General features: G+C 64.6%; 195 protein-coding genes, 5 pseudogenes and 1 riboswitch (2 of these 201 cut by a window edge). Of the genes and pseudogenes, 99 read left to right on the top strand and 101 right to left on the bottom strand.

The features are described from left to right. The 3 genes in view from cobN to P6U24_RS15120 are tightly spaced (at most 2 nt apart) and all read right to left on the bottom strand, a layout consistent with a single transcriptional unit that may run on beyond the window. Window positions 1–2,304, bottom strand: the 5' portion of a protein-coding gene (gene cobN / locus P6U24_RS15130; protein WP_407159880.1) for a cobaltochelatase subunit CobN. Its footprint begins 1,107 nt before the window's first position; only the first 2,304 of its 3,411 coding nucleotides appear in the window; the start codon lies at window positions 2,302–2,304; its stop codon lies off the left edge, out of view. A 2-nt stretch (window positions 2,305–2,306) separates the two neighbouring features. Further along, window positions 2,307–3,344, bottom strand: coding sequence for a cobalamin biosynthesis protein CobW (cobW, locus tag P6U24_RS15125; RefSeq protein ID WP_407159879.1), 1,038 nt, complete (start codon window positions 3,342–3,344; stop codon window positions 2,307–2,309). Then, entirely contained in the window at window positions 3,341–3,757 is a 417-nt protein-coding gene (locus tag P6U24_RS15120; RefSeq protein WP_407159878.1) for a DUF1636 family protein, read from the bottom strand. The genes cobW and P6U24_RS15120 overlap by 4 nt, the downstream gene beginning before the upstream one ends. Before the next feature lie 161 nt (window positions 3,758–3,918). Next, window positions 3,919–4,112: riboswitch (cobalamin riboswitch) on the bottom strand. A 36-nt stretch (window positions 4,113–4,148) separates the two neighbouring features. Between P6U24_RS15120 and cobU the strand changes: the two genes are divergently transcribed. Genes cobU through P6U24_RS15105 form a run of 3 tightly spaced genes read left to right on the top strand, consistent with a single transcriptional unit; the run spans window position 4,149 to window position 6,803 of the window. Then, the gene (gene cobU, locus P6U24_RS15115) at window positions 4,149–4,685 is read left to right on the top strand and encodes a bifunctional adenosylcobinamide kinase/adenosylcobinamide-phosphate guanylyltransferase (protein ID WP_407159877.1); all 537 of its coding nucleotides are present in this window, start codon (window positions 4,149–4,151) and stop codon (window positions 4,683–4,685) included. A gap of 23 nt (window positions 4,686–4,708) precedes the next feature. Next, a complete protein-coding gene (gene cobO / locus P6U24_RS15110; protein ID WP_407159876.1) occupies window positions 4,709–5,317 on the top strand; it encodes a cob(I)yrinic acid a,c-diamide adenosyltransferase in 609 nt (202 codons plus the stop codon). A 4-nt stretch (window positions 5,318–5,321) separates the two neighbouring features. Continuing rightward, window positions 5,322–6,803: a cobyric acid synthase gene (locus P6U24_RS15105; RefSeq protein ID WP_407159875.1), complete on the top strand. Its 1,482-nt coding sequence runs from the start codon at window positions 5,322–5,324 to the stop codon at window positions 6,801–6,803. On the opposite strand, the gene cbiB is transcribed toward P6U24_RS15105, so the two are convergent. Then, a complete protein-coding gene (cbiB, locus tag P6U24_RS15100) occupies window positions 6,796–7,764 on the bottom strand; it encodes an adenosylcobinamide-phosphate synthase CbiB (RefSeq protein ID WP_407159874.1) in 969 nt (322 codons plus the stop codon). The genes P6U24_RS15105 and cbiB overlap by 8 nt on opposite strands. 19 nt (window positions 7,765–7,783) lie before the next feature. Here cbiB and cobD point away from each other — a divergent pair, with 19 nt between their 5' ends. Then, window positions 7,784–8,812, top strand: coding sequence for a threonine-phosphate decarboxylase CobD (gene cobD, locus P6U24_RS15095; protein WP_407159873.1), 1,029 nt, complete (start codon window positions 7,784–7,786; stop codon window positions 8,810–8,812). A gap of 5 nt (window positions 8,813–8,817) precedes the next feature. Here the strand turns inward: cobD and cobS are convergent, their stop codons facing one another. The 6 genes from cobS to P6U24_RS15065 form a co-directional block, all read right to left on the bottom strand. Continuing rightward, window positions 8,818–9,546, bottom strand: a complete 729-nt coding sequence (cobS, locus tag P6U24_RS15090; RefSeq protein ID WP_407159872.1) for an adenosylcobinamide-GDP ribazoletransferase — start codon at window positions 9,544–9,546, stop codon at window positions 8,818–8,820. Then, a complete protein-coding gene (locus P6U24_RS15085; RefSeq protein ID WP_407159871.1) occupies window positions 9,543–10,136 on the bottom strand; it encodes a histidine phosphatase family protein in 594 nt (197 codons plus the stop codon). Before P6U24_RS15085 ends, cobS begins: the two co-directional genes overlap by 4 nt. Next, window positions 10,136–11,191, bottom strand: coding sequence for a nicotinate-nucleotide--dimethylbenzimidazole phosphoribosyltransferase (cobT, locus tag P6U24_RS15080; RefSeq protein ID WP_407160472.1), 1,056 nt, complete (start codon window positions 11,189–11,191; stop codon window positions 10,136–10,138). Before cobT ends, P6U24_RS15085 begins: the two co-directional genes overlap by 1 nt. A 126-nt stretch (window positions 11,192–11,317) precedes the next feature. Further along, window positions 11,318–11,530 carry a hypothetical protein gene (locus tag P6U24_RS15075; RefSeq protein WP_407160471.1) on the bottom strand — a complete coding sequence of 71 codons (213 nt, stop codon included), beginning with the start codon at window positions 11,528–11,530 and terminating at the stop codon, window positions 11,318–11,320. A 406-nt stretch (window positions 11,531–11,936) separates the two neighbouring features. Then, the gene (locus P6U24_RS15070) at window positions 11,937–12,989 is read right to left on the bottom strand and encodes a hydroxyacid dehydrogenase (RefSeq protein WP_407159870.1); all 1,053 of its coding nucleotides are present in this window, start codon (window positions 12,987–12,989) and stop codon (window positions 11,937–11,939) included. Between the two features lie 34 nt (window positions 12,990–13,023). Further along, complete coding sequence (locus tag P6U24_RS15065; protein WP_407159869.1) at window positions 13,024–13,986, bottom strand: Bug family tripartite tricarboxylate transporter substrate binding protein; 963 nt, start codon at window positions 13,984–13,986, stop codon at window positions 13,024–13,026. A gap of 197 nt (window positions 13,987–14,183) precedes the next feature. Here P6U24_RS15065 and P6U24_RS15060 point away from each other — a divergent pair, with 197 nt between their 5' ends. The 3 genes from P6U24_RS15060 to P6U24_RS15050 all read left to right on the top strand — a co-directional run bounded on the left by P6U24_RS15060 (window position 14,184) and on the right by P6U24_RS15050 (window position 15,810). Continuing rightward, window positions 14,184–14,753 carry a decarboxylase gene (locus P6U24_RS15060; RefSeq protein ID WP_407159868.1) on the top strand — a complete coding sequence of 190 codons (570 nt, stop codon included), beginning with the start codon at window positions 14,184–14,186 and terminating at the stop codon, window positions 14,751–14,753. Window positions 14,754–14,767: 14 nt separating this feature from the next. After that, window positions 14,768–15,367 (top strand): thiamine pyrophosphate-dependent enzyme, encoded by a 600-nt coding sequence (locus P6U24_RS15055; protein ID WP_407160470.1) that lies wholly within the window; start codon window positions 14,768–14,770, stop codon window positions 15,365–15,367. Window positions 15,368–15,456: 89 nt separating this feature from the next. Beyond that, entirely contained in the window at window positions 15,457–15,810 is a 354-nt protein-coding gene (locus tag P6U24_RS15050; protein ID WP_407159867.1) for a VanZ family protein, read from the top strand. A 78-nt stretch (window positions 15,811–15,888) separates the two neighbouring features. Here the strand turns inward: P6U24_RS15050 and P6U24_RS15045 are convergent, their stop codons facing one another. Next, complete coding sequence (locus P6U24_RS15045) at window positions 15,889–16,278, bottom strand: DUF1236 domain-containing protein (RefSeq protein ID WP_407159866.1); 390 nt, start codon at window positions 16,276–16,278, stop codon at window positions 15,889–15,891. 963 nt (window positions 16,279–17,241) lie between these two features. Between P6U24_RS15045 and P6U24_RS15040 the strand changes: the two genes are divergently transcribed. Next, a complete protein-coding gene (locus tag P6U24_RS15040) occupies window positions 17,242–17,682 on the top strand; it encodes an ASCH domain-containing protein (RefSeq protein ID WP_407159865.1) in 441 nt (146 codons plus the stop codon). A gap of 405 nt (window positions 17,683–18,087) precedes the next feature. Continuing rightward, window positions 18,088–18,582 carry an RlpA-like double-psi beta-barrel domain-containing protein gene (locus P6U24_RS15035; protein ID WP_407159864.1) on the top strand — a complete coding sequence of 165 codons (495 nt, stop codon included), beginning with the start codon at window positions 18,088–18,090 and terminating at the stop codon, window positions 18,580–18,582. Window positions 18,583–18,718: 136 nt separating this feature from the next. Here the strand turns inward: P6U24_RS15035 and hyi are convergent, their stop codons facing one another. The 4 genes from hyi to P6U24_RS15015 all read right to left on the bottom strand — a co-directional run bounded on the left by hyi (window position 18,719) and on the right by P6U24_RS15015 (window position 24,833). Beyond that, on the bottom strand, window positions 18,719–19,504 hold the full coding sequence (hyi, locus tag P6U24_RS15030; RefSeq protein WP_407159863.1) for a hydroxypyruvate isomerase: 786 nt from the start codon (window positions 19,502–19,504) through the stop codon (window positions 18,719–18,721). 26 nt (window positions 19,505–19,530) lie between these two features. Next, window positions 19,531–21,321 carry a glyoxylate carboligase gene (gene gcl / locus P6U24_RS15025; protein ID WP_407159862.1) on the bottom strand — a complete coding sequence of 597 codons (1,791 nt, stop codon included), beginning with the start codon at window positions 21,319–21,321 and terminating at the stop codon, window positions 19,531–19,533. Between the two features lie 305 nt (window positions 21,322–21,626). Then, window positions 21,627–22,463: an IclR family transcriptional regulator gene (locus tag P6U24_RS15020; protein WP_407160469.1), complete on the bottom strand. Its 837-nt coding sequence runs from the start codon at window positions 22,461–22,463 to the stop codon at window positions 21,627–21,629. 225 nt (window positions 22,464–22,688) lie between these two features. Next, window positions 22,689–24,833: an acetate--CoA ligase family protein gene (locus P6U24_RS15015; RefSeq protein ID WP_407159861.1), complete on the bottom strand. Its 2,145-nt coding sequence runs from the start codon at window positions 24,831–24,833 to the stop codon at window positions 22,689–22,691. Between the two features lie 188 nt (window positions 24,834–25,021). Between P6U24_RS15015 and P6U24_RS15010 the strand changes: the two genes are divergently transcribed. The 3 genes from P6U24_RS15010 (at window position 25,022) to frc (ending at window position 28,914) form a co-directional block, all read left to right on the top strand. After that, complete coding sequence (locus P6U24_RS15010; protein ID WP_407159860.1) at window positions 25,022–25,753, top strand: GntR family transcriptional regulator; 732 nt, start codon at window positions 25,022–25,024, stop codon at window positions 25,751–25,753. 85 nt (window positions 25,754–25,838) lie between these two features. Next, the gene (gene oxc / locus P6U24_RS15005; protein WP_407159859.1) at window positions 25,839–27,569 is read left to right on the top strand and encodes an oxalyl-CoA decarboxylase; all 1,731 of its coding nucleotides are present in this window, start codon (window positions 25,839–25,841) and stop codon (window positions 27,567–27,569) included. 67 nt (window positions 27,570–27,636) lie between these two features. After that, window positions 27,637–28,914 carry a formyl-CoA transferase gene (frc, locus tag P6U24_RS15000; protein ID WP_407159858.1) on the top strand — a complete coding sequence of 426 codons (1,278 nt, stop codon included), beginning with the start codon at window positions 27,637–27,639 and terminating at the stop codon, window positions 28,912–28,914. Between the two features lie 314 nt (window positions 28,915–29,228). On the opposite strand, the gene P6U24_RS14995 is transcribed toward frc, so the two are convergent. Together P6U24_RS14995 and P6U24_RS14990 are read right to left on the bottom strand one after the other, a co-directional pair. Then, window positions 29,229–31,019, bottom strand: coding sequence for an adenylate/guanylate cyclase domain-containing protein (locus P6U24_RS14995; RefSeq protein ID WP_407159857.1), 1,791 nt, complete (start codon window positions 31,017–31,019; stop codon window positions 29,229–29,231). A 266-nt stretch (window positions 31,020–31,285) separates the two neighbouring features. Continuing rightward, window positions 31,286–31,873: a hypothetical protein gene (locus P6U24_RS14990; RefSeq protein ID WP_407159856.1), complete on the bottom strand. Its 588-nt coding sequence runs from the start codon at window positions 31,871–31,873 to the stop codon at window positions 31,286–31,288. Window positions 31,874–32,279: 406 nt separating this feature from the next. On the opposite strand from P6U24_RS14990, the pseudogene P6U24_RS14985 reads away from it, so the two are divergent. Both P6U24_RS14985 and P6U24_RS14980 read left to right on the top strand, forming a co-directional pair. Continuing rightward, a pseudogene (locus P6U24_RS14985) lies at window positions 32,280–32,438 on the top strand (CoA transferase); the annotation flags it as partial. Window positions 32,439–32,700: 262 nt separating this feature from the next. Further along, a pseudogene (locus P6U24_RS14980) lies at window positions 32,701–33,620 on the top strand (NADP-dependent oxidoreductase). Window positions 33,621–33,910: 290 nt separating this feature from the next. On the opposite strand, the gene P6U24_RS14975 reads toward P6U24_RS14980, so the two are convergent. Continuing rightward, window positions 33,911–34,312, bottom strand: a complete 402-nt coding sequence (locus P6U24_RS14975; protein ID WP_407159855.1) for a RidA family protein — start codon at window positions 34,310–34,312, stop codon at window positions 33,911–33,913. A 391-nt stretch (window positions 34,313–34,703) separates the two neighbouring features. Here P6U24_RS14975 and P6U24_RS14970 point away from each other — a divergent pair, with 391 nt between their 5' ends. The 4 genes from P6U24_RS14970 (at window position 34,704) to oxlT (P6U24_RS14955) (ending at window position 41,118) form a co-directional block, all read left to right on the top strand. After that, window positions 34,704–37,496 (top strand): ATP-binding protein, encoded by a 2,793-nt coding sequence (locus P6U24_RS14970; RefSeq protein ID WP_407159854.1) that lies wholly within the window; start codon window positions 34,704–34,706, stop codon window positions 37,494–37,496. A gap of 328 nt (window positions 37,497–37,824) precedes the next feature. Next, window positions 37,825–37,962 (top strand): hypothetical protein, encoded by a 138-nt coding sequence (locus tag P6U24_RS14965; RefSeq protein WP_407159853.1) that lies wholly within the window; start codon window positions 37,825–37,827, stop codon window positions 37,960–37,962. Window positions 37,963–38,239: 277 nt separating this feature from the next. After that, window positions 38,240–39,541, top strand: coding sequence for an oxalate/formate MFS antiporter (oxlT, locus tag P6U24_RS14960; protein ID WP_407159852.1), 1,302 nt, complete (start codon window positions 38,240–38,242; stop codon window positions 39,539–39,541). Between the two features lie 269 nt (window positions 39,542–39,810). Next, window positions 39,811–41,118 carry an oxalate/formate MFS antiporter gene (gene oxlT / locus P6U24_RS14955; RefSeq protein ID WP_407159851.1) on the top strand — a complete coding sequence of 436 codons (1,308 nt, stop codon included), beginning with the start codon at window positions 39,811–39,813 and terminating at the stop codon, window positions 41,116–41,118. 156 nt (window positions 41,119–41,274) lie between these two features. Here the strand turns inward: oxlT (P6U24_RS14955) and P6U24_RS14950 are convergent, their stop codons facing one another. Then, window positions 41,275–41,625 (bottom strand): MerR family transcriptional regulator, encoded by a 351-nt coding sequence (locus P6U24_RS14950; protein WP_407159850.1) that lies wholly within the window; start codon window positions 41,623–41,625, stop codon window positions 41,275–41,277. A gap of 81 nt (window positions 41,626–41,706) precedes the next feature. Here P6U24_RS14950 and P6U24_RS14945 point away from each other — a divergent pair, with 81 nt between their 5' ends. From P6U24_RS14945 to P6U24_RS14900, 10 genes are all read left to right on the top strand, one after another. Next, window positions 41,707–42,717, top strand: coding sequence for an NAD(P)-dependent alcohol dehydrogenase (locus P6U24_RS14945; protein ID WP_407159849.1), 1,011 nt, complete (start codon window positions 41,707–41,709; stop codon window positions 42,715–42,717). A gap of 250 nt (window positions 42,718–42,967) precedes the next feature. After that, a complete protein-coding gene (locus tag P6U24_RS14940) occupies window positions 42,968–43,384 on the top strand; it encodes a CBS domain-containing protein (RefSeq protein ID WP_407159848.1) in 417 nt (138 codons plus the stop codon). Window positions 43,385–43,486: 102 nt separating this feature from the next. Beyond that, a complete protein-coding gene (locus tag P6U24_RS14935) occupies window positions 43,487–44,500 on the top strand; it encodes a 2-dehydropantoate 2-reductase (protein ID WP_407160468.1) in 1,014 nt (337 codons plus the stop codon). A gap of 5 nt (window positions 44,501–44,505) precedes the next feature. After that, window positions 44,506–45,288 (top strand): fumarylacetoacetate hydrolase family protein, encoded by a 783-nt coding sequence (locus P6U24_RS14930; RefSeq protein WP_407160467.1) that lies wholly within the window; start codon window positions 44,506–44,508, stop codon window positions 45,286–45,288. 157 nt (window positions 45,289–45,445) lie between these two features. Then, a complete protein-coding gene (locus P6U24_RS14925; protein ID WP_407159847.1) occupies window positions 45,446–46,414 on the top strand; it encodes a zinc-binding dehydrogenase in 969 nt (322 codons plus the stop codon). A 113-nt stretch (window positions 46,415–46,527) separates the two neighbouring features. Then, on the top strand, window positions 46,528–47,916 hold the full coding sequence (locus P6U24_RS14920; protein WP_407159846.1) for a cation diffusion facilitator family transporter: 1,389 nt from the start codon (window positions 46,528–46,530) through the stop codon (window positions 47,914–47,916). Window positions 47,917–48,128: 212 nt separating this feature from the next. Further along, the gene (locus tag P6U24_RS14915) at window positions 48,129–50,453 is read left to right on the top strand and encodes a PAS domain-containing sensor histidine kinase (RefSeq protein ID WP_407159845.1); all 2,325 of its coding nucleotides are present in this window, start codon (window positions 48,129–48,131) and stop codon (window positions 50,451–50,453) included. Window positions 50,454–50,646: 193 nt separating this feature from the next. Continuing rightward, window positions 50,647–50,943 carry a hypothetical protein gene (locus P6U24_RS14910; RefSeq protein WP_407159844.1) on the top strand — a complete coding sequence of 99 codons (297 nt, stop codon included), beginning with the start codon at window positions 50,647–50,649 and terminating at the stop codon, window positions 50,941–50,943. 288 nt (window positions 50,944–51,231) lie between these two features. After that, window positions 51,232–52,530: a PQQ-dependent sugar dehydrogenase gene (locus P6U24_RS14905; protein ID WP_407159843.1), complete on the top strand. Its 1,299-nt coding sequence runs from the start codon at window positions 51,232–51,234 to the stop codon at window positions 52,528–52,530. Window positions 52,531–52,825: 295 nt separating this feature from the next. Continuing rightward, window positions 52,826–53,536 (top strand): SDR family NAD(P)-dependent oxidoreductase, encoded by a 711-nt coding sequence (locus P6U24_RS14900; protein ID WP_407159842.1) that lies wholly within the window; start codon window positions 52,826–52,828, stop codon window positions 53,534–53,536. A gap of 216 nt (window positions 53,537–53,752) precedes the next feature. Here P6U24_RS14900 and P6U24_RS14895 read toward each other — a convergent pair whose 3' ends face one another. Continuing rightward, entirely contained in the window at window positions 53,753–54,646 is an 894-nt protein-coding gene (locus P6U24_RS14895) for a LysR family transcriptional regulator (RefSeq protein ID WP_407159841.1), read from the bottom strand. A gap of 239 nt (window positions 54,647–54,885) precedes the next feature. On the opposite strand from P6U24_RS14895, the gene P6U24_RS14890 reads away from it, so the two are divergent. From P6U24_RS14890 to P6U24_RS14870, 5 genes are read left to right on the top strand one after another with little or no spacing between them, the layout of a single operon-like run. Continuing rightward, the gene (locus tag P6U24_RS14890) at window positions 54,886–55,362 is read left to right on the top strand and encodes a formate dehydrogenase subunit gamma (RefSeq protein ID WP_407159840.1); all 477 of its coding nucleotides are present in this window, start codon (window positions 54,886–54,888) and stop codon (window positions 55,360–55,362) included. Next, a complete protein-coding gene (locus P6U24_RS14885) occupies window positions 55,359–56,915 on the top strand; it encodes a formate dehydrogenase beta subunit (protein ID WP_407159839.1) in 1,557 nt (518 codons plus the stop codon). The genes P6U24_RS14890 and P6U24_RS14885 overlap by 4 nt, the downstream gene beginning before the upstream one ends. Before the next feature lie 10 nt (window positions 56,916–56,925). Next, complete coding sequence (gene fdhF, locus P6U24_RS14880; protein ID WP_407159838.1) at window positions 56,926–59,805, top strand: formate dehydrogenase subunit alpha; 2,880 nt, start codon at window positions 56,926–56,928, stop codon at window positions 59,803–59,805. An 8-nt stretch (window positions 59,806–59,813) separates the two neighbouring features. Next, entirely contained in the window at window positions 59,814–60,662 is an 849-nt protein-coding gene (fdhD, locus tag P6U24_RS14875; protein WP_407159837.1) for a formate dehydrogenase accessory sulfurtransferase FdhD, read from the top strand. Further along, the gene (locus P6U24_RS14870) at window positions 60,652–60,888 is read left to right on the top strand and encodes a formate dehydrogenase subunit delta (protein WP_407159836.1); all 237 of its coding nucleotides are present in this window, start codon (window positions 60,652–60,654) and stop codon (window positions 60,886–60,888) included. Before fdhD ends, P6U24_RS14870 begins: the two co-directional genes overlap by 11 nt. Before the next feature lie 63 nt (window positions 60,889–60,951). On the opposite strand, the gene P6U24_RS14865 is transcribed toward P6U24_RS14870, so the two are convergent. From P6U24_RS14865 to P6U24_RS14840, 6 genes are all read right to left on the bottom strand, one after another. Next, window positions 60,952–61,143, bottom strand: coding sequence for a hypothetical protein (locus tag P6U24_RS14865; RefSeq protein ID WP_407159835.1), 192 nt, complete (start codon window positions 61,141–61,143; stop codon window positions 60,952–60,954). 231 nt (window positions 61,144–61,374) lie between these two features. Beyond that, window positions 61,375–64,332, bottom strand: a complete 2,958-nt coding sequence (locus tag P6U24_RS14860; RefSeq protein WP_407159834.1) for a bifunctional [glutamine synthetase] adenylyltransferase/[glutamine synthetase]-adenylyl-L-tyrosine phosphorylase — start codon at window positions 64,330–64,332, stop codon at window positions 61,375–61,377. Continuing rightward, window positions 64,329–65,789: an ATP-binding protein gene (locus P6U24_RS14855; RefSeq protein WP_407159833.1), complete on the bottom strand. Its 1,461-nt coding sequence runs from the start codon at window positions 65,787–65,789 to the stop codon at window positions 64,329–64,331. Before P6U24_RS14855 ends, P6U24_RS14860 begins: the two co-directional genes overlap by 4 nt. Beyond that, complete coding sequence (locus P6U24_RS14850; protein ID WP_407160466.1) at window positions 65,786–66,466, bottom strand: winged helix-turn-helix domain-containing protein; 681 nt, start codon at window positions 66,464–66,466, stop codon at window positions 65,786–65,788. The genes P6U24_RS14855 and P6U24_RS14850 overlap by 4 nt, the downstream gene beginning before the upstream one ends. A gap of 328 nt (window positions 66,467–66,794) precedes the next feature. Continuing rightward, window positions 66,795–68,366, bottom strand: coding sequence for a Do family serine endopeptidase (locus tag P6U24_RS14845; RefSeq protein ID WP_407159832.1), 1,572 nt, complete (start codon window positions 68,364–68,366; stop codon window positions 66,795–66,797). A gap of 1,059 nt (window positions 68,367–69,425) precedes the next feature. Next, the gene (locus P6U24_RS14840) at window positions 69,426–69,992 is read right to left on the bottom strand and encodes a hypothetical protein (protein ID WP_407159831.1); all 567 of its coding nucleotides are present in this window, start codon (window positions 69,990–69,992) and stop codon (window positions 69,426–69,428) included. Window positions 69,993–70,456: 464 nt separating this feature from the next. On the opposite strand from P6U24_RS14840, the gene P6U24_RS14835 reads away from it, so the two are divergent. Beyond that, window positions 70,457–70,708, top strand: a complete 252-nt coding sequence (locus P6U24_RS14835) for a type II toxin-antitoxin system ParD family antitoxin (RefSeq protein ID WP_407159830.1) — start codon at window positions 70,457–70,459, stop codon at window positions 70,706–70,708. Beyond that, complete coding sequence (locus P6U24_RS14830; RefSeq protein ID WP_407159829.1) at window positions 70,709–71,011, top strand: type II toxin-antitoxin system RelE/ParE family toxin; 303 nt, start codon at window positions 70,709–70,711, stop codon at window positions 71,009–71,011. It begins immediately after the preceding gene. 101 nt (window positions 71,012–71,112) lie between these two features. Here P6U24_RS14830 and P6U24_RS14825 read toward each other — a convergent pair whose 3' ends face one another. The 11 genes from P6U24_RS14825 to P6U24_RS14775 all read right to left on the bottom strand — a co-directional run bounded on the left by P6U24_RS14825 (window position 71,113) and on the right by P6U24_RS14775 (window position 82,577). Further along, a complete protein-coding gene (locus tag P6U24_RS14825; protein WP_407159828.1) occupies window positions 71,113–71,691 on the bottom strand; it encodes a helix-turn-helix domain-containing protein in 579 nt (192 codons plus the stop codon). A gap of 496 nt (window positions 71,692–72,187) precedes the next feature. Further along, window positions 72,188–73,531: a methyl-accepting chemotaxis protein gene (locus tag P6U24_RS14820; RefSeq protein WP_407159827.1), complete on the bottom strand. Its 1,344-nt coding sequence runs from the start codon at window positions 73,529–73,531 to the stop codon at window positions 72,188–72,190. Window positions 73,532–73,648: 117 nt separating this feature from the next. Continuing rightward, on the bottom strand, window positions 73,649–74,137 hold the full coding sequence (locus P6U24_RS14815; protein WP_407159826.1) for a cytochrome c-type biogenesis protein: 489 nt from the start codon (window positions 74,135–74,137) through the stop codon (window positions 73,649–73,651). A gap of 5 nt (window positions 74,138–74,142) precedes the next feature. Continuing rightward, on the bottom strand, window positions 74,143–76,122 hold the full coding sequence (locus P6U24_RS14810) for a heme lyase CcmF/NrfE family subunit (protein WP_407159825.1): 1,980 nt from the start codon (window positions 76,120–76,122) through the stop codon (window positions 74,143–74,145). Continuing rightward, window positions 76,119–76,652 (bottom strand): cytochrome c maturation protein CcmE, encoded by a 534-nt coding sequence (ccmE, locus tag P6U24_RS14805; RefSeq protein WP_407159824.1) that lies wholly within the window; start codon window positions 76,650–76,652, stop codon window positions 76,119–76,121. Before ccmE ends, P6U24_RS14810 begins: the two co-directional genes overlap by 4 nt. A 31-nt stretch (window positions 76,653–76,683) precedes the next feature. Beyond that, on the bottom strand, window positions 76,684–77,805 hold the full coding sequence (ccmI, locus tag P6U24_RS14800) for a c-type cytochrome biogenesis protein CcmI (RefSeq protein WP_407159823.1): 1,122 nt from the start codon (window positions 77,803–77,805) through the stop codon (window positions 76,684–76,686). A gap of 152 nt (window positions 77,806–77,957) precedes the next feature. Then, window positions 77,958–78,227, bottom strand: coding sequence for a hypothetical protein (locus P6U24_RS14795; RefSeq protein WP_407160465.1), 270 nt, complete (start codon window positions 78,225–78,227; stop codon window positions 77,958–77,960). A 113-nt stretch (window positions 78,228–78,340) separates the two neighbouring features. Beyond that, window positions 78,341–79,774 carry a hypothetical protein gene (locus P6U24_RS14790; RefSeq protein WP_407159822.1) on the bottom strand — a complete coding sequence of 478 codons (1,434 nt, stop codon included), beginning with the start codon at window positions 79,772–79,774 and terminating at the stop codon, window positions 78,341–78,343. A gap of 159 nt (window positions 79,775–79,933) precedes the next feature. After that, window positions 79,934–81,310, bottom strand: a complete 1,377-nt coding sequence (locus tag P6U24_RS14785) for an ATP-binding protein (protein ID WP_407159821.1) — start codon at window positions 81,308–81,310, stop codon at window positions 79,934–79,936. Between the two features lie 67 nt (window positions 81,311–81,377). Beyond that, a complete protein-coding gene (locus P6U24_RS14780) occupies window positions 81,378–82,049 on the bottom strand; it encodes a response regulator transcription factor (protein WP_407159820.1) in 672 nt (223 codons plus the stop codon). 375 nt (window positions 82,050–82,424) lie between these two features. Continuing rightward, complete coding sequence (locus tag P6U24_RS14775) at window positions 82,425–82,577, bottom strand: hypothetical protein (protein ID WP_407159819.1); 153 nt, start codon at window positions 82,575–82,577, stop codon at window positions 82,425–82,427. A gap of 221 nt (window positions 82,578–82,798) precedes the next feature. On the opposite strand from P6U24_RS14775, the gene P6U24_RS14770 reads away from it, so the two are divergent. From P6U24_RS14770 to P6U24_RS14760, 3 genes are all read left to right on the top strand, one after another. After that, window positions 82,799–83,773 (top strand): Ku protein, encoded by a 975-nt coding sequence (locus P6U24_RS14770; RefSeq protein ID WP_407159818.1) that lies wholly within the window; start codon window positions 82,799–82,801, stop codon window positions 83,771–83,773. A gap of 123 nt (window positions 83,774–83,896) precedes the next feature. Continuing rightward, window positions 83,897–84,652: a ThuA domain-containing protein gene (locus P6U24_RS14765; protein WP_407159817.1), complete on the top strand. Its 756-nt coding sequence runs from the start codon at window positions 83,897–83,899 to the stop codon at window positions 84,650–84,652. Between the two features lie 187 nt (window positions 84,653–84,839). Next, a complete protein-coding gene (locus P6U24_RS14760) occupies window positions 84,840–85,679 on the top strand; it encodes a universal stress protein (protein WP_407159816.1) in 840 nt (279 codons plus the stop codon). 200 nt (window positions 85,680–85,879) lie between these two features. On the opposite strand, the gene P6U24_RS14755 is transcribed toward P6U24_RS14760, so the two are convergent. Continuing rightward, window positions 85,880–86,044, bottom strand: coding sequence for a Flp family type IVb pilin (locus tag P6U24_RS14755; RefSeq protein WP_407159815.1), 165 nt, complete (start codon window positions 86,042–86,044; stop codon window positions 85,880–85,882). Between the two features lie 411 nt (window positions 86,045–86,455). Between P6U24_RS14755 and P6U24_RS14750 the strand changes: the two genes are divergently transcribed. Continuing rightward, the gene (locus P6U24_RS14750; RefSeq protein WP_407159814.1) at window positions 86,456–88,090 is read left to right on the top strand and encodes a thiamine pyrophosphate-requiring protein; all 1,635 of its coding nucleotides are present in this window, start codon (window positions 86,456–86,458) and stop codon (window positions 88,088–88,090) included. A gap of 16 nt (window positions 88,091–88,106) precedes the next feature. Here P6U24_RS14750 and P6U24_RS14745 read toward each other — a convergent pair whose 3' ends face one another. The 3 genes from P6U24_RS14745 to P6U24_RS14735 all read right to left on the bottom strand — a co-directional run bounded on the left by P6U24_RS14745 (window position 88,107) and on the right by P6U24_RS14735 (window position 91,197). After that, window positions 88,107–88,694 carry a hypothetical protein gene (locus P6U24_RS14745; protein WP_407159813.1) on the bottom strand — a complete coding sequence of 196 codons (588 nt, stop codon included), beginning with the start codon at window positions 88,692–88,694 and terminating at the stop codon, window positions 88,107–88,109. Between the two features lie 203 nt (window positions 88,695–88,897). Beyond that, window positions 88,898–90,484, bottom strand: coding sequence for an MDR family MFS transporter (locus tag P6U24_RS14740; protein WP_407159812.1), 1,587 nt, complete (start codon window positions 90,482–90,484; stop codon window positions 88,898–88,900). A gap of 200 nt (window positions 90,485–90,684) precedes the next feature. Continuing rightward, window positions 90,685–91,197: a YcgN family cysteine cluster protein gene (locus tag P6U24_RS14735; protein ID WP_407159811.1), complete on the bottom strand. Its 513-nt coding sequence runs from the start codon at window positions 91,195–91,197 to the stop codon at window positions 90,685–90,687. A gap of 289 nt (window positions 91,198–91,486) precedes the next feature. Between P6U24_RS14735 and P6U24_RS14730 the strand changes: the two genes are divergently transcribed. The 4 genes from P6U24_RS14730 (at window position 91,487) to P6U24_RS14715 (ending at window position 95,603) form a co-directional block, all read left to right on the top strand. Continuing rightward, window positions 91,487–93,766: a transglycosylase domain-containing protein gene (locus P6U24_RS14730; protein ID WP_407159810.1), complete on the top strand. Its 2,280-nt coding sequence runs from the start codon at window positions 91,487–91,489 to the stop codon at window positions 93,764–93,766. A gap of 12 nt (window positions 93,767–93,778) precedes the next feature. Then, window positions 93,779–94,357, top strand: a complete 579-nt coding sequence (locus tag P6U24_RS14725; RefSeq protein WP_407159809.1) for a DUF1214 domain-containing protein — start codon at window positions 93,779–93,781, stop codon at window positions 94,355–94,357. After that, window positions 94,354–94,938: a DUF1254 domain-containing protein gene (locus tag P6U24_RS14720; RefSeq protein WP_407159808.1), complete on the top strand. Its 585-nt coding sequence runs from the start codon at window positions 94,354–94,356 to the stop codon at window positions 94,936–94,938. The genes P6U24_RS14725 and P6U24_RS14720 overlap by 4 nt, the downstream gene beginning before the upstream one ends. A gap of 155 nt (window positions 94,939–95,093) precedes the next feature. Then, window positions 95,094–95,603 carry a CYTH domain-containing protein gene (locus P6U24_RS14715; RefSeq protein WP_407159807.1) on the top strand — a complete coding sequence of 170 codons (510 nt, stop codon included), beginning with the start codon at window positions 95,094–95,096 and terminating at the stop codon, window positions 95,601–95,603. A gap of 78 nt (window positions 95,604–95,681) precedes the next feature. Here the strand turns inward: P6U24_RS14715 and P6U24_RS14710 are convergent, their stop codons facing one another. After that, window positions 95,682–96,431, bottom strand: coding sequence for a hypothetical protein (locus tag P6U24_RS14710; protein ID WP_407160464.1), 750 nt, complete (start codon window positions 96,429–96,431; stop codon window positions 95,682–95,684). A gap of 29 nt (window positions 96,432–96,460) precedes the next feature. Further along, window positions 96,461–96,649: a hypothetical protein gene (locus P6U24_RS14705; RefSeq protein ID WP_407159806.1), complete on the bottom strand. Its 189-nt coding sequence runs from the start codon at window positions 96,647–96,649 to the stop codon at window positions 96,461–96,463. A 409-nt stretch (window positions 96,650–97,058) separates the two neighbouring features. On the opposite strand from P6U24_RS14705, the gene P6U24_RS14700 reads away from it, so the two are divergent. Continuing rightward, window positions 97,059–98,015 carry a DUF2336 domain-containing protein gene (locus P6U24_RS14700; RefSeq protein WP_407159805.1) on the top strand — a complete coding sequence of 319 codons (957 nt, stop codon included), beginning with the start codon at window positions 97,059–97,061 and terminating at the stop codon, window positions 98,013–98,015. A gap of 18 nt (window positions 98,016–98,033) precedes the next feature. On the opposite strand, the gene P6U24_RS14695 is transcribed toward P6U24_RS14700, so the two are convergent. Genes P6U24_RS14695 through P6U24_RS14685 form a run of 3 tightly spaced genes read right to left on the bottom strand, consistent with a single transcriptional unit; the run spans window position 98,034 to window position 100,944 of the window. Beyond that, window positions 98,034–98,384, bottom strand: a complete 351-nt coding sequence (locus tag P6U24_RS14695) for a DUF1491 family protein (protein WP_407159804.1) — start codon at window positions 98,382–98,384, stop codon at window positions 98,034–98,036. A 54-nt stretch (window positions 98,385–98,438) separates the two neighbouring features. Beyond that, window positions 98,439–99,122 carry a peptidoglycan-binding domain-containing protein gene (locus P6U24_RS14690; RefSeq protein WP_407159803.1) on the bottom strand — a complete coding sequence of 228 codons (684 nt, stop codon included), beginning with the start codon at window positions 99,120–99,122 and terminating at the stop codon, window positions 98,439–98,441. Next, window positions 99,115–100,944, bottom strand: coding sequence for a PAS domain-containing sensor histidine kinase (locus tag P6U24_RS14685; RefSeq protein WP_407160463.1), 1,830 nt, complete (start codon window positions 100,942–100,944; stop codon window positions 99,115–99,117). The genes P6U24_RS14690 and P6U24_RS14685 overlap by 8 nt, the downstream gene beginning before the upstream one ends. A 390-nt stretch (window positions 100,945–101,334) precedes the next feature. Between P6U24_RS14685 and P6U24_RS14680 the strand changes: the two genes are divergently transcribed. Both P6U24_RS14680 and P6U24_RS14675 read left to right on the top strand, forming a co-directional pair. Further along, window positions 101,335–101,811, top strand: a complete 477-nt coding sequence (locus P6U24_RS14680) for a DUF5330 domain-containing protein (RefSeq protein WP_407159802.1) — start codon at window positions 101,335–101,337, stop codon at window positions 101,809–101,811. An 84-nt stretch (window positions 101,812–101,895) separates the two neighbouring features. Beyond that, window positions 101,896–102,321, top strand: a complete 426-nt coding sequence (locus tag P6U24_RS14675) for a SufE family protein (protein WP_407160462.1) — start codon at window positions 101,896–101,898, stop codon at window positions 102,319–102,321. Window positions 102,322–102,334: 13 nt separating this feature from the next. On the opposite strand, the gene P6U24_RS14670 is transcribed toward P6U24_RS14675, so the two are convergent. Both P6U24_RS14670 and P6U24_RS14665 read right to left on the bottom strand, forming a co-directional pair. Further along, window positions 102,335–102,751, bottom strand: a complete 417-nt coding sequence (locus P6U24_RS14670; RefSeq protein WP_407159801.1) for a MucR family transcriptional regulator — start codon at window positions 102,749–102,751, stop codon at window positions 102,335–102,337. Window positions 102,752–102,961: 210 nt separating this feature from the next. After that, entirely contained in the window at window positions 102,962–103,798 is an 837-nt protein-coding gene (locus P6U24_RS14665; protein ID WP_407159800.1) for a hypothetical protein, read from the bottom strand. A 462-nt stretch (window positions 103,799–104,260) separates the two neighbouring features. Between P6U24_RS14665 and P6U24_RS14660 the strand changes: the two genes are divergently transcribed. From P6U24_RS14660 to P6U24_RS14650, 3 genes are all read left to right on the top strand, one after another. Further along, window positions 104,261–105,913 (top strand): glycosyltransferase family 39 protein, encoded by a 1,653-nt coding sequence (locus P6U24_RS14660; RefSeq protein ID WP_407159799.1) that lies wholly within the window; start codon window positions 104,261–104,263, stop codon window positions 105,911–105,913. A 168-nt stretch (window positions 105,914–106,081) separates the two neighbouring features. Beyond that, window positions 106,082–106,861, top strand: coding sequence for a class II aldolase/adducin family protein (locus P6U24_RS14655; protein ID WP_407159798.1), 780 nt, complete (start codon window positions 106,082–106,084; stop codon window positions 106,859–106,861). A 31-nt stretch (window positions 106,862–106,892) separates the two neighbouring features. Next, entirely contained in the window at window positions 106,893–107,891 is a 999-nt protein-coding gene (locus P6U24_RS14650; protein ID WP_407159797.1) for an NAD-dependent epimerase/dehydratase family protein, read from the top strand. Window positions 107,892–108,026: 135 nt separating this feature from the next. Here the strand turns inward: P6U24_RS14650 and P6U24_RS14645 are convergent, their stop codons facing one another. From P6U24_RS14645 to groES, 3 genes are read right to left on the bottom strand one after another with little or no spacing between them, the layout of a single operon-like run. Then, complete coding sequence (locus P6U24_RS14645; protein ID WP_407159796.1) at window positions 108,027–108,254, bottom strand: hypothetical protein; 228 nt, start codon at window positions 108,252–108,254, stop codon at window positions 108,027–108,029. Between the two features lie 57 nt (window positions 108,255–108,311). Next, window positions 108,312–109,934 (bottom strand): chaperonin GroEL, encoded by a 1,623-nt coding sequence (gene groL, locus P6U24_RS14640; protein ID WP_407159795.1) that lies wholly within the window; start codon window positions 109,932–109,934, stop codon window positions 108,312–108,314. Between the two features lie 41 nt (window positions 109,935–109,975). Then, window positions 109,976–110,290, bottom strand: coding sequence for a co-chaperone GroES (gene groES, locus P6U24_RS14635; RefSeq protein WP_407159794.1), 315 nt, complete (start codon window positions 110,288–110,290; stop codon window positions 109,976–109,978). A 219-nt stretch (window positions 110,291–110,509) separates the two neighbouring features. Between groES and P6U24_RS14630 the strand changes: the two genes are divergently transcribed. Both P6U24_RS14630 and P6U24_RS14625 read left to right on the top strand, forming a co-directional pair. Beyond that, complete coding sequence (locus tag P6U24_RS14630) at window positions 110,510–111,604, top strand: trypsin-like peptidase domain-containing protein (protein ID WP_407159793.1); 1,095 nt, start codon at window positions 110,510–110,512, stop codon at window positions 111,602–111,604. 215 nt (window positions 111,605–111,819) lie between these two features. Beyond that, complete coding sequence (locus P6U24_RS14625) at window positions 111,820–113,037, top strand: GGDEF domain-containing protein (protein ID WP_407159792.1); 1,218 nt, start codon at window positions 111,820–111,822, stop codon at window positions 113,035–113,037. Here the strand turns inward: P6U24_RS14625 and P6U24_RS14620 are convergent. Genes P6U24_RS14620 through P6U24_RS14610 form a run of 3 tightly spaced genes read right to left on the bottom strand, consistent with a single transcriptional unit; the run spans window position 113,034 to window position 117,434 of the window. Then, a complete protein-coding gene (locus tag P6U24_RS14620) occupies window positions 113,034–114,437 on the bottom strand; it encodes a M20/M25/M40 family metallo-hydrolase (RefSeq protein WP_407159791.1) in 1,404 nt (467 codons plus the stop codon). The two genes, P6U24_RS14625 and P6U24_RS14620, sit on opposite strands and share 4 nt — an antisense overlap. A 17-nt stretch (window positions 114,438–114,454) precedes the next feature. Then, complete coding sequence (locus P6U24_RS14615) at window positions 114,455–115,783, bottom strand: glycosyltransferase family 87 protein (RefSeq protein WP_407159790.1); 1,329 nt, start codon at window positions 115,781–115,783, stop codon at window positions 114,455–114,457. 37 nt (window positions 115,784–115,820) lie between these two features. Continuing rightward, window positions 115,821–117,434, bottom strand: a complete 1,614-nt coding sequence (locus P6U24_RS14610) for a helicase HerA-like domain-containing protein (protein WP_407159789.1) — start codon at window positions 117,432–117,434, stop codon at window positions 115,821–115,823. Between P6U24_RS14610 and P6U24_RS14605 the strand changes: the two genes are divergently transcribed. The 10 genes from P6U24_RS14605 (at window position 117,433) to scpA (ending at window position 125,285) form a co-directional block, all read left to right on the top strand. Further along, window positions 117,433–117,693 (top strand): hypothetical protein, encoded by a 261-nt coding sequence (locus tag P6U24_RS14605; RefSeq protein WP_407159788.1) that lies wholly within the window; start codon window positions 117,433–117,435, stop codon window positions 117,691–117,693. The genes P6U24_RS14610 and P6U24_RS14605 overlap by 2 nt on opposite strands. Window positions 117,694–117,757: 64 nt before the next feature. Continuing rightward, complete coding sequence (locus tag P6U24_RS14600; RefSeq protein ID WP_407159787.1) at window positions 117,758–118,123, top strand: DUF2267 domain-containing protein; 366 nt, start codon at window positions 117,758–117,760, stop codon at window positions 118,121–118,123. 24 nt (window positions 118,124–118,147) lie between these two features. Further along, window positions 118,148–118,555, top strand: a complete 408-nt coding sequence (locus P6U24_RS14595) for a DUF4332 domain-containing protein (RefSeq protein WP_407159786.1) — start codon at window positions 118,148–118,150, stop codon at window positions 118,553–118,555. 123 nt (window positions 118,556–118,678) lie between these two features. Continuing rightward, window positions 118,679–119,542: a dihydropteroate synthase gene (gene folP, locus P6U24_RS14590; protein WP_407159785.1), complete on the top strand. Its 864-nt coding sequence runs from the start codon at window positions 118,679–118,681 to the stop codon at window positions 119,540–119,542. Continuing rightward, on the top strand, window positions 119,539–119,907 hold the full coding sequence (folB, locus tag P6U24_RS14585; protein WP_407159784.1) for a dihydroneopterin aldolase: 369 nt from the start codon (window positions 119,539–119,541) through the stop codon (window positions 119,905–119,907). Before folP ends, folB begins: the two co-directional genes overlap by 4 nt. An 8-nt stretch (window positions 119,908–119,915) precedes the next feature. After that, complete coding sequence (gene folK / locus P6U24_RS14580; protein ID WP_407159783.1) at window positions 119,916–120,407, top strand: 2-amino-4-hydroxy-6-hydroxymethyldihydropteridine diphosphokinase; 492 nt, start codon at window positions 119,916–119,918, stop codon at window positions 120,405–120,407. A gap of 99 nt (window positions 120,408–120,506) precedes the next feature. After that, window positions 120,507–122,414, top strand: coding sequence for a methylmalonyl-CoA mutase family protein (locus P6U24_RS14575; RefSeq protein ID WP_407159782.1), 1,908 nt, complete (start codon window positions 120,507–120,509; stop codon window positions 122,412–122,414). Continuing rightward, window positions 122,411–122,875 (top strand): GFA family protein, encoded by a 465-nt coding sequence (locus tag P6U24_RS14570; protein WP_407159781.1) that lies wholly within the window; start codon window positions 122,411–122,413, stop codon window positions 122,873–122,875. Before P6U24_RS14575 ends, P6U24_RS14570 begins: the two co-directional genes overlap by 4 nt. 53 nt (window positions 122,876–122,928) lie before the next feature. Beyond that, window positions 122,929–123,132, top strand: coding sequence for a hypothetical protein (locus P6U24_RS14565; protein WP_407159780.1), 204 nt, complete (start codon window positions 122,929–122,931; stop codon window positions 123,130–123,132). Further along, window positions 123,129–125,285, top strand: coding sequence for a methylmalonyl-CoA mutase (gene scpA, locus P6U24_RS14560; protein ID WP_407159779.1), 2,157 nt, complete (start codon window positions 123,129–123,131; stop codon window positions 125,283–125,285). Before P6U24_RS14565 ends, scpA begins: the two co-directional genes overlap by 4 nt. 82 nt (window positions 125,286–125,367) lie before the next feature. Here the strand turns inward: scpA and P6U24_RS14555 are convergent, their stop codons facing one another. Next, window positions 125,368–126,114 (bottom strand): hypothetical protein, encoded by a 747-nt coding sequence (locus P6U24_RS14555; RefSeq protein WP_407159778.1) that lies wholly within the window; start codon window positions 126,112–126,114, stop codon window positions 125,368–125,370. A gap of 214 nt (window positions 126,115–126,328) precedes the next feature. Here P6U24_RS14555 and P6U24_RS14550 point away from each other — a divergent pair, with 214 nt between their 5' ends. The 5 genes from P6U24_RS14550 (at window position 126,329) to P6U24_RS14530 (ending at window position 130,818) form a co-directional block, all read left to right on the top strand. Further along, window positions 126,329–127,111, top strand: coding sequence for a DUF3298 domain-containing protein (locus P6U24_RS14550; RefSeq protein WP_407159777.1), 783 nt, complete (start codon window positions 126,329–126,331; stop codon window positions 127,109–127,111). Between the two features lie 33 nt (window positions 127,112–127,144). Next, window positions 127,145–128,140, top strand: coding sequence for a methylmalonyl Co-A mutase-associated GTPase MeaB (gene meaB, locus P6U24_RS14545; RefSeq protein ID WP_407159776.1), 996 nt, complete (start codon window positions 127,145–127,147; stop codon window positions 128,138–128,140). Then, window positions 128,137–128,799 (top strand): pyroglutamyl-peptidase I, encoded by a 663-nt coding sequence (locus P6U24_RS14540; protein ID WP_407159775.1) that lies wholly within the window; start codon window positions 128,137–128,139, stop codon window positions 128,797–128,799. Before meaB ends, P6U24_RS14540 begins: the two co-directional genes overlap by 4 nt. Window positions 128,800–128,866: 67 nt before the next feature. After that, the gene (locus tag P6U24_RS14535) at window positions 128,867–129,316 is read left to right on the top strand and encodes a cupin domain-containing protein (protein ID WP_407159774.1); all 450 of its coding nucleotides are present in this window, start codon (window positions 128,867–128,869) and stop codon (window positions 129,314–129,316) included. Window positions 129,317–129,447: 131 nt separating this feature from the next. Then, window positions 129,448–130,818, top strand: coding sequence for a TIGR03808 family TAT-translocated repetitive protein (locus tag P6U24_RS14530; protein ID WP_407159773.1), 1,371 nt, complete (start codon window positions 129,448–129,450; stop codon window positions 130,816–130,818). A gap of 3 nt (window positions 130,819–130,821) precedes the next feature. Here the strand turns inward: P6U24_RS14530 and P6U24_RS14525 are convergent, their stop codons facing one another. The 3 genes from P6U24_RS14525 to P6U24_RS14515 all read right to left on the bottom strand — a co-directional run bounded on the left by P6U24_RS14525 (window position 130,822) and on the right by P6U24_RS14515 (window position 133,350). Then, window positions 130,822–131,367 (bottom strand): TIGR03809 family protein, encoded by a 546-nt coding sequence (locus tag P6U24_RS14525; RefSeq protein WP_407159772.1) that lies wholly within the window; start codon window positions 131,365–131,367, stop codon window positions 130,822–130,824. 691 nt (window positions 131,368–132,058) lie between these two features. Next, window positions 132,059–132,784: a hypothetical protein gene (locus P6U24_RS14520; RefSeq protein WP_407159771.1), complete on the bottom strand. Its 726-nt coding sequence runs from the start codon at window positions 132,782–132,784 to the stop codon at window positions 132,059–132,061. Next, window positions 132,781–133,350 carry a sigma-70 family RNA polymerase sigma factor gene (locus P6U24_RS14515; RefSeq protein ID WP_407159770.1) on the bottom strand — a complete coding sequence of 190 codons (570 nt, stop codon included), beginning with the start codon at window positions 133,348–133,350 and terminating at the stop codon, window positions 132,781–132,783. The genes P6U24_RS14520 and P6U24_RS14515 overlap by 4 nt, the downstream gene beginning before the upstream one ends. Before the next feature lie 644 nt (window positions 133,351–133,994). Here P6U24_RS14515 and P6U24_RS14510 point away from each other — a divergent pair. Next, a complete protein-coding gene (locus tag P6U24_RS14510) occupies window positions 133,995–135,116 on the top strand; it encodes a DUF2336 domain-containing protein (protein ID WP_407159769.1) in 1,122 nt (373 codons plus the stop codon). 135 nt (window positions 135,117–135,251) lie between these two features. Here the strand turns inward: P6U24_RS14510 and P6U24_RS14505 are convergent, their stop codons facing one another. Further along, window positions 135,252–135,890, bottom strand: coding sequence for an NrsF family protein (locus P6U24_RS14505; protein ID WP_407159768.1), 639 nt, complete (start codon window positions 135,888–135,890; stop codon window positions 135,252–135,254). A gap of 2 nt (window positions 135,891–135,892) precedes the next feature. Then, entirely contained in the window at window positions 135,893–136,405 is a 513-nt protein-coding gene (locus tag P6U24_RS14500; protein ID WP_407160461.1) for a sigma-70 family RNA polymerase sigma factor, read from the bottom strand. A 306-nt stretch (window positions 136,406–136,711) separates the two neighbouring features. Here P6U24_RS14500 and P6U24_RS14495 point away from each other — a divergent pair, with 306 nt between their 5' ends. From P6U24_RS14495 to P6U24_RS14480, 4 genes and pseudogenes are all read left to right on the top strand, one after another. After that, the gene (locus P6U24_RS14495) at window positions 136,712–137,131 is read left to right on the top strand and encodes a hypothetical protein (protein ID WP_407159767.1); all 420 of its coding nucleotides are present in this window, start codon (window positions 136,712–136,714) and stop codon (window positions 137,129–137,131) included. A gap of 104 nt (window positions 137,132–137,235) precedes the next feature. Then, entirely contained in the window at window positions 137,236–138,015 is a 780-nt protein-coding gene (locus P6U24_RS14490; RefSeq protein ID WP_407159766.1) for an enoyl-CoA hydratase, read from the top strand. A gap of 210 nt (window positions 138,016–138,225) precedes the next feature. After that, window positions 138,226–139,638: a TolC family outer membrane protein gene (locus P6U24_RS14485; protein ID WP_407159765.1), complete on the top strand. Its 1,413-nt coding sequence runs from the start codon at window positions 138,226–138,228 to the stop codon at window positions 139,636–139,638. Window positions 139,639–139,649: 11 nt separating this feature from the next. Beyond that, a pseudogene (locus P6U24_RS14480) lies at window positions 139,650–140,185 on the top strand (hypothetical protein). Between the two features lie 83 nt (window positions 140,186–140,268). Here the strand turns inward: P6U24_RS14480 and P6U24_RS14475 are convergent. From P6U24_RS14475 to P6U24_RS14465, 3 genes are all read right to left on the bottom strand, one after another. Continuing rightward, a complete protein-coding gene (locus P6U24_RS14475; protein WP_407159764.1) occupies window positions 140,269–140,535 on the bottom strand; it encodes a hypothetical protein in 267 nt (88 codons plus the stop codon). A 62-nt stretch (window positions 140,536–140,597) separates the two neighbouring features. Next, window positions 140,598–142,910 carry a molybdopterin cofactor-binding domain-containing protein gene (locus P6U24_RS14470; protein ID WP_407159763.1) on the bottom strand — a complete coding sequence of 771 codons (2,313 nt, stop codon included), beginning with the start codon at window positions 142,908–142,910 and terminating at the stop codon, window positions 140,598–140,600. A 1-nt stretch (window position 142,911) separates the two neighbouring features. Then, a complete protein-coding gene (locus tag P6U24_RS14465; protein WP_407160460.1) occupies window positions 142,912–143,364 on the bottom strand; it encodes a (2Fe-2S)-binding protein in 453 nt (150 codons plus the stop codon). 393 nt (window positions 143,365–143,757) lie between these two features. Here P6U24_RS14465 and P6U24_RS14460 point away from each other — a divergent pair, with 393 nt between their 5' ends. The 3 genes from P6U24_RS14460 to P6U24_RS14450 all read left to right on the top strand — a co-directional run bounded on the left by P6U24_RS14460 (window position 143,758) and on the right by P6U24_RS14450 (window position 148,705). Continuing rightward, window positions 143,758–144,723 (top strand): amidohydrolase family protein, encoded by a 966-nt coding sequence (locus tag P6U24_RS14460; RefSeq protein WP_407159762.1) that lies wholly within the window; start codon window positions 143,758–143,760, stop codon window positions 144,721–144,723. A gap of 1,184 nt (window positions 144,724–145,907) precedes the next feature. Then, window positions 145,908–146,366, top strand: a complete 459-nt coding sequence (locus tag P6U24_RS14455) for a hypothetical protein (RefSeq protein ID WP_407159761.1) — start codon at window positions 145,908–145,910, stop codon at window positions 146,364–146,366. A gap of 668 nt (window positions 146,367–147,034) precedes the next feature. Next, window positions 147,035–148,705, top strand: a complete 1,671-nt coding sequence (locus P6U24_RS14450) for a Na/Pi cotransporter family protein (RefSeq protein WP_407159760.1) — start codon at window positions 147,035–147,037, stop codon at window positions 148,703–148,705. Window positions 148,706–148,752: 47 nt separating this feature from the next. Here P6U24_RS14450 and P6U24_RS14445 read toward each other — a convergent pair whose 3' ends face one another. The 7 genes and pseudogenes from P6U24_RS14445 to P6U24_RS14415 form a co-directional block, all read right to left on the bottom strand. Continuing rightward, the gene (locus P6U24_RS14445; protein WP_407159759.1) at window positions 148,753–151,872 is read right to left on the bottom strand and encodes an efflux RND transporter permease subunit; all 3,120 of its coding nucleotides are present in this window, start codon (window positions 151,870–151,872) and stop codon (window positions 148,753–148,755) included. 39 nt (window positions 151,873–151,911) lie between these two features. After that, on the bottom strand, window positions 151,912–153,138 hold the full coding sequence (locus P6U24_RS14440) for an efflux RND transporter periplasmic adaptor subunit (protein ID WP_407160459.1): 1,227 nt from the start codon (window positions 153,136–153,138) through the stop codon (window positions 151,912–151,914). A 199-nt stretch (window positions 153,139–153,337) separates the two neighbouring features. After that, window positions 153,338–154,733 (bottom strand): annotated as a pseudogene (locus P6U24_RS14435) (CoA transferase). Window positions 154,734–154,890: 157 nt separating this feature from the next. After that, a complete protein-coding gene (gene cobF / locus P6U24_RS14430) occupies window positions 154,891–155,649 on the bottom strand; it encodes a precorrin-6A synthase (deacetylating) (RefSeq protein ID WP_407159758.1) in 759 nt (252 codons plus the stop codon). Window positions 155,650–155,882: 233 nt separating this feature from the next. Continuing rightward, window positions 155,883–159,389: an error-prone DNA polymerase gene (locus tag P6U24_RS14425; RefSeq protein ID WP_407159757.1), complete on the bottom strand. Its 3,507-nt coding sequence runs from the start codon at window positions 159,387–159,389 to the stop codon at window positions 155,883–155,885. Further along, entirely contained in the window at window positions 159,386–160,978 is a 1,593-nt protein-coding gene (locus tag P6U24_RS14420; RefSeq protein ID WP_407159756.1) for a Y-family DNA polymerase, read from the bottom strand. Before P6U24_RS14420 ends, P6U24_RS14425 begins: the two co-directional genes overlap by 4 nt. Further along, window positions 160,869–161,666 carry an ImuA family protein gene (locus P6U24_RS14415; protein ID WP_407159755.1) on the bottom strand — a complete coding sequence of 266 codons (798 nt, stop codon included), beginning with the start codon at window positions 161,664–161,666 and terminating at the stop codon, window positions 160,869–160,871. Before P6U24_RS14415 ends, P6U24_RS14420 begins: the two co-directional genes overlap by 110 nt. Window positions 161,667–161,832: 166 nt before the next feature. On the opposite strand from P6U24_RS14415, the gene P6U24_RS14410 reads away from it, so the two are divergent. The 3 genes from P6U24_RS14410 to P6U24_RS14400 all read left to right on the top strand — a co-directional run bounded on the left by P6U24_RS14410 (window position 161,833) and on the right by P6U24_RS14400 (window position 166,577). Further along, window positions 161,833–163,071 (top strand): putative DNA modification/repair radical SAM protein, encoded by a 1,239-nt coding sequence (locus tag P6U24_RS14410; protein WP_407159754.1) that lies wholly within the window; start codon window positions 161,833–161,835, stop codon window positions 163,069–163,071. 101 nt (window positions 163,072–163,172) lie between these two features. After that, a complete protein-coding gene (locus P6U24_RS14405; RefSeq protein ID WP_407159753.1) occupies window positions 163,173–164,633 on the top strand; it encodes a UdgX family uracil-DNA binding protein in 1,461 nt (486 codons plus the stop codon). Window positions 164,634–164,954: 321 nt separating this feature from the next. After that, entirely contained in the window at window positions 164,955–166,577 is a 1,623-nt protein-coding gene (locus tag P6U24_RS14400; RefSeq protein WP_407159752.1) for an inorganic phosphate transporter, read from the top strand. A gap of 546 nt (window positions 166,578–167,123) precedes the next feature. Here the strand turns inward: P6U24_RS14400 and P6U24_RS14395 are convergent. After that, window positions 167,124–168,293, bottom strand: coding sequence for a M20 aminoacylase family protein (locus P6U24_RS14395; protein ID WP_407159751.1), 1,170 nt, complete (start codon window positions 168,291–168,293; stop codon window positions 167,124–167,126). A gap of 166 nt (window positions 168,294–168,459) precedes the next feature. Between P6U24_RS14395 and P6U24_RS14390 the strand changes: the two genes are divergently transcribed. Continuing rightward, the gene (locus tag P6U24_RS14390; RefSeq protein WP_407159750.1) at window positions 168,460–170,079 is read left to right on the top strand and encodes a GMC family oxidoreductase; all 1,620 of its coding nucleotides are present in this window, start codon (window positions 168,460–168,462) and stop codon (window positions 170,077–170,079) included. A 204-nt stretch (window positions 170,080–170,283) separates the two neighbouring features. Here the strand turns inward: P6U24_RS14390 and P6U24_RS14385 are convergent, their stop codons facing one another. Then, window positions 170,284–172,020, bottom strand: coding sequence for an adenylate/guanylate cyclase domain-containing protein (locus tag P6U24_RS14385; protein WP_407159749.1), 1,737 nt, complete (start codon window positions 172,018–172,020; stop codon window positions 170,284–170,286). A gap of 142 nt (window positions 172,021–172,162) precedes the next feature. On the opposite strand from P6U24_RS14385, the gene P6U24_RS14380 reads away from it, so the two are divergent. The 7 genes from P6U24_RS14380 to P6U24_RS14350 all read left to right on the top strand — a co-directional run bounded on the left by P6U24_RS14380 (window position 172,163) and on the right by P6U24_RS14350 (window position 177,438). Then, window positions 172,163–173,107 carry a metallophosphoesterase family protein gene (locus tag P6U24_RS14380; protein WP_407159748.1) on the top strand — a complete coding sequence of 315 codons (945 nt, stop codon included), beginning with the start codon at window positions 172,163–172,165 and terminating at the stop codon, window positions 173,105–173,107. Between the two features lie 18 nt (window positions 173,108–173,125). Continuing rightward, window positions 173,126–173,461, top strand: a complete 336-nt coding sequence (locus tag P6U24_RS14375; protein WP_407159747.1) for a cupredoxin family copper-binding protein — start codon at window positions 173,126–173,128, stop codon at window positions 173,459–173,461. Between the two features lie 85 nt (window positions 173,462–173,546). Further along, on the top strand, window positions 173,547–174,107 hold the full coding sequence (locus tag P6U24_RS14370; RefSeq protein WP_407159746.1) for a sigma-70 family RNA polymerase sigma factor: 561 nt from the start codon (window positions 173,547–173,549) through the stop codon (window positions 174,105–174,107). After that, window positions 174,104–174,874 carry an anti-sigma factor family protein gene (locus P6U24_RS14365; protein ID WP_407159745.1) on the top strand — a complete coding sequence of 257 codons (771 nt, stop codon included), beginning with the start codon at window positions 174,104–174,106 and terminating at the stop codon, window positions 174,872–174,874. The genes P6U24_RS14370 and P6U24_RS14365 overlap by 4 nt, the downstream gene beginning before the upstream one ends. Window positions 174,875–175,046: 172 nt before the next feature. Continuing rightward, window positions 175,047–175,493 carry a hypothetical protein gene (locus tag P6U24_RS14360; RefSeq protein WP_407159744.1) on the top strand — a complete coding sequence of 149 codons (447 nt, stop codon included), beginning with the start codon at window positions 175,047–175,049 and terminating at the stop codon, window positions 175,491–175,493. Window positions 175,494–175,675: 182 nt separating this feature from the next. After that, window positions 175,676–176,329 (top strand): DUF1007 family protein, encoded by a 654-nt coding sequence (locus P6U24_RS14355; RefSeq protein ID WP_407159743.1) that lies wholly within the window; start codon window positions 175,676–175,678, stop codon window positions 176,327–176,329. Beyond that, on the top strand, window positions 176,326–177,438 hold the full coding sequence (locus P6U24_RS14350; RefSeq protein ID WP_407159742.1) for a nickel/cobalt transporter: 1,113 nt from the start codon (window positions 176,326–176,328) through the stop codon (window positions 177,436–177,438). Before P6U24_RS14355 ends, P6U24_RS14350 begins: the two co-directional genes overlap by 4 nt. 6 nt (window positions 177,439–177,444) lie before the next feature. On the opposite strand, the gene P6U24_RS14345 is transcribed toward P6U24_RS14350, so the two are convergent. Then, window positions 177,445–177,732, bottom strand: coding sequence for a hypothetical protein (locus tag P6U24_RS14345; protein WP_407159741.1), 288 nt, complete (start codon window positions 177,730–177,732; stop codon window positions 177,445–177,447). Between the two features lie 84 nt (window positions 177,733–177,816). Beyond that, window positions 177,817–179,208 carry an aminobacteriohopanetriol synthase HpnO gene (gene hpnO, locus P6U24_RS14340; protein ID WP_407159740.1) on the bottom strand — a complete coding sequence of 464 codons (1,392 nt, stop codon included), beginning with the start codon at window positions 179,206–179,208 and terminating at the stop codon, window positions 177,817–177,819. 101 nt (window positions 179,209–179,309) lie between these two features. Here hpnO and P6U24_RS14335 point away from each other — a divergent pair, with 101 nt between their 5' ends. Then, window positions 179,310–179,954, top strand: a complete 645-nt coding sequence (locus tag P6U24_RS14335) for a DUF2147 domain-containing protein (protein WP_407159739.1) — start codon at window positions 179,310–179,312, stop codon at window positions 179,952–179,954. 191 nt (window positions 179,955–180,145) lie between these two features. Here P6U24_RS14335 and P6U24_RS14330 read toward each other — a convergent pair whose 3' ends face one another. Beyond that, window positions 180,146–182,734, bottom strand: a complete 2,589-nt coding sequence (locus P6U24_RS14330; protein WP_407159738.1) for an MMPL family transporter — start codon at window positions 182,732–182,734, stop codon at window positions 180,146–180,148. A 443-nt stretch (window positions 182,735–183,177) separates the two neighbouring features. On the opposite strand from P6U24_RS14330, the gene ispH reads away from it, so the two are divergent. Further along, window positions 183,178–184,104 carry a 4-hydroxy-3-methylbut-2-enyl diphosphate reductase gene (gene ispH, locus P6U24_RS14325; protein ID WP_407159737.1) on the top strand — a complete coding sequence of 309 codons (927 nt, stop codon included), beginning with the start codon at window positions 183,178–183,180 and terminating at the stop codon, window positions 184,102–184,104. A gap of 31 nt (window positions 184,105–184,135) precedes the next feature. Beyond that, window positions 184,136–185,290, top strand: a complete 1,155-nt coding sequence (hpnH, locus tag P6U24_RS14320) for an adenosyl-hopene transferase HpnH (RefSeq protein WP_407159736.1) — start codon at window positions 184,136–184,138, stop codon at window positions 185,288–185,290. Between the two features lie 112 nt (window positions 185,291–185,402). On the opposite strand, the gene P6U24_RS14315 is transcribed toward hpnH, so the two are convergent. From P6U24_RS14315 to P6U24_RS14295, 5 genes are all read right to left on the bottom strand, one after another. Continuing rightward, on the bottom strand, window positions 185,403–186,155 hold the full coding sequence (locus P6U24_RS14315) for a phosphorylase (RefSeq protein WP_407159735.1): 753 nt from the start codon (window positions 186,153–186,155) through the stop codon (window positions 185,403–185,405). Window positions 186,156–186,521: 366 nt separating this feature from the next. Continuing rightward, a complete protein-coding gene (gene hpnE / locus P6U24_RS14310) occupies window positions 186,522–187,784 on the bottom strand; it encodes a hydroxysqualene dehydroxylase HpnE (RefSeq protein WP_407159734.1) in 1,263 nt (420 codons plus the stop codon). Beyond that, window positions 187,784–188,623: a presqualene diphosphate synthase HpnD gene (hpnD, locus tag P6U24_RS14305; RefSeq protein WP_407159733.1), complete on the bottom strand. Its 840-nt coding sequence runs from the start codon at window positions 188,621–188,623 to the stop codon at window positions 187,784–187,786. Before hpnD ends, hpnE begins: the two co-directional genes overlap by 1 nt. Continuing rightward, window positions 188,620–189,498, bottom strand: coding sequence for a squalene synthase HpnC (gene hpnC, locus P6U24_RS14300; RefSeq protein WP_407159732.1), 879 nt, complete (start codon window positions 189,496–189,498; stop codon window positions 188,620–188,622). The genes hpnD and hpnC overlap by 4 nt, the downstream gene beginning before the upstream one ends. Window positions 189,499–189,690: 192 nt before the next feature. Beyond that, window positions 189,691–189,933: a hypothetical protein gene (locus P6U24_RS14295; protein ID WP_407159731.1), complete on the bottom strand. Its 243-nt coding sequence runs from the start codon at window positions 189,931–189,933 to the stop codon at window positions 189,691–189,693. A gap of 487 nt (window positions 189,934–190,420) precedes the next feature. Between P6U24_RS14295 and P6U24_RS14290 the strand changes: the two genes are divergently transcribed. After that, window positions 190,421–190,918 (top strand): hypothetical protein, encoded by a 498-nt coding sequence (locus P6U24_RS14290; RefSeq protein ID WP_407159730.1) that lies wholly within the window; start codon window positions 190,421–190,423, stop codon window positions 190,916–190,918. Between the two features lie 271 nt (window positions 190,919–191,189). Here P6U24_RS14290 and P6U24_RS14285 read toward each other — a convergent pair whose 3' ends face one another. The 4 genes and pseudogenes from P6U24_RS14285 to P6U24_RS14270 form a co-directional block, all read right to left on the bottom strand. Beyond that, complete coding sequence (locus tag P6U24_RS14285; protein ID WP_407159729.1) at window positions 191,190–193,547, bottom strand: efflux RND transporter permease subunit; 2,358 nt, start codon at window positions 193,545–193,547, stop codon at window positions 191,190–191,192. Window positions 193,548–193,807: 260 nt separating this feature from the next. After that, window positions 193,808–194,554: pseudogene (gene eutC / locus P6U24_RS14280) on the bottom strand (ethanolamine ammonia-lyase subunit EutC); the annotation flags it as partial. A 58-nt stretch (window positions 194,555–194,612) separates the two neighbouring features. Then, window positions 194,613–196,199, bottom strand: coding sequence for a B12-binding domain-containing radical SAM protein (locus P6U24_RS14275; RefSeq protein WP_407159728.1), 1,587 nt, complete (start codon window positions 196,197–196,199; stop codon window positions 194,613–194,615). A gap of 166 nt (window positions 196,200–196,365) precedes the next feature. Then, on the bottom strand, window positions 196,366–197,748 hold the full coding sequence (locus P6U24_RS14270; protein ID WP_407159727.1) for an ethanolamine ammonia-lyase subunit EutB: 1,383 nt from the start codon (window positions 197,746–197,748) through the stop codon (window positions 196,366–196,368). Between the two features lie 298 nt (window positions 197,749–198,046). Here P6U24_RS14270 and P6U24_RS14265 point away from each other — a divergent pair, with 298 nt between their 5' ends. Then, entirely contained in the window at window positions 198,047–199,792 is a 1,746-nt protein-coding gene (locus P6U24_RS14265; RefSeq protein ID WP_407159726.1) for a methyl-accepting chemotaxis protein, read from the top strand. 167 nt (window positions 199,793–199,959) lie between these two features. On the opposite strand, the gene P6U24_RS14260 is transcribed toward P6U24_RS14265, so the two are convergent. Genes P6U24_RS14260 through P6U24_RS14240 form a run of 5 tightly spaced genes read right to left on the bottom strand, consistent with a single transcriptional unit; the run spans window position 199,960 to window position 206,041 of the window. Next, window positions 199,960–201,552: a dipeptide ABC transporter ATP-binding protein gene (locus tag P6U24_RS14260; protein WP_407159725.1), complete on the bottom strand. Its 1,593-nt coding sequence runs from the start codon at window positions 201,550–201,552 to the stop codon at window positions 199,960–199,962. Beyond that, window positions 201,549–202,361, bottom strand: coding sequence for an ABC transporter permease (locus P6U24_RS14255; RefSeq protein WP_407159724.1), 813 nt, complete (start codon window positions 202,359–202,361; stop codon window positions 201,549–201,551). Before P6U24_RS14255 ends, P6U24_RS14260 begins: the two co-directional genes overlap by 4 nt. After that, entirely contained in the window at window positions 202,358–203,302 is a 945-nt protein-coding gene (locus P6U24_RS14250) for an ABC transporter permease (protein WP_407159723.1), read from the bottom strand. Before P6U24_RS14250 ends, P6U24_RS14255 begins: the two co-directional genes overlap by 4 nt. 16 nt (window positions 203,303–203,318) lie before the next feature. Next, complete coding sequence (locus P6U24_RS14245) at window positions 203,319–204,884, bottom strand: ABC transporter substrate-binding protein (RefSeq protein ID WP_407159722.1); 1,566 nt, start codon at window positions 204,882–204,884, stop codon at window positions 203,319–203,321. Next, complete coding sequence (locus P6U24_RS14240; RefSeq protein ID WP_407159721.1) at window positions 204,884–206,041, bottom strand: C45 family autoproteolytic acyltransferase/hydolase; 1,158 nt, start codon at window positions 206,039–206,041, stop codon at window positions 204,884–204,886. The genes P6U24_RS14245 and P6U24_RS14240 overlap by 1 nt, the downstream gene beginning before the upstream one ends. 70 nt (window positions 206,042–206,111) lie before the next feature. Between P6U24_RS14240 and P6U24_RS14235 the strand changes: the two genes are divergently transcribed. From P6U24_RS14235 to P6U24_RS14215, 5 genes are all read left to right on the top strand, one after another. Further along, window positions 206,112–207,014, top strand: a complete 903-nt coding sequence (locus tag P6U24_RS14235) for a GntR family transcriptional regulator (protein ID WP_407159720.1) — start codon at window positions 206,112–206,114, stop codon at window positions 207,012–207,014. Between the two features lie 142 nt (window positions 207,015–207,156). Beyond that, on the top strand, window positions 207,157–208,503 hold the full coding sequence (locus tag P6U24_RS14230) for an aminotransferase class III-fold pyridoxal phosphate-dependent enzyme (RefSeq protein ID WP_407159719.1): 1,347 nt from the start codon (window positions 207,157–207,159) through the stop codon (window positions 208,501–208,503). A gap of 107 nt (window positions 208,504–208,610) precedes the next feature. Continuing rightward, entirely contained in the window at window positions 208,611–209,258 is a 648-nt protein-coding gene (locus tag P6U24_RS14225; RefSeq protein WP_407159718.1) for a ChrR family anti-sigma-E factor, read from the top strand. 124 nt (window positions 209,259–209,382) lie between these two features. Beyond that, a complete protein-coding gene (locus tag P6U24_RS14220) occupies window positions 209,383–209,955 on the top strand; it encodes a methyltransferase family protein (RefSeq protein ID WP_407159717.1) in 573 nt (190 codons plus the stop codon). Window positions 209,956–210,307: 352 nt separating this feature from the next. Then, entirely contained in the window at window positions 210,308–210,586 is a 279-nt protein-coding gene (locus tag P6U24_RS14215; protein ID WP_407159716.1) for a hypothetical protein, read from the top strand. A 491-nt stretch (window positions 210,587–211,077) separates the two neighbouring features. Here the strand turns inward: P6U24_RS14215 and P6U24_RS14210 are convergent, their stop codons facing one another. From P6U24_RS14210 to P6U24_RS14195, 4 genes are all read right to left on the bottom strand, one after another. Continuing rightward, entirely contained in the window at window positions 211,078–211,461 is a 384-nt protein-coding gene (locus tag P6U24_RS14210; RefSeq protein ID WP_407159715.1) for a hypothetical protein, read from the bottom strand. 225 nt (window positions 211,462–211,686) lie between these two features. Then, window positions 211,687–212,565 carry a transglutaminase N-terminal domain-containing protein gene (locus tag P6U24_RS14205; protein ID WP_407159714.1) on the bottom strand — a complete coding sequence of 293 codons (879 nt, stop codon included), beginning with the start codon at window positions 212,563–212,565 and terminating at the stop codon, window positions 211,687–211,689. After that, the gene (locus P6U24_RS14200) at window positions 212,562–215,099 is read right to left on the bottom strand and encodes a circularly permuted type 2 ATP-grasp protein (protein WP_407159713.1); all 2,538 of its coding nucleotides are present in this window, start codon (window positions 215,097–215,099) and stop codon (window positions 212,562–212,564) included. The genes P6U24_RS14205 and P6U24_RS14200 overlap by 4 nt, the downstream gene beginning before the upstream one ends. A gap of 30 nt (window positions 215,100–215,129) precedes the next feature. Further along, window positions 215,130–218,462, bottom strand: a complete 3,333-nt coding sequence (locus tag P6U24_RS14195) for a DUF2126 domain-containing protein (RefSeq protein ID WP_407159712.1) — start codon at window positions 218,460–218,462, stop codon at window positions 215,130–215,132. A gap of 701 nt (window positions 218,463–219,163) precedes the next feature. Here P6U24_RS14195 and P6U24_RS14190 point away from each other — a divergent pair. Next, window positions 219,164–219,358, top strand: a complete 195-nt coding sequence (locus P6U24_RS14190) for a hypothetical protein (protein ID WP_407159711.1) — start codon at window positions 219,164–219,166, stop codon at window positions 219,356–219,358. A gap of 216 nt (window positions 219,359–219,574) precedes the next feature. Here P6U24_RS14190 and P6U24_RS14185 read toward each other — a convergent pair whose 3' ends face one another. From P6U24_RS14185 to hpaR, 8 genes are all read right to left on the bottom strand, one after another. After that, window positions 219,575–221,098 carry a UxaA family hydrolase gene (locus tag P6U24_RS14185; protein WP_407159710.1) on the bottom strand — a complete coding sequence of 508 codons (1,524 nt, stop codon included), beginning with the start codon at window positions 221,096–221,098 and terminating at the stop codon, window positions 219,575–219,577. 113 nt (window positions 221,099–221,211) lie between these two features. After that, window positions 221,212–221,991 carry an HpcH/HpaI aldolase family protein gene (locus P6U24_RS14180; RefSeq protein WP_407159709.1) on the bottom strand — a complete coding sequence of 260 codons (780 nt, stop codon included), beginning with the start codon at window positions 221,989–221,991 and terminating at the stop codon, window positions 221,212–221,214. A gap of 159 nt (window positions 221,992–222,150) precedes the next feature. Continuing rightward, entirely contained in the window at window positions 222,151–223,239 is a 1,089-nt protein-coding gene (locus tag P6U24_RS14175) for a malate/lactate/ureidoglycolate dehydrogenase (RefSeq protein ID WP_407159708.1), read from the bottom strand. Between the two features lie 19 nt (window positions 223,240–223,258). Then, window positions 223,259–223,987 carry an ABC transporter ATP-binding protein gene (locus P6U24_RS14170; protein ID WP_407159707.1) on the bottom strand — a complete coding sequence of 243 codons (729 nt, stop codon included), beginning with the start codon at window positions 223,985–223,987 and terminating at the stop codon, window positions 223,259–223,261. Then, complete coding sequence (locus P6U24_RS14165; protein ID WP_407159706.1) at window positions 223,987–225,768, bottom strand: ABC transporter permease subunit; 1,782 nt, start codon at window positions 225,766–225,768, stop codon at window positions 223,987–223,989. Before P6U24_RS14165 ends, P6U24_RS14170 begins: the two co-directional genes overlap by 1 nt. Continuing rightward, window positions 225,765–226,637, bottom strand: a complete 873-nt coding sequence (locus P6U24_RS14160) for a branched-chain amino acid ABC transporter permease (protein WP_407159705.1) — start codon at window positions 226,635–226,637, stop codon at window positions 225,765–225,767. The genes P6U24_RS14165 and P6U24_RS14160 overlap by 4 nt, the downstream gene beginning before the upstream one ends. Window positions 226,638–226,719: 82 nt before the next feature. Further along, window positions 226,720–227,865, bottom strand: coding sequence for an ABC transporter substrate-binding protein (locus tag P6U24_RS14155; RefSeq protein ID WP_407159704.1), 1,146 nt, complete (start codon window positions 227,863–227,865; stop codon window positions 226,720–226,722). Between the two features lie 248 nt (window positions 227,866–228,113). Continuing rightward, window positions 228,114–228,617, bottom strand: a complete 504-nt coding sequence (gene hpaR, locus P6U24_RS14150; protein WP_407159703.1) for a homoprotocatechuate degradation operon regulator HpaR — start codon at window positions 228,615–228,617, stop codon at window positions 228,114–228,116. A 115-nt stretch (window positions 228,618–228,732) separates the two neighbouring features. Between hpaR and hpaH the strand changes: the two genes are divergently transcribed. The 3 genes in view from hpaH to hpaE are tightly spaced (at most 31 nt apart) and all read left to right on the top strand, a layout consistent with a single transcriptional unit that may run on beyond the window. Beyond that, complete coding sequence (hpaH, locus tag P6U24_RS14145) at window positions 228,733–229,539, top strand: 2-oxo-hept-4-ene-1,7-dioate hydratase (protein ID WP_407159702.1); 807 nt, start codon at window positions 228,733–228,735, stop codon at window positions 229,537–229,539. A gap of 31 nt (window positions 229,540–229,570) precedes the next feature. Next, window positions 229,571–229,969 (top strand): 5-carboxymethyl-2-hydroxymuconate Delta-isomerase, encoded by a 399-nt coding sequence (locus P6U24_RS14140; RefSeq protein ID WP_407159701.1) that lies wholly within the window; start codon window positions 229,571–229,573, stop codon window positions 229,967–229,969. After that, window positions 229,962–230,686, top strand: the beginning of a protein-coding gene (gene hpaE / locus P6U24_RS14135; RefSeq protein WP_407159700.1) for a 5-carboxymethyl-2-hydroxymuconate semialdehyde dehydrogenase. The gene runs 814 nt beyond the window's last position; only the first 725 of its 1,539 coding nucleotides appear in the window; the start codon lies at window positions 229,962–229,964; the stop codon falls past the right edge of the window. The genes P6U24_RS14140 and hpaE overlap by 8 nt, the downstream gene beginning before the upstream one ends.

Genomic DNA, 230,686 nt, shown 5'->3' with positions numbered 1-230,686 from the left:
AGTCCGCGTCGGGATCGCACGCGGATCGATGGCGGTGAGATTGCGCCCGGTGGGCAGCACGTCGAGCCGGCCGCGGCTCGGCGCGCCCGCAGGTCCCGCGGCAACACGACGGCCATCGAGTGCGGCAGTCAATGCGTCGCGCTCGGCGCGCGCGCAATCCCGGATCGCGGATTCAACGCGAGGCTTGTTGTTCGTCTCGCCCGACGCGGCGACGATCGCATCGCCGAGCAGCACGACCGCGGCATCGTCAGGCGTGCGGCCGAACACATGCAGACGATCGCGCACGGCAAGCTCCTTGATGTCGCAGAGCTGCGCATCCAGTTTCGCGATCGCCTCGCGCCCGGTCGTCTCGCGCGCTAGCCCGCATTCCACGGCGAGGCCGCTGACCCAGGCGCGCTCGACGATCTCGTCCTCGAGCAACCTCAAGCGGCGTTTGTCGAGGCCGTCAGCTTCGGCATATTCCTCGACCAGGCCTTCCAATTCGAGCAGCGGCCCATGTAGTCCGGCTTGCGACAATGGCGGCGTCAGATGGCCGAGCGTCACCGCGGCCAGGCGGCGCTTGGCCTGAACAGCCTCGCCGGGATTGTTGACGATGAAGGGATAGATCACCGGCACGGGGCCGAGCACTGCCTCCGGCCAGCAGGCTCGCGACAGCGCCAGCGCCTTGCCGGGCAGCCATTCCAAGGTGCCATGCGCGCCGAGATGCACCAGCGCGTCGATCTGCTCCGTCTCGCGCAGATGCGCATAGAGCGCGACATAAGCATGGCCGGGCGGCACCATGGTGTCGTGATAAACGGCCTTGCGATCGCTGCGTGCGCCGCGATTCGGCTGCAGCAGGATCAACAGTTTGCCGGCACGCAGCACCGGGAAACGAAACGCGCCATTCGCAAAGGCGGCATCAGCTTCGGGCGTGCCCCAGCTGTCCTGCAGCTCACGCTGCAGCTCTTCCGGCAACGCCGCGAGATAGCGCTGATAGTCCGCTAGCGGAATCACTAGCTCGCCGGCCTCGCCTTTGAGCAGCGCCTCGACATCTTCCGATCGGACTGAGGTTCCGATATCGTAGCCCTGATCTGTCAGCAGCAGTGCTATCTCGGCCGCGCTCTGCGCCGTGTCGAGTCCGACCGCGTAACCGCGCCGGCCGGCGCGGGCCGGATAGTCCGACAGCATCAGCGCGAGACGGCGCTTCGCGTGCGGCATCGCGCGGAGACGAACCCAGCGCGCTGCCAACTGTGCAACAAAGGCGATGCGGTCCGGCTGCGGCACCTGGCGCACCGCGCCGAATTGCAACCGTTCATCGGCCGGTGCTTCGTCCTTGAATGCGATCGTCCGCGCCAGCAACCGTCCATCGAGCTCTGGCAGCACAACGTTCATGGCGAGATCGGTCGGCGACAGGCCGCGCGACGATGACGCCCACGCCTGCTCACTGCTCTGGGCCTGCACGATCTGCAGCACCGGAACGTCGGCCTGATCGAGCACGGTCGAGCCATCCTCGCGCAGTGCCGAGAAGGCCGTGGCGTTCAGAATGACTGACGGCCGTCGCGCTGCGATCAGACGCGTCAGCGCCTCAGCTACGTCAGGATTCTTCAGGCTGGTCACTGCCACCGCGACAGGCGCAAGCCCCTTCGTGTCGAGCGCCCTCTGGAGCGCGGCGACGGCCGCCGTATCCGCCGCCAGCAGGCTGGCGCGATAGAATGTGATCAACGCGCAGGGCCGCGGGTCATCCGCTGCACAGAGTTCTTCGATCGGCACTGCACCGCGCTCGGCAATGAAGCCGACCGCCGGCCCGATCGTGAACGGCTCGGCAAAAGACAGATGCCGTCCCAAAAGTGTGCCGACATAGCGCAGCGCCTCCCGCGCATTGCCGACGCCGCCTTCATGCAGATAACCATAGAGCCGTGCGGTTGCCTCGACCGGCAATGTCGAGAGCGCATCCAGACGCTCGTCGGCACGATCATCGCCCGGCAGCACGGCAAGCAGAATGCCGCGGCTACGGCACATCGCGGCGAGATGTTCGAGCCCATAGCGCCAATAATCGAGCCCGCCAAGACAGCGCACCACGACAGCGCGCGACCCCGCCACGACGCGATCGAGATAAAGATCGACCGACATCGGATGCTTGAGACGCTTCAGGCTGGCGAGCCGCAGGCCCGGCAGTTCGTCCGAAGCGCCAGTCCAGGCTTCCGCGAGCGCGGAGAGATCGCTGTCGGAGAACGACAGCACGACCACCTCCGCCGGCGACTGCGCGAGGTCGACGGCCTGCTCGAGGTCGTCGATATCAGCGCCGGATGTCGCCAGCAGATGCATGTTCAGCCTGCGATCAGGCTGGTGATGGCGGCGGCATCGAGACCACGCTCGCCGATCACCACCAAGCGTCCCTGCCGCGCTTCGCCCGACCGCCACGGCCGCTCGAATTGGTGCTGGATTCGATTGCCGACGGCCTGGATCAACAGGCGCAGCGGCTTGCCCGCGATCTCGACAAAGCCCTTCACCCGCAGCACGTCATGTGCCGCAACCGCCGCGCCGATCCGCGCCGCCAAGGCCTCGGGCGAGGTCTGCGCAGGCACGTCGAGCACAAAGCTCTCGAAATCGTCGTGATCGTGCTCGGCCTCGTTGTCGTGATGCGAGGGCCGAGCGGCAAGGTCCGCCTCGGCTGCGGCGCCAAGGCCGAGCAGCACGGACGCGGAGAGCTTGCCATGTTCGGCCGCGACCACCTTGACCGCGCGCTGCACTTTGCCCGCAATCTCCGCTGTGACGGTTTTGCGCTCGCCTTCAGTCATCAGGTCGCTCTTGCTCAGCACGATCAGGTCGGCACAGAGCAACTGATCCTCGAACACCTCCTCAAGCGGATTGTCGTGATCGACCGAGCTGTCGCCCGCGCGCTGCGCAGCGAGCGCCTGCGGATCATCGGCAAAGCGTCCGGCGACGACGGCAGGTCCGTCGACCACCGCGACCACGCCGTCCACCGTGACGCGCGTCTTGATCTCCGGCCAGTTGAAGGCCTGCACCAAGGGCTTCGGCAGCGCCAGTCCCGACGTCTCGATGACGATATGCTCGGGCGGCTCGTTCTGGTCGAGCAGGCTTTTCAGCGCCGGCACGAAGTCATCGGCCACCGTGCAGCACAGGCAGCCATTGGACAGTTCGACGATCCGATCCTCCGGACAATCCGGGACCCCGCAGCCCTTCAGGATATCTCCGTCGATGCCGACATCACCGAACTCATTGACGATGATCGCGAGACGCCGGCCATTCGCGGTCTCGATCAGATTGCGCACCAGCGTCGTCTTGCCGGCGCCGAGGAAACCGGTGACGATGGTACATGGCGTCTTGGCGATCGCATTGCTCATTGCTGTGATACCTCTTCGGGCGTGCGCGAGGGCAATGGCGGCACGCGGGAGATCGTATTCTTCCTGATATGTTCGGGCCGCTCGCGCCATGCCGGCAGACCAGCTTCATGAGCGCGATGCAGCCGCGCGAAAGTGAGCACGTCCTCGACATGCAGATCGGGATCGAGCGCACCGAGCACGTAAGTCCATTTGCCCGGCGCAGTGACCGCGACGGTGCAGGAGCGATTGCAATTCGACAGGCATTCCACCGGCTCGATTGCAAGCCCCTCGCGGAGTGCGTCCAGTGTCGAGTTGATCGCCGCAAGCAGGCGCGTGCCGGGGCGCGGCTGTTCGTCGTGCCCTGCGTCTGTTGTCTGTCCACGGCAGGTAACACAGACAAAGAGCGTGGTCTCACCAGAAGTCGTGACAGCCATGCTAGCGGATCACGCCATCTGCGAGGTCATTCGGGAATCTCATAGCCGTCTCCGTCAATGCCGGAACCGTGGCGGTTCCTGCAATGCGCTGCGCCCGACGGCATCCCGATTCTAGGTCCGGGATCAGAACCCTGCATCGCGACTCCCCGCGCGACGGGTCGGCCAACAGCAATGTCGACGGCAGGTCTCCTGGCTCTCGGGTCGCTGCGCGCGGCCACCTTCCCGGTTTCCCAGTGGTATCAAGGCCTCGCACTCGCCGATTACAGTTGCGGGGGCAGCCGCGGCCTGAGGCGGCATGCCCGCACCGCGTTCCCTAAATCTCTCCTTTCGGAGAACCGTCATTTGCTAGATACGGGTCAGGCCCAAGCCCGTCAATTGGAATCCTGCCCACATGGACCAGCCCTCCCCCTGTTCGCGACTGCCGCGCCTCACGCTGGTGCTCGGCGGGGCGCGCTCGGGGAAAAGTCGCTATGCCGAGGGGCTGGTGACCGCAGCCCCGGCACCCTGGATCTATGTCGCGACCGCGCAGGCCTTCGACGAGGAAATGACGGCGCGGATCGCACAGCACAGGAGCCGCCGCGCGGAGGGATGGCGCACCGTCGAGGCTCCGCTCGATCTCGCCGGCACGATGGCCGCACACACCAGCTCCGACCAGATAATGCTGATCGATTGCCTGACGCTGTGGCTTAGCAATGTCATGCTCGCGGGTCATAACGTCGAGGCCGCCTGTGATACGTTGGTTGAGGCGCTGGCGCACGCCAACGGTCCGCTCGTCGTCGTCTCCAACGAGGTCGGGCTCGGCATCGTGCCGGACAATGCGCTGGCGCGCCGCTTTCGCGACGCGCAGGGGCGCCTCAACCAGGAGATCGCGGCGCGCGCCGATCGCGTGATCTTGATGGCCGCCGGCCTGCCGCTGACATTGAAGTAGCAATGCGCAAGGAAACGAAAGACATGCCCGACAGCAATGACGATGCGCGCCACAAGGCGAAGATGGAAAACCGCAAGGCAGCGCAGGATGCCGAGGTCGCCGGCAAGACCATCGAAAAAGGCCTCTTGATCGTCCACACCGGCAAGGGCAAAGGCAAATCGACTGCGGCGTGGGGCCTGATGCTGCGCGCGCTCGGCCGCGGCTTCCGCATCGGCGTCGTGCAATTCGGCAAAGGTGCGTGGGAGACGGGCGAGCGCAAGGCGATCGAAAAGTTTGGTGACCAGGTGTCGTGGCACACACTCGGCGAAGGCTTCACCTGGGAGACGCAGGATCGCGCCCGCGACGTTGCCGCGGCCGAACGCGCCTGGGCCAAGGCGAAGGAATTGATGGCCGATCCGTCGATCTGCCTGGTGATCCTCGACGAGCTCAACATCGCGCTGCGCTATGATCATCTGCCGATCGCAGACATCGTCGCAACCTTGCAGGCGCGAAGGCCAGATCTGCATGTCGTCGTCACCGGCCGCAATGCCAAGAGCGAATTGATCGAGGCTGCCGACCTCGTCACCGAGATGACCCTCGTCAAGCATCACTTCTCGGCTGGGGTGAAGGCGCAGGAAGGCATCGAGTTCTAAGGCTATGGTCGCGCGCGCCATCATGTTCCAGGGCACTGGCTCGGACGTCGGCAAGTCGCTGATCGTCGCGGGGCTGGCGCGCGCGCTCACCTTGCGCGGGCTGAAGGTCGCACCTTTCAAGCCGCAGAACATGTCGAACAATGCTGCGGTCACTGCTGATGGCGGCGAGATCGGCCGCGCGCAGGCGCTGCAGGCCCGCGCGGCGCGGCTTGCGCCTTCGGTGCATATGAACCCGGTGCTGCTCAAGCCACAGAGCGAGGTGGGCTCGCAGGTCGTGGTCCAGGGCCGCGTGATCGGCAACGCCAAGGCCGGCGCCTATCAGGCGATGAAGCCGCAATTGATGGGCGCGGTGCTCGACAGTTTCGCCCGCCTTGCGGCGGAAGCCGACATCGTGCTGGTCGAAGGTGCAGGCTCGGCATCGGAGATCAATCTGCGCGTCGGCGACATCGCCAATATGGGCTTTGCCCGCGCCACCAATGTGCCGGTGGTGCTGATCGGCGACATCGATCGTGGCGGCGTGATCGCCAGCCTGGCCGGCACCAAAGCGGTGCTGGCATCAGACGATGCGGCCATGATCGTGGGCTTTCTCGTCAACAAGTTTCGCGGCGATCCCGCGCTGTTCGCAAGCGGCATGAGCGACATCGCCGCGCGCACGGGATGGGCCCCGCTCGGCCTAGTGCCGCATTTCAGGGACGCGGAGCGGCTGCCGGCAGAGGACGCGCTCGGGCTTCCGGCCGCGCGCGCTGGCAACGGCGATCGGCCGAAGGTCCTCGTGCTCGCCTACCCCCGCATCTCCAATTTCGACGAGTTCGATCCGCTGCGGCTCGAAGATGGCATCGACCTGCGCTTCCTGCGTCCGGGCGAGCCGATTCCGGGCGATGCCGCGATTGTAATCCTTCCGGGCTCGAAGGCCACCATCGCCGATCTCACCGCCTTGCGGGAGACAGGCTGGGATATCGATCTCGCCGCGCATGTCCGGCGCGGTGGTCGCGTGCTCGGCATCTGCGGCGGCTATCAGATGCTTGGCCAGACCATCAGCGATCCCGATGGTCGCGAGGGACCTGCCGGCACGTTCCCGGGTCTCGGTCTGCTCGATGTCGCAACCACATTGACGTCGGACAAGGCCCTGCGCGAGGTCAAGGGTGTGCTGGCCGACGGAGCCACAAAGTTCCGCGGCTATGAGATGCATATCGGCGAAACCACCGGCACAGATGCCAAGCGGCCATTCCTGCGCTTCGAGGATGGTCGGAACGATGGCGCGATCGATGCCAGCGGCCGTGTCGCAGGCTGCTATGTCCACGGGCTGTTTGCCGATGATCATCTGCGTGCGCAATGGCTGGCGTCGCTCGGCGCAGACTCTGCAGTGCCCGATTACGACGCGGACGTGGAGACGACGCTCGACAAGCTCGCCGCACATCTCGAACGTCACGTGGCGGTCGACCGCATCCTCCAGTTCGCACGCGAGCCGGCCGGAGACATCACCTGATCGCGAAGGCGAGCACAGCGACCATCAGCACCTGGATCACGCAGGCCGTGCGATAGAGCCGCAGAGCGCGCTTGATATCGCTGGCATCGGCTTCCGCCCGCCCGTCACCCATCCAGGCATCGGCAACGACCTCGCTGTGATAGACGCGCGGGCCGGCGAGCCGCAGGCCGAGGCCCCCTGCCATGGCAGCCTCGGGCCAGCCGGCATTAGGCGACCGATGCTTGTGCGCGTCGCGCCAGACGGCGTGCCAGGCGCCACGCGGTGAAGCAACGGACACGGTGCAAGCCGCGAGCATGAGCCACAATGCCGACAGCCGCGACGCAGGCAGGTTGATGAGATCATCGAGCCGCGCCGCCGCCCAGCCGAAAGCCCGATGCCGCTCGGAGAGATGCCCGATCATGCTGTCGGCGGTGTTGATCGCCTTGTAGATCAGGATGCCCGGCAGGCCAGCGACCACGAGCCAGACCAAAGGCGCCACGACGCCGTCGGAGAAATTCTCAGCCAGACTCTCGATCGCGGCGCGCGCGACGCCGGCTTCGTCGAGCCTGTCGGGATCGCGGCCGACAATCATCGCCACTGCGTGACGTCCGCCCTCGAGACCGCCCTGCTCCAGCCCGGTTGCGACCGCGGCCACGTGCTGATCGAGGCTGCGCTGCGCCAGCAGGCTGCTTGCGAGGAGGCCCAGGGCGATGGTCGCCATCGGCTCAGGCAACAGATGCCGCACGAGCCACGTCAACAGCAGGCCGATCGCGGCCATCGTACCGACCAGCCCAATCAGGAGCGCGACGCCCCAGAACCGGCGCGTCGCGAACGCATCTGCCGCCCTGTTCCAGCGGCGGTCGGCCCATGCTATCAGCGCCCCGATCCACATCACGGGATGGCCGATGCGACGGACCAGCGCCTGCGGATAGCCGAGAGTGGCCTCGATCACGAGGGCTACAAGCGCTGGAAATACGAACATCGACCGCCGAAGGACAGGAATGGACCTCAGAGCGAGTAGCACGCACGGCTCGGAGCCGGAAGCGATCGTTCACGGCGGCAATCTCGATGAGATCAGCCGGCTCTATCCTGATGCGCCGAGGCCGTGGATCGATCTGTCGACCGGCATCAATCCGATCGCTTATCCGATCCCGTCCCTTCCGACGGAGGCATGGTCGCGGCTGCCGACCAAGGCGGACGAACGAGCCTTGCTTGTCGCCGCGACCCGGCGCTATGGCGTGCGCGCCCCCGCCTCCATCGTCGCCGCGCCCGGCACGCAGGCGCTGCTGCAGATCCTCCCACGGCTGCGTCCATCCGGCTCGGTTGCTGTGCTCGCACCGACTTATGAAGAGCACGCCTTGTGCTGGCGCAGATGCGAACACGAGGTTCGCCTGATCGACAAAATCGATGCGCTCGCAGGCGTCGATGTCGCGGTCGTGGTCAATCCCAACAATCCCACAGGTCGCGTTCTTTCGCGCGAGAGACTCACCGCGCTTGCAACGAAACTTGCAAAACACGGCGGGTTGCTGATCCTCGACGAGGCCTTTGCCGACGTGCTGCCCGCCGATGTAAGCCTCCTGCCGGAGCTGCCGCCATCGACTCTGGTGCTGCGCTCCTTCGGCAAGACCTACGGCCTCGCCGGTCTCCGGCTCGGCTTCGCTATTGCCGACGACGAACTCGCAAGGAAGCTTCGCGACGAACTCGGTCCGTGGGCGGTATCCGGTCCGGCGCTCGCGATCGGTACGGCGGCGCTGGCGGATGATGTGTGGCTGAGTCACACACGGGAACGGCTCATTGCTGACAGCCGGCGCCTCGACCAGTTGCTGATCGCGGCCGGTTGCGGGATCATCGGCGGCACGCCGCTGTTCCGGCTCGCCGAGCACGCCGATGCGGAGGCCCTTGCCGACAGGCTCGCGCGCCACGGCATTCATGTCAGACGGTTTCCATGCAATACGGCGTGGCTGCGCTTCGGCCTGCCCGGTGACAAAGAGAGCTGGCAACGGCTTGAAGCGGCGCTGATGACGATCTGAAAGTACTACAGCGCGCAGGCGAACAGCAGCAGCGTCTCCGTCACCTCGATGCTGGCGCCGAGACAATCGCCGGTGATGCCGCCGAGCCGCCATTGCCAATAGAAGGCGATGACCGGCACGACGATCAATGCCAGCAGTGTCGGTCGCACACCAAGCAGAGCAGCAATCGCGAGCAGCGCGCCCCAGCCTGCGATCATCGGCCAGCTCACGCTGTTGGCGACGCTGGCGCCCAGGCCTGGCTTCAGCGGCAGCAGGGTCTTGCTGCAAACAAGCGTGCCCCAGCGCGCCCAGGCCGGAATCAGGATCAGCGCCCAAGACGAGGTCCATGGCGCCATCGCAAGCGGCAGCTGCGCGATCAGCACCAGCTTGGCCAGGATTTGCAGGCCGATCGCGACCACCGCAAAGCTGCCGGCGTGGGGATCGCCAAGCACCTGCACAAACCGATCCGGCTTGCCATGGAACGCGCCAAGCGCATCGGCGACGTCGCCGAGCCCATCGAGGTGCAGAGCCCCGGTGATAATTACCCAGCCCACGAGCACCGCAAGCGCAGCCACCCAGGACCCGCTGCCCTGGAAGATGCGCATGATTACCGCAAGCAGGACGCCGATCGCGAGGCCGACAGCGGGAAACCAGATCGCCGAACGCGCGAGATCGTCGGCCTGCATATCGGTCACGCGCGGCGTCGGCAGCCGGGTCAGGAATTGCAGCGCGATCCAGAACGCGCGGGCGCTCATGGCTGGATGATCTCGACGATTTCGCCCCAGCGCGTGCCATCCGCGCTGCGTCCCGCCTCCAGGCGGATACGCGTGGCAGGATCGATGCGCAAGCTCCACAGCGACTGCAGCGGCCAGCCGAGCAGGTCCGCCAGCGCGGCACGCATCGCGCCGCCATGCGTCACCACTAATGCCGACGCAAGCCCGGTGGCCAGCAGGAGGTCGAGGGCGCGAGCGACGCGCTGTTGCAGAGCGATCCATCGCTCGCCGCCCGGCGCGCTGAATGCAGCCGGATCAGCATAGAAGGCGTTGAGCAGATCGGCATGTTCGGGCTCGGCCGCGATCTCGCTGCGCCTGCGCCCATCCCATTCTCCGAAATCGAGCTCGGACCAATCGGTCTCGATGCGCAGCGCAGAACCGGAGCGACGCGCATAATCCTCGGCCGCGAGCCGCGCCCGGGCGAGCGGCGAGGTCACGACCAGCGGCCAGTCGCCGTCCTTCGTCTGCCTGGCGAATTGCGCCCAGCCAGTATCGCTCAGCGGCGGATCGGTGCGGCCGTCGAGATGGCCGTCGCGGCCGGTCGTGCCATGGCGCAGGAGATCGATCCGCATCAGCCGTCGCGGTTCGAGACCGCGGCCTCGGCGAAGGTCGCCATGCCGTTGTGAAGCGCGCAGGCCAGCCGCAGGATCGGCAGCGCGGTCGCCGCGCCCGAGGCTTCACCGAGACGCAAATCGAGATCGATCAGCGGCCGCGCGCCGAGCGCATCGAGCAGCAGGCCATGGCCGCGTTCGGCGGAGCGGTGCGAAAAGATCAGCCATGGGCGGCAGGACGGATTGAGCTTGGTCGCAGCCAGCGCCGCGACCGAGACGATGAAGCCGTCGATCAGGACCGGCAGCCGCGCCTGTGCGGCCGCGATGATCGCGCCAGTCATGGCAATGATCTCAAGGCCACCAACCGCCGAGAGCACGGTTTCGGCTGAAGCGCCGCTGGCGATCCCGTGCAGGGTCAGCGCATCTGCAATCACGCGGGCCTTGCGCGCCCGCCCCTCGCTATCCAGCCCCGTGCCACTCCCTACGATCTCTGAAGGCGCGCAGGGCAGCAGCGCCGCGGCGATCGCCGCAGCAGAGGTGGTGTTGCCGATCCCCATCTCGCCGAAAATGACGAGCTGCGGCGATTGCTCCATCTGGCGCGCGACGGCGCGGCGGCCGGCGTCGAGCGCGAAGACCACCTCCGCCACAGTGAGTGCCGGTTCGCGGCTGAAATCGCGGGTGCCGTTGCGTGGCTTGTCGACGATCACGCCAGCAATGGCCTCGGTCGCCAATGTTCCGGCATCGACGACTTCGAGTGGCAGGCCGAGCGTGCGCGCCAGTACCGAGATCGCCGCGCCGCCCGAGGCGAAGTTGCGCAGCATCTGCACCGTGACCTCGGCCGGATAGGCCGAGACGCCTTGGGTCGCGATGCCATGATCGCCAGCGAACAGCACGACCGGCACGCGATCGGCGCCGGGCGCATCCGTCGCCTGCAGGGCCGCCAACTCGACGGCCACCGCCTCGAGCCGGCCAAGCGCGCCGACCGGCTTCGTGAGCTGCTCCTGGCGGGCGAGCGCCGCCTCCCGATGCGTCTGCGAGAGCGCGGCACAATGCAGGCTGATCCAGTCGGGAAACACGCTGATATCCGGAGCTCGGAAGAAACGATCGGTTCCCGATTGCCACTTGGACAGGGCACTGGCAAGCCCCGTCACGCCAGATCCGCAAGCAGAAGTCGCGTTGCGCCGCGAATCGCTCTCGCAGCGTCAGGACGGAAAATCGGCTGACTGAACCTGGATCCGGTCGGCGTGCAGCGACCAATCGCAAAGCGATTGCTTTTCGCAGAACTTCTTTTTGGCAAGCTCGACGGCGCGATCCTCACTCGGAGCGTCGATCTCGAGCGTGCTCTGACAGATCTCGCGCTGCCGGCCGTATTCGCCGAGCACGTCCTTCATGAAATGAACGACATAGCGTGACATGAGACCTCCCCTGCAGAACGAAGCGCCGTGGGTGATGTTACCCCGCTCTGCAGCAGAGTGGTTGATGAATCTCAAGCCCGCCGCGCAAATATCTGAGATATCGAGGGAACTTTGCGGTATCAGGCACCCGCGCTGGGCAAGCTCGCCGCCGCGATCGCCACGAATTGCGAGAACGCGCGGCCGACGCGGATACGCGTCACATGCAGCATTGAATTGATCCGACGCATCGAAGCACCCTTTCGCGCCGGCCGAGCGATGGCCCGCAAGCCCATGGCGCGAAAGGAAAAATGGCTCTGCCTCCGGGGGCTGTCGAGGCATCTAGGAAAATAGCAATGACCGCTTCGCCGCCCACGGGCCGGACAGCAAATTTATTGCCGCACAGCGGTCAAGCACGAATGAGTTTTTCTCACCCCACAGGTGCTGTTCCGAAAGCCCGGCGGTAGCGCTCGCTGTAATGCGGCCAGGCTTCCGGGTTGATCAGCCGCGGCGGCCGCCCGCCATCGAGCGCGCGAAGAAGCTGCTCCGCCGCGATCCGGCCCATGTTCTGGCGCGCTTCGCGGGTGACACCGGCGGTGTGCGGGCTCGCCAGCACGTTGTCGAACTGCAACAGCGGATGCTCGGGCGGCGGCGGCTCCTTGGACCAGACGTCAAGTCCGGCGCCGGCGATCCGCTTCTCGCGCAGCGCCTGTAGCAGCGCCTCCTCGTCATGAATGAAGCCGCGCGCGGTGGTGATGAAGAAGGCGTGCGGCTGCATCAGGGCGAACTCGTGCGCACCGATCATGCCCCGACTCTCCTTGGTCAGGGGGCAGTTGATCGAGACGAAATCGGAGCGACGGAGCAGTTCGTCCAGCGCAACCTTCTCGCCGCCGCGTGCCGCCATCTCCTCGGCCGACAAATAGGGATCGTAGGCCAGCACGGTCATGCCGAGCAGACCCTTGTAGAGCTCGGCGATGCGCCGGCCGACATTGCCGAGCCCGACGATGCCGATGGTTCGGCCCTGCACCTCGTTGCCGATCAGGTCGTTGCGGTTGACGCCGCGCTCGCGGCGCAGCCGGCGATCGGATTCGATGATGCGCTTCGAGAGGGTCAGCATCATGCCGAGCGCATGCTCGGCAACCGAATGCGCATTGCCGCCGGTCTGGTTGACCACCAGCACGCCGGCCTTGGTGCAGGCCTCGACATCGACCGGATCGTAGCCGGCGCCGTTGCTGGAGACGATCAGCAGGTTGGGCGCGCGCCGCAGCAGGTCGGCACCGACATGGAAGTGCGGTGCGAGTTCGTCGCGCGCCGCGCCCACCTGATAGGCATGCGCAGCGGCCAGAATCGGCGCCGCCACTTCATCGGGGCTGTCGTTCTCGAGCCGGTCGAGCCGCACATCCGGCCGCCCGTTGAGGGTATCGCTGAAGATCGGATGGGCGAGATATTTGACGTAGAAGACACGCTTGGTGTTGACAGTCATTGAGGGTCTTTCAGTTCAGACCGCGCGTGTCGCCTCATTCGGCCTTCATGCCGGCGGCCTCGATGATCGGTCCCCATTTGTCGTAATCGGCATGGATCTTGGCGTCGAAGACTTGTGGCGTGGAGCCGATCGGTGCGGCGCCGAGCTTGGCGAGGCGCTGCTTGACCTCATCGGCGTTCAGCGCAGCGACGAAATCATGTGAGAGCTTCTCCACCAGCTCGGGCGCCATGCCACGCGGCCCGAGCAGGCCCCACCACACTTCGGTGTCGTAGCCGGGCACGGTCTCGGCAATGCTGGGTACATCAGGCAGGAACGCTGCACGCTTGGCCGTGGTGACGGCCAGCGCCCGCACCGTGCCGGCCTGGAGCTGGCCGACGGCCTCGGGTCCGTTGTTGAACGAGAGCGGGATCTGCCCGCCCAGGAGATCGTTGATCGCCGGCGCGCCGCCTTTATAGGGGATCGGCTCGATGTCGATCTTGGCCATGCTCTTGAACAGCGTGCCCGCCAGATGCTGCGATGTGCCGGTGCCGGCATGGCCGAACGACAGGCTGCCCGGCTTGGCCTTGGCTGCGGCGATCACGTCCGCCAGCGTCTTGTAGGGCGAGTCCGCGCGTACCAGCAGGATGTTCGGCGACGACGCCAGCAGCGAGATCGGCGTGAAATCCTTGAAGGTGTCGTAGGGCAGCTTGGGATACAAAAACGGGTTGGTCGGGTGGCCGCTCGCGACCACCATCACCGTATATCCATCCGCCGGCGATGCGACCAGCGCTTGCGAGGCGATCACCCCGCCCGCGCCGGGACGGTTTTCCACGACAACGGACTGGCCCCATTGCTTCGAGACGGCATCGCCGAGCGTGCGTGCGAGGATATCGACCGCGCCGCCCGCGGCATAGGGTACGAGCACATGCACCGGCTTGGTCGGGAAGCTTGGCTGCGACGATGCGCTTGATGTCATCAACAACGTGGCCGCAACGGCGGCGGGAAACCACCTGCTCAAAACGATCCTCCCGACATCTGTCTTTTCGTCTCATGCGCAACTTATGCACGATGAAGCCACCTACTGCAGCATTGACCCTGCGCAGGGCACATCGTCACCCTGGACATGTTGACAATCCGCTCTGCCGCGTCAAGTTCGGTGCCAACCAATCGCCGCCGGTTGCGTCAGCGGCGTCCGACAAGACGGGAGAAACCGGGATGGCCGCAGCCGACGGGGAGACGTCCGCCAAGCCTGAGCAAGCCAGGCCTCGAGAAGAAGCCTGGCACGAGATCGTGCTGCGCACGCTCAAGCGCAACGAGGTCGACCTCGTGCCCTACGTTCCCGATCGCGTGCTGACGCCGCTGATCAAGCGCCTGCATGCCGATGCCTTCTTCACCACCTTTGCCACCGCGCGCGAGGAGGAAGCGGTCGGCATCCTCTCCGGTGCCTGGATGGGCGGCCGGCGCGGCGCAATGCTGATGCAGACCTCGGGCTTTGCGACGCTCGCCAATGTGCTGGCCTCGCTGGTGGTGCCCTGCCAGATCCCGCTGATCATGTTCGTCTCCGAGCGCGGCACGCTCGGCGAGTTCAATTATGGCCAGTCGCTGGTGTGCCGGACAATGCGCCCCGTGCTGGATTCGCTGGCGATGGAGCATCACACCATGACACGGCTCGACGAATTGGAATTCACCGTCGACCGTTCGATCAAGCAGGCGGTCGCCACGCAGGCACCGGTGGCGCTGATCCTCTCGCCGCTGCTCACCGGCGGCAAGGTCTTCGACAAGTGAGCGCGCCGATGAACATGCAACCTGCTGCCCGCAACACGAAGGTGATGAATCGCTTCGATCTCACGTCGCGCCTGGTCGCGAAGTTGAAAAACGAAGAGGCCGTGATCGGCGGCATCGGCAACACCAATTTCGATCTCTGGGCTGCCGGTCACCGGCCGCAGAATTTCTACATGCTGGGCAGCATGGGCCTTGCCTTTCCGATCGCGCTCGGGGTGGCACTGGCGCAGCCGAACCGACGCGTCATCGCGCTCGAAGGCGACGGCTCGCTGTTGATGCAGCTCGGCTGTCTGACGACCATCGCGACGCTGGCGCCGAAGAATCTCACCCTGGTGGTGATGGACAACGGCATCTACCAGATCACCGGCAGCCAGCCGACGCCGGCCCAGCACGCCGATCTCGTCGCTATTGCCGCCGGCTGTGGTCTTTCGAACAGCAACTGGGCCGCCGACGAGGAGGATTTCGAGCGGCTGATCGATCAGGCGCTGGCTGCGGACGGCCCTGCCCTGCTCGCGGCGCGCATCGACGACAAGCCCGGCACCGGAACCACCAAGCGCGATCCGGTGCAGATCCGGGAACGCTTCATGCTCGGCCTGGGCGTGCGGCAGCCCTTGTAAAGGCTTGGCCATTCAAGGTATTAACTACACGGCGAGCTCAGGCAGGCGTGAGCCGCGTCCACTGGCGCAATTCATGCTATCCGGAGCTCATGACGATCATGGTCCGCTTTTCCGCCTGGCTGCTCGCCGCCGCTGTGACCTTTGCGACGCTCGGCCCACCCAGCTACCGGCCGCACGCCCATCTTGGGCAGGACGGCGAGCATGCGCTGGCGTTCATCCTGGTCGGCCTGGCTTTCGGCCTTGCCTACCGTCAGCAGCGGCTGCTCGCCGCGGCGATCGCGGTCGTGCTCACCGGCGCATTGGAGCTCGCGCAACTCTGGGTCCCCGGGAGGCATGCACGGCTGGAAGACTTCATCGTCGATGCGCTCACGGCCTGTGTCGGCTTCGCTGCCGCCGCCCTGCTCGACCGGTTCGCCAGGCGCGTCCGGCCCGAAGCGGCCTGACAACGAAGATCTGGCGCGAAAAAACCACGCCGCGGATAACGGCGTGGTTCTTCATTCGACTCATCCGGTGGCGCAAGATCAATCGATGATCTTGATCACACGACGGGTGTGCGGATCGACGATCACGCGACGATCATTGACCACCGCATAGCGATACTCGCTATAACGCGGCACCGGGCGCAACACGACCGTCTCGGGCAGCGGCTCGCCGACCACGACGCGCTCGCGCACAACAACGGATGGCGCGCGCTCTTCATCGATCGAGTTGATCACGGCGTTCGGGATTTCGAGCCCGGCTCCGACGGCCGCACCGACCGTGCCGCCGACCATCGCACCAAGCGGCCCTGCCACCGCGCCACCGGCAGCTGCGCCATTGTGGGCGCCCTCGACAGTGGTGGACTGCGCAAAAGCCGCGCCAGACGCCAACAGCGAGGCGGCAATCAACGAAACAGCAAGACGGTTCTTCATCTTCTCCTCCAGAGTTTGAAGATGACGTTCAACCCCAGGGGGAGCATCCAGGTTCCGGCTCGATCTGACGTAAAAATCATCAGACGGAGGGAACTAATCAGCATCGAAGCAGCGCAAGGCGATCCTGCCAACTCGCGTCATCGCGAGGAGCGGCAGCGACGAAGCGATCCAGAGGCCGCAGGATGAAAGTCTGGATTGCTTCGCTTCGCTCGCAATGACGGAACTCCGAATCCGCGCAAACGGTTGCTACACGTCGCGTGCGCTGTGGCCCTGCTCGAGATTCACGTTTTTCAAACAGCAGATGCACGTCGGCATTCCCGCGGCGAGGTGCGCCCGAGCTATGCGAAACGACATGCCCTTCGATGCAATCGAGAGGGCACAGGGAATGCCGGGTGAAGGCCTCACCCATGGCCCGCCTGCAGAAAAAAAGCAGGCGGCAGTTACCACAGGTTCAGCCAACATCCCGCATTCCCTGTGCGATGGTGCTAACGCTTATACGTGATCTCCTCGGGGACCGGCTGTCTTGCCCCCGTCGCCTGCGCACAACGCTGCTGCAGACTTGACCTCAGCACCGGGAGGCCAGGACCACACGACTTCACGTCCGTATCGATGTCGTTCGTCGGCGCGATGAGATCACGCTGCGACCCGACACGGCCATCGCATCCCCGCCTCGCATATCGTGACGACCGCGCGTACGCCCCTCCCGTCGAGGCGGGATCTGCGCATCATCCACGATTTCTGTAAAAACGAAAGAGAAATTTTTCGCGCAGCACGCCATGCATGCGGCTTCGCCTTGAATCAATTGGCGAAATGAGTTTTTCCAAGCAGGGGCTTTTTCGGCTCGCGCGGTCGCATCGCGCGGCGAGATGGCGCGAAGCTGCACGGTGATTCGCCCGACAGGCAGTGAAAGGCAGACCCTTTCGTCTTACAGACCGACGAGCTGCCACTCACAGGGCCCTCTCGGTGCGCATTGACAACACCAAAAGCGAGCATCAGCTTTCGCTCATGGATTGGAGAGAATTAGAGACCTTTTCCTTTGGTGATAGTCCCGACTTGGCCAACAGCCTTCTGGAGCTGGTCTTGTCGGGAAGGAAGCGCGCGACCTGCTGGGCCGAAAGTCAGGGCCTACTTTCGGCAGAGCTCGGAAAAATGATGGTCGTTCTCGACGGGCAAGGCGTCCCGAAAGCCGTCCTCAAAACGATCGAGTTGACCAAGCGACGTTTCGATGAAGTGGATGAAGCATTTGCTTACGATGAGGGTGAAGGTGACCGCTCTCTTCAATACTGGCGTGAGGCGCATCGGCGATACTTCACCCGACTCGGACAGTACGCGCCGGACATGATGCTCTGGTGTGAGCGCTTCGAACTTGTCGAGCGAATTCGCGCAACTGACGTCGTCGAATAGGAAACCATTCACGCCTGCTCCTCCTCTCAGACGTTGCGGTGATCTCTTATTCCGCGTGTACTGTCACCTAACCGGAACTCATTAGTTTCTTCGTCGATACGAACTCTTCGATGTTCGAGATCTTCTTACGCATCTCGCAGCTTGGCTTGCGGCGATTTCCGCAGACGTCGCCAGACGTTTTTCTCATAAGGTGGCTGAGAGTTCCATTCAGTCATGCTGCTGACGCAATCTCTGTCTTAGTCGGCGAAAACCAAAGTGAGAGAACTACTTAGGTTCCCACAACGGTTCCGCCGCCAGTTGGCGAGTCCGCAAATTTACGTGAGTCCCTCGACGCTTTCCGCGTTTGCTCGACGTCGTTTGCGGCATCGGAACCGAACGACGAAGAAGAAAATCAACTGAGGAGTTATGATGGTGTTCCGCTCGAGCGCCGCAATCTGCGGCGCCCTAGTTGCGCTTTCCATGTCCGTTACCACTGCTCGAAGTGAAGCTGGTGCCATTCATTCAAACGAGAGCGTCAGTGCCGCATCCGGTGATGCGATCGTTGGCGCAGCATCCATGTACAATCCGTTCCGGCCCGGATGGAGGGAGGGCAGCCGGAAAACAGCTTCAGGCGAGCGCTACGATCCGTCGGTCTGGGCGGCTGCCATCAAGACGAGTCTGCGTCAGAAATTCGGTGGGGTCCAATATGGCGCGAGGCCGAAATATGCGCTCGTCGAGGCCGTGGGGAAAAAGGTCATCGTCAAGATCAACGACGTGGGACCGTTGACGCCCGGTCGCATCATCGATCTCAACGAGCGGACGATGCGCCATTTCGATCCGAGCCTGAAGCTCGGTGTGCTTCACGGCGTCTCGGTCAGGCCGCTCTCTGGTGACGGCTGGGTTCCCGGGCCGGTGGGCTGAACAGCACACGGGAAAGAGGTCCAGCAGTCCGTGACGTTCAGCGGAATGCCAAACGCCTCGTGACTGCGGACCTCCTTGAATTTGAGATCGCAATGAAGACCGTGCGGACGAGCTGATCGGATCTCAGTTCGCCGCACTAGGTCTCGAACTCATGGATCGCGTGCCAGGACAGCCCCTCCAGGGTCGTGGTGCGCGGCTTGTATTCACAGCCGATCCAGCCGGCATAGCCGATCGCGTCGAGATGCCGGAACAGGAAGGAATAATTGATCTCGCCGGTGCCGGGCTCGTGGCGGCCGGGATTGTCGGCGAGCTGGATATGGGCGATGCGCGCAAGATGCTTCTCCATGGTGCGCGCGAGATCACCCTCCATGATCTGCATGTGGTAGATGTCGTATTGCACGAAGACATTCTCGGAGCGCACCTCAGAGATCAGCCGCAGTGCCTGGTCCGTCCGGTGGAGGAAGAAGCCGGGGATGTCGATCGTGTTGATCGGCTCGATCAAGAGCTTGATGTTCTCCGCTGCGAGTGCCGCGGCAGCAAAACGCAAATTGCCTATCAGCACCTCCTCGAGATCGCGGGGGTCGCTATGCCCAGGCGCGATGCCGACCAGGCAATTGAGTTGCTTGCAGTCGAGCGCCTTGGCGTAGTCGATGGCACGAAACACCCCGTCGCGAAATTCGCTGACGCGGTCCCGCAGGATGGCGATGCCGCGCTCGCCAGCCGCCCAGTTGCCGGCCGGCAGATTGTGCAGCACCTGCGTGAGGCCATGGCGCACGAGCTGCTCGCGCAGCATCGCCTTGTCGAAGTCGTAAGGGAAGAGATATTCGACGGCGCTGAAGCCGGCGGCCTTGGCAGCGGCAAAGCGCTCGGCGAAGGGCAGCTCGGTGAACAGCATGGTCAGGTTGGCGGCAAATCGCGGCATCATCGTCCCCTTAAGCCTTGTCGTGATCATTCAGCCGGCTGCAGTGCGCCGGAGCGCTGAGCCGGCGTCTCGTCGAGCGGAAGATCCAACACCTCCTCGAACTCGGTGATGTTGTCGATCTCGGTCCCCATCGCGATGTTGGTGACGCACTCCAGGATGAATTCGACCACCACCGGCACACGGTAACGCGCCATCCATTCCCGCGCGGTGGCGAAGGCCGCCTGCGCTTTGTTCGGATCGGTGACGCGGATCGCCTTGCAGCCAAGGCCTTCGGCGACAGCGACGTGATCGACGCCGTAAGCGCCGATCTCGGGCGCATTGATGTTCTCGAAGGAGAGCTGCACCTGGTAGTCCATCGCAAAGCCGCGCTGCGCCTGGCGGATCAGCCCGAGATAGGCGTTGTTCACGACGACATGGATGTAGGGCAGCTTGAACTGGGCGCCGACCGCGAGCTCCTCGATCAGGAACTGGAAGTCGTAATCGCCCGACAACGCCACGATCTCGCGATCCGGATCGGCAGCGCGGACGCCCAGCGCGGCCGGCAAGGTCCAGCCCAAGGGTCCCGCCTGCCCGGCATTGATCCAATGGCGCGGATGATTCACGCTGAGGAATTGCCCGCCGGCAATCTGCGACAGACCGATCACGCTGACATAGCAGGTATCGCGGCCGAAGGCGCGGTTCATCTCGTGATAGACGCGCTGCGGCTTGATCGGCACCTGATCGAAATCGCTTTTCCGCAGCATGGTGCGCTTGCGGTCCTGGCAGGCCGCGGGCCAGGCCTGCCGCTCACGCAGGCGCCGCGCCTTGCGCCACTCGCGCGCGACCTCGAGAAACAGCGCGAGCGCAGCCTTGGCATCGGAGACGATGCCGAGATCGGGATTGAAGACGCGGCCGATCTGGGTCGGCTCGATGTCGACATGCACGAAGGTGCGGCCCCTGGTGTAGGTCTCGATCGAGCCGGTGTGGCGGTTGGCCCAGCGGTTGCCGATGCCGAGCACGAAATCGGACTCGAGGAAGTTGGCGTTGCCGTAGCGATGGCTGGTCTGCAGGCCGACCATGCCGGCCATCAGCACGTGATCGTCAGGGATAGCGCCCCACCCCATCAAGGTCGGCACGACAGGCACGTTGACGGTCTCGGCAAAGGCGACCAAAAGCTCGCTGGCATCGGCGTTGATGATACCGCCGCCGGCGACGATCAGCGGGCGCTCCGCGGCATTGAGCATCGAAAGTGCCTTCTCGATCTGCGCCCGGGTCGCAGTGGGCTTATAGACCGGTAGCGGCGCATAGGTCTCATCGTCGAACTCGATCTCGGCAAGCTGCACGTCGAGCGGCAGGTCGATCAGCACCGGACCGGGCCTCCCTGAGCGCATCACGTGGAAGGCCTGGCTGAACACGCGGGGGACCTGCCCGGGCTCGCGGACCGTGACCGCCCATTTGGTGACGGGCTTGGCGATCTGCTCGATGTCGACGGCCTGGAAATCCTCCTTGTGGAGCCGCGCCCGCGGCGCCTGTCCGGTGATGCAGAGGATCGGAATCGAATCGGCGATGGCCGAATAGAGCCCGGTGATCATGTCCGTGCCGGCCGGCCCCGAGGTGCCGATACAGACGCCGATATTGCCGGCCTTGGCGCGGGTATAGCCCTCCGCCATGTGCGAGGCGCCCTCGACGTGGCGCGCCAGGATGTGACGGATGGAATCGCGCGCCTTCATCGCCGAATAGAGCGGATTGATCGCCGCACCCGGCACGCCGAAGGCGCACGTGACGCCTTCACTCTCCAGAATACGGACCGCGGCATCGACTGCGCGCATCTTCGGCATGGGACGCTCCTCGTGTTGATGGTTCGAGTTGCGTCATTGTCGTAGGATGTGCAGAGCGATCTCAACGCAGCAGAATTTTTTTCCCGCGTGTCGGCATGCGCGATGATTTTGCACGCCTTTTCAGCGGAGTAATCGAGCGGCGGAATGGAAAGTCTCAGCGTCCCGTCATTGCGAGCCAACGGGTCCGCGCGGCCCGATGACAGGCTCCGCGAAGCAATCCAGGGCGACGCAAGGATTCTGGATTGCTTCGTCGCCTTCGGCTCCTCGCAATGACGGCGTCGATGGAAGAAGCGGAGTGACCTCGTCTATTCCCGGGACGGCATCACGCCGCCGAGCGCGAGCGTCAGCTCGGCCGCGATGTCGCGCACGGCCTTGCCGAACTCCGGCAACCTCGCGTCGGTGATGCGGCTGGTCAGGCCCGAAATCGAAACAGCAGCCAGCGGCTCGGCGCAGTTGTTGAAAACCACCGCCGCCACGCAACGGAGGCCGATGCGGGCTTCCTCATCGTCGACGGCGTAGCCCTGGCGCCGGATCGCCTGCAATTCCCTAAACAACTCTCCGGCGCGCACGATCGACTTCTCCGTCAGATGCGGCATGCCGTGACGGTGGATGATCGCGGCCACGTCCGCATCCGAATAGGTCGCGAGCACGGCCTTGCCGATGCCGGAGGCCACCATTGCAACCCGGCCGCCGACCTTGGTCAGCGAGCGCGTGATCTCGCGGCTTTCCAGCCGCACCAGCAGCATCAAGGTCTCGTCGTCGACCACGGCGAGATTGGCGGTCTCACGGGTCTGGTCGCGCAGCTTGCGCAGGTAAGGAATCGCCTGCGCCACCACGTTGCGATGGCGCGTGAAGGTGGCGCCGACGGCAAAACTCTGCGCGCCGACATGCCATTTCGACGAGGTCGGATCGAACTGCACGAAACGGCGCTTCTCCAGCGTGGTCAGCAGCCGATGCGCGGTGGAGGTCGAGAGGCCCGTGCGCACCGCGAGATCGCTGAGGCGATAGCCGTCGTCGTCTTCCGCGAGCGTCTCCAGGATCAGAAGCGCGCGGTCGACCGACTGCACGCCGCCGTCGCGTGGCTCGGCTGCAGTGCCGGATTTCGGCTCTGCGTCCTTGCGCCGGATCACATTTCGCTCCATCGCGACCTGCACTCCGTTGCTGCCGGCCATCTCTTCGTGGCCATCCGTCGGGACGGCCGCCGCTGGCGGCCTCCTCAGGATGAGGTGAGAGAAGCGTAGCCCGGGTGAGCGCAGCGATACCCGGGCTACCGGTCCCGCATGGCGCTGCGCTTATGCGGGCTACGATAGTTCTCGCGGCGTTACGGCCGCCGCGATGGTCACCGCGGCGGCCGCTTTGCTGGCGGCTTACAGCAGGCCCGCGCCGCGCGCCCACTTGTACTTGGCGCCGAGCACCTCGACCGGCAGCTCGGTCGAATAGGCGTAGGCCGGGATGCCGTTCTGGTAGAGATATTCGGCGGCTTCCTCGACCTCGATGTCGCCGGCGAGCGAGGCCACCATCGGCTTGACGAAGCCTTTGGCCTCCATCTGCTTCTTCACCTCGACCATGTTGCGCGCGAACACCATCGGCGGGGTCACGATCGTGTGCCAGTAGCCCAGGATCAGCGCGTGGATGCGCTCATCCGACAGGCCGAGCTTGACCGTGTTGACATAGGTGATCGGCGGCTCGCCGCCGGTGATGTCGACCGGGTTGCCGGCCGCGCCGAACGGCGGGATGAACTTGCGGAAGGCAGCATCCAGATCCGGCGGCATCGTCATCAGCGACAGGCCGTTGTCGACCACCGCATCCGACAGCAGCACGCCCGAGCCACCGGCACCGGTGATGATCAGCACGTTCTCGCCCTTCGGGGTCGGCAGCACCGGCACGCCGCGGGCGAACTCCAGGAGTTGCCTCAAGCTGCGGGCGCGGATCACGCCGGACTGCTTGAGCACGTCCTCGTAGATCTTGTCGTTGCCGGCGAGCGCACCGGTATGCGACGAAGCGGCCCGAGCGCCGGCCGAGGTGCGGCCGGCCTTGAGCACGACGACCGGCTTCTTCTTCGAGACGCGCTTGGCGGCCTCCGCAAAGGCGCGGCCGTCCTTCAGATCCTCGCAGTGCTGCGCAATCAGGTTGGTGTTCGGGTCCTGCTCGAAGAAGGCGAGCAGATCGTCCTCGTCGATATCGGACTTGTTGCCGAGGCCGACGATCGCCGAGACGCCCATCTTCGCCGAGCGCGAAAAACCGATGATCGCCATGCCGATGCCGCCCGACTGCGACGACAGCGCAGCGTGGCCCTTGACGTCATAGGCCGTGCAGAAGGTCGCGCAGAGATTGGCCGGCGTATAGTAGAAGCCGTAGATGTTCGGCCCCATCAGGCGGATGTTGTACTTCTTGCCGACCTCGACGATTTCGGCCTGCAGCTCGGGCTCGCCGGCTTCGGCAAAGCCTGAGGGAATCAGCACCGCGCCCGGAATCTGCTTCTCGCCGCATTCGGTCAAAGCGCCCGCAACGAATTTCGCGGGAATCGCGAACACCGCGGTGTCGATGACGCCGGGCACATCCTTGACGCTCTTATAGGCCTTGTAGCCAAGGATCTCGGAGGCCTTCGGATGGATCGGGTAGATCTCGCCCTTGTAGCCGCCGTTGATCAGGTTCTTCATCACGGAGTTGCCGATCTTGCCGTCCTCGGCGGAGGCGCCGATCACGGCGACCGCCTTCGGCATCATGATCCGGTTCATCGCGGTGACGATTTCTTCGTTCGAGCGCGGCGCCGGGCGCGGCTTGTAGTCGAAATCGACTACGATGCGGACGTCGGCAGCGATGGCACCGTTCTTGGTGGCGAACACCGGGTTGAGATCGAGCTCGATAATCTCAGGGAAATCGCTGACCAGCCTGGAGACCTTGACGATGACGTCGGCGAGCGCCTCGCGGCTCACCGGATCGCCGCCGCGCACGCCCTTCAGCATCTCATGGGCCTGGATGCCGTCCAGCATCGACAGCGCGTCATCCTTGGTGGCCGGCGCCAGCCGGAAGGTGACGTCCTTCAGCACCTCGACCAGCACGCCGCCGAGGCCGAACGCCACCAGCTTGCCGAACGAGCCGTCGGTGATCGAGCCGACGATCACCTCAAGGCCGCCGGTGAGCATCTGCTGCACCTGGATGCCTTCGATCTTGGCATCGGCCTTGTACTTCTTGGCGTTGCCGAGAATCGTCTCGTACGCTGTCTTCGCGTCTTCGGCGGTCTTGACGCCGACGATGACGCCGCCCGCCTCGGTCTTGTGGAGAATGTCCGGCGAGACGATCTTCATCACGACCGGGAAGCCCATGTCGGTCGCGATCTTCGCGGCTTCAGTGGCCGACTTCGCCACGCCCTCCTTCGGCACCGGAATGCCATAGGCATCGCAGACCAGCTTGCCCTCGGGGGCGGTCAGGCTGGTGCGCTTGTCCGACCTGACCTGGTCGAGAACTCTGCGGATCGTAGCCTTGGCGTCGGGCATGGCGGCATCAGACATGTGGTTTCCTCCTTGGGGGTAGACGCATTTTATGGCATTTGGTATGCCACAACCAAACTTTGTCAAGCGAGTCGAAGGTGTGGAAACGCTGAAAAATCACGCAGCTTGACAGTCTGGCATCTGGCATGCCAAAAATCTCTGGACTAAATATGCTGTAAAAGGACCTCTCCCAATACAGGAGACTGGTCTTGTCCACGCAGAAACCAACCAAGGCGTTGCCCCCCATGGCCGAGGCAGACATCGCGATCGCTCGCATCGCCCCGGAAACGAGCTTCAAGAACAAGGCCTACGGGGCCTTGCGCGAAGCCATCCTGAAGATGGACATCTACGCGACGCCGGACCCGGTGATGCTCGACGAGCGCGCGTTGTCCGAGCGATTGGGCGTGAGCCGCACGCCGATCCGCGAAGCGATCGCGATGCTGGAGCAGGACGGCTTCGTGAAGACCGTGCCGCGCCGCGGCATCGTCGTGGTGAAGCGGACCAAGAGCGAAATCGTCGACATGATCCGCGCCTGGGCTGCGCTGGAAAGCATGGCGGCGCGCCTGATCACGACCACCGCGCGCAAGAAGGACATCACGAACCTGCGCGACTTCTTCAAGGATTTCGGCCCTGACCGCCTGCCGCAGGATCACATCGAGGAATATTCGAAGGCCAACATTGCGTTTCACCAGGCGCTGATCTCGCTGTCGGAATCGCCTGTGCTGGTCGACATGACCAACGACATCCTGTTGCACGTGCGCGGCTATCGCCAGCTCACGATCGGCCGCACCGAGCGCATCGCGGCCTCCCTGCCCGAGCACATGGCGATCATCGAGGCATTGGAAGAGCGCAACACCGAGCTCGCCGAGAAGCGCGCGCGCGATCACACCCTTGCCCTCGCCAACTACGTCGAGACGCACGGCAAGGAATTGTTCAGTTAGTCGTTCGGCCGACCGTTCGGTCGAAAGGGTTCACAACGGAAGACGCTGTCGGCGCCTTCAAAAGACGACCAGGGAGATGAGGCGCATGGCGCAGACTGCGATCAAGACCGAGGCACCGGACACCCACGAGGAGCTGACCGACGGCTTTCATCTCGTCATCGACGCGCTCAAGCTGAACGGCATCGAGACCATCTACAACGTCCCGGGCATTCCGATCACCGATCTCGGCCGCATGATGCAGGCCGAGGGCCTGCGCGTACTGTCCTTCCGTCACGAGCAGAATGCAGGCTATGCCGCCGCGATCGCCGGCTTCCTGACCAAGAAGCCCGGCATCTGTCTCACCGTCTCGGCGCCTGGCTTCCTCAACGGCCTCACCGCGCTCGCGCACGCCACCACCAACTGCTTCCCGATGATCCTGATCTCCGGCTCCTCCGAGCGCGAGATCGTCGACCTGCAGCAGGGCGACTATGAGGAGATGGATCAGCTCGCGATCGCCAAGCCGCTCTGCAAGGCCGCCTTCCGCGTGCTGCACGCCCAGGACATCGGCATCGGCCTTGCCCGCGCCATCCGCGCCGCCGTCTCGGGCCGTCCGGGCGGCGTCTATCTCGATTTCCCCGCAAAACTGTTCGGCCAGGTGATGAACGCCCAGGCGGGCGCGGCCTCGCTGGTCAAGGTGATCGATCCGGCGCCCGCGCAGATCCCTGCCCCGTCGGCAGTCAAGCGCGCGCTCGATGTCCTGAAGGGCGCAAAACGCCCGCTGATCATTCTCGGCAAGGGCGCGGCATACGCGCAGGCCGATGAAGCGATCAAGACCTTCGTCGAGAAGAGCGGCGTGCCGTTCCTGCCGATGAGCATGGCCAAAGGTCTGTTGCCCGACCTGCATCCGCAATGTGCGGGCGCTGCGCGCTCGACCGTGCTGAAGGAATCCGACGTCGTCCTCCTGATCGGCGCGCGGCTGAACTGGCTGCTCTCGCATGGCAAGGGCAAGACCTGGGGCGATGCGCCTAAGAAGTTCATCCAGGTCGATATCGAGCCGAAGGAGATGGATTCGAATGTCGAGATCGCGGCCCCCGTCGTCGGCGACATCGGCTCGGTCGTGACTGCGTTCACTGAGGCCATGGGTGCCGATTGGCCGAAACCTCCGGCCGAGTGGACCGCTTCGGTGCAGAAGAAGCGCGAGGACAACGTCGCCAAGATGGCGCCGCGGCTGATGAACAACAACTCGCCGATGGACTATCACGGCGCGCTCGGCGTGCTGCGCACCATCATCAAGGAGCGGCCCGACGCCATCCTGGTGAACGAAGGCGCCAACACGCTCGACCTCGCCCGCGGCGTGATCGACATGTACAAGCCGCGCAAGCGCCTCGACGTCGGCACCTGGGGCGTGATGGGCATCGGCATGGGCACGGCGATTGCCGCGGCGATCGAGACCGGCAAGCCGGTGCTTGCGGTCGAGGGCGACAGCGCGTTTGGCTTTAGCGGCATGGAGGTCGAGACCATCTGCCGCTACAACCTGCCGGTCTGCATCGTCATCTTCAACAATGACGGCATCTATCGCGGCACCGACGTCAATGCGGGCGGCAACGATCCGGCGACCACCGTGTTCGTCAAGGGCGCGCGCTACGACAAGATGATGGAAGCCTTCGGCGGCGTCGGCGTCAACGCGACCTCGCCGGATGAATTGAAGCGCGCGGTCAACGCCGCGATGGATTCGGGCAAGCCCACCCTGATCAACGCGGTAATCGATCCGGCCGCAGGCTCCGAGAGCGGCCGCATCGGCAACCTCAATCCGCAGAGCGTGCTGAAGAAGAAGTAAGGCCACCCCGCCGACCATTTAACGCCCGCTAGTCGCGGGATGACCATTCAGTGACGGAGAGAAACATATGACCAAGGCGCTCGAGGGCGTTCGCATTCTCGATTTCACCCACGTCCAATCCGGCCCGACCTGCACGCAGTTGCTGGCCTGGTTCGGCGCCGACGTGATCAAGGTTGAGCGTCCCGGCGTGGGCGACATTACCCGCGGTCAGTTGCAGGACATCCCGAACGTGGACAGCCTGTATTTCACCATGCTGAACCACAACAAGCGCTCGATCACGCTCGACACCAAGAACCCGAAGGGCAAGGAAGTTCTGACCGAGCTGATCAAGAAGTGCGACGTGCTGGTCGAGAATTTCGGCCCCGGCGTGCTCGATCGCATGGGCTTCCCCTGGGAGAAGATCCAGGCCATCAACCCCAAGATGATCGTCGCCTCGATCAAGGGTTTTGGCCCTGGCCCGTACGAGGACTGCAAGGTCTATGAGAACGTCGCCCAGTGCACCGGCGGCGCTGCCTCCACCACCGGCTTCCGCGACGGCCTGCCACTGGTGACCGGCGCCCAGATCGGCGATAGCGGCACCGGCCTGCATCTCGCGCTCGGCATCGTCACCGCGCTCTATCACCGCACCCATAGCGGCAAGGGTCAGCGTGTCACCGCCGCGATGCAGGACGGGGTCCTGAACCTCTGCCGCGTGAAACTGCGCGACCAGCAGCGCCTCGCCCATGGCCCGCTGAAAGAGTACAGCCAGTTCGGTGAAGGCATCCCGTTCGGTGACAGCGTGCCGCGCGCTGGCAACGATTCCGGCGGTGGCCAGCCGGGCCGCATCCTCAAGTGCAAGGGCTGGGAGACCGATCCCAACGCCTACATCTACTTCATCACCCAGGCCCCGGTCTGGGAGAAGATCTGCGACGTGATCGGCGAGCCCACCTGGAAGACCGATCCGAACTACGCCAAGCCCCCGGCCCGGCTGCCGCGCCTCAACGAGATCTTCGCGCGCATCGAGCAGTGGACCATGAGCAAGACCAAGTTCGAAGCGATGGAGATCCTCAACGAGTTCGACATCCCCTGCGGCCCGATCCTGTCGATGAAGGAGCTCGCCGAGGACCAGTCCCTGCGCAAGACCGGCACCGTGGTCGAGGTCGACCATCCGACCCGCGGCAAGTACCTCTCGGTCGGCAACCCGATCAAGCTCTCGGACAGCCCTGCCGATGTGAAGCGCTCGCCGCTCTTGGGCGAGCACACCGACGAGATCCTACGCGAGGTGCTCGGCTTCAGCGACCATCAGGTCGCCGAGATCCACGATTCCGGCGCCCTCGATCCGCCGCGCAAGGAGGCCGCGGAGTAAGACCTCCGGCTCCAGGTGCGGTCGCCCGGCCACCGCTTCCGCTCGAGACCACGACGACCAAGCCGCCGGAGCTTCCGGCGGCCTTTTAGTGATACGGAGCTTCGGTCCCGCCGATCGCAGAGCAGGAGATTGATTGAACCCCTGTCGCAAACGGAGGTTCGCCGGCCGGGGCTGAACGCCATTTCTCGCGCCGTTTTCGATTAGCATCGGAGACACCGACGAACTCCGGCGATCATCCGAATGTCCGCTTTGTGGGGGCAGAGCGGAAATTGGGTGTAAGACGGCGCAACCAACTCATGACCCGAAGGGCGACGTCACTGCTCCGGCACCCCAGCCAAGCTCAGCCCCTCATAGAGGTGCGCGCGTCCGGCGAGATACACCGGGTTGTCGCTTGGCAGATGGGAGCGCACGCGGCGTATGGAGAAACTTGGATTGAGGGCAAGTGCTGCCCCCGCCGCGCGCTTAGCTCCCTCGATCGCACCCATCTTCGCCAACGCAGCGGCCAGCCAAAAGTGCGCGAGCGGATGATTTCGATTGGCCTCAATGCTCCGGCGTAAGCAAACGACCGCCTCTCCGTATGCGCCGAGGTGAAACTTGGCCATTCCGACGATCATCAGCCAAATATAAGAGCGGGTATCGCGAGGAGACAAACGAAGAGCCTCCTGCACATCGGCTTCGGTCTCCCCCGCCCGGCCAATGTACACCTTGGCGAGACCGATCCAAGCGTGAGCATGGGCCAAATTGCGATCCAATGCCAGGGCCCGTTCGCATTCAGCAATACCCTCAGGCACGCGGTTTGTAAGAACTTGGACGACGCCCAATCGCAAGTGCGCCAACGCATGCTGAGGAGCCAGCGACAGCACCTCATTTATGGTCGCCTCAGCCATCGCGAGGAGAGGAGCTGGCTCATCCGTTAACAATGCGGCGACCGCTGCCTCATCCAGACCTGCACGGCCGACCAGCGCGTCGATGCAGCCCGGGTCTAACACCAAGGCGCCTTCGAAAAAGCTGCGCGCCTGCGTCAGGTGCTCCGGGGTAGTCCCTCTGTTCGCGACAGCGACGCCCTGAAAATAAAGATCCATCGCGTCTGGATCTACGGAGCGTCGGGCTCGTCGCGCCTCTGCCGCAATCAGCTCAGCATCTAGGGCACCAGCCAGCCGAGCGACGATCTCGTCCTGCATATCGAACAGATCAGCAAGAGGTTTATCGAACCGTTCGGCCCAAATGTGACTGCCACTTTCACTATCGACAAGCTGAGCGTTCACACGGAGCCGATTGCCACTTCGCTGGACAGATCCTTCAAGCACGTAGCGCACGTTCAATTCGCGGCCAATTCTCGTTAAGTCGATCGTTACACCCTTGTACGTGAATGCGGTGTGCCGGCCGATTACAAATGCACCAGATATGCGCGACAGATCGGTGGTCAGCGCCTCTGTGACGCCGTCCACGAAATACTCTTGCTCCGGACCGCCACCGAGATTGGCAAAGGGCAACACAACAATGGAGAGACGAGGCGGAGAGGACGACGGCGGAGGTGGCCGCCGTGTCCGCGACGACGTGCTCTGATCGCCCCAGATTAAAGCATAGGCCCGCACGGCGCGATCAATGTTCTTGAGAGTTCGCTCGCCCAGATCAATGAACTCGACCGCGGCCTTGCCGCAGACATAGTCATACGCAGAAGAGGAAATGCAAATGCCGCCGGGTTGCGCCAAACTCTCAAGCCGCGCTGCGATGTTGACGCCATCTCCAAAGATATCGTGGGGCTCAACAATGACGTCACTAATGTTGATACCAACCCGGAAAGCAATGCGCAGTTCTTCAACTTCATTGGCGGTCAGCTCCTCGACGCGGCTCTGGAACTGCACCGCAGCTCGAACCGCTTCGACGGCGCTCGGAAATTCCGCTAGGAACCCGTCGCCAGTATTCTTGACGATTCGGCCGCTGTGTTCTGTGATCGCTGGATCAACAGCCTCCGCTAAAAGAGCTGTCAGTTTGGTGTGTGTCGCTTCTTCGTCACGATGCATGAGCCTCGAATAGCCAGCCACATCGGCGGCCAATATCGCCGACAACCTGCGCTCGACCCGTCCTAGCCGCTCCTGCGCCATGGCTCGCGATCCACTTTGGATCCCATTGTACGACGGATTAGACGAGATGCCCACACAGACCGATGTCTGCTGGTCACCCTAAAGGCAGTATTTGCCGATCGCCCGTTCATGTCCGCTCTCAAGGGCAACCCGGACCCGCATGCCGGAAGTGCTAAACCGCCGCTTGGACCAGAGCAGACCGGAGGGCCGCATTCACCTGTTTCGGCCTTCAACGTTGCGCAGTCAGCCGCCGTGCCGCCGGTCTCTGGCACGGCGGAGCTCACGCGTTACCGCGCGCTGCCCGTAGTGAGTTCCTGCGAGTGCACAGGGATCATAAGGTGCTCGTTGGGCTTCCCAGGGAACATGACGAAGGGCTGCGTCGGATCTTTGACATCCACATCGCGGGGATATGGACTGAGCATGTCGTGTGCAGCGCCGCCGACGATCATCACGTGCGGCCCTGTCTGGACCCAATGCTGGTGCGTGTGCCTTTCCGCAGAATCATGATTGCTCGTGCCGGTGTCACCGGCCAGCATGAAAATGAAGCCAATCTTGTTCGGCGGGGTTTGATTGGCCTGCAGAGCTTTGCGCCATTCCATGGCGTTCTGGTCATCGCATTCGGGCGTTCCGTCCTTGCCGATAAAGCAGGTGAAACCGTTCGATCCGGTTTGGACGGCCTTGGAAGAGCCATCCGGCTGCGGCATGGTGATGGTCGCGTTGTTCACGACCGACGCAGGGGCGGCAGTCTTCACCTTGGCGATGTACTCCGGTTCGGCCTTCGGGATTTCCTCGTTTGGAAGAGCTGATGCCGACGTGATGAGTGCTGCCGAAGCTATGCAGTACCCAACCGACGCGAGAGCGTAGAGCCTGTTCATGGCTTACCTCCTTTAGTGGGCGACCGGCATCCAATGCTACCCCAAAACCGAGTGGGTACATCCTCCAAGGACATCTCATGCGGCCATCTGCGGCAAGGTGTCGCGACGCCAAACGGAAGAACGAACTACCACTGAGCTACCGCGCCGGTCCGATCACTATGAATACCTTCCTGTGCGTGACCAAGGAGCGACATGCCGATCGGCAGAGCCGCAGATCCTAGCATGGCTGCTTCAAACGCGAAGCCGGACAAGCCCGCCAGTAGAATAATCAGCGAGGTTCGCACTTCTCTCATCCGAAAGACCCGCGGGCAGTTGGAGTGCGCCGATGACGACGGCAGAACGCAACTCTGCCAGAACCAACTAACGGCCGCTATTGGCCCCGAAGCGGACATCCTGCAACGCGACGAAGCTCGCCGAGGACCAGTCGCTGCGCAAGATCGGCACCGTGGTCGAGGTCGACCATCCGACCCGCGGCAAGTATCTCTCGGTCGGCAACCCGATCAAGCTGTCGGACAGCCCCGCCGACGTGAAGCGCTCGCCGCTCTTGGGCGAGCACACCGACGAGCGTAATCCCGAGCGAGCCGGCCGTTCTCGATGCCCCTCTCGGATCGACGAATAAATCTGGGCAGCCAGCGGAGTCCTTCTGGCCCGATCGAGTTGGACGGGAAGGATAGCCATCGCGCGATGGTACAGCCCAAATCGGCAATCTTGGTACTGTTTTATGACCAGGCGCAACGCATCTGTTCGCTAACACCAGCGACCGGAGCGAGCCCTATCTATCAGGCTTAGTAGGAGTCCCGGTCAGAATGACCGAGGAGAAAATTATCATGAAGGCAATCGTTGTGACGGACCGGGCGGCGGGAATGGCCGGGATGAAGCTGGCGGAGCGGCCCGAGCCGCAGGCAGCGATCAACGACGTCGTCGTTCAGGTTCATGCGTCGGGATTTGTCCCAACTGAGCTGGAATGGCCCTCGACCTGGACCGATCGCCTGGACCGTGACCGAACACCGTCGATCCTCGGCCACGAGCTGGCCGGAGTGGTCACTGCTCTCGGCTACGGCACCACGGGGTTGTCAGTGGGACAGCGAGTGTTCGGCCTCGCCGACTGGTATCGCGACGGCACCCTGGCGGAACATGTAGCCATGGAAGCACGCAATCTCGCGCCGCTGCCGGGCGACGTCGACTTCACGGTGGGCGCGAGTCTGCCGATCTCGGGTCTCACCGCGTGGCAAGGACTGTTCCAGCACGGCCGCCTTCAGGCGCGGGGCAGAGCGTACTCGTGCATGGCGCGGCCGGCGCCGTCGGTTCGATGGTGACGCAGCTCGCACGAGAGTTCGGCGCCCACGTCATCGGCACCGGACGCGCCGCCGACCGTCAGACGGTTCTCGACTTCGGCGCGAAGGAGTTCGTCGACCTCGACAACGACCCCCTGGAAGACATCGGCGGAGTCGATCTGGTCCTCGATGGCATCGGCGGCGACATCGGGAAGCGGTCCGCAGGCCTGATTCGAGCGGGAGGAACGCTGGTGTCCATCGTCGGACCGGCCGAGGCACGGCCTGCCGATGGCCTCGCGGTCGACTTCGTCGTCGAGGCCGATCGTGCCCAACTGAGCGAGATCGTCCAACGGGTGCGGGACGGACGACTGCGGACGAACATCGGCAACGTCTCGACCCTCGACGATGCTGTCGCCGCCTTAAACCCGACCGAGCGACGCAAGGGGAAGACGATCATCCGCATTCGTCACTGAGCGACGAGTTCGAGGCGATGGAGATCCTCAACGAGTTCGACATCCCCTGCGGCCCAATTCAGCGACCATCAGGTCGCCGAGATCCACCATTGCGGTACCCTCGCTCCGCCGCGCAAGGAGGCGGCGGAGTAAGCGACGGCGTTCGTCATTCCGGGACAGCTTCGTAGCCCGGGTGAGCGCAGCGATACCCGGGACACCGCGAGCACTTGTCCCGGATCTCGCTACGCTCATCCGGGCTACATGGAACTGGAAAGCGCAGCCTGACACACTGGCGGCATGAGCGCTGCGTCTCAGTCGACGACAGCAACGGCCTCGATCTCGACGAGCCACCCCGGCAGTGCGAGTGCGGAGACGCCGACAAGGGTGCTCGCTGGCGGCGTCCTGTTCGCGAAGAAGGGTGCCCGTGCTTTGCCGATGACGGCTCGGTGTTCCGGTTTGTAATTCACGACGTATGTCGTGATTTTTGCGATGTCGTCGTAGCTCGCACCGGCGGCGGCGAGGGCCAGACCGACATTACGCATCGCCTGTGTTGCCTGCGCAGCGAGATCATCGGCACCGACGATCGCGCCGCGCTCATCGATCGAGACCTGCCCCGCCGTGTAGACTGTGCGCGTTCCTGAGGCAACGACCACCTGCGAGAATCCTGAGTTGTACAGAAGCCCTTCTGGGCGGGGATGTTCGAGTGTGCTCATGTCTTGGGCTCCTCAGGCGTGGTCATGGCGTTGAGCGTACAGCGCGAGGGTCTCTCGGGTGGGGCGGCGGGGTGCATCATGGCGTTCACAAATGTCAATACGTGGCCTTGACGCTCACGGAAGAGGCAAGCACGCCTGTAATCGTCGTTAGTTCTCGTTCCCATTTTTCATCGAGAGTATCCGCTTGATGGACGCAGCGGACTAGCTTGTATGTTGGGTACTTCATTTTTGCGCGAAGGCCGATTCAACATCGGCGTGGCATCGCATTTCGGAAACGAGCTCCGGCGGATCGCCCGTCGGCCTTCTATCCTTATAGCGCCGAATGTGAAAGCGTTGCACGACACCGATCCGCCAACTAGAACTGAAGGAACTCCTGAAACAGGACGTTGATTTGGTCCCCTGCGAACAAGACATTTTTGAGTCCGGCGAGTGGGAGCTCGATCTGTCGGCGCGTGAGCTGCGCGCCAATGGTGTCACCGTTCCGATCGGAAGCCGCGCGTTCGAGATCATCGAGACGCTGGTGCGGTCAGCCGGCCAGCTCGTGACCAAGGACGAGCTCGTAAGGCGCACGTGGCCTGGCGCCGCGATCGTTGAGGACGCCACGCTCCGGGTTCATATCTCGGCCATCCGCAAAGCGCTTGGCGCAGATCGGAGGATGCTGCAAACAGTATCGGGTCGCGGCTATCGCCTGCTCGGCAACTGGACAATCCGGCAGGACCGCGCGCCCGCGAAGCCTCAGCACGCGACAGCGGCACCAACTTCGTTTCGGACCAATGTGACGGTTGCGGCAAGCGCGCTCGTCGGTCGAGAACCGGCGGTGAAACATCTGTGCAATCTCGTGTCCGCCTACCGCGCGGTGACGCTGACGGGCCCCGGCGGGATCGGGAAGACCGTCTTGGCATCCGAGGTGGCGCGAAGGCTCTTTCCGACGATCGCCGGCGATGTCTTTTTCGTCGAACTGGTCTCACTGTCAGATCCCGCCCTGGTGGCGTCCACGGCGGCGAGCGTGCTCGGGCTGCGACTGGGCAGTGACGAGATCTCGCCGGCTTCGGTCGCCCGGGCCATCGGCAAGAGGAAAGTGCTGCTGGTTCTCGATAATTGCGAGCACGTCGTCGATGCTGCGGCGGAGTTGGCCGAGACTCTCGTTCAGCTGTGTCCACATACGACGGTACTGGCGACCAGCCGCGAGGTGCTCCGGATCGAGGGCGAGTTCGTCTACCGCGTCGCCCCGCTGGACGTGCCATCGCAGCATCAGGAGGCATCGAACGATGTTCTCGCATGCAGCGCCGTGCAACTGTTCATCGCAAGAATGCGTCTGGTGCGGGACAATTTCCTGGCTCAGGGCGAAAACCTTCCAGCGATCGGATCGATCGCTCGACGACTGGACGGCATTCCACTCGCGATCGAGTTGGCCGCCGCGCGCGCTGCCACGTTTGGTCTCCCGGAGGTCGCCGCACGTCTTGACGATCGCTTCGCGTTGCTCACAGGCGGTCGGCGTACGGCGTTGCCACGGCATCAGACGCTCCGCGCGACGCTCGATTGGAGCTACAAGCTCCTTCCCGAGACAGAGCGGGTGGTGCTTCATTGCCTCGCCATCTTCGCCGGCCCGTTTTCGTTGCACGCGGCGTGCGCGGTGTCCAGCATGACCGAAGCGGATGTTGTCGACAGCATCGGCAGTCTTGTCGGCAAATCATTGGTTCTGAAAGCCGAGAACTCCGCCGGCACGCAGTTTCGTCTGCTGGAAACAACGCGCGCCTATGCTTTCGACCGGCTCTCCGAGAGCGGCGCCCTCACTGACGTTGCCAGCCGTCACGCCGCGTATTTTCTGAAGCTGCTGGGCCAGGAAGACGCACATTCGATACCGTCCGAGCAACGTCCTGCCGCGCTCCGCCGCCGTGCCGATGAGATTCACGCAGCCCTGGAGTGGGCATTCTCCAGCTCGGGGGACCCGTCGACCGGCGTAGCGCTGACGATCGCGGCTGTTCCCTTGTGGTTCGACCTGTCTCAACAGACGGTCGCTCGCGGTCGCATTGAACAGGCTCTCCGGCATGCAGAGACGGGCGGAGAGCAGGAAATGCGGTTGCGCATCGCTTTGGGTTATTCGCTTTGGTACCTTGGCCCAGGTGCAAACGCGATCGAGCCGAACTTTGCCCGCGCGCTGGAAATCGCCGAACGGATCGGCGCCGCCGCAGTGCAGACCCGTGCATTATGGGGATTATGGGCTGCACGTCGAGGCAGGGAGGATCACCATGCCGCGCTCGACGTCGCGCTGCGCTTCGCGGATGCTGCCCGCAAAGCGGGCGATCTCGGCGCCACCCATCTCGCCGACCGCATCATCGCTCTGACTCATCATCTGCTCGGTCATCAACGGCTCGCGCAGGAATGGACCGAACGCACGCTCCGCCAGCCGCACCGCCTCGACCCGTCAATGGGCATGGGTTATCAGGTCGAAACACCAGTCGCGATGCCGGCTTTGCTGGCCCGCATCCTATGGATTAGGGGATTCCCGGATCAGGCGACGGCGGCAGCGGCGGCGGCGATAACGGCCGCAGACAAGACTGGACACTCGTTCGCCCTCGCCTATGCCCTGGCTTTTGCGGGATTGCCGGTGGCGCTGTGGACCGGCGCGCCCGACGCCAAGCGGCTGCTTGATATGTTCGCCGCTCACGCCACGGGAAATCGAAACCTGGAAGATTGGCGCCTATGCTACGCACGAGCGCTTGAGTTACGGCAGGGCAGCGAGGCTGAGGCGTTGATCGCCTCGTTCATCGAACCACGTGCGGACCCGTCACGGATCGCGCCGTTCGCTCATCTGCCGATCGGGACGAATATCCCTGTGCCCCTGCCAGGCGAGCCGCCGGCCGACTTGCCCTGGAGTGCGCCGGAGCTGCTGCGGGTCGATGCCATGTTGCTGCTTTGGCATCGCGCGCCAGGGGCCGACGTGGCCGCGGAAGCGAAGTTGCTCCGCGCCCTGGAGATCGCCGGCGAGCAATCGGCGCTGTCGTGGGAGCTGCGTGCTGCGATGAGCCTGGCACGATTGTGGCGACGTCAGGGTCGAGCCGTCGAGGCGCGCGATCGGCTGATGGCGACATACGAAAAGTTCACCGAAGGCTTCGGCACCAGCGACCTGATCCAAGCGAGAAGCCTGATCGCGGACTTGGAATCGGACGGGACATCAGCATGACGCAGAAGCCGACCGAGGACGTCGCTCTCCGGCTGCGGCCTGCGATCGGACGTTCACCTGCCGGAACGAGCTTGGGATACGAGCCGATATGGGTTCCGCAACTCTGGCTGATGGAGCGGGGCCTTCGGATCAGGAATGTCGCGCCGCCGGATCATTCGGCAGCTTTTCTTGATTAACAATCAGTTCTCGATTGGAAATTCCAATCGTTGCATTTCTGCTGCATCGCAAAAATTCAATTGCTGCTATGCACTGAAATGGGTTGTGCCTGGTATCTGGTATACGTAAATTGGCCTCAGTCAGCGTCACAGCGCAGAGATTGAGAGAACCGATGTCCAAGACCGCCGCCCTTCCGCTCGTCCCCTCCGCCAGCCTGTTTGCCCGTTTCGTCACGGCCCTCGACCGTGTGCTGATGGCCAGCGCCCGCGCCGCCGTCCGCAATGGCGACCTCCCCTATTTCGGCCTCTAAATACCGCAGCAGCGCCGGAACCTTTGCAACAGCTTCCGGTTTAGCGCCCAGGCTACCTCCCGACTGATGGCTCCGGATCCGTCCGGAGCCATTTTTTTATTTTGCGGTCGCGCTTTTTGCTTTGCGTCACACCCTGCTGCTCTGCACAACCAGAGGAAGCATCACCGCCGGTCTGCGACAAATCAGCACTGCGGCGGGGTGACGCTTGGAGCCTTGGCATAAGGCATACAACAATGTCCCTCACACGCGCCAATCGAGAAGCGCACATGGAGGGACAATGACGGACGTAACACACGCGGGGGCCCCCGCATCAGCGCGCGTCAGCGATGCCTATCGCTGGACACAGCTCGCGATCGGCGTGGCCGCCATGGTGATGATCGCGAATTACCAGTACGGCTGGACATTCTTCGTTCCCGACATCGCCAAGACCTTCGGCTGGGACCGCGCCTCGATCCAGTGGGCCTTCACTCTGTTCGTGCTGTTCGAGACCTGGCTGGTTCCGGTCGAAGGGTGGTTTGTCGACAAGTACGGTCCGCGGATCGTGGTCTTTGTCGGCGGCGTTCTCTGCGCCATCGGATGGATGATCAACGCCGGGGCCACGACACTCAACGGCTACTATCTCGGCATGATCATCGCGGGCCTCGGTGCCGGCGCCGTCTACGGGACCTGCGTCGGCAACGCACTGAAATGGTTTCCCGACAAGCGCGGCTTGGCGGCAGGCATCACCGCGGCCGGCTTCGGAGCCGGGTCGGCTCTGACGGTCGCGCCGATCCAGGCCATGATCCGCGATTCCGGTTTTCAGACGACCTTCCTCTACTTCGGTCTCGGGCAAGGCCTTGTCATCGTGCTGCTCGCCTTCTTCCTGTTTGCACCAAAGCAAGGCCAGGTCCCTGCTGTGGCGCAGAACGCGAACCTCGTGCAGAGCCGCCGCAACTACAATCCGACCGAGGTCATCCGGCAGCCGATCTTCTGGCTGATGTATTTCATGTTCGTGATCGTCGGTGCCGGCGGCCTGATGGTGACGGCGAATCTGAAGCCGATTGCCGGCGACTGGAAGGTCGACAACATCCCGGTGACGCTGATGGGCATGACCATGACCGCCGTGACATTTGCGGCCACCATCGACCGTGTGCTCAACGGCCTCACGCGGCCGTTCTTCGGTTGGATCTCCGACATGATCGGGCGTGAGAATACCATGTTCATCGCGTTCGGCATGGAGGGCATCGGCATCTGGGCGCTCTACATGCTCGGCCACGATCCCGTTTGGTTCGTCATCCTCTCAGGCTTCGTGTTCTTCGCCTGGGGCGAGATCTACTCGCTGTTTCCTTCGACCTGTACTGATACGTTCGGCGCCAAGTTCGCGACCACCAATGCCGGCCTGCTGTACACCGCCAAGGGCACTGCCGCCCTTCTCGTCCCGATCGCCAATTATGTGCAGCAGTCGGCAGGCAATTGGGACAAGGTTTTCTTGATTGCCGCCGGCGCGAACATACTGGCCTCGCTTCTTGCGATTCTCGTTCTGAAGCCTTGGCGAAAAACGGTGGTCGAGAAAGCCGCCGCGCAGGGCGCAACGGGCTGAGGATTCCGCAAAACCACTGATGCAGCTTGGAACGCTCGGCAATTTGCCGAGCGTTTTCTTTCAATTGTGCCGCATGCCGTTGCACGCATAGCGCCGCTTTGTGCTGCGCTGCAAAGCAAGTCATCTCAGCAAAGAAGCAAGTCATCCTTGCGCGCTGGAATATATTATACCAGAATGGTCCGACGCGCGTGATATCCACCGGTCAGTCGATATCCGCCAAGCACCGGAATACCGTAAGAGAACACAAATAGCGCGGTTTGGGAGGATCCATGGTTTCCACTGAAGCGGCCACTCCAGTCCAAGCCAGCGGCTTCCGCTGGCTTCAGCTTGCGATGGGCATCGTCTGCATGGCGATGATCGCGAACCTGCAATACGGCTGGACCCTGTTCGTCGATCCGATCGACGCCAAGTATCACTGGGGCCGCGCGGCCATCCAGCTCGCCTTCTCGATCTTCGTTTTCACCGAGACCTGGCTGGTTCCGGTCGAAGCCTGGTTCGTCGACAAATACGGTCCGCGCCTCGTCATCATGTTCGGCGGCGTCATGATCGCGCTGGCCTGGATCATCAACTCCTATGCCGACTCCCTCACCCTGCTCTACGCCGGCGCTGTCGTCGGCGGCATCGGGGCCGGCTCCGTCTACGGCACCTGCGTCGGTAACGCGCTGAAATGGTTTCCCGACCGGCGCGGCCTTGCTGCGGGCGCGACCGCAGCCGGCTTCGGCGCCGGCGCGGCGATCACCGTGGTGCCGATCGCGAGCATGATCGCGACCAGCGGCTACCAGAACGCGTTCCTGTTCTTCGGTATCGGACAAGGCGTCATCGTGTTCATCCTGGCCCTCTTCCTGCGCCCGCCAACGGCCGCGACGCCGGTGAAAAAGAAGAAGCTGAACCTGCCGCAAACCAAGATCGACTACACCCCGCCGCAGGTGCTGCGCACGCCGATCTTCTGGATCATGTATCTGGTGTTCGTGATGGTCGCTTCCGGCGGCCTGATGACCGCGGCGCAGATCGCCCCGATCGCCCACGACTTCAAGATCGCGAATGAGCCGGTCAGCATCGCCGGTTTCCAGATGGCCGCGCTGATCTTCGCGATCTCGCTCGACCGCATCTTTGACGGTTTCGGCCGGCCGTTCTTCGGCTGGGTCTCCGACACGATCGGCCGCGAATACACGATGTTCATCGCGTTCGGCACCGCCGCTTTGATGCTGCTGACGCTGTCGACCTACGGTCACATCCCGATCGTCTTCGTGCTGTCGACCGCAGTCTATTTCGGCGTGTTCGGCGAGATCTACAGCCTGTTCCCGGCGACCTCGGGCGATACGTTCGGCGTGAAGTATGCCACCACCAACAACGGCATGCTCTACACCGCCAAGGGCACCGCCTCGCTGCTGGTGCCGCTCGCCAGCCTGGTGTCGGCGAAATATGGCTGGCAGGCCGTGTTCGTGATCGGCGTCGCCCTCAATGCAACGGCGGCACTGATGGCGCTGTTCGTGATCAAGCCGCTGCGCCGCGCATTCATTCTCGGCAACGAGGCGACTGCGACTGAAGCTGCGGCACGCGACGCACGCATCGCCTGAACTGCACGCAACAACCGATCTGACAAGGGGCGCACCATGGTGCGCCCCTTTTTGCTATGCGCCGCTGCCTTCTTGGATCTCGCAAGCCTGGAGCAGCCCAATCCGCTGCGCTTCCGGCGGCGTCACCGCGAGTCCCGGCGTGGATGCCAGGCCGGGCTATCGGTTCACGCTCGACAGGAAGCGGGCCAGAATGGTCCGGCTCTGGGTGAGCATCTCGATGCGGTCATCGATCAGACCGACCTGCTGGGCGAGTATTCTTCGCAGGTCGTTGCAGGGCGTAAAATCCGGCCGGGTGTTTCGCACGCATGGCAGCAACTGCCGGATCGTTTCAAGCGTCATCCCGGCCGCGCCGAGCACTTTGATCCTGCGTACGACCTCCTCTTCCGCCGGACCATAGTCGCGATAGCCCGCATCGGTTCGCTGCGGAGAAAGTAATCCCTCCTCTTCGTAGTAACGCAGCATTCGAACGCTGATTCCCGTCCTCCGGGAGAGTTCACCGATTTTCACTGACACCTCTTGACCCTGACAGCGCTGTCAGACCTTACAGACTGTGCTCGTGCAAGTGAACAGCCTTGCAAAGGAGCAACAATGAAAGCCTATCATCTTCATGACGATGCTGGCGTCGGCCGCCTCGTGCGTGCCGATGTCGCCAAGCCCGAACCCGGCAAGAGCGAGGTTCGCATCCGCCTCGAGGCGGCAAGTCTCAACTACCGTGACCTCCTGATCCTCGATGCAGCCGGCCAAGGCGGCCTCAACGGCCGCGTGCCGCTCTGCGACGGCGCAGGGGTCGTCGATGCCGTCGGCTCCGACGTCATGCAATGGCGTGTCGGCGATCGCGTTGCAGCCGCCTACTTCCGCGACTGGGTCTCGGGGCCATTCAAGCGCGGCTATATTCCATCAGCCCTCGGCAGCCGCACGCTGGACGGAGTCCTGACAGAGTACATCGTGCTGCCGGCGACCGCGCTTGTCGCAGTGCCGAAGCATCTCACCTCGGTGGAAGCGGCGACCCTGCCCTGTGCGGCCGTGACGGCCTGGCACGGTCTCGTCACGCGCGGCGGCTTGAGCAAGGGCGACACGCTGCTTGTTCAGGGGACCGGCGGAGTCGCGCTGTTCGGCCTTCAGTTCGCCGCGGCGCTTGGCGCACGCGCGATTGTCATCTCATCCTCGAACGCGAAGCTCGACCGCGCCAAGGCGCTGGGAGCCTCGATCCTCATCAACTACCGCGACACGCCTGACTGGGATGTCGCCATCATGAAAGCCACGGATGGCCAAGGTGCCAGCCATATCCTCGAACTCGGCGGTCCCGGGACCTATGACCGATCGATCCGATCAGTCGCTTCGGGTGGCAAGATCGTTCAGATCGGCGTTTTGACCGGGTTCGGCCCGAAGCCTGATCTGGCGCGCCTTCAATGGGAGAATGCCAACATCATCGGTGTCACAGTCGGATCTGTCGAGCATTTCGCCGCAATGAATCGCTTCCTCGCCGAACACGCGATCCACCCGATCATCGATAGGATCTATGGCTTCGACGAAGTCCCCGAAGCGTATGCCCATCTCCAGTCCGGATCGCATTTTGGCAAGGTCGTCGTGGAGCTGTGAACGTCAAGGCTGGTTTGAAGCTCCATGGCCAATGCGGCGGCAGTTCATGCCGCCGCAGGGAGCGCACCGTCTGTCCTGGCATACCAGGAGACTCAATTCCATTGGACGCCCCGAATGTATCAGACGGTCCGTCAACATTACTGACGTTTTTTCAATAGCTTGTTTTGAAGAAAACATCTCCATCGTCGATTGACAACTGGCATTATGTATACCAAACTTTCATCGTTCCACTCACACAAGGGAGGGTGCAATGAAGGTCGGTGACATCCTGCGCAACAAAACGGCGCGCGTGGTGACGGTGCGGATGAACGAAACCGTCGGCGTGGCCGCGCAATTGATGCGCGCCAGCAATATCAGCGCGCTGGTCGTCAAGGACGTGGTCCGCACAGAAGGCAACACCGCCGTCGGCATGTTCACCGAGCGCGATGTCGTGCGCGCGATCGCCGAGCACGGCGCGGCCGGCGTCACCATGAAGGTCTCGCAGCTGGTCTCGGTGCAGCGCCTCGTCTCCTGCAGCACCTCCGACAGTCTCGAGCACGTCCGCCATCTCATGAACGTGCATCACATCCGCCACCTGCCCGTGATCGACGATTTCGCGCTGATCGGCGTGATCAGCATGCGCGATGTCTCCGCGGCGTTCGACCACGCGACCGCCGCCGCCGCCTGATCTGATTTTCTGAAGAGAACGCGCCTGAGACCGCATCGGCATCAGCCGGTGAGGACGAGCCTTGTCGTGCCCGAATCCCTGTTGAGAGAGCGAGAGACCACGATGAAGATCTGCATCTATGGCGCCGGCGCGATCGGCGGCTATCTCGGCGTCGAGCTTGCGCGTGCTGGCGCCGACGTCAGCCTCGTCGCGCGCGGCGCGCATCTGGCCGCAATGCGCAGCGCCGGATTGAAGCTTCTGATCAATGACGAAGAGCGCGTGGTCACACCGCGCAGCACCGACACCCCGTCCGAGCTTGGCGTGCAGGACGTCGTCATCATCTGCCTGAAGGCGCATTCGGTCACCGGCGTGATCGAGCAGATGCAGCCGCTGCTCGGGCCGCGCACCCGCATCGTCACCGCGGTGAACGGCATCCCCTACTGGTATTTCTACAAGCACGGCGGTGTTCATGAGAACTCGGTGCTGGAGAGCATCGATCCCGGTGGGCGGCAATGGCGCGAGCTTGGCCCCGAGCGCGCGATCGGCTGCATCGTCTACCCGGCCACAGAGATCGTTGCTCCCGGCGTGGTCAAGCACGTCTATGGCAACCAGTTTCCGCTCGGCGAGCCCTCGGGCGAGACGACCTCCGACGTCAAGGCGCTCGCTGCGCTGTTCACCGCGGCCGGCATGAAGGCGCCCGTGCTGGATCGCATCCGCGACGAGATCTGGCTGAAGCTGTGGGGCAATGTCTGCTTCAACCCGATCAGCGCGCTGACCCATGCGACGCTCGACACGATCTGCACCGATCCCGCCACGCGTGCGCTGTCGCGCGCGATCATGCAGGAGGCGAAGACCATCGCGGAGACCTTCGGCGTCAATTTCCGAGTCGACATCGATCGTCGCATCGAGGGTGCACGCAAGGTCGGCGCCCACAAGACCTCGATGCTGCAGGACCTCGAGCGCGGCCGGCCGATGGAGATCGATCCGCTGGTCACCGTGGTCCAGGAGATGGGCCGCATGACCGGCATTCCCACCCCCGCCCTCGATTCGGTGCTGGCCCTGGTCGCGCAGCGCGCCAAGATCGCCGGCCTCTACGAAGACAGCGCGCTGGCGATGTCGGCCAAGGCGGTCGCGTGATGACGATGTCAGAGGTTACGCGCTGGGTTCGCTTCACACGTCGCGGCGAGACCGGTTTCGGCGTGCTCACGCCGGCCGGAATTGCCGTCCACCGCGGCGACATGTTCGGCGCCAATGGGCCGACCGGGCAGATCCTGGCGCGCGCGGATGTCGAGCTGCTGGCGCCGTCGACGCCGAGCAAGATCATCGCGCTGTGGAACAACTTCCATGCGCTCGCCGCCAAGCTCAACGTGCCGGAGCCACCCGAGCCGCTGTATCTCCTGAAGGCGCCGACCAGCGTCGCGGCGCCGGGCGCCTTGATTCGCCGTCCGCCGGCCTATAGCGGCAAGACGGCCTATGAGGGCGAGCTGGGCATTGTCATCGGCAAGACCTGCAGCGCCGTCTCGCCCGCGCAGGCCGATGGCGTGATCTTCGGCTACACCTGCGTCAACGACATCACCGCGAGCGACATCCTCAACCGCGACCCGACCTTCCCGCAATGGGCGCGCTCCAAGGGCATCGACCGCTACGGTCCGTTCGGCCCTGTCATCGCCACCGGCCTCGATCCCAGCCGGCTCGTGGTCCGTACCATCCTGAATGGCGCCGAACGGCAGAATTATCCGATCTCGGACATGATCTTCAGCGCGCAGGAGCTCGTGGCGCACATCTCGCGCGACATGACCCTGCTGCCCGGCGACCTGATCTGCTGCGGCACATCCGTCGGCGTCGGCACCATGAAGGAGCCGGTCAACACTATCACGGTGGCGATCGACGGCATCGGCGAGCTCACCAACGAGTTCCGCCAGTAGGCTGCACGCTCATGGACGCCAGGCGGCCTGGTCCCAGCGCATCGTGCGCGAGGCCTGGACGCTTAGTCGTGACCGGCTTTCCGGCAGGATTGGCGGTGCGAAGCGCGAGGCCGCGGAGTAAGATCCCCTCCTCGCTTCCACCGACAGGACAGTTGCAATGAAGGCCTATGTCTACGGCGCCAATGGCGCTGAGATCGCCGATGTTCCAAAGCCCGCGCCGAAGGGCACCCAGGTGCTGGTGCGCGTCCACGCTTGCGGCCTCAATCGCGCCGATCTCGGCATGACCAAGGGCCATATCCACGGCTCGGCCGGCGGCGTCGGCACCGTGCTCGGCATGGAATGGGCCGGTGAGGTCGCCGAGCTCGGCCCCGACGCCAAGGGCGTCAAGGTCGGCGACAAGGTGATGGGCTCCGGCGCTGCGGCCTTCGCCGAATATACGCTGGCCGATCACGGCCGCCTGTTCCGCAGCCCGTCGAACATGAATTTCGACGAGGCGGCGACGCTGCCGATCGCGCTGACCACGATGCACAATGCTGTCGTCACCAACGGCGCCTTGCAGCCCGGCCAGACCGTGCTGATCCAGGGCGCGAGCTCCGGCGTCGGTCTGATGGCGATGCAGATCGCCAAGCTGAAAGGCGCCTCGCTCGTGGTGGGCTCCTCGACCGACGCAGGCCGGCGTGCGCGATTGAAGGACTACGGCGCCGATCTCGCGATCGATTCCTCCGATCCCAATTGGGTCGATCAGGTGCTGAAAGCGACCGATGGTCAGGGCGTCGACCTCATCGTCGATCAGGTATCGGGCCCGGTCGCGAATCAGAATCTGAAAGCGACCAAGGTCAAGGGCTGCATCGTCAATGTCGGCCGGCTCGGCGGCACCCACGCCGATTTCAATTTCGACCTGCATGCGGCCCGCCGCATCACCTACATCGGCGTCACCTTCCGCACCCGCAGCATCGAAGAGATCCGCGATATCTTCGCGGAGGTCCGCAACGACATCTGGAGCGCCGTCGAGGCGCGCAAGCTGCAATTGCCAATCGATCGCGTCTACTCCTTCGACGAGATCGGACAAGCCTTCGCGCACATGGAAGCCAACAAACATCTCGGCAAGATCGTCGTCACGCTCTGACACCCGCACTTAAGACTTAGTCGCAATCCAATCACGTCGCGCGGCGAGCCGACACTTCGGTTCCGGTCGTCGCGCGCTTTCATGTCGGGGACGACGCTGCTAAATCCCCCGCCATGACCCAGAGCATCACCCATTCCGATCACAGCAAGACGCGCGTCGCGGCGATCTCGATTCTGGCCAGCGCCGCCATGGCGACTGCCAAGCTCGTGGTCGGCGTCGCGATCGGCAGCCTCGCGCTGATCTCCGAGGCGCTGCATAGCGCGGTCGACGTGGTTGCCACCGTGATCACCTGGATGGTGGTGCGCGTCTCCGACAAGCCAGCCGACAACGAGCACCATTACGGCCATGGCAAGCTGGAGAGCCTGTCGGCGCTCGGCGTCATCGCCCTGCTCTACGTGCTGGCTGGCGGCGTGCTGGTCGAATCCTACAGTCGCTTGCGCGATGCAGCTCCCGCGCCGACCCTTTCGGTGATTCCTTTCCTGGTGCTGCTGCTCGACATCGCCGTCAATTTCTGGCGCGCCCGCGCCCTGCACCGCGCCGCGCACGCGACTCACAGCCAGGCTCTGGAGGCCGATGCGCTGCATTTCGCTTCCGACGTGCTCGGCTCGATCGCCGTCATCGTCGGCCTCGGCCTCTCCGCGCTCGGCTTCTGGTGGGGCGACTCGGCCGCGGCGATCGCGGTCGCCATCATGATCGCGGCGCTGGGCCTGCGCCTCGCGCGCTCCACCGTCGAGACACTGCTCGACCGCGCGCCGGAAGGCGCCGCGGAGAAGGCCAGGAGTGCGATCAGGTCGGTGCCCGGCGTCGTCGACATCGAGCGCCTGCGCGTGCGCCTGGTCGGCGCAACGCATTTCGTCGACGCTACCGTGCAGGTGCCGCGCACGTTTCCGATCGACCGTGTCGACGAGATCAAGCGCAAGGCGCAGGCCGCGGTCGGCTCCCGCCTCTCCGGCGCCGATCTCACCTTCACCGCGGTCCCGGTCGCGCTCAACAATGAGAGCGTGCGCGAGCGCATCATGGTGATCGCGCGCAACTCCGGCCTCGCCATCCATCATGTCACTGTGCACGATCTCGGCAGCAAGTTGATCGTCAGCATCGATCTCGAGGTCGCCGGCGACATGAGCCTGGTGGCGGCGCATGAGATCGCGCAGGGCCTGGAGAACAGCATCGCCGACGAATTCGGCGCCGACGTCGAGGTCGACACCCATATCGAGCCGCTGGAGCCGGAGCTGCCGTTCGGCACCGACGCCGCGCCGGACCGCGTCAAGGAGATCACGGCAGAGCTGATGCGCCTGGCTGGCGAGACCGAGGTCCATGACATCCATAATGTGCGGGTGCGCGACACCGAGGCCGGCGAAATCGTTAACTTCCATTGCCGCGCCGCGTCATCGATGAGCGTGCTCAAGGTGCACGACAATGTCGATCACATCGAGCGCGGCCTTCGCCGCGCCTTCCCGGGCGTGAAGCGCGTCATCTCGCACGCAGAACCGCCGCACGCATGAACCTTTAAAGTCACCGTGCGTTCTCGCTTCGGACTCTGTTTGCCCGCTTTTCGCCACCGCAAATCCGCATTGGATAAGATTTCTTTGCATCCCAGGACTCGTTGACTCTCGACAGTGCGACGAAACTGGATTCAAATCACTCTATGATTCGAAAGGGGCTGGGGCTCTTTCGAAACGTAGGTGTTCACTGAAGTTTTGCGGGGGTCTAAAGCATGGCGCGTGCGCATGCCGCGAACGCGTGCGTCCAATCTTCTGATTCGATTAAGGGGTTGGCGCAATCGATCGCGAAACCGGCCTATCAGAGGCTGTTGACCGCTGAACCGGTATTGCGTCGTGCTGTCCCTACTTTGATCATCGCCTTCCTGGTCACCATCTGCCTTGGCGCTTTCGTCCAGGTGCTCGATCAAAGCCGGCAGAAGCGCGCAGCCAACAAGCGCGACCTCGCCGCGATCGCCGATCTGCTGTCCGACCGGATCGGCTATCTCGCCATGCGGCCCGATCGCGTCACCAATATCGAGCGCCTGCAGAGCCTGCTGCCGGATCTGATTCCGACCTGGGGCGCAGCCGCCGGGCGCCACGTCATCATCACCGGCGCCGATCACCGCATCCTTGCGCGGGCGCCGATCGACGCCAGCCTTGGCGAGAACGATCGCATCCTCGATCTGATCTCGACGGCGCAACTGCTGGCCACGCCCGGCCTGCAGGGAACCGTCACCGAGATCCTGCTGCCGAATGGCCGCGGCGCACTCGCGATCTCGCAACTCGTCAAGGCCCTGCCCGGCCGCGTCGTCGTGATCCAGGAGAAGGTCGAGCCGATCTGGGGCTCGGATGCCGCGCTCTCCGTGACGCTGTCGGCCACTACCGGCTTCGTCGTCCTGATCCTTGGCTTCGCCTTCCACTGGCAATCGACCCGCGCCCGCGAGGGTGACCTGATCAACGACGCCGTACGCGGCCGTATCGACACCGCACTCAATCGGGGCCGCTGCGGCCTCTGGGATTGGGACCTGTCGCGCGGCCGAATCTTTTGGTCGAACTCGATGTTCGCGATGCTCGGCCTCAACAACCGCAGCGACCTCTTGACCTTCGGCGAGGTCAACGCGCTGGTGAAGTCCGACGACATCGACCTGTTCGCGATCGCCGACCGTCTCGTCGCCGGCGAGATCGATCATATCGACCAGAGCTTCCGCATGCAGCACACCGACGGCCACTGGATCTGGCTGCGGGTGCGCTGTGAGCTCAGCCAGGGCGCCAGCGATGCCGGCCTGCATCTGATCGGGATCGCCGTCGACATCACCGAGCAGAAGAGCCTCGCCGAACGCAGCGTCGAGGCGGACCTGCGGCTGCGCGATGCGATCGAGACCATCCCGGAAGCCTTCGTGCTGTGGGACGCGGGCAATCGCCTCGTGCTCTGCAATTCGCATTTCCAGAAGCTGCACAAGCTGCCGGACTCGGCCGTCATCCCCGGCACCTCCTATGAGACGGTGATCGAGGTCGGCAAGATGCCTGAGGTGCGCTCGCGGCAGCACGACAACGTCCACCAGATCCCCGGTGCGCGCACCTTCGAGGCGCAGCTCGACGATGGCAGCTGGCTGCACATCAGCGAGCGCCGCACCAAGGATGGCGGGTACGTCTCGGTCGGCACCGACATCACCCGGATCAAGGAGCACGAGCAGAAGCTCGTCGACAACGATCTGCGGCTTCGCGCCACCGTGATCGACCTGCAGCGCTCGCAGGCTGCGCTGGAGCGCCAGGCGATCGAGCTTGCCGATCTCGCCGAGAAGTACTCGCAGGAAAAGAACCGGGCCGAGGAAGCCAACCAGACCAAGTCGAAATTCCTCGCCAATATGAGCCACGAGCTGCGCACGCCGCTCAACGCCATCATCGGCTTCTCCGAGATCATGGGCAGCGGCATGTTCGGCTCGCTCGGCTCGGAGCGCTACCAGGAATACTGCCACGACATCCTCACGTCCGGCCAGTATCTGCTCGACGTCATCAACGACATCCTCGACATGTCGAAGATCGAGGCCGGCCGGATGAAGCTCGACATGGAGCCGCTCGACCTCTCCAAGACGCTCGCGGAATCGCTGCGCGTGGTCTCCGGCCGCGCCCAGGACAAGAGCCTGGTGCTCGACGCCGACATCGCCGGCAACATCCCCGTCGTCGCCGACCGCCGCGCCACCAAGCAGATCCTGGTCAACCTGCTGTCGAACGCGGTGAAGTTCACGCCGGAAGGCGGCCGCGTCACGGTGCGCAGCCGCGCCTTCGAGGACAAGATCGTGCTTGTCATCGCCGACACCGGCATCGGCATTCCCTCGCAATCGCTGGCGCGGCTGGGGCGTCCGTTCGAGCAGGTCGAGAGCCAGATGACCAAGACCTATCACGGCTCTGGCCTTGGCCTTGCCATCGCCCGCTCGCTGGCTCAGCTCCATGGCGGCTCGATGCGGCTGCGCTCCAAGCTCGACGCCGGCACCGTGGTCCGCGTCGTGCTGCCCCGCGACGCCTATAAGGCTACCGCGACGCTGTCGGCGGCGGCGTAGCGCGGCGCATGCCGACGCAGCGGGTTTTGGAGCGGCACGTTTCGCCGCGAATGACCTCTTTGCCGCGGCGCGTGCGCCTTCGGGTCCCGCACTGCAGAACGCTGCTCTGCACGGCCTCGACGCTCGCACTGGTCGGGAAAACACGCTAGTATCGAGCAGGGACGTTGATGTGGGCCTACTGAGGAGGCTCGCCATGAAATCACATGCGCTCCCCTTCGAAAATCGCTGGACCAACGGCGAGCATGCCTGGCAATGGCATTGCGAGCTCGAGCGGCTGGGCGTGCCAAATGTGAGGACGATGTACTGCGAGCACGAGACGCATCACAGCGACGAGCGTGCCGTTGTCTTCGATATTCCTTCAGGATTTGTTCGCGACTGGCTCGCTTTCCACGACCGGCGGACTGCACGTCAGCAGTTCATCTGGCGAGGCAGCGTCATTGCGTTGGGTATGCTCGCCGTGTCGGGAGCGGTGCTGAGCGTCTTGAAATAGAACGCCCCTGATTGGCAGCGAGCGGAGTGGCCGCGTTCCCAGGCGCGAGAGTCGCAAATCCAGGACGCACCTGTCGCAGCGCCCGGCATGATCGCGTCGCGAACAAATATCGGTTCTCCACGCCCTCCTCGCGCGCGCCGGATCGTGTCATGAGCGATGCATGCGCGTGAGCTATGCGAGAGCGAGAACCTGCGGGCTGTAGACTCGCAGGCCGACAATACGGTCTAATCCGAGTCCGTCTCCCGCCTCGCGCGCTTCGCTCGCGCACCTGTTCGACAGAGGACCTCCATGAGCTTTTCCAGCATCTTTGCGCGCGGTGTCGCGCTGGTCGGCGGCGCTGCGCTCCAATGGCGCCGGCTGCAGGGCGACGCGCCGCAGCCGGCCTGGGGCCATCAACCGGTGATTCCAACTGCCAAGCCGCAAGGCGCGCTCCCGACCCTGAAGATGCCGACCGCCAAAGGCTGGAGTCCGGGCCACGTCCCGACGGTTGCGCCGGGGCTCAAGGTCAACGCATTCGCGACCGGGCTGGATCATCCGCGCTGGATCGACGTGCTGCCGAATGGCGATGTGCTGATCGCCGAGGCGACGGAGGTCGCGGGCCCGCCGAGGAGCGTATTCCATTATGCGATGCAGGCGACGATGCGGCGCGCCGCAGCCCTTGGCGTCAGCGCCAATCGCATCACGCGGCTGCGCGACGACAATGGCGATGGCGTCGCGGAGATCCAGACGACCTTCATGGAAGGGCTGAACCAGCCATTCGGCATGGCGCTGGTCGGCGACACCTTCTATGTCGGCAACACCGACGGCATCTTCGCGTTTCCCTACACCGGTGGCGACAAGATCACCGCCGAGGGACGCCGCCTCACCACCTTCAAGCCTGCCGGGCACTGGACGCGGAGCCTGCTGCCGAGCCCCGACGGCAGCAAGATCTATTGCGGCGTCGGCTCGCTCACCAACATCGCCGATGACGGGTTCGAGGTCGAGGACGGCCGGGCCTGCATCTACGAGCTCGACGTCGCGACCGGGCAGAGCCGCATCTTCGCGAGCGGCCTGCGCAACGCCGTCGGGCTTGCGTGGGAGCCGACCACGAAGGTGCTGTGGACCGTGGTCAACGAGCGCGACGGGCTCGGCGACGAGACGCCGCCGGACTACCTGACATCGGTGCAGGAAGGCGGCTTCTACGGCTGGCCCTATTGCTACTGGGGCAAGACGGTCGACGATCGCGTGCCACAGGATCCGGCGATGGTGGCGAAGGCGATCCAGCCGGACTACGCGCTCGGCGGCCACACCGCCTCGCTCGGCCTGTGCTGGCTGCCGGCGGGCACCCTGCCCGGCTTCCCAGACGGCATGGTGATCGGCCAGCACGGCTCCTGGAATCGCAGCACGCTCAGTGGTTACAAGGTCGTGTTCGTTCCGTTCGAGAACGGCAAGCCGGCAGGCCCGGCGCGCGACATCCTCTCGGGCTTCCTCGCGCCCGACGAGAGCGTCTCCTACGGCCGTCCCGTTGGCGTCACGCTCGGCCCCGACGGCTCGCTGCTGGTCGCCGATGACGTCGGCAATTGCATCTGGCGGGTGAGCGCCGCGTAAAAGGCCGCGGTCTGCCGTGGCCCGCGTGAGCGCAAGCGACACGCGGGGCCGGCGTGCGGCGAACCCGGATGTCGCTTCCGCCGTCGCCCTCCGGGCTATGGCGGACAAGTCGCTCATCTTGGCTACGCAAAACCAAGCTGTCGGCTGAGGCCAAAGCCGGGGGTAAGCCCATCCCTCGGCTCGCGCAAGAGTGTCCGCCGCGTGATGTGTCCCGTCCGACCGCACGCTTATCTAGCTTCCTTGCATCGCATGACGCCGACCGCGTTACGACTGCAACATGGCTTGGAGGCTCAACATGGGTTCGGAACAGAAGGTTGCCATCGTCACTGGCGCATCGCAGGGCATCGGCGAGGCGCTCGTCCGCGGCTTTCGCGACGTCGACTATCACGTTGTGGCAAACTCCCGCGCAATTTCGCCGTCCTCAGATCCCGATGTGCTCGCCGTCGCCGGGGATATCGCCGATCCCACCACGGCCGAACGAATCGTCGGCGAAGCGCTCGCGCGGTTCGGCCGCATCGACACGCTGATCAACAATGCCGGCATGTTCATCGCCAAGCCTTTCACCGACTACACGGACGAGGACTATGCGGGGATCGTCGGCATCAATCTCACCGGCTTCTTTCACCTCACGCGGCGCGTCGCGCGGGAGATGCTGAAGCAGGGATCCGGACACATCGTGCAGATCACGACCACCCTCGTCGATCATGCCAACAGCAAAATACCCTCGGCGCTCGCCTCGCTCACCAAAGGTGGACTGAACGCCGCGACCAGATCACTGGCGATCGAATTTGCGGGCCGCGGTGTGCGCGTCAACGCGGTGTCGCCAGGCATCATCAAGACGCCGATGCACAGTCCGGAGATGCACGAATTCTTTGCCAAGCAGCATCCGGTGGGTCGCATGGGCGAAACCAGCGACATCGTCGACGCCGTGCTGTATCTGGAGCGTGCGCCATTCGTGACCGGCGAGATCCTGCACGTCGATGGCGGCCAGAGTGCCGGTCATTGATCTCCTGTGATCCCTTGGGACACGACGCCTCGGCGGCCACGACGAAATGATGTTCGTGATCGGTGCGGCGCCGCCGGCGCGCTCGCGATCGATCTGATGGCGGGCCTGCGCGAGCGGCGTGCGTGACAGGTCGGCGAAGTAGCCCGCATGAGCGTCAGCGATATGCGGGGGTGCTGGTCCCGGATGTCGCTGCGCTCATCCGGGCTACGAAAAGCATCACACCTGCAAGCTCGGCGCGACCTCGCGCGCGACCTGCACCAGGGCGGCGATCAATGGCGTCATCGGGTCGCGCTGCGGGATCACGATGCCGACGCTGTAATTGACCACGGGATCGACGATCGGGATCGAGCGCACCTTGTCGGCAAGCCCGAGCGTCTCGGCGAGCTTGGCCGGCATCACGCTGGCCCAGCGGCCGGTCTTCACATGGGTGTAGAGCACGAGCAGCGAATTCGACGTGAGTGTCGGCGTCGCCTCCGCGCCGACCGAGCGCAGCGCGCGATCGATGATGCGGCGGTTCTGCATGTCCGACGTCAGGAGGCAGAGCGGCACCTGCCCGACCTCCTGCCACGTCACCTGATCGCGATCACCGAACATCGCATCCGGCGCGGTCAACAGGCGGTAGCTTTCGTTGTACAGCGGAATGGTGCGGACCTTGCCGAGCGGCTCGTTCTCCAGATAGGTCAGCCCGGCATCGACCTCGAGATTTTCCAAGAGGCCGAGCACATCGGCCGAGGTGCAGGAGACAATTCGGAAAGAGACGTCCGGATGCCGCGCCCGGAACGGCGTCGTCAGCGAGGCCACCATGCCGAGCACGGTCGGAATCGCCGCGATTCGCAGTTCGCCCGAGAGCTTGTCCTTGAGACTGTTGATCTCTTGCCGCATCGCGCGGAAGTCACCGACGATGCGCCGCGCCCAGTCCAGCGTGCGCTCGCCTTCCGGAGTGAAGCCCTGGAATCGCGAGCCGCGCTGCACCAGCACGACGCCAAGAATTTCCTCGAGCTGCTTGATGCTGGTCGACATCGTCGGCTGGGTCACGCCGCAGGTCTCCGCGGCGCGGCCAAAATGTCGCTCCTTGGCGAGTGCGAGCAAAAGTTCAAGCTTGTCGATCACGACAAAGGCCTTCCGGACACGAGCGAGTGAGCCCCGTCATTATCACGGCAAGTGCGAAAGAGGCACGGGTAAAAGACGCAGGCGCGTGCAGGCCAAAGCGGAAAAACATCGATTCTGCCTAATTTTAGTCGCGTTACGATCGCGTTTCGCTATCGCAGCATGGAACAGCTTTATTGATGTTTAGGGCAATTCCAATTCAGTTGCGCACAACCTCACAACGCACCTGATTGGAAACGCGGATGACGTCGGTCTACGAACCCTGGGAGGCGGCGCGCGGCGCCGAGATCATCTCCGAACATTGCAAGGTCGAAGGCGCGACCCTGGTGATCCTGCACGCCCTGCAGGAGGCATTCGGCTACGTCCCAGAGGAGGCGCTGCCGATGATCGCCGCGGAGCTCAATCTATCGCGCGCTGAGGTTTACGGCGTCTTCACCTTCTACCACGATTTCCGGTCCAAGCCCGCTGGGCGCCATGTGCTCAAGTTGTGCCGTGCCGAGGCCTGCCAGGCCGCCGGCGGCGACGCGCTGGCCGCACGCGCAGAAGCGAAGCTCGGCGTCAGTCTCGGCAGCACCACGCCGGACGAGCGCGTCACCTTGGAGCCGATCTACTGCCTCGGCCTTTGTGCCACTGCGCCGTCTGCGATGCTCGATGGACGCCTGATCGGCCGGCTAAATGAAGCCCGTATCGATGCCCTGATCTCGGAGGCCCAGCGATGAGCCTGCGTCTTTTTGTCCCCCGCGATGCCGCGGCGCTGTCGGTCGGCGCCGACGAGGTCGCGAAGGCGCTGCAGGCGGCAGCGGCCAAGCGCAATCTCCCCATCGAGATGGTGCGCACCGGCTCGCGCGGCCTGTATTGGCTGGAGCCGATGATCGAGGTTGCGACATCGAAGGGCCGTGTCGCGTTCGGCCCGGTCACCGTGGCTGATGTGCCCTCGCTGCTCGATGCCATCGCCGCCGACAGGCCGCACAAGCTCGGGCTCGGACGGACAGAGCAGATCCCGTGGTTGAAGCGGCAGACCCGGCTGACCTTCGCCCGTTGCGGCGTGGTCGATCCGCTGTCGCTCGAGGACTACCGCGCCCACGGCGGCTATAAGGGCCTGGAGCGCGCGCTGACTCTGACACCGGACGCCATCATCGCCGAGGTCACCACCTCGGGCCTGCGCGGCCGCGGCGGCGCCGGCTTCCCGACCGGCATCAAGTGGAAGACTGTGGCGCAGACCAGCGCCGACCGCAAATTCGTGATCTGCAACGCCGACGAGGGCGACAGCGGCACCTTCGCCGACCGCATGCTGATGGAAGGCGATCCCTTCGTCCTGATCGAGGGCATGACGATCGCAGGCATCGCCGTGGGCGCGACCAAGGGCTACATCTACACCCGCTCCGAATATCCGCATGCGATCGCGGCGACCACCAAGGCGATCGAGGTCGCCCGTCGCGCCGGCCTGCTCGGCGCCAAGATTGCGGGCTCGAACTACAGCTTCGATCTGGAGATGCGCACCGGCGCCGGCGCCTATGTCTGCGGCGAAGAGACCGCACTGATGGAGAGCATCGAAGGCAAGCGCGGCCTGGTCCGCGCCAAGCCGCCGCTGCCCGCCCATCATGGCCTGTTCGGCAAGCCGACCGTCATCAACAACCTGCTGTCGTTCTCGGCCATCCCCTTCATCCTCGACAATGGCGCCAAGGCCTATGCCGATTTCGGCATGGGGCGCTCGCGCGGCACCATGCCGATCCAGCTCGCCGGCAACATCAAATATGGCGGCCTGTTCGAGACCGCGTTCGGCATCACGCTCGGCGAGCTGGTCGATAATGTCGGCGGCGGCACCTTCACCGGACGTCCCGTGCGCGCGGTGCAGGTCGGCGGTCCGTTGGGGGCCTACTTCCCGCGCGCGCTGTTCGACACGCCGTTCGACTATGAAGCATTCGTGGCGCGTGACGGCCTGATCGGCCATGGCGGCATCGTGGTGTTCGACGACACCGTCGACATGGCCAAGCAGGCGCGCTTCGCGATGGAGTTCTGCGCCATCGAATCCTGCGGCAAGTGCACGCCCTGCCGCATCGGCTCGACCCGCGGCGTGGAGACCATCGACAAGATCCGCCGCGGCGAGCACGTCGCCGCCAACATCTCGCTGGTCGAAGATCTCTGCGGCACCATGAAACTCGGCTCGCTGTGCGCGCTCGGCGGCTTCACGCCCTATCCCGTGCTGTCAGCGCTCAAGCATTTCCGCGAAGATTTCGGACCTCAACAGCCGCGCCTGCAGGCGGCGGAGTAAGGACATCGCCATGTCGCTCATCCAGGAAACCGATTACGGCACCCCCCGCTCCAAATCCGAGGCCATGGTGACGCTGACCATCGATGGCCAGAGCGTCACGGTGCCCGAGGGCACCTCGATCATGCGCGCGGCCATGGAGGCCGGCACGCAGATCCCGAAGCTGTGCGCCACCGACATGGTCGACGCGTTCGGCTCCTGCCGGCTCTGCCTGGTCGAGATCGAGGGCCGCGCCGGCACGCCGGCCTCCTGCACCACCCCGGCCATGAACGGCCTCGTGGTCCACACGCAGACGGAGCGGCTGAAGCAGCTGCGCAAGGGCGTGATGGAGCTGTACATTTCCGACCATCCGCTCGACTGTCTCACCTGCGCCGCCAATGGCGATTGCGAGCTGCAGGACATGGCCGGCGCGGTCGGCCTGCGCGAGGTGCGCTACGGTTATCAGGGCGAGAACCACGTGTTCGCAGAGGCCAAGGGCGACGTCAATCCGGCCTGGCTGCCGAAGGACGAATCGAATCCGTATTTCACCTACGATCCCTCCAAGTGCATCGTCTGCTCGCGCTGCGTTCGCGCCTGCGAGGAGGTCCAGGGTACGTTCGCGCTGACCATCTCCGGCCGCGGCTTCGACAGCCGCGTCTCGCCCGGCATGAGCGAGAGCTTCCTCGGCTCCGAATGCGTCTCCTGCGGCGCCTGCGTGCAGGCCTGCCCGACCGCGACGCTGACCGAGAAGTCCGTCATCGAGATCGGCCAGCCCGAGCATTCGGTGGTGACCACCTGCGCCTATTGCGGCGTCGGCTGCGCCTTCAAGGCGGAGATGCGCGGCGAGGAAGTCGTGCGCATGGTGCCTTACAAGGACGGCAAGGCAAATCGCGGCCATTCATGCGTCAAGGGCCGCTTCGCCTGGGGCTATGCGACCCACAAGGAACGCATCCTGAAACCGATGATCCGCGAGACCATCGACCAGCCTTGGCGCGAGGTGTCGTGGGACGAAGCATTAGGCTTCGCCGCCACAAAGTTGCGCGGCATCCAGGCGAAATATGGCCGTGACGCGATCGGCGGCATCACATCGTCCCGCTGCACCAATGAGGAAACCTATCTGGTGCAGAAGCTGATCCGCGCCGGCTTCGGCAACAACAATGTCGACACCTGCGCCCGCGTCTGCCACTCGCCGACCGGCTATGGCCTCGCCACCACCTTCGGCACCTCGGCGGGCACGCAGGACTTCGACTCGGTCGAGGACACCGAGGTCGTGATGGTGATCGGCGCCAATCCGTCGGATGCGCACCCGGTATTCGCCTCGCGCATGAAAAAGCGGCTGCGCCGGGGCGCGCGGCTGATCGTGGTCGATCCGCGCCGGACCGATCTCGTCAAGTCGGCGCATATCAAGGCGGACTATCATCTGCCGCTGCTGCCCGGCACCAATGTCGCGATCGTGACGGCGATGGCGCATGTCATCGTGACCGAGGGTCTCGTCAACGAAGCCTTCGTGCGCGAGCGCTGCGACTGGAGCGAGTTCCAGGATTGGGCCGCCTTCGTCGCCGACGAGCGGCACAGCCCCGAAGCCGTTGCCGCGATCACCGGTGTCGATCCGCAAACCCTGCGCGGGGCCGCCCGGCTCTACGCCACCGGCGGCAATGCCGCGATCTATTACGGCCTCGGCGTCACCGAGCACAGCCAGGGCTCGACCACGGTGATCGCGATCGCCAATCTCGCGATGGCGACCGGCAATATCGGCCGCGCCGGCGTCGGCGTGAATCCGCTGCGCGGCCAGAACAACGTGCAGGGCTCCTGCGACATGGGCTCGTTCCCGCACGAGTTGCCCGGCTACCGGCATATCGCGATCGACGCCGTGCGCGAACAGTTCGAGGCGATGTGGGAGGTCAAGCTCAATCCGGAGCCGGGCTTGCGCATCCCGAACATGTTTGACTCCGCGGTCGACGGCACCTTCAAGGGCCTCTACGTGCAGGGCGAAGACATCCTGCAGTCCGATCCGAACACCAGCCATGTCGTCCAGGCACTTTCGTCCATGGAGTGCGTTATCGTCCAGGATCTGTTCCTGAACGAGACCGCGAACTATGCCCATGTGTTCCTGCCCGGCTCGACCTTCCTGGAGAAGGACGGCACCTTCACCAATGCCGAACGGCGCATCCAGCGCGTGCGCAAGGTGATGACGCCGCGCAACGGGCTCGCCGACTGGGAGGTCACCATCGGTCTCGCCAAGGCGATGGGCTTCGAGATGAAGTACAGCCATCCTTCGGAGATCATGGACGAGATCGCGGCGCTCACGCCGACCTTCGCCGGCGTCTCCTTTGCCAAGCTGGATGAGCTTGGCTCGGTGCAGTGGCCCTGCAACGCGAAGGCGCCGGAAGGCACGCCGATCATGCATATTGACGGCTTCGTTCGCGGCAAGGGCAAGTTTGTGGTGACTGAATATGTCGCGACCGACGAGCGCACCGGACCGAGATTTCCGCTGCTGCTCACCACCGGGCGCATCCTGTCGCAATACAATGTCGGCGCGCAGACGCGGCGCACCGAGAACGTGGCTTGGCATCCGGAGGATCGGCTGGAGATCCATCCGCACGATGCCGAGGTGCGCGGCATCCGCGATGGCGATTGGGTGCGGCTGGCGAGCCGTGCCGGCGAGACCACGCTGCGAGCGCTCATCACCGAGCGCGTTGCGCCCGGCGTCGTCTACACCACGTTCCATCATCCCGATACGCAAGCGAACGTGATCACGACCGACTATTCTGATTGGGCGACCAACTGCCCAGAATATAAGGTGACGGCGGTGCAGATCTCGCCGTCCAACGGTCCGTCGGATTGGCAGAAGGCCTATGGCGAGCAGGCGCGGCATTCGCGCCGGATCGCGCCGGTGGTGGAAGCGGCAGAGTAGAACGTTCGATGAAAGATGCGGTGCGCATCGCTGGTCGCCGGGTCTGGCGCGACGGGGCCTTCACCAAAGGTCCCCGCCGCGTGCCGGAGGAGACGGCGCTTGCGCTAACCTATAATGGCGGCACCTACGCCGTCATGATGGGCACGCCGCAGGACTTGGCCGACTTCGCCTTGGGCTTCAGCCTCAACGAGGGCGTTATCACATCGGTCGACGAGATCGTCTCGCTCGACATCGTCGAGCACGAGGACGGCATCGAGCTGCGGATGTGGCTCGCGCCTGAAATCGCCGAACGCATCAGCGCGCGCCGCCGCCAGATAGCCGGTCCCACCGGCTGCGGCCTGTGCGGCATCGACTCCATCGCGGAAGCCGTGCGTCCGAGCGCGATCGTGCCGGAGGGCCGCAGCTTTACGGCACGCGAGATCATGACCGCGCTCGCCAGCATCGAGCCGCTTCAGACCATCAACCACGAGACCCGCGCGGTTCATGCCGCGGCGTTCTGGACCCCTGCCCGCGGCATCGTGGCCTTGCGCGAGGATGTCGGCCGGCACAATGCGCTCGACAAGCTCGCCGGCCATCTCGCGCAGTCGCGCACTGACGCCAGCGAGGGGCTGGTCGTGCTGACCAGCCGCGTCTCGGTCGAGATGGTGCAGAAGGCCGCCTCCATTGGTGCGCCCGTCATCGTTGCCGTCTCTGCGCCGACGGCCCTCGCTATCCGCACCGCGGAGAGCGCCGGCATCACGCTGGTCGCGATTGCCCGCGGCGATGGCTTCGAAGTCTTCACCCATCCCGACCGTATTGCCGCGAGCGCTGAACACCGCACGCGCACCACCTCAACGGACAAAGCGCATGTCGCATAACAACGCTGATCGCCTGGTCTATATGGCCAACCAGATCGGAAAATTCTTCGAGAGCCAGGGCCACGACAGGGCGGTGCCGGGCATCGCCGAGCACATCCGGAAGTTCTGGGATCCGCGCATGCGCAAGATGATCTTCGCGCATGTCGATGCCGGCGGCGCCGGCCTCATGCCCAACGCGCTGGAAGCACTCGCCACGCTGAAGCAGTCGGAGCAGGCCAAGGCCTGATCTGTGAAGGCCTGATCCGCGCCTGACCTTTGGACAATGAGACGAGCCGCGCTCCTGCCTGAGCTAGTGCTGGATCGCGGTCATGATCCGATCGCTGATCTGATTGGGAGTCTCTTCGACAGTCAGCGTGAGGCGCCCGTCAAGCTCGACAACAGAGTGGTCGCCTTGCTTCGACCGCCGATACAGGATGATCCTGTCGACATTGATAGCGACCTCTCCCCAGTCCCTGTCAGTCAGTCTCATAAATCTTGGCACGATGGTCTCCCGTGGCCGCCAGACTGGATCAGCCCCAAGCTGTATTGTTCAGCCATTCCCGTCAGAGGTCTAGCATAGAAGCTGACGCTGTTCGATCAGAAGGCCGCCGAGAGACTTCGCCTGAGTGCGTGCAAGTGCCGGCGGCATAGCCGCCCTACGTTTCTCATCGCCGCTCCCGCTGTCCGCCGCGCCGACCATGATTGTTCGCGGCAGGGCTGTTCGTGCGGCCTGCTAGCCTTCGACCACCGACGTAAACACCCGCCGCACCTCTCCTTGCGTCTCGCGCACCCGCGCCTCCAGCGCCGAGAAATGCGGCGCGTCGCCGGCGCGCGCCAGCACGCGCAAGAGATCATCGCCTGCGCTGTCCGGCTTGAACTTCTCGCTGACGCACAGCCGCAGGATCTGAGTCAGGTCGTGATAGAGCCGCGCGGCCTGGCAGAGAATGTCGGCATCGGAGCGCGGCAGCACCTCGAGCTGCTCGGCCTTGCACAGCACCTGCAGCGTGGAGACGTCGAGGATGTCCGGCTTGGTGGCGGCGTGCACGAGCTGCAGATATTGCGCGATGAAGTCGATATCGACCATGCCGCCAGCGGTGTATTTCAGGTTCCAGGGATCGCTCTCGCCCTTCTCCTGCGCGATCGCGCGCCGCATCTCGGCAACGTCGCGCGCGATCAGCGATGCGTCGCGCGGCCGCGTCAGCGCATCGCGGATGATCGCCTCGATCCGGGCGCGAAACGCAGGTGAGGCCGAGATGACCCGCGCCCGGGTCAGCGCCATGTGCTCCCAGGTCCAGGCCTCGCGCTCCTGGTATTGCGCGAAGGACTCGATGTGCGAGGCCAACGGACCGGCGCGGCCCGAGGGCCGCAGCCGCATGTCGATATCGTAGAGCACGCCGTAATTGGTACGCGAGGTGAAGGCGGAGATCAGGCGCTGGGTGAAGCGGGCAAAATAATGCGCGCCCTGCAGCGAGCGCTCGCCATCGGAATCCGGCGCCTCGGCATCGAAGTCATAGAGCAGGATCAGGTCGAGATCGGAGGATGCCGTCATCTCGCGCGCCCCGAGCCGCCCCATCGCAATGATCGCGGTCTCCTGGTCCTTAATGCGTCCATGCTGCGCGGCAAAGCGCTCGGTGACGAGACCATGCACGGTGTGGACGATGCCCTCGGCGACATCGGCGAATGCGGTGCCGGCCTGCTGCGCGGACACCGTGCCGGAGAGGATGCGGGTGCCGATCAGGAACAGGCTCTCTTGGCCGAACAGACGCAGGCGATCGAGGAAGTCCTCGTAAGCGCCGGCCTCCTTGAGCGTCTCCGCCAGTCGCGCCGACAGCTCGCGCCGGTCCGGCATCGCGCCGAAAAAGCGCGGATCGATCAGCCCGTCCATCAGCTGCGGCTGCCGCGCCAGCATGTCGCCGAGCCTTGGCGCTGCGCCCAGCACCAGCGCGACCAGCGCCACGAGATCACGGTTCTGGCCGAGCAGCGTGATCAGCCGGCCGCCGCGCTGCAGCGCCTGCAGAAAGCGGTCGAACGCGGCGACCGCGCGATCCGGCTCGTCGGCATGGGCGAGGCCGTCGATCAACGCCGGCACGAATTCGGCGAAGGCGGTCCGCGTGGTCTCGGTGCGGAACACGCGATACTCGCCGGCCATCCATTGCTGCAGCGTTCTCGCCACCGCCAGTGGATCCTTGAAGCCGAGCGCGGCGAGGTGCTGAACCAGGTGCGCGTCCCCTGCCCCGGCCGCATAGTTCACCGGCGGCAGGCTCGCCGTTTCCGCCGGATCGCCCTCGAACAGCTTGGCGTAGTGGCCCTGCACGATATTGAGCTGAGACAACAGGTCCAGCGCGAATGCCGCGCGATCCTGATAGCCGAAGAACTGCGCGAAGCGATCGACGGCCTCGGGCTCCTGCGGCAGGCTATGCGTCTGCTCGTCTGCGATCATCTGCAGTCGGTGCTCGACCCGGCGGAGGAACTCGTAGGCCTTGCCGAGCTCGTCGCGCGCCTCGTGGGTGATCCAGTTGCTCGCCGCGAGCGCCTCGAGCGCGACCAGCGTCGGCCGTACCCGCAAGTCGGCATGGCGGCCGCCGGCGATCAATTGCTGGGTCTGGGCGAAGAACTCGATCTCGCGGATGCCCCCGCGCCCGACCTTGACGTTGTGGCCCTCGACCGAGATCTCGCTCTGAGCGCGATAGACCTGCATCTGCCGCTTCATGTCGTGCACGTCGGCCAGCGCCTGGAAGTCGAGATGCTTGCGCCAGACGAAGGGCGAGAGCTCGGCGAGCAGCGCCTCGCCGACCTTGGTGTCGCCGGCGCAGACCCGCGCCTTGATCATCGCGGCGCGCTCCCAGGTGCGGCCCTCCCGCTCGTAGTAATGCAGCGCCGCATCGGTCGACATCGCGACCTGCGTCGAGGCCGGGTCGGGCCGCAGCCGCAGATCGACGCGGAACACATAGCCGTCGGCGGTGCGCTGCTGTAAGAGCCGCGCCATGGCTTGCGTGACGCGCACGAAGAAGGGCTGCGGCTCGATGTCGGGGGAAAGGTTGGTGGCCTCGGGATCGAAGAAGACGATGAGGTCGATGTCGCTGGAATAGTTCAGCTCGCCCGCGCCCATCTTGCCCATCGCGAGCACGAACAGGCCGCAGTCCTGCTCGGGGTGCTCGGCATCCGCGGGCGCAAGGCGGCCACGCATCGCCTCCTGGCGGAGCAGATAGCGCAGCGCTGTTTGCACCGAGGCGACCGCGATGTCGGTCAGCGCCGCCGTGACTTGCATCACCGGCCAGACGCCGCCGATATCGCAGAGCGCCGTCAACAGCGCGGCTTCCGACTTCATCCGGCGCAGCAGCCGCATGACGTCGGCCTCGCTGCTCGCGGCGAAGACCTCGCGCGATGTCGTCTCGATCAGGGCGGCGAGGTGCGACTGCGGGTCGCAGCGCAGAAGGCGGATGAAGCGGGCTGCGTCGGCGCGGATCAGGTCGAACAGATAGGGCGAGAATTCGGCGATGCCGAGCAGGATGGCCCGGCTCGTGCCCTGCGCGAGCAGGTTCCCGATTGCCGCAGCCTGCGCCGGCGCGAGCTCCGCCAGCCAGTCCTGCACGCGATGTTCGGCTTTCTCTGACGCGCGGACGCACGGGCCGGTCGTCAAACGCGCGGCCAAGCATGGTGCGTCCGCGTGTCCCGGCGCGGATGAGATCATGCCGCCTTCTGTGGCACATCCTGCGTTTGAGCCGCAAGCCTCGCGCCGGCATCGGCGCTGGCAGGCAGCACCAGCGTCGCCGTAAGCCCCGGATGCGCATCACCCAGCCTGAGCTCGCCGCCATGCAGGGTGGCCACTGCGGAAGCGAGGCTGAGGCCGAGGCCCGAGCCCGGCAGGGTGCGGCTCGCCTCCAGTCGCACGAAACGCTCGATGGCGTGCTTACGATCGGCTTCGGGAATCCCCGGCCCATGATCGGTGACGCTCAGCAGCACATGCTCGCCGTCCTGCCGCGCCTCGATCAGAATTTCCCGCGCGATGGACGAAGCATCAGTGTCGAGCGGGACCGCAGCCGGCTTGCCGTATTTGATCGCGTTCTCGACCAGGTTGGCGAGCGCCTGGCTGATCAGCTCGCGATTGCCATGCAGCGGTGCCGACACGGTCTTGACCTGCAAGGTCATGCCGTCCTCTTCGGCGAGCGGCTCGTACAGTTCGTGAATGCCGGCTGCGACATCGGCCGCGTCGAAATCGACCATGTCACCGCGGGCCTGGCCGGATTCGGCGCGGGCGATCATCAAGAGCGCATTGAAGGTGCGGATCAGGCCATCGGATTCCTCGATGGTGCGCTCCAGCGCCGACCTGTACTCGGCCTCGGAGCGCGACTTGGCGAGCGCCTCCTCGGCGCGGTTGCGCAGGCGCGTCAGCGGCGTCTTGAGGTCATGGGCGATGTTGTCGGAGACCTCCTTCAGGCCGGTCATCAGCGCCTCGATGCGCTCGAGCATGGCATTGAGGTTTTCCGCCAGGCGGTCGAGCTCGTCGCCGCTGCGCCCGACGGGCAGCCGGCCCGAGAGATCGCCGGCCATGATGCGCTGCGTGGTGCCGGTCATGGCGTCGATCCGGTGCAGCACCCGACGCGCAACGAAGATGCCGCCGCCGATGCCGAGCACGATCACCACCAGCATCGACCATTGCGCGGCTTCCGCGATGACGCGGAACATGCGTCGCCGCTCCTCGAGGTCACGGCCGATCAGCAGCCGAAAGCCGCTCTCGAGCTGCGTGACATAGACCAGCGCGCGATGGTTCTCGTCGCGGGAATCGTCAAACCGGCGGTAGAACGTCTCCGACCAGCCGGAGCTGCCCATCACGCCCGGCGCCAGCGAGCCGACATTGCCCGCGACCGCCTGGCCCGTCGGCGTCGTGACGAGATAGAGATTGGCGCCCGGACGCAGCGCCCGGTTCTCGATGGTGAAGACAAGGCCGCGCAGGCCGCGGCGGTCGTAGATGTCGGTGATCTCGCTGACCTCGGCCGACACCGTGGTCGAAATCTGCTCGGTGATAAGACGCCGGGTGTTCCAGGCGAAATAGGCGAGCAACGAGGCGGCGAACAGCGCGAACAGGAACAGATAGACCAGCGTCAGCCGAAACGCCGTGGTGCGGATGAGCTTGGCGAAGGCCGTCAACGCAATCCATCCCGGATCATGTATCCCGCGCCGCGGATGGTGTGGAGCAGCGGCCGCTCGAACCCCTTGTCGATCTTGGAGCGCAGCCGCGAGATGTGCACGTCGATGACGTTGGTCTGCGGATCGAAATGATAGTCCCAGACGTTCTCGAGCAGCATGGTGCGCGTCACCACCTGCCCGGCGTGCTTCATCAGGTATTCGAGGAGGCGGAATTCGCGCGGCTGCAGGGTCAGCTCGTCCTTGCCGCGCGCCACCCGGTGCGACAGCCGGTCGAGCTCGAGATCGCCGACCCTGTAGGTGGTCTCCTCGGCGGGTCCGCCATGGCGCCGCGACAGCACCTCGACCCGGGCCAGCAGTTCGGCAAACGAATAGGGTTTCGGCAGATAGTCGTCGCCGCCGGCGCGCAGGCCCTTGATGCGGTCGTCGACCTGGCCAAGCGCCGAGAGGATAAGCACCGGCGTCCGGTTGCCCTTATCGCGCAGCGCGCCGATCAGCGACAGCCCGTCCCGCTTCGGCAGCATCCGATCGACCACCAGCACGTCGTAATCGCCGCTTTCGGCCATCGCCAGCCCCTCCTCGCCGTCACTGGCGAGCTCGGCGACATGTCCGACTTCGCGGAACGCCTTGACGAGATAGTCGGCGGACTCGCGGTCGTCTTCGATGATCAAAAGGCGCATCTCGGAAACTGGGACGCTCACGTTTCGATGTCCATCCTACATGGCGCGATCGCCGTTTCCGTGCAAGGCGACCCGCGCCAACAGGTTAATCGGCACGAAGGGCGGGCGGTGAAGCTGGGGGACTTCACCGCCCTAGTGCCTTCCGACGGAGGGGGGCATATTCCAACGGAAGGATCATGGGGTGCGGGCAAAAAACCCGCCCCTGGAGGAAGAGACCGCCGGCGCGGGGGGCGATTGAGGCCGGCGACCCCCTCCATCTCGAAAGATCCGTGCACGATGGACGCGCACGAGTCTCAACCCTTGTCTCAGCGCCTGCTGAGCGCGCGCTTTAGCCCTTGGCGAGCGGCACCGCGACGAAGCGCGACTGGCCGCCGCTCTTCACACGCATCAGGACGCTGTTCTTGTTGTCGTTGTGGGCGGCGGCGATGGCCTCGCGGACATCGCCCGCGGAGTTCACGCCCTTGCCGGCCACTTCGAGGATGACATCGCCTTCCTTGAAGCCCCGCTCGGCGGCGGCGCTCTTGGGGTCGACCTCGGTCACCACCACGCCTTCCTTGCCGGCACCGGCGACACTGTTGGCCGGCGCCACGGTGAGGCCGAGCTTCGGCACGTCGGTACCGCGGCTGAGCTTGCCGCTGTCGCCATTGTCGTTATCGGCCTTGGCCTCGACCGTGTTCGGCAGCTTGCCGAGCGTCAGCTCGATGGTCTTCTCCTGGCCCTTGTGCAGCACGTTGAGCTTGACCGCGGTGCCCGGCGCAATGCCGCCGATGGTGCGGGCGAGCTCGCGCGCATCCTTCACCGGCTCGCCGTTGACCTGGGTGATGACATCGCCCGACTCGATGCCGGCCTTCGCCGCCGGGCCGTTCGCCTGCGGCTCCGCTACCAGCGCGCCCTCGGCCTTCTTCATGCCAAGGCTGTCGGCGATGTCCTGTGTGACGGGCTGAATCTGTACGCCGATCCAGCCGCGGCTGACCGAGCCGGTATCCTTGAGCTGCGCAACGACGCTCTTCACGGTGGCGGCGGGAATCGAGAACGCGATGCCGACGCTGCCGCCGGAGGGCGAGTAGATCGCGGTGTTGACGCCGACCACGTCGCCGGCGACGTTGAAGGCCGGACCACCCGAGTTGCCCTTGTTCACGGGCGCGTCGATCTGGATGAAATCGTCATACGGACCGTTGCCGATGTCGCGGCCCATCGCCGAGACGATGCCGGCCGTCACGGTGCCGCCGAGGCCGAAGGGGTTGCCGACCGCGAGCACCCAATCGCCGATCCGCGGCTTGCCTTCGGCAAGCTTGGCGAACGGGAAGTTCGAGCCGCCCTCGACCTTGATCAGCGCCAAATCAGTCCGCTGGTCGGTGCCGATCACCTTGGCCGTGTAGGTCTTGCCGTCATCGGTCGTGACCTCGACCTTGCTCGCGCCGTCGACCACATGGTTGTTGGTCACGGCATAGCCGTCAGCCGAGATGAAGAAGCCGGAGCCCTGCCCCGTGATCATGCGGCGGCCATTGCCGCGCAGGCCCGGGAAACCATCCTGGCCGCCGAAGCGGCGGAAGAAGCGCTCCATCGGCGAGCCCGGCTGGAACGGCGAGTCCTCGTCATTGCTGTCGTCCTTGGCGAGCTTCTCGTTGATGTTGACCTTCACCGAGATCACCGACGGCTTCACCCGCTCGACGATGTCGGCAAAGCCGATCGGCTGCGCGACCTTGCTGACCTCGTTGTTCACCTGCGCATGCGCAGGGGTCGAGAACAGGGCCGGCGCATTCGACGCGCCGAGCCCGTAGCCGGCAACGCCAAGCCCCGCGACCACCGAGGCCATCAGGGCGAACTTGCGCGCGGCAAGCAGCGAGCGGCGCGGCTGACGGGACGGGATGGACGAGAGATCGGTAGGACGTTCGGTCATTCGGCTTTCTCCAAGGAAGTCTGCAAGATACCTGGTCGTTGGGTGGCTGCTGCCAGCACCTCTATTTCAATGCTGAAGATGGTGTCGCGCGCCTTACGGCGTGCTGGCGAACGCGTTAAACTTCTGTAATGGTTGGACATGAAACCGCGGCAGAATGGCGCAGTCGGGGCGAGTTCCCCACCGGCAGGCGGCGTGGTGGCCAAGTGTGCCGGTTGTGAGGCCCGTAGGGCCCACTTCAAGCCCATTCCAGCCACTTCAGGACAGGCGCCGCGTTGCCGTGGCAGAGATCGCGCCTCGCCCGCCCGTCGTTCCCCGCGAAGGCGGGGAACCCACTACGCCGCAGCTTCTCCATTCAATCACCGCTGTCTCGGAATAGTGGATGCTCCGCCGGAGCCTGTCATCCGGCCGGCCGGAGGCCGGACCGGGTGGCGGAGCATGACGATTGAATATGCCGCCGCGTTCTCGCGACACGACATGCCCGAGTGATGCTCAATAGCTCCACCCTCCTCAACATAGAGGGCACAGGGAAGGCCGGGCGCTAGCCGCGCCCGTGGCCCGCCTGCAGAAAAGAAAGCAGGCGGCAGTCACCACAGGTCTGGCCGAACACGCCCGGCCTTCCCTGCGCGATGGTGTTAACGCTTATACGTGCTCTCCTCGGGGACCGGCTCTCTTGCCCCCGTCGCCCGCGCGCTCGTCGCTGCGCCGACTTGACCTCAGCACCGGGAGGCCAGGACCACACGATTTCACGTCCGCGTCATGCCGTTCGTCCGCGCGTAACACACGCTGCGACACGCCCGCGTCCACCGCATTCCGTTGCCAACGTCCGTGACGATCGCGATACGTCCCCTCAGCGGAACGGAACGGCCGGAGGATACGGCTGATTTGGGCGAAGCGACAAGCGATTTATGTTTTTCCGAAGAGCTTGATTTTCGCAAACAGGGGCGATTTGCCCGACGGCTTGGAGCTTGGCTCTCCAAGCAGGAGCGTCGTCGCTATCCGTCCGAAAGCACGCGCATTACGCTCGCTTGGAGTTTTGACGTTCGTGACCCATAGCGGAGTTCAACCTGCATAGGCGAAGATTACTCGTTTGGCCTTCGGTATGACGATAACCAGCCCAGTCCTGCCGTGCGAGTAGAAGCTTCCAGGTTTCGAGACTGCATCGTTCACCAGCGACTCCACGGAGGGATCAACGACAATTCCGAAGCCGTATTTGTCGAGGTAACTTGATATCTTTCTTCCAAACTTGGCGTCAGGCCATTCGTCATCCCCTTCAGCTATCGGCGTCTCATGCCACTCTGAGTGTGTTCGCTGAAAGCCAATTCGTCGCGCAACATTTTCAGGGCGATTGAAGAAGCTCATGCCTTCTGTGGTGATCTTGTTGGCTACCGCGGCAGATAGGCCGTACATTAAAATGCCAGTCTCGTTGTCTCCCGCTAACGGCAGGAGAATCGATCCCCAATTCTCCTCGTTTGAATACAGGATGCCCGTTACTTCGAGGTCTGCAGGCACAAGGTTTATGTGATGTTGATATTCTATCAGCTTGAAAAATCCATACGAAGCAGCAACGAGTACGATCACGGGCGTAAGGCAACCCGAAGCAAGACGCTGCATACGTTGTTTGGCCAAGGGGAATTTCCTATCGAACTTTGTCCAGGCTAGGCCAAGCATTCGATGTTGCTCTCCCTACGGTGACAAGCGTCTTTCCTGCCAAGATTCGGCAAAAGGGTCAGCGGTAGGTGCGGGCTCGTCCGGTTCTGTGAGCATTTGTCCGGGTGCCTGCCCACTCAACTTTGCTGTCCGAAGCGACGTCGGCGTTGGCCCTTCTGTAACCTAGTACGTAGGGCGGGTCAGTTAGCCGAAGGCGTACCCCGCTGCGCCGCCTTCTTGGGCCGACCATGGCTCGATGGCGCTGGGGCCTGCTCGTGATCGGCTTGATCTGCAATCTCCTGGTCCTGCCGGTTGCCAATCCGCCCTGCGGCAACTGGCCAGCCCCAGATCGCAGATTCCTGACGGTTTGGATGTGTCGCAGGCTTACGGGGGTTGCCAAGGCAGGCAGAGCTTCCCATAGTTGACACTTGGAGCAGACAAAGATGAATGTGAACGTCTCATTGACCGACGAGCTCAACGATTTCGTCCAGGCGCAAGTCTCGAGCGGACGCTATGGCTCCGCAGACGAAGTCGTGCGCGAGGCGCTTCGGTTGCTGGAAGAAGCAGAAGCATCCCGTCTTGCATTCCTCCGAGCGGCTTGGGCCGAAGGGCAAGCCAGCGAGGATGCCGGCCCGCTCGACGGCTCGTCCATCAAGGAGCAGGCCCGCCGCGGCCCGAGAAGCTCGGGCCGGTAAGTGGGCGAGGTACGCCTTTCCAAGCTTGCGCAGGACGATTTGGTCGAGATTTGGCGTCGGATCGCCGCGGATAACGGGCCAGCAAACGCGGATCGCTGGATCGATCGTATCGAAGCCAGATTGCGTCAGCTCGCTGTCTTCCCGGAATCTGGACCAGCCCGGTCCGATATCGCGCCCGCGGCGAGAATACTGGTCATCGCGCGATGGCTTGTTCTCTATCAGACGGAAACGGCAGGGGTGCGCATCATACGGATCGTGGATGCTTCCCGGAACTTGGGCGAAATCGACATCTCGGATGAATAACTGACGCGGCGCGGGAGTTAGTCGAATTCCCCGAGCGTAGCCCGCATGAGCGACAGCGACATGAGGGACCGAGCACCCGCATATCGCTTCGCTCATGCGGGCTACGGCCACCGCGAGCGCTCACTCACCTTCTGCCGCCGCCACTCGCCGGGGCTGGTGCCGACCAGGCGGGTGAAGGTCCGGGTGAAGTGGCTCTGCTCGGAGAAGCCGCACTCCAGCGCGATTTGCGCCAAAGACAGCGTCGACCACAGCAAGAGGTCCTTCGCGCGTTCGAGCCGGCGCTGCACCAGCCAGCGATGGGGCGTCAGGCCGGTGGTCTTCTTGAAGGTGCGACCGAACTGGCTGAGCGACAGATTGCAGCGGCGCGCCACCTCATCTAACCGCACGCCGGTGGCGAGCCCTGCCCGCAGCATGGCTTCCGCGCGGCGTTGCTGCCATGGAGCCAGGCCGCCGACGAGCGGAGCAGCGGACGGCACGCTGCCATAGGCCGCGGCGAAATGGGCGCGAAGCGCGACCGCGCTGTGCGGCACGGCTGGCGAATTGGGCTCGCGGACATCGCCGATCACGGACGCCACATCATCGCGCTGCTCGGCCGCGGGAGGCCTGGTGCGGCTGCAGGGCGGCGGCTCGCCGATGCCGGGCCGGCCGGCGGCCTCAGTCGCGTTGCGCCGGGCAGCCATGCAGGCGAACTCCTCTCATGTGCGGACCGTCGTCAGGACAGCCAGGGGTCGCAGATGAGCTCGCGCATCGGTTCGAGGATCATGTGATAGCCGCGCCCGCGGTCCGTCCGCACGCGGAACAATTCGCGGTGCGTGTTACGCGAACATTTCAAGCGGCCGGAGACGCGTTGCGGCGGCAATGTCGGACAGCCGTGAGCATCTGCTCTACCTGAGCTGCTACGGCCGCAGACACGGCAACGGTGCAAGCTCGTGCCACTCTCTGGCGTCATTCCCCGCGAAAGCCAGGAATCTATTACGCCGCGGCTTCTCGGGCACGAGAGCCTTTTCCGTTTCCGATTGAATCGGAACGGAGGCTCTAGCCTCTTGTTTTGACGCGTTTTCTTAACGCGAACCGGTATCCACTTCGCTTGAAAACGCTCTAACGACCGCCTCCGTGTACTGGATCCCCGCCTACCCGGGATGACCTGAGGATGTCGCTGCTCCGCGAGTCCGCCCGTCAGCTCGCCTTGACGCTGATGATGAAGGCGTCGACCTCGCGCTTCAGCGTCTCGGCCTGCTGGGACAGCTCGACAGCGGCGTCGCGGGCGTCGGTGGCCATGCGGCCGGTGTCGGCCGAGGTCGAGGTGATCTGCGCGATGTGCTTGGAGACATCGAGCGTGCCGCGCGCGGCCTCCTGGACGCTCTTGGAGATGTCCTGGGTGGCGTTGCGCTGCTGAGCGGTGTCGACCTCGATGCCCGACATGATGGCGCTGATCTCGGACAGCGTGGCCGAGATGCCCTCCATCGCGCCGCGGGTCTCGGCGGTGATGCCCTGGATGCTGGCGACATGCGCCGAGATTTCGTCGGTCGCCTTGCTGGTCTGATGGGCGAGGTTCTTCACTTCCGATGCGACCACCGAAAATCCCTTGCCGGCCTCCCCTGCCCGCGCCGCCTCGATGGTGGCGTTGAGCGCAAGCAGATTGGTCTGCGAGGCGATCGCCTGCACCAGCTGCACCACGGCGCCGATCTTCTCCGCCGCCTCCGACAGCGCGTGGATGGTGTCGCGGCTCTTTGCGGCTTGCGCGGCGGCACCCTCGGCGCGCTGGGTCGCATCGGTGACGCGGCGGCTGATGGTGCCGATCGACTGCGTCATCTCCTCCGCGGAGCCCGCCACGGTCTCGACGCTGCGATTGGCGTGGCCCGCCGCGCTTTCGACCGCACCAGCCTTGCTGGAGGTGTCGTTCGCGGCCCTGGACAGCGTCTCGGCGTTGCTCTTCAGCCGGACCGCCGATGAGGCGAGGCTGCCGACCACGCTGGCGACGAGGCCATTGAAGCCCTGGATGCGCTCGTCGAGATAGCGCGAGCGCTCGGCCTGGCGTTGCGCCTCCTGCAACTCGCGCTCCGTCAGGCGCTGCCGCTCGATGCCGTTGGTCTTGAACACTTCGAGCGCGCCGGCCAGGAGGCCGATCTCGTTGGCGCGGCCGAGGCCTGGAATCTTGGTCTCGTATTTCTGGTCGGCGACGTCGCGCATCGCGCGCACCATTGCCGCCAAGGGGCGCAGGATGCCGTTCTGGACCGCGCCATAGGCGGCGGCGCAGACGGCGATCGCGAACAGCGCGATCAAAACGCAGGCGGTGAGAAAATAGGAGAACGCCGACTGAGCCTGCTGATAGATCTGCATGGCGTGATCGCGGGACGGCCCGCTCAGCGCGGCGAAATCCGACGACAGGCTGGTGATCTGGTTGTTCAGATAGAGCACGGCAATGAAGCCGGTGCCGCCGCCGATCGCGAGCAACAGCAGCAGCGAAGCGACGACGGCTCCAACGAGGAATCGGATGGTCAAATTGCTGTTGGAAAACATCGGCCTCTACCTGACGCAAGTCGCGAATTGGAGCGACAACGTTTCAGGCAAAGGTAAAGATCGATGTAAGCCCCGCGCCCGTTGGCGCGTGACAGCGCCTACGTATGATCCCGGAGGTCAGGTCTGTCGCTGCGGCGGATCGGTCGACATCAGCGCGGCGATGCGGGCCTCCTCGTCCGCCGTGAGGCCCGCAGGAGCGTGCGCATTGCGCCTGGCGCGCCGGCGCGCCTGCAGCCACAGTGCAAGCCCGCCGCCGATCAGAAGCAGCGGCGTTAAGAGCCACAGCAGCAGGGTCTCCCGCTCGAAGCGGGGCCTCAGCAGCACGAACTGGCCATAACGCGCGACCAGGAAATCGATCACCTGATGATCGCTGTCGCCGGCGGCGATGCGCTCGCGCACCAGAAGGCGCAGGTCGCGCGCCAAGGGCGCCTCGGAATCGTCGATCGACTGGTTCTGGCAGACCATGCAGCGCAATTCACGCGACAGATCGCGCGCGCGCGCCTCCTTCGCCGGATCGGACATGATCTCGTCGGGCTGCACCGCATGAGCAAGTGGCGCCGCGATCAGCGCGACGGCGAACGAGAGCGAGATGAGAATGCGTCGCATCCGGCCTACTCCGCCGGCTGCAGCGCGCGGGCACGCGCCGGCTGCGGCGCGCCGACACGCAATCTGCGATCCGACAGCGACAGCAGCCCACCGAACGCCATCAGCACCGGTCCGAACCAGATCAGCAGCACCAACGGCTTGTGATAGACGCGCACGGCCATGCCGCCGTCGGCGGTCGCGTCACCGAGAGAAATGTAGAGCTGGCTGACGCCGCGCGTCATCAGCGCCGCCTCGGTGGTCGACATGCCGCGCGTGGTGAAGGTGCGCTTCGACGGCGTCATCACCGCGAGCGGCTTGCCGGCCGCGCTGACCTTGAAGGTGCCGACGACCTCGTTGAAATTCGGGCCCTGCCGCTGCTGCATGCCCTCGAAGGTCAGCTCGTAGCCGGCGATCGGCCTGGCGTCGCCCGGATGCATGGTGCCGATATATTCGCTGTTCCAGGTGGTCTCGCAGACGATGCCGATCAGCGCGACGCCGAGCCCGGCATGGGCGAACGCCGTGCCCCACACCGAGCGCGGCAGTCCGCGGGCCCGGTGCAGCGATATCACAAACGGAACACGCGCGAGCCCAACGCGCTCGACCAGATCGACCACGGCGCCGGCGATGACGAAGACAGCAAGGGCGATCGCCAGCGGCGCCAGCGCGCTGCCGCCGCGCGCCCAGGCCCACGCAATCGCAAGACCCACCAGCGCCGCAATGCCGGCGGCCAGCAGCCGCTGCGCGGCCCCGAGCAGATCGCCACGCTTCCAGGCCAGCATCGGCCCGAACGGCACCGCGATCAGGAGCGGCAGGAATAGCGGCCCGAAAGTCAGGTTGAAGAACGGCGCGCCGACCGAGATCTTCTCGCCCGTCAGCACCTCCAGCGCCAGCGGATAGAGCGTGCCGACGAACACAGTGGCGCAGGCCGTCGTCAGCAGCAGATTGTTGAGCACCAGCGCGCCCTCGCGCGAGATGGGCGCGAATAGCCCGCCCTGCTTGAGCGCGGTGGCGCGTCCTGCGAACAGCGTCAGGCTGCCGCCGATGAAGGCGCAGAGGATGACCAGGATGAAAATGCCGCGGCTTGGGTCGGTGGCGAAGGCGTGCACGGAGGTGAGCACGCCGGAGCGGACCAGGAAGGTGCCGAGCAGCGACAGCGAGAAGGTCAGGATCGACAAGAGAATGGTCCAGACCTTGAGCGCGTTGCGCTTCTCCATCACTAAGGCCGAATGCAACAGCGCAGTGCCGGCGAGCCAGGGCATCAGCGAGGCGTTCTCGACCGGGTCCCAGAACCACCAGCCGCCCCAGCCCAGCTCGTAATAGGCCCAGTAGGAGCCCATCGCGATGCCAAGGGTCAGGAAGATCCAGGCCATCAAGGTCCACGGTCGCACCCAGCGCGCCCAGGCCGCATCGATGCGGCCCTCGAGCAGCGCCGCGACGGCAAAGGAGAACGAGATCGAGAAGCCGACATAGCCGAGATAGAGCATCGGCGGATGCACTGCGAGGCCGATGTCCTGCAGCACCGGGTTGAGATCGCGCCCCTCGAGCGGCGGATTGGCGAGCCGCGCAAACGGATTCGAGGTGACCAGGATGAACAAATAGAAGGCGCTGGCGATCCAGGCCTGCACGGCGAGCACGCGCGCCCGCAAGGGCAGCGGCAGGTTGTTGCCGAAGGCTGCGACGAGGCCGCCGAACAGCGCCAGGATCGACACCCAGAGCAGCATCGAGCCCTCGTGATTGCCCCAGACGCCGGTGATCTTGTAGATCAGCGGCTTCATCGAGTGCGAGTTCTCGAACACGTTGGCGACGGAGAAGTCCGAGGTGACGTGCAGCGTCACCAAGAGCGCAAACGAGGTCAGCGCGAACACGAGCTGCGCCAGCGCCGCCGAGCGCGCCACGTTCATCAGCGCCGGATCGCGCAGGCGCGCCCCGACCATCGGGATGACGGATTGGATCAGGGCAAGGCCGAGCGCCAGCACCAGCGCGTAATGTCCGGTCTCGGCGATCACTGCACAGCTCCGTCGGCGGTCTTCTCCGCGGTAGTTTTCTCGTCATTTGCACGCATCGAGACCGGCCCCGGCTTATTCGGCGCAGCCTGCTTGCCGTAATCGTCCTTCCAATGGCCCTGCTTCTTCAGGGCATCGGCGACGTCCTTCGGCATGTAAGTTTCATCGTGCTTGGCGAGCACGGTGTCGGCGCGGAAGGTGCCGCCAGCGTCGAGCGAGCCTTCGGCGACGACGCCCTGCCCTTCGCGGAATAAGTCCGGCAGCAGGCCCTTGTAGGCAACAGGCAGCTTGGCGCCGCCGTCGGCGATCTCGAATGTCACGGCAAGATTCTCGCCGCGCACCAGCGAGCCCGGCTGCACCAGGCCGCCAAGGCGGAAGCGCCTGCCCGGGCCGATATGCTTTTCCGCGACCATGGTCGGGGTGGAGAAGAACACGATGGAGTCGCGCAGCGCATTGAGCACCAGCGCGGCCGCCACCGCGAGCACGGCGAGCGCGCCGCCGATGATGGTCAATCGCCTTTGCTTGCGTGTCATGCCAAAATCCCGATCGCAGGCGCCATCCTGCTCATCCATCCAGCCCGAACGTCTTGGCGCCCTCGTTGAGCTGCCGCAAACGCTCGGCATCATTGGCCATTGCGGCCCGCGCATCCGACAACGCCGCTTTGGCCTTTTCGGGATCGCCCATCACCATATAGGCGCGCATCAGCCGCAACCATCCTTCGACGTCATCGCCGTTCTGCTTCAGCCGCGCGGCGAGCCGCTCCACCATGCCGCGGATCATCGCCTCGCGGTCCGGCTCGGCCATGTCCTTGGCGGCCGCCATGGTCTCGGCCGGCAGCGCCGGAACCTCAGCGCCTGCCGGGGGCTGGCCGCCGCCGACCCGGCCGAGCGAGGCTGCGACCAGCGGCCGCCAGGGCGCATCCGCCGGCGCCTTCTCCAGCATCGCGCGCCAGATCGCGGCGGCGTCAGTCTTGCGGCCATCCTGCTCGGCGGCAAGGCCAAGGAAGTAGTTCGCCTTCGGCTCGTCGGCATCGGCCGCATGGGCGCGCTCGAACTCGGCCTTGGCCTCGGCGGTGACGACGCCGCCTGCGCTCGCGGCCAGAACCTCGCCGAGATCGGCCCGCAATCCAGGCTTGTCGCCGCCATATTTCAGCGCATTCCGATAGGCCTGGATCGCATCATCGGCGCGACCGAGCCGGGCCAGCACCGGCGCCAGCACGGTCCAGCCGCGCGCATCCTGCGGGTTCTTCGCAAGATGCTGCTCGACCTGGTTGACCAGGGCTTCCATCGGCTGCGCGCCGCCAGGCGCGCTCTTGCGCGCGAGCAGCGGAAAATCCGGCAGTTGCGGCGAGCCGAGCGGCAAATAGATCGCCAGCGCCACCAGCGGCAGCCCCACCAGCGCCAGCACGGCCACCGCCCGGCGCATGCCGATCGCGCTGCGCACCGGCAGATCGCTCTCCTGGTCGGCGGCCGCGAGCAGCCGGCGGCCGATTTCGACGCGGGCGGCCTCGGCCTCGGCCCTGCCGATCAGGCCGGTGGCGACGTCGCGCTCGATCTCCGCCAGCTGGTCCTTGTAGACCGACACCTCGCGGCCGTCCGCGGGCACACGCGCGCCAAGCCCCAGCGGCAGCAGGATGGCGAAGATCGCCGCGGCCGTCATCAGCGCGAACACGAACCAGAGGGTCATCAGGCGGGGTTCCAGGGAGCGCTCAAGGGGCAAGCGCCGTGCGCCGCTTTTAACCAGCACGGCTCCCACCGGCAATTCACAATCGACCGCTTGCTACCCTACCTTCAGAAGCCGAAAAACCCTGGGGATATTACGTAGTTAGCCGACATGCGTTAGGCGATGGCGAAATCGGCGCTCCTGGCCAGATCTTCGCCATGCGCATTGAGCGCCTTCAGGAAATAGGTTCCGGGCCTGACCTGTTCCGGCAAACGGATGCGCAACGATCCGACCGGCATCGGCGATGTGATGGTGATGACCGGTTCCGGCAGCGGCTCGCCGCTGGCCTTCTCGACCAGGACCACCTTGGCCCGAACCATCAGATTTCGGTAGGTCGCACGGATGATGCGGTTGTCGAATTCGACAAAATTGATAACAGAATTCATGATCGCAATGAAAAGAGGATTCGCGCATCGACGGTATGCTGTAGCCGCCGGCGCGGTCAACTATAAATTGTAGAAATCAGATCAGGGTGAATGAATTGCTAACGCGCGAGGGCTTAGCTCGCACGCGATGATTTGCGCTCGCCGCTTGTCGCATTCTCCGCTGCCCTGCTCATCAGGGCCGCGTAGTCATGACCAAACAGCACGCCGCAGAAGCGGATGGCGGCAGCGACCTGGGACTGCCGATAGGCACGCGCGCGCGCATCGCCGCTGCGCAGCGACTGCACCAGCGCCTCGGTGGCCTTCTCCACATATTGCTGCAGGTCGGTATAGGTGCGCAGCGTCACCTCGTTGATGGCGAGCTCGCTGGCATAGGTGCGGCAGACCGCGACGAATTCGATCAGCGCCGCGACCTCCTCGACCTCGCTCGTGTCGACGCCGGCGCCCGGCGGAATGTCCTTGTCGGCGCGCTGGCGCAGGATGCGCCTGACGCGCCCCGGGACGCTATCGATCTCCGACTGCAACGCGTTGGAAATGTCGGCCCTGAGCGCGGTGAGCTGCTTGCCCCAGGTCGATTCGCTGCGCAGGTCGAGCTCGGTGCGCAGGCCGCGGACGCCGTCATGCAGCGTCTTCAACGTGTCGCCGATATGGGCGAAGTGGCCGCGCCTGATGTCGGCGCGCAAGCTGGCCGCGAGCGTTGCCAGATCGTGCAGCGCGATGGTGACGGCGACGCCATAGGCCGTCGCGGCCACCCTGATCTCGTCGTCGGAGGCTGCGATCTTGGTCGCCAGGCGGATGATCTGCCAGGGCGCGGCGAGCCGCTGCGTGACCGTGGACAGCGCGAAGGGCAGCATCTGCGGCGTCTGCAGCGACGGCACGTTGATCGCCTCGGTCACCGAGGCGATCTGGGAATCGCCGAGCGCCCTGATAATGCTGGGCAGGCGGCCATTGAGGCCGTCCAGCGCCTCGCGATTCTGCAGCACCAGCGCGATCGGCAAGAGGTCGTCGATCACGCTCTGGGTGCCGATCCGGCTGAGCGCGCGCTGCCGGTCGCCGGTCGCCTGCGGGCCGACCAGCTTGAGCAGCGCCTCGGCGGTGGCGAGCTGCAGTTTCCGCGCCGCCACCTCGACCTCGCGCGAGCTCTCGCCTGACGTCGCGATGGCGTCCTCGTAGTCGCGGGTCTTTTCCGGGGCGCCTTCGCGGCCAAGCCACATCCAGACCGGCAGCAACGAGGCGCGGCGAATCTGGCCCGGCCGAACTGCGCCGGTGCTGTCGGTGAGAAACGGCTCGAGCGGCCGGAACAGCCGGCGCGGCGCATCGCCGCTGTGTCGCCTGTCCTCAGGAGTTTTCGGGCGCGACGCCTCCTCGACGCGCGGACGCGCCTCGGGCGCGGGACGTGCCACCTTGCGGAGCTGATCGAGCACCAGCGTCGCGACAGCCACATCCTGGCCGCGCTCGATCGCACGCTCGAACTCCCGCATCAGGAGCGCCTGCGCGGCTGGCGGCAGTTGCCCCAGATATTCCCTTAACCGCTCTTGTGTCTGACCCATGGGCCGGCGTGCAGATGTCGAAGCTTAAAGACGGCAAGACGCGCGTCACCGAAACCCACCTTAGAGGTCGCGGTATTAAGAACACGTTGAGGACGGCGGATTTCCCGCCCCACTCTGGTACGGCCACCTCTCATGCGAGACGGCGTCACCTGCGCCGCATCAGATGCATGGCAGCTTCAGCTCGGCCCTGAGGCCGCCGATTGGCGCGTCGCTGAGCGTCAGATGGCCGCCATAGAGCGCCGCAAGATCGCTGACGATCGACAGCCCGAGCCCCGATCCCGGCTTCGATTCGTCCAGGCGCTGGCCGCGGCGGGAGACCTGGGCGCGCTCGGTCGCCGACAATCCGCGCCCGTCATCGTCGACAATGATCCGCAAGGTCGGCGGCGCGCCGGCCTGCGCCGGCGGCTCGACGCTGGCCTCGATCGAGACCCGCGAGGACGCCCATTTGCAGGCGTTGTCGACGAGGTTGCCGGTCATCTCGTCAAGATCCTGACGCTCGCCGCGAAACCTCGCGGCGGGATCGGCCTTGGCCTCGATCAGGATGCCGCGGTCACGATGGATCTTCTCCATCGTCCGGCGGAGCGCCTCGATGGCGGGCGCCACCTCGGTGATGGTGCTGACGATGGTGACGCGGGCGGCGATGCGGGCCCGTTCGAGGTGATGGGCGACCTGGTCCCGCATCACGTCGGCCTGCTCCAGCACCTTGGCGGCGATCGGATCGGCGCGATGCGCGGTCGCCTCGTTGACGATCACCGACAGCGGCGTCTTGATCGCATGCGCGAGGTTGCCGACGTGGGTTCTGGCCCGCTCCACGATCTCCCGGTTGGCATCGATCAGCGCATTGGTCTCGCGCGCCAGTGGCGCGATCTCGACCGGAAACGCGCCCTCCAACCGCTCGGCGCGGCCGGAGCGGATGTCCGCAATCGCCTCCGAGATGCGCTTCAATGGCGCAAGGCCATAGCGCACCTGGAATAGCGTGGTCAGCAGCAGCACGATGCCGAGCGCGGTGAAGGTGCCACCGAGATAGTAGTCGAAGCTGCGGGTCTCGTCGAAGATCTCGGATGCGTCACCGGCGACGCTGACCAGGAATTTGCCGTCCGAGCCGAGATCGACCGGACGCTCCACCACACGCAGGTCCTGGTTCTCCGGTCCCTCGACATAGCCGATACGGATGCCGGCCGGCGACAGCTCGATCCCCTCGTCCTCCAGCTTGGGCAGCTTCTTGTCCCACAGCGAGCGCGAGGCCCGTACATCGGGCTTATCGGTGTCGGTGCGGGTGATCTGCCAGTACCAGCCCGAGAGCGGCAGCTCGAACAGAGGCTCGCCCAGCGACTGGAATTGGCGGTCGGGCGGATCGTCGGGGGTCGCGACCTCCGCGATCAGTGTCCTGAGATAGAGATTGAGCCTGCGGTCGAAGGCCCGCTCGGTCGCATTGCGATAGACCGAGGACAGCACGAAGCCGGTGATCGCGAGGATGACCACGAGCCACGCGGTCGCGGACAGGAACAACCGGGTGGCGAGCGAACTCTGGCGCATGGCGGCAAATTAGCGGAAGGAAGCGTGCGCGGCCACCTCGCAGTGCGAGGCGCCTGCCCTTCCGCGTTCAGGCGCCGGTCGGCGGCGGCGTCAAGAGATAGCCGAGCCCGCGCACGGTCTGGATGACGTCGCAGTCGAGCTTCTTCCTGATCCGGCCGACGAACACCTCGATGGTGTTGGAGTCGCGGTCGAAGTCCTGGTCGTAGAGATGCTCGACCAGCTCGCTGCGCGACACCACCCGTCCCGAATGGTGCATCAGATAAGAGAGCAGCCGATACTCATGCGAGGTCATCTTTACAGGGTTGCCGGAGACGCTGACCTTGCCGGTGCGGGTGTCGAGCGACACCGGCCCGCAGGTCAGTTCGCTCTGGGCATGACCGGCAGAGCGGCGCAGCAAAGCGCGGATGCGCGCCAGCACCTCCTCGAGGTGAAAGGGCTTGGCGACGTAGTCGTCGGCGCCCGCGTCGAAGCCCTGCACCTTATCGCTCCAGCGGTCGCGCGCGGTCAGGATCAGCACCGGCATGGCCCTGCCATTGCGGCGCCACGCCTCCAGCACCGAGATGCCGTCCATCTTGGGCAGGCCGATGTCGAGCACGACGGCGTCGTAGGGTTCGCTGTCGCCGAGATAGTGCCCCTCCTCGCCGTCAAAGGCGCGATCGACGACATAGCCGGCATCGCTGAGCGCAGTGGTGAGTTGACGATTGAGGTCGGGATCGTCCTCGACAACGAGCAGGCGCACGCTTGCCTCCAAAGCTGAAAACGCACGATTTCACTGCTCTAAGATGACCCGGACGGCCGTGAACCGTTCATGAACGGAACCCGCCGCTAAACGTTACTTTTTTGTCATCCGGCTTGGTTCGCCCCGGGGCAGACCCAGCCGTCTGCCGAGCAAGAAATCGCGCGCGATATAAGCGCCTGCGCTTCGATGTGGGAAGTCCTATCCACCGACGGCCAACGGAGAGTGCCGATCTCTCCCCTGGTCTCGGCCCTATGCCTGGAGCGTTCGAACCGTACTTAGGTAGGGACCGGGCTGCTCAGTAGGTCATGCATGATCTTGGGCAGTGCATAGGACGGCTCAAAGTGCGTTCGCTCCCCTCGCACCGCCAACCAACCTTCAGGTGTGGAAGAATGCGAACCAGACCAGGCCAAGGATCAGGAGCGCCAGCCCGGTCGAGATGGCCAACATCGCAAGCACGGACGGTCCTGGTTCTCCCTGACGGGCTTCGGTCGGGGTTTCGATGATCTGCTGATGTCGTCTGGTTGCCATGGCGCCTCAGCTCCCTGGAATCTGCAAAATGCGGCCTTCCGCCCTCTTCGTTGCAACGCCCGATCCAGACTGATGTTCCGGCCCGCGGCCCTGCGACCAGTTAACGCCAATGCGAGATTCCGCAGCCGCCATTGCTATGATTCGGTCGAGGCGAATGTTATCGTCATGCGTTGTCCCTCGCGTCGTTTTGCGTCCCGGTACGGTCCAGTTCGGAGTAGCTCATGGCCCCGCGCGCCAATTGGAAGGGTTTTTTACGGCTGTCGCTCGTGACCTGTCCGGTCGCGCTCTATCCGGCGACCTCTGAATCCGAGAAGGTCTCGTTCAACCAGATCAACCGCAAGACCGGGCACCGCATCAAGTACAGCAAGGTCGACGCAGAGACCGGCGAAGAGGTCGCCAACGACGACATCGTCAAGGGCTACAAGGTCGACACCGATACCTACATCGAGGTGACGAAGGAGGAGCTCGACGAGATCGCGCTCGAGTCCACCCACACGATCGAGATCGATGAGTTCGTGCCGCGCAGCGACATCGACAACCGCTATCTGATCCGCCCCTATTATCTCGTCCCTGACGGCAAGGTCGGCCACGACGCCTTCGCGGTGATCCGCGAGACGATCCGCAGCCTGAACAAGGTCGCCATCGGCCGCATCGTGCTGACCAACCGCGAGCACATCATCGCGCTGGAGCCGCTCGACAAGGGCCTGATGGGGACGCTGCTGCGCTACCCCTATGAGGTCCGCAACGAGCAGGAATATTTCGACGACATCCAGGACGTGAAGATCACGAAGGACATGCTGGATCTCGCCAAGCACATCGTCGAGAAGAAATCTGCCGACTTCGAGCCGGAGAATTTCGAGGACCATTACGAGGCCGCGCTGGTCGAGCTGATCAACAAGAAGCGGGCCGGCGTGCAGATCACGCCCAAGGCCGCACCGAAGGCGACCGGCAATGTGATCAGCCTGATGGATGCGCTCAAGCGCAGCCTGTCCAACGAGGCGGCGGCGCCCGGTGCTGCCGAGCCAAAGGCCAAAGCCAAGAAGCCGAAGAAGCGGATCGAGGGCCAGCGCGAGATGCTGCTGCCGATCAGCGGCAAGAAGGCCAAGGAAGCCGGCAAGGAGACGCAGAAGGCGGAGGAGCCGAAGAAGGCCGAGAAGCCGGTGCGCGCCCCTGCCCGCTCCAGGAAGGCCGGCTAGGCCGTGTACCTATGGCCAAGCCGAGGCCATCACTTGAACGGTGGGCGTTAAACGCGGCGCCGCACGGCGTGCCGGGCTGATATGTGCTAAGCTCTCCTGGCCGGCTGGCAGCGGGAGAGAATTGTGAGGCGACGCGAGTTCATCGCACTCGTCAGCAGCGCGGCGGCAATCCGACCGCTCGGCGCGCGTGCAGAGCGTCCGCCAGAACGTGTCCTCTATTTCACATACTCGGCCGGCTATCGGCACGATGTCATACCGCTTTCTGAGGCAATCCTGACACAGCTTGGAAGGGATTCGGGTGCCTTTGAGGTGATCGCAACGGAAGACTTGTCTGACTTTTCGACCGGAAAGCTCGATCGGTGCAGCGCCGTGATGTTCTACACATCAGGTGAAATTCCGATGAGCGCCGTCCAAAAGACAGCACTTCTCAACTTCGTGCGCTCGGGCGGTGGCTTCCTCGGCGTTCATTCGGCCACGGACACATTCTACACCTGGCCAGATTATCTCGATTTGATCGGAGGCTACTTCAATGGTCATCCCTGGCACCAGGGTGTGACGATCGACGTGGCTGATGCTGCAGATCCGCTGGTGGCGTTTCTCGGGAACTCGTTGCAGGTGAACGATGAAATCTACCAGATCAGCGACTTCGACTATCGTGGGTCACGCGTGCTCCTGCGGCTTGACCCAAGCTCGGTGGACCTCCGCAAGGCCGGTGTGCATCAACGCTTCTATGGCTGGCCGCTCGCCTGGAAACGATTTTTCGGCGAAGGGCGAGTATTCTATTCGGCGCTCGGCCATGAGGCGTCAGTCTGGCAGGACCCGCGCTACCAGAGAATCCTCACAAGCGCTATCCTCTGGTCTACGAGAAGGTCGGCCTAGTGTTAAGTGATTGCTATAACGGGCCAGAAGGCGACATTGCTGGCGCTTATTCGATCCAGGTAGGGCAGTCGGTCGAACTCTCGGGATCAATATCTTGGCGGTCTTGCCTCGAAGGTTTAGCATGTCGAAAGTTAGCGCCAATTGACGCGCTTTGGACTATCTTCATTCGCTGGGCGGGGAGGCGTCGATGAAGACGATCTTGGTGCCAACCCAAAACGTTCCGGGCATGAAATCCACCCTCGAGACTGCGGTGCTGCTCGCGCAGCGCACGGGCGCTTATATCGAGGGTGTTCCACTCTGGTTGGGCGCCCCTGAGTTTGTCCCGACAGAGTTTGCCAGCAGCTTTTCCATGGACGCCTATCGAGCGCGGCGCGAAGAAGCAACAGCGGAGGCGCGCAAGCTGTTCGAGACCGTCATGCAGGAGCATGGTCTTGCCGCCACCAGAAAGATCGCGGACCAGCCTTGGTTTGGCTGGTTCGCCGCGGCGCCGCCGGGTGAAGATCTCGTCGGAAACCATGGCCGCACGTTCGATGTCATCGTCATGAGCAGGCCGGACACCGATACGGGCGCTCCCTATCAACGCGCGATCGAGTCGGGACTCTTCGAAAGCGGCAGACCTGTTCTGCTGTCGCCACCAATCGCTCCGAAGCAGATCGCGACCAACATCATGATTCACTGGAATGGCAGTACCGAGCAGGCCCGCGCCAACGCTCTGGCCTTGCCATTGCTACGTTTGGCCGAACGCGTGACCGTATTGACCGTTATCGGAGGGCAAGGAGTGCCAGGTCCGTCCGCCGATCAGGTGCGCAAGCAATTGCGATATAACGGGATCGCCGCCGAGCCCATGAACATTGAACTGGAAGGCCGCAGCACCGGTGAAGCGGTCCTCGCCGCCGCCAAGGCGCAAGGGTGCGATCTGTTGGTCAAGGGAGCCTTCACAAGGCACAGGCTGCGGCAGATGATTTTCGGCGGCACTACGAGCCACATCATGCATCACGCGGACTTGCCATTGCTGATGGCGCATTGAACCAGCATTCCGGCGTTGCCCTCACAGGTCATGCTGCGGATTTCGACCGTCGTCGGCTCCGGGTCCAAAAGCGCAAATTCGGCCTCGACATGATGATTTCCGGTTTGGCCCGATGATCGGACGTCTTCGGCGCCAAGAGCACTGCGGCCGCGCCTCATGAAATATGCTGCTGAAGCACCGCTTCTATTACTGGAGTTCTATTACTGGAGCGAGTTGTTCACCGAATTGAACTTGCCGCTCAGCGTGGTGCCCATGCCGTTGACGGCGGTCACGATCAGAATGCTGATGCCGCCGGCAATGATTGCATATTCGATCGCGGTGGCGCCGGACTGGTCCTTCAGGAATCTCGAGATCAACTTGCGCATTCCAAACTCCCGCTGACCGTTGAAGGTCGACCCTCGCGCAGCGTGATCGCGCGCAATACCAGCTCCTCGCGGAACCCTCGGCGATCGGCTTGAACAATCCGTTAACTGAATCAGAGACACTCGGCCCCATCTCGCAAAAACCGCTCGCCGGAGCGAGTTCTTACCGTCAGGCTTCCGCCAAGTCTTTACCGCCAAGTCGGCATCGAGCCCGTCCTTCACCCGCCGCATTTGCGACCCACCGCACCGCCCCGCACAGCCCCTTGTGATGCAGGCCAAGACAGGCCCCAGCGGCGCTGCCCACGCATGGGCTGATGCGGCGGCAAGACTGTACCGACGCCCGCTTTCCTGATCCAATCGCCGCTCAGGCCGGGCACGACATCGGCCGCGACAGAGGATCGGGAGGATATCGCCATGAAGCTGGGCGCTGCGATCGCGGAGATCATGAAGCGGGAGGGCATCGAGATCCTCACCGGCTATCCCGTCAACCATCTCATCGAGTTTGCCGCGACAGCCGACATCCGTCCGGTGATGGTGCGGCAGGAGCGCATCGGCCTGCACATGGCGGATGCGATCTCGCGCGTCACGTCGGGGCGCAAGATCGGCGCGTTCTGCATGCAGCACGGCCCTGGCGCCGAGAATGCGATGGGCGGCGTCGCGCAGTGCTTCGGCGAGTCCGTCCCGGTGCTGGTGCTGCCGATGGGCTACGCGCGGCGGCTGTCGCATGTCGAGCCGAACTTCAACTCATCGCAGGCGATGCGGCCATTCGCCAAATCGGCAGAGCCGATCATCCTGGCCAGCGAGGTCTGCAACATCTTCCGCCGCGCCTTCACGAAGCTCAAGAACGGTCGCGGCGGTCCCGTGATCGTCGAGATCCCCTCCGACATGTGGAATGAGGAGGTACCGGAGCCGCTGAACTACACGCCCGTGCTGCGCACGCGCTCTGGCGCCGATCCGGTCCATGTCAAGGAGGCGGCCACGCTGCTGGTCGAGGCCAAGCGGCCGGTGATCTATGCCGGCCAAGGCGTGCACTATGCGCGCGCCTGGCCGCAACTGAAACGGCTCGCCGAGCGGCTGGCGATTCCCGTCACGACCAGCCTTGGCGGCAAGTCGTCGTTTCCGGAGACCCATCCGTTGTCGCTCGGCTCGGGCGGCCTCGCGGTGCCACGCGCCGTGCCGACGTTCCTCAAGGAGGCCGATGTCATCTTCGGCATCGGCTGCTCCTTCACCGAGACCAATTTCGGCATCGCGATGCCGAAGGGCAAAACCGTCATCCATGCCACGCTCGATCCCAACCATCTCAACAAGGATGTCGAAGCGGCGATCGGCCTCGTCGGCGATGCCGGGCTCGTGCTCGATGCGCTGCTCGCGGAGATCGAGACACGCGTGACCGCTGATCGCGATGTGTCCTCTGTCGCTGCCGAGATCGCCGCCGTCAACAAGCCATGGCTCGAGAAGTGGCTGCCGAAGCTGACCTCGAACGACGCTCCGCTCAGCCCCTATCGCGTGCTCTGGGACCTGCAGCACACCGTCGACATCGAGAACACTATCATCACCCATGATGCCGGCAGCCCGCGCGACCAGCTCTCGCCGTTCTGGAAGGCGGTCACGCCGCTGTCCTATCTCGGCTGGGGCAAGACCACGCAGCTCGGCTATGGGCTCGGACTTGCGATGGGCGCCAAGCTCGCCTGCCCGGACAAGCTCTGCATCAATGTCTGGGGCGATGCTGCGATCGGCTTCACAGGAATGGACTTCGAGACCGCCGTGCGCGAGCGCATCCCGATCCTGTCGATCCTGCTCAACAATTTCTCGATGGCGATCGAGCTGAAGGTGATGCCGGTCTCGACCGAGAAGTACCGCTCGACCGACATCTCCGGCGACTATGCCGCGATGGCCCGCGCCTTCGGCGGCTACGGCGAACGCATCACCAGGCCGGACGACATCGTGCCGGCGATCCGGCGCGGCATCGAAAAGACCAGGGAAGGCATTCCCGTGCTGCTCGAGTTCATCACCAGCAAGGAGACCGAGGTGTCGCGGCCTGGGACGTGAGGTCTCCCGAACGTCTCTACCAGCTACGCGGCTCCAGCCGGTATCGCAACGCCTCGTAGCGACCAGCGCGGCGCCGGCTCGGGGTGAGGCGCCGGAGCGTCAGGGCCATCTCGCGCAGCGCCGCCGCGGCGAAGATCGGCTTGGATGGCAGCGGCGCCAGCCGGGCGAGCAGCACGAATTTGGCGATCCCAGCGAGCAGATTGCCGTTGCCTGACGAGCGATCGTACCAGATCACGGCCTTCAGCCGGCTGATGCGATGTCGCCGCGCCTCGTAATGCTGGGCGAGCCAGAACTGCGCCTTCCAATTGCCCCGCGCCGCGAAGCTGCGCAGCTCCCGGTTGCCTCGGGGGACGTTACGAAGCTGCAGGAAGCGTGCCCGCTGAACCCCGGCCTCTTCCTCGCCGGACGCTGCGGCCCGCTCCAACCAGGTGCCGGCCGCCCCCAGGTTACGCGGCAGGAACTCGCCATGGACGTATTGCCAAGCGAGCGCAACCTGGGCCTCGACGTCGCCGCCGTCCGCCGCCACCATCAGATCCTGAACCCTGGACCGGCGCGTGGCGCGATCCTCGGCGTATTTCGCAAGTCCTATTCGCATCGACCGCATGGCCCCGGATTCCGTTCGGCCGATGCAATTATCCGGTCCGCGCTAAGCTGCCGTGAACCGAGGACCCCGATTTTCTACGGACGCGGTAAGCTTCCGTCGACGACGGCTCAGATGGGCGACGCGAGTAGATCTTCGAACACACGTCTTGATGGCACTACAGGACGAACGTCTTTTGCCCGGACAGCCCGAGAGGCGTGGGTCGCCTACTCCGCCATCTCCACCGCGGCCGGCCGCGCCGCAGGGCCGGCGAGCGGACGCTCCTCCATCAGGATCATGCAGACCGCCGCGCAGGCGAGCATCGCGGTAGCGGCGCCGAAGACATAGCGGAAGGCGTGGATCATCTCGGCGGATGCGATGCCGCTGACGGTGCCGCTCGCACCTTCGGCCAGCGAGATGTCGGCCCCGAGCACCATCAAGAGGATGGCGCCGAACGCCGCGACCGTGAAGGAGGACATCATGGCGCGGAAGAAGTTCATCGCACCGGTGATGGTGCCGATCTGCGAACGCGCGACCGCGTTCTGCAGCGACACCACCGAGATCGGAAATGCGGTGCCGAGCCCGATGCCGAACACCGAGAGCAGCAGCAAGAGCGTCCACAGCGACGGCGTGGTCACAGTCATCACCGCCGCGGCGATGGTGGCGATGACGGTGCCGATGATGGCGACGCGCTTGTAATGCTTGACGCGCGCCATGGTGCGGCCGGCCACGGCAGCGCCGAAGGTCGAGATCGCGGCCAGCGGAATGAGCCCGAGCCCGGCCTCGCTGGCTGAGAGGTGATGGACCACCTCATAATAAAGCGGCAGATAGACGGTGAGCCCGATCATGGCGCCGAGCGCGCAGCCGCTCGCCAGCAGGCCATAAGGCACCACGCTGCCGCCGATCAGCGACAGTGGCAGGAACGGCTCGTTGGCGCTCTTGGCGTGCCAGACAAAAGCGAGGCACAGCGCCACGCCGCTGCCGATCATCGCGAGCAGTGCGGGCGACAGCCACGGCAGGCGGTGACCGCCCCAGGTCAGCACCAGCATGAACACCACGGCCGATGCCATCAGCAGCACGCCGCCGAGCCAGTCGACCTTGCGCAGCCGGTGATAGACCGGAAGCCGCCCCATCTTCGGCAGCAGCAGCGCCAGCGCGGCGATCGCGAGCGGCAGGTTGATCCAGAAGATCATCGACCAGTGCAGATGGTCGGCGAAGAAGCCGCCGACCACCGGACCGAGCAGGCCCGCCACCAGCCAGACGGCGCTGAAATAGGCCTGGTACTGGCCCCGCTCGCGCGGGCTGACGACGTCCGAGATCACGGTCTGCACGACAGGCATGATGCCGCCGCCGCCCAGCCCCTGCAGGCCGCGCGCCAGGATCAGCACCGGCATGTTCGGCGCCAGCGCGCAGAGCACCGAGCCAGCGATGAACAGGCTGAGCGCGGTGATGATCATGGAGCGGCGGCCATAGATGTCGCAGAGCGTGCCGAACACCGGCGCCACCGCGGTGGAGGCCAAGAGATAAGCGGTGATGACCCAGGAGAGATTGGCAACATCCTGGAACTGGCGGCCGATGGTCGGCAGCGCGGTCGCCACGATGGTCTGGTCCAGCGCGGCCAGGAACATCGTCAGCAACAGGCTCATCAGGATGGTGCGGACCTCGGCAGGAGTCAGGGGCGACGGTCCCGCCAGCGGCGGGGCATCGCTGACGGCCTTCACCCGCGCTGGCAGGTGCGGCAGTTCCGAAGCGATCTCATCGGGCAGAGTTTCACTGGCGACAGCTCGGGCACGCTGCCGGTCGAATTTGTTCATGAGGAATGGCGTCGTTGAAAGCGCGTGGAAATAGCGTGGATTCGCTAATCTGACGTCAATCTAGGGAAGAAATGCCCTGTGCGGCAGCGGGTCCGGCGCATGGGTGCATCCCGCGATGCGTCCAACCGTCGCGGGGATGTGAGGGGATGTGAATTCTCGCTCGCCTGCTCGACACGCGCCTGCCGCGATGCGAACGGACCCTAGCGCGGCCGGCGCTTCAACCGGGCCCGCTTCGGCAGCAGCTGCGGCCACTGCACGATATGGTCCTCCAGCTCGTCATCTGGAACATTGTCCTCAGTGCCCTCGACCCGGCCGCGCACCGACACGCCGGCCTCATGCACCGTCTGGGGATCGCCCGAGATCAGCGGATGCCACCAATAGAGATCGCGCCCCTCGGCAACCAGCCGATAGCCGCAGCTCGGCGGCAGCCAGGTAATGGTGCGGACATTCTCAGGCGTCAGGCGAACGCAATCCGGCACCTGTTCGGACCGATTTGGGTAATCCTTGCAGGCGCATAGGCCGGCATCCAGAAGCCTGCAGGAGATGTGGGTGAAATAGATGTCGCCGGTGTCCTCGTCTTCCAGCTTTTCCAGGCAGCAGCGCCCGCAGCCGTCGCACAGGCTTTCCCATTCGGCGGTGGACATCTCCTCCAACGCCTTGGTTTTCCAGAAGGATCCCTCCTGTCCGGAGGGCCGTTTGAGCGGCGCGGTCATCAACGAGTCCTTAAGGAAGCGACGTGGCCGCCATCTAGTGTCCCGGCCCGCCCCGGCGCAAGCCCGAACGCGAGTTCCAGCATGCCGCAGCGCGTCAGCCGTGTGCATTAAATTGTGAGCAGCGCCATTGGTTTATGCCCCCTGCTCGGGTAGATAGGTTGAATCGTTCTCACGCCCGCGCCTTGGGTTTGCCGCAACATTCCATCAAGACGTTCGGCGCCACTTCGGGCCGGGCCGTTGAGCGCCTTTGACAGAGAGCTGACGGCTTTCGAAAACCACCAGGGTCTCCGTGCGCCAGATCATTCCAGACGATTGGAAACAGCGGCTCAATCATCTCCGCCTTGATCTCGATGCGCGGTTCGATTCGGCGCTGTTCTCCTCACTGCGCGGCAGCCGCGAGCTCTTTGAGCGCTACTCGGCGTTCATGGACCGCTTCTATGTCGGCGGCTGGAAGCGCTGGGTGTTCGTCGAGCCGTTCTCCGAAGCCGCCACCCTTGGACTCGGCGGGCTTGTCCTGCTGCTGGCGCTCGCGGTTCCGGCGTTCCGTGAAACCGCTGACGAGGACTGGCTGAAGAAGTCAGATCTCGCCGTGACCTTTCTCGACCGCTACGGCAATCCGATCGGCAGCCGCGGCATCAAGCATAACGACTCGATCCCGCTGGAAGACTTTCCGGACAATCTGATCAAGGCGACGCTGGCGACCGAAGATCGCCGCTTCTACGACCATTTCGGCATCGACTTTCCCGGCCTTGCGCGCGCGCTCGTCACCAACGCCCAGGCCGGCGGCGTGCGCCAGGGGGGCTCCTCGATCACCCAGCAGCTCGCCAAGAACCTGTTCCTGTCCAACGAGCGCACCATCGAGCGCAAGGTCAACGAGGCGTTCCTGGCGATCTGGCTGGAGACCCGGCTGACCAAGAACGAGATCCTCAAGCTCTATCTCGACCGCGCCTATATGGGCGGCGGCACTTTCGGCGTCGACGGCGCCGCGCATTTCTACTTCAACAAGTCGGTGCGCGACATCAATCTCGCGGAAGCCGCCATGCTGGCCGGCCTATTCAAGGCGCCGACCAAGTTCGCGCCCCACATCAACCTGCCGGCGGCGCGCGCCCGCGCCAACGTCGTGCTCGACAACCTGGTCGATGCCGGCTTCATGACCGAGGGCCAGGTGTTCGGCGCCCGCCGCAACCCGGCCTTCGCGGTCGACCGCCGCGACGAAAGCTCGCCGAATTATTTCCTCGACTATGCCTTCGACGAGATGCGCAAGCTCGTCGATACGTTCCCGAAGTCGTACACCGAGCGCGTGTTCGTGGTGCGGACCTCGATCGACATGAACGTGCAGCATGCGGCCGACGAGGCGATCGAGAGCGAGCTGCGGCAGTTCGGCCGCGACTATCACGCCACGCAGGCCGCGACCGTGGTTTCCGATCTCGACGGCGGCATCCGCGCCATGGTCGGCGGCCGCGATTACGGCGCCAGCCAGTTCAACCGCGCAGTCGATGCCTACCGGCAGCCGGGCTCGTCATTCAAGCCTTACGTCTACACGACAGCGCTACTGAACGGCTTCAAGCCGACCTCGACCATCGTCGACGGACCGGTCTGCATCGGCAATTGGTGCCCGCAGAACTATGGCCACTCCTATTCGGGCAAGGTGACGCTGACCGAGGCGATCACGCACTCGATCAACGTGGTGCCGGTCAAGCTGTCGATCGAGCTTGGCAAGCCGAACGGCCCCAAGGCCGGCCGCGCCAAGATCGTCGAGGTGGCGCGCCGGTTCGGCATCAAGGCGCCGCTGCCGGACACGCCCTCGCTGCCCATCGGCTCGGACGAGGTCACGGTGCTCGAACATGCGGTCGCCTACGCGACCTTCCCGAACCGGGGCAAGGCGGTGACGCCTCATGCTGTGCTGGAGGTGCGCACCGGCGCCGGCGACCTAGTCTGGCGCTGGGACCGCGACGGGCCGAAGCCGCGCCAGGCGATCCCCGCCTCGGTCGCCGCCGACATGGCGGGCATGATGAGCCATGTGGTCAGCGAGGGCACCGCACGGCGCGCCGCGCTCGACGGCATCCCGACCGCCGGCAAGACCGGCACCACCAATGCCTATCGCGACGCCTGGTTCGTCGGCTACACCGGCAACTTCACGTGCGCGGTGTGGTTCGGCAATGACGATTATTCGCCGACCAACCGCATGACCGGCGGCTCGCTGCCGGCGCAGACTTGGCACGACATCATGGTCGCCGCGCATCAAGGCGTGGAGGTCAAGGAATTGCCGGGCGTCGGCATGGGCGAGAAGCTGCCGAAGCCGAGTTCCTCCGAGGCGATGGCCCAGGCCGGCCAGCCGAAGACGCTGGAGATCAAGCCGGGACCGCCACCCGTGCTGACCCGGCGCGGCGCCGAGATCCTGGTGCAGGTCGAGAAGATGCTTGATGATGTGGCCCGCACCGCCAACAAGAGTGCGTCAGGCGATCAGCCGGCGCCGGCCAAGCCGGCCTCGTCGAGCGCGCTGGCATTCCCTGAGAATTATGCCGCGGCGACGGATGGCACTGCTAATCCAGCGTTACGCAAAAACTGATATCGGCGACCCGTGCGGCTGCTCTTCATCACCTTGATGACACTCCTGATCGCAACCGGCGTCGGCGTCGGAGCGACCTGGATCACGACCACCCGCGGCACCGAGTTCGGCACGCTGACGATCGGCGCCTGGACGGCGCGGCCGAAGACGGGCACCTCCGACGTCGATCCCTACGCGCGCGCCACCATCACCCGCAACGGCGAGCTGCCGATCGGCACCGGCGACGGCGTCGCCTTCACCGCCACCGCTGACGACAAGAAGAAGCCGCTCGACGGCCGCTGCGATGTCGTGGTCTCCGGCGTCACGCCGCCGGCGAGGTTCTGGACGCTGACCTTGTACGACAACAAGGGGCACCTGGTCGCCAACACGCTGCAGCGCTACGGCTTCACCAGTCAGGAGATCGTGCGCGGCGCCGACGGCACCTTCGAGATCCACATCGCCTCGCGCTCGCGCTCCGGCAACTGGCTGCCGACCGGCGGCATCGAACGTTATGCGTTGATGCTTCGCCTCTATGACACGCCGGTCGGGGTGGCGACGCGTACCCAGCGCGACGCGCCGATGCCCGCCATTGCGACGGTGGGCTGCCCATGATCCGGCTCGCCTTCACCATCATCGTTGGCGTGCTGCTCGGCGGCGTGGTCCATCTCGTCAGCGTGCTGGCGCTGCCGCGCATCGCAACGCAAGACGCCTATTCGCGCCTGACCCCGATGACCACGCTCAACACGGTGATACAGCTTCCGCTCGCCGAACCGGGCACCTCGCCGATGCCGTTCATGGACCCGGCCTTCGCGACCGCGATCTGCCGCTACGATCTGTCGGAGGGTCCGCTCAAGCTCACCGTGCCGGTGAGCCAGGCCTACACATCGGTGTCGTTCTATACCCGCAACGAGCTCGCCTACTATGCCATCAACGATCGTTCGGCAGGCAAGAAGGTGATCGAGCTCGACCTGATGACCGAGGCGCAGCACAACGAGCTGCCTGAGGACGAAGAGATCACCTCGGCGGACCGGCTGATCATCGACTCGCCGACCACGACAGGACTGATCGTGCTGAAGGCGCTCGCGCCCGAGCCTGGCCTGATGCCGCAGGCGCAGGCCTCGCTCAAAGCCGCGAGCTGCAGCGTGCAGACCGAGCCGCCGGCGAAAGCCGAGAAGCCGCGCGGCAAGCGGTAGGAGCTCTGGCCAGGATTTGAAGTGTGATGCCGTCGCGCGGGCATTTGTTACGCGATGATGACAGGGACGATCTTCATCATGCGATGCATCGCTGTTGCGGCCGCCCTTGCGGATGGCGTAAGCATGCGGGCCGTTGGTCGCCTTAGTCGTTGGTCATGCCTGTCGAAATCGAACGCAAGTTTCTGGTCAAGAATGACGCATGGCGAGCCCACGTCACCCACAGCGAACGATTACGGGATGGGCTGGTTGCACGCGAAGGCGATCTCAAGGTTCGTGTCCGCTGCTACGGCAACCGCACCACGCTCTGCGTGAAAAGCGGCCGGCAAGGTCTTGCACGCGAGGAATTCGAATACGAGATTCCGCGCGACCATGCCGAGGCGATCTTCGCCCACTGCACCGGGCGGATTCTCGAGAAGACCCGGCACTACGTTCCCGGACAAAGCGGGATCTGGGAGATCGACGTCTATCACGACGTGCTCGACGGCGTCGTCATCGCGGAGATCGAGCTGGACAGCGTATCTGCCACCGTCCATCTGCCGGAGTGGATCGGCGAGGAAGTCACCGGCGATCCGCGCTACAGCAAGACCAACATGCTGGATGCGCGCATGCGCGGGCCGTGCAAACCGACGCCGCGCAGCCCCTGTGAAATTCTAGCGGTCACGTAGCCCGCGTGAGCGAAGCGACACGCGGGGAGCCAAGACCCGGATGTCGCTTCGCTTATCCGGGCTACGGCAGCAATAATTTCACCCCCGCGTGGTCAGCGGCCGCTCGATGACGGGCCTTGCTGCGACCGGCGGATTCGCGGTCTGCGCGGCGAGCTCGCCGATCAACCGGTCCGCGTCCGCCGCGATCGGATCGGGCGCCTGTAGCACCAGCCGCTCGAGTGCCCAGCGATAGGACGAGACGCGCTGCTCCAGGCTGATCTGCACCCACTGCACGATCAGCGAGTTCTCCTGCATGCGCGCGACGGCGTCCGCCTTCTCGCGCGGCGAGATTTCCGACATGTAATGCATGCTCGCTTGGCGCTTGCGGTCGAGTTCGAGGACGCGGATCGCGGACGCAAAGAACGGCTCGAAGCGCGTGATATCGTCGCGCACGTCGTCGATGAGCTGCGAATAGCGCGAGGCGTGCGAGCGATGTGGCTCGTCGATCAGCGCACGGCCATAGGCCGTACGGTCGAACACCACCTTCTGCCGCCACGGTGAAGGCGACGGCTGATAGTCGCCGAACACGCTCTTCCAAGCGGGGCGCGAATGCGGCGGCTCGATCAGCGGATAGGCGAGATCGCGCAGCTGGCGCTCGCCGTCGGTCAATTGGAACTGCGATGGCGGCACGCCGACGCTGGCGGTCGCTTCCTGACCGATCCATTTGTGCATGTCGTCATTGCGGAAGTCGGCACGCGTGCGTCCGAAATCGCCTCCGCTGCAGGCTGCGAGCATCGCGCCAACGGCCAAGAGCGCGAGGACCGGCACGAGACGCCGGACCGGGACCATGATGTCCGGCATTCCCATTCCGCCTCTCGTCAGCGACGCCGGCGGCGGCGGCTCGCAGCCGCACCCTCGCGCGGCCCGCGATCGTCATTCGTGGTGGTGGTTTCGCGCTCGATCCGCACCACCGGCAGGATCACGATCGTGCCCATCGTCTCCTGCGGTGTGCCCGCGCGCGAGCGCCGCAGCGCTGCATTCGCCGGAAATTCAATGATGGTTGCCATGTCAGTTCTCTTTTGTGCGCGAAGTTTGTGACTCTTGCAGACCCCTGTGCACGAACTTCGCGGGCAAAGGGCACTCACAACTGACGTTCCCGGTGCCACCTCGACCTCACGTCAGGACTCAGAACGTGCGGCACCCTCACCTGCGAGAACTCAAATCCATTGTGCTGATCGCGACTGTGATCTGGGTCTCTCATGCCGGCGATTAAGATCAGGGCATGGTTAACGGCAACTTAATTTGGCAACCCGGTGCCCTGGGCGCGGCGCAGGCCCCGTGGAGATCGCGCGTATCCGTTGCGTCTTTGTCTCACCGGGAATTCTCGGCCGATCTTCACCGATTGTTTTCCTTAACGAGCTGTTAAAACAACTTGGGGTATGTTGACGCTATCACTGCCGAAGTTGCGTACCCGACATGACGACATCACCGCCCTTTCCCGGCTTTGACGGGTTGCTGTCGCTCTCGCGCCGCGAGGGTGTCGACATCAGACCGACGCTGCTGCGCGTGCTGACGGACCTCTACGTGCAGACGCAGGCGCATTCCGCCGACGAGGAACGGCAGTTTATCGAGCTGACCTCGCGCCTGATCGACGAGGTTGACGACGCAACCCGCGCCGCCGTGCGCGGACGGCTCGCCATCTATCCCGCCGCGCCAGTCATGATCCTGCGCAAGCTCGGCCTGCGCCCCGCGCTCGACAATCAGCCGATGCCGCTGGCCGCCCCGCTGCCGGCAGAGCTTTTGCCGCAAGCCGTCCATGAGCCGCTTCCCGCCGCAGCCGGCCTGTCGATGCAGCCAAAGGATGCGGCCGAACTTGCCGAGATGTTCTTCCGCGCCGCCTCGAGCGAGCGCGTCGCCATTCTGCACAATCTGGCTAGCACGCCGCTCAAGCCGGCGACCCGGATTCCGCGTGAGCGCGCGGCGCACGCTGTCGACGCGCTGCAGATGGCGGCATTCATTTCCGACATCGAGATCTTCACCAACGAGCTTGGCGAGAGCCTGATCCTGGCGCAGCGGATCGCGGAGCAGATCGTGGAGGATGCCAGCGGCGAGGCGCTTGCCTGCGCGCTCAAGGCGCTCGATATGCCGGGCGCGGTGTTCGAGCGCGTGCTGCTGTTTCTCAAGCCGGAGGTCGGTCAATCCGTCCATGCCGTGTTTCGGCTGTCGCGCTTCTATCACCGCCTGAGCGGGCACGCCGCGCTGATCATGCTGGCGGCTTGGCGCGGTGCGGCGATGGCAAGCGCGGCGCGGCCCAAGCATCGTCCCGCGCTCTATGACGACGAGCGTCAGCGCGCCCGCGGCGCGGCCCGGTCGCCGTCGCCGGCAGCGCCCGGCCACGTCGCCCGCACCGGTACCGACGGCTACAAGCGCTGAGAGACGCCGCGTGTTGCTTCAGCCGAGATCGCGCACGATCTCGAGGAAGTGACGGCCTTCCTTGTCCTCCGTCTCGATGATCCAGGCATCGGGATCGAAACGAAGCTCCTTGGCGAGCCGTTCCTCGACCGCGCTCTCTGCGATCGGCTGCGGCGACATCGGCACGAAGAAGCGCTCGACCGGCCGGCTGTCGTCATAGAGCGATTGCGGCGCCGGCGCATAGAGCTGCGCCATGCCGTTCATCAGCGCGACCTTGACGAATACCGCTCCGCCTTCGTCCGCGCCGCGTCGGCGCACCGCGCCGAACACGCCCGCGCCCTGGCAGCGGCGCAGATAGGCTGCAACCCATAGGCTGGTCTTCAATCGCATCGGACAGCATCACGCCACCAAGGGCGCCAGTCGGGAGTGGAGACAGGCCCTGCTCTAGTCGATCGGATGACCGATGACAATCGCGAGCTCGCGCACCAGGCGGTCCGAGACCTGCCCGGTGACCGGCAGCTTGCGTTCGCGCTCGAACTTCTGAATCGCCGCCTGCGTGTCTGGGCCGATCATGCCGGTCGGCTTCAACTGGCCATAACCGTAGTCGGTCAACGCGCGCTGGACCGCCGCGACGCGGCGCGCACCGCCACTCTGGGCCGCGGTCGGCTGCGGCCGCGCCGCCGCGCTTTGCCCGCCGCTGATGGACTTGACGAGATCGGCCAGCGGATCGGCATATCTCTGATCCGCTCCTCGCCCATCCGCGCTCTTGGTCTCGGCTGCTTTCGCATCCGCCGATCTGGTCTCGATCGCCTTCGGATCGAACGGCGAGACATCGGCCTCGATCGGGCGGGGCCGCGGCAGCGGATTCGCCGCAGGCAGCGTCGTCGGCATCGCCACGAAGGAGCCGAACATCGGCGCCGGATGTGGTCCCGACTGCAGGTACAAGGCATTGACGATGATGGCGCTCGCCGCGGCAAGGCCGAGCAATCCGGCGACCAGATCCTTCGGACTGTAGAGCAGCGCGCGCATCACCAGGCCGCGCTTGTCCGCAACCTCCACCTTGGCGGTGGCACCTGCTCGCCGTCTCCGGCGGGGCGCGCCATCATCGTCTGCGGCTCGTCTAGGCACTCTTCTTCACCTGCAACGCCTGGCCCTCGGCCGCAGTGCGCAACGACGGCGTCAGCGGCGTGATATTGTTGCCGGCTTTGCCGTCCGGCCCGGCGGGGTTGAGCGGCAATGCAACGGTCACCGTCGTTCCCTCATCGAGCTTGCTTTGTATCGACATTTCACCTGCGTGCAAGCGCACGAGGCTCTTGACGATCGACAGGCCGAGACCGGTTCCTTCCTGACGGCGCTGATAGGTTTTGCCGGCCTGGAAGAACGGATCGCCGATCCGCTTGAGATCGTCGACGGCAATGCCGACGCCGGTGTCGCTGACCCGCAGGATCAGTTGCGCGCCCTCGATGCCGGCAGCCACCATCACCTTGCCGCCGCGCTCGGTGAACTTGATCGCGTTGGAAACGAGGTTGAGCACGATCTGCTTGAACGCGCGCGGATCGCCCGTGATATCAGGCAAATCCTGCGGCGCATCGGCGGACAGATCAATGCCGTTTTCCCGCGCCCGCAAGGCCAGCAGGTTGCAGCAATTGATCAGCGCCGCGCGCGGCGCGAACGGCTCGGGCACGATCTCGAAATTGCCTGATTCCATTTTCGACATGTCGAGAATGCCGTTGACCACCGAAAGCAGATGCTGACCGGAATCGTTGATCAATTGGGCATATTCACGGCGACGTGCTGCGCTCAGCATCAGCGACTGCTCCTGCACCAGCATTTCGGAGAAGCCGATGATCGCATTGAGCGGCGTGCGCAGCTCATGGCTCACGGTGGCGAGGAAGCGCGTCTTGGCCGCATCGGCGCGCTCGGCAGCGCTGCGCGCGAGCTCGAGCGCCTGCTCCTGCTGCTTGCGGTCGGTGACGTTGCGGATGACCGCGACGACCTCGGCTTCGGCATCGCCGGCCACCTGCCCTGCCCGCTCCAGCGGCCGGCAGCGCATCTCGACCCAGATGAAATCGACCGGCGGATGCGAGCTGCGCAAATCGTTCGGCAGATCGCGGCGTAGGCGGAATTCGACGCTGGACGCGGTGTTGCCGCGCGCGGCTTCCGCCAATGCGGTGAGATAGGCCGGACGGTCCGCGACATGGACGCGCTCGAACAGGCCGTGGCCGTGAAGCTGCGCAGCCGGCGCACCGAGCAGGCTTTCGGCGGCCGGCGAGATGAACATCACGGCGCCGTTGCGGCGATGACGCGAGATCACATCGCTCATGTTGAGCGCCAGCAGCCGATAGCGCTCCTCTTCCATCGACAGCAGCGAGATGCTGGTGCGCGCAAGCGCGTCGGCGGCGAACGCCAGCACCGACGCATAGAGCGTTGCGGACGCGACGCCGAACGCGGCGAGCGCCGCGCGCAACGCCGGATGGGCGTCGGGCGGCGGCAGCAGCCCGGCATGCGCGATCAGGATCAGTGCGCCCAAGCAGCCGAGCGTCAGCAGCGCTGCGAAAACCACCACGCGCCGCGAGGCCGAAAGCGCAGCCTCCAATGGCACGACGATCAGCCACACCGCGGCGAACGACTCGATGCCGCCGGTCTCGATCGCGAGCGCGACGATCAAAGCCGAGAGCGCCAGCGAGGACAGCGCATAGGCCAGCTCGTAGCGGCCGGTCCGGGACAAGAACCAAGACAGCAAGATCGGCGCGATCAGCCACGCCATCGCGCCGACCTCGAGCGCACTCGGCGCGCCGCGCATGGCAAGATAGGCCGGAAACACCGCGAAGGCAGCGAGGCTGCCGAACAGCCTTGGCGCAATGAACGCCCGGTGGCGTGCGCGTGTCAGCGCATCTGTTCGAGCCGACGGATGCAGAAGCGCATCGAGACAATCGCGGATGATACTCAACACAATCACGGCTCTCGCGCCGCGGCTCTGATCGTTCTTAGCAAGAACGTGCCGGGCGCCCCTTTCGTCGCGGGACACCGTGTCAGAACCGCATTAAACGAACGCTAAGCCCTTGGCCTCCGGACCTGCGGCATTCGGCCGGGATGGTGAATGCAAAGTTTCCGCAGCGCGTCGTCGGCGCCAAGCAGGCAGAGCAAAGAAACCGTTCCCCGTCCTGGCTCCGCTCGCATCAAGCAAAAATTTACGAACGAAAAATTCAATCGCGGGCTTGGCAGGTTCTCAGCCAATTAAGCTCACAGCAAGCACTTGAGCCGTACAAAGAGGACCGAGTTACCGGTTGGCTGCGGATGTCACGCAGCGCAGTTGCGTAAAGACGATCGGGGTTGCGTCATGTTCTTTCTGCTTCGCATGGCATTCTGGCTTGGGCTGGTGCTGGTGTTGTTGCCGCGGGACAAGACGCCTGAGACCGCCAAGCTGCCGCAGATCAATGCGCAGGAAGCCGTGCAGGCCGCGACTGCGGCTGTCTCCGATATGAGCCAGTTCTGCAAGCGCCAGCCGCAGGCCTGCGACGTCGGCGGCCAGGCCGCCACCGTGATCGGCCACCGCGCCGCCGAGGGCGCACGCAAGGTCTATCAGATCATCACCGACAAGCCGCCGGAGACGACGGACAAGATCGGCGGCGCCGAGAAGCTGATCGGCCCGGTCAAGCCGGCCGCCACCGACAAGCGCGCCCCGGATCATACCGGCTCGATCGATGAGCCCCAGGTCGCCCAGATAACGCCCGGCGAGGCGCCTGCCGATACCCTGTCGTCGGAGGATCTCGCCGCCGAATGGCATCTGCCACCGGCGCAGACGCAGACCCCCTGACGGGCGCCATCTCGCGCAGTTCCAATATCGCTTTCGTCCGTCCGCAATCCCATATAGAGGGAGACGGACAGAACGATGAGCATCATGACGATCGACGAGATCCGCGAGAATTTTGCGCTACTGGACGACTGGGACGACCGGTACCGGTATGTCATCGAGCTCGGCCGGTCGCTGGCGCCGATGCCCGAGGCCGAGCATTCGGCCGAGAACAAGGTGCAGGGCTGCACCAGCCAGGTCTGGCTGTCGAAACATGTCGACTGCAGCGGCGAGGAACCGGTCCTGAACTATCTCGGGGACAGCGACGCCCACATCGTGCGGGGCCTGGTTGCGATCCTGCTCACGCTGTATTCCGGGCGCACGCCGCGGGACATTCTCGAGATCGACGCGCCTTCCGTGTTCGAGGAATTCGGCTTTCGCGAGCATCTGACGCCGCAGCGCTCCAACGGCCTGCGCTCGATGGTGGAGCGCATCCGCACCGACGCGCGCGAGGCCTTGGCGGAAGCATCGTAACGCGCGGGTCGCATTACTTGCCGCGCTCGGGGCGCTGCTGCCCCAATCCCATTTTCTTGGCGAGCTGCGAGCGCGTCACCGCGTAGTTCGGCGCGACCATCGGATAGTCCGGCGGCAGGTTCCATTTGTCGCGGTACTGCTCGGGCGTCATGTTGTATTGCGTGCGCAGATGCCGCCGCAGCGACTTGAAACGTTTTCCATCTTCCAGGCACACCAGATAGTCCGGATGAACGGATTTCTTCACCGGCACCGCCGGCTTGGCCGGCTCGGGCGTCGTTTCCGGACGGCCGTTCGCCACCCGCTGCAGCGCTGCGTGCACCTGGCTGATCAGGTTCGGAATCTCGGCGGCCGGCGTCGGATTGTTGCTCAGATAGGCCGACACGATGTTGGCGGTGAGATCGATGAAGCTCTTGCCCGCACCCTCTGACATGGACACCTCGTCGCCGCCGGAGCGTCCCCGGCGCCAAGTATCACGCCGCGCGAATACCTGACGTGGACTTGCGGCCGTCAAACATATGCGCCGGGAACCGGCGCACTGACAAGAAGATCGAAACGATCATCTCGGGAATGTGCAGCTCGCCCAAGTAGATTGCGATGACGGCGATCTGATCCGGATCAGCGGATCTTGCTCGACCGTAGCTCAGCCGCGCTGGTCGAGATGCGTGCGCAACTCGGCGATCGAATTGAAGCGCATCATGCCCTCGGGCATCTGCGCCTCGATCGAGCCGTCGGAATAGAGCGAATAGGCCATGCCATCGACCACGCCCGATTTGACAACGGTCACCTCAGGGGTCTCGCTGCCACGCTGCGGCGGCTCCGGCTCGTTGAAAGCGGGCGCCGCACGCGCCGGCCGGCGCAGCGGCGGCGGTTCTTGCGAGCGCATCCGCTCCGGCTTCGGCCAGCTGGCCTCGAACGGCGGCGGCTGGATCGGCTCCGGCGCGGGCGGCTCGCTCATCGGCGAGCTCCGGAACTCGGCAGCCAGCGGATCAGTCGCGCGCTTCTCGCCCCGCTCGCGGTCCCGGCGGAGCGAGCTCTCGAACAGCAGGTTGCGCTTGGGTCGCGCTGCCTGCTCCCGCTCGCCGAGCGGCGGCGGCTCGCGCTCCGGCTCGGGCAATGGTGGCGCCAGCTCCGCCTGCCGGCCACGGCCGCGTGTCGGTCCGCCACTGACCAAGAGCTCATCGAGCGGCGGCGCCGCCGTGACGTTGGTCACCCCGCGCGGCTCGCTCTCGCCGGGCAAATCCAATGCCTTGGAACCCGGGTCGCCTGCGACCTGCAGTCGCAGCCTATGGGAAATGACCTTGAGCTCGCCCAGCACGGCGGACAATCCGAGCAGGATCAGGCCGGTGCACACGCCGATCGTGCCCGACAGGATCATCGTGTTGCCGAAGCTGAATTCCTTGACCGGAATACCGAGAGCGATCGCTCCGAGCCCCGCAAGCGCGGCGACGGCCCCGGCAATCAACATGGCGCTCATCATCCAACCCACCTCCTAATGTGGCAGTCCGGAGCCAGCAGGTTCCGAAAACAAAACCACACTAGAATCCTAAGCTTACCGATGCCGCTTGAATCTGAAACTTGAAGGGCGTGCCGCGACGATTTGCAGCGAAGCCTTAAATCCCGCCGCCAACTTGCACAAGCATCGCGTGTACGCCGGGGCCATGATACCGTCAACTGATGCCTTCCGCCTATCCTGTCATTCTAGCGCCTGCCCTTCCCCCGGGCGATCCCGGAGCTCGTGGCAGGTTCAGCCTGCGTTCATTGTGGACCTGTCAATAGTGCCGGAACTAGCCGACTTTCAAGCCGTTGCTGCATCGCAATGAAATGATCAAGTTGCATTCGCCAATGACTTGAAAACCACATCTGCGCTATAGGAACGCCCGGGGAATGAGGCTTTCGGCGCAAGAGCGGGCTCTTCAGGGGACGCGGGTCACTACCAACCATGTCATCCATCACTACTTCTGTCCTCGACACGCCGGTACGGCGTACGGTCGAACGGACGTGCGACGACCTTGCGCTCTTCGTGCTCGCAGCGGTTGCGGTCGTCGCGGGACTGACCTTCCGTGACTATGGGCTCGGCTGGGACGACTACACCCACGCCGAATATGCCGACCTGCTGCTGCGCATGTACGGGTCCGGCTTCCGCGACACCGCGGCGCTCTCCTTCGCCAATCTCTACATGTATGGCGGCGGCTTCGACATGGTCGCGGCACTGCTGCACAAGATCGTTCCGCTGGAATTGTTCGAAACGCGGCGGCTGGTCGGCGCCGTCGTCGGGCTGATCGGCCTTGCCGTGACCTGGCGACTGGCACGCCGGATCGGCGGCGCGGTTGCGGGTCTTGGCGCGCTGCTGCTGCTGGCGCTGTGCCCGATCTTCTACGGCCACATGTTCATGAACCCGAAGGACGCGCCCTTCGCCGTGGCGATGGTGGTGCTGCTGATGGGCCTCGTGCGGCTTGCCGAGGAGTATCCGTACCCCACGCCGCGGACCATCCTGATCGTCGGCCTCGGCGCCGGGCTGTCGATCGGCTCGCGCATCCTGGGCGGGCTTGCGGTGGTCTACGCCGTCGTCGGCTTCATGCCGCTGTTCCTGGAGGAATATCGCACGCAGGGGCCGCGCGAGGCGGTCCGCCGTTTTGTCCACGTGCTCTACGTGCTGGTTCCGGGCCTGATCCTTGGCTATCTCATCATGGGCCTGATCTGGCCGTGGTCGATCATCGAGCCCGCCAATCCGTTCCGGGCGCTGACCTACTTCTCGCACTTCTTCGAGAAGCCCTGGAAGGAGATGTTCGACGGCGCGCTGGTCTCGGTGCCGGACATGCCGTGGTCCTATCTGCCGACCTTGTTTGCTCTCCAGCTCCCCGAACTGATGCTTGGCCTGTTCATCGCCGGCGCGGTGGTCTCGGTGCTGTCGCTGTCGCGGAACAGCATGACGGCGCGGCAGAAGAGCATCGTGCTGATGCTCACGGTGGCTGCGACGCTGCCCATCCTGATCGCGATCGTGAAGCGCCCCGCCCTCTACAACGGCATCCGCCACTTCGTGTTCGTGATCCCACCAATGGCGCTGCTCGGTGGTCTCGCCTTCGCCTGGCTGCTCGACTGGTTGAAAGCCGACAGCCGCCGGAACTGGCAGCCGCTGGCCGTCACGGTGTTCTGCTTCGGCCTGCTCTTGCCGCTCGCCGAGATGATCCGGCTGCATCCCTATCAATACGCCCATTTCAACTACATCGCAGGCACCGTGCGCGAGGCCGACGCCCGGTTCATGCTGGACTATTGGGGCCTGGCACTGAAGCAGGCCTCCGATGGCCTGAAGGAGCAGCTCGACGAGCGCCAGGAAGTGCCGCCCGAGACCCGCAAATGGAAGGTCGCGGTGTGCGGACCGCAGCGCCCCGCGCAGGTCGCGCTCGGTCCCGACTTCACGATCGGCTGGGACAGCAGCGGCGCCGATTTCGCGATGACGCTCGGCGAGTTCTATTGCAAGGGCCTGTCCGCGCCCGTCATGGTCGAGATCAAGCGTGACGACGTCGTGTTCGCGCGGGTCTATGATATCCGCGGCAAGAGCATCTCGAGCCTGCTGTCGATTCCCGCGCCGTAAAGCGTTTTCAAGCGAAGTGGGCACCGGTTCGCGTCAAGAAAACGCGTCAAGATAAAGCGGCAGAAACCCGCCGCGCCCTGCATAACAGCCCCCGTTCGGCCGCGCCTTGTCGCGGCGAAATCGGGCGACTACGCTCCGCTCAAACTGACCGATCAGCGGAGAACGGCGATGTCGCCAGCGGAAGCGCGCCCGAAGGAAGTGCCTGCGAACATGACGGAGGCGGAATGGAGCCAGCGGGTCAATCTCGCCGCGGCCTATCGCCTCGTGGCGCTGTTCGGCTGGGACGACCTTGTCGACACCCACATCTCGGCGCGGGTGCCCGGTCCCGAGCATCATTTCCTGATCAACCCTTACGGTCTTCTGTTCGAGGAGATCACCGCCTCCAGCCTGGTGAAGGTCGATCTTGCCGGCAACCAGCTCACCGAGAGCGAGTACCGCATCAATCCGGCCGGCTTCACTATCCATTCGGCGATCCACGAGGTGCGCGAGGACGCTGCTTGCGTGATCCATCTGCACACGCTGGACGGCGTCGCGGTGTCGAGCTCTGCCGAAGGCCTGCAGCCGGTCAACCAGATCGCGCAGTACGTCACCCATGATCTCGCCTATCATGACTATGAGGGCATCGCGCTCGATCATGACGAACGGCCGCGCCTGCAGCGCGATCTCGGAGCCAAGAACCACATGCTGCTCCGCAACCATGGCACGCTGACGGTCGGCCGCTCGGTCGCTTCCGCCTTCGAGCGTATGTATCAGCTGGAGCGCGCCTGCTCGATCCAGGTCCGCACCCGGACGCTCGGTCCAGCAGTCTATCCCGTGCAGGATGAGGTGGTGGAGAAGAACGCGAAGCTGTTCCAGAATGCCGATCGGGCCGAGCTGCGCTCGACACAGTTGGTCTGGCCTCCGCTGCTGCGCAAGCTCGACCGCATCGACCCGAGCTACCGGACCTGACGCGGCGGCGCCGATCACGGAGGAGCAGACCGTGACGATCCTGGTGACCGGCAGTTCCGGCCATCTCGGCGAAGCGCTGGTGCGCACGCTTCAGGCGCAGGGGCGCGACGTCATCGGCCTCGACATCCGTCCCGGCGCCGTCACGCACCGGATCGGCTCGATCACCGAGCGCGATGTCGTGCGCGATGCCATGGCGGGCGTCACGGTCGTGCTGCACGCCGCGACCTTGCACAAGCCGCATGTCGCGACCCATAGCCGGCAGGCGTTCGTCAACGTCAACATCACGGGCACGCTGAACCTGCTGGAGGAAGCGAGGGCCGCCGATGTCACGGCCTTCGTTTACACCAGCACCACAAGTGTGTTCGGTGATGCGCTGGTGCCGCCGCGAGGCGAGCCGGCGGCCTGGGTGACGGAGAGCGTCTCGCCGGTGCCGAAGAACATCTATGGCGTCACCAAAGCGGCGGCGGAAGATCTCTGCCAGCTGTTCGCGCGCAACCAGGCCCTACCTGCGATCGTGCTGCGCGTCTCGCGTTTCTTTCCCGAACCGGACGATGACGCTGCCGTGCGCAGCGCCTATGACGACAGCAACGCGAAGGTGAACGAGTTCCTGCATCGCCGCGTCGACATCGAGGATGTGGTCGACGCCCACTTGAAAGCGATCGCTCACGCCTCCACTGCGCGTTTTGCGAAATACATCATCAGCGCCACCACGCCATTCTCACGCGAGGACATGGCCGAGCTGCGTGGCAACGCGCCGCAGGTGGTCCGCCGCATCGTTCCGGACTACGTGCAGGAATATGCCCGCCGAGGTTGGAGCATGTTCGATGGCATCGATCGCGTCTATGTCAACGCAAAGGCCCGCGCCGAGCTCGGCTGGCGGCCGCGCCATGATTTCCGCACGCTCGTGGCGCGACTGAAAGCCGACGAGGACATTCGCAGCCCACTCGCGCAGGCGATCGGCAGCAAGGGTTATCACGACCGCGCTTTCGGCCATGGTCCCTATCCGGTCGACGACGCCATTCGCGCCTGACCCGTGCAATGTGATGGACCGGCGAGGACAGATGTGCTAAGCACGGGTCATACGACCTCTACGCTTTTCGGAATGAAACGCCGTCCAATCCTGGGCGGCGTTTTTGCTTCGGGGAAGCAACGATTCCCTGACAACTCAGGCTGCGGCCACGAGCAGCCGGCGCAAGCGCAGATCGGCGTCATCGAGCACTTTCGCCAGCCTTTGCTGCTCATCGGCTTCAAGGTCATTGCGCCTGAGCATGGCGCGGCAATGCGCAATGACGCGCTGCTCGCTCTCGATCAGAAAATGATTGACGTTGCCGGCTAAGACAGTGGTGGCACGCGCGCGGTCGCGCGGCCTGGTGTCAGGCTGCCAATTCAACATGGGCTGTCCCCGCTCAGCAGGGCCCGGCCAAGCGGCGGGGCCCTGCATGCCCCGCGATCAGAAGTCCATCGCGGGCGCAGCCGCGGGGGCTTCGGCCTTCTTCGGCTTCTCGGCCACCAGCGCCTCGGTGGTGATCAGGAGCGAGGCGACGGAGGCCGCGTCCTGCAGCGCGGCACGGACCACCTTCGCCGGGTCGATGACCCCCGCCTGCACCAGATCCTCATACGCCCCGGTCGCAGCGTTGAAGCCCCAGTTGTAGGTATCCTTCTCCAGGAGCTTGCCGACCACGAGCGAGCCGTCGGCGCCGGCATTCTGCACGATCTGGCGCACCGGCACCTGGATCGCGCGACGGACGATCTCGACCCCGGCCTTCTGATCCGCATTCGCGGTCTTGATGCGGTCGAGCACCTTGCTGGCGCGCAGCAGCGGGACGCCACCACCCGGCAGGATGCCCTCCTCCACTGCAGCGCGCGTCGCATGCAGCGCATCGTCCACGCGATCCTTGCGCTCCTTGACCTCGACCTCGGTGGCGCCGCCGACCCGGATCACCGCGACGCCGCCGGCCAGCTTGGCCAGGCGCTCCTGCAGCTTCTCGCGATCATAGTCCGATGTGGTCTCCTCGATCTGCGCCTTGATCTGCGTCGCCCGCGCCTCGATGTCCTTCTTGGCGCCGGCGCCGTTGACGATCGTGGTGTTCTCCTTGTCGATCACGATCTTCTTGGCGCGGCCGAGCATCGACAGCGTCACGTTCTCGAGCTTGATGCCGAGATCCTCCGAGATCGTGGTGCCGCCGGTGAGGATCGCGATGTCCTCCAGCATGGCCTTGCGGCGATCGCCGAAGCCGGGCGCCTTGACCGCCGCGATCTTGAGGCCGCCGCGCAGCTTGTTGACGACCAGCGTCGCCAGCGCCTCGCCCTCGACGTCCTCCGCCACGATGAGGAGCGGCTTGCCCGATTGCACCACGGCCTCGAGCAGCGGCAGCATGGTCTGCAGGCCCGACAGCTTCTTCTCATGGATCAGAACATAGGGGTCCTCGAGCTCGACCCGCATCTTCTCGGAATTGGTGACGAAATAGGGCGAGATATAGCCGCGGTCGAACTGCATGCCTTCGACCACTTCGAGCTCGGTATTGAGGCTCTTGGCCTCCTCGACCGTGATCACACCCTCATTGCCGACCTTCTGCATGGCTTCAGCCAGGAAGCGGCCGATCTCGTCATCCCCATTGGCCGAGATGGTGCCGACCTGCGCGATCTCATCGTTCTTGGTAATCTTCTTGGCGTGCGACTTGAGATCCGCCACGATCGCCTCGACGGCCAGATCGATGCCGCGCTTGAGGTCCATCGGGTTCATGCCGGCGGCAACGGACTTCGCGCCCTCCTTCACGATCGCCTGCGCCAGCACGGTCGCGGTCGTGGTGCCGTCACCGGCGAGATCGGCGGTCTTCGAGGCCACCTCGCGCACCATCTGGGCGCCCATATTTTCGAACTTGTCCTCGAGCTCGATCTCCTTCGCGACCGCCACGCCGTCCTTGGTGATGCGCGGGGCGCCGAACGATTTCTCGATCACCACGTTGCGGCCCTTGGGGCCGAGCGTGACCTTCACGGCGTTTGCGAGTATGTCGACGCCGCGCAGCATGCGGTCGCGCGCTTCGGTCGAAAATTTCACGTCCTTGGCGGCCATGATCGTCGTCTCCTTCTCCGATGACTGTCAGTTGTGCATGATCAAGCGGCCTTCTTTGCCGCAACCGGTGTGTCGACGATGCCGAGCAGATCGCTCTCCTTCATGATCAGGAGATCCTTGCCGTCGATCTTCACCTCGGTGCCCGACCACTTGCCGAACAGCACCCTGTCGCCTGGCTTCACATCGAGCGGCACCAGCTGACCCTGCTCGTTCCGCGCACCGGGGCCCGCGGCGATGATCTCGCCTTCCTGCGGCTTCTCCTTGGCGGTGTCGGGAATGATGATGCCGCCCTTGGTCTTTTCCTCGGCATCGATACGGCGCACGAGCACGCGGTCGTGCAACGGACGGAAATGCATGCACATCCTCCTTCACAAGATCAGCGATGTCATAGATCCGGGTCCCATCAGGCCCCCGGGCAAAAACGACCTAGTGAACGGGAACTTTTGGTTCAAGAGGGCGTGAAAAATTTTTTGGCACTCTCCGGCAGTGATTGCCAGGCACGCTCTTGACCGCGGCCGGACATTTTCCCAGCTAAATCGGCGCCAAAATCCCGGTTCACCTTGTGGGGGGTAACAATGCAGTTTCTGCGTTGGGTCCGGCCTGTGATCGCGCCGGCCATCCTATTGTGTCTGTTCGCCGGACCGGCGAGCGCCCAGATTCCCGACCTGCGGCTCGGGCGCGTGCCGACGCTGGCTCCGCTGGTCAAGGAGGTCACGCCGGCAGTCGTCAACATCTCGGTCGAAGGCAAGGTTCGCCAGGACAATCCGCTCTATCAGGACCCGCTATTTCGTGAATTCTTCGACGTCCCGAAGCAGGTCGAGAAGCAGATCAGCGCAACCGGCTCCGGCGTCATTGTCGACGCCCAGCGCGGCTACGTGATGACGGCCAATCACGTCGTCGAGCATGTCACGAGTGTCCAGATCAGGACCAAGGATGGCCGGAAATTTGCCGCGCGCCTGGTTGGGCGCGATCCTGGCACCGACATCGCGCTGCTGCAGATCCGCGACCCCGCCGATCTCAAGGCAATTGCGCTCGGCGACAGCGATGCGCTGGAGGTCGGTGACTTCGTGATCGCGGTCGGCAATCCCTTCGGCCTCGGCCAGACCGTGACGTCGGGGCTCGTCAGCGCGCTCGGGCGCACGGGCCTTGGCAAGCAGGGCTATGAGGATTTCATCCAGACCGATGCCGCCATCAATCCGGGCAATTCCGGCGGCGCGCTGATCAATCTGCGCGGTGAGCTGGTCGGCATCAACACGGCCATCATCTCGCCGGGCGGCGGCAATATCGGCATCGGCTTTGCCGTGCCGATCAACATGGCGCGGCGGGTGATGGAGCAACTCGTGCAGAACGGCCGGGTCGAGCGCGGACGCATCGGCATTAGCCTGCAGGACCTAGACGTGCCGGTGAACGGTCATGTCCAGGGTGCGCGCGTTGCCGATGTGAGCGCCGGCTCGCCGGCCGAGCGTGCCGGCCTGCGCAAGGGCGACATCATCGTCAAGGCCAATGACATGCCCGTGCGCAGCGCGACGCAGGTCCGCAATCTGATCGGCCTCACGCCAGTCGGCCAGCGCGTCCGTCTTACCTTCGAGCGCGACCGCGCACTCGGCAATGCGACCGTGGAGGTCGCTCCGGCCGCGGAGGAGCGGGCGCGCGTGCGGACATCGGGATGATGCCGCCGGCGCCGATCACCGGCCTGGCGGCTGAATGGCGAGGCGGCGGAAGGACCAAGACGGGCGGCGCCGGGGGGACCATCCGCTGACGGAGCGGCCCTGCGTCGCCGGGCAGAGCATTCTTTACCGCGCATCAAGCATGTGTGCGGCCAAGCGTCGCGCAGCAAAGACCTGTTAAGCCCTCCGTGCCCTTCATGCGTGTGGGGGATGCCGGAATGCGGGGCGACGGGTTGGCTTTCAGTTTGCCGCAATGGCGGGTGACGCAATGGCTTGCGGATGTCGGGCCTGACGTCAGCGACGATGTCCGCGTCGCACTGATCGGCGATCTCTATGGCAGCTGGCCGATTTTCGCCGCCGGCCTCCTCAACTCCACCTTGACCAGCGCCGCGATTGCCGCGCGCGAGCAGACGACGCCATTCGTCGCCTGGCTCGCGCTGGAGATCGTGGTCTGCACCGCGCGCCTGATCGTGCTGAGCATCGCCTATCGTGCGGCGCGCGCGGGACGCAGGACGCCGACCGATCTCTACATCCTGCTTGGCATAGCCTGGAGCGCCAGCATCGGGCTCGGCGCAGGGCTGAGCGTCGCCAGCGGCCACTGGGTCAGCGCGACGCTCGCCTGCCTGTCCGGCGCTGCGATGGTGGGCGGCATCTGCTTCCGCAGTTTCAGCGCGCCGCGCCTGGCGGGCGCCATGATCCTGTTCACAGTCGGGCCCATGATCCCCGGGATCGCGCTGGCGCGCGAGCCGCTGCTCTACATGCTGTTCCTGCAGATCCCGCTCTATTTCTCGGCGATGACAGCCGGCGCATTCCAGCTCAGCAAGATGCTGGTCACGGTGCTGCAGGCCAAGCGCCATAGCGAGGATCAGGCACGCCTCGACGTGTTGACGGGCCTGCACAATCGCGCCGGCCTGGTCGATGCGCTGGAAGCCAGGATCGTCGCCCACCAGAACGATGGCAGGCGCTTCGCCCTGCTTTATCTCGATCTCGATCACTTCAAGCCGGTCAACGACACCTTCGGGCATGCCGGCGGCGACATGCTGCTGCGGAGGATTGCACAGAGCCTGCACGACATCGCGCCGACCGCCGACGCCATCGCGCGGATCGGCGGCGACGAGTTCGTCGTGCTGACGAGCGACGTGACGCCGGAGGACGCGATCGCGCTCGGCGAACGCATCACCCGCATTGCGGAGCAGCCGATCCTGCTCGCCGACAGCGCCAGCGCGACCATCGGTATCAGCGTCGGCATCGCGCTGTCGCCGGACCATGGCAACGACGCCGAGACCCTGCTGGCGCTGGCCGACGCCGCGCTCTATGAGGCCAAGTCCGCCGGCAAGTCATGCTGCCGCCTTGCCACGACCGAGACCATCCTGACGGCCCTGCGCAAGCTCGCCCAGCACGGAGCGACGAGAGCAGCCGCCGGCGCGGCCGCTTAACGCGGCATCTCGGCAAGCGCCGCGAGAATCCGCGCCCAGGAGCGGATGCCCCTGTGGTAGCTCGTCAGGTCGTATTTCTCGTTCGGCGAGTGGATATTGTCATCGTCCAGACCGAAGCCGACCAGGAGGGAGTCGAGCCCGAGCGTGTTCTTGAAATCGGCGACGATCGGGATCGAGCCGCCGGAGCCGATCAGCACCGCCTCCTTGCCCCATTCTTCGGTAAGAGCCCGCTTCGCCGCCGCCAGCGGCTTCATGGTCCAGTCGAGCGCGATCGCAGGCGCAGCCGAATGGTCTTCGAACTCGGCCGAGCAGTCGGCCGGAATGCGCGCCCTCACGTAATCGCGGAAGGTCTGGCGGATCTTCTCTGGATCCTGACCTTCGACCAGGCGGAATGAGATTTTGGCCGAGGCATGCGCGGGGATCACCGTCTTGGAGCCTTCGCCGATATAGCCGCCGACAATGCCGTTGACGTCGCAGGTCGGACGCGAGGCGACCTGCTCGATCAGCAGACGTTCCTTTTCGCCGGCGGGAATCGACAGCCCAATCGGCTTCAGGAAACTCTCCGGCGTCAAATTGAGCTTCTTCCACTGCTCCAGGACCTCCGGCGGCAGGTCCTTCACGCCATCGTAGAAGCCGGGAAGCGTGATGTGGCCGTCGGCATCGAACAGACCGCCGAGCACTTCGGTCAAGACGCGGATCGGATTGCGGGCGCCGCCGCCAAACAGGCCGGAATGCAGGTCGCGGTTGGCGGCCTTGATCTTGACCTCCTCATAGAGAAGGCCGCGCAGCATGGTGGTGATGGCCGGCGTGGTCGGATCCCACATCCCGGTGTCGCAGACCAGCGCGAAATCCGCCTTGAACTCGTCCTTGTTGGCCTGAAGGAACGGGACGAAGTTCTTCGAGCCGACCTCCTCCTCGCCTTCGAGCAGCACGGTGATGTCGAGCGGCAGCGAGCCGGTCACGGCTTTCCAGGCGCGGCAGGCCTCGACGAAGGTCATCAGCTGACCCTTATCGTCCTCGGCGCCGCGCGCGACGATGATCTTGCGACCGTCGGCATGGTCCGTGACCACGGGCTCGAACGGCGGACGGTGCCAGAGCTCGAGCGGATCGACCGGCTGCACGTCGTAATGACCGTAGAACAGCACGTGAGGTTTGGCACCGCCATTGCCGTTGCTCTTGCCGACCACGGCCGGATGGCCCGCAGTTGGCCGCACCTCGGCCGCGAAGCCGATGCTGGCAAGATCCTTGGCGAGATGGTCGGCCGCCTGCTTGCAATCGCCGGCGAAGGCCGGATCGGCCGAGATCGACTTGATCCGCAGCAACGTGAACAGCCGCTCCAGGCTGTTGTTGAAGTCGGCATCGATGTGATCGAGCACGGATTGGAGCTTCGCGTCGGCCATGGTGTTAAGTTTCCCTCTCAAAGCGATTGCAAAGCTTTTACCCCTGCCTCGGATGCCGAGCTAGTGTGGTCATCCGGCACTGGATGCAGGATGTGCCAGACCAGCGCGCCGGCCATGACGGCGGTCGCCGCGAGATTGTTGCCCCATGCCTGCAGGTCCTTCGGGAAAGGCGGCAGTGACAGCAGCATCAGGATGCCCGACAGCGCCAGTGCAAGCCAGGTCCACAGCCGCACGCGCGGCCTCGGATCGTAGGCCGCGCGATGCATCAGCACGGTCATCGGGAAGAACAGCCACATGAAGTAATATTGGCGCGCCAGCGGCGAGGCCACCGTCATCAGGCAGAACAGGATGCCGAGCTCTTCCGCGTCCGACCGTGGCGTGCGTCGTTCCTTGCGCGGCATCACCAAGAGAAAGCCGATGCCGAAGAGGCCCGAGACCGCGAGCACGACGAGGTTCGCCGCCTTGAACGAGATGTCGACGACATTCATCGTCCGCACCGGCATCGGCTTGGTCGGATCATCCTGCATGTAGTTCACGGGACGCGTCAGGCGATGCGTCATCGCGATGATCGACTGGTTGACCCAGGACCAGTTCTGCTCGTCACGTTGGCCGAAGCCCTTCTCCGAGCTCGATCCGACCATGCCCTGGTACCAGGTCTTCAATTCCGCGGCATTGTGCGCAAAGCCGCGCACCGGCGCCGGCACCACATACAGGAACGCCAGCGTGAACGCGATCATGCTGACTGCCGCCGCCCATTGCCGGCGCCAGACGAGATAAGGCAGCACCGCGACCGGGAACACCTTGATGGCGGTGGCCAGCGCGAACATGCTGCCCGCGAGCCATGGCTTGCATTCACCGATCAACCAGAAGCCGTACAGCATCATGGCGAGCAGCATCAGATTCGGCTGCCCGAGATCGAACATGTCGAACACGAAGCTGATGGTGACGAAGCCCGGCAGGAAATAGAGCCACTGATTGGGTGTCCTGCCCGATCCCGCCATCGCGTGGGAGAACTGCGCCGTCATCCACCACGCCACCACGTTGAGCAGCGACAGCACGCTATAAAGAACGATCTTGCCGAACCCAGCGGGAATGGCAAGCAGCACAGCCGGCAGCGGCGGATAGATGAAGGCGAAATAGGCCGAGGGATCGCTCGGATAGAGATCCTTGCCCTGCAGCACCTGCTGGCCGGCCCAGTACCAGAGCGGGTAGTCCTTGCTCTTGCCGCTGCCGAATATCTCCGGAACCAGCACGTCGCCGATCAGGATGACGCAGCAGAAGAGGAACAGGATGTCGACCGGCGCACGCAGCGACGGCCATCTCAATCGACGCGAGGGGTCCGGCATCACGTGCGCCCGCACGCAGTCACGGCACAGATGCGCATCATCGCCGCAACAACCCGCCGAGCGCGCCGCGTACGATCGAGCGGCCGATCGAGCCGCCAATCGAACCGGCGACATCCTTGCCGAGATTGGCCGCTGCGCCTCCGACCACCTTGTCGGTGACGGATCGCGCAATGTTGCGCGCGATCAGCTGCGTGGTCGACAGCCGGCCATGCTTGACGTTGGTGCCGAAGATCGTCGCTGCAATGCCGCCAATCGTCGCCAACAGTCCACCGGACTCGCCTGGCGCCGGCGCGGCCGTGCCGGCAATCCTCTTCTGGATCATCTCATAGGCGGACTCAGCGTCAACAGCAGTGTCGTACTTGCCCTTGAGCGGGCTTCCATCGATGATCGCCTTGCGCTCCTCGGGCGTGACCGGCCCGATCCGCGCCGAAGGCGGCCGCACCATCACGCGCTCGACCATCGCGGGCGTGCCATTGCCTTCCAGGAACGAGACCAGCGCCTCGCCCTTGCCAAGTTCCATGATGACTTGCGCGGTGTCGAGCTTCGGATTCGGCCGGAACGTATTCGCCGCGGCAGCGACCGCCTTCTGATCGCGCGGCGTGAAGGCGCGCAGCGCGTGCTGCATCCGGTTGCCGAGCTGACCGAGCACCTTGTCGGGCACGTCAAGCGGGTTCTGCGTCACGAAATACACGCCGACGCCCTTGGATCGGATCAGCCGCACCACCTGCTCGATCTTGTCCATCAAAACCTTCGGCGCATCGTCGAACAAGAGATGCGCCTCGTCGAAGAAGAACACCAGCTTCGGCTTCGGCAGATCGCCGACCTCGGGCAGCACCTCGAACAGCTCGGATAGCATCCAGAGCAGGAACGTGGCATAAAGCCTCGGAGAGTGCAGCAGCCGGTCGGCGGCGAGGATGTTGATGACGCCGCGGCCGTCTCGATCGGTGCGCATGAAGTCCTGCAGCGAAAGCGCGGGCTCGCCGAAGAACTGGTTGCCGCCCTGGTTCTCCAGCACGAGAAGCTGGCGCTGGATCGTGCCAACGGTGGCGCGCGTCACGTTGCCGAAGGTGCGCGCAGCCTGCCGGATCGGCGCCAGCGGATCCTCGTTGCCGTCGGCCGCCTTCTTCGGCCCATCCGGCGGCGCAATCGCATCGAGCAATGCGCGCAGATCCTTCATGTCGATCAGCGTCAGCCCGTTGTCGTCGGCCACGCGGAACGCGACGTTGAGCACGCCCTCCTGCACGTCATTGAGATCGAGCATCCGCGACAGCAAGAGCGGGCCCATCTCGGTGACGGTGGCGCGCACCGGATGTCCCTGCTCACCGAACACGTCCCAAAACACCGTCGTGAACTGGTCCGGCTGAAAAGAGAGACCAAGCTCGCTCGCGCGCTTGACGATGAAGTCTTTCGCCTCGCCAACCTCGGCAACACCGGAGAGATCGCCCTTGATGTCCGCGGCGAACACGGGAACACCGGCGCGCGCGAAACCTTCCGCCATCACTTGCAGGCTGACCGTCTTGCCGGTGCCGGTCGCACCGGTGACGAGGCCGTGACGATTGGCAAGGGCGAGCGTCAGCCACGCCGGTTCCTCGCCCTTCCCGACGAAAATCTTCTGATCCGTATCAATAGAGGTTGTTCCGGATACCGTCATGATGTCCGTCTCTCGCGCATCGCGTGCTCAGGGATTCACCGTCATCATACTGCATCTGATGTGCATTGAAACCGCCGTCGGCGGTCTTCCTGCCGAACGGCAGATTCCGTTTGCGACGGCAACGCAACAGCTTCGATCCATGGTGCACTTGTCCGCAAATTTCACATCGGCTCTTGCAGCGAAGCCACACTCGCGCCGCGATCGTGATTCGATTCGCCCACCCGCCGCGCTCGTCGCTTGTAATTCGCAAACCGGTTGATCAAGATGACTCCTTGTGCGGGAGTCCGGTCTTGGGGGACCGGGTTTGAGGACGACGGGGCAATATGGACGAGTTGATTGGTCTGCTGGCTGCAAAAGCCGGCATCGATAGAGCTGTGGCCGAAAAAACCATCGGCATCATCCTTAACTTCCTCCGGAATGAAGGACCTTCACAACAGGTTCAGGCGTTGATCGACGGAATACCGGGCGCGGAAGCCGCGATTGCGACGTCGCGCGCGGGCAGTGGGATCTCGCGGCTGATGGGCGGTGGCTTGATGGCCGTCGGCACCAGATTGATGGGATTGGGTCTTGGAATAACGGACATTCAAGCCATTGCGCGTGAACTTTTCCGGTTCGGCCGAGACAAAATCGGAGCCGACCAGATGAGCGCGATTGTCGCGGGGACACCAGGGCTCAGCCAACTCGCCTGAAGCACCTTCTCATTGTCGAGTATCATGACATATCCAATCACCGAGATTGAAGGCATGAGCGCCTTCTGTGCGTCCAAGCTGAAGGCGCTTGGCATTCGAACCACCGACGCGTTGCTCGAAGCCGCGCGCACCGTGAAGGGGCGCAAGGCACTGGCTGCCAAGACCGCGATCAGCGAGCAGCAATTATTGGAATGGGCCAATGTCGCCGACTACATGCGGATTCCCGGCATGGGCAAGGCGAAGGTCTGCCTGGTGCGGGCCGCCGGCGTCACCACCGTGCGCGAGCTGGCGCATCGCAATCCAGCACGGCTTGCGCAGAACATCAAGGCAGTGAACACCCAGCGCAAGCTGGTCCGCATCCTGCCCTCAGAGAAGTCGATCGGGCACATGATCGAGCAGGCGCGCAAGCTGGAGCCCAAAATCAGCTATTGAAGATCGGCCCGTGGGCGGCCGCCGGGAGGTGGGGACCCCGGCGGAGCGCGGGACCGCAGATCGCGTCAGAGATTGCATCTGCAGCATCTTGACTCCGCTGCGCCGACCGCGCAAAGCGGCCGCATGAGCGCTCCATCGCATAGCCAGGGTTCGGCGACCGCAGCAGCGGCGCATCCGCTCTTGCGCGCGTGGCTGGAACGGCCCTATCCCGCGGTCATGGGCGTGCTCAATGTAACGCCGGATTCGTTTTCCGACGGCGGAAACTTCACCACGCCGGCGCGCGCGCTCGCGCAAGGCCGGCGCATGATCTTCGAAGGCGCAGATATCATCGATATCGGCGCCGAATCCACCCGGCCCTATACGGGCGCGGAAGCCGTTTCGGCCGAGGATGAACTGGCGCGGCTCCGCCCGGTGCTATCAGACGTCGTCGCACTCGGCGTGCCCGTCTCGATCGACAGCATGAAGGCGGAGGTCGTCCGCTTTGCCCTCGACCAGGGCGCGCAGATCGCCAACGACGTCTGGGGCCTGCAGCGCGATCCCGAGATGGCCGCGCTGGTGGCGGAACGGAATGTGCCTGTCATCGTGATGCATAATCGCGACAGCGCGGATGAGGCGATCGACATCATGCAAGATGTCATCGCTTTCTTCACGCGCTCGCTCGACATCGCGGCGAAGGCCGGCATCCCGGACGGCAACATCGTGCTCGATCCCGGCATCGGCTTCGGCAAGACGCAGGCGCAGAGCATGACCATGCTGGCGCGGCTCGATGAACTCCGCAGCTTCGGCCTGCCGATCCTGGTCGGCGCCTCGCGAAAGCGCTTCATCGCCTCGGTCGTGCCTTCGGAGCCGCAAGCGCGGCTCGGCGGCTCGATCGCGGCGCATCTGATCGCCGCGCAGCGCGGCGCCCATATCATCAGGGCTCATGACGTGGCGGAAACCATGCAGGCGCTGCACGTCGCTGCTGCAATCGAGGCGCTAAAGGGATGAGCGATACGATCTTCATCAAAGGAATTCTGATCCATGCCCGTCATGGCCTGCTGGAGCATGAGAGCGAGGTCGGCCAGCGCTTCGTGATCGACCTCGAGCTCGATACCGACCTGTCGGAATCCTCGCGCACCGACCGTCTCGCCGACACGGTGAACTATTCCAACGTGGTGGCCACCGCGACATCTGCTTTCAAGGACACCAACTACTACCTGCTGGAGCGCGCCGCCGGTGCGGTGGCCGACGCCATCCTGGCGGCATTCCCACGCATCCGCGCCGTCAAGGTCACGGTGCACAAGCCGCATGCGCCGATCGCGGCGATCTTCGAGGATGTTGGCGTGGTGCTGACCCGCACGCGGGAGCCTTGAGGGCGCAGATGGCGAGCGCGCTGATTGCTCTCGGCGGCAATGTCGGCGACGTCAGGTCGAGATTTCGCAGCGCCATCGACGCGATCTGCCGGCAGGCACAGGCGAGACTGACCGCGCGCTCGTCCGATTATGAGACCCCGCCCTGGGGCGGTATCGAGCAGCCCGCCTTCATCAACGCCTGCATCGCGATCGAGACCGCGCTTGCGCCGCATGCGCTGCTCGCCACCCTGCTCGACATCGAACGGACCTTCGGACGCGACCGCGCACGGGAGACGCGCTGGGGCCCGCGCACGCTTGATCTCGACCTCATCGCCTATGACGACATCGCCCTCGCTACGCCCGAGCTGACCCTGCCGCATCCGCGCCTGTTCGAGCGGGCCTTCGTGCTGGTGCCTCTCGTCGAGATCGCCCCTGATCGAGTGATTGCGGGACGCTCCCCGCGCGAGGCGCTGAGCAGGGTTTCGTCCGACGGAATCGTCCGGCTGCCTGACCCGAGTTGACAAGCGGCCAGCGGGAAACAACCGTTTGGCTTGACCGCGCCGACGTGGCATTTTGCGGCGAACAACATCTGCTCGAGCGCGCCCGGGAGACGCCCAGGAATGACAGAGGTGACCCAAGACTTACGCCAAGAGTTACGCCAAGACTTGCCCCAAGACCTGCGCCTGGCGGCCGACTTTGCGCCGGCCACTGAGGAGCAGTGGCGCAAGCTGGTCGATGGCGTGCTGAAGGGGGCACCGTACGAGAAGCTCGTCGGCAAGACCTATGACGGGATCAAGATCCAGCCGATCTACGCACGCGCCAAGGGGTCCTCGCCGGTCGCCGGCCGCGCTGCCGCCGCGCCGTGGCAGATCATGCAGCGGCTCGACCACCCCGATGCCGCCAAGGCCAATGCGCAGGCGCTGACCGATCTCGAAAACGGCGCGACGGGGCTGTCGCTGATCTTCGCCGGCGCACGCGGCGGCCGCGGGTTTGGCCTGCCGCCGGCGGCAGATGCGATTGCAAGGGCGTTAAGCGGCATCCACCTTGACGCCGGCATTGCAATCGAGCTGCAGCTCGGGCCGCAGTCGCAGACCGCCGCAGCGCTGCTGGCGGCGTTCATCAAACAGAACGGCATCTCGCCGGCCGCCTGCGACATCCGTTTCGGCCTCGATCCGATCGGCAACGCTGCCGTGAGCGGCACGAGCACAGTTGAAGCCACCGAGATCGCGAGCAGCGTGGCCGGCACCGTCAATGATCTGCGCGCCGCGGGCTTCAAGGGACCGTTCGTCGCCGCTGACGGCGTCGTCGTCCACGACGCCGGAGGCTCGGAGGTGCAGGAGCTCGCTTTCGTGCTGGCATCCGGCGTGGCTTACCTGCGCGCGCTGGAGGCCGGCGGGATCGCGCTGGACGAGGCGCGCAGCCTCGTGTTCGCCCGCCTCGCCGCCGATGCCGACCAGTTCCTGACGATTGCGAAATTCCGCAGCCTGCGCCTGCTCTGGGCAGGGATCGAGCAGTCCTGCGGGCTGGCCCCGAAGCCACTGTTCGTCGCGGCCGAGACGGCGTGGCGCATGCTGACCCGGCGCGACCCTTACGTGAACATGCTGCGCGCCACGATCGCGACCTTCTCGGCCGGGCTCGGCGGCGCCAATGCGATCACGGTGCTGCCGCATACGCTGGCTCTCGGGCTGCCGGACGCTTTCGCGCGACGGCTGGCGCGCAACACGCAGCTGATCCTCCTGGAGGAGTCCAACCTCGCCAAGGTCGGTGATCCCGCCGCGGGCGCCGGCGGCATCGAGGCGCTGACGCAGGAGCTTTGCGCAGCCGCGTGGGGGCTATTCCAGGAAATCGAAAAGACCGGCGGGATGATCGCAGCCCTCCAGGCCGGCCTGATCCAGGACAAGGTGGCGACCACCCGCAAGATGCGCGATGCCAACATCGCCAGGCGCCGCGACGTGCTGACCGGCGCCAGCGAGTTCCCTGATTTAAGTGAGGCGGACGCCACGATCGATCCCACCCCACCCCTGGCGATCGCGCCGAAGGGGGCTGCGAGGACGAGCTTCGCAGCGCTCGCGCCCCGGCGGCTCGCCGAGCCCTTCGAACGGCTACGCGACCGCTCTGATGCCCAGCTTAAGCGCGGCGGCAAGCGGCCGGCAGTGTTCCTTGCCAATTTGGGCACGCCGGCCGACTTCACGGCGCGCGCCACTTTCGCGCGCAGCTTCTTCGAAGCCGGCGGCATCGCGGCGATCGAGGGCAAAGGGGCATCCGACCCGGCCGCGCTCGCGGCCGACTACAGGGGGTCCGGCGCCTCCCTGGCGTGCCTATGCTCGTCCGACAAGGTCTACGCCGCGGACGCGATTGCGGCGGCCAAGGCCCTGCACGAAGCTGGTGCGCGGCATATCTATCTGGCAGGCCGCCCCGCCCAGCAGGAGGCTGATTTGCGCGCGGCGGGTGTCGGCAGCTTCGTATTCGCCGGCAGTGACGCGCTGACCATCCTCGGAGACGCCTATGCGCATCTGGAGCGAGCATGACCGATGACACCAAGCCTCTCCTGACCGGCGGCTGCCAATGCGGCGCGGTCCGCTTCGCCTTCAAGACCACGCCTGGCAAGGTCAGCATCTGCCATTGCCGGATGTGCCAGAAAGCGGCCGGCGCGCCCTTCGCCTCCTTTGCCGAGATCGAGCGCGAGAACTTCGCCTGGACGCGCGGCCAGCCCGCTGCGTTCCGCTCCTCTTCGATCGCCGAGCGCTTCTTCTGCGCCGCCTGCGGCACGCCGCTCGGCTTCGCGCGCATCGACGGGCCGCGCATCGAGATCATGACAGGCTGCTTCGACCGGCCTGACCGCGTCATCCCAACGCGGCAGTACGGCACCGAATCCCGGCTCGGCTGGGTGGTCGGAATCTCCAACCTGCCGAGCCAGACCACGATGCAGAACTACGGGCCGGAGAAGATGGCGACCATTACGAGCCATCAGCATCCGGATCATGATTAACCGCCCACCTGCGATGGCCTATCAAGGGCTCCGATCGTGCTAGGATTTCGTCCATGTTCCGGGCTCTGTTCGAATTGCTTTTTTGGGCGCCCGCCGAGGGAGCGTCGCATGTTGCCATGCACGCCTGGCAACGCAACGCCACGCATTCGGAGCGAGAGCCATACGAGCGGAAAAGCCGGTTCGACGATCCCGTCTACAAGCAGAATGTTCAGCGGCTGATCGAACGCAGCCGCAAGTTTGAGGAAGCCCGGGAATGAGCCGCATTCCGAACTTCGCCGACATCGCCTTCACACCCACCGCGGCACCTGTGCCTGCGGGCCACGCCCAGCCCTGGCTGACGCCGGAGGGCATTCCGGTGAAGCCGGCCTATGGCGAGGCCGACCTCGACGGCATCGACTTTCTCGACACCTGGCCAGGCATCGCGCCTTATCTACGCGGCCCCTACCCGACCATGTATGTCAACCAGCCCTGGACGATCAGGCAATATGCCGGCTTCTCCACGGCGGAGGATTCCAACGCCTTCTATCGCCGCAACCTCGCGGCTGGACAGAAGGGCCTCTCGGTCGCCTTCGATCTCGCCACCCACCGCGGCTATGACAGCGATCATCCGCGCGTCGCCGGCGATGTCGGCATGGCCGGCGTGGCGATCGATTCCATCTACGACATGCGCACGCTGTTCTCCGGCATCCCGCTCGACCGGATGAGCGTGTCGATGACCATGAACGGCGCGGTGCTGCCGATCCTGGCGCTGTTCGTGGTCGCAGCCGAGGAACAGGGCGTGCCGCCGGAAAAGCTGTCGGGCACCATTCAGAACGACATCCTAAAAGAGTTCATGGTGCGCAACACCTACATCTATCCGCCGGCGCCCTCGATGCGGATCATCTCCGACATCTTCGCCTTCACCTCGCAGCGGATGCCGAAGTTCAACTCGATCTCGATCTCCGGCTATCACATGCAGGAAGCCGGCGCGACGCAGGATCTCGAGCTCGCCTACACGCTCGCAGACGGCGTCGAATATTTGCGCGCCGGCATCGCCGCCGGCCTCGACGTCGACCGCTTCGCGCCGCGGCTGTCGTTCTTCTGGGCTGTCGGCATGAACTTCTTCATGGAGGTCGCCAAGCTGCGCGCCGCGCGGCTGCTCTGGGCCAAGCTGCTGAAGCCGTTCGAGCCAAAGGACCCGCGCTCGCTGTCGCTGCGCACGCATTGCCAGACCTCGGGCTGGTCGCTGACCGCGCAGGACGTCTTCAACAACGTGATGCGCACCGCGATCGAGGCGATGGCAGCGACCCAAGGCCACACCCAGTCGCTGCACACGAACGCGCTCGACGAGGCTTTGGCGCTGCCGACCGACTTCTCCGCGCGCATCGCCCGCAACACGCAGCTATTCCTGCAGCAGGAGAGCGGCACGACGCGCATCATCGATCCCTGGGGCGGCTCCTATTACGTCGAGCGGCTGACCCGCGATCTCGCGGCCAAGGCCTGGGGCCATATCCAGGAGGTCGAGGAGCTCGGCGGCATGGCCAAGGCGATCGAAGCCGGCGTGCCGAAGCTGCGCATCGAGGAAGCTTCCGCCAAGACCCAGGCCCGTATCGATGCCGGCCGCCAGGCGGTGATCGGCGTCAACAAATACAGGCCCGTCGATGAAGCGCCGATCGATGTGCTCAAGGTCGAGAACTCAACGGTGCGCCGCCTGCAGATCGACAAGCTGTCGCGGCTGCGCTCCGAGCGCAACCAAGCCGACGTCGATGCGGCGCTGGCCGCGCTGACGCGCTCCGCCGGCGAGGGCAACGGCAACCTTCTGGCACTTGCCATCGATGCAGCGCGCGCAAAAGCCACCGTCGGCGAGATTTCAGAGGCGATGGAAAAGGTGTTCGGCCGCCACCGCGCCGAGATCAAGTCCATCACCGGCGTCTACAAGCGGGAGGCCGCCAGCATGTCTGATAAGGTCGGGAAGCTGCAGGCGCTGATCGACGCCTTCGAGGAGGCCGAAGGCCGGCGCCCGCGCATCCTGGTCGCCAAGATCGGTCAGGACGGTCACGACCGCGGCCAGAAGGTGATCGCATCGGCTTTCGCCGACATCGGCTTCGACGTCGATATCGGGCCGCTGTTCGCGACCGCCGAAGAAGCCGCGCGCCAGGCCGTCGAGAACGACGTGCATATCCTTGGCGTGTCCTCGCTCGCCGCCGCCCATCTCACTGCAGTGCCGGAATTGAAGGCCGCGCTGAAGGCCCAGGGCCGCGAGGACATCATGATCATCATCGGCGGCGTGGTGCCGCCGCAGGACTACGATGCACTCTACAAGGCCGGCGCCGAAGCGATCTTCCCGCCGGGCACCGTGATCGCGGACGCCGCCGAGGAGCTGATCCATAAGCTGAACGCGCGGCTCGGCCACAGCGAGGCGGCGGAGTAGCACGCGTCCCGTTTTGCCAGCCATCCGGCATGTTGCCGTCGCGCCGGCTGCAATGCTTCAGGTACGCGCAGCTGGGGCGCGCTCAATTGTCATCATGACGGCGCGCGTAGGCGGTCAACAATTCAATGCCCCGCGACTGAAGGCGATCGTTGACGCGGGACTCCAGGATCCGCTTGACATATCGGTTGACGGACGGAGCAAACCACATCGTCGTCTTGGTCGTAACGACCGAGGTTGGAGTGGCACTGTTGGTCAATGTTTCATCCACTTCCAACTTGAACGCATCATAGGTCTTGTTGAACTTGAGGATGACCGGCTCGTAGGCCACGACCTTCTCGGTCGCGTCGACGTTGAAATGAACTTCGGGAGGGGTCTTCCGGTTTGAGGTGAGGTGCACCTTCCATTGAGCGCCAAGCTTGAGCGGAAGCTGTATTCCGGTCGATGGATTGGCCGGATTTTGGGTCCAGACTTGATCCTCGAGCAAGTTCCAGTTTTCGTCGAAGACTTGCAGCGCACTGGTGCCGACGCTTTGACCATAGGGCGTAAAGGTCGACTGCACACTGTAGGTTTTGTCCTTGAGCTCTGTCACCGTGTGCACAACGGTCGATTTTGTCTCACCGGTGATATCGTCGATGACCTGATAGGTCCAGCGATCGCCCGGCCTGACATCGATCTTGTCGATGACAGGTGCGGTCGTCTCCGTGCCCTGGTCCGACTTGTCGGTCCTGCTCGAATCGGGACCTTCTTCTGCATGTGCCGCGATGTGAATGCCATTTATTGCGATCGCAATCGCGATCATTCGAAGAAATAAGCTGTACACGTATGGCATCGGCAAAGCTCAATGCGAACAAAGATTTCGACCGACGGTACTTGATCAGCACCTGCAATTCAAGGTCGCGGCAGCTGCACCATCGATACGCTGAGACGATCACATGTTGGCGATCACCGAGCTGATGCGCAACTCAATGGCGAGCGCGCGCTGAAACTGACAATCTTGAACCTTCGCTTGACGTCCTCATACAGACCATCAGAAACCGGATCAAATGTTCATGCCTGCCAGATTCACATTCGCGCTGCTGTTCGGCATCCTCGCGTTCGCGACGGCCCACGCCGCCGACCCCAAGCCCGACGCAGCCATCAAGACCAAGGCGGTCGACGCCAACGTCGCGCTCGATGCGCAGGTCAAGGCCGATCCGGTGCTGGCGGCGAACTGCCTGGCCGAGGGCCGCAAATGGATGGACAAGAACGCCGCCGATGCCACCAAAGAGTTCAAGGAGGACAAGGGGCTGTTCCGCGATGGTCCCTACACCTACGGACGCAACTACTCGGTGCGCTCGATCGTGGCCGACCGTTATGTCAGCGTGCTCAGGGACGACTACATGGACACGCATGGGGCCCACCCGAACAGCACCGTCGACACCATCCTGTGGGACAAGGCCGAGAACAAGCGCATCAGCATCCGTCCCTTCTTCACCGAGACAGCCGATAACGGCCCGACCATGAAGGCGATGCAGGCCGCGATCATCGCTTCGCTGAAGGAGGAGAAGAAGAAGCGCGATGCGATGGAAACGGCGACCGACGAATGGCTCGGCAACGTCAAGCCGGCGCTGCTCAAGATCGGCGCGGTGACGCTGGCGCCTTCGACCGAGGCCGGCAAGAGCTCGGGCCTGACCTTCCATTACCCGCCTTATGAGGTCGGCCCCTATGCCGAGGGCCAGTACGTCGCCTTCGTGCCGTGGGAGGCGCTGAAGCCAGATCTGACGCCCGAGGGCCTGCGCATCTTCGGCGGCGCGAGGCCGAAGGACGACGCCAGGCAAGAAAACTGACGGGCGGCCTCGTCATTCGCTATAACGGGCTGCATGTCTTCTCGTTCGTCCGCCTCCTCGCCCGATATCGATGCCCTGGCGCGCGACCTCCGCGCCAGCAGCCGCGCGGCGCTGGCGCGGGCGATCACGCTGGTCGAGAGCCGCCGCGCCGACCATCAGGCTGCAGCGCGCGAGCTGGTGCAGGCGCTGCTGCCGCAGACCGGACATGCCATCCGCGTCGGCATCACCGGCTCGCCCGGGGTTGGCAAATCCACCACGATCGACGCGCTCGGCATGTATCTGATCGCGCACGGCCACAAGGTCGCGGTGCTGGCGGTCGATCCCTCCTCGGCACGCACCGGGGGCTCGATCCTTGGCGACAAGACGCGAATGGCGCGGCTGGCACACGCCGACCATGCCTTCATCCGCCCCTCGCCTGCGTCAGGTACGCTCGGCGGCGTCGCGGCCAAGACGCGCGAGGCCATGCTGCTCTGCGAGGCCGCTGGCTTCGACATCATCCTGGTCGAGACCGTCGGCATCGGGCAGTCCGAGACCGCGGTCTGCGACATGACCGATTTCTTCCTCGCGCTCATGCTGCCCGGCGGCGGCGACGAGTTGCAGGGCATCAAGAAGGGCTTGGTCGAGCTCGCCGACATGATCGCGATCAACAAGGCCGACGGCGACAATCTCAAGCGCGCCAACATCACGGCCGCCGATTATCGCGGCGCGCTGCATCTGCTCGCGCCTCGCTCCGAGCACTGGCATCCGCCTGTCGTGACCTATTCGGCAATGACGGGCAAGGGCATCGCCGAGCTCTGGCAGAAGATCATCGAGCATCGCAAGGCCATGACGGCGTCGGGCGAATTCGCCCAGCGCCGGCGCGAGCAGCAGGTGAAATGGATGTGGTCGATGCTGGAGCAGCGGCTGATGGCGCGGCTGCGCACCGATGCCGCAATCCGTGGCAAGGTCAGGAAGCTCGAGGCCGAAGTCGCCGGCGGCCACATCGCTCCGGCCGTGGCAGCCGAACAGCTTGCGGAGATGCTGCAATGAGCGAGCCCCTTCGCGTCCTCCTCACCGGCTTCGGCCCGTTTCCCGGCGCGCCGACCAATCCGACAATCCCGCTGGTGCAGCGGCTGATGGCGCTGCGCCGGCCCGCGCTCGATGATGTGGAATTGTCGAGCCACATCTTCCACGTCACCTACCGCACCGTCGACCGCGAGCTGCCCGAGCTGATCGCGCGCCTGCGCCCGCATGCGATGCTGATGTTCGGGCTCGCGAGCCGCACCGCGCACCTGCGAATCGAGACCCGCGCCCGCAACGCCGTGACCACCACCTTTCCCGACGCGGATCGCGCCGTCGCGCGCAAGGGCTCGATCGTTGAGGGCGCACATCCCCTTGTGTTCGGCCCGCACACGGCGCGGCTGCTCAACGCGGCGCGCGCGACCGGCATCGACGCGCGCCCTTCGCGCGACGCCGGAAGCTATCTCTGCAACTATCTGAGCTGGCGCGCGATCGAGGCGACACAGGCGAAAGGCGGGCCGGACCTCGCCGCATTCATCCATATCCCGCAGCTCGCCCGTCCCGGCACGGCGCTTCGCCGGGCCAGCACGCGCATTACGCTGGAGGAACTGGTCGACGCCGGAGAGGCCATGCTGATGGAGCTCGTGAAGCTGGGCCGGCAGGCAGGCCGCGACGCCTCCCAAGGCTGATGCTCATGCCCGGCACGCGTTCGGCCCTTCATTCATAGCTCCCTCAAACGCGAATCGAGAGGACGGGATGGCGAAACTGAACATTGCAGCGGCACCGATATCGGAGGGCTCGGATTATCCCGCGCCGTTCGACATGCCATGCCGGAACAAACTGCGCCGCCGGCTGGCGAAGGCGGCGGGCCTCTCGCGATTGGGCGTCAATCTGCTGGAGTTACAGCCGGGCGCCTGGTCGAGCCAGCGGCACTGGCACACCGAGGAGGAGGAGTTCGTCTACGTCATCGAGGGCGAGGTTGTGCTGGTCGGCACCGCCGGCGAAGAGATCCTGCGCGCAGGTGATTGTGCCGCGTTCCCGCCCGGCGAAGCCCATAGCCATCACCTGCAGAACCGCTCCACCGGGCTCGTTCGCGTGCTGGAAATCGGATCCGCCAACCTGCGCGACGATGAATGCCATTATCCGGACATCGACCTGCATGCCACGGCAGTCGGGTATTTCCGCAAGGACGGAACATCTTACTGACCAGCACCGCTGGATAAAGATTTAACCCTACCCGCAACAATCCCGCCCTCGCGCGCTCGCCCTCACCATCAGGATTGAGGGTTTCGGCTTAAGTGGTGACAACACGCCACTTTTTGCGCGAGCTGCACACGATGGATGTCAACCGCCGCCGTCTCTTGGGCGCCTCCGCCGCTGGTGCAGCCGGGGCGTTGGCGCTGCCGGTCGAGCCCACGCGCGCGGCGCCCTTGATCGCCACGCTCGGCCGCGATGCCACGCAATATGGCGTCAGGCCGGGCAGCCCCGACGACCAGACCCGTGCATTGCAACGCGCGATCGACGAGGCCGCGCGGGCCCAGATGCCGCTGGCCCTGCCGCCTGGCGTCTACCGCTGCTCGATGCTGCGCCTCGCCGAAGGCAGCCAGCTTGTCGGTGTGCGCGGCGCAACCAGGCTCGTTTTCTCCGGCGGCGGTCCGTCCCTGCTCTTGAGCGAAGGCGCGGGCCATGTCGGCCTCACCGGCATCTCGCTCGATGGCGCAAATATCCCCCTGCCCGCGCGCCGCGGCCTGATCCATGGCCTCGGCGGCCGCGACGTCCGCGTCATCAATTGCGAGATCATGAATGCCGGGGGCGCAGGCATCTGGCTCGAGCAGGTTTCGGGCGAGGTCAGCGGCAACATCATCACGGACATCGCCTCGACCGCGGTCGTCTCCTTCGACGCCGCCGGCCTGATCGTGTCCCGCAACACCATTCTCGGCACCAATGACAACGGCATCGAGATCCTGCGCACCGCGATCGGCGATGACGGCTCGATGGTGCTGGACAACCGCATCGAGAACATCAAGGCCGGGCCCGGCGGCTCCGGCCAGTATGGCAACGCCATCAACGCCTTCCGCGCCGGCAACGTGATCGTGCGCGGCAACCGGATCAGGAATTGCGACTATTCGGCCGTGCGCGGCAACTCGGCCTCGAACATTCACATATCAGGCAACAGCGTGAGTGATGTGCGCGAGGTCGCGCTCTATTCGGAGTTTTCCTTCGAAGGCGCCGTGATCGCGAACAACACGGTCGATGGCGCCGCGTTTGGGGTGTCGGTTTGCAATTTCAACGAGGGCGGCCGCATCGCCGTCGTCCAGGGCAACATCATCCGCAACCTGATCCCGAAGCGGCCGATCGGCACCGCGCCGGACGATGACGCCGGTATCGGCATCTATGTGGAGGCGGACTCGAGCGTCACTGGCAATGTGATCGAGAACGCCCCCGCCTACGGCATTGTCGCCGGATGGGGCCGCTATCTGCGGGACGTGGTGATCTCGGGCAACGTGATCCGCAACGCGCTGGCCGGCGTCGGTGTCTCGGTGGCCTCCGGCGCGGGCACCGCGCTCGTCAGCAACAACGTGATCTCAGGAGCGCCGCGCGGGGCTGTGGTCGGACTCGACCATATCAAGCCGGTGACATCAGACCTGACGCAGGACGGCGCGCAACGCTTTGCGCAGCTCTCGGTGAGCGGCAATGTCAGCCGTTGAGCATCACAGCGCGTGGCGCAGCGCCGGATAGCGGCGCTCGATCTCGTCCAGGTCAAACACAGGCCGCGGCGTTTCGGCTCTGATGCCGATGCTGAGCGCCTGCTCCAGCGCTGCCATGTCGATACGCGGTGCAAGCGGCGCAATCTCCGGCGCGACGATCTCGTTGGACACGAAGATGTCCTCGGAGACCATGATGTCGGCCTCCGCGATCACGGTCTCGATCGTTGGTGCGAGCACGATCTGCTGCGGGAAGCTTTCATCCGCGTCGGCTTCGTCAGGCGTCACGGGCTCCAGCATCGGCCTGCCATCGGCGACCGTCAGCGTAAAGCCTGTGCGTGGTGTGATGGCCTCGCCGAGCGACAGTGCCCGCCAGTTCTTCACGGCAAATTTCGCTTCCTGGATGTTTTCCAGAAACGAGTATTCGTTGTAATAGCGGCGCCATCGGCCGCTCTCGAACAGCTCGGTCAGATGCTCCAGCCGCTTCTCGGCCAGTGCGCACCAGCGTGCGGACAGCGCACGATTCCTGGCCACGTCCAGTTGATGTGTCATGAGAAGCTCGCGAGGAAAGGAGACGGACGCGACGCAACCCGAACGAATCAATTCGACGTGACGCGATTATTTTGTGGAAAAGGTTAATGAAGTCTAGCGAGCGAGGCGGCTTTCGCCGGGATCACCGTAATTGCGCGGATTTTTTTGTGGCTTCCGGCACCTATGCGCGACACCGCGCAACGCCTGCGCGGTGACGCCGGCCACACACCAACCAGGCCTTGCAGACACACGGCGCGGAAATGAAAGACCCGTCCGGGGGGACAACCGGACGGGTCCAGCCATATTGGCGCTTGGGGTGGATGGGCGCTCGCGCCGGATATAGCCTGGGAGGGTTTTCCGCTCCCACGTCAGTTCTGTCGCCAGCGGCCAGGTGCACGTTCAAAATGTTCGCGGATTATTTTGGCCGTTCACGAAAACGTGGAGCGCTACCGCTGGCGTATCGTTTTGACGCGTTTTCTTCACGCGAACCGGCGCCCACTTCGCTTGAAAACGCTCTCTTGCTGTCCGGGCTGAAGCGTCGCGGGCCGGTGGCATCGATGTCGTCGCAGCCGCCGGCATCGCTGCGGCAGTCAGCTCGTCCTCTGCGTCATCTTGGCCGTGCACACCGATGCATGCGCGCGCTACGACGATCAGGGACGACGATCCGGGATAGCGGCGGGATGTTTGGCGGGAACGCCGTGACGGATGCGGCTTATGGCGCGGCCACCGCGAGGCTGACGATCTTCTCGCGCTGCAGCCGGGCGATCAGGCCACTGGCCTCGTCCTTCGACATCGGGCGCTCGCCGAGCTGCAGCGTGAACAGGCCGCCCTTGGCACCGTCGATGATCGTGGCCTTGTAGTTGTTGAGCAGCGTCGTGATGTCGGAGATGCGCGCATCCGGCGCGAACCGCACCAATGCATGCACCGAAGCCGCGGAGAGCTGCGTCGGCCCGATCGCGCGGGTCAAGGGCTCGCTCACCGAGCGGTCGCTGATGTTCAGCGAGGCCGTCTGATAGGTTGCCGGCTGGCCCCGCATCATGACGGCGGCGATGATTCCCGCCTGCGCCAGCACGACCAGGATGCCGAAGCTTGCCGACAAGGCCAGTGCGCGCGGCGACAGGCTCTCGAAAAAACCGAGCAGGCGGCGACCAATGCTGCGGGAGGGACTTGCCGCCTGCGCCGGCTCCGCATCGATCGCAGCGAACAGCTTTTGCATCGCCCGCCGCGACGGCGCGCCCAGGCTCTCGTTCAGCGCAATTGTCTCGGCATATTCGCGCTGGATCGCGGCATATTGCCGGGCAAGCTCCGGGTCGCCGGCCAAAGCCTCCTCGACGCGCTTGGTGTCGCTTGGATTCAGGGTGCCGGCCGCATACCACGGCAGCAGGAGGTCGATCTCGCTGGGGTCGTGCTCCTGCATCTGCTTGCTCAATGCCATCATGGCCAGCCTCGCTCAACGCCGGCCGTTTTCAACAGTTCGGCCAGTTTCTTGCGCGCATAGAACAAGCGCGTCTTGACGGTGTTCTCCGGGATTTTGACGATCTCGGCCACCTCCTCCACGGACTTCTCGTGGTAGTAGACGAGATCGACGATCTCCCGGTGCTCTGGCGAGAGCGCTCTCAGGCACTTGCGTAACGCGTTCCCGGCGTCCTTCTTCTGCACCACCACTTCCGGATCATCGGACATGTCCTCGATCGCGTGAGCGGCCTCGTCTTCCAACTCCACATCCTTTCTGCGCCGCAGCGCAGACAGGGCCTTGAAGCGTGTGATCGCCAGCAGCCAGGTCGAAACGGCCGATCGGCCTTCGAACTTGCCTGCCTGACGCCAGACGTCGAGGAAGACTTCGCTGATGAGGTCCTCCGCCACCTGTTCGTCCCGCACGAGCCGGAGCCCGAAACGGAACACCCTGACATGGTGCCGTCCGTACAGCACCTGCATGGCGAGCCGGTCGCCTTGAGCGATCCGGGCGATCAGGGTTTCGTCTGATGCCGCCTGTGTTACGCTCAATTGCCGTCTCGCAGAGTTGGTCGGGAAGATGGGGCCCGTGGTTCGATGCGGCCCGTAAAAATCTTCAGGATACCGGAAAGATACGCACGTCCCTGTGAGCTAACGCACAGAAACGCATCTTTTCGGTGGCTTTTTTGCGAGATCTCTCGTACCGGATCGGCATCATACTACAGCTACACCCTTCCCAACAGCCGTCCTCGAGGGTTGCCAACTACCGGCGGTCCCGAACAACGCAGGCAGCGAAACGGTCCGCGCCTGCCCCTGTTCCCTGCTCCCATGGCGGAGGAGGATCCGAGGCGAATTTCTCTGATTGGACAAGGACAAATTCCATTCGACGGCACCTGAAACCAGGCGCCATAGATACCAAAACGCAAGGCTTTCCGCGCTAATTTTCGAGCCTGGCTCCACGATTGGCGCGAACATGGGCTCTGCGGCGTCTCTCCTGACCTCGATCGCGGCCGGGCCGGACCTTTCAGGTCCGCGCCCGCCGGCCGGAACTCGTTGCTCGGCCGGGCCTGCTCCTACGCGCCGATCGCGCGCTTTATGCCGCCAAATGCGCAGCCGCAATCGCATCGGCAGCCCTGAGCGGGACTCTTCATTTGGACCAAGATCATAAACCGTGAAGCACATTGCGAATGACATCGATGAGCTCGAAATCCGCAGCCGCTACTGAAAACCTGCTCGACGAACTGCAGGCGGCGCTCGCCCACGGCACCGTCGCCCGCCGGGTTGAGACGCTGCAGCGCGTGACCGACCTGTTCATTGACGGCGATGTCGATTTTTCCGACCAGCAGGTCGCGCTGTTCGACGACGTCTTCGAATGCCTGATCGAGCATATCGAGATGTCGGCGAAATCCCTGCTCGCCAATCGCCTGGCGGCCAGCAAAACCGCGCCGCCCCGGACGCTGCGCCGGCTCGCCGATGACGACGCGATCGAGGTCGCAGGTCCCGTGCTGTCGAAATCCGAGCGCCTTGATGACGAGACCCTGATCCAGACCGCGCGGACCAAGAGCCAAGCCCATCTGCTCGCGATCTCGATCCGCCGGGTGCTGAGCCGGGCCGTCACCGACGTGCTGCTGCTCCGCGGCAACGACGAGGTGGTGCGCTCGACCGTGCAGAATGCCGGCGCCGACCTGTCCAGCCGCAGCTACACCAAGCTGGTCGACCGCGCCGCGCAGGATGAGCACCTGGCCGCCTTTCTCGCCATCCGGCCGAACCTGCCGCGACATCTTTACCTGAAGCTACTCGCCAAGGCTTCAGCCGCGGTGCGCGCGAGGCTCGAGGCCGCCCATCCGAAGCGGTCGCAGGAGATTTCCTCCGCGGTGCGCACGGTGACAAGGCTGGCGCGCTCGACCCCGGTCGCACTCACCGAGCAGACCGAGATCGCCCATGCGTTGGTCCGCTCGCTGCACGCGCACGGCCGGCTCGACGAGCCGCTGCTGGAGCAATTCGCCGAGCAGAAGAAATTCGACGAGGCCAATGCGGCGCTCGCGGCGATGGCCAACGTCCCGGTGGCGGTCGCCGAGGCCATGATGGTCGAAAGCCGCGCCGAGGGCGTGATGATCCTCGCCAAGGTCGCCGGCCTGTCATGGCCGACCGTGAAGCTGATCATCGACATGCGCGACGAACTCGCCGGCGGCGCGCCGACCGACCTGCGCTCCTGCAAGGCGACCTATGAGCGGCTACGGCCCTCCACGGCGCAGCAGGTGCTGCGCTTCCACCGCATGCAGGAATCGACGCCCCCGGCGACTGCGCCGGTCGCCTGAGACCAGCCGATCAAGCAAACGTAGAATGGGTAGAGCAAACAGATCGACTCTTCCGATCTGTTTGCGAAACCGATCATCATAACGACGAAAGGTGATGGGTCTCGCTTCCGCTCAACCCATCCCTACGATAACCGGTTAATAGCGTAGCACGCGCCGGCCGATCAGCGCGCCGATGCCGGCAACGATCGCAGTCGCGATCGTGTACCAGGTCGCGACAAACAGCGGCGAGTCATCGGTGCAGTGGGATGCATAGAGCGTCGCAGCAGCACCGGCCGACAGCAGCCCCGCGATCGCCCCCGCCAGCGCGGGCCGCGCCGGCGCGCCATGACGCAGTCCGATCATGGCAGCGGTGAGGATCGGCAGCGACAGCACCGGGATGGCCGACATGCAGAGCATCGAATTGTGGCCAACCAGCCGCGTCAGCATCGGCAGCCGCTGCGGCAGCATCATCTCGCCGGCGATGCCGCCGGCCACCACGACGACCGGCGCGATCAGCAGCCAGCCCCAGCCCTGCAGCGAGGCCTCGGGCCGCGACAGATGCAGGCTGACCGCTGCCGCCGAGATCGCGAGCGCCATCGTCACCACGAATTTCAGATCGAAGAACGGGTTGCGCATCGCCACCATGATGTCGGGACGGATGCCGAGCCCCAGCAGCAGCATGGCCGTCGAGACCGGCGTGGCGGCCATCAGCGCCAGCAGCAGGATGATGCCGACCGGCAGCGCGCGCTGCGCATTGTCGGCGGCAAGGGAGCGAATGAGCTGATCGGTATCCATTCTCATGAATCCCTGAGCTTGGCGGTAAGGCTCGACAGCGCACGGTGCAGCGCGACCCGCACCGCGCCTTCGCTCATCGCGAACCGCTCGGCCGTCTGCTTGATGGAAGAGGCCTCGACCGCGATCGACTGCAGCACCTCGCGCTGGCGCTGCGGCAGCGTCCGCAGCTGCGCGGCCAGCTCGCCGGCGGAAACCTGTGGCGCCGCCGGCGCGTCCGCCAGCGTCTCGGCGAAATCGTCGATGTTGACGAAGATCCGCCGGCCGCGGCGGCGCAGCGCATCGATCAGCTTGTTGCGCGCGATCGCGAACAGCCAGGGCGCGAACGGTGCGCTCACGTCCCAGGTATGCCGCTTCAGATGCACCGCGAGTAGAATCTCCTGCACGATATCCTCGGATTGATCGGCCGGCTGGCCGGCCCGCGCGAGTCCACGGCGCGCAGCGGCCCGCAACACCGGCGTGACCTGCCTGAGCAGACGGTGATAGGCCTCGTCGTCACCGGCGACGGCCTGCCGCATCAAGCCGGTCCATTCGTCGTCACGTTCGCGCACACGCCTACCCGAAATGCATTTCGAGCGATCTTTCAATTTGTTACGTGACCAAAGCTCCAGTCACGAAGCCGTGATCGCGTGAGGACGGCTCTGAGGACGTCAATGATGGCCGTCGCGCGACGAACGCGGCTTCTCGACGACTTCGCGATGGCGTGCCTCCACTTGCCCAGCTTTCGCCCGGCAAAACGACAAGATTCCCTTTTTCCGCCCCGTTCTCGACACGGGTCGGGGTCTCACTCCGCGCTGGGACTGGCGGGATGGGGAGATGATGAGATGACAATCCGAGCCAGCGGACATTCGGCATTGATTCTTGCGGCTGCGTTGATCGCGGCGTCCGCGTTCGGCTTTGCCGGCACCGGCGCTTCCTACGCGGCGGCCAACGGTACCATGCAGCTTGCGACCGAAGCACCTGCGGACGCCAGCACCGTCACGCCGTCGGCTGCAGACGTCCACGCCGCCTCCAGCGAGCAGCAGAGCGCACCCGCCGCTCCATCCCCGTTCGCCGGCAGCACGGTCGCAGAGAACACCGACACCACGGCCGCGACGGCGAGCTCTGATGCAACGGCGAATGCGGTCGCGACCAGCAGCGACGACAGCTCCGGCTGGGACAAGGCCTCGATCATTGGCAAGATCTTCATCGCCTGCGGCACCCTGCTGACGCTGGGTTCGGCTGCCCGCATGTTCATGATCTGACGGTCTGCTCCGCACCGGCCGCAGCCCGGGATCGACGCTGCCACTTGAAGCGCACCCTGCCAGCGGGCACATTGCCTGCTGATTTTCGTTTGCGGGGTTGGATCATGAGCGTCTTCGAGCACATCATCGTCGAGAGCAAGGGCGCGGTCGGCATCGTCAGGCTCAACCGCCCGAAAATGCTCAATGCCTTGTCCTTCGGCGTATTCCGGGAGATCGCCGCCGCGGTCGACGATCTCGAGGCGGACGATGCCATCGGCTGCATCGTCGTGACCGGCAGCGACAAGGCCTTCGCCGCCGGCGCTGATATCAAGGAGATGCAGCCGAAGACGTTCATCGACATGTTCTCATCCGACTTCGCGGCAATCGGCGGCGACCGTATCGCCAAATGCCGCAAGCCGACCATTGCCGCTGTCGCCGGCTATGCGCTCGGCGGCGGCTGCGAGCTCGCCATGATGTGCGACATCATCATCGCCGCCGACACGGCGAAATTCGGCCAGCCGGAGATCACGCTCGGCACTATTCCGGGTATCGGCGGCACCCAGCGCCTGACCCGCGCGATCGGCAAGTCCAAGGCGATGGATCTTTGCCTCACCGGGAGGATGATGGACGCGGCCGAGGCCGAGCGCTCCGGGCTCGTCAGCCGCGTGGTGCCGGCCGACAGGTTGATGGATGAGGTCATGGAAGCGGCGGAGAAGATCGCGTCGATGTCGCGTCCGGCGGCCGCGATGGCGAAGCAGGCGGTCAACCGCGCCTTCGAGACCACGCTGACGGACGGGCTGAACGTCGAGCGCAATCTGTTTCACGCGACTTTCGCGCTCGAAGACCGCGCCGAAGGCATGGCGGCCTTCATCGAGAAGCGCAAGCCGGTCAACAAGAACCGGTGACGCCGGCCGTTGCCGAGGCCGGTGCGCGACGGATTCTCTCTGTCGGCGCCCATGCGCGCTCGTGACGCAGCGGTCGCGGCGAAATGTCTGTGGCGCCGCCGCAACATTAAATTGCGGAAATAGTTGGGATTTTTCAAAGCGACTCTTTGCCTGTGGCTGTGCCGCCCTCTAAACACTAAACAGGCGACCTGATGGGACGCGCGGAGTCGCATGGTGGGGCGAGCCAAAGAATTTGGCGGTGGCAGGACGTTCGGGCGCGGTGCAGGTCTCGTGCTGGCCGCATGTATTGCGATCGCGACCTCGCCCGCCCGCGCCGAGGATCTGGCCGCGGCCCTGGTCAAGGCCTATCAGACCAACCCGCAGCTCAATGCCGAGCGCGCCCGCCAGCGCGGCACCGACGAGAACGTGCCGCAGGCGCTGTCCGGTTATCGACCGCAGATCGCGGCGAATCTCGGCGCCGGCCTGCAGGCGGTGCGTGATCTGCTGCCCGGCAACGTCGTGCAGTCGGCGACATTGAAGCCGTGGCAGATCGGCCTCACCGTGACGCAGACCCTGTTCAACGGCAATCGGACCGCCAACAGCGTGCGCCAGGCGGAACTGCAGGTGCAGTCCGGCCGCGAGGCGCTGCGCAATGTCGGCCAAAGCGTGCTGCTCGATGCGGTGACCGCGTACACAAGCGTGCTCGCCAACCAGTCGCTGGTCGAGGCGCAGCGCTCCAACGTGGCCTTCCTGAAAGAGACGCTGTCGATCACCCAGCGCCGGCTCAATGCCGGCGATGTCACCCCGACCGATGCCTCGCAGGCGGAAGCGCGGCTCGCCCGCGGCCAGGCCGATCTCAACGCCGCCGAGGTCAATCTCGCGATCAGCCAGGCGACTTATGCGCAGGTGATCGGCAGCCCGCCCGGCGCGTTGAAGGCGGCCGATCCGATCGAGCGGCTGCTGCCGCGCAGCCGCGAGGATGCGATCGCGCTCGCCACCAAGGAGAACCCGGCGGTGACTGCGGCCGGCTTTGATGTCGATGTCGCCTCGACCGCGATCCGGATTGCCGAAGGCACGCTGCTGCCCACCGTGACGCTGCAGGGCAGTGTCAGTCGCAGCCGCGATTCCGATCCCACGCTCGGCACCTTCGGCACCGATCAGGCCTCCATCACCGCCAACGTCAATGCGCCGATCTATGACGGCGGCATGGCGGCCTCGCAGACCCGCCAGGCCAAGGAGCTCGCGGCCCAGAGCCGGCTGGTGCTCGACCAGGTTCGCAACCAGGCCCGCACCGCAGCGATCAGTGCCTGGGTCGCCAACGAAGGCGCCAAGATCGCCGTCAGCGCATCGGAAGCCGAGGTGCGCGCCGCCACCGTGGCGCTGCAGGGTGTCTCGAAGGAGGCCCAGGGCGGCCAGCGCACCACGGTCGACGTGCTGAACTCGCAATCCGACCTGATCCAGGCCAAGGCGCGGCTGATCGGCGCCCAGCGCGACCGCGTTGTCGCCTCCTACACTCTGCTCGGCGCGATCGGACGGCTGGACGTCAAGAACCTCGCGCTCAACACGCCGGACTATCTGCCCGAGGTGCACTATCACCAGGTGCGCGACGCCTGGCATGGCCTGCGCACGCCGTCGGGGCAGTGATCGAGTCTGCCATGCAAAGCCGTCGCATCCACATCATGGGCGCATCGGGCTCGGGCGTGACGACGCTCGGCCGTGCGCTGGCCGATCACCTCGCGCTGCCGCATCACGACAGCGATGACTATTTCTGGCTGCCGACCGTGCCACCCTACCAGACGCAGCGTGCGGTGGCCGACCGCCTGCGGCTGATGCACGAGATGTTTCTGCCGCGCGCCGACTGGGTGCTGAGCGGCTCATTGGCCGGCTGGGGCGATGAACTGATCCCGCTGTTCGATATGGTGGTCTTCGTGCAGACGGCACGCGACATCCGCCTGCAGCGGCTGCGCGCCCGCGAGGCTGCGCATTTCGGCACCGATGCCGTCAGCCCGGGTGGCTGGCGACATGAGGAGACGGAATCGTTCATCGAATGGGCATCGCACTATGACGACGGCACGCGCGAGCGAAACACGAGGCCTGGCTTGCCGGCCTGCCATGCCCGGTTTTGCGCCTCGATGGATCGCGGCCGGTAGAGGAGAACGTGGCCGAGATCGCACGCAGGCTCGGTCGCTGAAGCGGCTGTCACGCGCGCATCGCGAGCCAAATCAGGCCGAACGCCCGGTCGGTGCGACCCGCGGGATCAGGCTCCGGAGCGCATCACTTGCCCTCGCGCTCGACCTTGCTGCGCTCGCGCTCATTCATCTCCTTGACCGCGGGATCCTGACCGGATTGGCCGGTGGTCTGCGTGCGCGTGGCCGGCGGCGCAGCGTTCGGCACCGAGCTCTGATCGGGGCCGCCCGCCGCCGGACGCGTGGCCGTCGTCGGCGGAGGGGTATTGTTCTCTGCCGCGGCGGCCTGCGTCGCGAGGCTGACGGCGCCCGCGAGGATGGATATCGCCGCGAGCGCCTGGAAGATCCTGCTCATCGTTCCGTCCTTCTGCGAAGAGATCAGATCAATGAACAGGGATTGCGAACGTCCGTTCCCTCTCACGCCTCCAGCTGCTTGCCGATCGGCAGGGCGCGGATGCGCTTGCCGGTCGCAGCGAAGATCGCGTTGATGAGTGCCGGCGCGAACGGCGGCACGCCGGGCTCGCCGACCCCACTCGGCGGCGTGTCGGCAGCCGGCGGCACGATGTGCACGTTTGTGATCAGCGGCGACTCGTCCATCCGGACCACCGGGAAGTCATCGTAGTTCTTCTGCTGCACCCGGCCGTCCTTGAAGGTGATCTCGCCATATTTGGCGAGGGACAGGCCCATGATCGCCGCGCCCTCGATCTGCGAGGCGATGCGTTCCGGATTGACATAGGTGCCGCAATCGATCGCGGTATCCACGCGCGGGACGGTCAGCTTGCCCTTCTCGTCGACGGCCACCTCGACGATGGTCGCGATGTAGCTGACGAAGCTGCGATGCGCGGCAATGCCGAGCCCGTGTCCCTTCGGCACGGACCGGCCCCACTGGCCCTTCTCCGCGACGAGCTCGACGACCTTGCGCAGGCGCGCGGTATCGATCGGGTAGCTGGAGTAAGGCTCGCCGTAGTTCCAGGGATCCTTCACCGAGGAGAGATCGACCTGCCGGGGCGAGCCGATCATCTCCAGCAGCATGTCCTTGGGATCACGCCCCGTCGCCTGCGCGATCTCGGCGACCATGGATTGCACCGCGAAGGCGCGCGGGATGTTCGAGACCGAGCGGAACCAGCCGATTCTCGTGTGTGCGGCCGCTTCCGGATTTTCGCATTGCAGGTTTGCGATCTCGAACGGTACGTCGATGAGGCCCATGCCTAGCTCGAATGGAGCCTGATGAACCGTGCCGGCGGCGAAGGTCGAGGCGATGCTGGGCGCGACGCTGCGGTGGCGCCAGGCAATCACCTTGCCGTCCTTCAGGCCGGCCTCGATCCGCTCCACCGAGACCGTGTGCAGGAAATCATGCTGGATATCGTCCTCGCGCGTCCACTGCACCTTCACCGGCGCGCCCAGCTCCTTCGACAGCAAGGCTGCTTCGAGCACGAAATCGCATTTCGACTTGCGGCCGAACCCGCCCCCGAGCAGCGTCACATTGACGGTGACGTTCTCCTCGGGGATGCCGAGCGTCTTGGCGACATCTTCACGAGTGCCGCCGGGACTTTGCACCGGCGCCCAGATCTCGGCCTTGTCGCCCTTCACGTCCGCCACCGCAACCGGGGCCTCCATGCTGACATGGGCGAGATGCGGCAGGTAATACTCGCCGACGACCACCTTGTCGGCGCTCTTCAGCGCGCCGTCCACATCGCCTTCCTTGCGGACGACGAGGCCGGGCTTGCGTGCCGCCTCCTCGAGCTCGGCGCGATAGGCGACGGAGTCGTATTTCGCATTGGCTCCGTCATCCCAGACGATCTTGAGCGCGTCGCGCCCCTTGATGGCCGCGCCGGTGTTGCGGGCGATCACCGCCACGCCGCCCAAGGGTTGGAATTTGGAGGGCCAGGGCCAGCCCTTGACCTCCATCACCTTTTCGACGCCCGAGACCTTCATTGCTGCGTCGGAATCGAAGGAGACCAGCTTTCCGCCGGTCACCGGCGGCCGCGCGATGACGGCGTATTTCATGCCGGGCAGGCGCACGTCGCCGCCATAGCCTGCCTTACCGGTCGTGATGTCGTGCAGGTCGACAATGCTGACCTCACCCTTGCCGAGATAGCGGAAGTCCTTCGGGTCCTTCAGCTTCAGCCCCTCGACGCCGGGCACGGACTCCTTCGCCGCGTCAGCGGCGAGATCGCCGAAGCCGAGGCGCCGGCCGGTGGCATCGTGGACCACCTGGTGCTTGACCGCCTTCACCTCCATGACAGGCACGTTCCAGCGTTTCGCTGCGGCCTGCTCCAGCATGGTGCGGGCTGACGCTCCGATCTGCCGCATCGGCAGCAGATAGTGCCGGGTGCTGCGGGAGCCATCTGTATCCTGGTTGCCGAACTTGGTTTCGTCGCCATGCGCCTGCTGAACGCGCACGCGTGTCCAGTCCGCCTCCATCTCCTCGGCGACGATCAGCGGCAGGCTGGTGCGAACACCGGTGCCCATTTCCGACCGATGGGCGAGAATGGTGACGGTTCCATCTGACGCAAGCGAGACGAAGACGCGGGGATCGACCATCACGCCATGCGGCATCTTGCCGGCACCCGTCTCGTAGGCGAATGAGGGGCGCGACAGGATCGGAGCGGCCAGCACGAAGCTGCCGGCCAGGCCGAGACTCTTCAGAACGCTGCGTCGCGATACGTTCTCGACCCTAATCGCTTTTTCAAAGCCGCGAAGCTTGTTCGAATTGGTCATGATATTCATGTCACACCCCCGTGGACGCGAGATGGACGGCGTTTTCGATCCGTTGATAGCAACCGCAGCGGCAGATATTGCCGGCCATCGCTTCGCGGATCTCGTCATGCGACGGCTTGGGGTTGCTGGCGAGCAACGCGGCGGCCTGCATGATCTGGCCAGCCTGGCAGAATCCGCATTGCGGAACGTTGACCTGCCGCCAGGCCTTCTGCACCGGATGATCTCCGGTCGGATGCAGGCCTTCGATAGTCGTCACCTGCCGATCGGCCACGTCGGATACGGAGGTGATGCAGGCGCGCACCGCGTCGTTGTCGACCATCACGGTGCAGGCCCCGCATAAGGCCTGGCCGCAACCGAATTTGGTGCCGGTCAGACCGACCTCGTCGCGAAGAAACCAGAGCAGCGGCAGATTCGGGTCGCCATCCCAGCTCTGCTCTTGGCCGTTGATTTTCAGCTTGATCATGATTGTCCCTCGCTCTTGGTAAGCATCTCGGACGGACGTCCGGAGGCGCACCTCCCGCTCGCTGGCCTGTAGGGCACACCTGCCCGGGAGCAGACGGTCGGTTCTGGTTGAAAGGATGTCTTCAATTCCCCCGTGGTGGCTGGGCCATCGTGAAAGCCGCGATGCTAGCAGAGAGAGGGAGACATCGAGATCACAGGGAAGTGTTCATGTGCTGATCATCAGCTCTTTCGCATCTGCGTCCATTCGCATTGGCCTCGGGAGGCGAACGTCAGCACGGAGGCATGAGCCGATCGCAAATTGCGACCATCGCGCTTGCCTCGTTACGCGGAACCGTTCACGCTTCTCGCTCAACCGCGCGCCATCGCAACGAGCGTGACATTTCGGGAGGACCTCATGCTGAGCCGCCGTAGCCTCGTCCTTGCTTCCCTCGCAGCCGGAGTGACCATGACCACGAGAACCGCCCATGCCAAGGCGGCACAACCCGCGACGCCGGTGAACTTCGACGTTCCCGCGGGCGCGGTCGACTGCCACACCCATATCCATGGTGATCCCGAAAAGTTTCCGTTCTTCGCCGGGCGCGTCTACACGCCGGAGCCGGCCTCGCCGGAAGAAATGGCTGCGCTGCACAAGGCGCTGCATATCCAGCGCGTGGTGATCGTCACGCCCTCGGTCTATGGCACGGACAATTCGGCGACGCTGTTCGGGATGAAGGCGCGCGGCAACGATGCGCGCGGCGTCGCCGTGATCGACGACAAGACACCTGAAGCGGACCTCGACCGGATGAGCCAAGACGGTTTCCGCGGCATCCGCATCAATCTGGCTACCGGCGGCATCAGCGATCCCGCCATTGGGCGTGCGCGTTTCCAGGCCGCCGTCGACCGCGTCAAGGCGCGCGGCTGGCACGTCCAGCTCTATACCGACACGCCGATGATCTCGGCGATCAAGGATCAGGTCGCAGCCTCGCCAGTGCCGGCAGTGTTCGATCATTTCGGCGGCGCCAGCGCCGCGCGCGGCCTCGATCAGCCCGGCTTTGCCGACCTGCTGGAGCTCGTGAAGAGCGGCAAGGCCTATGTGAAGATCTCCGGCGCCTATCGGCTATCAACGCAAGGACCCGATTATCCCGATGCCGTGCCGTTCGCGAAGGCGCTGATCGAGGCCAATCCGGACCGCATCATCTGGGGCACCGACTGGCCGCATCCGGATTCGACGCTCCGCACCGACATCAAGCCCACCGAGGTGCGGCCGCTCTACCAGATCGACGATGGAAGGCTCTTGAACCAGCTCGCGATCTGGGCGCCGGATGCCGCGACCCGCAAGAAGATCCTGGTCGACAATCCGACTCGGCTGTACGGGTTCTGAGAGTTAGAGCGTTTTCAAGCGAAGTGGATACCGGTTCGCGTCAAGAAAACGCGTCAAAACAAAAGCTAGAGCCCCGTTCCGATTCAATCGGAACGGGGCTCAAGTAGTAACCGTCGACACAAGATCTCGGTTTCGTCATTGCGAGCGAAGCGAAGCAATCCAGAATATGACGGAAGGCTGGATTGCTTCGTCGCCTTCGGTGCCTCGCAATGACGGCCGGAGAAACGGACGCGGTAATTGTCGGATGGGGTGAGCACAGGGATCCCCGAAATGTCCGCGACGGGTTTCGCTGAGTGCACAGGGCGCGTTGGCCGCAGGCGTAAGTCGCCGCAGTGTTTGCCATCAGCATGCAAGGGCGGATTACACTCCGCTGATCCGCCACGCGCTGCACCCTTGATCTAAGTCAAGCCCGGAACTTGATCAGAAGCACAGCCTCGGAGTTGGGTGCCGACCAGGCATCGTTTGAAGCCCATGCACGGCACCCCAATTCGTGGAGGAACGCCATGCTTCGATATGTTCTCGCTGCAGTGGCAGCACTTGTTCTTATCACTGCGAGCCTCGTTCCCGATGATGCTTATGCCCGCCGTGGCGGTGGCGGTGGCTACCGCGGTGGCGGAGGGGGTATGCGAGCCGGCGGTTTCCATGGCGGTGGCGCCCGCGTGGCTCATGTGCGGGGTGGCGGATACCGCGCGGCGGGAGGCCATTATGGCGCACCGGGGCGCCCTGTGGCGCGCACCGCGGCTGCCCGAGGCGTCTATCGCAATGCGGCTTATCGAGGCGCCTACAGGGGCGCTGCATATGGTCTAGGTGCGGCAGCGGTAGGAGCCGCCGCGGCCGGTGCCTATGGCTACTACGGTGGTTACAACACCTGCACCTACGACACTTACGGCAACTACATTTGCCCCGGACAATACCCGTACGGGTATTGATATTGAAATCGGCCGGGATGGCAGCGGCTAGCTCCGCTGCCGCCCGTCGATTGCGGCCAGCGCTTTCGAATATGCGGCTCGCTCTCGACGATCGTCGCAAATGCTCGTGCGCGACTGCATGCGCAAGCCGCAATCTGTCCCGCCTCGCGGCACGGGTTCCTTGAGCTAGGTCTGAGCACAGAAACCAGCAAGGTGCCGTACTGATAACGCCAGTCTTGCCAACCACCAGCGGCACTACACCATGGAGCGAGCAACATGAGATCTGCGGCATGGGTCGTCGGCGGAATGCTCTTATTCACTGGCACGGGACCGAACCATGCCTTCGTCCGCATTTCCAATGACCGAGGCGGATCGATCGGCACCTACATCGAAAGGTATGAGAGCTTGCGCGCGGCGCGTCAATCGGTGGTCATCGATGGCCTTTGTGCCTCCGCCTGCACGATCGTCCTTGCAACCATTGCTCCGCACAAGATCTGCGTGACTTCAAGAGCGAAGCTCGCCTTTCATGCTGCATGGGACTTCGGCAAGCATGGGCGCATCTTTACTGACCCCGAGGCGACGCGGATGCTGTATTCGATGTATCCTGCGCCGGTTCGACAGTGGCTCGATGGTCACGGTGGTCTAACTCCCCGTATAGTTTTCCTCCAGGGCAAACAGCTGCTTGGAATGTATCGAGGCTGCGATATCGAGTCATGGCCATCTGCCACACGATGAGCAGCGCGAACGCGGATTGCTAACCGACAGCCCGTCGGTTCGCGTGGGCGCACAATGGTGGAGTGCTGCGCCGAAAAACCCAATTTCCTCACAATTTCAAAGGTGAATCTTATTTCAAGAGGGTCCGTCGAAAATAAATCACTTCCGAAAATCAGCAAATCAGTCTTATGCTGCGCGCGTTCCGGTCCGGATGAGGGACGCACGCGTCGTCGCGACACGTTGGACCGGCAATGCGATGGACGCAGCGAGGTCAGGCGCGGATGCCGCGCAGACGACTGATCTGGCGGCGGACGGTGAAATCGCGTGGTCCTGGCGCCTCGGTGCTGGCGCTAAATCGGCGGCGATGCCTCACGCAACGCGCCGACGACGGGGGCAAGACAGCCGATCCCCGGGGAGATCGCGTATAAGCGTTAAAACCATCGCGCAGGGAATGCCGGATGATCTGGCTGCACCTGTGGTGACTGCCGCCTGCTTTTTTTCTGCAGGCGGGCCATGGGTGAGGCCTTCACCCGGCATTCCCTGCGCCCTCATCACTTCATGGGGGTCGAGGCGAGGCAACACTCGGGCGTTCTGCGCTGCGAGAGCGTCGTTGGCTGTCTGAATTGTTGAACAAGGGAGTAGCTGGGCTATGGTCGACAGCTGGCTCAGTCACCTCGCGGGAAGCGCCCATGTCAACCGCGATCTCGGCACTTGGCGGCGTTGGTCTCTTTCTCCTTGGCATGACCGTCATGACGCAAGGCCTGAAGGCGCTTGCCGGCTCCGGGCTGCGCGCCGTGCTGAGCAAGGCGGCAGCGACGCCGCTGCGCGGCTCGTTCTGGGGCGCCCTGGTCACCTTTCTGGTTCAGTCGTCGAGCGCCACGACCATGACAACGATCGGGCTCGTTAGCGCCGGCCTGTTGAGCTTTCAGCAAGGGCTTGGCCTCGTCTTCGGCGCGAATGTCGGCACGACAGGTACCGGCTGGCTGGTCGCGCTGATCGGCGTTCGCGTCTCGCTCACGGCCGCCGCCATGCCGATGATCTTCGCCGGCGCGCTGATCAAACTTCTGGCCAGCGGCCGGGTATCCGGAGCCGGTGCAGCGCTGGCCGGATTCGGGCTCGTGCTGCTTGGCCTGACGACACTGCAGCAGGGAATGGGTGGCCTGGCCGAGCGCATGCATCCGGCGGACTTTCCCGCCGTTCTCGCGGGGTCCGATGCGCCATGGTGGCGTGGCATGCTCGGCGTATTGGCGTTGGTCCTGGCTGGACTGGTGATGACCGCGGTCATGCAATCGTCGACCGCAGCCGTCGCGGTGACGTTGTCGGCCTACTTCGCCAACGCGATCGGGCTTGACCAGGGCTGCGCATTGATCATCGGACAGAACATCGGGACGGCCACCAGCTCCGCACTCGCGGCGATCGGCGCCAGCACCACCGCCAAGCGGCTGGCGGTTGCCTATGTGCTGTTCAAGCTGGTCGCAGCCATGATAGCGCTGCTGCTGTTTCCGATCGTCACGCCCCTGCTCATCCGGGCCTCGCAGACGGTTGACGGCGTCACCCTGCTCGCTGCCTATCACACCGCCTATAATCTCGTCGGCGTCGTCGTCCTGCTGCCGCTGATCGACCACTTCACGCGGCTGGTCGAGCGCATTCTGCCGGAGCGAGGCTCGCCGCTCACGCGAGGCCTCGACCCGTCCGCACTTGCGACACCGGTCGTTGCTGTCGAGGCCGTGAGGCGCACCACCGCACGCGCGCTCGCCGCGGTGTGTGGCTCGATCGAGACGGCGCTCGTCAGGCAAATCCGGGACGAACCCGTTCGGGAGCAGGATGTCATTTCGGTGCGTGAAGCCGATGACGCACTGCGCCAGGCGCAGGTCTTCTTGTCGGATGTCTCCGGACCGCCGGAAACCGAGGATGAGCAACGGCGGCTCACAAGCACCTTACACGCACTCGACCACGCCTCGCAGTTGGCAGAGGCAGCGGCTGGCACTGACTTCAAGACGGTGCCCGGTGGGCCGGATGACCTGCGCGCGGAGGGGTTATGCGCCCACGCAATGGGACTCGCGATCGCGATCGCGAACGATATCGGGGCACCGGCTGGGGTCGACCCTTCGGCGAAAAAGATGACGTCGACCAATGAGCTGCTCCTGCAACTCGAGCATTTTGCCGCGGAGCTGGAGACGCTGCAGCGGACTCATCGCAGCGCGACGCTGGGTGCGGTCGCGCGCGGAGAGTTGGCCGCCGATGTCGCGATCGCTCGTGTCGATACGTTGCGAAGCCTCCACGCGCTCACGCGGCACGCCTGGCGCGCCGCAGTGCATCTCGTCGGCCGCCAGATCCAAGAAGGCGGCTCAAGCGACTGATGCACGGGTCGCCGCAGCAACAGCCCTGCCCGGCTTGGGCCACCCGCTCAGCGCGCCCGGCGCGAGAAGAACGAGATCAGCACCGGCAGCGTCACCAGGATCACCATGGGCGCCAGCATCATGCCGGTGACGACCACGATCGCCAGCGGCTTCTGCACCTGCGAGCCGATGCCTGTCGACAGCGCGGCGGGCAACAGGCCGATGCCGGCGACGACGCAGGTCATCAGGACAGGCCGCAACTGCAATTCGCCGGTGCGGATCACCGCGGCGATCCGGTCATAGCCTTCGTCGATGAGCTGGTTGAACTGCGACAGGATGATGATGCCGTCCATGACCGCGATGCCGAACAGAGCGATGAAGCCGATCGCCGCCGAAACGCTGAAGGGGATCCCCGAAATGACCAGGCCGACGACGCCGCCGAAGATGGCCATCGGGATCACGCTCATGGCGAGCAGCGTATCGATCATCGAGCCGAAATTGAACCACAGCAGCACCGCGATCAGCGCCAGGCTGATCGGCACCACGATCGACAGGCGCTTGATGGCGTCCTGCAGATTGCCAAACTCGCCGACCCATTCGAGATGCGATCCCGGCGGCAGCTGCACCTGCTCGGCGACCTTCTGCTGCGCCTCCTGGATCGCACTGCCGAGATCGCGCTCGCGCACCGAGAACTTGATCGGCAGATAGCGCTCCTGCTGCTCGCGATAGATATAGGCCGCACCCGAGACCAGCTTGATGGTGGCGACTTCGCTCAGTGGAATCTGCGTGATGCCGTTCGGTCCCTGCACGCCGATCCGCAGGTTCTCGATCGCTTCCGCGCTCTTGCGGTATTCGGGCGCGAGGCGAACGATGATCGGGAAGTGGCGGTCGGAGCCCGGCTCATAGAGATCGCCTGCGGTATCGCCGCCGATCGCGACCTTGATGGTGGCGTTGATATCGCCGGGCGCAAGGCCATAGCGCGCCGCCTTGGCGCGATTGATGTCGATCTGCACCGTCGGCTGTCCCAGCGAGGTGAACACCGCAAGATCGGTGATGCCCTGCACAGTCGACAAAACCTGCTTGATCTTGTTGGCGGTGTCGGTGAGCGCCTGCAGATCGTTGCCGTACAGCTTGATCGAGTTCTCGCCCTTCACGCCGGAGACGGCTTCCGAGACATTGTCCTGCAGATATTGCGAGAAGTTGAACTCGACCCCGGGGAAGTGGCTGTCGAGCTCCTTCAGCAGCTCGGCAGTGAGCACGTCCTTGTCGTGGGTGCCCGGCCACTCGCTGACTGGCTTGAGCGGCGCGAAGAACTCGGCGTTGAAGAAGCCGGCTGCGTCGGTGCCGTCGTCGGGCCGGCCGTGCTGCGACACGACCGCCTCGACCTCGGGCCGCGCGCGGATCATCTTGCGCATCTCGTTGACGTATTGGTTGCCCTCCTGCAGCGAGATGGTCGGCGGCAAGGTGGCGCGGATCCACAGATTGCCCTCCTCCAGCTTCGGCAGGAATTCCAGGCCCAGCAGCCGGCCGAACACGAGCGTCATGATCACCAGGCCGACCGCGCCGGCCATGACGATCTTGCGGCTCTCCACCGCCCAGCGCAGCACCGGCGCGTAGATCCAATGCAGGAAGTGCATCAGCCGCGTTTCGGTTTCCTGCACATGGGCCGGCAGGATGATGGCACTGAGCGCCGGCGTCACGGTGAAGGTCGCGAGCAGGCCGCCAGCCAGCGCATAGGCATAGGTGCGCGCCATCGGCCCGAAGATGTTGCCCTCGACGCCGCTCAGCGTGAACAGCGGCAGGAAGGCAGCGATGATGATCGCGGCGGCGAAGAAGATCGAGCGCGACACGTCGGCCGCGGCGGAGAGGATGGCGTGGCTCTTCATCCCCATCATGGTCTCGGCCGAGATGTGGCTCTGCTCGGCCTCCGACAATGGTGTCGTCTGCGTCAATCGGCGGAAGATCGCCTCCACCATGATCACGGTGGCGTCGACGATCAGGCCGAAATCGATGGCGCCCACCGACAAGAGGTTCGCGGACTCGCCGCGCAGCACCAGGATGATCACGGCGAAGAACAGCGCGAACGGAATGGTGGCGCCGACGATCAGCGCGCTGCGGAGGTCGCCGAGGAAGATCCACTGCAGCAGCACGATCAGGAGGATGCCGACCACCATATTGTGGAGCACGGTGTGGGTGGTGGTGTCGATCAGGTCCTTGCGGTCGTAGATGCGCTCGATGTGCACGCCGGGCGGCAGGATGGTGGAGTGGTTGATCTCGTCGACGAGCTTTTCGACGCGGGCGATGGTCGGCGAGGACTGCTCGCCGCGGCGCATCAGCACGATGCCTTGCACGATGTCGTTGTTGTCGTTCAGGCCGGCGATGCCGAGCCGCGGCCGCTCGCCCACGGTGACGCTGGCGACGTCCTTGACCAGCACCGGGTTGCCGCCGCTCTGCGACACCATGGTGTTGGCGAGGTCGTCCATCGAGCGGATCAAGCCGACGCCGCGCACCACCGCCGACTGGGTGCCGATGTCGACCGTGTTGCCGCCCACATTGATGTTGGAATTGCCGACCGCCTGCAGCAGCTGCGGCAGGGTCAGGCCGTTGGCAACCAGCTTGTTGAAGTCGACCTGGAGCTCATAGGTCTTGGTCTTGCCGCCCCACCCGGTAACGTCGATCACGCCGGGCACAGCGCGGAAGCGCCGCTGCAGCACCCAGTCCTGCAAGGTCTTGAGGTCGAGCACGCTGTAGCCGGGCGGGCCGCGCAGTCGGTAGCGGTAGATCTCGCCGACAGCGCTCAGGGGCGAGATCTGCGGCGTGACATTGCCCGGCAGCGGCGACAGCTGCGACAGCCGGTTCAGAACCTGCTGCAGCGCCTCGTCATAGGTATAGTCGAAAGAGAATTGCAGCTTGACGTCGGAGAGACCGTACAGCGAGATCGTGCGGATCGTGCGCAAATTCTTGATGCCCGCAACCTGCGTCTCGATAGGGATCGTGATGTAGCGCTCGATCTCCTCGGCCGACAGGCCGGGGCTCTGCGTCACGATATCGACCATGGGCGGGGTCGGATCGGGATAGGCCTCGATGTTGAGCTGCTTGAACGCGATCAGGCCGCCGATCAGGACGACAACGAACATCCCCACCATCAGGAAGCGGCGCTGGACGGCGATTGCGACGAGGCGATCCATTCAGGTCGACGCTTTCATGGCCGAAGCGAATGTCTCACGTCAGCTTCCCGACGCCGCACGGTCGATGAACAGGCTGCCCTTCGTCACGATCTGCTCGCCGGTGTTCAGGTTGCCCTCGACAGCAACGAGATCGCCGTTGACGAGGCCGGTCTTGATCTTGCGCAGCTCGATCGAATGATCGGCATGCGCGACCCAGACGCGAACCTTGTCGCCTTCGTAGATCAGAGCCTGCCGCGGCACCGCCACCGCCGGATGGTCGCCGGGCGAATAGATGGTGACGTTGGCGAACATCTCGGGCTTGAGCAGGCCGTCCTTGTTGTCGATGGTGGCGCGGACCAGCAGCCTGCGGGTGCTGGGGTCGATCGCCGCCGACACATAATCGATCTTGGCTTTCAAGGGATGGTCCGGCAGCGCCATCACGCTGACCGAAATCTCCTGCCCAACCGAGACCAGCGCCGCGTCGCTCTCGCGGACGAAGGCGACCAGCCACACGGTCGAGAGATCACCGATCACGAACACCGGATCGCTGGCGCCGGAATTGACGTACTGCCCGGGGCCGACCTTGCGCTGCACGACGGTGCCCGAGATCGGCGAATTCACCGTGATCTCGCGATCGATGGTGCCTCTGGTCTGAAACTCGGTAATCGCCGCATCGGTGTAGCCCAGAATGCGGAGCTTGTTGCGCGCGGCATCGAGCGCGGTCTGGGCCGAACGCATGTCGTTTTGAGCCTGGACGAAAGTCGCTTCCGCCTGCTGGAAATCCTTCAGCGGAACGGCCCTTCCCTCAAACAGGTCCTTGGCCCGCTTGTACTGTATCTCGGCCAGATCTTGCGCCGACTTGGCCTTGTTCATCGCCGTGATTGCCGTGATGAAATCGTTCTGGGCCTGCACGGTATCGGCGGCCTCGATCACGAACAGCGGCTGGCCTTGCCTGACCGCGTCGCCGGGCCGGGCGAGCAGTTTGGTGACACGGCCGGCATACGGGGAAAATACGGGGGTCGAGCGGTCCTCGTCGACCGCGACCTTGCCCTCGGTCACATGCTCGGCGCGAAAGACTTTCTCTTTCACCGGCTCGATGGTGAGCGTCGCCCATTCCGACGGCGACGGCGTGAAATTCTGTGCGCCCTTGCGCGACTGGCTGGAGAGCTCGAGGTTTTCCTTCGGGGCGGTATTGCCCTGGAAATACGCGTAAGCGCCCGCACCGGCCAGCGCCAGCATGACCGCGCCCACGACGAGGCGGCTGGCAAGCCGCCTGCTCCCCGGCATTTGCTTCTGTGGGTTCGGTTGTGTCGCCATGGCCCTGATCACGCGCGCGATGATTCCGGCAATGGCGGCCTCATCAGTGCGCTATTAGTGCGGAATTGGCGTTTCGAACAACCTAAAAATGGCCAATACCGGTGACGTTTTGCGTTAAAAAATTGACACATGCGCGATGGCCGTTCAGCACCCGTTCATCGGATATCAATCATGCGGGCGGCCATTGCGGGGCGTCGTGACCAAGCGGGACCGCCGGGCGCGCCCAGAATGCGGGCGTTCGCGACAGGCCTCCGGCATGGCTAACGGCGCTGAGCGGACCGAAGGCGGATGCCATCTGCTGCAGATAAGGCCGGATCGCCTCCCCGTTCAAATCAGGCGTTTTCAGCCCGTCCGGCAGTCGGCCGAGCTCCCACAGCCAGCGGCCGGTCTGGGCGAGCGACACCTGGACATGCCAGCTTCCGCCTTCGCGCGACTGTCTGAGCCGAGCCATCATGGCGCCGAACGCCATCAGATAACCGGTGGCGTGGTCGAGCATCTGGGCCGGCAATTCCTTCGGGCCGTCGATACCGGCCGCCTGCCCTTCGGCATGATTGAAGCCGGTCGCGGTCTGCACCAGCGAGTCGAAGCCGCGCCGCTCCGCCCACGGCCCGACGTGACCATAGGCCGACAACGAGACATTGATGATGCCGGGCGACATGTCAGCAAGGTCGTGCGGCGCAAAGCCGAGAGTGGCCAATGCCTGCGGCCGGTAGCCCTGCGAGAAGATGTCGGCGTCGCGCAGCAGCTCACGCAAGGTCAGCCGTCCCTGCTCGCTTTTCAGATCGATGTGACAGGAGAGCTTGCCACGGCCGGTGTCGATCACGAGCCAGGGGATGGACGGGAGATCGGGACTCGCGACCAGCATCACGTCGGCGCCGTGGGCGGCCAACGTGCGGCCGGCCACGGGGCCCCGCGATCACGCGCGACAGATCGAGCACGCGCAAGCCCGACAGCGGACGACCGCCCGTTGGCCAAGGCTTGGGCGGAGCCTCGCCGATCTTCTCGATGGTCAGCACCGGCAGCTCGGCCAGCGCTCTGGCCTGCGGCAGCGCGCTCCATTCCTCGTAGGAGCGCATCAGCGACACCACGCCACCGGCCGCATAGGCCGCGGTCTCGAACGCCTCGCCGGTCCACTGCATCAAGGCCGCCTGCACCGCCTCGCGCTCTGGCGCGCAGGACAGCACGTTGCAGACGGCGGCGCGGTGGTGCGGAAAATTGGTGTGCAGGCGGACGAAGCGGCCATCACCAGTCTTGTAGACGCCGGCGATCGCATCCCAAGCCGGCGGCGGGGGCTCACCGTCGCGGCACAGATAGCGTTCGGACCGGCATTCGACCATCGCGTGGCGCATGTCGACCGTTACGGTCTGTGTCTCGCCTGTGCGCGCCTGCCAGATCGCGGCTGCCGCGAGCGCGCTGGCCGCGATGCTCACCTGCCCTGCCGCCGCGACACGAAACGACGACGGCAACTGCGGCTCATCGCCAGTCAGCCTGACGTGATCGAGCGCGGCGGCGTCACCACCGGCGAGCCTCCAGAGATCGGCAAGGATGTCGTGGGGTGATTGCATGCTGAACCCTCTTGTATTTGGAGCGTCTGTATCGGAGCGTCCCGTTCGCCACGACTTGCGCAGTCATCATCCGCGAAAGCGGATGATCCAGCAGTCCGAAGCACCAGAGAGTCAATCGAGAAGTCGCGGTATGTTGTCTCCTGGTTTGGTTGGCTTTTCACGCGCCGCGCTTTCGCAGCAGATACGTGTCCATCACCCAGCCCTTGCGGGCCTTGGCCTCGGCGCGCTTGCGTTCGATGTCGCCGCCGACCTCGCGAAGATCTCCGGCAATGAGGATTTCATCGGGAGTGCCGAGATAGGCGCCCCAATAGATATCAATGTCAGTGCTGTCGATCGCCTTGAACGAGCAGTCGCCATCGAGCATCACGAGCACGTCATCGATGCCGTCGGGCAAGCCTTCGGCGAGCTTGCGTCCGGTGGTGATGTGAACGGAACGGCCGATCCGATTGAGCGCGATTCTGTGCTGAGCGGCCAGGACCTGGATGGCGCTGATGCCGGGGATCACCTCGTGCTCGAATACGACCTTCCTGCGTTCGACGAGCTGGTCGATGATGCGCAAGGTGCTGTCATAGAGCGATGGATCGCCCCAGACCAGAAAAGCGCCGCAGTCATCCTCACCGAGTTCTTCTGCGATCAGCCGCTCGTAGATCTCCGCGCGCTGCTCATGCCAAGCGCGCACAGCGGCGTCGTAAGGTGCCGAAGGGTCCCGCCGCGGGTCGGCGGTCTCGACGATCCTGTACGGCCTGTCCTTGATGTAACGCTCGCAGATGTCCTTGCGCAGGCGGACCAGGTCATCCTTTTCCTGGCCCTTGTCCATCACGAAGAACACGTCGACCTGGTTGAGCGCATTGATCGCCTGGACCGTGAGGTGATCGGGATTGCCCGCGCCGATGCCGATGATGAAGATCTTTCGCATGGTCCGTGTCCCTCCGTGGCCTGCGCGATCGCCGCGACGCCGTGCTTAACAATCCGATCGTTGCCCGTCGAGCGGTGATGTCAGCTGTGCGCAGTTCCACGTCCTGTTCGGTGCTGTTGGGCCTCGTCATTGCGAGAAGCGTAAGCGACGAAGCAATCCAGTCTTCCTTCTTGGCTCTGGATTGCTTCGCCTCGTTCGCAATGACGCCCCCATCCTGGTCCCTGACGCGTCACTCAATGAAAATCCCGCGAGGCCGGCAGGATGCGCACATTGCGGGGATGGCGAATGCGCTGGGCCGGACTGTCCGAATGCTGGCGGAGATCATCCTGCAGCGGTTCGGCGGGCATCGGGCCATGCGGTACGGCTGGCGGTCCGAGCCTGTCGTCGGACAGCAGCGCGAGATCGCTGGACCGGTCGATCAGGCGTTCGGCAACGAGATGCACGACCTTTTCGGGGCTGCTCTGGATGCGGCCCTCGATCAGCACCAACCGCGCCCCCATCACCTCCTTGCGGAATTGCTCCATCACCTTCGGCCATACCACGATATTGGCGATGCCGGTCTCGTCCTCGATGGTCATGAACACGACGCCGCTGGCGCTGCCCGGCCGCTGCCGCACCAAGATCACGCCGGCACAGCGGACGAAGCGCCGGTCATTGGCATCGTTGATGTCGCGGCAGGCCAGCACGTTCTCGCGCGCAAACCGCGCCCGCAGGAACTCCATCGGATGGCCCTTCAGCGACAGGCGGATGGTCTGGTAGTCGGCGACCACCTGCTCCGATAGCGGCATCTGCGGCAGCGGCCTGGCGTTCTCGTCGGGCTGCTCGCGCGCGACAGCCGCCTCGAACAGCGGCAAGGCGACATCATCCGGCAGCCGCCTGACCGCCCACAGCGCAGCACGGCGGTCGAGCCCGAGCGAGCGGAACGCATCGGCATCGGCCAGCAGCAACAGCGCACGTTTCGGCAAGGCCGTGTCGCGGGCGAAATCCTCCAGTGAGGTGAAGGGCCGCCGCTTGCGGGCTTTCACGATACGGTCGGCCCAGTCGTCTTTCTCGCGATTGTCGTTGTGGGGAGTGTTTATTTCGTCGTTCCGGGGCGCACGAAGTGCGAACCCGAAACCTTGAGATTCTCTGATGCGCAATTGCGCATCAGAGTTCGTCGCTATCGCGACGCCCCGGAATGACGGCAAATCAACAGGCTCATCCCCTCGAAATGACGGCGATGCTTTCTTGATCCTCTCCTCATCCGGATCGGTCCAGGAAAAGCCGTCGATCTGGCGGAAGCCGAGTCGCACGGCGCAATATTGTCCGTCCCGCTCCTCCAGCGTGTTCTGCGCGAAGCTGTAGGATACGTCGATCTCGCGCACGGCGACGCCGTTCTTGCGCGCGTCCGCGACGATCTGCGCCGGCGCGTAGAAGCCCATCGGCTGCGAGTTGAGCAGCCCGCAGCAGAAGGCGTCGGGATGAAAGTGCTTCAGCCAGGACGAGATGTAGACGAGCTGCGCAAAGGCGGCCGCATGGCTCTCAGGAAAGCCATAACTGCCAAACCCCTTGATCTGCTCGAAACAGCTTTTCGCGAAAGCCGGATCATAGCCGCGCGCGATCATGTTGCCGACCATCTTGTCTTCATAGGTGCCGATGGTGCCGAGATTGCGGAAGGTGGCCATCGAGCGGCGCAAGCCATTGGCCTCTTCAGACGTGAACTGCGCGGCCTCGATCGCGATCCGCATGGCCTGCTCCTGGAACAGGGGCACGCCAAGCGTCTTGTGCAGCACCCTATAGAGTTCGTCCTTCGGGCCATGGTCCGGCGAGGGCGACGGATAGCTCACCTTCTCCAGCCTGTTTCGGCGACGGAGATAAGGATGCACCATGTCGCCCTGGATCGGACCGGGGCGCACGATCGCGACCTCGATGACAAGGTCATAAAATTCCCGCGGCTTCAGCCGCGGCAGCATGTTCATCTGCGCCCGGCTCTCGACCTGGAACACGCCGAGCGACTCGCCCTTGCACAGCATGTCGTAGACCTCCGGCACCTCGCGCGGCACGGAGGAAAGATCGTAACGTTCGCCCTTATGATCCGCGATCAGATCAAAGCATTTGCGGATGCAGGTCAGCATGCCCAGCGCCAGCACGTCGACCTTCATCATGCCGAGCGCGTCGACATCGTCCTTGTCCCATTCGATAAAGGTGCGGTCCTCCATCGCGGCATTGCCGATCGGCACATAGGTGTCGAGCCGGTCCTGCGTCAGCACATAGCCGCCGACATGCTGGGAGAGATGGCGCGGAAACTCGATCAGCTCGGTGGCCAGCTCGACCGCAAGCCGAACCATCGCATTCGATGGGTCAAGGCCCGCCTGCCTGACCTGCATCTCGTTGAGACCCTTGCCCCAGCTGCCCCACACGGTATCGGCGAGCAGTGCGGTGACGTCCTCCGTCAAGCCCAGCGCCTTGCCGACATCGCGGATCGCGCTGCGCGGCCGATAGTGAATGACGGTCGCGATCACAGCGGCGCGGTGGCGGCCATAGCGGCGATAGACATATTGCATCACCTCCTCGCGCCGCGAATGCTCGAAATCGACGTCGATATCAGGCGGCTCCAGCCGCTCCTTGGAGATGAAGCGCTCGAACAACAGGTCGACCTTGGTCGGGTCGACCGAGGTGATGCCGAGCACATAGCACACAGCAGAATTGGCCGCCGATCCCCGCCCCTGGCACAGGATCTTCTGGCTGCGCGCATAGTGCACGATGTCATGGACGGTCAGGAAATAATGCGCGTAGTTGAGCTCGGCAATCAGCGCGAGCTCCTTGTTTAAGGTGGCACGGAGCGCGGGATCAACCTCGTCGCCGAAATGTTTCTTCACGCCGGCCCAGGTGAGGTCTTCCAGATGCTGCTGTGCTGTCTTGCCCGGCGGCACCGGCTCGTCCGGATACTGGTATTTCAGTTGATCGAGCGAGAACGAAATACGATCGGCAAAGCGCACGGTCTCTGCAATGGCTTGCGGGTGATCGCGGAACAGCCGCGCCATCTCCTGCGCCGGCTTCAGATGACGTTCGGCATTGGCTTCGAGCTTGCGGCCGGCCGCATCGATCGTGGTCTTCTCGCGAATGCAGGTCAGCACGTCCTGCAGCGGTCGCCGCTCGGGGTGATGGTAGAGCACTTCGTTAGTTGCGAGCAGCGGCACATCGACGGATGACGCAAGCTGCGCGAGCCGCGCCAGCCGGCGGCGATCGTCGCCACGATAGATCAGGCTGGTTGCGAGCCAGACGCCTTCGGCGTCGCTCGTCTGCAAGCGCACCAGCACGTCCCTGATCTGCATCTCATTGAGGCGATGCGGCGGCATCAGCACCAGGAGCTGGCCTCTAGCGAAGTCCAGAAGATCTTCGAAGGCCAGCTCACAGGCGCCCTTCGCGACCCTGTCGCTGTCGTCGCCCCGTTTGCCACGCGTGAGCAGCTGGCACAGCCGGCCATAGGCCGCGCGATCGCGCGGATAGACCAGGATGTCAGGCGTGCCGCAGATGAAGACGATACGCGCGCCATAGAGCAGCCGGGGCTTATACGGCAGCTCCTTATTGTCGAGCTCGGCATAGGCGCGGACGACACCGGCGAGCGTGTTGTGATCGGCGATGCCGATCGCCTTCAGGCCATAGATCGCGGCCTGGTGCACATACTCCTGCGGATGCGAGCCGCCGCGCAGGAAGGAGAAATTGGTGGCGATACCGATCTCGACATAGTCGCTGCTCATGCGAACAGTCCATGCATGTACCAGGCGGGCTGCACCGGCTTGCCGGTCTTCGGATCAATCTCGCGGTCATAAAGCCCGTCACGATAGAGCCAGAAGCGCAGGCCGTGCTCGTCCTCGATACGGAAATAATCGCGCGTGAAGCTCTGCCCGTCCGGCCGCCACCATTCCATCGCGATGCGCTCCGGTCCTTCGGCGCGCACCACCGCATGTGCGGCTCGGCGCCAGACGAAGCGCGCGGGCGGGCCGTCCGGCACTTGCGCGATCACGTCGATCGCCTCGGGGCGTTCGAACAGCCGCAGGGGACGCAGCGGCGGCTCGCCCGCGACCCGCTCCGGCCAATCGACCTGCTGGGCGGCTGCGAGCTGCTGCTGCGCCGGCGCCGGCAGCACGGCACGTTCCGGAATGTGCGTGTCCTGCGGCAGATGCACGAGCACGCGTTTGCCGCCGATGCGCGCGGCAATACGATCGATCAATGCGGCCAGCTCGTCGCTGTCATGAACATGGGCGTCGAGATCGCGCTGCTGCTGCACCACGATCTCGCTTCGACTAGCCGCGAGTCGGATCAGGTCGAAGCCAAAGCCGGGATCGAGCGGATCGCTCAGCGCCTCCAGCCGCTCGCGGAACAGCCGGTCGATCACGCGCGCCTCGGTCACCGGTTGGCCGGTGTCGACCGCAATTCTGCGCACCGCGCCATCGGTGCGGAAGAACAACGCCTCCAGCCGCCGCGCGCCCTTGCCCTGCTGCGCCATCGCGGCGACCAGCGTGGCGGCAAGACTGGACAGGCTCAGCGCGATCACGGTGTCGGTCGCGACCGGCTCGGCAAACCGCTTCTCGACGATATAGTCCGGCGGCGGCTTGCGCGGGCTGATCGGCGCATCACCCTCGCCGAGCGCCTGGGCCAGGCGCGCCGTGAAGGCGGCGCCGAACCGCGCGGTGATCTCGTGGCGACCCCGGGAGGCGATATCGCCGATGGTCTTCAGGCCCGCGCGGCGCAGGCCGAGCGTAATGGCCTCGCTGGCGCCGAGCGCCGCAACCGGCAGCGGGCTCACCGCGATCGCCTCCTCACCATCAGGCACGACGTGGCCATGGACGTGGCGGTTCATCGTCCGTGCACAGACGGGATTGGAAGCGATCGCGGCCGACACCGTGAAGCCGCGCATGGTCAGTGCATCGCAGACCAGCGTGAGCAACCGCGCCTCGCCGCCGAACAGATGAGCGCAGCCGGTGATGTCGAGCAACAGCCCGTGCGGAGGATCGAGCGCGACCAAGGGCGTGAAGCGGTCGCACCAGTCGGCAATATCTTCCAGGGTTTTTGCGTCGGCCGCGATGTCGGCCTCGTGCACCACGAGATTGGGACAGATGGCGCGGGCATTGGCGAGCGGCAGGCCATGCGTCAGGCCCCAGCGCGCTGCCGCTTCGTCGAGCGAATGGATCAACAGCGCATTGCTGTCCTTGATGACGACGACATTGGGTGCATCGTCACGCGCTGCGACGCCTTCGCTTATGAGACCACGCTTGATGCGATCGATCGGCAGGCGTGGCAGCCACAGGCTGAGAATCCGCCGCCGGCTGGCTGAAACACTGATCATCGCAGCTCCACTCCATGATCCATCGCCCGGTCTGGCCGTGGCGATTGCGAATGAGCTCGGCATCGAACCGCGGCGCGCCCCATGCTTCCGAGGCTGCAGCGGGGAGCGAAGGCGCCGCGCGCACGCTCCAGCGCGTCTCGGCGGTCGATGGCGCAGGCAATGCCGCGACCCGCAGCACCAGCGCGGTGACGCCGGACTCCTGTGCGGCGAGCGTCAGCTTGCGGCTGCCGACCAGATCGAGCTTTGGCGTCTCGCCCCACACCTCCAGCACCACGGCGCCGAGCGCATCGCAGGCGAGCGCATCGGCTGCGATGCGTAAGGCAGCCTCGATGTCAGGCGCGCGCACCGTCACCAGGCAGCGCGGATCGAGGCCGAGCTCGGCAAGCCCGCTTGCCGACAGCGCCCCGGTCTCGCGCTCGGCATAATCCTGCCGGACCCAGAGCAGCGGCCGTCGCGCGGCAACACGGCCAGCGAGACCGAAGACGAAGCCGGTCGCGGTCGTGGCCTGGCGTCCACCCTCGGCGAACACCTCATGCAGCGCCCCAAGGGCCAGCCCGCCCTGCAGCAGCGCATCGGCCTGCGCATGGCCGAGCGCGACGCGGCGCGCCTCATGCGCTCCCTCGCCCGCCTCCAGGCGCGCGATGCGCGTGCGCAAAGTCGCAAGCGTGCTCATGCGTGCGCCGGTCATGCGTCGCCGCTCCTTCGATTTTTGCCGTTGCAGGTCTTTGCAGATGAACCCGCAACGAACCTCTTTGTTCATGATACGTTCTAATATAAAGCTAACGCGGCCAGGAGAGTCAATCGAGTTTGGCGCGGATGCGATTCAGCGAATGGAATCAAAGGGATTCAAAATCATGGAGTTATCGCGGAAACTTGAGATCCTGGCTGATGCGGCAAAGTACGACGCGTCCTGCGCCTCCAGCGGTACCGAGATGCGGGATTCCAGCGACGGCAAGGGCCTTGGGTCGACCGCGCCAGGCATGGGCATCTGCCATTCCTATGCGCCGGACGGCCGCTGCATCTCGCTGCTGAAGATCCTGCTCACCAACGCCTGCAATTACGATTGCCTTTATTGCGTCAACCGCGCCTCCTCCAACGTGCCGCGTGCGCGCTTCACGGTCGACGAGGTGGTGAAGCTCACGATAGATTTCTATCGCCGCAACTACATCGAAGGCCTGTTTCTCTCCTCCGGCATCATCCGCAGCCCCGACTACACGATGGAGCAAGTCGTGGGCGTCGCGCGCAAATTGCGCGAGGAGCATCATTTCCGCGGCTACATTCACCTGAAGACCATTCCGGAAGCCGACGAGGCGCTGCTTAACGAGGCCGGCAAATATGCCGACCGGCTCAGCATCAATATCGAGATGCCGCTGGAAGCGAGCCTGACGAAGCTCGCGCCGGAGAAGGACCAGCGCGCGATCCGCCGGACCATGGGGCGGCTGCGCTTGAGGCTCGACGAGGCCGAAGATGCCAAGGCGAAAGCGACGCGAGCGAAGCCACCGCGCTTTGCGCCCGCCGGCCAGAGCACGCAGATGATCGTCGGCGCCGACGCGGCCGACGACCAGACCATCCTGTCGACCTCGGCCAATCTCTACGGCGCCTATAAGCTGAAGCGGGTCTATTATTCCGCCTTCAGCCCGATCCCGGATGCGAGCCGCGCGCTGCCCTTACAGGCGCCGCCGCTGATCCGCGAGCACCGGCTCTACCAAGCCGACTGGCTGATGCGCTTCTACGGCTTCGATGCGGAGGAGATCGTCGACAGAAACGAAGGCATGCTGCCGCTCGACATCGATCCCAAGCTCGCCTGGGCGCTGCGCCATCGCGACCGCTTCCCGCTCGACGTCAACACCGCGAGCCGCGAGGAGCTGTTGCGGGTGCCCGGCTTCGGCACGCGGACGGTCGAGCGCATCCTCTCGACCCGAAGGGCAAGCGCGATCCGGCTTGCGGATCTGGCGCGGCTGCATGTCAGCAGGAACAAGGCGCTACCGTTCATCGTTCTCAGAGATCACCGCCCTTCAGTCACTGCGCTCGACAGCGCCGGCTTGAGGGCGCGGCTGCAGCGGAAGCCGCAGCAGCTGGGATTTGGATTTTAATGAGGCCGTCATCGCGAGCGTAAGCGAAGCGATCCAGGAGCCAAGTGAAAATTCCGGATTGCTTCGGTCGGTTCGTTCCTCGCAATGACGAGAGGAGACAGATGCACACCGTCACCCTCGCGCATGAGACCGATTTCGACGGCTGGCGGACCGCCGCGCGCGCGCTGGCGATGAACGACGTGCGGCCGGCCGACGTCACCTGGCGCGTGGCCGGCAATGCGCCGGATCTGTTCGAGGACTTGCCGTCGCAGCCGCTGCCTGAGATCCCGCCAGATGCGACCTTCAACGTGCCTGCGACGTTCGTCACGCTGGCGCAGGATGCGCTCCTGCACCGCGATCCCAACCGCTTCGCCCTGCTCTATCGTCTGTTGTGGCGCCTGCGCAGCAACCACGAGCTGCTGGAGATCGCGACCGATCCCGACGTCATCCAGCTCAGCGCGATGGCGAAGGCGGTGCGGCGCGATGAGCACAAGATGCATGCCTTCGTCCGCTTCCGCGAGATCGGCCGCGAGCGGGAGTCACATTACGTCGCCTGGTTCGAGCCGGAGCATCATATCGTCGAGCTGGCGGCGCCGTTCTTCGCCCGCCGCTTCGCCGACATGCCCTGGTCGATCCTCACCCCCGACATCTGCGCGCATTGGGACGGCCATGAAATCACCTTCACGCCCGGCGTCGCCAAATCCGAAGCCCCATCAGAAGATCGTCTCGAGGAGCTGTGGCGGCGCTACTACGCCAGCATCTTCAATCCGGCGCGGCTGAAGGTGAAGGCGATGCAGAAGGAGATGCCGAAGAAATATTGGCAGAACCTGCCCGAGGCATCGCTGATCAAGCCGCTGATCGCGAAGGCTGGCCAGCGCACCGGCGCCATGATCGCGGAAGAAGGCACGGAGCCGCACAAGCCGCAGAAACGCGTGGAGGAGCCCACGATGAGCCGCAAACCGAAAGCTCAGGAGCATGCAACCAATCTCGACACCCTGCGCGAGGAGGCCGCCTCCTGCCGCGCCTGCCCACTGTGGAAGGACGCGACGCAGACGGTGTTCGGCGAAGGGCCTGGTCATGCCGAGATCATGCTGGTCGGCGAGCAGCCCGGCGACAAGGAAGATCTCGCGGGCAAGCCGTTCGTCGGGCCCGCCGGCCACATGCTCGATCGGGCGCTGGACGAAGCCGGTATCGATCGCAGGAAGGTGTACGTCACCAACGCGGTGAAGCATTTCAAATTCGTGCCGCGCGGCAAGATCCGGCTGCACCAGAAGCCGACCACGCCGGAGATCAAGGCCTGCCGGCAATGGTATGAACGCGAATTGGCGGCGGTGCGCCCCTCGCTGGTGGTCGCGCTCGGCGCCACGGCCGCGCAATCGGTGTTCGGCAAGATCACGCCGATCAACAAGAACCGCGGCCATGTGATCGATCTCGACGACGGCATCAGGGCGGTGGTCACGGTGCACCCCTCCTATCTGCTGCGGCTGCCGGACCCGGACGCCAAGGCGCAGGAATACAGGCGCTTCGTCGCGGATCTGAAGCTCGTCGCCGGCGCGATCCGGAAAGCCGCCCGCGTCGCCTGATCTCAGCGGATCGTGTTGCGTCGCGAGCAATCTTTGCGCCGCCATCCTTCGAGACGCATCGCTGCGCGATGCTCCCTCGCGATGAGGACCTCATTCGCGGCGCGCTCTCAGCCCTCATGGTGAGGAGGCGCCGAAAGGCGCCGTCTCCGGACGATGCCAAAGGCATCGCTCGGAGAACCATGAGGCCCGGCCGGGCCGGGCGGCAAATTCACCCGTGATGGCGCGCCCTATGGCGGAGATGGCACCGCCTATGCCTCCGTATTTCAACGGGCTGTCACATGCATCGATCAAAATTGGAGCTCGTGGGAGAGGAGAGTTCCAATGACCGATGTTGCCTTACCGGGTTCAATCGAGCCAGCCCTGAAAAAGGGCCCGGACCTCGATCGCGGTTTCCATCCGCTGACCGGAATCATTTATTTGGGCGTCGTGGCCGCCGCGCTGCTGTTCGTCGCCTACAGCATTTATGACGACGTCTCTGCCACCGGCACGCGCGTCACGACCTTCTTGCCCTACATCCTGCTGTTCGTGGCGCTGCTGATCGCGCTCGGCTTCGAATTCGTCAACGGCTTCCACGACACCGCCAATGCGGTCGCCACCGTGATCTACACCCGCTCGCTGCCGGCCCATATCGCCGTGGTCTGGTCCGGCCTGTGCAACCTCACCGGCGTGCTGCTGTCGACCGGCGCGGTCGCCTTCGGCATCGTCTCGCTGCTGCCGGTGGAGCTGATCCTGCAGGTCGGCTCCAGCGCCGGATTCGCGATGGTGTTTGCGCTCTTGATCGCCGCCATCATCTGGAATCTCGGCACCTGGTATTTCGGCCTGCCCGCCTCGTCCTCGCACACGCTGATCGGCTCGATCATCGGCGTCGGCATCGCCAATGCGCTGCTGCGCGGCCGTGACGGCACCTCGGGCGTGGACTGGTCGCAGGCGACCGGCATCGGCAAGGCGCTGCTGCTCTCGCCGCTGTTCGGCTTCGTGCTGGCAGCCGGTCTGCTCTTCATCCTGAAGATGATCCTCAGCCGCGCGACCCCGGCGCTGTTCGGCGAGCCCGTCGGCGATCAGGCTCCGCCATGGTGGATCCGCGGCATCCTGATCCTGACCTGCACCCTGGTCAGCTTTTTTCACGGCTCGAACGACGGGCAGAAGGGCATGGGCCTGATCATGCTGATCCTGATCGGCACGGTGCCCACGGCTTACGCGCTCAACCGCACCATGCCGGAGACCCAGGTCGCGAAGTTCATCAGCAACTCGGAAGCTGCCAGCAAGGTCATCGCAGCCAAGGCAGCCGGCTATAACGTGATCGGCGATCCCCGCCCGGCGGTGACCAACTATGTCGCTCAGCGTCAGATCAACGAGGGCACTTTCCCGTCCCTTTCCGTGCTGGTTCAGGAGATCGCAAAGCAGGTCAAGGAATACGGCTCGCTGGCGCGCGTTCCTGCCGAGGCGGTGGGCAACACCCGCAATGACATGTATCTCGCCTCGGAAGCGCTGCGCTTCCTGATGAAGGACAAGGAAGCCGATCTCAGCAATGAGGATATCGCCGCCCTGAACAGCTACAAGAGCTCGCTCGACGCCGCGACCAAGTTCATCCCGACCTGGGTGAAGATCGCGGTGGCCATCGCGCTCGGCCTCGGCACCATGGTGGGCTGGAAGCGCATCGTGGTCACCGTCGGCGAGAAGATCGGCAAGACCCACCTGACCTATGCGCAAGGAGCGTGCGCCGAGATCACCGCGGCGGCCACGATCGCTGCCGCCGACGGCTATGGCCTGCCGGTCTCGACCACGCACGTGCTGTCATCCGGCATCGCCGGCACCATGGCCGCCAACGGGAGCGGCCTGCAATGGTCGACGATCCGCAACATCGCGATGGCCTGGGTGCTGACGCTGCCGATCGCGATGGCGCTGTCGGGCACGCTCTACTTCATCTTCTCGCATCTGTTCTAAACGGACGCGAGGCACTGTTGCGACGCGAAAGGCCCGCGGTGCAAGCCGCGGGCCTTCTATCTCCAGGACTTTGGCACGGATCGAGGCGCGCTGCGTTGACCTCGGCGAACGTGGAGAAACGTCATGGCCATGAACAATCCAGAGAACACCGCGCAAAGGCCGCCATCTAACGCACAACTCAGCCCGCGCGACGAGGCGCCACGCGGAACGCCGGGAACCGGCGAGGATGTCTGCCCCGATTGTCACGGCAGCGGCCGAGTCGGTCAGGCACCCTGTCCGACCTGTTCCGGCCGCGGCACCATCAACAGAGGCGTCGGTGGCGCGTAATCGAGATCATAGGGTGGGCAAAGCGACCTCTCCGCCGAAGGTCCAAGGGGCGACGCCGGAGCGTGCCCGCTACCTTGTGGAGCATGGCGAACACGGCGCTTTCGTCATTGCGAGCGAAGCGAAGCAATCCAGAGCCAAGAAGAAAGTCTGGATTGCTTCGTCGCCTTCGGCTCCTCGCAATGACGGCTCTTAATTTGCGTTCCCGAGCTTGAACGCCAATTACGCCGCCAGCGTGTTCTCGACGATCTTGATGAAATAGGACGTGCCGTAGACGATCGCCTCGTCGTTGAAATTGTAGGCGGGGTGATGCAGGCCGGCCGAATCGCCATTGCCGCAGAAGATGAAGGCGCCGGGGCGCGCTTCCAGCATGTAGGAGAAATCCTCTGCGCCCATCATCGGCGGCATCTCGTGCACATTGGCCTCGCCCGCAACGTCCCTCGCCGCGCGCAGCGCGACCTCGGTCTGCTCGGCGTGATTGAGCGTCACCGGATAGCCGCGGGTGTAGGTGAGGTCGATCTTGGCGCCGGTGATCTGTGCCGTGCCGGCCACCACCTCGCGCACCCGCTTCTCGACCAGCTCGCGCACCTTCGGCGTCAACGTGCGCACGGTGCCGCGCAAGGTCGCAGTCTGCGGGATCACGTTGCGGGCATTGCCGGCGTGGAATTCGCAAATCGAGATGACAGCCGATTCCAGCGGATCGACGTTCCGTCCGACGATCTGCTGCAGCACGGTGACGAGCTGCGCGCCGACCAGGAGCGAGTCGATGCATTTGTGAGGCTGTGCGGCATGGCCGCCGCGTCCCTCGATGATGATGTCGATCGAATCGGTCGCCGCCATCAGCGGGCCCGGCCGGATCGCGAACGAGCCGACCGGCAGGCCCGGGCCGTTGTGCATGCCGTAGACCTGGTCGATCTTGAAGCGCTCCATCAGGCCGTCCTTGATCATGGCCTGTGCGCCCGCGCCGCCCTCCTCGGCCGGCTGGAAGATCACGACGGCATCGCCGGCGAAATTGCGCGTCTCGGCGAGATAGCGCGCAGCCCCCAGCAGCATCGCGGTGTGCCCGTCATGGCCGCAGGCGTGCATCATGCCTGGCGTCTTCGACGCATATGGCAGGCCGGTCGCCTCCTGGACCGGCAGCGCATCCATGTCCGCCCGCAAGCCGATCACCTTGATGTCGCCGCTCGCCGGCTTCTTGCCCTTGATGACGCCGACAACGCCGGTCTTGCCGAGGCCTGTCACGATCTCGTCGCAGCCGAATTCCTTCAGGCGGTCGGCTACGAAGCCGGCGGTGCGATGGACGTCGTAGAGAAGCTCCGGATGCTCGTGGATATCGCGTCTCCAGGCCTGGATGTCGGGTTGCAGATCGGCGACGCGATTGACGATGGGCATGGGAAATCTCGTGACTCCGTTGATGTGGTTGCCCGTTTAGCATGCAAAATCCGGTCCGCCCAAGAGAGAAGCACTGCGTAGCTGATCCCAGAGCGAAAGGACGGGGTTGTCGGCGCCATCGGTGGCTGACTAAAACCGCGGGCAAGAACAGGTCGGGAAGGATGCGATGGCGAGACAGCTCGAGGGGGATTTCGATTACATCGTGGTGGGCGCGGGTACCGCCGGTTGCATCCTGGCCAACCGCCTCTCCGCCGATCCGAAAAATCGCGTCCTGATCCTGGAAGCTGGCGGCGACGACAACTGGATCTGGTTTCACATCCCGGTCGGTTATCTCTTCGCGATCGGCAATCCCCGCTCCGACTGGATGTTCCGCACCGAAGCCGAGCCCGGCCTCAACGGCCGCTCGCTGGCCTATCCCCGCGGCAAGGTGATCGGCGGCTCGTCGGCGATCAACGCCATGATCTCCATGCGCGGCCAGGCCGCCGATTACGATCATTGGCGCCAGCTCGGGCTTGCGGGCTGGTCGTATTCCGACGTGCTGCCGCTGTTCCGGCGGCTGGAGGATCATTTCCTCGGGGAAAGCGAGCACCATGGCATCGGCGGCGGCTGGCGCATCGAGGCGCCCCGGCTGTCCTGGGCGGTGCTGGACGCGGTCGGCGATGCCGCCGAGCAGATGGGCATCAGGCGCATCCCCGACTTCAACACCGGCGACAATGAAGGCATCAGCTATTTCCACGTCAACCAGAAGCGCGGCCGGCGCTGGTCCTCCGCGCGCGGCTTCCTCAAGCCGGTGCTGAACCGCGCCAACCTGCGGCTGGAGAAGCATGTGCTGGTCGATCGTCTGATCGTCGAGAATGGCCGCGCCGTCGGCGTGCGCTTCCTTCAGAATGGCGAGGAGATCGAGGCGCGCAGCAAGGGCGAGGTGATCCTGAGCGCCGGCTCGATCGGCTCCGTGCAAGTGCTGCAGCGCTCAGGCATCGGTCCCGCCGACTGGCTCACCCCGCTCGGCATCAACATCGTTCGCGACGTGCCCGGCGTCGGGCGCAATCTGCAGGACCATCTGCAGCAGCGCGCGATCTACAAGGTTTCAGGCGTGAAGACGCTGAACGAGACCTATTACTCGCTTGTCAGGCGCGGCCTGATGGGCCTCGATTATCTCTTCCGCCGCCGGGGGCCACTGACCATGGCGCCCTCGCAGCTCGGCATCTTCACCCGCTCCGATCCGACCCGCGAGCGCGCCAACATCCAGTTTCACGTGCAGCCGCTGTCGCTCGACAAGTTCGGCGATCCCCTGCACCGCTTTCCCGCTATCACCGTCAGCGCCTGCAATCTGCGGCCGACCTCGCGCGGCACCGTGCGCATCCGCTCGGCCGCGCCGGATGAAGCGCCGTCCATTGCGCCGAACTATCTGGCGACGGATGAAGATCGCCAGGTCGCAGCGGATGCGATCCGCACGACGCGCCGGCTGATGCAGCAGCAGGCGCTCAAGCGCTACAATCCAGTCGAATTCCTGCCCGGCCCTGGGGTCGGCGACGATGATGCATCGCTGGCCAAGGCCGCCGGCGACATCGGCACCACGATCTTCCATCCCGTCGGCACCGCCAAGATGGGCCGCGCCGATGATCCCGCTGCCGTGGTCGACGAGCGGCTGCGCTTCCATGGCATCACCGGGCTTCGCGTCGCCGACGCCTCGATCATGCCGACGATCACCTCGGGCAACACCAACACGCCGACCGCGATGATCGCGGAAAAGGCCGCAACGATGATTTTGGAGGACGGCCGCTGACGGTAGCTGCCGTCATTGCGAGGAGCGTCAGCGACGAAGCAATCCAGACTTCTTTCCTGACCCTGGATTGCTTTGCTTCGCTCGCAATGACGGCTCCGAAATTTGCAGAGTAGGCAAAGCGAGCGTGCCCACCATCCCCTGATAAGCTTCACAAACGGTGGCACGGCGCAAACACGCCTTTGCCCACCCGACGTTTTCTACACCCTACTTCCGCTCCAGCCGCCACGCGCCGTCCCAGTCGTCCGCCGGCGGCGCCTGCTTCAGGCCTTCGATCCGCGCGATCAGCGCCAGCGACGGACCATCGCCTGGCATGGCTTGCAACGCTGCCGTGAAGGCTGCCAGCGCCGCATCCCATTGTCGCGCCCGATACGCGGCCAATCCCTCGGCATAGAGTTCGCGCAGGCGAAGCTGCGCCGGTGACAGCGCGCCCTTCGCGGCCATGATCTCGAACACGGTCTGAGCCTGCGTCTGGCCGACCACGATCACGCGATCGATCTCGCGGACATCGATCACGGCCGCGGCGGCCGACGCGCTCGCCTCCGAGATCAGGCAGCGGCTGCCATAGACCTTGTTGGCGCTTTCCAGGCGCGAGGCCAGGTTCACGGTGCCGCCCATCACCGTGTAGCTCATCATGAAGGCGGAGCCGATGCTGCCGACCAGCGCCTCGCCAGTGGCAATTCCGATCCGGATGTCGCAGGACGCAGGAATCGCCCGCACACCCAGCAGCTCCGGCAGCTCTTTGCGCAGGCCCTCCACGCGTCCGACCATGTCGAGGGCCGCAAGGCAAGCGGCATCCGCCTGCTCCGCCTCGTCGATGAAGGGCGGTCCCCAATAGGCCATGATGGCATCGCCGACATATTTGTCGATGACGCCGCGATGCGCATTGATCGGCTCCGACATGGTGGACAGATAGCGGTTCATGATCTTGACCAGCCCCTGCGGCGTCACGCCTTCGCTGAGCGTCGTGAACCCCTTCATGTCGCAGAACAGCACGGTCATGATTCGGCGCTGGCCATCGGCGGCGGCGAGCGCGGGCTGATCGAGCAGCCCTTCGGCGATCCGCGGATCGATGTATCGGCCGAACGTCTCCCTGATGCGTTGGTTCTGACGCAGCCGCTCGACCATGCGGTTGAAGGCGGCCGAGAGCTGGCCGATCTCGTCGCGCGTCGTGATGCTGATCGACTGGTCGAGCCTGCCGGCTTCGACCTCCCGCGTCCCTTGCAACAGCCGCATCACCGGCCCGGTGATGCCCGAGCCGACCAGCATCGCGAACACGAAGCCGAGCACGCAGGCGATCGCGGTCACGACAGCTGATATCGCAATCGTCTGGTGCTGCTCGTGAGCCACGGTCGCCGCGCTCGCCTCGACCTGGCGCAGCATGTCGGCGCGGATGCCGTCGATCCGGGTGTTGAACTCGTCCCGTAGGCCGTCGACATCGGCCATCAGGCGGGCGGCCTCAGGAAAGTTGTTGGCCTCGACCTGCTCGAGCACCCGGTCGCTCTGCTCGTTCAGACGGTGGCGGAGATCCGTCATCGTGGTCTCGATGCGGTCGTCGAGGCGCCCCAGCGCGGCGTTGTCCGACGGCGTCGAGGGATCGTCGATGATGGCATTGATCAGGCGGCGGGCCTCCGCAGCCTCCTGGTCGATCGCCGCATCGAGCTCCCGAAATTTCTTCAACTGCGCGGCATAGGCGGCCGCATCCGGCGTCGTCTGCGTGATCCGCATGCCCATCATCCGACGCATCGTCAGCGACCGCTCGAGCGAGCGGATGTTGACCCGCGCCAGGTGGCCATACGCCGGAATGTAGCGGTTGGTCAGCTCACCCAGCAGGTGGCCGACCCGCCCGGCCAGCACCATCGACAAAGCCGAGGTGATCACGGTCAGGACGATCAGCCCGGCGGCGATGCCGATGATCTTCTGCTTGATCGATTTTCGAAACATGGCTTGGGGCTCAAATGGCTGATGTCTAGCTAGCCCGAGAGTCCGCGTCTATGCAAATGGGCCGCTCGTCCCGGGAATAAAACCGGCATCTGCCCGATCTCCTCGCCCGCAAACCCAAAACAGGGTGTCATGGAGAACCGCGATGAGCCATCACGACCACGACGATCACGGCGTCAACCGCCGCAAAGTGCTGGAATGCATGACATGGGCCGGCACCGGTGTGCTCTGGACCATCTCCGGCGGCGTGCCGCGCTCGCTCGGGCTGGTCGATGCAGCGCAGGCAGCCGAGAAGAAAGCCTCCGGCCTCACCTTCCTGCAGATCAGCGATAGCCATGTCGGATTCGACAAGCCGGCCAATCCGAACGCGCTCGGCACGCTGGAAGAGGCGGTCGGCAAGATCAACAGCGTGCCGGTCAAGCCGTCCTTCATGATCCATACCGGCGACATCTCGCATCTGTCGAAGGCGTCCGAATTCGACGACGCCGACCGGATCATCTCGCAGGCCAAGCTCGACGTGCATTACGTGCCGGGCGAGCACGATTTCCTCGACGAGGAGGTCAAGTTCTACAAGGAGCGTTACGGCAAGGGCACGCGCGGCGCCGGCTGGTATTCCTTCGATGCCGGCGGCGTGCACTTCATCGGCCTCGTCAACGTCGTCGATCTCAAGGCCGGAGGCCTTGGCAATCTCGGTGGCGAGCAGCTCGAATGGCTGGAGGCCGACCTCAAGGGCCGCTCCAAGTCGACGCCCGTGGTGGTGTTCGCGCATATCCCGCTGTGGACGGTCTATCCGCAATGGGGCTGGGGTACCGAGGACGGCGCCCGCGCGCTCGATTATCTCAAGGGCTTCGGCTCGGTCACCGTGCTCAACGGCCACATCCACCAGGTGATGCAGAAGGTCGAGGGCAACGTCACCTTCCACACCGCGCGCTCCACCGCCTTTCCGCAGCCGGCGCCGGGCACCGCCGCCTCGCCGGGGCCGATGAAGGTCGAGGACGCCAAGCTGCGCAGCGTGCTCGGCATCGCCAGTGTCAATTTCAAGATGGGTGAGGAGCGCCTCGCCATCATCGACACGCCGCTGCAGGGCTGAAGAGGAACGGTACCGACCATGATGCGACGTGATTTCATGAACCGCGGCGCGGGCATCGCCGCGGCCGCCCTCCTCGTGCTGTCGTTTGCCGGCAGCAGCGCACGGGCCGAGACCATCGCGGTGTCGATCGACAATTTCACCTTCACCCCAGTCGAGATCAAGGCGAAGGTCGGCGACACCGTGACCTGGACCAACCATGACGACATTCCGCACACGATCGTGTCGGCGGGGAAGTTCAGATCGAAGACGCTGGATACCGACAACAGCTTCTCCTTCACCTTCACCGCGGCCGGCGACTACAAGTATTTCTGCTCGCTGCACCCGCACATGACGGGGCTGATCAAGGTTGAGTAGCGGGTCAAACCAAGGCATCGTTTTATCGCCCGGCCGGCCCACCGGCCGGGCGCATGCCGCTTCCGTCAACGCCAGGCTGCAGCCAATGCCGCTGAACAAGACCAACGACGACCCGGAACGGGCGCGGCGCTTCCGCGAGCTGGCGCTGCCCTATCTCGACGACGTCTATACGCTGGCGCGCTATCTGCTGCGCGATGCCGCAGACGCCGAGGACGCCGTGCAGGAATGCTACCTGCGCGCGTTCAAGCATTTCGACACCTATCGGGGACCCGCGATCAAGCCGTGGCTGTTCGCAATCCTGCGCAACGTCTGCAATGCAGAATTTGCACGGCGCTCCACGGCGAACACGAAGGCGATCGACGATGCGCCCGAGGCCGCCGAGCAGCCGCCGCTGTGGCGGGAGGCGCAGGAGACGCCGGAAGGCGCCATGCTGCGCGAGCGCGACGCCTCCGCGATCCGTCGCCTGATCGACGCGCTCGCCGAGCCCTTCCGCGAGACGTTCGTGCTGCGGGAGATCAACAATCTGTCCTATCGCGAGATTGCGGAAGTCGCCGGCGTGCCGGTCGGCACCGTGATGTCCCGCCTGGCCCGCGCCCGCGCCATGCTGCGCGCGGCCTGGACGGCGGAAGAGGAGCCTTCAAAATGACCTGCAACGAGGCCGAGATCCTGCTGCACGCGCTCGCCGATGGCGAGCTCGATGCCGGCCATGCGCACGAGGTCGAGGCGCATGTCGCGACCTGCCTGCGCTGCACGGCCGAGCTTGCCGCTATCAGGCAGATGCATGACGCCATCGCCAGCGCCGACCTCAAATTCACCGCCCCGCCGCAGCTCGCGCGGCGCATCGATGCGGCGCTGCCGCAGCCACAACGACCGGCTGCCCCCACCCGCCGCTTCGTGCTGCGAGGCTTTGCGATGGGGTCGGCGGTCTCGGCGCTGGCCGCGACCGGCCTCGTCGCCATCGTGCTCAGCAAGGATGACCAGCAACGGATCGAGGCCGAAATCGTCTCGGCGCATCTGCGCTCGCTGCAGGCCGGCCACCTCACCGACGTGATCTCGACAGATCAGCACACGGTGAAGCCGTGGTTCAACGGCAAGCTCGACGTATCGCCGCCGGTGATCGATCTCACCGCGCAAGGCTTTACGCTGATCGGCGGCCGGCTCGATTATGTCGATGCCCGCGCCATCGGTGCCGTGGTCTATAAGCGCCGCCAGCACGTCATCAATTTGTTCGTGGCGCAGACGTCCGACACCACGCAGCACACAGCGAGAATGGATACGATCCAGGGCTTCAACATCCGCCGCTGGGGCGAGCGGGGCCTGAAATTCTGGGCGGTCAGCGATATCGGTGCCGACGAGCTCAACGAGTTCGGCGTCAAGTTCGAGACAGCCATGCAGGCCAACAAGGAGGGATAGGGATAGAGGCGCTGACGCGGGTTCCGCCACTTGCCCGCGATCGGTTCCAGAATTCCGACAAATCTTGAAGCGAGGCACGTTATGTTATAACGTTTCTGCTGCCTTAGCCGTCCACGCGGTGGGCCGTCTGCTGCCGAGATCGTGACTGTCATCGACTGTGGCGCAGGTGCAAATGACAAATCGCGCAACGGGACGCGACCATTTGACCGAAGGCGGGGACTTGCAGCGCATTGACCTGTCATGGTTGCGGAATATCGCGCGGCGCACGGGCGAGCGGCTCGCGCTGCTTGCGCTCGTCGTGCAGATCGCGGTGTCGTTCGGACACATGCATGCGCGGGATTTCGCCAGCGATATCGGCTCGCGCGCCGCTGATGGTCTGCATCCGACGACCGCGGCGAAAGCCATCGTGTCGAGCCTCGTAGATCTCGCCGGCGATGAAGATCAATGTCCGATCTGTTTCTCAGCCTTCCTGCTCGCGACCTCGTCCGTGCCGCAGGTGGAGCAGCCGGTCGCCGTTCTTGACCTTCACAATGTCAGCTACGCGGCCACACGCACGCTCTTCGGCTTGCTGGAGTCAGGCCGAGCGTCCTTCCAATCACGCGCCCCACCCGCGGCCTGATGGCCGTCCGAGTGTCTGACGTCGCATCCTTCCGTGGATGAGCATGTCATTCAAGGACGGGAATGCCGATCAGTACGGCGCGCTGCTTTGCGCGCCGGACGGCATGCGCCCTTGCCCGCGCAAAACTTTTCCGATCGCCGATTCCGCCGGGAAAGCCGGCGGTCGTCCCCCATCATCTGCAGATGAACGCCATGATCAAACTGCTCTGCGCTTACGCCTGTGCCGCGCTGCTGCTATCGCTGCCGGCTACGCCCGCCCTCGCCCATCCGCATGTCTGGGTCACGCTTCACAGCGAGATCCTCTATGCCAATGACGGCACCGTGACCGGCGTCCGTCACGCCTGGCGCTTCGACGACATGTTCTCGGCCTATGCCCTGCAGGGAATTTCCCATGCCAAGAAGGGCCATTACACCCGGGAAGAGCTTGCCTCGCTCGCGCAGGTGAACGTCGAGTCGCTGAAGGAGTACGACTACTTCACCTATGCGCGCGGCGACGGCAAGAAGCTCAAATTCAACGAGCCGGTCGATTATTGGCTCGAATATGCGAGCCCTGCGCTCGTGCTGCACTTCACTCTGCCGCTGAAGGCTCCCGCGAACGCCAAGGCGCTCCAGGTCGAGGTCTACGACCCCACCATCTTCGTCGATTTCGAATTCGCCAAGGACAATCCGGTGTCGCTCAGCGGCGCACCGCCGCAATGCGAGCTGGCGGTCGACTTGCCGCACCAGCCGACGCCTGCCGAGCAGGCAAGGCTCAGCCAGCTCGACTTCACGCCGCTCGATGCATCGAGCGCCTATGGCGAGATCTTCGCCAACAAGATGCGGGTGAAGTGTCCATGAGAGGCCTTGCCGATCACAAGCGCGTCGTCGCCTGGGCGCTGCTCGCGCTCAGCCTCGCGCTGGCAATGGGCTCGGCGCATGCCGCACCGTTCGGCGCGGCGCATCCGACAGGCGGCGCCTGGCCGCAATCCGGCATGGTCGGTTGGATTTTCGCCCAGCAGGCAGCGTTCTACCGATCGCTCTCGGGCTTCATCCAGGCGAGCAAGGACGATGGCTCGGCGATGTGGAGCCTGCTCGGAATCTCCTTCCTCTACGGCATCTTTCATGCCGCCGGGCCTGGCCATGGCAAGGCGGTGATCTCGTCCTATCTGGTCGCCAACGAGGAGACCTGGCGGCGCGGCGTCACGCTGTCCTTCGTATCGGCGGCGCTGCAATCGATCGTCGCGATCGTCATCGTCGCCATCGCGGCGGTTCTGCTCGGGGCGACCGCGAAATCGATCGGGTGGACGGTGCATCTTGTGGAGATCGTCAGCTATGGACTCATCATCCTGATCGGCTTGCGGCTGCTGTTCGTCAAAGGCCGCGGCCTTCTCATCGCGCTGCGCGCGTTCAGATGGCGCGAGCCGCAGTTCGAGGCGCTGTTCGCCACGTCCAGCGGCCTCGTCAAGCTCAGCGTCGATCGTAATGGAAGCATGTCCCATTGCGCGCTTTGCGAGTCCGATCATGTGCATGCCTTCCATTGTCATAGCGACGATGACCACGGGCTCCATGGATCGGCCTGGGGGCACGCACACGGGCCGGAGCCTGCGGAATTGGCCGGTGCGGGCGGCTGGCGCCGCGGCCTCACCGCGGTGATCGCGGTGGGCTTACGTCCCTGCTCCGGTGCGATCATCGTGCTGATCTTCGCCCTGGCCCAGGACCTGTTCTGGACGGGCATCAGTGCCACGCTGCTGATGGGATTGGGCACGGCCATCACGGTCGCCGCGATCGCGACGCTCGCAGTTGTCGCGCGGCGAACAGCCAGCCGTATCGCCAGCACCGGCTCTGGCGCGGGCATGCTGCTGATGCGCGTGATCGAAGTCGGCGCCTCCGCGCTGATCGCCGTATTCGGCGGATTGTTGCTTGCCGGCTATATGGCGAGCGAGCAGCTCTGGATGTTCACCGGATAGGGACGCTCAGCCCGCGACCTGATGCAAGAGCGGTGAATTGTCCACCCTGGAGCCGTTCACCGGCGGCCCCGGCTGGGCCGGCGCCTGCGGAAAACTGCGATCGCAATAGTCGAGACAGCGCAGCCGGTTCTTTTCGACGACGACACGACAGGAAGGATTGGCCGGCAGGTCTGCGCAGGCTTGCCGGTCCGACGTGGCATTGCGCTCGCAACGCGCGCTGCACTGGCTGGCCGTATCGGCCGCACCTGCGCCAGCCGAGGCAAACAGGACGAAGGCCGCGACGGCAACACACATCCTGACGATCATTCGGCGCACCCCGCCTGCCCAGCTGCCCGCAAGAAGATAGCGGCAGACACGACATCGAGGCACGCTGAATTTCTAGGCCGATTTGCGCATCGCGTTGTCGACCAGCGTCTTGCCGAGCGACCAGATCGCGCCGGGCACCTTGTGGCTCTGGGCGATCACGTCATCGAAGGCGCGCTCGATCCAGGCGCAGTCTTCCTCGGTGATGGTCAGCGGCGGCAGCAGCTTCACCGTATGCAGGCCATGGCCCGCGACCTGGGTCAGGATCTTGTGATCCTTGAACAGCGGCACGGTGATGAGCTGGACGAACAGGCCCTTGTTGGCGCTCTCCAGCACGTTCCACGATGCCTTCAAGCTCAGCGATTTCGGCGGCCCGAATTCGACGCCGATCATCAGCCCCTTGCCGCGCACCTCTTTCAGGAGCTCGTAGCCCGGCACCATCCGGGTCAAGGCCAGCCGCAGCTCGGCGCCGCGTTTGGCCGCGGCCTCGATCAGCTTCTCCGCCTTCAACACTTCGAGCGTGGCAATGCCGGCGGCCATCGCGAGGTCGTTCTTGGCGAAGGTCGAGCCGTGCACGACGGCGCGATCCATGCGGTTGAAGATCTTGTCGAAGATGGCCTTGCGCGTCAGCAGCGCGCCGACCGGCACGTGTCCACCGGACAACGCCTTCGAGAGCAGCACCATGTCGGGCTCGACATTCCAGTGCTCGACCGCGAGGAAGCGGCCGGTGCGGCCCATGCCGGTCTGGATTTCGTCGGCAACGAAGATGGTGCCGTATTTTTTGCACAGCGCGGCCGCGCCGGGCAGGAAGTCATCGGAGGGGATGTTGACGCCCTTGCCCTGGATCGGCTCGACGATGAAGGCCGCGATCTCGCGCGAGGACAGCGCCTGCTCCAGCGCCGCCAGATCGTTGAACGGCACCGACGTGCAACCCGGCAGCAGCGGCTCGAAGCCGGCGCGGAAATTCGAATCGTCGGTCAGCGACAGCGCACCATAAGTGAGGCCGTGATAGGCATGCCCGCAATAGACGATGCCGGGCCGTCCGGTCGCGCCGCGCGCGAACTTGACCGCGGCCTCCACCGTCTCGGCGCCGGAATTGGCGAAGAACACCTTGTCCAGATATGGCACATATTCGAGCAGCCGCTCGGCCAGCACGCCGGCCAGCGTCGAGACGTCGAGTTGCACGAGGTTCGGCAGATCGCTGTCGAGGACACTTTTCAGCGCAGTTCGCAGCGACGGATGATTGCGGCCGATCGCAAATACGCCAAATCCGCTCAGCAAATCCAGGTAGCGGACACCATCGCGGTCGAACAGGTATTGCCCCTGCCCCTTCTGGAACCCGACGTCGTAGCCGATCGTTTTGAGAACGCGTACCAGTTGCTCGTTCAGATGCTTGGAGTGCATGGAACTGCGCTGGCCCTGCCGCTCCACAAACATCTCGGAAACGTCTAGATTCGATTTTAGCATCGGCTACATACTTCGGTTGATGGACGTCTCGTCAACTGAAAACGCGTAATGCGGCGTTTTGCCCCCATTCGCACCATCAAAGCAAGCACGGGTTTCACGCAATGTTGCACCGCCCCAAATCTCTCACGCGGACAGTATTAACATGTTCCGGACTGTTGTTCGCAGCAGGAATTTCTTCTGCGATGGCAGCCGATCCCACGGGTGACTGGCGGGTTGCGGATGGTGTCGCCAACATCAGAGTCGCACAATGCAATGGCAACATGTGGGGCGTGGTGGCCTGGGAAAAGACTCCCGGCGGCCGCGACACCAATAATCCTGATGTCGCCAAGCAGAGCCGCCCGACGCTCGGCATGCCGATTCTCATCAACATGAAGAAGCAGGCCGGTGCCGACGCCTGGGAAGGTCAGGTCTACAACGCCAAGGACGGCAAGACCTACGACTCGACAATCACGCCAATCGATTCCGATCATCTGGAGATCAAGGGTTGCGTGCTCGGCTTCCTCTGCGGCGGCGAGACCTGGACGCGGGTCGGTCCGCCGATCCCCTCGAGCCCGACGAACAGCATGGCCAAAGGTACCGCGAAACCGGCCGCTCCGGCGCCGAAAGCGGTCGCTGCGCCCCCGGCCCCCGCGCCGAAGACGACCGGGGTCGCGGCGAGCGCAACTGCCAAGCCAGGTCAAAAGGCCGCGACCGCCGACACGGTGGGCGACATCTGCCTGCTCCCTGAGATCGCCCACGCGCACTAGCTAAGCGTCTGAGGCGAACTGGAGACCGGTTCGCGTCAAGAGAACGCGTCAAGACAAGAAGCGAGAGCCCCCGTTCCGATTCAATCGGAACGGTAAGGCTCAAGCACAGGCAGTCATGCCAAGAGGCATCTGATCAGATTTGTCATCGGCCGATCCATACGTGGATCGGCCGATATCTTTTGAGTGGCCCGCTACTCCTGGATCACACGCGGCTTGCCCATCAGCGCGGGCTGGAACAACAGCACGGCCGCCAGCGTGGTGACGAGCGAGAGCGCCAGCAGCTTGCCCATGCTCGACGTGCCCGGGTGGCTCGACAACCATAGGCTGCCGAAGGCGGTCGCCGTCGTCAGCGCGCTGAAGAAGATCGCGCGCGTCAGGCTGGTCTGCAGCAGGTTGGTCCGGCCCGAGCGCCAGGCCGTGACGTAATAGATCTTGAACGCCACGCCGATGCCGAGCAGCAATGGCAGCGCGACGATGTTGGCGAAGTTCAGCGGCAGCTTGATCAGCACGCAGATCTCCAGCGTCACCGCGCCCGCAACCAGGAGCGGCACGATTGTCATCAGCACGTCCGTGATCCGCCGCAGCGTGACCCACAGCAAGAGGCTGATGACGAGCAGCGCGTAGATGCCGGCATGGATGAAGGCCCTCACGATGGTATCGCCGGATTTGAGAATCGACACCGGCCCGCCGATCGCAGTCGGCTCGGCCGCGAGCACCGCGTTCGCAAACCTGCGCAGGTTGTCGTTGTCGTTGGGATCGCCCTTCGGCTCGGCCTCGACCCGGATCAGCCCGTCCTTGCTGCGCCATTGCGAGACGAGATCCGGCGGCAGCGTTTTCAGGCTGACCGGCTGCGCCTGCAGCGCCAGCTTGAGCTGCTCGAAGACGATCTTGAGCGGCGTCACGAACACCGCCTGCGCCTTGTTGCGCATCTCCTCGTTGGAGGTTGCGAGCTTGGCAAGCGCGTCGGCAAGCCGCCGCGAGGCGACGGCTCCCGGTCCCTTGCCGTCGCCTGCGGTCCTGCGCAGATTGTCGACCGTCGAGTTGAGGGCCTCGACATTCTCCTGATCGCTCGGCGGCGGGTCGATCTGGTCCGGATTGAGCGCGGGGCCCAGCACCTTCGCGCCCTGCGCGATCAGCTTCAGCTTGGCGGGCTGGTCCTCCGGCACGAAGCTATTGAGCGACCTCACCCGCGCCACCTCCGGCAGCTTCTCGAGCCTGGCCTCGATCGCTTGGGCATCGCTCTCCGACTTCGTCAGCACGTCGATCGCATTCGCCCCGGTGTTCGGATCCTTGCGCAGGTCGAGATAGGTCGCGATCGACTCCGCGTTCGGATTGCGCAGGTTCATCGGGTTGAAGTCGAACTTCATGAAATAGAGCAGCGGCAGGCCGGCGATGACCACCGCAAGCGTGCCGACGATGATCGGGACACGGTGCTTCTCCAGGAAGTTATCGAGCGGCGCCAGGAAGGCGTATCCGACCGGCTCCTTCTCGCCCGGTGGATTGAAGATCTTGAGCAGCGCCGGCAGCACGGTGATGCTGGAGAAAAAGGCGATCAGCATGCCTGCGCCGGCGATCTTGCCGAGCTCGGAAATGCCCTTGTAGTCGGTCGGCAGGAAGCAGAGGAAGCCGGCGGCAGTTGCCATTGCTGCCAGCGACAGCGGCACCGCCGAACGGCGCGCGGCTTCCGCGAGTGCCGCCGGGAGATCGTCATTCTTGAAACGCTCGGATCGGTAGCGGACGCTGAACTGGATGCCGAAATCGACGCCAAGTCCGATGAACAGCACGGCAAATGCGACCGATAGCAGGTTGAGCGAGCCGACCATCATCAACCCCACCGCGGTCGTGATCGACAGGCCGATGAACAGGTTGATGAAGACGGCGGAGATGATCTTGGCCGAATGCAGCGCGAGCCACAGGATCACCAGCACCACAACGACAGTGCCGATGCCGTTGGTGATGGCGCCCTCCTGCACCGTGGCATATTCCTCATTGGCGATCGGCACCGGACCGGTCAGGCGCACCCGCGCCTGGAATTTGGTCGGGAAATCAAGCTCCGCCGCGGCCCGGCGGATCGCATCAGTGGCCTCCTTGCCGGGCTCCAGCGCCTGATAGTCCAGCACCGGCTTGAACTCGATGAAGGCGCGCTTGTCGCTGTCCGACAGCGGCTGGTCGCTGATGAGCTGGCGCCAGGAGAAGACAGGATTACCTTTATTGAGGACGCTTTCGACCGTTTCAGAAACGTAGTCGAACGGCCGCGCGGTGCTGTCGAGCTGGATCTGGCCGCGCTTGACGCCGACGAGCCCGGTCTCCAGCGCACCGGTGAGGCCGCGGATGGACGGGTCGCCCGCCATGATCTCGATCAGCGGAGCCGCCTGCTCGAACTGGCCGGTGAGCTGCTTGACCTCCTCCGTCGGCAGGAACAAGAGGCCGTTCTTCTCGAAGAACTCGCCGGAGCCGAGAGCATGCACGGCGGAGAAATGCGTTTTGTCGTCTTTCACCTTCTGGAACAGCGCATCGGCCGCGATGCTGACAAGCTCGGGCGTCGGCGCCTCGACCACCGCGAGGATGGTGCGGTCGCGGTCGAACGCCTGCTCGAACTGCTGGTCGCGCTGCCGCCAGTCGAGATTCTCCGAGATCAGCGTGTTGATATCGGTGTTGATGACGAAGTGACGTGCCGTGTAGTAGGCGCCCGCCACCGACAGCAGGAGCCCAATAATCAATGTCGGCCACGCAAAGCGGGTGCAGGCCCTGACGATCGAGACGACAATACTTGTCAGCACTTCTTGACTTTCTAATGTTGGTGAGCTGGCCGGAAACGTCCGCTCCCTCGCGGAGTTCCCCCCGCCCGGACTAACCTTGAAGATGATGTTCTTGTTGGACGACTGCCCGGATGGCTGGACGGCCGGAACCGTTTGGGCGGCTGATATAGCGGCGATTGCCGGCGGTAAAGTGACGAACGAGTGAGACTTTAAGTTACTAATTTTATTATTCTTTTTTGTGATTACTATAACACCTTCATCCCTTCAGACCTGTCATGCGCTGGATCGGCGCGCTGTCTTTTCTCCCTGATGAAATTTTGACACAAAGCCCTGCACCTCCATGTGCATAAGGGGGCGGAACCGGATGCCTTGCATGGTGCAGATATTGCAAGTCCGGAAGATCACGTGTCCGGGCGCGCGGACGCAATGGATGAGAGTGAGGTAACGTGGCTGACGGACGTCCGATGCAGGTCTATCTCGCGCAACCGCGCGGCTTCTGTGCCGGCGTGGTGCGCGCGATCGAGATCGTGGAGCGCGCCTTGGAGAAATACGGCCCGCCCGTCTATGTGCGCCATGAGATCGTGCACAACAAATACGTGGTGGAGAGCCTGAAGGCGAAAGGCGCGATCTTCGTCGAGGACCTCTCGGAGGTGCCGCCGCTGGCCGTCACCGTGTTCAGCGCCCATGGCGTGCCCCGCACGGTCGAGGAGGAAGCAGCCGTCCGCGGCCTGCCGGTGCTTAACGCCACCTGCCCCCTGGTGACCAAGGTCCACAACCAGGGCAAGCGCTACATGGCCAAGGGCCGTACTTTGATACTGATCGGCCATGCCGGCCACCCTGAGGTCGAGGGGACCATGGGCCAGGTTCCCGGCCCCGTTTACCTCGTTCAAAATGTCGCCGATGTGGCCGCGCTGCCTCACCCGGCGGACGCCCCGATGGCCTATATTACCCAGACCACGCTGAGCGTGGACGATACCAAGGACATCATCGCCGCCCTCCAAAGGCGGTTTACAGACATTCAAGGTCCGGACATCCGGGATATCTGCTATGCGACACAGAACCGCCAATCTGCGGTAAGGGACCTAAGTAAGCTGGTGGACGTCATCCTGGTGGTCGGCGCCGCCAACAGCTCCAACTCGAACAGATTGCGCGAGATCGGCACCGAGGCCGGGGTCGCAAGCTATCTGATCGCTGATGGCAGCGAGCTCAATCCAGAATGGCTGAAGGAGGCCAAGGCCGTTGGCATCACCGCCGGCGCCTCAGCTCCCGAAGTCCTGGTCGACGACGTTATCGAAGCCCTGCGGCGCATCGGACCGATGACGGTCTCGGTGATTCCGGGGCGGGAAGAAAACATCGAATTTCGCCTGCCGGCCGAGCTGGTCGCAGGCTGATCCTCTGTTTGGTCCAGAAAGAAGACATGTAATGGCAATCCCCTTCTTCAAGGAAATGCGTATCGGGGCCTATCTGATGAAGCAGAAGCTTCTCGGCCGGAAACGCTATCCGCTGGTGCTGATGCTGGAGCCGCTGTTCCGCTGCAACCTCGCCTGCGCCGGCTGCGGCAAGATCGATTATCCCGACGCCATCCTGAACCGCCGCATGTCGGCCCAGGAATGCTGGGACGCCGCCGACGAATGCGGCGCGCCGATGGTCGCGATCCCGGGCGGCGAGCCCCTGATCCACAAGGAGATCGGCGAGATCGTACGCGGCCTGGTCGCCCGCAAGAAGTTCGTCTCGCTCTGCACCAACGCATTGCTGCTCGAGAAGAAGCTCGACCTGTTCGAGCCCTCGCCCTACCTGTTCTTCTCGGTGCATCTGGACGGCCTGCGCGAGCATCACGATCACGCCGTGTCGCAGAAGGGCGTGTTCGACCGCGCCGTGTCGGCGATCAAAGCGGCAAAGGCGCGCGGTTTCACCGTCAACGTCAACGCGACCATCTTCGACAACCATCCGGCCGAGGAGATTGCGAAGTTCCTCGACTTCACCACCGAGCTCGGCGTCGGCGTCACCATGTCGCCGGGCTACGCCTATGAGCGCGCGCCGGACCAGGAGCACTTCCTCAACCGGACCAAGACCAAGCAGCTGTTCCGTGACGTGTTCGCGCGCGGCAAGGGCAAGAAGTGGAACTTCATGCATTCCAGCCTGTTCCTCGACTTCCTAGCCGGCAATCAGGAGTTCGAGTGCACGCCCTGGGGCATGCCTGCCCGCAACATCTTCGGCTGGCAGAAGCCCTGCTACCTGCTCGGCGAAGGCTACGCTAAGACCTTCAAGGAGCTGATGGAGACCACCGATTGGAACTCCTACGGCACCGGCAAGTATGAGAAGTGCGCCAACTGCATGGCGCATTGCGGCTACGAGGCCACGGCCGCTGAGGCTGCCTTTACCAATCCGCTGAAGGCGATGTGGGTCGGTATGCGCGGCGTCAAGACGTCGGGCCCGATGGCGCCGGAAATCGATCTCTCCAAGCAGCGCCCGGCCCAATATGTGTTCTCGTCAGAGGTGCAGAAGCGCCTCTCCGAGATCCGCAAGGACGAAGCTGCCGAGAAGGCCGCGCAACAGAAGGCCTCCACCGCCGCATAAGCGGTGCAGCAGCACCAGCTAAAAAGGGCCGCCGGCTTGACCGGCGGCCCTTTTGCTTTGAAGCAGAGGCGGAACTCGTGCGGCACGCAGCCGGACTGACAGGCGCCGAAGCTTACGCCTCAGCCACGACCAGATCGTCGCTCTCCAGCAGGGCCTCGGCACCGAGCAGGCTGCTCAGCAGGTAGTCGCGGCAGCCGCGCAGCGAGCGCAAGGCACGGTTGAACTCGATCCCGGTCGAGACGAGGCCGCGCAAGACTCGCGGATTACGAGCCACGCCGCGCAGGATCATCGGCAGATCGATGTCGCCGTTGGGCTTGATCGCATCCTTGGCGAGCGATGGCAGCGTGCGGTGCGCCGGATCGGAGATGACGCGCAGCGCCGCGAAGGGCAGCCCGTATTCGGCGGCGTAGGCGGCGGCGATATGGCTTTCCATGTCGACTGCGGCCGCGCCCGTCCGCATGTGCAGCGCGGCCTTGCGGGCCTGCGCGACTACCACCTCCTCGGCGCCGGCGAGCACGCCGCGGACCACCCGGCGTCCGCCAATGGCCGCCCGGGCGATGTGGTCCTCGCTCAGTGACAGGCCAGCCAGCCAGCGGGCGTCGCCGGCGGTAACTTCGGTCGCCACCACGATGTCGCCCGCTTTCAGGCTGGGATCGAGACCGCCGGCCACGCCGAAGCTGATCACGCCGCGAATCGAGCTCGGATCGAAAACAGTCAGCAGAGCCCGCAATTGCTGCGGATCGCTCGAGCTGCAGATGACCATCATACCGGGCCCGGCCGCAATGCGGGCCTCTTGCACCAAACCAGTCACGACCAAAACCGGCCGCGGATCAATGGGGCGATCCGCGGACGTCTCGTCCCACATGCCCACCTTCACAATCAGACCCCTAACACCCTGCTGTCAGTAGTTCCCAAGTTCTCAACCCGCGCCGACGCTCAGATGGACAGAACTTAACGGTAGCCACAATAACGCACACAAAATACCCGGAGAAACCCCGTTGCGGCCTTAGCACACTGGTGTCACTGCGTTTTTTGCCTGGTGTTGCCATTCGGTACTACACGCGACTGGAAACAAACGAGCCATCCACCCCTTTCACGCGCAGCCTGGCAAAGCAAGGCGCGTGCCGAGTCCCGATCAACGGAACAGGCGAATCACACCGTCGTCCGACGCGCACGATTCGGCAAGACACGGCGGCCGATATTCGGCGTTGCGGCTTTCAGATGGACGATCTTACCGGGCGGCCAGGAGGAGATCCGCGGCGCGGTCGCCGGAGCGCACCGATCCCTCGATCGTTGCCGGCAGGCCGGTGTCGGTCCAATCGCCGGCGAGAGCCAGGTTGCGGAAGGCGGTCTTCGGCCCCGGACGCAGCGCATGCTGCTCCGGCGTCGCCTCGAAGGTGGCCCGGCGCTCGCGGACGATCTGCCAGGGCGGCAACTCTGCCTCCTGCTCGGCGGGAAGCCCGGCGGCCTTGCAGACGTCGCGCCAGATCGCGGTCGCGAGTTCCTCGCGCGGCATGTCGACCAGGCGATCGCCATTGCTGATCGTCACCGACAGCCGCTGCGGGAAGGCGAACAGCCATTCGACGAGCCCGCCGACCACCCCCATCAGCGGCGGCAGGTCACGCGATGGATCGATGCGGAAATGCGCATTGACGATGGCGCGGAACTTGGTCGGAACCTTGAGCCCAGGCAGCAGCGCGGCCGCCGAGCGCGGCGGCACCGCCAACACCACCACATCGTCGGGCCCGAGCGTCACGACGTCGTCGCCGCCGAATTTCAGCGCCGTGGCGCGGCCGCCGTCGCTCGCGATCTCGCGCAGCTCGCGGCCGATCTGGACGCTGCCGCCCTTCCCCTCCAGGAGCCTGATTGCGGGATCGATCAGCACGGCGCTCAGGCCGTCGCGTGCAATCAGCGGCCGGCAGGCCTGGCCGCCGGCGAGCAAGGTCTCGCGTACGATGGCGCCGGCGAGACCGGCCGAGCCCTCCGGCGGATCGCAGTTCAGCGCCGCCAGCAGCAGCGGCTGCACAAGGCGATCATATAGCGTGCCCTTGCAGCGAATGCTGTCCCCGACTGTCTTCGCCGTGCTCGCCCAGATCAGCGGCGACAGCGCGAGATAATCCGTCAGCCGCGTGTCCGGCACCCGGCGGCTTTCATCGAGCACCCATAGCGGAAGGCGGCTGTCGCCGAGGTCGAGCAGCCACCGCCGGCCGGTCGAGATGTCGACGAACGCGAATTGCGCCCGCTCCGGGCCCACGAGTCCTGCCTCCGAGCCGATCGAGCGCGCGTAAGACAGCGCGTGATGATTGGCCGAGAGCAACAGATGGTTGCCGTTGTCGATGGTGAGATTGGTCGCGGCGTCGAAATAGGAGCGGCAGCGGCCGCCAACCTGCTGGGTCGCCTCGTGCACATGCACGAGATAACCGGCATTGGCCAGCCGCACGCCTGCGGAAAGACCGGAGATGCCGGCACCAATAATGTGCGCAGTTTTTGCCATCAGATGAAAGCGTAACGGAGAATGATGCCGAGCTTGGTGTACTTGCCCACGCGCACGGGCTCGCGCGGCGGGGCGAAGCCGCGCGCCAGCAGCAGCTCGAGAACGGCGCGATAGTATTTCGACATGATCCGCGGCGCGCGCACGGCGCGTCGCCGGTTGCGCTTCATGATCTCGTCGGACTTCTCGAAATGCGCCTTGGCGCGCGTTGCGAGCGCCGCGCAGACCTTCGGCAGATTGCGATCGTTGATCACCTTGGCCGGATCGTCGCCGGTGATGCCGGCCAGCAGCAGCGACTCGCGCGGCAGATAGAGACGGCCGAGACCGGCGTCCTCGTCGACGTCGCGCAGGATGTTGGTCAGCTGCAGCGCACGGCCGAGATGATAGGCGAGCAGGACGCCATCTTCCTCCGGCATGCCGAACACCCGCACCGATAGGCGGCCGACGGCGCTGGCGACACGGTCGCAATAGAGATCGAGCGTGGCGAGATCGGGCGCGCGGATGTTCTGTGGTACGTCCATCTCCATGCCGTCGATGACGGCCTGGAAATCCTCGCGCTTCAATCCAAACCGCTTCACCGTTGCCGCATAGTCGCGCAGCCGCGGCGGTGGATGGCCTTCATAGAGCGCGTTGATGTCGTCGCGCCACTGCTGCAGCGCTGCCAAGCGCTCCTCGCGCGGCCCGTCGGAATCGGCGATATCGTCGACTTGCCGGCAGAAGCTGTAGATCAAGAACATCGCGTCGCGCTGGGCGCGCGGCAGGATGCGCATGGCGGCATAGAACGAGCTGCCTGACGCAGCCGTGCCGTAATCGGTGGTTTCCGCGGTCGCCTCCAGCGTCATGCGCCTGCCGCCGATCTGGACGCGGGATGACGGCCGACCGCGCGGCGGCCGGTCTCACCGGCCAGCGCGCCCAGACTGTGGCCGAGCAGTTCGAGCGGACTGAGATGCACGCGTTCGCTCAAGGGATCACGCTCCTGCAACAAGCGGACGATGCGGTCCGCGAAAGCCTGGATCACGGCGATCTCGAGCCCGAGGCGGAAATCCTTCACCCCGCTGTTCAGACTGCGCCCCTCCTCCAGCAATGCGGCGTTGCGCGCCGCGAGCTTGTGCAGGCAGGCGAGCAGCGGTGCCGGCGACTTCGCCTCGCCCAGCATCTCGACGCTGGCGCCGCTTTCGGCCAGCGCATCGCGCGGCAGGTACACGCGGTTCAGCGCACGATAGTCCTTGCCGCAATCCTGCAGGTGATTGTTGATCTGCAGGCCCGCGCAGATCGCATCCGACGCCGGCCAGGTCGATGTGCTCTCGCCGTGCACGTCGAGCATGAAGCGGCCGACCGGCATGGCCGAATAGCGGCAGTAATGAATGAGCTCGTCCCAATTCTCATAGCGCAGCTTCTCGACGTCCATACGGAAGGCGGTCAGGAGGTCGAGCGCGTGGCGCGGCGGCATCGCGCGTTCGGCGAAGGCGCGGCGCAGCGCGACGGCGACATCCTGCGTTTCGCCCTTGCCGAGCAGTTCGGCCTCGAGCAGGTCGAGCAGGCGCAGCTTCTCGGCGGGATCGAGCTCGGGATGATCGGCGATATCATCCGCAGTGCGCACGAAATTGTAGAAGGCGAGGATCAGCGCGCGGTGCCGCGGCGAAATGAGGAACGACGCCACCGGAAAGTTCTCGTCCCGGTGTGTCTTGCCGGATCGCAAATCGCTCGCGGTGGTCATGGAAGAAACAGCTATCAGGTTGAGGGCGCTACGGCTCACAAATGCCCGCCCCTTTGCTCCGCGCAAAGGGAATGTCCGATTCCATATAGGCGAAGACGCGGCCAAAACCAATGCTATGTGGGGTAACAACGAACCGCTGGCGTCCCGGTGGACGTCAGCGGCCATTAACCACCGCGAGTGGTGGGATGTTTCTTACTGGTTGTGGTTCTTGAGAACCTGATCGCAGCCCTTGCTGATCTTGGCGCGGTTCTCCTTCAGGCAGGCCAGAACGGTGAAGTCGCCCTGATCCATCACCGCGCGGCAATGCTTCTCCACGTCACGCGTGCAGGCAGCCTGTTCTTCGGCGGTGCCGCTGCGCCCGGCGACGGGAGCCTGCTGGGCGAACGCAGCGGTAGAAAGCGACATGAGGGCAATTGCCAGGAAAATCTTACGCATCGTGTTCCTTCATTTTGACAGCGGAGGAGACCTCCCGGATCACCAGCACCCGTCCGGGAAAGACCAGTTGGTTTGCAAGAGCCGCAAGCCCCCCAGCGCCACTAACGCTGCCAAATGCGGCCAGATTTGCGCCCAATGAATCCCCGCGCAGAGCCCGCTCGGGGAGCCGTTCATTTGGCATAAACAAGGCTTTGATACTAGGACCTTATTTTATGACGCGCGCTTTTCGCATTTGGCTGTTGCAAGGCTGCCGCGCCAAAACGTTAGATGCGGCGGTTCCGGGCCAGCCGGCTGGTTGCGCCTCAGGCGCGCAGCGGCACCGTCCGGCAGCAGTAAGGTGATCCGACGGCTCGTCCTTGATGACGCCCGATTGTCGCGACATGCGATCAGCCTGTCATTTGAACCTCACATACTGCAAGGACACTAAACCTTCGATGCGGCGCGACGTGTCTTGCAGAAAAGCGTCATTTTGGATGGGAAACTCGATATGAAACTGCTCGGCTCAAGCCTCCCTGGACACGCCATCAAGGCCGCCTCCTTCGGTGCAGCGCTGCTGCTGTCGCTCTCCGCAAGCTATGCCCAGTCCGGCGGACCCTTCGCCGGCTTCGACGGCTCGTGGTCCGGCACCGGCACGGTCGCGCTCTCCGACGGCACCACCGAACGGATCCGCTGCAAGGCGAGCTACAAGGTCGCGGGCGTGAACCTGAAGCAGAGCCTGCAATGCGCCAGCGACAGCTACAAATTCCTCCTGTCGAGCGACGTGACCAGCCAGGGCGACCGGATCTCCGGCAATTGGAGCGAAGCGAGCCGCAATGTGAACGGCGAGCTGCAGGGCACCGCCGGCGGGGGCCAGATCGACGTGTTCGTGCAGGCCGCCGGCTTTGCGGCCAGCATCAACCTGCGCACCAACGGCAACAAGCAGGTCGTGCAGATCTCCTCGAAGGGCGAGATCCGCGGCGTCAACATCACGATGACGAAGACCTGACGTTTTCGTGCTTTTGGTTTGATTGAATGTACAACGGCTCTGACATCGTCAGGGCCGTTTGTTTTTGTCCGGTTGTTTGGTCGAGCGCTGGTGCGACAACATCGGTGCACCTCTCCCGCTTGCGGGGGAGGTCGCCAAACGCGAAGCGTTTGGCGGGTGGGGGCTTCTCGGACGCCGGATTACGCCGCGCCCCCTCCCCAGCCCTCCCCCGCAAGCGGGAGAGGGAGCGCACCGTCGATGACGCACTATTTGGGCATGGTCGTACAGGCTTTTAAATCGCCTTCCGCCCCAGCTTCTGCGCGATGTTGATCAGGAACATCGCGGTCGGCCTCAGGATGAAGAGATCCGCGACCAGCGCCGCCACCATCGAGAACGCGCTGAGCCAACCGAACAGCCGCAGCGACGGCAGGTCGGAGAACACGGTCACGACCAGGCCGCAGGCCAGCACCACCGTGGTCAGGATCAGCGCCGGTCCGACCAGCACGGTGGCGCGCTCGACCGCGACGGCGGCGCTGACATTTGGCGCACTCTCCAGCCGCAGCCGGTTCAGGAAGTGGATGGTGGCGGACAGCCCGAGCCCGAACGAGACGGTGAGCGCAACGACGCTGGCAAATTGCAGCCCCTCCCCCATCGCCCACAGCAAGGTGCCGGACATCACAACCGGGAAGATGCCCGGCAGGATGCAGGCGAGCATCACCACCCAGGAGCGGAAGGCGAGCCCGATGAACATCGCCACCAGCGCGAATTCGACCGTGAGGCCTCGGTTGAGCTTCTCGATCATGCTGGCGGAGTTGCGCGCGGCGATCGCGGCAAGGCCGGTCACCGCGATCTCGTAGCCCGGATGCGCCTTCCTCACCGTGTCGAGCTCGTGGTCGAGCTTGTCGACCACCGGCAGTAGCTGGCTGGAATCGAGGTCGGGCACGCGGCCGGCGACCACCACCGCGTCCTGCTCCTTGTCGATGAAGCGCCGCACCAGATGCTCGGGGATCAGGTCGACATATTCCTTCAGGGTCGCGACATCGGAAGAACCGGCCTTCTCGGCGAGCCAGCGCCGCAGCGTTTCCAACGACCAGACATTGCCGACACCCGCGCTCTTCTCGACCATCGCGTGCACCTGGGCGATGGTTTGCAGCGTCTGCGGATCATAGAGCGAGGCGCCCTTGGGGAATTGGATCAGCACATTGACCGGGTTGGCGCCGGTCAGCTTGGCGTCGAGCCGGTCGCTGGCCGCCACCGCCTGCTGCTTGTCCGGCACCTGGTCGGCCAGCCGATAGCGCGGCTCGAGATTGGCATAGATCACGCCGAGCGAGCCGACGAACAGCACCGCGATCAGGCTGAACAGGCCCGGACGGCCCACCATACGCACCGCGATCCAGTAGCAGAAATTGCGCAGCGCCTGCACGCCGGCATCCGCGCTCTGGAACTTGACCGCGAACACCTTCTCGTTGCGCACCAAGAGCACGCCGAACACCGGGACCAGCGACAGCACCGCGACAAGCGCGATAATGGTCGCGGCCAGTCCCGCCTCGCCGAATTTGCGGATCAGGTCGGAGTTGGAGAACTGCAGCGCGATGAAGGAAATGCCGGCGGTGCCGTGGGTCAGCACGCAGGCCGGCCCGACCACCAGCACCGCATTCTTGAAGGCGGTGTATTTGTCCTGTCCCGCGATCAGGCGGTCTCGCGCCGCGAAGGTGAGCTGCATCGAGTCCGAGAAGCTGATGACCATGATGAGCGGCGTCATCACGTTCAGGAACATGTTGAGGTTGAAGTTCGCCCAGCCGAGCGCACCCAGCGCCAGCAAGATCGCGATGAGCGGCGGGAAGGCCGCTACGATCATGAAGGAGACCTTGCGGAAGAAGATGATGGCGATGATGCAGCCGGCGACGATGCCGAGAATGTTGTAGGTCAGACCGTCGCGCTCGACCGCGTTGCGGATCTCGAGCTGCATCACCGGCACGCCGGAGAGCTGCACGTTCAGTCCGGTGTCGCCGAGATCCTCCGCCATGAGCTTTCTGATCTCGCCGACCGTCTTGCTGAGATCGTTGCTGGCGACGACCTTCGGCTCCAGCGACAGGACGATCAGCGCGAGCGTGCCGTCCTCCGACAGCAGCTTGCCGCGAATGATCTCGTTGGATTTGACGGTCTGGATGAACCGATCGTACGCCTCACCTTGAGGCAGCTCGGAGGGGAACAGCGCCGCCGGCAGCTTGCCCGGCGCCGGAGCCTGCCGGGCCGAGAACAGCGAGACCAGGCCGCGCGTGCCATCGACCAGTTGCAGATCGGTGACGAAGTCGCGCAGCTTCTCCAGATTGTCGCGGGCCAGCAGGTTCTTGCCCTCGACCACAACGAGCACGTCGAACTCCTCGGCCGGGAATTTCTTCGTGACCTCTTCGTATTGATGGAATTCCTTGGTGTCGGAGCGGAACAGCTGGGACAGCGAGTCGTCGATCTGGATGCGTTGGATGCCGAACACGGCGGCAACGATCAGCGCCAGCAGGATGATGCAGGAGATGATCGGCGTCTTGACGGCGATCAGGCCGAGCCGCTCCAGTCCGAAAGCAATGCTGCCGGTCGGCCGTTCCTCGACCTTCTCGACATGGACTTCATTGTCGTGCCTGACTTCGAGCATGCCCTGTCCAGTTCCTTGTAAGGATCGGCTCAATCTAGGGAGCGAGCGTCTAGGGCACAAATGGGGCCGCTCAGCGAACGAGGACCGACCGCATCGAGGCCCGCAGCCAAGTGCTAACCTTTGAAAACATACGGAAAATTGCCGGGATCGTTTAGCAATCCGCCTTGCGGCTCGCAAGCGCACGACTTCACACAAACAGGCGATGTCGCACTATTTCCGGTCACGTCACGCTTTTGCCACGCTCTCCCGGTGCGAAATGGCGGCGTCGCTCCATCGCTCTCGTCCTTCAGGGCGACGCCAGTAATTCTGCGGGCCAGCCCTTCCCTGGCGAGCCAGGCGATCTTGGCGGCTGCCTCGTCATGGCTGAGCCCGGCGCGATGGATGTTGGAGACGCAATTGCGCTCGGCATCGGTGCGGCCGATTCGGGGGGCGAAGGTCAGATAGGCCCCAAGGCTGTCAGGCGCCGACAGGCCGGGGCGCTCGCCGATCAGCACGACGACCATGCGGGCGCCGAGACTGGCGCCGATCTCGTCACCGAGCGCGACCCGCGCGCCCGACGCGACCACCACCGGACCGACTTTGATACCGGCGACATCGAATCGCGGCGCGAGATGCGCCAGCACTGCAACCGCGTGGGCGTGCACCGCCTTCGACGACAGCCCGTCACCGATCACGACCACGACATCCCGGCCTGCTCCCGCCATCTCTGCCAGACGCGCCGCGCATGCGGGATCAAGCCTGCGTCCGAGATCGGGGCGGCTCAGATAGTCCCTGCGACTCCTCGCCTGGCTTTGGGCATGCAGCACGCCAAGGCCCAGCCGTGCGACCTCGGCCGCGATCGCTTGCGCGTCGAACGGCGCATGCACTGCGTCGCGGGCGCGGGCATGGTCGAGCGTGAAATCGAGCAACGACCGCGTCGGCAAGCTGGCGCCGGCGCGCCCCAAGGCCACGCGGGCCGGCGTCAGGGCGCGCAGATCGGCTGGCGAGACCGGGCGACCCGCATCCACCGCGCTGGACGCCGGATCGATGGACCGCGTTGTCTGGACCGGCTGCGTCACGGGCACATCATTCGGCAGGGACGGAGGCCTCCCGCAGCCGGATCGAGTAGTTCGAGGCGTTCTGGCGGCCGCTGGTGCAGGCGCGCGCGAATGTGATCAGATGATGCGCGATCGTCGCCACCGCGATGAAATTCTCGATCTCGCCGCGCCTGAGCTGACCGAGAGCAAAGCGCCAGAATGGCCGCCTGTAGTCGCCGAGCACGCCGATCTTCCAGATGATCTTCGCGATCATCACCAGCCCGCGCTTGATGTTGGGCCAGGTCTTCATCTCGTCGCTGATCGGCACCTTGAGGCGGTTCACATAGGTATTGTCGCATTGGTACTGAAAGCGCGCGTACACCTTGTCCGGCTGGTAGGCCTGCTCCATGCAGTGCCGCCAGGACTGCATCACCTCGTCATAGGGCATCAGGAATTTGACGTTCGAATCGCGGGATTCGTCGAGCACCAGCCGCCCTTCCCGCTCGAGCCGGTCCCATAGTGGCGTCTTCGGCAGAGCCTGCAGCAAATTGATCGTGAGCAGCGGGATCTGGGACTCATCGATGAACTGCAGCAGCGCGTCCGCCGTGTTCGGCTTGTCGGTGTCGAGCCCCATGATGATGCCGGACACCACCTCCATGCCGTAGCTGTTGATGGTCCGCACCCCCTCGAGGATCGGGACCATCATGTTGTGGTCCTTGTGCATGGCCGTGAGCGCGTCGGGATCGGGCGTCTCGATGCCGCAGAAGATGGTGATGAAGTAAGCCTCCTTCATCTTCTCCAGGATTTCCGGCCGCTTTGCGATGTTGAGCGTCGCCTCGCAGGCGAGCCGCATCGTATAGCCGGTGCGCTTCTGCCACGCGATCAGATGCGGCAGCAGCTCCAGCGTCGCCTTGCGGTTGCCGATGAAATTGTCGTCGACGAAATAGACCGATCCGACGACACCACACTCCCGGAGCTTGTCGAGTTCAGCGATGATCTGCTGCGGGTCCTTGATGCGCGGATTGCGGCCATAGAGGCCGGGAATGTCGCAAAATTCGCACTGATACGGACAGCCGCTGGAATACTGGATGCTGCCGAGAAAATATTTTTTGATCTCGGCAAGCTCATAGGCCGGGACCGGAAAGTCGGTCATCGCGACTCGATCTTTGGTCGTGAGCAAGACCTGCTGCGCGGGACGCGAGACGTCGTGCGCCAGGCGCATGATCAGTTCGTCGGTGGCGTCGCCGAGTTCGCCGACATGCAGATAGTCGAAATCAGGATAATAGTCCGGGCAGGCGCTGACGGAGGGACCGCCGATCGCGACCGGCAGGTCGTATTCATGCGCTCGGCGGCAGATGTCGTTCATCTGCTGGCGCTGGATGTGCATGCCGCTGACGAACACGGCCTCCGCCCAGGTGAAATCGTCCTTGGTTGCGGGGCGGATGTTCTCGTCGATGAAGCGCACCTGCCATTGCTTGGGCAGATAGGCCGCGATCAGCAGCAAGCCCTGCGGCGGCATGAACGCCTGCACCCCGTCGGTCAGCGGATAGGCGTATTCGAACGTACCAAACGAAGACGTGTAACGCGGAAACACGCAGAGAATGCGACGTACCGTCTCGATGCCATCAAATCTCATCGATCGTCCCTGGCAACACGATCCTGCACCATCGCAAGCATAATCCGGCGCCCGGCGGCGCGCTAGAACTTATGCAAAGGTCGGCAGTTCCTCTCCTCTGCCGACGTGCCAGCATCGTCGCTCTTTTCGAGAGCGGCAGACTTGGCCGACCGCAAGGCGTGATCGTTCAGGCGATCAGACCTGCGGCGAAATCCGGCAGCGCGCCGGGACCGGCGGCCAGGCGATGCGCCGCATCGACAAGGCCGGTGCGCGCGAGCCAGTCCTCGAACTCCGGCGCCCGCCGCAGGCCGAGCAGGTCGCGGACATAGAGTGCGTCGTGAAACGAGGTCGACTGGTAGTTCAGCATCACGTCGTCGGCGCCCGGTACCCCCATGATGAAGGCAACGCCGGCTGTCGCCAGCAAGGTCAGCAGCACGTCCATGTCGTCCTGGTCGGCCTCGGCGTGATTGGTGTAGCAGATGTCCACGCCGAGCGGCAGGCCCAGCAGCTTGCCGCAGAAATGATCCTCCAGCCCGGCGCGGATTATCTGCTTTCCGTCATAGAGATATTCGGGGCCGATGAAGCCGACGACGCTGTTGACCAGCAGCGGCTGAAACGCGCGCGCCACCGCATAGGCGCGCGCCTCGCAGGTCTGCTGATCGACGCCGTGATGGGCGCCGGCCGAGAGCGCCGAGCCCTGCCCGGTCTCGAAATACATCAGATTGTCACCAACGCTGCCCCGCTTCAGCGCGCGGCCGGCATCGAGCGCCTCCCGCAGGATACCGAGGTTAATTCCGAAGCTCTTGTTCGCGGCCTCAGTGCCGGCGATCGACTGGAAGACCAGATCGACCGGATAGCCCTGGCCGATCAGTTGCAGCGTTGTGGTGACATGGGTGAGCACGCAGGCCTGAGTCGGAATCGCACCGCGGGCGATGATCTCGTCGAGCAGCCGCAACAGGCCGCCGATCACGGCCGGATCATCGCTGGCCGGATTGATGCCGATGCAGGCATCGCCGGAGCCGAGCAACAGGCCGTCGAGGATCGAGGCGGTGATGCCCTTGGCGTCGTCGAACGGATGGTTCGGCTGCAGCCGCACGCTCATCCGGCCCGGCAGGCCGATCGTGTCCCGGAACGCTGTCCTCACCTGGCACTTCTTCGCCGCCAGGATCAAATCCTGGTTGCGCATCAGCTTGGAGACCGCGGCGGCCATTTCCGGCGCGATGCCCGACGACAGCCGCGCCAGCGCGTCTGGTGTCGCAGCATCCGACAGCAGGAAATCGCGGAAGCCGCCGACGGTGAGCGAAGCGACCGGGGAAAACGCGGCCGCATCGTGAGTGTCGACGATCAGCCGGGTCACCTCGTCGTCCTCGTAAGGGATCACCTGCTCCTGGAGGAATTGCACCAGCGGCAGGTCCGCGAGCGCCATCCGCGCCGCAATCATCTGCTCGGCGCTTTCGGCGGCGATGCCTGCGAGCTGGTCGCCCGAGCGCGGCGGCGTCGCCTTGGCGAGCAGGTCGCGCAGATCATCGAAGACGTGGACGGTGGAGTCGATGACGTGACGATAGACCATGGCCGAAAGCACCCGTGCGCGCCGCCATTGGCGCCGATTGAGACATGAACCCTAGCATCTTGGAGCGACCGTCGCGCGACGGCTTGGTGCAGGGCTCCATTCGCGTCCATCGGCTGATCCGTAAGACCAATGGGTCTCAGCGGGCGCCCCGTCAGTCCCGCGCAAGTATCTGACATTTAAATAAAAAGTGCCAAACGGTGGCATGGTAGGGAGCCCCGCCGCTTAACGCTTTCTCCATCAAGCATTCGCATAACGTTAGAAGAGCCGAGTTCGGTTGGCTTCGGATGAAGGAGCCCCTATGGCTGAAAGGCCCGCACCCAGCACGTCGTCGCATGCGATCGCGCCGCGCAATTCGCTCGCGATCAAGCTCTATGCCATTTTCGCGCTGTTTGCCGCGCTGACCGCGGCCATCACATGGCTGTCGGACTATAATTCGCGGCGGGCCGCGGAGCTGACCCACGAGATCGAGACCGCCAACCTCGCCGCGCTCAACGTGCAGCGGGTCAACTCGCTGGTCTACGCCGTAGTGATGGAGTCGCGCGGCGTCTACATGTCGAGCGATCTCGCCGCGGCGAAGAAATTCGGCGATGGATTGCTGAAGTTCAACGATCAGATCCTTGGCATCGTCGACAAATGGCAGGCCATCGTCCAGGCCGACGATGCCGAACAGTTCGCGGTCTTCAAGAAGCGCATCGAGCAATTCGTCGAATTTCGCAAGGAGCTGGTGCGCCGCGCCTACGAAATCAGCCTCGCCGCCGGACGCGAATGGGGAGATAACGACGCCAACCGCTCGGTCCGCTCGGCCTTGAACAAGGATCTCGATGAGCTTTCGAAGGTCTATCTCGAGCGCGGCCGCCGCATCGCAGCGGAGACCGAAACCAATCGCCGCCTGTCGCTGGTGCTGACCGGCCTCGGCGGCTTGGCCCTGCTGTTCGTCGCCATCGGCGTCGTCATCATCTCCCGCCAGGTCGCGCGGCCGCTATCGCTGATCACGACAATCATCCGCAAGGTCGCCGCCGGTGCCGAAGACGTCGCGGTGCCGCATGCCACGCGCAACGACGACATCGGCGAGCTCGCACGTGCGATCTGCGTGTTCCAGGAGGCGATGGCCCATAACCGCGAGCTCTCCTCTCAGGTCGCCGAGGACTCGAAGATCCGTGATGCGCGTGCCCGCCACATCGAGACGGCGGTCGAGCAATTCCGTCAGGCCATCGGCTCCGTCATGCAGACGGTGACCGAGAACGCTTCGGCAATGCGCATCACCGCGGAAACCATCAACCGGCTGACGGCGGATGCAGGCCAGCGCGCGATCGCCGCCAGTGGTGCCACCGCCCAGGCTTCCAGCAACGTTTCTGCAGTCGCCAGTGCCGCAGAGGAGCTGTCGGCCTCAGTCGAGGAGATCGGCCGCCAGATCCGCCAGTCGGCTGGCGCTGTCGAGCAGACCGGCCTGCGCACGGAGCGCTCGATCGCCGAGATCGAGGGGCTCGCCGCCGCCACCCAGCGCATCGATGGCGTGTTGACCTTGATCCAGACCATCGCCGAGCAGACCAACCTCCTGGCACTCAACGCGACCATCGAGGCGGCGCGCGCGGGCGACGCCGGCCGCGGCTTTGCCGTGGTTGCCCATGAGGTGAAGGCGCTGGCCGGTCAGACCGCGAAAGCCACCGAGGAGATCGGACAGAATGTCGGCCTGATCCAGGCCTCGACCAAGACCGCAGTCGACGCCGTGCGCGAAATCGGCAACGCGGTCCGCGGCATCAACGAGATCACCGGCGCGATCGCGAACGCGATCAGCCAGCAGGACGCCGCCACGCGCGAGATCTCGGTCAACGCGCAATCGACCGCGCAAGGCAACCAGACGCTGGTCAGCAATATCAGCTCGCTGCGCGATGCGATCGGCGAGACCTCGACCGCCGCCGCCTCCGTGCTATCGGCCTCCGGCGATCTCAGCACCACCGCCCAGACGCTGGCGCATGAAGTGGAGAAGTTCTTCCAGAATTTGCGCAGCGGTCCACAGGGAGACAGGCTAGCCAAGGCGGGATAGCTTGCGGCGCGCGTTCCTACACGACAACTGTCATCGTCCGCGAAGGCGGACGATCCAGTACGCCGCGGCCTCTCGATCGACGACGAGCGCCTCTGGAATACTGGATGCCCGCCTGCGCGGGCATGACACTTGATTTTGAAGCGGCAGGACCCGCCTCTGAAGGGCCGCTATCCCTCACTTGCAAAATCCAGCACCGGCGCAGCGGCCAGCAGCGCCTTGGTGTAGTCGTGCTGCGGGCGGTCGAAGATGTCGTCGCGGCTGCCCTGCTCGACGATACGCCCGCTCTGCATCACGATGACGCGGTCGGCGACCTGCTCGACGGCGGCGAGATCGTGGCTGATGAACAGGCAAGCAAAGCCATATTGCGCCTGCAGCCGCTCGAACAATTTGAGCACCTGCGCCTGGATCGTCATGTCGAGCGCCGAGACCGGCTCATCGGCAACGACGAAAGCGGGATGGCGGACGATGGCGCGCGCAATGGCGATGCGCTGACGCTGGCCACCGGACAACTCATGCGGCCAGCGCTGCGCGAAGCCCGATAGGCCAACCTCGCTGAGCATCGCCTCGACCCGCTCAGTGCGCTGCGCTTGTGTCAGCTCCGGCAGATGGCGCAGCGGCTCGGCGACGATCTCACCGACCCGCATGCGTGGATCGAGCGACGAATACGGATCTTGAAAGACGAGTTGCGAGGCCAGGCGAAAGTCGCGGTCGATCGTCGCGGTGACGTCCTTGCCGCGGAAGCGGATCGCACCGCCCGCGACCGGCAACAGCCGCAGCATGGCGCGCCCAAGCGTGGTCTTGCCCGAGCCGCTACCGCCAACCACCGCAACAGTCTCCCCCGTCGCGATGTCGAGATCGACACCGTCGACCGCGGGCGTTGCCGGCGCGCGCCGCAACAGGCCCTGTCGGCCCTGGAATTCGATACGCAATCCGCGCACGCTGATCAGCGCTTCTCTCGATGTGGACGATGTCGCGCGCGCGGCCCGGCGCGGCAGCGCCTCGACCAATTGCTTCGTGTAGGCCTCGCGCGGGGCCGAAAGGATCTGCCGCGCGCTCCCCTCCTCCACCACCCGGCCCTGGCGCAGTACCACGGCGCGCTGCGCGTAGCGCGCGACGAGGCCGAGATTGTGGGTGATCAGCATGACCGCGGTATCGTGATCACGCGCCAGCTCGACCATCAAATCGAGCACCTCGCGCTGCGTCAGCGTGTCGAGCGCCGTGGTTGGCTCGTCCGCGATCAGGAGTTTCGGGCGCAACAGCATGACCGAGGCCAGCATGATGCGCTGGCGCATGCCGCCGGAGAACTCGTGCGGATAGGCATCGAACGTGTGCTCGGGATCGCGGATCTGCACGCGCGCCAGCATGTCGATGCAGCGGCGGCGTACCTCGCTTCGCGACAGCCTCTCATGCAGCGCGAGCCCTTCGGCCATCTGCGCGCCGATGCGGATCGCCGGATTGAGCGAGACCATCGGCTCCTGGAACACCATGCCGATGGCGGGGCCGCGCAGCTTCCGCATCTGCCGCGGCGAAGCCTTCGCAAGATCCTCGCCGTCGAACAGCAGCGTTCCGCCGACGCGCGTCAGTCCCGGCGGCAGCAGGCCGAGCAACGCACGCGCCGCCGCCGTCTTGCCGCTTCCGGATTCACCGACCACGGCGAGAAACTCGCCCCGACCGATCTGGTAGGAGACATCGTCGACGACAACAGCGCCGCTGGCGGCCGCGATGCGCAGACGGTCGAGCTTGAGCAGCGGCACGTTCACGTCTGCGCCATCCGCGGATCAAGGCGGTCGCGCAAGGCATCGCCGAGCAGATTGATGCCGAGCAAGGTCAGCGCAATGCACAGGCCCGGCGCGATGCCAAGCCAGGACGCGTTCTCCATGTAGGAGCGGCTGGCGGCAAGCATATTGCCCCAGGTCGGCGCCGGCGGCGGCACGCCCAACCCTAAGAAGCTCAGCGCACTCTCGGCAAGCAGCACCCAGCCGAACATGGAGGTGGCGAGCACTGCGACCGGCGCGATCGCGTTCGGCAGCACGTGGCGCGCGAGCGTATGAAGCTCGGAATTGCCCATCACGCGCGAGGCCTCGATATATTCCCTTTCGCGGATCGACAGCACCGTGCCGCGCACGACGCGCGCGACCGAGGGCATGTAGGCGAGCCCGAGCGCGAGCACGATGCCGAATCTGCTGGCGCCGACCACGATCATTACGCCGAGCGCCAGCAGGATGCCGGGAAAAGCGAGCAGCGCGTCGGTGAACGCCATGATGATGCGGTCGGTCCAGCCGCGGCGATAGCCGCTGATGCCGCCGACTACGACGCCTACCGTGACGGCGAGTATCACCGTGATCAGCGCGACGATCACGCTGGTGGTGGCGCCGGCCATGATCCGGCTCAGCACATCGCGGCCGAATTCGTCGGTGCCAAGCCAGTGCAGCGCCGATGGCGGCTTCAGCCGCTCGCGTAACGAGGTGCGCAAGGGATCGAACGGCGTCCAGAACGCCGCGGTGACGGCAGTGCCGGCAAGGAGCGCAATGAGGGCGCCGCCGATCAATGTGTTGAGGCGGATCCTCACGACAGCGCCACCCTTGGATCGAACAGCGGATAGCAGAGATCGACGATCAGATTGACGATGACATAGATGAACGCGATGAACAGCAAGCAGCCCTGCACCACCGGATAGTCGCGGGCGAAGATCGAATCGACCAGCAACCGGCCGAGCCCGGGCAGCGTAAACACGGTCTCGATCACGGCGATGCCGCCAAGCAGATGGCCGAGCGTGAGCCCGATCAGGGTCCAGGTCGGCGCGAATGCATTCGGCAGCACGTGCCGCGCCAGCACCCGCCATTCCGGCACGCCCTTGGCGCGCGCATGCGTCACATATTCCAGCCGCAGCACCTCGATCGAGGCCGCGCGCGCCATCCGCGTCAGCACGCCGACTTCGACCATGACCAGCGTGACGACCGGCAGCACCATGAACCAGGCGGCCTGCGAGAAGCTTTCCGAGAACGGCACGTAGCCGATGACAGGCAGCCACTTCAGCTTGAGCCCGAAGAACAGCAGCAGCAACAGGCCGAGCCAGAAGCTCGGGATCGACAGCAGCAGCGTCGCGCTGCCGACCACGGCGAGATCAAGCAGGCTGTTCTGCCGCCAGGCGGCGATCAAGCCGGCCGGCACGGCAATGCAGGCGGCGAGCGCGACCGCGACCAGCACGATGACGGCGCTGACTTGGAAGCGCTCCAGGATCAGCGGCAGCACCGGCAGATTGTTGGTGATGGAGCGGCCGAGATCGCCGGAGGCGAGTTGCTCGAGCCAGTAAAGGAACTGCACCGGGATCGGCTTGTCGAGCCCGAGCTGCTGCCGCATCTGGTCGGCCTGCGCGGGATCGGCGGCATCACCAAGCATCACCTGTACGGGATCGCCGGGAATGAGGCGCACCAGCGCGAACACGGCAACCGCCACCAGAAACAGCGTCGGGATAATCGTGAGCAGCCGCCGTGCGAGATAGCCGAGCATGGCCGTCCTCCGCTATCTACTGCAGGCTCACGCCCCAGAACCGCGCCTCCGGATAGAGCCAGCCGGCATAGCCCTTGATGCTCTTGCGCAAGCCGACCAGCTCCGCGCCGTTGAACAATGCCACCATTGGCACGTCGGCGATGAAGCGGCGATGCATCTCGTCGAACAGCGCCTGGCGCTTGGCGGTGTCGCTGATCTGCATCGATTGCTGCAGCATCTGCTGCGCCTCCGGATTGTCCCACACCTTGCGCGGCTGCTTGTCCTTCGGGCCCATCAGCATCTCGAAGCTGAGCGACGGATCAAGCCGGGCCGAATAGACGAACGACATCGCCTGATAGTCGCCTCTGTTGTAGCGGTCGAGCTGCGCAGCCCAGTCGAGCACCTCGAGCTCGATATTGATGCCGGAGGCGCGCGCCATCTCCTGAGCCAGCACGGCGGAGTCGAACACGTAAGCGTAGCGCTTGTTGGTGATCATCTTGATCGACTGGCCGTGATAGCCGGCCTCCGCCAGCAGCTTCTTCGCCTCGTCCAGATTTTGCTGATACCCCTTGGCCTCGACCGCACCGTAGAACGGGCTGCCAATTGGCAGCGCCGAATTGTTCGGCTTTGCCGTCCCCTCCATGACAGCGTCGACGATCTGCGCGGTGTCGAGCGACAGCGCAATGGCGCGGCGGATGCGCACGTCCTTGAGCAGCGGGTCGCGGGTCTGGAACAGGATGCCGGTCAGGCCGAGCGCCGGCGTGACCGAGAGCTGGGCATCCGGCTGCGACTTCAGCTCGTCCATATCGGGGATCGACAGGCTCATGATCACGTCGAGCGAGCCAGAGAGCAGCCCTGCCCGCGCCGCGGCGCTGTCGGGCACCACGTTGTAACGGACCTTGTCGATCAGCACTTTCTTCTCACCGGTATAGCCGGTGCGCGGCTCGCTGCGCGAGACATAACCCTCGAACTTGACGAGATCGACATATTGGCCGCGCTTCCACTCGGCGAGTTTGAACGGCCCGGTGCCAACAGGCGCGATCCATTTGCCGTCAGGACCGACGGAGTCGCGATGGATGATTGCGCTCTGCCCGCAGTCGGGGCGCGCCAGGGTCGGCAGGAACAGCGCGCTCGGCTGGTCCAGCGTGATCACGACCGTTGTGGGATCAGGCGCGTCGATCTTCTCGATCCGAGCAATGCCGGTCGGGCCGAATTCGGAGAGGCAGCGCCATTGCGTCGCCGGATCGAGCCAGCGCTTGAGCGACCACACCACGTCGTCCGACGTCATGATGGCGCCGTTGTGGAATCTGACGCCCTGCCTGAGCTCAAATGTGTAAATGCGGCCGTCGTCGGAGACGGTCCAGCTGTCCGCGAGCATCGGCCCGACCGAAGTGTCGTCGCGGAAGGCGACCAGGCCCTCCACGACATGCGCGATCACGCCATCGGTGTTGGCGTCGCGATTGGTGCCGGGATCGGTGGAGCGGATATCGGCATTGAGCCGCGCACGCAGCACGGTCTCGGCCGCCGAGCTCGTCGGCATGGTGACGAGCGTGGCCAGCGCGAGCCCGGCCACCGTGAACAGGGATGGCCGGCGGCGATGCATCAGGACGCCCTCGCCACGACGCGCTCGGCCATCGCCTGCGCCGCGCCGGACAGTTCGAGCTTGTAGGTGGTGAACTGGCGGTTCAGCGCCGGCAGCGGCGCCACCTCCATCACCCCGCTCGCCGGCTCCATCAGTATCATCGCCACCGTAGCGCTGAGATTGTTGCTGAGATTGCGGCGCGGCGGCCGGCACACCGACCAGGGATTGGCGTAATCATCGAACAGCGCGGACTTGACGGTATCGAAGGTGATGCTGCCGATGTGCGGCTCCAGCAGCTCGCGCACGCGCAGGTCGCGATAGAGGCTGCACGGCGTGTTGGCGATGCCGGTGTCCTTGAGCTTGCTCAGCGCCACCGGGCTCTGGAAATGATTGGCGTGGACCAGCAGCCCCCGCTCGGGATGCACCTGAAACGTCTCGTCGGGCGCGCATTCGAAATCGATCGCAACGCCGCCGGCCTGGCTGACGATCATGTTGTTGGCGGCGGATTTCTTCGTGCAATAGACCGAGCGCATGGCGAGCGCGATGTGCTCGCTCTCCAGCACCTTGCGGCGGATCAAGGCCAGCGGCGCGCCGATCTGCCGATAGTCGCGGTCCGACTCCAGGTAATTCGCGGTGATGGCGATGCCGACCGCGTTGAAGCCGCAGCGGCCGAGCGCGCCCGCTTCGGTGAAGGTCATCAGATCAGGGCCGTCTTCGCGGCGCACCTTCAGCACCACGGCGGTCTCGGCGCATTCGCGCTTCCAATCCCAGTTCTGCGCGTGGATCAGGCGCCCCGTGCCGGCGGCCTTCGGCAGCACCACGACGCCCGTGCAGCCATCCGGCTCGTCCGGCGTTTTCAGGCGCGCCCGCACTTCCGGCTTTGCCAGCTTCAAGATCTCGGTGCGTGCATTGAGCAGCACGATGTCCTCGAACGGCACGTTCGAGCCCTTTGCGATGCCGCGCATCTCCTCGATATAGGTCGGCTCGAACGCTTCGATGACCGGCAGATAATCGCGCACCAAGGCGGCGACGCCGGCGCTGTCGAGCGACAGCTCCTTCAACTGCTCGAAATAATGCGAGGTGCCCTTGCGGATGCGGCCCGCCGCCTTCTCGCCATACTGCACGCCGCGCTCGAACGGAGCTCCGGAAATCTCGATCAGCGGAAACGGCTCGACCATGCACTCAGGTTCCTTTTGCGTTTCGGCGGAGCGTAATGTACTTTGTGATGACATGAAACAAAAATCTGTCATGCGCACGAAACAGTCACCGAGCCGCCTGCAGCGGCAGCTGTCGGCCCACATTCTGGAACTGATCAATTCCGAGCGGCTGACGCCCGGCACACGGCTCGCCGAGGTCGCGCTGGCCGAGCGATTGCAGGTGTCGCGCACGCCGGTGCGCGCGGCGCTGCAGCTGCTGGCGCGGCGCAAGCTGGTGCGCCAGGGCGCGCAGCGCGGCTATTTCGTCAAGAGCGGCGCGATGTCGCCACGCAAGGCGGCAGCCAAGCCAGAGCCGGTTGATTCCGATCGCCTGTTTCTTGCGATCGCGCGCGACCGCCGCGCCGGCCGCCTGCCCGAGGAGGTCTCCGAGCGCGACCTGATGCAGCGCTATGGCGCGAGCCGTCCGCTGGTGCAGCGCGTGCTGACGCGGCTTGCGGAAGTGGCCGCCGTGCAGCGCAAGCCCGGACATGGCTGGCGTTTCCAGCCGAGCATTTCGGACCCGCAGGCGCGCGCGGAAAGCTATCGTTTTCGTCTTCTGATCGAGCCGGCGGCGTTGATGGAGCCGGGCTTCACGCTCGATCCTGCCTGGGTTGCCGAGATGCGACGGCAGCATCACGAGATGCTCGCGATGCCGTGGAGCGAGACGGCCAGCATCGCGCTCTATGAGATGAATGCCGCCTTCCATGAGGGCCTCGCTGCCGCCTCCGGCAACCGCTATTTCCTGGTCGCCGTGCAGCAGCAGAACCGGTTGCGCCGCTTCGCCAATTACGACTGGACCTTCGGGCACGAGCGCGTGGTGGTGAATTGCCGGGAGCACCTGGCGATCCTCGATCATCTCGAAGCCGGCGCGCGCGTCGACGCGGCGGTGCTGATGCGCCGGCATCTCGAACGCGCCTCCCAGCTGAGACGTATGCCAGAGGGCGCGCGCAAGTAACCAGCACGGATCAGCATCGTAGCCCGGATGAGCGCAGCGACATCCGGGGAGCTTCGCTGGACCGACATCCGGGGTATCGCCGCGCTCACCCGGGCTACAAGCATGCGGCGAGCGACCAACGATGACGTCTAATCAGGAGGCCATGATGACCAGTTCTTCCACGCCCGGCACCGCGCCGCTCAGCCGCGAAGCCATGGAGGCGTTCTGGCTGCCATTCACGCCGAACCGGCAGTTCAAGGACAAGCCGAAGCTGTTCGTATCAGCCGAAGGCATGCATTACGTGACGCCGGATGGCAGGCGCATCCTCGACGGCATGGCCGGCCTGTGGTGCGTCAATGCCGGTCACGGCCAGCAGCATATCGTCGAGGCGATCCAGGCGCAGGCAGCGAAACTCGACTTCGTCTCCTCGTTCCAGATGTCGCATCCGCTGGCCTTCGAGGCCGCGACGCGGATCGCAGCGCTCGCGCCCGATGGGCTCAATCACGTGTTCTTCACCAATTCCGGCTCGGAGTCCGTCGACACCGCTCTGAAGATCGCGCGCGCCTATCACCGCGCCTGCGGCCGGGGCAGCCGCATCCGCTTCATCAGCCGCGCCAAGGCGTATCACGGCATGGGCTGGGGCGGACTGTCGGTGAGCGGCCTGTCACGCCACCGGCGCGACTTCGGTCCCCTGCTCCCGGAGATCGATCATCTGCCGCACACGCATGATCTGGAGCACGCCGCATTCTCGCGCGGCCAGCCGCAATGGGGCGCGCATCTCGCCGACGAGCTCGAGAAGCTGGTCGCGATCCACGATCCCTCGACCATCGCCGCCGTCATCGTCGAGCCTGTCACCGGCTCCGGCGGCGTGCTGCCGCCGCCTCGCGGCTATCTCGAGCGGCTGCGCAAGATCTGCGATCGCCATGGCATCCTCCTGATCTTCGACGAGGTCATCACCGGTTTCGGCCGTCTCGGCGCCGCCTTTGCAGCCAACGCCTTCGGCGTGACGCCCGACATCATCACCTGCGCCAAGGGCATGACCAATGGCGCGGTGCCGATGGGCGGCGTGATCGCGCATGACAAAGTCTATGATGCCATCGTGAACGGCGCGCCCGATGCGATCGAGCTGTTCCATGGCTATACCTATTCGGCGCATCCCTTGGCGTGCGCCGCCGCGCTCGCCACGCTCGACGTCTATCGCGACCAGAACCTGTTTGCGCGCGCCAAGGAAATCGCCCCCCTCTGGGAGAAAGCCGCGCATGCGCTGAAGCAGGCGCCGCATGTCACCGACATCAGGAATATTGGGATCCTGGCGGCGATCGATCTTGCGCCTCGCGACGGCGCGGTTGGCGCGCGCGGCGCCGAGGCCGCCGCACGCTGCTATGAGGACGGCGTGCTGATCCGCGGCTCCAGCGACACACTGGTGCTGTCACCGCCCTTGATCGTGACCGAGGAGCAGATCGCAGAGATCTTCTCGACCATCCGCCGGGCGCTGGACGCTGTCGACTGAGGGCCGGCCGCACCGTCCCGGCGGCTACCGCTGGCCGCCCAATCGTCCTATATCGTCTGCCGCAAAACGTCCTTAACGACGCCAGAGAGACAGTCTACGCCCTACACATGACCATCAGCCATCACCCGCCGGAAGACCTGCTCGCCCACTATGCGGCCGGCGCACTATCCGAGGCGGAGCACCTGGTGATAGCGGTCCATGTCGCCCGCTGCGCACGCTGCCAGCGCTTTGTCCGCACCATGGGAGAGCTGGCTTGCATCGCGCTGACGGACGCGACGGCGCCCGAGTCGCCCGGGGCTTTTGCCGCAATCATGGCAGACATTGATCGCAGGCCGCGGACCGAGCCACACGGCAAGCAGTCGACACGAAGCGACCCGGAACTGGCGGAGCTGCCCGAACCCCTGCAGCGCTGCGAGTTCGGCGAATGGCGCTGGGTCGCACCCGGTCTGACCACGCGGTCGATCCTGCTCACGCCGGACGGCAAACGCCGCGCGTTCCTACTCCACGGCGAGCCGGGCACGCGTCTCATTCAGCACACCCACACCGGCGACGAACTGACCTGCGTCCTCAAAGGAAGCTACACCGATCATACCGATCGCTTCGAAACCGGCGACCTGGACTTCTCCGACGAGGAGGTCGAGCATGAGCTGGTCGTCAGCGACGACGGCCCCTGTCTCTGCCTGATTGCGATGACCGGCGATCTCAGGCTGCGCGGCATGCTGGGCCGGCTGATCAGCCCGTTCATCCGTCTTTGAGCGCCGCTGTTGCAACTGACACCCTTCGCCGCGATCGCGGCCTGTTTGCGGCCGCTCGTCGACGCTACACGTCGCAATCGACGAAGAGATAAGGTCACCATCCGACTCAACGGATCATGATCTCATGCCAGTCTTTCACTGGATCATCCTCGCGCTCTGGCTCGTCTTCATCGTCTATTGGGCGATATCGGCCCTCCGCGCCAAGCGCAGCGTGAGGGGCGCCGTCTGGTGGCGGCACCTGATCGTTCGGCTTGTCATCGCCATGCTGATCATTGTTGCCGTGCAGGTCCCCGCCATTCGCCATGCCCTGCAGGCTGCGACGCACCAAGGACCGGGCAATATGCTCGCGCAGGCGCTCGGCACGCTGCTCGTCGCGCTGGGCATCGGCTTTGCGCTCGCCGCACGCATTCATATCGGGCGCAACTGGGGCATGCCGATGTCGCGCAAGGAAGAGCCGGAGCTGGTGACCGGCGGCCCCTATGCTTTGGTCCGCCATCCGATCTACACCGGCATCCTCACAGCCCTGCTCGGCTCCGTGATCGGATACGGCCTGGTCTGGCTGCCGGTGCTGCTGTTGTCCGCGCCCTACTTCATCTACAGCGCCCGGCGCGAGGAAGCACTGATGCGCGAGCAATTTCCGGAGCGATATCCGGCTTACATGCAACGGACAAAGATGCTGCTGCCATTTGTGTTGTGATGATCCGTGGACTTGCTCCGCCGTCGTCCCGGCCAAGCGAGCGGAGCGAGCGCGAGCCGGGATCCATAGCCACCGAACCTCATTTGGCGAAAGCTGGAGCTTCAGCTACGCCGAACACACCGGCCGGTGGGTCCCCACTTTCGCGGGGACGACACCTGTTATGCGATTGCTGTCGAGGCAAACCCGAAAGGCTTGCTCCCCCGTCGTCCCGGCCAAGCGAAGCGCGAGCCGGGATCCATAGCCACCGAAGCTGTTTGTCGGAATGATCTGGAGCCACAGCCCCTCGTGATCACGACCGCCTGTGGTTCTGGGTCCCTGCGTTCGCAGGGACGACATCTGTGTCTGTGGCTGCTTGTCGGGCAAATCGATCTGCCTGATCTTGCGCGAGTGGCGCGAAAAACGCCGTCGGCAGCGCGCTGCGAAGCCTCCAATCCGCCTGCAGCTAAGAACTAATTTCTTCAAGCCGATCAATGCGCTGATCGCAGTCAAGCCGCCGGCACAAAAATATTCCTGTTTCTATTTTTCAGAATTCATGGTCTATTTCGCCATCCCGTGCTTATTGAGGGGCGTTTCGCGACCGTTCACGAGCGTTGAGCATGGGATGCGGTGGGCGTATCGGATTGCAGCGTGATCACTCGCGCCGACGAACAATCCTGGTGCGCACGGCGAAATCGTGTGGTCCTGGCCTCCCGGTGCTGAGGCCCAGCGCAACGCGCCTTGCGCGTTGTCGCGACACGGGGGCAATCAAGCCGGTCCCCGAGGAGAGCGCGTATAAGCCGTTAAACATCGCGCAGGGAATGCCGGATGTTCGGCTGCACCTGTGGTGACTGCCGCCTGCTTTCTTTTTTGCAGGCGGGCCATGGGTGAGGCCAGCACCCGGCATTCCCTGCGCCCTCTTCTATTCGAGGGCAAACTTCAGCATCACTCGGGCGCAAGGCGCTGCGAGAACGTCGTATCATGGCCGAAGCCCATGCAACAAATCAGGTGTCGTCCCTGCGAACGCAGGGACCCATAACGACAGGACGTCGTTTGACGAAAGTTGTCTCCCATCGGAACCGATGGAAGGATTCCGCGGTATGAGTCCTCGCGTGCGCGAGGACGACAGCTTCGTTGGCCGTCGACCTATCGATCGATATAGACCGCGGGCGCGCGGCGCACGATCACGGGCGGCGGCACATCACGCTGCCAGACTCGGCCGTCATCGAACTGAATCTGCATGCCGTCAGGCGAATAGACCGCGCTCTCGTCGCGCGCGTCGATCCAAAGCCTGCTGTTAGGTGCATTCCAGTCCGGCCAGGCCATGTAGGATTGACCGTTCTCCGTGGTCAATTTCACCGAATCGCCGTTCTGGGTCACGAAGGCCGGCGCACCGATCATGCCGTCCCGACAGCCTTGCACGCAGGTGTAGGTGCCCGTGAGGTTGACCAATGGGCGAGCCGAGGCAGTGCCCGCAATGCAGGCTGCCGCGATGCCGATCATCAACGATACACGTCTCATCACAATCACTCCATCGCTCGAATGAGAGGAACCAGCCCCCTCAACCCCTCGGCCGGATCAAGTGTGCTTGCGCCAAATAGTTCCGGCCACAAGCGAGGCGATGCCAGGGCCGGCACGGCTGTTTTCGTGCCGAATCAAACAGATCCGCCTCACCGGATCTCACAACCAGGTGAGTGTCATGTGGTTTGGACGAAGGTAGCAATTTCGCGGCATGCACCTAGACGGCGAGGCCATCTACTCCACCAGCACGACGTCGACGGCGACGCCGAGCTTCTGTTTCGGCGAGCCGACGATGATGCCGTCGACCGGCGAGACGTCGGCGAAGTCGCGCCCCATGCCGAGCACGATGTGATCATTGGCGACGAGGAGATCATTGGTCGGATCGAAGCCGATCCAACCGAGCGCCTCCCCGCACCACACCGACACCCAGGCGTGAGTCGCGTCGGCGCCCTGCAGGCGCGCCTGCCCCGGTGGCGGAATGGTGCGCAGATATCCGCTGACATAGGCCGCCGGCAGGCCGAGCCCGCGCAGCCCCGCGATCATCACATGAGCGAAGTCCTGGCAGACGCCGTGACGCTTCTCGAAAGCCTCGGCGAGCGGCGTCGAGATCACGGTTGCTTTCGGATCATACTTGAATTCGGTGCGGATACGCCGCATCAGATCGGCTGCGCCGGCGAGCACGCCAGTATCCGCCGCGAAGCTCGCTGCGGCGTAATCAGTGACCGGCTTGAACAGCGGCACCAGGGAGCTTGCGAAGACGTAGCCGATTGGCGACGACGGCCCAAGGCTGGTCGCCTCGATCGCGGCGTCACGCACGCTTTGCCAAGCGGGGCTCGGGGCGTTGCGCTCGAAGGGCTTGCGCGACAGTTTCACGCGCGAGCGCGAGTCGATGCGCAGACTCCGATGCGGCGTATCGATCACGACGCTTTCGGTATGGCTGCCGAAGAAATCGCGGCGAACATGGCGCTCCGCTGGCCGCGGCCGGATCTCCACCGCATGCGAGATCAGTTCCTGGCCATCCCCGGTCTGCGGCTCGAGCCGCAGCGCGCAGCGCGCAAACGAGACTGCGTTCTCGTATGAGTAGGTGGTGACATGGCGGATGTCGTAGATCACGCCAGACCTGTCAGCTTTTCCGGCCGGCTGGCGTTGGGACCATGCGGGAAATAATGCAGCCCGATCGCATCAGCCAGCGTGAGCAGGTCCTGCTCGACCGCGAACATGGTCTTGGTGTCGAGCCGCTCGGCCTGCGCGGTGGCCAACGTGGCCTGCACCGAAACCGCAAGCCGCTGCGGCCGCTCCATCAGGCCGTTCCCCTTCAGGGCCGGCAGGCTCGCGATGTGCTCGTTGAGCGCCTCGACCTGGAACGCGACCGAGCGCGGATTATAGGCGTCGAGCAACACGAGATCGCGAATCGGCGCAAGCAAGGGCCCGAGCAGATAGCGCGAGCGATAGGTGATCTGGCAGTCAACCAGGGTCAGCAGGATGTCGAGATCCTCCGGCGTCGCCTCATCGGAGCCGAACTGGCGGGCAAAGCGCGTGGTGTTGATGGCGCGCTCGACGCGATGACCGATCTCGAGAAAGCGCCAGCCGGCGGCGCGGTTCATGTTCTCCTGCGCCAGGCCGGCGAAGCTCGCCAGCTCTCGCAATGCGAGCTCGGCGGCGCTGACCGCGCCGTCGTCATCCTCGATCTCCTGCGCCAGCCGGCTCGGCATTTCCGTGATGACCTGCCAGGCGTCCGGCGACAACCGCTCGCGCAACGAGGTGGCGGTGCGCTGCGCCGAACGCAGCAGCGACAACGCCGAGCCGAACTGGCTTTCCGATTGCAGCGCTTCCACGACGATCCGCGGCGCCTGCATGCGCGAGGTCTGCGAGATCGCGCCCCACGCGAACAGCAGGCGCTGAATCCGCTCGGCGGCGTTCAGCGTTGCGGGCGAGTTCTTGCCGGGATCGCGCTGCTGAGTGCCGAGCGCCCGGATCAGCCGCAGCGTCGCCTCCGCGCGTTCGAGATAGCGCCCCAGCCAGAACAGATTGTCGGCGGCACGGCTCGGCAGCACGCCGGCGATGCGGCGGATCCGCACCGTGTCGGATGCCGGCAGCAGCGTCCTTGCTTCCACCGCCTTGTCGGCGACGACCCATACGTCGGCCGCGCGCGCCCCATCGCCCATCGATACCGCACGTGCATCAGGCCGCTCAGCGATCCGGCAGAAACCACCGGGCATCACCATCCAGCCGTCCGGCGTCGCGGCCGCAAATACGCGCAGCACGAAGGGACGCGGCGTCAGCCGTCCCTGCTCCCACACCGGTGTCGTCGACAGCCGCACCAGTTCCTGGCCGACATAGTCGATGCCCCGCTCGGAGATCAAAGTCTTCAGCCGTGCACGCTCGGGCGCGGACAAATCACCGGCAAGCACCGGGCCCTGGTCGGCAAAACCCGGCACGGCACGGCCATAGGCGCCTTCGATGGCGAACTGATCAAGGCGGTCCAACACCTCCTCGCGCGCCGACTTCTGGCCGCACCACCAGGTCGCAATGTGCGGCATCTTCAAGGGCTCGCCGAGCAGCCGCTCGCAGAGGCTCGGCAGGAAGCCAAGCAACGCGCGCGCCTCCAGCACGCCGGAGCCGGGCATGTTGGCGATGACGACACCGTTCTTGCGCAGCACGTCGATCAGGCCGGGCACGCCGAGCCGCGAGGCGGCATCGAGCTCGAGCGGGTCGAGCGAGTTGGAATCGACGCGGCGCAACAACACGTCGACCCGCTTCAGCCCGGCGACGGTGCGGATGTGGACGCGGTCGCCGCTGACGGCGAGGTCGTCGCCCTCGACCAGCAGGAAGCCGAGATAGCGCGCCAGTGTAGCATGCTCGAAATAGGTCTCGCTGAAGATGCCGGGCGACAGCACGGCAATCCGCGGCTCGTCGCGATCGGCAGAGGCGCGCAGTGCGTCGCGAAAGGCCTCGAAGAACGGCGCAACGCGCTCCACATTCATCGACTTGTAAAGCGAGGAGAAGGCGCGCGACAGCACCAGGCGGTTTTCCAGCGCGTAGCCAGTGCCCGACGGCGCCTGCGTGCGATCGCTGAGCACCCACCATCGTCCATCCGGGCCGCGGCCCACATCGGCGGCATAGAGGCTGAGAAAGCGACCGCCCGAAGGCCTGATGCCGCAGGCGGGGCGCAGATATTCACTCGACCCGGCGACGACTGCTGCCGGAATCGCGCCCTCCGCCACCAGCCGGCCCTCGCCATAGAGATCCCTGAGCACCAGCTCGAACAGATCGGCGCGTTGCGCAATGCCGGCGGAGAGCTGTTGCCAGTCTCCCTCGTCGATCAAGAGCGGCAGGTGGCTCAGCGGCCACGGCCGCTCGGCGCTCTCGCCCGGCGCGCGATAGGTGATGCCGGCCTCACGCAAATGGCGGTCGGCGGAGGCAAAGCGCCGCTCGATATCGGCAGGCGCGAAGCCGGCAAAGGCCTCGAAGAAACGCCCCCAGACCGGGCGGGGACTGCCGTCAGCGGCAATGAACTCGTCGGCAATGCCGGGCAGCGGCGCATAGTCGCGCACCCATTGCGCCACCCGCCGCTGTGCCGGACGCGCCTTGTTTGCGGGACTGGCTGCCGGACTGCTGCCCTGGTTTTGGCCGGTCTCGTCCGACATGCCCACTCTCCCGATCGCGATCCGTTCGCATCAATGCAGGAGTGGCGTTCGCAAGTCGAGGGTCATCGGGAATTCAATTGTGCGTTCCTCGCGCGGCGGATCGACCTTGCCGGGCGTATGGCCATGATCCTGGAAGCGGGCCAGCCGCCGCGCTTCCGCCTCATAGGAGTTGACCGGCTTGGTGTCATAGTTGCGGCCACCGGGATGGGCGACATGATAGACGCAGCCGCCGAGCGAGCGGCCGTTCCAGGTGTCGATGAGGTCAAAGGTCAGCGGCGAATGCACCGGCACGGTCGGATGCAGGCCCGAGGCCGGCTGCCAGGCTTTGAAACGGACCGCAGCGACCGCCTCACCGGCGCGGCCGGTCGCGGTCATTGGCAACCGCCGACCGTTGCAGCTGATGACATGGCGGCCTTCAACGAAGCCTTCCGCTTTCATCTGCAGCCGTTCGACCGAGGAATCGACATAGCGGACGGTGCCCCCTGCCATGCCCTCCTCGCCGAGCACGTGCCATGGCTCCAGCGCCTGCCGCAGTTCCAGCGTCACGCCGCCATGATGGACGCGGCCGAAGGTCGGGAAGCGAAATTCGAGCTGAGCAAGATACCACTCCGGCGAGAAGTCGTAGCCCGATTGCCTCAGCTCATCGAGCACATCGAGGAAGTCCTCCCACACCATATGCGGCAGCATGAAACGATCATGCAGCGCGGTGCCCCAGCGCACGAACCTGCCCTGCTGCGGCTCGCGCCACAATTTGGCGATCAGCGCGCGAATGAGCAGTTGCTGCGCCAGCGACATGCGCGGATCGGGCGGCATCTCCAGCGCGCGGAACTCGACGAGCCCGAGACGGCCCGTCGAGCTATCAGGCGAATAGAGCTTGTCGATGCAAATCTCGGCGCGATGGGTATTGCCGGTGATGTCGACCAGGAGGTGCCGGAACAACCTATCGACCAGCCACAATGGAATGCTCTCGCCGGGGTTCGGCACCTGCGCGAGCGCGATCTCCAACTCATAAAGGCTGTCATGCCGCGCTTCATCGATGCGCGGCGCCTGGCTGGTCGGGCCGATGAACATGCCGGAGAACAAATAGGACAGCGACGGATGGCGCTGCCAATACAGCACGAGACTTTTCAAGAGGTCCGGCCGGCGCAGGAAGGGCGAATCCTGCGGCGTGCTGCCGCCGACCACGATGTGGTTGCCGCCGCCGGTGCCGGTGTGGCGACCATCGATCAGGAAGCGGTTGGCGCCGAGCCTGACCCTCGCGGCGTCCTCATAGAGACCGAATGTGATGTCGACGGCCTGCCGCCAGGTCGCGGCCGGCTGGATGTTGACCTCGATCACTCCCGGATCGGGCGTCACCTTGATCACCTCGACGCGCGGATCGTGCGGCGGCGCATAGCCTTCGACGTGAACCTTGACCCGCAGCTCCTCAGCGGTCGCTTCCACGGCAGCGACCAGCTCCAGGTAATCCTCCAGCTTCTCGACCGGCGGCATAAAGGCACAGAGCACGCCGTCGCGGATCTCGATCGACAACGCGGTACGCACGCCGCCCGCGCCATTGCCGGCGCGCTGCTCTTGAACAGCCTGTTGCGGGCCGCCGGCATCTGCGGCTGCAACCGGCTCGAACGGCTGGGCCGCGGGCACCGGCGCTGGTTGATCGAATGTCGGCAATGGACCGCGCGGTTCGAGCGGGTCCTGCGCGTGCAGATAGGGATAGTCCTCGGGTGGAATATACGGCAGCGAATTCATCGGCAGCCGCAACCCCAAAGGCGAGTCGCCCGGCACCAGAAACAGGTTGCCGCGCCGCAACTGCCAACGCTCGCTGCGCCAGCGCGGCGGAGATCCGCTCGCATCGGCATTCCAGCGCTGGATCGGCAGCACGAAGCCTTTTGGCGTGTTGAGCCCGGAGTCGAACACCCGCGCCATCCGCGCGCGTTCCTCCGGATCGGCAAGCTTGGAGTCACCGGGATCGACATTGAGCGGCAGCGAGGCTTCCTTCTGCACCCAGTGCGCGGGATCCTCGAATGCCGGCAGCACATAATCAGTGCCGAGCCCAAGCTTCTCGGCGGTCGCGACAGCAAAGCGCTCCGCCTCCGCGATGCTGGCCGGACGCGGCGCCTCCATGCCCGCGATCAGCTCCGCATTCTTCCAGATCGGCACGCCATCCTTGCGCCAATAGAGGCCGAACGCCCAACGCGGCAGGCTCTCGCCCGGATACCATTTGCCCTGCCCATAATGCAGCAGGCCGCCAGGCGCAAAACGTGTGCGCAGGTGACGGATCAACTCATCAGCAAGCCCGCGCTTGGCGGGACCGACCGCGGCCGTATTCCATTCCGGCGATTCCATGTCATCGACCGATACGAACGTCGGCTCGCCGCCCACGGTCAGGCGCACGTCATGCGCGGCGAGATCGGCATCGACGGCCTCGCCAAGCTGATCGAGCGTAGCCCAGGCCTCATCCGAGAAGGGCTTGGTGATCCGCGGCGCTTCGCGGATCCGCCTCACATTCATCTCGAAGCTGAACTCGACATTGGCAAAGCCGGCGCTGCCGGAGATCGGCGCCGCGGACCGATAATGCGGCGTCGCCGCAACCGGAATATGCCCTTCACCTGCCAGCATGCCGGAGGTGACATCGAAGCCGATCCAGCCGGCGCCCGGCAGATAGACCTCGGCCCAAGCGTGAAGATCGGTAAAGTCGTTCTCGACCTCGCGCGGTCCTTCGATGGGGTCAATGTCCGGACGAAGTTGGATCAAATAACCGGAGACAAAACGCGCCGCGAGGCCGAGATGCCGCAACGTCTGGATCAACAACCATGCGGAGTCGCGGCAGGAACCCGCGGAGCTCGCAAGCGTCTCCTCCGGCGTTTGAACGCCCGGCTCCATGCGGATGATATAGTTTATCTTTTTCTGCAGGGCGGCATTCAGATCGACCAGGAAACCGACGGTGTTGCCGGCTTCGCGCGGAATCGACTTCAAGTAATCCGCGAACAGCGGGCCGGGTTCGATCGTCTCCAGATAAGGCGCGAGCTCGGCCTTCAGGCCGTCCGGATAGGCGAACGGAAAGCTGTCGGCATAAGGCTCGACAAAGAAGTCGAACGGATTGACCACGGTCATCTGCGCCGTGAAGTCGACCTCGATCCTGAGCTCGTTCACCTTGTCCGGAAAGATGTAGCGCGCGAGCCAGTTGCCCTGCGGATCCTGCTGCCAGTTCACGAAATGATTCGCCGGCGTGATCTTGAGCGAATAGCTCAGCACCGGCGTGCGCGTATGCGGCGCCGGCCGCAGGCGGATGGTCTGCGGACCCAGCTCGACAGGCCGATCATATTTATAGTGGGTAACGTGGTGTAGCGCGACGTAGATCGACACGGGGACGCAATGCTCCAGCAGCTTTTTTGAGCAGAACACCGCTCATGCCCCCGATCAAGCATGAACAACGGGCAGCTCCTGCCTATGTCAGATGCGCATCGAGGTTTAGGTTGATGAGAAAAGACTACTTATGATTGATATATCAGTAAAATCTGGTTGCTGGCGCGAGGCCGCAACAACCGCAACAGCAACGCCACACGGACACGCAATCACCATCCCGTCAACTCTGCTGCGGATGCACATCACTGCAACGCCGCACTCCTTCGCGTACTACTCCCCTGCCCTCGAGATCAACCACTACTTCCGTACGCACTGCCGATCACGCGTCAGCTAGACATTTCGAGGTATTGCTGTGGATCATAAAATGAGTGCGGAGCCCGGTCGCCTGGACGTCATATTGCCGGTTCGGCGCTGTCGAGATAACAATTAGTTACAATTTCTTCATTACGCGGGCCAAAATGATCTGCCACCTCCTACTACATCTGGCGCCACCGGCCCACCGACATACCGTCAACTTGCTACAAATGAGCTGTCTTGATACAAGCAGGCCGCGATATGGCACATCGAGATTGCCATATTGCGTTTGAGAGGCTAATAGCAGCCCCCTTAGTTGGATATCACGCGGGTGTTCCACTCGCTGCAATCGCTTGATAGCTGGAACACGCGTGCTAATTAGGATTCCACATTCAAAGGAGAATCATGTGGCCAAGGCAGCAAAGAAGGCACCGAAGAAGCTCGCACGCAAGCCGTACACCTCGGCTGACATCAAGCTGTTGAAGCAGCACTCGAAATCGAAGACGCCCGTCGCCAAGATCGCCAAGCAGATGAAGCGGACGGAAGGTTCGCTGCGTCAGAAGGCCCTCGCGCTCGGCATCGGGCTCGGGCATCAGCGTTAATCAGCTGCCTGCGGCGGCCGGACGGCCGCCCGTGCTCCGGCTTCCGACGTTCGCGCGCATCTCAGGCGCTGAGATGCGACGCGAACTTCGGATGCCGGTGGGTTCACAAATTGATGATTTCGGTACGGCTTGATGCCGTGACATCCAATCCTGCGCGGCAGAACCGGTTGAGGCTCAGGCTCCGTGCAACGGGCCGACCATGCCAGCGGGCGACGACTACATCGTCGCGCCAAGCACCCAGGGAGCGAACTCGGCGCCGCCGAAATCGAAGCTCTCGCTCTTGGTCGGCTGGCCCGAGGCCGTCTTCAGCATCAGCTCGAAAATTCGCTGGCCACACTGCTGCACCGTCTCCTCGCCGTCCAGGATGGTGCCGCAATTGACGTCCATGTCGTCTTCCATGCGCTTGAACATCGGCGTGTTGGTGGCGAGCTTGATCGACGGCGCCGGCTTGCAGCCGAACACGCTGCCGCGCCCGGTGGTGAAGCACACCATGTTGGCGCCGCCCGCGACCTGCCCGGTCGCCGCGACCGGGTCGTAGCCGGGCGTGTCCATGAACACGAAGCCCTTCTTGGTGACAGGCTCTGCGTAATGCAGAACGTCGACCAGGTTGGTGCTGCCAGCCTTGGCCATCGCACCGAGCGACTTCTCCAGGATGGTGGTGAGGCCGCCGGCCTTGTTGCCCGGGCTCGGATTGGCGTTCATCTCGGCGCCTTCGCGCTGGGTGTACTCCTCCCACCAGCGCATCAAGGATACCAGCTTCTCGCCGACCTCGCGGCTGACCGCGCGGCGCGTCAACAGATGCTCGGCGCCATAGGTCTCCGGCGTCTCCGAGAGAATGACGGTGCCGCCATGACGCACGAGAAGGTCGCTCGCCGCGCCCAGCGCGGGATTGGCAGAAACGCCCGAATAGCCGTCGGAACCGCCGCATTGCAGGGCAACCGTCAACTCGCTGGCCGAGACGGTCTCGCGTTTGACGTTGTTGGCGTCGGTCAGCGCCTCCTTGACGAAGGCAATACCGGCCTCGACCGTCTTGCGGGTGCCGCCGACCTCCTGAATGTCCATCGCGCGCAGCCGTCCGGCGAGCTTCTGCTCCTCCATCAGCCCGCCGATCTGGTTGACCTCGCAGCCCAGGCCCAGCACGATGACATGCGAAAAATTAACGTGACGCGCGTAGCCGCCGAGGGTCCGCCGCAGCAGCTTGAGCGGCTCGTCGAGCGTCATGCCGCAACCGGTCTTGTGGGTCAGCGCCACCACGCCGTCGACATTGGGAAAATCGGCCAGCGGATTGGCGCCCGTGAACGGGTTCTTCTTGAACACGTCGGCAACCAGGCTCGCGACATGCGCGCTGCAATTCACCGAAGTGAGGATGCCGATATAGTTGCGGGTGGCGACGCGGCCATCCGGCCTGCGGATGCCTTCGAAAGTGGCCGGCAGATCGAAATTCGGCACCGGCTTGACATCGACGCCGTAGGCGTAGTCCTTGGCGAAATCGCCCATGCCGCAATTCTGCGTATGCACGTGCTGGCCCGGCGCAATCGGCGCGGTGGCAAAGCCGATGATCTGGCCATAGCGCTTGATCGGCTCGCCTTGTGCAATCGGCCTGATCGCGACCTTGTGACCGGCCGGAATCCGCTCCGAGGTGGTGACGCCATCCACCACTGCCATGCCGGACGGCAGGCTCGCACGAGCGATCAGCACGCTGTCATCGGGGTGAAGGCGGATCACGGGGGCCGGAGTCATGGTTGTGTCTCTCAGTTGAGTTTGTGGACGGAGCGAGGGATCAGGCGAATGGTGACTGGCGAATAGCGAATAGAAGCTTCCCTACTCGCTACTCCCTATTCGCCATTCGCCCTTTACGCCTTACCGCCGGAATCCTTCCGCGTTTGGTTCACCTGCATCTTGGCATAGGTCATCATCAGGCCGACCTCGTTCGAGAGCGTCACCAGCTTGAAACCCATGTTGATGGCGCGCACCGCGCCTTCGGCGCCGCTGCAATGGATGCCCGGATTGAGCCCGCGCTTGCCGCATTCCTTGACGATCTTCTCGTAGATCTTGAGGATCTCCGGCTCGTCGCGATCGAGCTTCGGCACCAGCCCATAGGAGAAGCCGAGATCGGAGGGCCCGATATAGACGCCGTCGATGCCTTCGACGTCGAGGATGGCTTCCATGTTCTCGACCGCGGTCTTGGTTTCCATCATCGGCAGCAGCACGATCTCATCATTGGCGGTCTTCTGATACTCGCCGGCGCCCCCATACATGCCCGAGCGGATCGGGCCGTTGGAGCGGGTGCCCTTCGGCGGATACTTGGCGTAAGAGACCAGGTTCCTGGCTTCCTGCGGCGTGTTGACCATCGGGCAGATCACACCGTAAGCACCGCCGTCGAGCACCTTGCCGATGATGCCCGGCTCGTTCCAGGGCACGCGCACCATCGGCGTCACCGGATGGCCGCCCATCGCCTGGAAGCATTGCACCATGGAGAGGTAGTCCTGCACGCCGTGCTGCATGTCGACAGTGACGCTGTCGAACCCGCATTGCGCCACGACTTCCGCCGAGAAGCCGGAGGGAATCGCGAGCCACGCGTTGACAACCGCCTTGCCCTCTGCCCAGACCTGCTTGACCCTATTCTTTGCCACGTGTGCGTTCCTTCCTTGTTGTCCAGACTTGTTGTCATTGCGAGCGAAGCGAAGCAATTCAGACACGACCCACTTAATAACCAGCCCGGATTGCTTCCGCCGTCGCCCTTCGGGCTATGGCGGACAAGTCGTCGCCTTCGGCTCCTCGCAATGACGGTGTTAGGGGGCCGTCGCCCGCTGGATGCTCGCCTCGCTGACGCCGACCTCGCGTGCCGTGTTCACTATCGCCGCCCAGGTGTCGTCCGGCAAGGGCACACCCTTCTTTGTGCGCTCGGCCCGTGTCATCCGCTCGGTGTCGCCGGGGACCAGCACCTGATCGACGCCGGCGACCGGCTTAGTGGCCCGGATGAAATCGGTATAGCGGGTCACCTCGCCGTCGAAGAAATGAGCGGGATCGACCACCTTGGGATCGATGTAGAACGCCAGCATGCCGTTGGCGAAGCGCCGGTTCGCCGAGGTCGCGCCGGTCCCGGTCAGCGCGCCGCCGAGCAGTTCGCAGATGAACGCAAGGCCCGAGCCCTTGTGCTCGCCGAAGGCACGGATCGCGCCGGTGCCCTTGGTGTGGTCGCGCGGACCATCCGGCTCATAAGGCCCGTACAGCACGTGAGGATCCTCGCTCAAGCTGCCGTCAGCATCGATCAACGCGCCTTTCGGTAGCTTCTTGCCGCCGCGGCTTGCGACCAGGCACTTGCCTTCAGCAACGATCGAGGTGGCGAAATCGAGCACGATCGGGTCCTGACCCTCGCGCGGAATGCCGACACAATATGGCGCGGTCGACAGCCGCTTCTCGACACCGCCGTAAGGCGCGACCAGGAGCGAGCCCGCTGCAGTGACGAAATGAACCGATACCAGGCCTTCCGCTGCGGCCATCTCGGCCCAGTCGCCGACGCGGCCGAGATGGCCGGAATTGCGCAGCGCCAGCGCTGTCACGCCGGCCTTCTTGCACTTTTCGATACCCAGCCTCACGGCCTGCGGCGTGACCGTCTGACCATAGCCGAACTTGCCATCGACGACCACGAGCGAGGGCGTGTCGACCACGACCTCCGCGGTCTGGTTCGGCACGATCGAGCCCATCTTCTTCCACCTGATGTAGACGGGAACCCGGATCACGCCGTGGCTATCATGGCCGGTGAGATTTGCCGTCGTCAGATAGGTCGCGATGCGCCGCGCCTCCTCCGCCGACGAATCGGCATGCGCAAAGACGTCGGCAACGAAATCGATGAGGTTTTCGACTTTGATAGTAACCATGATAGCTCGCAGCGTTAGATCAGGCGGGCACCTTGGCGTGACCGCCGAGATAGGCGGCGGCGATGGCCTCGTTGCCCCACAATTCGTCGGGCTTGCCACCCAGCACAATACGCCCGGTCTCCAGCACATAGCCATAGTCGGCAACGGATAGGCCCATGCGCGCATTCTGCTCGACGAGCAGGACCGTGGTGTTGCGGCGGATCTCTGAGATGATCTTGAACACGGCCTGCACGATAACGGGCGCAAGCCCGAGCGATGGCTCGTCGAGCAGCAGGAGCTTTGGCTTCGCCATCAGCCCGCGCGCCACCGCGACCATCTGCAATTGCCCGCCGGACAGCGTCCAGCCAAGCGCGCCTGAGAACTTCCGGATGTCCGGGAACAGGTCGAACATCGCATCCGCCTCGCGCGACAGCAGCGCCTTCGATACCCGGCGATTGGAGGCGCCGAGCATGATGTTCTCCTTCACCGTCAAGCCCGGGAACACCCGCCGCCCTTCCGGAACATGCGAGATGCCGAGTCGCACGATGGCCTCGGGTCCGAGCCCGGAGATCGTCTCGCCGTTGAAGACGATCTCCCCAGAAGTGGGCTTGGACAGACCTGAGATCGCGCGCAACGTGGTCGACTTGCCGGCGCCGTTGGCGCCGAGCAAGGTCACGACCTTGCCTTCCTCGACGCTGAAGGAAACGCCGCGGAGCGCTTCGATCTCGCCGTAGCGGACGACGAGGTTGCGGACTTCGAGCAACGCCATCATTCGCTCCCGAGATAGGCGGACATGACGTCGGGATGGCGCAGCACCGCCATCGATTCGCCATCCGCGATGCGGCGACCGAAATTGAGCACGGTGATGTGCTGGGCCGCTTCCGAGACCAGCGTCATGTCGTGATCGATGATCAGGATGGTCAGCCCCTGCGCTGCGATGCGCTTGAGCAGCTCATGCAGCTCGAGCTTCTCGGTCGAGTTGAGGCCGGCCGCGGGCTCGTCGAGCAGCAGCAAGGTCGGGTTCGAGGCCAGCGCGCGGGCGATCTCGATCAGCCGCTGATGGCCATAGGAGAAGCTGGTAATCAGCTCGTTGGCGCGGTTGCCGAGGCCGACGAAGGTCAGCGCCTCCATTGCGCGCTCGGTGAGCGCCGCTGCGCCCCCTGCCCCGATCGTCGCGTTGCCGGGACGCTCGGCGCCGATCTCGACATTCTCCAGCGCCGTCATCGAGCGGAACAGGCGAATATTCTGGAACGTGCGCCCGAGGCCCGCGGCGCTGCGCTCATGCGGCGGCATGTTGGTGATGTCAGTGCCATCGAGCATGATCGAGCCCGAAGTCGCCTTGTAGAGGCCCGACAGCACATTCAGTGTCGTTGTCTTGCCGGAGCCGTTCGGCCCGATCAGCGCATGCACGCCGCCGCGCCTGACGGCGATATCGACATTGTCGACCGCTTTGAGGCCACCGAAATGCTTCGACAAGCCCTTGACCTCGAGCACGATGTCGCCGCCGACGGTTGCCGGCTTGAGCTGCAGCGGCTTGGTCGCCGGCGGCGCCTTGGTCTTGGCGCGCCAGCGCTCGAAGCCGGCGGTGACGAAGCCCCAGATGCCATCCGGCATGAAGCGGATGATGAGGATCACGAACAGGCCGTAGATCGCGAGGTAAAGCCCCGGCACGCTCTTGAGGAAGCGCAGCCATTCCGGGATCAGGATCAACAGGCCGGTGCCTATCACCGAGCCGATCGGCGAGGCCACGCCGCCGAGCAGCGACATCGTGAGGAACACGATCGATTCGGCGAAGGAGAATTGATCCGGGCTGACATAGGCGAAACCGCCCGCGAACAGCCCACCGGCAAGCCCGCCGAGGCCGGCGCAGATCGCAAAGGCGTAGACCTTGGTGCGGAACACGTCGATGCCGTTGACGCCGGCTGCGAGCTCATTGTCGCGCACCGCGCGCATGGCGCGGCCAAGCCTGGTATCCGGCAGGTGCCAGACCAGATAGCCGACGATCGCCAGCACGGCGACGCAGAACGCCAGATAGCTCTGCGAGGTCCGGAACAGCTCGGGCCGGCCGATGTTGGAAACACCGTCGGGACCATGCGTGATGCCGATTGCGTTGATCATGACGAGCGTCACGATCTGCTGGAACGAGATCGTCACCATCGCGAGATAGTGCCCACCGAGCCGCAAGGTCGACATGCCGAGAAAGGCGCCGGCTACGACCGCAATGCCGCAGCCCGCCAGCAGACAAAGCCAGTAGCTCACATGAAGGTCTGTGGTGCCGAGACCGACCGCATAGGCGCCGAACCCGAAGAAGGCGGCCTGCGCCAGGTTGATCTGGCCGCAAAGGCCCAGCACGACCGAAAGCCCGAACACGGCAACCGAGAACGTGGTCGCCTGCAGCAGGATGTTGAGGACGTAGCCATCGAAGCTCATACCTGCGGCGAGCGCCACGAGGATGGCGGTAGCGATGAAATATGGCACGTGACGGACCAGAGCCGGCCGTGCGCGCAGCACAGGCGTCGTTGCCTGCATGTTGTCGCTCCCCACGCTCATGCTTTTTCCGCCACGCGTTCGCCGAAGATGCCTTGCGGCCGGAAGATCAGGAAGGCGATCAGCACCAGGAAGGCGAAGCCGTCCTTGTAGGGAACGGACACGTAAGCCGCGCCAAACGTCTCGATCACCCCGAGTGCGAGGCCGCCGATGATCGCGCCGGCGACGTCGCCGAAGCCGCCGATGATGGTGGCGGCAAAGGCCTTCAGCGCGATCGTCGAGCCCATCTGGATCGAGACGAACAGCACCGGCGCCACCAGAATGCCGGCGAGCCCGCCGAGCACCGCCGAATAGATGAAGGTGATCATGATCATGCTGGTGACGGAGATGCCGAGCAGCGAGGCCATCTCCTTGTCCTGCGAAGTCGCCTGCAGCTTCTTGCCGAGCATCGTGTGCTCGAAGAACCAATAGTTGAAGATGACGAGCGCGACCGTCACCGCGATGATCAAAAGATATTGGCTATCCAGGTAGACCGGGCCGAGCTGGATGCCGGGCGTATCGAACCAGCCCTGCAGCACCTGCGGCTGCGGGCCATAGATCGCCAGCACGGAATTGGCGAGCAGGATCGAGGCGCCGATGGTCGCGATGATCACGGGCAGATAGCTGCGGTGGCGCAGCGGGTAATAGACGCCAAGATTGAAAATGACGCCGAGCAGCGCCATGCCCGCGAGCGCGATCAGAAACGACAGCCAATATGGCAGGCCGAGCTCGACGCACACGACCATGAGATAGGCGGCGACCATCGAGAACTCGCCTTGCGCGAAGTTCACCACATTGGTGGCGCGGAAGATCAGGACGAAGCCGAGCGCCACCAGCGCGTAGACGGCGCCGATGCCGATGCCCGTGAAGAGCAGTTGCAGAACGAGATCCATGTCAGACCCGCGGACCTTTGAGGGAGCACACCTTATCGAATGATAACGGCCTCCCGCCGATGCGGGAGGCCGTCGCCGCGGATCAGTCTGTAAACTCGATGTGCTTGTCGAAGACGATGCTGCCCTTGTCGTTCTTCACGATGTTGTAGCCGTGCAGCCCGTCGCCGTTCTGGTCGAAATTGTATTCGCCCTCGGCACCCGGGAATTTCTTGGTCGCCAGGATTGCTTCACGGATCTTGCCGGGCTCGGTCGAGCCGGCCTTGTTGATCGCCGCAGCGAGCACGTTGATCGCGTCATAGGTCCAGGAGCTCTGGTTGTCAGGCGCGACCTTGACGAGGTCGCGATAGGCTTTGCCGAATGCCTTCGAAGCGTCGCTGGACTCCTCCGCATAATCTGCAACGCCAAAGGTATTGTAAAGCGCGGGACCGGCGAGCTTCAGCGCGGTGATGTTGACGATCGAGGGCGAGCCGACCCAGGGAATGTTGACACCGAGCTGACGGAGCTGCCGGGCGAAGATGCCGAGGTCGTTCTCGAAGGTGAAATAGGAGCCGAGAATGTCGGCGCCGGACTGCTTGATCGCGAGCACGACCGGCGTGAAATCCTGGCTCTGGTTGGCATAGCCTTGGTCCAGCACCGGAGGTGCACCAAGCTTCTGCAGCGCGTCGGTGAGCGCCTTGCCGCCGGCAGTGCCGAACGCATCGGTCGAATGCAGGACGGCCCATTTCTTCTTGGCTAGCGTGTTGACGCCATATTCGGCGATCACGCGGCCGGAATAGCTGTCATTGGGGCGGAAGCGGAACAGCCACTGATTGCCCATATGGGTCAGGTTCGGATCGGTGCCGCCGATCATCACGGGCTTGCCGAGTTTGAGCACGTCGGGCGCCATCGCGTGCACCTGGGTGGACCGGATCGAGCCGAGGAAAGCGACGATATCGGACTGCGCGGCGAGCTTGGAGAAGGCGAGCACGATGCCAGGATTGGTGGTCTGATCGTCCTCGACGACGAGCTCGGCCTGCTTGCCGAGAATGCCGCCAGCCTTGTTGACGGCGTCGAGCGCGATCTTGGCGCCCTTGATCGCATAGCCGCCGGATTCCGCCGCCGGGCCGGTGACCGGTGCGCACATGCCGATCTTGATGGTTGCACCCTGCGCGCGGGCACTTCCAATGATGGCAGGTGCCGCAAGGCCGGCGACGATGCCGGCCGCGAAATCACGTCTCGTCAAACTCATCTATTTCCTCCCTGGCCACAATTTTTGGGCGGCCTTCATCGATCTTCGCGTGTCGTACGACCGCAGAGTCCACGGCTGTTTAAGGGCTCTTGCGGCCGGAGTAAATTGGCAACGCGACGATATCGGCTGCCGGCAACATCACGTGGCTTCAAATTATTAACGCCGCAAACAGCGCTGCATTCCCTGCTCAAACGCTGTGCATAAAGCAGCCATGCGCTCGGACCGGAGGGCTCATGCAAAAATGTCATTCACGCCTCGTCAACAGGCCCGAGTCCGGTAAGACTTACCTCAAGCTCACCCAGCATCTTCTGCAACTCGCCGAGCTTGCGGGCGCCATAGCGCTGCGCGATCTCAGCGTAGATCGCCTCCGAATGCGGTGCGACCTGCCCTATCAGCCTCAAGCCCTTCGGCGCGATCGAGAGCATGCTGCGCCGCTGGTCGCGCTCTACAAGTTTGCGTGTCACCAGTCCCCGCGCCTCCAGATCCCGTAGAATACGAGACAGGCTCGGCCCGAGCAGGAAGGCGAGATGCGCAAGCTCCGTCACCTCGATCGCATCGACTGCGGCCAATGCACGCAGGATCCGCCATTGCTGCTCGGTGAGGTCGTGCTTGCGCAAGGACGGCCGGAACTGCCGCATGACGGCCTCGCGCGCCCGCAGCAGTGCCATCGGCAACGACTGCGAGAAGTCCCGCATCGGCACGCGATGCACGTCTCTCTCGGTCGTCTTAGATTTCTGCGCCTTCTTTGCCATACAGAACGATCGCGGACACTGGCCGTGTTTGCGGTGCAACATCACGGCTTTGGGGGTTGCCGAGACAATTTAACATGTTAATCATCTCGCAACAGCCCTTAATTTCACCAAGCCCATGGCCCTTTCCGAACACGACATCGGCAGCTGCGCCGGCCGCCTGCATCAGGCGGAGAAGAGCCGTGTCCAGATCCGGCAGCTCTCGCAGGACTTTCCCGACATCACGACCGCAGATGCCTACGCGATCCAGAAGGCATGGATCGACATCAAGCTTGCCGAGGGACGCGTCATCAGGGGCCACAAGATCGGGCTGACCTCGAAAGCGATGCAGAGCGCGCTCAATATCGACGAGCCCGATTCCGGCGTGCTGCTCGACGACATGTTCTTTGCTGACGGCGGTCTCGTGCCATCGGACCGCTTCATCGCCACGCGGATCGAGGCGGAGCTTGCCTTCGTGATGAAGCACCGGCTCTCCGGGCCAGGCTGCGCGCTGTTCGATGTGCTGAGCGCCACCGACTTCGTGGTGCCGGCATTGGAGATCCTCGACACAAGGATCGAGCGCGTCGATCCCAAGACCAAGGCGACACGCAAGATCTTCGACACCATCGCCGACAACGCCGCCAATGCCGGCATTGTGCTCGGCGGCCGGCCGCTTCGCCCGCTCGATACCGACCTGCGCTGGATCGGCGCGCTGTGCATGCGCAATGGCCAGCTCGAGGAGACCGGGCTTGCCGCCGGCGTGCTCAATCACCCCGCGACCGCGGTCGCCTGGCTCGCCAACAAGATCGCCCCGCACGGCCTTGCGCTGGAGCCTGGCCAGGTGGTGCTGGCGGGCTCCTTCATCCGCCCGATCGAAGCGCGCAAGGGCGATACCATTCAAGCCGACTATGGTCCTTACGGAACGGTGAGTTGCTACTTCGCCTGATCCTTGAAGTGATCTTGGGAGTGATCACGCCATGCCGCATTTTTCGATCGAATATTCCGCCAATCTTGATGCGTGTGTCGACATGACCGAGATTTGCGAAATCGTGCGCAAGGCGGCGGTCGAGACCGGCATCTTCCCGATTGGCGGCATCCGGGTGCGTGCGATCCGCTGCGAGGATTACGCGATTGCGGACGGTCGGAACGACTACGGCTTCCTTGCCATGCTGCTGCGGCTCGGCGAAGGCCGCGACCTCGCCGCGCGGCAGAAGGCCGGCGCCCACGTGTTCCAGGTGCTCTCCCGCCATCTCGATCCCGTTTTTGCTCATAGCAAATTTGCGCTCTCCTTCGACATGCAGATCAACGACGCGGCGACGAGCTGGAAGCGCAACAACATTCACGACGCCCTGAAAGCGGAGGCCACCCATGGATAAGGTCACGCCCACATCCGACATCTTCAAAGCCAATCTCGACCGCGCAGCCCCGTTACTAGCCAAGCTGAAAAGCGAAGGCATCGGCCACATGATCGACGGCCAGGTTGTCGGCTCGATCTCGGGCGCGACGTTCGAGACCAGATCCCCGATCGACGGCGCGTCGCTCGCAACGGTGGCTCGCGGCAATGCCGAGGACATCGACCGCGCTGCGACGGCGGCCGCACTCGCTTTCAAGTCCTGGCGCGAGATGGCACCGGCGATGCGACGCAAGCTCCTGCATCGCGTAGCCGATGCGATCGAGGATCACGCCGAGGACATCGCGGTGCTTGAATGCATCGACACCGGCCAGGCCTATCGCTTCATGGCCAAGGCCGCGATCCGCGCTGCCGAGAACTTCCGCTTCTTTGCCGATAAATGCGGCGAAGCTAGAGACGGCCTGAATACGCCGAGCGAGGAGCACTGGAACATCTCCACCCGCGTGCCGATCGGCCCCGTAGGTGTGATCACACCCTGGAACACGCCGTTCATGCTGTCGACCTGGAAAATCGCGCCGGCGCTCGCCGCCGGCTGCACCGTCGTGCACAAGCCGGCGGAATGGTCGCCGATCACCGCGTATCTGTTGGCGAAAATCGTAAAGGAATCCGGCGTGCCGGATGGCGTGCTCAACACCGTGCACGGCCTCGGTGAGGAAGCCGGCAAGGCGCTGACCGAGCATCC

This window comes from Bradyrhizobium sp. STM 3557 (genome assembly GCF_045571465.1).
In the GTDB taxonomy this organism is placed as follows: domain Bacteria; phylum Pseudomonadota; class Alphaproteobacteria; order Rhizobiales; family Xanthobacteraceae; genus Bradyrhizobium.
Note: the sequence above shows the minus strand (reverse complement) of the source record. Positions and strands in the feature narration are given on the sequence as shown.

Excerpts from the sequence above, each read along its gene's own strand:
- P6U24_RS14335 (WP_407159739.1), top strand. The coding sequence starts at position 179,310 with ATGTTGCACCGCCCCAAATCTCTCACGCGGACAGTATTAACATGTTCC.
- cobW (WP_407159879.1), bottom strand. The coding sequence starts at position 3,344 with ATGAGCAATGCGATCGCCAAGACGCCATGTACCATCGTCACCGGTTTC.
- P6U24_RS14750 (WP_407159814.1), top strand. The coding sequence starts at position 86,456 with ATGAAGCTGGGCGCTGCGATCGCGGAGATCATGAAGCGGGAGGGCATC.
- oxc (WP_407159859.1), top strand. The coding sequence starts at position 25,839 with ATGGCGCAGACTGCGATCAAGACCGAGGCACCGGACACCCACGAGGAG.
- P6U24_RS14790 (WP_407159822.1), bottom strand. The coding sequence starts at position 79,774 with ATGGGTCAGACACAAGAGCGGTTAAGGGAATATCTGGGGCAACTGCCG.
- fdhD (WP_407159837.1), top strand. The coding sequence starts at position 59,814 with ATGAAAGATGCGGTGCGCATCGCTGGTCGCCGGGTCTGGCGCGACGGG.
- P6U24_RS14745 (WP_407159813.1), bottom strand. The coding sequence starts at position 88,694 with ATGCGGTCGATGCGAATAGGACTTGCGAAATACGCCGAGGATCGCGCC.
- P6U24_RS15045 (WP_407159866.1), bottom strand. The coding sequence starts at position 16,278 with ATGAAGAACCGTCTTGCTGTTTCGTTGATTGCCGCCTCGCTGTTGGCG.
- gcl (WP_407159862.1), bottom strand. The coding sequence starts at position 21,321 with ATGCCGAAGATGCGCGCAGTCGATGCCGCGGTCCGTATTCTGGAGAGT.
- P6U24_RS14460 (WP_407159762.1), top strand. The coding sequence starts at position 143,758 with ATGCTGAGCCGCCGTAGCCTCGTCCTTGCTTCCCTCGCAGCCGGAGTG.
- P6U24_RS14990 (WP_407159856.1), bottom strand. The coding sequence starts at position 31,873 with ATGAACAGGCTCTACGCTCTCGCGTCGGTTGGGTACTGCATAGCTTCG.
- P6U24_RS15050 (WP_407159867.1), top strand. The coding sequence starts at position 15,457 with ATGACGATCATGGTCCGCTTTTCCGCCTGGCTGCTCGCCGCCGCTGTG.
- P6U24_RS14350 (WP_407159742.1), top strand. The coding sequence starts at position 176,326 with ATGAGAGGCCTTGCCGATCACAAGCGCGTCGTCGCCTGGGCGCTGCTC.
- P6U24_RS14820 (WP_407159827.1), bottom strand. The coding sequence starts at position 73,531 with ATGTTTTCCAACAGCAATTTGACCATCCGATTCCTCGTTGGAGCCGTC.
- P6U24_RS14235 (WP_407159720.1), top strand. The coding sequence starts at position 206,112 with ATGCGCACGAAACAGTCACCGAGCCGCCTGCAGCGGCAGCTGTCGGCC.
- cobU (WP_407159877.1), top strand. The coding sequence starts at position 4,149 with ATGGACCAGCCCTCCCCCTGTTCGCGACTGCCGCGCCTCACGCTGGTG.
- P6U24_RS14250 (WP_407159723.1), bottom strand. The coding sequence starts at position 203,302 with ATGCTCGGCTATCTCGCACGGCGGCTGCTCACGATTATCCCGACGCTG.
- P6U24_RS14610 (WP_407159789.1), bottom strand. The coding sequence starts at position 117,434 with ATGACGGTATCCGGAACAACCTCTATTGATACGGATCAGAAGATTTTC.
- folB (WP_407159784.1), top strand. The coding sequence starts at position 119,539 with ATGAGCGATACGATCTTCATCAAAGGAATTCTGATCCATGCCCGTCAT.
- P6U24_RS14975 (WP_407159855.1), bottom strand. The coding sequence starts at position 34,312 with ATGAGCACACTCGAACATCCCCGCCCAGAAGGGCTTCTGTACAACTCA.
- P6U24_RS14490 (WP_407159766.1), top strand. The coding sequence starts at position 137,236 with ATGAGCGTCTTCGAGCACATCATCGTCGAGAGCAAGGGCGCGGTCGGC.
- P6U24_RS14755 (WP_407159815.1), bottom strand. The coding sequence starts at position 86,044 with ATGCGCAAGTTGATCTCGAGATTCCTGAAGGACCAGTCCGGCGCCACC.
- P6U24_RS14905 (WP_407159843.1), top strand. The coding sequence starts at position 51,232 with ATGAGCTTTTCCAGCATCTTTGCGCGCGGTGTCGCGCTGGTCGGCGGC.
- P6U24_RS14770 (WP_407159818.1), top strand. The coding sequence starts at position 82,799 with ATGGCCCCGCGCGCCAATTGGAAGGGTTTTTTACGGCTGTCGCTCGTG.
- P6U24_RS15055 (WP_407160470.1), top strand. The coding sequence starts at position 14,768 with ATGCAACCTGCTGCCCGCAACACGAAGGTGATGAATCGCTTCGATCTC.
- P6U24_RS14720 (WP_407159808.1), top strand. The coding sequence starts at position 94,354 with ATGATCCGGCTCGCCTTCACCATCATCGTTGGCGTGCTGCTCGGCGGC.
- P6U24_RS14410 (WP_407159754.1), top strand. The coding sequence starts at position 161,833 with ATGGAGTTATCGCGGAAACTTGAGATCCTGGCTGATGCGGCAAAGTAC.
- P6U24_RS15070 (WP_407159870.1), bottom strand. The coding sequence starts at position 12,989 with ATGACTGTCAACACCAAGCGTGTCTTCTACGTCAAATATCTCGCCCAT.
- P6U24_RS14605 (WP_407159788.1), top strand. The coding sequence starts at position 117,433 with ATGATGTCCGTCTCTCGCGCATCGCGTGCTCAGGGATTCACCGTCATC.
- P6U24_RS14240 (WP_407159721.1), bottom strand. The coding sequence starts at position 206,041 with ATGGTCGAGCCGTTTCCGCTGATCGAGATTTCCGGAGCTCCGTTCGAG.
- P6U24_RS14935 (WP_407160468.1), top strand. The coding sequence starts at position 43,487 with ATGAAGATCTGCATCTATGGCGCCGGCGCGATCGGCGGCTATCTCGGC.
- oxlT (WP_407159852.1), top strand. The coding sequence starts at position 38,240 with ATGACGGACGTAACACACGCGGGGGCCCCCGCATCAGCGCGCGTCAGC.
- P6U24_RS14505 (WP_407159768.1), bottom strand. The coding sequence starts at position 135,890 with ATGGATACCGATCAGCTCATTCGCTCCCTTGCCGCCGACAATGCGCAG.
- P6U24_RS14900 (WP_407159842.1), top strand. The coding sequence starts at position 52,826 with ATGGGTTCGGAACAGAAGGTTGCCATCGTCACTGGCGCATCGCAGGGC.
- P6U24_RS14360 (WP_407159744.1), top strand. The coding sequence starts at position 175,047 with ATGACAAATCGCGCAACGGGACGCGACCATTTGACCGAAGGCGGGGAC.
- cobS (WP_407159872.1), bottom strand. The coding sequence starts at position 9,546 with ATGAGCGCCCGCGCGTTCTGGATCGCGCTGCAATTCCTGACCCGGCTG.
- P6U24_RS14555 (WP_407159778.1), bottom strand. The coding sequence starts at position 126,114 with ATGCCATACGTGTACAGCTTATTTCTTCGAATGATCGCGATTGCGATC.
- P6U24_RS14760 (WP_407159816.1), top strand. The coding sequence starts at position 84,840 with ATGAAGACGATCTTGGTGCCAACCCAAAACGTTCCGGGCATGAAATCC.
- P6U24_RS14680 (WP_407159802.1), top strand. The coding sequence starts at position 101,335 with ATGTTCTTTCTGCTTCGCATGGCATTCTGGCTTGGGCTGGTGCTGGTG.
- P6U24_RS15085 (WP_407159871.1), bottom strand. The coding sequence starts at position 10,136 with ATGCGGATCGATCTCCTGCGCCATGGCACGACCGGCCGCGACGGCCAT.
- P6U24_RS14415 (WP_407159755.1), bottom strand. The coding sequence starts at position 161,666 with ATGACCGGCGCACGCATGAGCACGCTTGCGACTTTGCGCACGCGCATC.
- ccmE (WP_407159824.1), bottom strand. The coding sequence starts at position 76,652 with ATGACACGCAAGCAAAGGCGATTGACCATCATCGGCGGCGCGCTCGCC.
- P6U24_RS14445 (WP_407159759.1), bottom strand. The coding sequence starts at position 151,872 with ATGGATCGCCTCGTCGCAATCGCCGTCCAGCGCCGCTTCCTGATGGTG.
- P6U24_RS14385 (WP_407159749.1), bottom strand. The coding sequence starts at position 172,020 with ATGTTTCGAAAATCGATCAAGCAGAAGATCATCGGCATCGCCGCCGGG.
- P6U24_RS14455 (WP_407159761.1), top strand. The coding sequence starts at position 145,908 with ATGAGATCTGCGGCATGGGTCGTCGGCGGAATGCTCTTATTCACTGGC.
- P6U24_RS14450 (WP_407159760.1), top strand. The coding sequence starts at position 147,035 with ATGTCAACCGCGATCTCGGCACTTGGCGGCGTTGGTCTCTTTCTCCTT.
- P6U24_RS14600 (WP_407159787.1), top strand. The coding sequence starts at position 117,758 with ATGGACGAGTTGATTGGTCTGCTGGCTGCAAAAGCCGGCATCGATAGA.
- P6U24_RS14530 (WP_407159773.1), top strand. The coding sequence starts at position 129,448 with ATGGATGTCAACCGCCGCCGTCTCTTGGGCGCCTCCGCCGCTGGTGCA.
- P6U24_RS14775 (WP_407159819.1), bottom strand. The coding sequence starts at position 82,577 with ATGGCAACCAGACGACATCAGCAGATCATCGAAACCCCGACCGAAGCC.
- ispH (WP_407159737.1), top strand. The coding sequence starts at position 183,178 with ATGCAGGTCTATCTCGCGCAACCGCGCGGCTTCTGTGCCGGCGTGGTG.
- P6U24_RS14365 (WP_407159745.1), top strand. The coding sequence starts at position 174,104 with ATGACCTGCAACGAGGCCGAGATCCTGCTGCACGCGCTCGCCGATGGC.
- P6U24_RS14290 (WP_407159730.1), top strand. The coding sequence starts at position 190,421 with ATGAAACTGCTCGGCTCAAGCCTCCCTGGACACGCCATCAAGGCCGCC.
- P6U24_RS14835 (WP_407159830.1), top strand. The coding sequence starts at position 70,457 with ATGAATGTGAACGTCTCATTGACCGACGAGCTCAACGATTTCGTCCAG.
- P6U24_RS14670 (WP_407159801.1), bottom strand. The coding sequence starts at position 102,751 with ATGTCAGAGGGTGCGGGCAAGAGCTTCATCGATCTCACCGCCAACATC.
- hpnO (WP_407159740.1), bottom strand. The coding sequence starts at position 179,208 with ATGCTAAAATCGAATCTAGACGTTTCCGAGATGTTTGTGGAGCGGCAG.
- frc (WP_407159858.1), top strand. The coding sequence starts at position 27,637 with ATGACCAAGGCGCTCGAGGGCGTTCGCATTCTCGATTTCACCCACGTC.
- hpaR (WP_407159703.1), bottom strand. The coding sequence starts at position 228,617 with ATGGCAAAGAAGGCGCAGAAATCTAAGACGACCGAGAGAGACGTGCAT.
- P6U24_RS14400 (WP_407159752.1), top strand. The coding sequence starts at position 164,955 with ATGACCGATGTTGCCTTACCGGGTTCAATCGAGCCAGCCCTGAAAAAG.
- P6U24_RS14795 (WP_407160465.1), bottom strand. The coding sequence starts at position 78,227 with ATGAATTCTGTTATCAATTTTGTCGAATTCGACAACCGCATCATCCGT.
- P6U24_RS14390 (WP_407159750.1), top strand. The coding sequence starts at position 168,460 with ATGGCGAGACAGCTCGAGGGGGATTTCGATTACATCGTGGTGGGCGCG.
- P6U24_RS14485 (WP_407159765.1), top strand. The coding sequence starts at position 138,226 with ATGGTGGGGCGAGCCAAAGAATTTGGCGGTGGCAGGACGTTCGGGCGC.
- P6U24_RS14655 (WP_407159798.1), top strand. The coding sequence starts at position 106,082 with ATGTCGCCAGCGGAAGCGCGCCCGAAGGAAGTGCCTGCGAACATGACG.
- P6U24_RS14345 (WP_407159741.1), bottom strand. The coding sequence starts at position 177,732 with ATGTGTGTTGCCGTCGCGGCCTTCGTCCTGTTTGCCTCGGCTGGCGCA.
- P6U24_RS14965 (WP_407159853.1), top strand. The coding sequence starts at position 37,825 with ATGTCCAAGACCGCCGCCCTTCCGCTCGTCCCCTCCGCCAGCCTGTTT.
- groL (WP_407159795.1), bottom strand. The coding sequence starts at position 109,934 with ATGGCCGCCAAGGACGTGAAATTTTCGACCGAAGCGCGCGACCGCATG.
- P6U24_RS14285 (WP_407159729.1), bottom strand. The coding sequence starts at position 193,547 with ATGCTCGAAGTCAGGCACGACAATGAAGTCCATGTCGAGAAGGTCGAG.
- ccmI (WP_407159823.1), bottom strand. The coding sequence starts at position 77,805 with ATGACCCTCTGGTTCGTGTTCGCGCTGATGACGGCCGCGGCGATCTTC.
- P6U24_RS14945 (WP_407159849.1), top strand. The coding sequence starts at position 41,707 with ATGAAAGCCTATCATCTTCATGACGATGCTGGCGTCGGCCGCCTCGTG.
- P6U24_RS14910 (WP_407159844.1), top strand. The coding sequence starts at position 50,647 with ATGAAATCACATGCGCTCCCCTTCGAAAATCGCTGGACCAACGGCGAG.
- oxlT (WP_407159851.1), top strand. The coding sequence starts at position 39,811 with ATGGTTTCCACTGAAGCGGCCACTCCAGTCCAAGCCAGCGGCTTCCGC.
- P6U24_RS14265 (WP_407159726.1), top strand. The coding sequence starts at position 198,047 with ATGGCTGAAAGGCCCGCACCCAGCACGTCGTCGCATGCGATCGCGCCG.
- cobO (WP_407159876.1), top strand. The coding sequence starts at position 4,709 with ATGCCCGACAGCAATGACGATGCGCGCCACAAGGCGAAGATGGAAAAC.
- P6U24_RS14165 (WP_407159706.1), bottom strand. The coding sequence starts at position 225,768 with ATGAGCGTGGGGAGCGACAACATGCAGGCAACGACGCCTGTGCTGCGC.
- P6U24_RS14495 (WP_407159767.1), top strand. The coding sequence starts at position 136,712 with ATGACAATCCGAGCCAGCGGACATTCGGCATTGATTCTTGCGGCTGCG.
- cobF (WP_407159758.1), bottom strand. The coding sequence starts at position 155,649 with ATGCGAAAGATCTTCATCATCGGCATCGGCGCGGGCAATCCCGATCAC.
- P6U24_RS14695 (WP_407159804.1), bottom strand. The coding sequence starts at position 98,384 with ATGCGATTGAAGACCAGCCTATGGGTTGCAGCCTATCTGCGCCGCTGC.
- P6U24_RS14420 (WP_407159756.1), bottom strand. The coding sequence starts at position 160,978 with ATGATCAGTGTTTCAGCCAGCCGGCGGCGGATTCTCAGCCTGTGGCTG.
- P6U24_RS14270 (WP_407159727.1), bottom strand. The coding sequence starts at position 197,748 with ATGGTCTATCGTCACGTCATCGACTCCACCGTCCACGTCTTCGATGAT.
- P6U24_RS14225 (WP_407159718.1), top strand. The coding sequence starts at position 208,611 with ATGACCATCAGCCATCACCCGCCGGAAGACCTGCTCGCCCACTATGCG.
- P6U24_RS14700 (WP_407159805.1), top strand. The coding sequence starts at position 97,059 with ATGACGACATCACCGCCCTTTCCCGGCTTTGACGGGTTGCTGTCGCTC.
- P6U24_RS14870 (WP_407159836.1), top strand. The coding sequence starts at position 60,652 with ATGTCGCATAACAACGCTGATCGCCTGGTCTATATGGCCAACCAGATC.
- hpaH (WP_407159702.1), top strand. The coding sequence starts at position 228,733 with ATGGCCCTTTCCGAACACGACATCGGCAGCTGCGCCGGCCGCCTGCAT.
- P6U24_RS15020 (WP_407160469.1), bottom strand. The coding sequence starts at position 22,463 with ATGGAGCGAAATGTGATCCGGCGCAAGGACGCAGAGCCGAAATCCGGC.
- P6U24_RS14825 (WP_407159828.1), bottom strand. The coding sequence starts at position 71,691 with ATGGCTGCCCGGCGCAACGCGACTGAGGCCGCCGGCCGGCCCGGCATC.
- P6U24_RS14625 (WP_407159792.1), top strand. The coding sequence starts at position 111,820 with ATGCGGGGCGACGGGTTGGCTTTCAGTTTGCCGCAATGGCGGGTGACG.
- P6U24_RS14645 (WP_407159796.1), bottom strand. The coding sequence starts at position 108,254 with ATGTTGAATTGGCAGCCTGACACCAGGCCGCGCGACCGCGCGCGTGCC.
- P6U24_RS14230 (WP_407159719.1), top strand. The coding sequence starts at position 207,157 with ATGATGACCAGTTCTTCCACGCCCGGCACCGCGCCGCTCAGCCGCGAA.
- P6U24_RS14375 (WP_407159747.1), top strand. The coding sequence starts at position 173,126 with ATGATGCGACGTGATTTCATGAACCGCGGCGCGGGCATCGCCGCGGCC.
- P6U24_RS14575 (WP_407159782.1), top strand. The coding sequence starts at position 120,507 with ATGACAGAGGTGACCCAAGACTTACGCCAAGAGTTACGCCAAGACTTG.
- P6U24_RS14395 (WP_407159751.1), bottom strand. The coding sequence starts at position 168,293 with ATGCCCATCGTCAATCGCGTCGCCGATCTGCAACCCGACATCCAGGCC.
- fdhF (WP_407159838.1), top strand. The coding sequence starts at position 56,926 with ATGTCGCTCATCCAGGAAACCGATTACGGCACCCCCCGCTCCAAATCC.
- P6U24_RS14845 (WP_407159832.1), bottom strand. The coding sequence starts at position 68,366 with ATGACCGAACGTCCTACCGATCTCTCGTCCATCCCGTCCCGTCAGCCG.
- P6U24_RS14465 (WP_407160460.1), bottom strand. The coding sequence starts at position 143,364 with ATGATCAAGCTGAAAATCAACGGCCAAGAGCAGAGCTGGGATGGCGAC.
- P6U24_RS14665 (WP_407159800.1), bottom strand. The coding sequence starts at position 103,798 with ATGATGAGCGCCATGTTGATTGCCGGGGCCGTCGCCGCGCTTGCGGGG.
- P6U24_RS14470 (WP_407159763.1), bottom strand. The coding sequence starts at position 142,910 with ATGAATATCATGACCAATTCGAACAAGCTTCGCGGCTTTGAAAAAGCG.
- P6U24_RS14860 (WP_407159834.1), bottom strand. The coding sequence starts at position 64,332 with ATGATCTCATCCGCGCCGGGACACGCGGACGCACCATGCTTGGCCGCG.
- P6U24_RS14370 (WP_407159746.1), top strand. The coding sequence starts at position 173,547 with ATGCCGCTGAACAAGACCAACGACGACCCGGAACGGGCGCGGCGCTTC.
- P6U24_RS14380 (WP_407159748.1), top strand. The coding sequence starts at position 172,163 with ATGAGCCATCACGACCACGACGATCACGGCGTCAACCGCCGCAAAGTG.
- P6U24_RS14925 (WP_407159847.1), top strand. The coding sequence starts at position 45,446 with ATGAAGGCCTATGTCTACGGCGCCAATGGCGCTGAGATCGCCGATGTT.
- P6U24_RS14425 (WP_407159757.1), bottom strand. The coding sequence starts at position 159,389 with ATGAGCAGCGACTATGTCGAGATCGGTATCGCCACCAATTTCTCCTTC.
- P6U24_RS14995 (WP_407159857.1), bottom strand. The coding sequence starts at position 31,019 with ATGGCGCAGGAGCGGCTAGGACGGGTCGAGCGCAGGTTGTCGGCGATA.
- P6U24_RS14405 (WP_407159753.1), top strand. The coding sequence starts at position 163,173 with ATGCACACCGTCACCCTCGCGCATGAGACCGATTTCGACGGCTGGCGG.
- P6U24_RS14570 (WP_407159781.1), top strand. The coding sequence starts at position 122,411 with ATGACCGATGACACCAAGCCTCTCCTGACCGGCGGCTGCCAATGCGGC.
- P6U24_RS14550 (WP_407159777.1), top strand. The coding sequence starts at position 126,329 with ATGTTCATGCCTGCCAGATTCACATTCGCGCTGCTGTTCGGCATCCTC.
- P6U24_RS14200 (WP_407159713.1), bottom strand. The coding sequence starts at position 215,099 with ATGTCGGACGAGACCGGCCAAAACCAGGGCAGCAGTCCGGCAGCCAGT.
- meaB (WP_407159776.1), top strand. The coding sequence starts at position 127,145 with ATGTCTTCTCGTTCGTCCGCCTCCTCGCCCGATATCGATGCCCTGGCG.
- P6U24_RS14140 (WP_407159701.1), top strand. The coding sequence starts at position 229,571 with ATGCCGCATTTTTCGATCGAATATTCCGCCAATCTTGATGCGTGTGTC.
- P6U24_RS14815 (WP_407159826.1), bottom strand. The coding sequence starts at position 74,137 with ATGCGACGCATTCTCATCTCGCTCTCGTTCGCCGTCGCGCTGATCGCG.
- P6U24_RS14475 (WP_407159764.1), bottom strand. The coding sequence starts at position 140,535 with ATGAGCAGGATCTTCCAGGCGCTCGCGGCGATATCCATCCTCGCGGGC.
- P6U24_RS14155 (WP_407159704.1), bottom strand. The coding sequence starts at position 227,865 with ATGAGTTTGACGAGACGTGATTTCGCGGCCGGCATCGTCGCCGGCCTT.
- P6U24_RS14595 (WP_407159786.1), top strand. The coding sequence starts at position 118,148 with ATGACATATCCAATCACCGAGATTGAAGGCATGAGCGCCTTCTGTGCG.
- P6U24_RS15035 (WP_407159864.1), top strand. The coding sequence starts at position 18,088 with ATGATGGTGTTCCGCTCGAGCGCCGCAATCTGCGGCGCCCTAGTTGCG.
- P6U24_RS14920 (WP_407159846.1), top strand. The coding sequence starts at position 46,528 with ATGACCCAGAGCATCACCCATTCCGATCACAGCAAGACGCGCGTCGCG.
- P6U24_RS14660 (WP_407159799.1), top strand. The coding sequence starts at position 104,261 with ATGTCATCCATCACTACTTCTGTCCTCGACACGCCGGTACGGCGTACG.
- P6U24_RS14785 (WP_407159821.1), bottom strand. The coding sequence starts at position 81,310 with ATGCGCCAGAGTTCGCTCGCCACCCGGTTGTTCCTGTCCGCGACCGCG.
- P6U24_RS15105 (WP_407159875.1), top strand. The coding sequence starts at position 5,322 with ATGGTCGCGCGCGCCATCATGTTCCAGGGCACTGGCTCGGACGTCGGC.
- P6U24_RS14890 (WP_407159840.1), top strand. The coding sequence starts at position 54,886 with ATGACGTCGGTCTACGAACCCTGGGAGGCGGCGCGCGGCGCCGAGATC.
- P6U24_RS14615 (WP_407159790.1), bottom strand. The coding sequence starts at position 115,783 with ATGCCGGACCCCTCGCGTCGATTGAGATGGCCGTCGCTGCGTGCGCCG.
- folK (WP_407159783.1), top strand. The coding sequence starts at position 119,916 with ATGGCGAGCGCGCTGATTGCTCTCGGCGGCAATGTCGGCGACGTCAGG.
- P6U24_RS14715 (WP_407159807.1), top strand. The coding sequence starts at position 95,094 with ATGCCTGTCGAAATCGAACGCAAGTTTCTGGTCAAGAATGACGCATGG.
- P6U24_RS14275 (WP_407159728.1), bottom strand. The coding sequence starts at position 196,199 with ATGAGATTTGATGGCATCGAGACGGTACGTCGCATTCTCTGCGTGTTT.
- P6U24_RS14525 (WP_407159772.1), bottom strand. The coding sequence starts at position 131,367 with ATGACACATCAACTGGACGTGGCCAGGAATCGTGCGCTGTCCGCACGC.
- P6U24_RS14355 (WP_407159743.1), top strand. The coding sequence starts at position 175,676 with ATGAACGCCATGATCAAACTGCTCTGCGCTTACGCCTGTGCCGCGCTG.
- P6U24_RS14220 (WP_407159717.1), top strand. The coding sequence starts at position 209,383 with ATGCCAGTCTTTCACTGGATCATCCTCGCGCTCTGGCTCGTCTTCATC.
- P6U24_RS14675 (WP_407160462.1), top strand. The coding sequence starts at position 101,896 with ATGACGATCGACGAGATCCGCGAGAATTTTGCGCTACTGGACGACTGG.
- P6U24_RS14540 (WP_407159775.1), top strand. The coding sequence starts at position 128,137 with ATGAGCGAGCCCCTTCGCGTCCTCCTCACCGGCTTCGGCCCGTTTCCC.
- groES (WP_407159794.1), bottom strand. The coding sequence starts at position 110,290 with ATGCATTTCCGTCCGTTGCACGACCGCGTGCTCGTGCGCCGTATCGAT.
- cobD (WP_407159873.1), top strand. The coding sequence starts at position 7,784 with ATGGACCTCAGAGCGAGTAGCACGCACGGCTCGGAGCCGGAAGCGATC.
- P6U24_RS15015 (WP_407159861.1), bottom strand. The coding sequence starts at position 24,833 with ATGTCTGATGCCGCCATGCCCGACGCCAAGGCTACGATCCGCAGAGTT.
- P6U24_RS14620 (WP_407159791.1), bottom strand. The coding sequence starts at position 114,437 with ATGGCCGACGCGAAGCTCCAATCCGTGCTCGATCACATCGATGCCGAC.
- P6U24_RS14245 (WP_407159722.1), bottom strand. The coding sequence starts at position 204,884 with ATGCATCGCCGCCGGCCATCCCTGTTCACGGTGGCCGGGCTCGCGCTG.
- P6U24_RS15120 (WP_407159878.1), bottom strand. The coding sequence starts at position 3,757 with ATGGCTGTCACGACTTCTGGTGAGACCACGCTCTTTGTCTGTGTTACC.
- hpnH (WP_407159736.1), top strand. The coding sequence starts at position 184,136 with ATGGCAATCCCCTTCTTCAAGGAAATGCGTATCGGGGCCTATCTGATG.
- P6U24_RS14535 (WP_407159774.1), top strand. The coding sequence starts at position 128,867 with ATGGCGAAACTGAACATTGCAGCGGCACCGATATCGGAGGGCTCGGAT.
- P6U24_RS14175 (WP_407159708.1), bottom strand. The coding sequence starts at position 223,239 with ATGGTTACTATCAAAGTCGAAAACCTCATCGATTTCGTTGCCGACGTC.
- P6U24_RS14185 (WP_407159710.1), bottom strand. The coding sequence starts at position 221,098 with ATGACTCCGGCCCCCGTGATCCGCCTTCACCCCGATGACAGCGTGCTG.
- P6U24_RS14705 (WP_407159806.1), bottom strand. The coding sequence starts at position 96,649 with ATGGCAACCATCATTGAATTTCCGGCGAATGCAGCGCTGCGGCGCTCG.
- P6U24_RS14740 (WP_407159812.1), bottom strand. The coding sequence starts at position 90,484 with ATGAACAAATTCGACCGGCAGCGTGCCCGAGCTGTCGCCAGTGAAACT.
- P6U24_RS14510 (WP_407159769.1), top strand. The coding sequence starts at position 133,995 with ATGAGCTCGAAATCCGCAGCCGCTACTGAAAACCTGCTCGACGAACTG.
- scpA (WP_407159779.1), top strand. The coding sequence starts at position 123,129 with ATGAGCCGCATTCCGAACTTCGCCGACATCGCCTTCACACCCACCGCG.
- P6U24_RS14520 (WP_407159771.1), bottom strand. The coding sequence starts at position 132,784 with ATGATGGCATTGAGCAAGCAGATGCAGGAGCACGACCCCAGCGAGATC.
- P6U24_RS14440 (WP_407160459.1), bottom strand. The coding sequence starts at position 153,138 with ATGCCGGGGAGCAGGCGGCTTGCCAGCCGCCTCGTCGTGGGCGCGGTC.
- P6U24_RS14170 (WP_407159707.1), bottom strand. The coding sequence starts at position 223,987 with ATGGCGTTGCTCGAAGTCCGCAACCTCGTCGTCCGCTACGGCGAGATC.
- P6U24_RS14565 (WP_407159780.1), top strand. The coding sequence starts at position 122,929 with ATGTTCCGGGCTCTGTTCGAATTGCTTTTTTGGGCGCCCGCCGAGGGA.
- P6U24_RS14710 (WP_407160464.1), bottom strand. The coding sequence starts at position 96,431 with ATGGTCCCGGTCCGGCGTCTCGTGCCGGTCCTCGCGCTCTTGGCCGTT.
- P6U24_RS15075 (WP_407160471.1), bottom strand. The coding sequence starts at position 11,530 with ATGTCACGCTATGTCGTTCATTTCATGAAGGACGTGCTCGGCGAATAC.
- P6U24_RS15060 (WP_407159868.1), top strand. The coding sequence starts at position 14,184 with ATGGCCGCAGCCGACGGGGAGACGTCCGCCAAGCCTGAGCAAGCCAGG.
- P6U24_RS14500 (WP_407160461.1), bottom strand. The coding sequence starts at position 136,405 with ATGCGGCAGGCCGTCGCCGGTGACGACGAGGCCTATCACCGTCTGCTC.
- P6U24_RS14315 (WP_407159735.1), bottom strand. The coding sequence starts at position 186,155 with ATGTGGGACGAGACGTCCGCGGATCGCCCCATTGATCCGCGGCCGGTT.
- hpnC (WP_407159732.1), bottom strand. The coding sequence starts at position 189,498 with ATGACCACCGCGAGCGATTTGCGATCCGGCAAGACACACCGGGACGAG.
- P6U24_RS14295 (WP_407159731.1), bottom strand. The coding sequence starts at position 189,933 with ATGCGTAAGATTTTCCTGGCAATTGCCCTCATGTCGCTTTCTACCGCT.
- P6U24_RS14940 (WP_407159848.1), top strand. The coding sequence starts at position 42,968 with ATGAAGGTCGGTGACATCCTGCGCAACAAAACGGCGCGCGTGGTGACG.
- P6U24_RS14930 (WP_407160467.1), top strand. The coding sequence starts at position 44,506 with ATGTCAGAGGTTACGCGCTGGGTTCGCTTCACACGTCGCGGCGAGACC.
- P6U24_RS14850 (WP_407160466.1), bottom strand. The coding sequence starts at position 66,466 with ATGCGCCTTTTGATCATCGAAGACGACCGCGAGTCCGCCGACTATCTC.
- P6U24_RS14885 (WP_407159839.1), top strand. The coding sequence starts at position 55,359 with ATGAGCCTGCGTCTTTTTGTCCCCCGCGATGCCGCGGCGCTGTCGGTC.
- hyi (WP_407159863.1), bottom strand. The coding sequence starts at position 19,504 with ATGCCGCGATTTGCCGCCAACCTGACCATGCTGTTCACCGAGCTGCCC.
- P6U24_RS14630 (WP_407159793.1), top strand. The coding sequence starts at position 110,510 with ATGCAGTTTCTGCGTTGGGTCCGGCCTGTGATCGCGCCGGCCATCCTA.
- folP (WP_407159785.1), top strand. The coding sequence starts at position 118,679 with ATGAGCGCTCCATCGCATAGCCAGGGTTCGGCGACCGCAGCAGCGGCG.
- P6U24_RS14915 (WP_407159845.1), top strand. The coding sequence starts at position 48,129 with ATGGCGCGTGCGCATGCCGCGAACGCGTGCGTCCAATCTTCTGATTCG.
- hpnD (WP_407159733.1), bottom strand. The coding sequence starts at position 188,623 with ATGACGCTGGAGGCGACCGCGGAAACCACCGATTACGGCACGGCTGCG.
- cbiB (WP_407159874.1), bottom strand. The coding sequence starts at position 7,764 with ATGTTCGTATTTCCAGCGCTTGTAGCCCTCGTGATCGAGGCCACTCTC.
- hpnE (WP_407159734.1), bottom strand. The coding sequence starts at position 187,784 with ATGGCAAAAACTGCGCACATTATTGGTGCCGGCATCTCCGGTCTTTCC.
- P6U24_RS14160 (WP_407159705.1), bottom strand. The coding sequence starts at position 226,637 with ATGGATCTCGTTCTGCAACTGCTCTTCACGGGCATCGGCATCGGCGCC.
- P6U24_RS14735 (WP_407159811.1), bottom strand. The coding sequence starts at position 91,197 with ATGACCGCGCCGCTCAAACGGCCCTCCGGACAGGAGGGATCCTTCTGG.